Origin of the sequence: Pseudomonas sp. UFMG81, assembly GCF_015354575.1 — a bacterium.
Lineage (GTDB): Bacteria > Pseudomonadota > Gammaproteobacteria > Pseudomonadales > Pseudomonadaceae > Aquipseudomonas.
Map to the genome: position 1 here is coordinate 54,293 of NZ_JACAFQ010000003.1, position 216,914 is coordinate 271,206.

Consider the following 216,914-nt stretch of genomic DNA (forward strand, 5'->3'; position numbering starts at 1 on the left):
CAGGGCCACGAAGGTCGGCAGCACCAGGGTCTGCGCCCGCCGCGAAGCCCCCAGCCAGGTGCCCAGCAGCAGGCCACTGCCGATACCCGCCAACAGCCCCCAAAGCAGGCGTTGCAGGCTTATCCACAGGTGGCTCCAAAGCTCCCCGGAGCCGAACTCCAAGGCGCTCTGCCAGACCAGCGCCGGCGCCGGCAGGATCTGCTCGCTCATCCAGTGCAGGTGGCTGGCGCTGATCCACAACACCGCGACCAGCACTGGCACCCCCCACGGCGCAAGGGTGTTGTAGGAGCGGCCTTGCGCCGCGAAAGGGGCGCGCAGCGGCCCCCACAGCCATTTGCGCCTACTCAGGACTCCGCTCATCAAGCCATCTCCCAAACCGATCCTTGTTTATTCGTTTATGAAATTAAAAATTCACAAAAATAACGATCAAGAGATAAGAGCACGACCATCAAGCCAGTGAAAGTCTGGTTCCGTTGCGTTTTCCTCATATTTTCCATGCGTTTTCTGCAAGCCGGCCGCCGGCCCGCATGCCCGCTGATTTATGCCTTCTGGTTACTAAAAAATGACGTATGGATCTTTGTAAGTGCTAACCCAACCCGCCTAGCTTCTGGCCAAAGCGCCGGCCATCGCCGGTGGCAGCTTGCCAAGGAGCCTTGTCATGAAAACCGCTTTCCGCCATCTGCTCACCCCGCTGCTCGCTAGCCTGTTGAGCGCCTTGCCCCTGTCGGCGCATGCCGGCCAACCCGACGTCATCCGCATCGCCGTGCCCGACCTCAGCGCCGGCAGCAAGCCCAGCGCCGGTGGCGTGGTGGATGTGCTGCGCGACCAGCAGTTGCTGGAAAAAGAATTCGCCAAGGACGGCATCCGCATCGACTGGCGCTTCTTCAAAGGCGCAGGCCCGGTGGTCAACGAGGCCCTGGCCAACGGCCAGGCCGACTTCGCCTACCTGGGTGACCTGGCCGCGATCATCGGCAAGGCCAACGGCCTGGATACCCGCGTGCTGTCGGCCGGGGTGCGTGGGGTCAAGAGCTACCTCGGCGTGGTGCCGGGCTCGGGCATCCACAGCCTGGCGGACCTCAAGGGCAAGCGCGTGGCGGTGTTCCGCGGCACCGCCAACCAGCTGTCGTTCGCCAGCGCCCTGGCCAGCCAAGGCCTTTCCGAGCGCGAGCTGAAAGTGATCAACCTGGACTTCAATGCTGCCAACGCCGCCCTGGCCGCCAAGCAGGTCGACGCCACCTGGGGCCTGTCCAACCTGCTGTCGCTGCGCGAGCGCGGGCTGGTCGAGCTGCCGGTCAACTCCCGCGATCTCAAGGGCGCCGGCAGCACCCAGGCGGTCCTGATAGGCACCGGCGAGTTCATCCGCCAGCACCCCGACCTGGTGCAGCGCCTGGTCAACGCCCAACAGCACGCAGTGAAGTGGCTGCGTGACGAAAACAATCGCGAGGCCTACGTCGACCTGGTGGCCAGCACCGCCAACTGGCCCAAGGGCATCCTGCGCGACGACCTCGCCGGCGAAGACCTGTCGCGCTACTTCGACCCCCGTCTTGACGCCGAATTCGTCGACCTCTTGCAACAGGGCGTCGACCTGGCCGCCAGGGAGCGCCTGATCCGCCGCGGTTTCCAGGTAGCGCAATGGGTCGAGCCACGCTTCCTCGATGCCGCCCTGCAACAGAACCAGGCCATCCAGGCCGCCCGCTGATCCCGACAAAAACCGTGAGGAGCACCACCATGAGCAATGCCGCATTGGCCACCGCGCCACACACCCAGGAACTGGACATCCACCCCGTCGCCGGGCGCATCGGCGCCGAGATCCGTGGCGTCAAACTGTCCGCCGACCTCGACGCCGCCACGATCGACGCCATCCAGGCGGCGCTGGTACAGCACAAGGTGATCTTCTTCCGGGGCCAGGACCACCTCGATGACGTAGGCCAGGAAGCCTTCGCTCAACTACTGGGCGAGCCAATCGCCCACCCCACCGTGCCGGTGGTCGACGGCACCAGCTACTTGCTTCAGCTCGACGGCGCCGAAGGCCAGCGGGCCAACTCCTGGCACACCGACGTGACCTTCGTCGACGCCTACCCCAAGGCCTCGATCCTGCGCAGCGTGGTAGCCCCGGCTTCCGGGGGCGACACGGTGTGGGCCAACACCGCCGCCGCTTACGAGGAACTGCCCGAGCCATTGAAAGCGCTGGCCGAAACGCTATGGGCGGTGCACAGCAACGAGTACGACTACGCCAGCGTGAAGCCGGACGTCGACCCGGCCAAGCTCGAACGCTACCGCAAGGTGTTCACCTCGACGGTGTACGAGACCGAGCACCCGGTGGTGCGCGTGCACCCGATCAGCGGCGAGCGGGTGTTGCAGTTGGGGCATTTCGTCAAACGCATCAAGGGCTATTCGCTGGCCGATTCGCAGCATTTGTTCGCGCTGCTGCAGGGGCATGTGACGCGCCTGGAGAACACCGTGCGCTGGCGCTGGCAGGCGGGCGACGTGGCGATCTGGGACAACCGGGCGACCCAGCATTACGCGGTGGATGACTATGGTGTGCAGCCGCGCATCGTGCGCCGAGTGACGTTGGCTGGCGAGGTGCCGGTTGGGGTGGATGGGCAAGCAAGCCGGACCACACGCAAGGGCTGAAGCCACCCAGCACGCCTTTGGATGCGGTAGGAGCCTTGCTGGCGAAGGCCACACCGCAGTCTCACGCCGAACCGAGATTCGGCGCGACCTCTGTAGGAGCGGTTTCAGCCGCGATCACCCGCCCAGCGGGAGCCAGGCACCGCGCCGCTTGCATCGCGGCTGAAGCCGCTCCTACAGAGGCCTGCTGCCCCCCCAGCATTCCCACACCCACCCTATGTCACCGACGCCCACGGCCAGGAAACCTGGCACTACTACGACGCCCTCGGCTACACCTACCGCCTGATCCACCCGGACGGCCGCGAGGAATGGCTGTTCCGCGATGAACGCAAGAACGTCATCCGCCACGTCCACCCCGACGGCAGCCAGGACCGCTACACCTACGATGAGCGCAGCAACCTGCTGCAGCACATCCGCGCCGACCACAGCACGGTGCACTACACCTACGACGAGCACGACCAACCGATCAAGCTGCGTGATGCCGAGGGTGGCTTGTGGCTACGCGACTATGACGAGCGCGGCAACCTGCTCGAGAGCATCGATCCGCTGGGCCATAAGACCGAGTTCGCCTACACCCCGGCCGGGTTGGTCAAGGCGATCAAGGATGCGCTGGGCAACGAGAAGACACTCGCCTACAACGCTGCTGGGCAGTTGCTTGAATACACGGACTGCTCGGGCAAAACCAGCCAGTGGACATACAACGCCTTCGGCCAGCTGACCGCCTTCGCCGATGCAGCGGGTAACACGACCGCTTACGAATACCAGGCCGGGCAACTGGCCAAGGTCACCCACCCGGACAAGACCGAGGAACGCTTCAACTACGACGCCGAAGGGCGTCTGCTGGCGCATGTCGACGCGCTTGATCGCTGCACCACGTGGTCCTATACCGCTGCCGGTATGCTCGCTGAGCGCATCGACGCCAACGAGCACACCCTGCGTTATCGCTGGGACAAGCTCGGCCGCTTGATCGGGCTGGAAAACGAAAACATCAGCAAGGCCACCTTCCTCTACGACCCGGTGGGCCGACTGCTGCAAGAGACCGGTTTCGATGGCCTAGTCACCCGCTACCAATACGACCCGTACAGCGGTCGATTGGCGAGCACCCAGGCTGGCCAACGCCGGATCGAGCTGACCTTCGACCCGATGGGCCGATTGAGCGAGCGCACGGCCCGCCTGGGCAACCAGAGCCAAAGCGAAACTTTCGCCTACGACGGCAACGGCCAGTTGATCCAAGCCGTCAACGCCGCCAGCAAGCTGCAATGGTTCCACGACGAAGCCGGCAACCTGACCCGCGAGCACCAGCACTACCTGGCCACCGGCACACCGATGGTTGCGGTGTGGCAGCACGAGTACGACGCGCTCAACCAACGCACCGCGACGATTCGTCCGGACGGCCACAAGGTCAGCTGGCTGACCTACGGCAGCGGCCACCTGCTCGGCATGACCCTCGACCAGCACGAAATGCTGGCTTACGAGCGCGACGACCTGCACCGCGAAATCGTGCGCCATCAGGGCAATCAGCTGATGCAGACCCAGGACTGGGACCCGGCCGGGCGTTTGCAGGAGCAGTTGTTGGGCAGCCACGACGGCCAGTCCACGCTGCTCAAGCGTCAGTACCGTTATGACGCTGCTGGGCAACTGACCAACATCCACGACAGCCGTCGTGGCCCGTTGGCGTACCAGTACGATCCCGTCGGCCACCTGCTCAAGGCCACCAGCCGCCTCGGCGTGGAAACCTTCGCTTTCGACCCGGCCGGTAACCTGCTGGATCAGAAAACCCAGGAACTGAACCGCCCGCTGGAAGCCGATCCACGGCGTAACAAGCTGATGGACAACCTGCTGCGCGAGTACGCCGGCACCCACTACAAATACGACGAACGCGGTAACCTGATCCACCGCCTGCATAACGGCGCACATGCCCATTTCACCTGGGACCTGTTCGACCGTCTGGCCAGCTACAACGATGACCAGCTCAAGGTCGATTACAGCTACGACGCCCTGGGCCGGCGCCTGCACAAGCATTCGGTGGCGCATTTCTGGGATCGCCCGGAAGCGGGCACCGGCTGGAACCAGCTGCAACGGGCCAAGCGGCAACGCGAACTTGGCTGTGGCTTCACCCTGTTTGGTTGGGATGGCGACACCCTGGCCTGGGAGAGCTCACCGCCGCGTGATGAAGGCGACACCGGCCGAACCGTGCATTACCTGTACGAGCCAAACAGTTTTGTGCCGGTGGCCCAGGCTCTGCGCAAAAGTCCGATCCGCTTGCACAAGCAACCAGACTGGAGCCAGCGCGAATACGACTTCGATCAGGATCCGTTGTGGCACACCGAGGTGAAACCACAGGCGTTCGACGCAATTGCCTGGTACCAGTGCGATCACCTTGGCACGCCGATGGAGCTGACCGATGAGCACGGCCACATCGCTTGGGCAGGGCAGTACAAGGCGTGGGGCGAAGTGCGTGAGGAGCGTTCGGCATGGGCCAAACAGCATGGCCTGGGCAACCCGATTCGCTTCCAGGGTCAATACCACGATCATGAGACCCGACTGCACTACAACCGTTATCGCTACTATGATCCGCTGGCTGGCCGGTTTGTTTGCCCGGATCCAATTAAATACGCGGGCGGCTACAATTTCCTCACATATGCTCCAAACCCGATAAACTGGATCGACCCTTACGGTTTAAGCGCTAGTGCTGACGACTGCAAATGTGGGCCTAAAACGCCTAAAACACTAGAAACGATTGCAAACCCACCTCAAGCGCCGGTGATACCTCCGGGCTGGGAGAGTCGCCCAGGTCGAAATGGGGGTGAAATTTATTACCCACCTGGCACAGATCCCGCGAAAGGGGAGCATATCCGTGTCATGCCACCAGGTTCCTCGCCAGTGCCAGGTTATGAGCATGGTTACTGGAGATGGCAAAACGAACATAAGCAACCGATGAACCCGGCCTCAGGTAAACCTGGCAAGGGACAAGGTGACACACATGTTCCGCTACCACCTGATTCATTACCACCATTACGTCGCTAGGGAAAAATGAGGAAAGTTTATGTATCGGCTACCAGAAAATTTTGATTTCGAGCTATTGTCGGGCTGCTACTTGGAAACAATTTGCTTTGGCGCCCAAGTGACTGTATTTAACTTTAAACGCCCACAACACACCCCGGGAATCAGGGCGTATACGGTGTCGTTTGCTGTGGAAGGGGGCTTGATTTTCAATATAGGAGAGCACAATGGAAATCGAGATTTTGGTGACCCCTATAGCAGCGCAGCACTATTAAATTTGATATTGAGCGATGTAAGTAGCGTGACAATATCGAAAGCTTCCGACCTGAAGATAAGTTTCGACACTGATGACCACCTGACAATAGCATCATCTGACAATGATGAATTTGAAAGTTGCACCATATATCTAAATGATGGCGAGGTCATAGTTATTTGATTTCGGTCAGTTGACGAAAGATTGATTCGCGCAGCTCGGTGAAAGGCAGTAGCGCGCAACGTATTGAGGGCGGCACCTTCCACCCTCAATACGTATAGCGTCACATTATCGAACCTTGTTGATTGGCTGTCGGAGGCCTAGGCCGAGCCATATGAGCCTCAGTGCCTCATCCCCAGTTCCGCATCATCCATCAGCGCCTTGGCCAGCGCGCTCAGATAATACGACGCCCAGAGCAGTTGCGGCTTCTCTTCCATGATCCCGGCGATGGTCAGGTCGCGCACGCAGCCCATCAGCTCCGAGGCTTGGTCGCGGGCGTGTTGGCAGGGGATGCCGGGTTCGATGCAGAACAGCGGGTCGGTTTGGCCTTCGCCCTGGTAGAACTTGGTTTTGCCGGCTGTGGTGTTGGGGGTGGTGTCGTCTGTGGCCATTGTTTTTTCCCTGAAGTGGTGGGTGCCTGGGCGGGCCCTTTCGCCAGCAAGGCTGGCTCCTACAGGTGGAGCGTGGCGTTTTTCGTAGGAGCCGGGTTGGGATGGCGACACCCTGGCCTGGGAGAGCTCACCGCCGCGTGATGAAGGCGACACCGGCCGAACCGTGCATTACCTGTACGAACCCGGCAGCTTCGTGCCGGTCGCCCAGGCCTTGCGCAAGAGCCCAATCCGCCTGCACAAGCAACCGGATTGGAGCCAGCGCGAGTACGACTTCAATCAGGATCCGTTGTGGCACACCGAGGTAAAGCCACAGCCGTTCGACGCGATTGCCTGGTACCACTGCGATCACCTTGGCACGCCGATGGAGCTGACCGATTAGCATGGCCACATCGCTTGGGCAGGGCAGTACAAGGCGTGGGGTGAAGTGAGGGAGGAGCGCTCGGACTGGGCCAAGCAGCACGGTCTGGGTAACCCGATTCGGTTCCAGGGCCAATACCACGACCATGAGACCGGGCTGCACTACAACCGCTATCGGTATTACAACCCAAGAAACGGAACGTTTATAAGTCAGGATCCAATCGGCTATTTAGGGGGAGGGAATTTTTACGAGTACGCGCCCAACCCCGCCATGTGGGTAGACCCACTGGGTCTGGCTCGTGACTTGTCAGGATGCGACAAATCAAATCGACCGTTAAGCAGTAGTCAATACTCCGTGCTTTACGAGGTTCAGCTTACTCCTGGCCAAGAGATCGGTAGTGACCCATCCCATTTCAGAGAGTCTAATCGACAGCTCGATGCGGCAATGAAAAGTGATCCACATCTCAAGAAAATGGTGGATCAACACTACCCTGGCGTTTCTGATCATGTTGCAGCAGGCCCTCGAGGCGGTTACAAATCGAGTGCACCGAAAGGCTTTACTTGGCATCATCACCCATGCCGCAAAGGTGTGCTTCAATTGGTTCCAATGCCGCAACATCGGGCCCCCGGGCCGGCCCAGAGCGTACTGCATCCGGGAGGGCAAGGCGGCAAAAAAAATTGGGGGGAGGACGTACTAGATGATGAAACTCGAAACACTTGAGTCAGTGCTTGCAGGCATCGACAAGCAACCGTGGGATTTTGCACTTTACATGCCTCATGGAGTCCCTTGGAACAAGGATACGCTTTGTGCCGTACTTGATCCCGATGACTTCGAAAACGAGCCGAACCCTGACAGGCCAAAATTCGCACTGGACAACGACCTGCATTATGCCCTCGGCATCGAGATCATACAAAGCATTATCGAAAATGCCAAAGAGCAACGACCACGGGCGAACGCTTTCGAATTAGCAGGCGCATTTATTTACTACTATGACAATGACGCTTACATAGACTTATCCAAAAACAATAAAAGACAGTAATATTTCACGCCGCACGCGCCGAACGAATAGCAATCCTCGCTAGGCGTTTAGTCCAACAATCCCAAGAATCCACTATGAAACCGTTTTGGATTTTCACTGGATCAGAAAATCTATTTCCATCAGGAGTATTTTCCGCGCTAGCCGATGCAGATAAGCGGATAAAAATGGCGGAAAGTGGACAGCGGAAAGGTGATGGATTTATTTTTACTCTAACTGCTACCTAAGCGGGACCTGAGGAGTCACGAAACTTAGGTGGTATCGGCCGAAGAGAGCAGCCCTATTCAATAGGCTATCTAACGAGGAAGCTGACTGGCAATAGTCGGTGAATGCACGTAGAGAAAACAGCGCGGAAGTTGAAATGAACAGAACAAACGGCGAGGGATACAGAGCTGGAGGCGGCGACTTGCAAACAACTTCAAGGGCAGTAATTGTTCGTCGAAACAACAACATCATCACAGCGTGCCCTAACCTATGAATAAAACAATTTACCTGCGCTCCCTGCACAAGCTTTACTATCATCTGCTATCGATGACAGACGATGAAATTGCTGAGTTTGACATAAATAACAAAAAAAACAGGCAGGCTTTTTTTGCCGAAATGAGAGCTCAATTCGATAACTACGGAAACGTTACGCAAGCCTCCATGGTCGACACATTAGAATATTTGTGCGCATCAGGTAAGTGCGAGAAATATTGGGAGAGTATTATCCCGCATGAAATCCCGCTTGATGAAATCCACGATAAAAGCGGCTACGCACATGATCTATTTTTGGCCCTAACAGATAGAGAGCCTCATTCAAGCATCAAAGACACATTTACAATTAGCTATGAGTTGGCACCAAGAGACCCTATTGATTGACTGTGGAGAAATATTTCTATTGTCAGCGTAGACAGAACAACTCGGTGAGGCTTCCTGAAGCCTGTATGACATAACTGATGGTACTCAAAGGGGTGGCATCTGCCACCCCGTACAGTGTTGTTTCGCAACATGCCAGCTAACTGCGGAGTACCCAACCGAGCCGTACTAGCCTCAGCGCCTCATCCCCAGCTCCGCATCATCCATCAGCGCCTTAGCCAGTGCGCTCAGGTAATACGACGCCCAGAGCAGCTGAGGCTTCTCTTCCATGATCCCGGCGATGGTCAGGTCGCGCACGCAGCCCATCAGCTCCGAGGCTTGGTCGCGGGCGTGCTGGCAGGGGATGCCGGGTTCGATGCAGAACAGCGGGTCGGTTTGGCCTTCGCCCTGGTAGAACTTGGTTTTGCCTGCTGTGGTGTTGGAGGTGGTGTCGTCTGTGGTCATTGTTTTTCTCCCTGAAGTGGTGGGGGCCTGGGCGGGCCCTTTCGCCAGCAAGGCTGGCTCCTACAGGTGGAGCGTGGCGTTTTTCGTAGGAGCCGGCTTGCCGGCGAACAGGGCCGGCCAGGGCCTAGTGCATTACCTGTGGCTGCGCCGACATCTGCACCTGGATCAACGCCGATTCGAGCAACACGCGCAGCGATTCGACTTCGTGGATCGACGCCATCATCAGGATGGTGGCCGGTGACCTGGGCTGGGCGTGCACGGCCTGATGGGCCACGGTCAGCGCGCACAGGGCGTACTCGGTGGCCTGGATGAGGATGTCTTCGAGGGAGTGAGGGTTGCGGGGTGGATCGGGAACAATCTTAAGCATGTGGTCTGCCTCTATAAGGGCCGCTACAGGCTTGCTGTCAAACAAGTGGGTGGCAGCTGTACATGGGTTGACAGACCGGCAGGCAAACCAAAACCCGGCGCACATGAAGTGCCCCATGCACAGCAGCCATTGAGGGCTAAGCCATGTGGTTTGACTGATCGGCCTGTCAAAGCCGGTCGCTGATTCAAGCGACCCGCCGAGACTAGAGCCGTGCCAAAACGACCGCAACGGAAAAAGGGCGGCGGGAGTATGTTTGGGAAATGGACTACACGAAAGAGGTTAAATCTGATCTTTGGGCCTGGAAGGCAAATGCGATCAACCACGGGGGATGGCACCGGCATTGCCGGTGATCGCGGCTGAAGCCGCTCCTACAGATTGACTGAAATGTCCTTTCACATATTGGCATCGCAAGCCACCAACTGCTTGACCAACCCTTGCGCCAACGCCGACAACCCATACCCGACCCGGCTCACCACGCCATATCGCGTATAGAACGCTTCTTCCTGCTCCGGCGCCAAGTCCGCCAACTCAATTGCCACCAATCCCCGCTCCCCTTGGTACGGCCGCAGATTCGCGCTGCAAGCGATGCCAATGGTGTCCGAATGCAGCACCACATTGAGCAGCGCATAACCGTGTTCGCACTCCACGCTGGGCAGAAAGTCCTGCCGACCGCTGAGTTCGCCGAGGATCTTGCGAATGTTCGGCGGGCGAAACGTGGTGGCCAATGGGTATTCGAACAGGTCCCGCGCCCGTACCTCGTCACGCACGGTCAGCGGATGCCCGACGCGGCAGCAGAAGTGCCAGCGCTGGGGGGCCAGCTTGAGCACCTGATAGTCCGGGTCGGCCTCGAACTGGCGAGTATCGGCCACGAAGAATTCGATCTCCTCGGCGATCAGCCGGCGGTTCAGCGCCTGCCAGTGGTCCACCTGGAAACAGGTGCGCGCCGCCGGGTACTCGGCGACGAAGCGCGCCACCGCACGGGGTACCAGGCCGCCCGCTGGCGCCGGCCCGGAACCGAAGCGCACCACCCCAGTAGTGGCGCTGTTGAACTGGTTGATCTCGTTGACCAGGTTGTGCGCCCCGTGCACCAGCCGCCGCGAATGCTCCAGCACCAGCAGGCCCTGGCGGGTCGGCGCCAGCTCCTTGCTGGCGCGGTCGACCAGGCGGCAGCCGACGTTGTGCTCGAGGGTCTGGATGCTGCGGCTGAAAGCCGATTGCGACAGGTTCACCGCGGCCGCTGCGGCGACGAAGCTGCGGTGCTCGACAAGGGCGATGTAGTGGCGGAGTTGGCGCAGGTCGATATGCATTTTCTACATTGAAACTTTCGGTGGAATGCAATTGCCGGGAGGGGTTGGGACTCTTATAAAGGGAGTCACTTATTCCACAAAATATGAATTACAAATATTTATATCACTTAAAAGAATATAAGCCCGTCTGACCGCGATTCGGTTCCGCCAACGGAAATGCTCGCCAGGGCCCATGCCTCAAGGAGCATTTGCATGTCCCGACTTTCCCGAAGGCGTTCGCGCGCGTCGTTGTTCGCCCTGCAACCCCTGGCTGCCGGCCTGTTGCTGGCCGCCAGCGGCAGCAGCTTTGCCGATGAGCCCGTCAGCGCTACGCCTGCTGTCGAGCAGGACGCCAAGCTAGGCACGGTCACGGTCAATGCCCGCCGCCGCGAAGAAACCGCGCAGAGCGTGCCCACCCCCATCAGCGTGCTCAGCAGCGAGACCCTGGAAACCCAGCGCATCTACCGGGTGCAGGACATCCAGCAACTGGTGCCCAGCACCAACGTGTCCTACGTGCATGCCCGCCAGTCGAGCATCTCCATCCGCGGCCTGGGCAACAACCCGGCCAGCGACGGCCTGGAGGGCAGCGTCGGGGTGTACCTGGACAACGTCTACCTGGGCCGCCCGGGCATGGCGGTATTCGACCTGCTCGACGTCGAGCAGCTGGAAGTGCTGCGCGGCCCGCAGGGCACGCTGTTCGGCAAGAACACCACCGCCGGGGTGCTCAACATCACCACGCGCAAGCCGACCTTCCACCAGGAGGGCAGCGTGCAGTCGTCGCTGGGCGAGGACGGCTATTGGCAGACCCAGGGCAGCTTCTCCGGCCCGCTCACCGACACCCTCGCCGGGCGCATCAGCGCCTACCACACCGAGGACGACGGCTATGTGAAGAACATCTACAACGGCCACGACCTCAACGGCGGCAAGCGCCAGGGCTTTCGCACCCAACTGCTGTTCAAGCCCAGCGAAACCTTCAACCTGCGCTGGATCGGCGAGTACAACGAGGAAAGCTCCGACAACGGCATCCTCAGCCTGTACAGCACCGGGCCGACCATCAACGGCGTCAACCGTTACGAAAGCCTGGCGCGCCAGGCCGGCGCCACGCTGGTGTCGGGCAAGGACCGCAAGGTCAATTTCGATTCGGACCAGATGGTCAAGGTGTTCCAGGGCGGCACCTCGGTGGAGGCCAACTGGACCCTGCCCAACGACTTCACCCTCACCTCGATCACTGCCTACCGCTGGTGGGACTTCACCCCGCGCAACGACGATGGCCTCAACGTGCCGGTGTTCTACAACGCCGGGGTGTCGGTGCGCGACAAGCAGTACTCGCAGGAAATCCGCCTGGCCTCGCCGACCGGTGGTTTCTTCGACTATGTGCTCGGCGCGTACTACTTCAAGCAGGACCTGGACAACAAGTCGTTCACCTACAACGGCCCGCAGGCGGATATCTGGAACCTCACCCCGGCTGGCGCCTTGGCCAACGTCACCACGATCGGCAACGGCCATATCGATACTGACAGCTACGCGCTGTTCGCCCAGGGCACCTGGCACCTCACCGAGCGCCTGGACTTCACCGCCGGGGTGCGCGGCACCTATGAAGAGAAGAGCGCCTGGGTGACCCGCGATGCGCCGTTCGGTGGCGTGGCGGTCAGTGGCGCCGCGGCGGCGGCCCGGCAGGGCAGGGTGGGGGCCTACGATTCGGGCGACCTCAGCCAGTACAGCTTCGCCCCGTCCGGGCTGCTCAGCCTGAGCTACCGCTTCAGCGACGAGGTGCTGGGCTACGCCAGCCTGTCCCATGGCGAGAAGTCCGGGGGCGTCAACCTCACCGTCGGCGCCGCGCCGCGGCTGGGCACCGACTCGCTGCTGGTGGGCACCGAGCGCGCCAACAACGCCGAGCTGGGGATCAAGAGCACCCTGCTCGACAACCGCCTGCAACTCAACACCAACCTGTTCTGGACCGAGGTGCACGGCTACCAGGCCAACGTCTACGACCAGGTCAACCGCGTGCAGTACCTGGCCAATGCTGGCAGCGTGCGCTCGCGGGGCCTGGAGTTCGAAGCCACGGCGCTGCCGGTGCGGGGGCTGACCCTGAACCTCAACGGCTCGTGGAACGATGTGCGCTACACCGAGTACGACGACGCGCCCTGCCCGCCGGAAGTGAGCCTGGCCAGCGCCACCGCCACCTGCGACCTGTCCGGCCACCAGGTGGTCGGCGCCTCCAAGTACATCGCCAACCTCAACGGCCAGTACAAGTGGCAGCTGAGCGAACGCATCGAGCCCTACGTCACCGCCAGCTACGCCTTCCGTTCCAAGGCCGTCGGCACCATCGACGACTCCGACTACGGCCAGATCCCCAGCTACGCCATCGTCAACCTGTCCACCGGCGTGCGCCTGGACCAGGGCGACGGCGTGCTCGACCTGTCGCTGTGGGTGAAGAACGCCGGCGACAAGACCTACTTCACCAGCCTGTGGAACTCCGCCAATGGCGGCTATGCCGGGGTGCTGGGCACCCCGCGCACCGTGGGCGCCACCGCCCGTTACGACTTCTGAGCACAAGGAGCTTTGCCATGAATGCCAAGACCCAACCGCACGACCTGCCCGAAGGCGCCTGCGTTACCGCCCGGGTGCCCGACCGCGACGAGACCCTGCTGGGCGACGTGGTGGTCAACCCGTACCGCCTGGCGCCGCTGACCGCGATCGTCCGTGACGGCGGCCGCAGCCTGACGGATGCCCATGTAAGGGTACTGGGGCGTGGCGAGCGCGGAGTCGATATCGCCTATGACGTTACCGACCGCTCACTGTGGACCTATGGCGGTATCCCGGTGTTCGGCCTGTACCCGGATCACGTCAACCAGGTGGAGGTGAGCTACAAGCTCGACGGCGAACGCATTCGCCAGCGCTACGAAATCTATGCCCCGGCGGTGCGCCTGCCGGTGGTGGCCAAGCAGACGGCTGCCCTGCCCGAGGTCGAGCCGGTCAAGGTCGCGCCGGGCTTCGAGCAACGCTTGTACCTGTTCAACCACCTGCTGGCCGATATCCCGGGTGGGCGTGCCTTCAAATGGAACGGCCTGGGCGGCGCCGCCGAATGGGACTCGGTGGGCAACAACTGGATCGCCGACAGCAATGGCGATGTGCGTTGGTACCTGGATATCGAGCAGATCCACGATTCCAACCACCGCGACGGCCTGGGCGGCACCATGGGCTTCCACCAGACCCGCGACGGCAAGTTGATCTGGGGCCAGGGCCAGACCTACTCCAAGTACGACCTGCTGGGGCGGCGCATCTGGCAGCGCAACCTGCCGGACAAGTTCGCGGATTTCTCCCACGAAATCCGCGAGACGCCCAACGGCACCTACCTGCTGCGGGTGGGCACCAGCGACTACCGGCGCCCGGACGGCAAGCGTGTGCGCTCGATCCGCGACCACATCATCGAGGTCAACGAGGCTGGCGATGTGCTGGACTTCTGGGACCTCAACCAGATCCTCGACCCGTACCGCGGCGACCTGCTGGAAACCCTAGGCAAGGCTGCAATCCAGCTCCCGGATGGGGTGCAGAAGCAGGACGACCGGCTGGCCAACGAGCTGGCCGAGGGTGACCTGCCGTTCGGCGACACCCCGGGGGTGGGCACCGGGCGCAACTGGGCCCACGTCAATGCCATCGACTACGACGCCGATGACGACAGCATCATCGTTTCAGCACGGCATCAAGGTGTGGCGAAGATCGGCCGCGATAAGCAGGTGAAGTGGATCCTCGCCTCGCCGCAGGGCTGGCCTGCCCATTTGCAGAGCAAGGTGCTCAAGCCGGTGGGCGAGGGCTTCGAGTGGTCCTGGACCCAGCACACCGCCTGGCTGACCGGGCGCGGCACGCTCAACGTGTTCGACAATGGCTGGGGCCGCGATTTCGGGCCGACCAAACTCAGCGGCAACTACAGCCGGGCGGTGGAATACAAGGTCGACGAAGCCAAGGGCACGGTCGAGCAGGTGTGGCAGTACGGCAAGGAGCGTGGCGACGAGTGGTACAGCCCGATCACCTCGGTGGTGGCGTATCGAGCCGATACCGATACCCAGTTCATCTATTCCGCTTCGGTGAACTTCCTCACCCCCGAGAAGCTCACCACCACGGTGCTCAATGAAGTGCGCCGAGGGAGCCAGGAGGTGGTGGTGGAGCTGAAAGTGCACAGCCGCCAGCCGGGGAGCGTGGGGTATCGGGCGTTGGTGATCGATCTCGACAAGGCGTTCTGACGCATCTTCTACTAGCCTTTGACGGCCTCATCGCGGGCAAGCCCGCTCCCACAGGACCCGCGCGGTCCTTGTGGGAGCGGGCTTGCCCGCGATGAGGCCGTTTGCCATTGCACGGCCATGGAAATCAGACGGGGTGTTCAACCATTCGTTCTTTTTTTCGAACAGGCTATTGTCCAACCCCCTAGCGCCCGCTTAGCATTCCGTTTGAGATTTCAAACGCTCGGCACCCAGGCGTCGAACACCCTGGTGCACGAATTCCTGACGGCCGCCCCCTATCGGGGGCGCCTTTTCAACAATCAATAATTCGCAGTAAAGGGAAGCCGACATGCAGCTCAAAGACGCTCAGTTGTTCCGCCAGCAAGCCTTCATCAACGGTGAATGGCTGGATGCGGACAGCGGTCAGACCATCAAGGTGACCAACCCGGCCACCGGTGAAGTGATCGGCAGCGTGCCGAAGATGGGCGCCGCCGAAACCCGCCGCGCCATCGAGGCCGCCGACAAGGCGCTGCCGGCCTGGCGCGCACTGACCGCCAAAGAGCGTGCCGGCAAGCTGCGCCGCTGGTTCGAGCTGATGATCGAGCACCAGGACGACCTGGCCCGCCTGATGACCACCGAGCAGGGCAAGCCACTGGCCGAAGCCAAGGGCGAGATCGCCTACGCCGCGTCGTTCATCGAGTGGTTCGCCGAAGAAGCCAAGCGCGTCTACGGCGATGTCATCCCGGGCCACCAGCCGGACAAGCGCCTGATCGTCATCAAGCAGCCGATCGGCGTCACCGCCGCCATCACCCCGTGGAACTTCCCGGCCGCGATGATCACCCGTAAAGCCGGCCCGGCCCTGGCCGCCGGTTGCACCATGGTGCTCAAGCCTGCTTCGCAGACCCCGTACTCCGCCCTGGCCCTGGTCGAGCTGGCCACCCGTGCCGGTATCCCGGCTGGCGTGCTGAGCGTGATCACCGGCAGCGCCGGCGAAGTCGGCTCCGAGCTGACCGGCAACTCGCTGGTGCGCAAGCTGTCCTTCACCGGCTCGACCGAAATCGGTCGCCAGCTGATGGAAGAATGCGCCAAGGACATCAAGAAGGTCTCCCTGGAGCTGGGCGGCAACGCCCCGTTCATCGTGTTCGACGACGCCGACCTGGACAAGGCGGTCGAGGGCGCGATCATCTCCAAGTACCGCAACAACGGCCAGACCTGCGTCTGCGCCAACCGTATCTACGTGCAGGACGGCGTCTACGACGCGTTCGCCCAGAAGCTGGCCGCTGCCGTTGCCAAGCTGAAGATCGGTAACGGCCTGGAAGAAGGCACCACCACTGGCCCGCTGATCGACGGCAAGGCCGTTGCCAAGGTTCAGGAACACATCGAGGACGCCCTGTCCAAAGGCGCCAAGGTGCTGTCGGGTGGCAAGCTGATCGAAGGCAACTTCTTCGAGCCGACCATCCTGGTCGATGTGCCGAAAACCGCTGCTGTTGCCAAGGAAGAGACCTTCGGCCCACTGGCGCCGCTGTTCCGCTTCAAGGACGAGGCCGAAGTCATCGCCATGTCCAACGACACCGAGTTCGGCCTGGCCTCGTACTTCTACGCCCGCGACATGAGCCGTGTGTTCCGCGTCGCCGAGGCCCTGGAATACGGCATGGTGGGTATCAACACCGGCCTGATCTCCAACGAAGTCGCGCCATTCGGCGGCATCAAGGCCTCCGGCCTGGGCCGCGAAGGTTCCAAGTACGGTATCGAGGACTACCTCGAGATCAAATACCTGTGCATCAGCGTCTGATCGCCGGGTAAACGCTTTTACCTCTGCCAGCGGGGCGCGAGAGCGACGTCTCGCTGGCCTTTTTGACATCGCAGTACCTGGTGGCCAGGGCGTTCACGGCAGTCGATCAACGAATACTGTGTGCGAACGCGTCCAGCCACCCCCGAATAAAAGCGCCGCAGAACCGGCGCAAATGAGGGCACCATGAGCAAGACCAACGAATCCTTGATGCAACGCCGTGTCGCCGCCGTCCCACGTGGCGTTGGCCAGATCCACCCGATCTTCGTCGACACCGCGAAGAACTCGACCGTGATCGACGTTGAAGGCCGCGAACTGATCGACTTCGCCGGCGGCATCGCCGTACTGAACACCGGCCACCTGCACCCGAAAGTGGTCGCGGCCGTGCAAGAGCAGCTGACCAAGGTCAGCCACACCTGCTTCCAGGTGCTGGCCTACGAGCCCTACGTCGAGCTGTGCGAGAAGATCAACAAGCTGGTCCCAGGCGACTTCGACAAGAAGACCCTGCTGGTCACCACCGGCTCCGAAGCCGTCGAGAACGCCGTCAAGATCGCCCGTGCCGCCACCGGCCGCGCTGGCGTGATCGCCTTCACCGGCGGTTACCACGGCCGTACCATGATGACCCTGGGCCTGACCGGCAAGGTCGTGCCGTACTCCGCTGGCATGGGCCTGATGCCAGGCGGCGTGTTCCGCGCCCTGTTCCCGAGCGAGCTGCACGGTGTCAGCGTTGACGACGCCATCGCCTCGGTCGAGCGCATCTTCAAGAACGACGCCGAGCCGCGCGATATCGCCGCGATCATCCTCGAGCCGGTACAAGGCGAAGGCGGCTTCCTGCCAGCGCCGAAAGAGCTGATGAAGCGCCTGCGCGCCCTGTGCGACCAGCACGGCATCCTGCTGATCGCCGACGAAGTGCAGACTGGCGCTGGCCGTACCGGCACCTTCTTCGCCATGGAGCAGATGGGCGTCGCGCCTGACCTGACCACCTTCGCCAAGTCCATCGCTGGCGGCTTCCCGCTGGCCGGTGTGTGCGGCAAGGCCGAGTACATGGACGCCATCGCCCCGGGCGGCCTGGGCGGCACCTACGCAGGTTCCCCGATCGCTTGCGCCGCGGCACTGGCCGTGATCGAAGTGTTCGAGGAAGAGAAACTGCTGGACCGCAGCAAGGCTGTGGGCGAGCGCCTGACCGCCGGCCTGCGTGAAATCCAGAAGAAGCACCCGATCATCGGCGACGTCCGTGGTCTGGGCTCGATGATTGCCGTGGAAGTGTTCGAGAAGGGCACCCACACCCCGAACGCCGCTGCCGTTGCCCAGGTTGTGGCCAAGGCCCGCGACAAGGGCCTGATCCTGCTGTCCTGCGGCACCTACGGCAACGTCCTGCGCATCCTGGTGCCGCTGACCGCCGAAGACGCGCTGCTGGACAAAGGCCTGGCCATCATCGAAGAGTGCTTCGCCGAGCTGGCTTGAAATCTGTGACACGCTTCAGAAAAAAACCCGCCTAGGCGGGTTTTTTTTGTGCCGTTTGTCGGCATCTGGCGCTAAGGTTGTACGAGGATTCCGTGGAAGCTGCGAAGGATCGCGCGTCATTACCTGGAGACTCGCTCATGAGCGCCGCCGACCCTATCCCGCCTTGTGTCCTGATCGCCGAGGGCGACCCTTGGGTGCGTGACATGCTCAGCGAAATGCTGCTCAGCGTACGCTGCGATGCCCGGCTGCAGGTCTGCGCCGATGGCTCCGAGGCACTCAACGCACTGGCGGCCAAGCCCGACCTGATCATCGCCGCCCGCGAACTCGCCGGGCTCGATGGCCTCGACCTGCTGCGCAAGGTGCGCGCCAAGGGCGAGCATGCCAGCCTGCCGTTCATCCTCATGAGCAACCGTACCGACACCGCCAGCGTGCGCGAGGCGCTGCCGCTGCACCCTACCGCCTACCTGAGCAAACCGCTGGACCTGGACAACCTGCGCAAGCGCCTGGAGCACTTGTTGGTGGACGTCGGCGAGCACATCGCTTGCCCGGTGCCACCGCTGCAACCTGGGCTCAAGCTGCCGGACTACCTTGAGCATCGTCGCGCCACCGCCGACGGCGGCCCGCTGTTCGCCGATGTGCAGGTGGCGATCAAGCGCGCCCTCAACCCCGAAGGCCTGAACCTCAAGGTGCTCGAGGAGGAGGTGCGCAACGATCCGCAGATCACCGGCGTGCTGATCGCCGCCGCCAACAGCGCGGCGATGCACCGCGACGCGCCAGTGCAGACCTTGCTGCAAGCACTGAACAAGCTCGGCAGCACCCAGAGCATGAACCTCATTCTCGGCCTCACGCTCAAACGCAGTGCGCGCTTGAGCGACCCCTTGCTGGCCAGGCATGCCGCGCATTTCTGGAACCTGTCCCTGCACACCGCCGAGTACGGCCGCACCCTGGCGCGCATGCTCGAGGTGGACGAGGGGCGCTGTTACTGCGCGGGGCTGCTGCATTGCCTGGGCGACCTGGCCGTGCTGCGCACCCTGCAGGAATGGCGCCTGGCCGGCGGCGAGCTGGACGAGGACCAGGTGCAGCTGTCGCTCAATGAGTTCGGTGCGCCGTTCGGCTCGGCATTGCGCACCCGCTGGCGCCTGCCGCTGAACCTGCGCGAGCTGATCGCCGCGGTGTATCAACTGGGTGGTGGGGTGTATTCCCGCGAGATCCTGGCCATGAGCCTGGCCGGCCAACTGGCACGCCTGAGACCGAGCGAAGGGCTGGAGAAGGTGGCCAGCAGCAAGACCGCGCGCTTGCTCAAGCTCGGCTTGCCGGAACTGACGCGGCTGCGCAAGGTGGACCCGGAGGCGGTGGCGCGGGAGGAGGCTGAGCGTTTGGCGGCACAGGCTGCCGAGCGCGAGCCCGAAGTCGTCTTGGCCGAACCTCCAGCAGCAGATGTCGAGCCGACAGACGCAGAAGATCGGCAAGCCTGAGCCACGGATCAGCGTTGCATCAGGCTTGGGATCGGTCCTACAGGTATTGCGGACGTCAGTTCGTATTCACGCTCGCGCATCAGCGGTAACTTCCTTGCCACTCCACCCAAGGATTGGCAGGAAGGATGAGCCCGTTCAGATACCGTAGCCTGCGCTACCAAGTCTATCGTTCCCAGGCGCGAATGCTCGCTCATGAAGCATTTTGCAAAAGGGTATGCGCTTCAGGTGCTGAGCTCGACGTTGACCAGGTGCGCTTCGAACCTATTGGAAGCAGGGCGATCGAGGCGTTGCAGGGCTGGGGCAGGCAGACTCACCACTTTCCCTGGGAAGAGGTACCACGCTGGACAGATCGAGATCTCAAGGGGCTCGATCTTTCGTTGTGGTCTGCGCATGAGCTTTGCGGCCTCTGCTACGCCAGCCCCCGTCAAAGCAATCATTGCATCAAGATCATTCTGCTGGAGGGTAAGCCTGGCCCGACAAATCCCTTGAGAGGCTTCGTGGGATCGCTGTCGCTATTGGCTGTCATCGAGTACGCAAGAATGCTCAGCTGCTCGCGCATCGAGGTTCAACAACCCGACCCGGGTGTCGAACCCCTGTACTTATCGCTTGGCTTTGTCCGCGATCCTGCCGGGCGACTTGTGATGCCGGTAGGCGCGATCAACGAACCAACCATTGCCCAGATATCAGAGGTGCCCATGAACTATTCGGCAAGTTCCAGGAAGGCTGCATTGATCAAGCGCTATACCGCTGAGGCTATCGCCCTTGCGGGTGAAATCACCGACCAGCAGCGGCATATTCTCGAGGTCGCGTTCAGGGAGGGGCGGGAGAAAGAGCCTGGAGGCATACTGGCCGGGCCACGTAGCGGCCCGATCGATTACGAGTGGTACACAGGCGATTCGAAGTGATGCGAGCAGCGGGCTGCACGTGAAAGGTGGCCAGCCCGCTCAGCCCTTCACGATCTGGTTCTTGCCTTGGCGCTTGGCCTGGTACATCGCCGCATCGGCTCGGGCGAACAGGCTGTCGAGTGTTTCGTCTTCATCGGTCAGCCCGGTCAGCCCCTGGCTCACGGTCACACCATAGGTTTGCTGGCCATGGCTGAAGCTCAGGCGCTGGATCTCGCGCTGCAAGCGTTCGGCAATCTGCTCGGCCATCTCTGCGGTACAGCCAGGGAACACCGCGGCAAACTCCTCACCACCGATCCGCCCGAACTGGTCACCGCGCCTTAGCACGGCCTTGCCACTGTCGGCGATGCGTTGCAGCACCTGGTCGCCTTCCTGGTGCCCGTAACTGTCATTGATCTGCTTGAAGTCGTCGATGTCCAGCAGCAGGAAAGCCAGTGGCGTGCCATTCTCGCGGGCGCTGTCGAAGGCCTGCTGGGCGCACTCGAAGAAATGCCGGCGGTTGCTGCTCTGGGTGAGCACATCGGTGGTCGCCAGGCGATGCAGTTCGCTTTCGAGCTGCTTCTTTTCGGTGATGTCTTCGGCAATGCCGACGATGATCACCCGCTGGTCACCTTCGCGCTGCTGGTTGATGTAGCACTTGTCGCTGACCCAGCGCACTTCGCCAGCGCCGTTGAGGATGCGGTACTCGCGGTCTTCCACCGTGCCCTTGACCAACACCTGGGCCAGGCTGCGCTCGGCGTATTCCAGGTCGTCGGGGTAGATGGCGTCGCGCCATTCGTTGTAGTCGGCCATTACCAGGCTGGCCGGGCGACCGAAGATGCGTTCGTAGGCGGGGCTGACGTAGAGCACCTGGCGGGTTTCCCAGTCGAAGGCCCAGATCACTGCGTTGACGCTGTCGAGCAACGACGAATAGAGCTGCTCGCGCTCGCTCAGGCGGGCCACTTCGCCTTGGGCATGCAGCAGGGCGAGCAGGGTTTGCGCAGCTTCCGGGCGGGGCGTGCCGGTGAACGTGGGTGGGAGGTCTTTGGCCATGAGCACGAAACGGGTCTCGACGTTGAGCGTGCGGCCACGGTCCGGCCCGCCACGCGGGCGATGTGCCGGGTTTGAGTCGAATTTCGAGAGGGAAGTTCCGGCCGGCATGCCCAGCGGTCGGGCATGCCGATCAACGGTGGTCAGTTGCCTGCGGGGCGCAGCGAGTAGGTCTTGAGCTGGGAGGCGAAGTCACGCAGCGAGTGGATGCCGCTGGCCTCGGCCTCGTGCACCCAGTCCTTCATCGCGGCGAGCATGTCGTGGCCGTTGGCGCTGGTGCGCGCCCAGATCTGCTGCAGCGCCAGGCGCTTCTCGTAGATGGTTTTGAGCGCCTGGCTGTGAGCCAGCAGCGACTCGATGCGCACGTGGTGGCGGTCCTGGAGCAGGCTGGTTTCCCGCGACAGCAGGCGTTTGGCGCGGCGGAAGCGATGGCGTACCGAGGCGTCCACCTTGTCCAGTTCCTGCTTGACCAGCGGGCCGATCACCAGCTTGCGGTACTGGGCCATGATCTGGAAACGGTTGTTGAGGATGGCCATGGCGGTGTCCATGTCCAGTGACGCCTTGCCCTCGACCCGGTGGGCGATGGGCGCCACGCGTTGCACCTTGGCCAGGCGCAGCAGGCTCAGCAGGCGGATCCACATCCAGCCCATGTCGAACTCCCAGCGGCGCACCGACAGCTTGGCCGAGTTGGGGTAGGTGTGGTGGTTGTTGTGCAGCTCCTCGCCGCCAATGATGATGCCCCAAGGTACGAGGTTGGTGGCGGCGTCGCGGCACTCGAAGTTGCGGTAGCCGATGGCATGGCCCAGGCCGTTGACCACACCGGCGGCCCAGAACGGGATCCACATCATCTGTATGGCCCAGATGGTGATGCCGATGGTGCCGAACAGCAGCAGGTCGATCACCGCCATCAGGGCGATGCCGCCGAGCTTGTAGCGCGAATAGACGTTGCGTTCGAGCCAGTCGTCGGGGCAGTTCTTGCCGTAGATGCGCAGCGTCTCTTCGTTGCGGGCTTCCTCGCGGTAGAGTTCGGCGCCCTTGCGCAGCACCGTGCCCAGGCCCTTGTGCACCGGGCTGTGCGGGTCGTCCGGGGTTTCGCACTTGGCGTGGTGCTTGCGGTGCACGGCAGTCCACTCGCGGGTGTTCTGCGCGGTGGTGAGCCACAGCCAGAAGCGGAAGAAATGCTTGAGGCCTGCATTGAGCTCCAGCGCGCGGTGCGCGGAGTAGCGGTGCAGGTAGATGGTGACGCTGACGATGGTCACATGGGTCATCAGCAGGGTGACCGCGACCAGTTGCCAGGCCGACAAGTCGAGCAAACCGTAGTACCACATAGCGGGGAAAACCCTCGGAAAAACAGGGAAAACAGCGCTGGCATTATCCCTTGGCGGGGAAATAAAACCAGTCGCCCTTTTTGATAGGAAGTCACAAGGTGTTTCACCCTTTATAATCCCCCTTCATTTTTCATGGGCTAATCGACCCGACATGTCTGTTTCCGTTCGCGACGCCTTGCGTATGGCCGGGCTCTATCTGGTGCTTTCGATCCTCTGGCTGACGCTGTCGGAGCTGGTATTGCAGAGCATGTCCGAGGACCCGCTGGCGTTGACCGTGGGCCGGCAGATCAATGTGGTGGTCTGGGTGCTGCTCAGCGCCTTGCTGATTTTCGTATCGCGAGCCCGTCTGTTGAACTTCATCGGCATTGGCGCGCGCCTGCGCAGCGAGGACCGCGAGCGCCTGCGCATGGCGGCGGCGGTGTTCGACAGCACCCTCGAAGGCGTGCTGGTGACCGACCGCAACGGCCTGATCGTGCACGTCAACCGCGCCTTCATGCGCATCACCGGCTACCAGCAGGACGAAGTCATCGGCCAGCGCCCGAGCAAGTTCAAATCCGGGCGCCATGGCGCGCCGTTCTACCAGCAGATCTACGCCACCCTCAGTGACCAGGGGGAATGGAGCGGTGAAATCTGGAACCGCCGCAAAAGCGGGGAGATTTATCCGCAATGGCAGACGATCTGCGCCATTCGCGACGACAGTGGCGACCTCAGCCATTACGTGGCGGTGTTCAGCGATATCAGTGCGATCAAGCACACCGAGGAGGAGCTGGCCTACCTCGCCCACCACGATCCCCTCACCGGCCTGCCCAACCGCCTGCTGTTCAACGACCGCGCCGAGCAGGCGCTGGCCGCGGCGCAGCTGAACAAGCGTGGCTGCGCCTTGTTGCTGCTCGACCTCGACCACTTCCAGAGCATCAACGACGGCCTTGGCCACACCATCGGCGACCAGTTGCTCAAGCTGGTGGGCGAGCGCCTGGGCGAGGTGCTGGGCAGTGGCGTCACCCTGGCGCGCCTGGGGGGCGACGAGTTCGGGGTATTGGCGGAGAGCTGCCAGCAGGTCGGCCAGGCCGGCAAGCTGGCGCAGACCATCATCGAGCGTTTGCGTGAACCGTTCAGCTGCGACGACCACCGCCTGTTCATCAGCGTCAGCATCGGTATCAGCCTCTTCCCCAGTGATGCGCTGAGCGCCGAGCAACTGCTGCGCAACGCCGACTCGGCGCTGTTCAAGGCCAAGAGCAACGGCCGCGCCTGCTACGCGTTGTATACCGAAGAGTTGACTGCTCACGCCCAGCACCGGGTCGAAACCGCCGGCGAGTTGCGCCGGGCACTGGAGCAGGAAGAGTTGCGGGTGTTCTTCCAGCCGGTGCATGACCTGTGCAGCGGCATGATGATTGGCGTCGAGGCGCTGGTGCGCTGGCAGCACCCTCAACGCGGGCTGGTGTCGCCGGGCGAATTCATCCCCATTGCCGAGCGTACCGGGCTGATCGCCGAGGTCGACGCCTGGGTGCTGCGCCAGGCCTGCCGGCAGATGGTGCAGTGGCAGCACGAGGGCCGCTCGCTGGCGTTCGTCGCGGTGAACATCTCCAGCCGGCTGTTCAGCCAGCGTGACCTGTACCGCCAGGTGGCCGATGTGCTGCATGACACTGGGCTGGACCCTGCGCTGCTGGAGCTGGAAGTCACCGAAAGTGCGGTGATGGAGGACCCGGAAGTGGCCCTGGAGCAACTGCACCGCCTACGCGAGCTGGGCCTGAACCTGGCCATCGACGACTTTGGCACTGGCTATTCGTCGCTGCTGCGGCTCAAGCGCCTGCCGGTGCAGAAACTCAAGATCGACCAGGGCTTCGTCGCCGGGTTGCCGTTGGACGATGACGATATCGCCATTGTCCGGGTGATCATCGCCCTGGCGCGCAGCATGGGCATGCAGGTGCATGCCGAGGGTATCGAGCAGGCCGAGCAGGCGCGCTTCCTGCTGGAGCAGCAGTGCCAACTGGGGCAGGGGTACTGGTTCGGGCGGCCGGTGCCGGCGCAGGAGCTGCAGCGGGGTTGACCCCGTTCGCCGGCAAGCCGGCTCCTACAGGCTACCCCGCAAGCCTAGAGAATGGCGCGGTCAGCGTAGGAGCCGGCCTTGCCGGCGAAGCGGTCAACGCTTGTTCAAGCCTTTCGCCAATCGATCCCCACCTAACTGAATCACCGCCACCAGCGCCACCAGCATCACGATCACAGTCAGCATGATCTGGCTGTCGAAGCGCTGATACCCATAGCGGTAGGCGATATCCCCCAGCCCGCCGGCGCCGATCGCCCCGGCCATGGCCGAGGAGTTGATCAGCGTCACCAGGGTGATGGTGAACCCCCCGACGATCCCCGGCAGCGCTTCGGGCAGCAGCACGTGCCAGACAATGTGCCAGCGCCGGCAGCCCATCGCCTGGGCCGCCTCGATCAGACCATGGTCGACCTCGCGCAAGCTGACCTCGGCGATGCGGGCGAAGAACGGCGTGGCGGCGATGGTCAGCGGCACCACGGCCGCCCATACACCATAGGTGGTGCCGACCACCAGGCGGGTGAAGGGGATCAGCGCCACCATCAGGATCAGGAACGGGATCGAGCGGAACAGGTTGACGATGGCACCCAGCACGCGGTTGAGCGCTGGCGCCTCGAAGATCCCGCCCTTGTCGCTGGTGACCAGCAACACCGCCATCGGCACCCCCACCAGCAGCGCCACCAGCGAGGACACGCCGACCATCAGCAGGGTATCGAGCAAGCCTTGCAACAGACGATCAATCCACATGGCCGAGCACCTCCACATCCGCGGCCCAGCGACGGGCGCGTTCGAGCAGTTGAGGCGTCTGCAGCGGCGAGTTGCGCACGGACAGGATCAACTGGCCCAGGGCATGCTCGCCGATGGTTTCGACGCCACCCTGGAGCAGGCGCACGCGCCCGCCCAGGTCGCTGAACAGTGCGCTCAGCTCCGGCTCGCCGACCAGTTGCAGGCGCAGCACCACGGCCGCATCGCGGCTGGCGGGGCTTGCGCGCAGGCTGGCCTGCAGGGCAGCGGGCAGGCGCGTCTGCAAGGGCGCGAGCAGGGTCCGGGTGACTTCGTGGCGTGGTGCGCCGAACACCTGCCACACCTCGCCCTGTTCGACCACCTCGCCGCGCTCGAGCACGACCACGCGCTGGCAGATATCGCGGATCACCGCCATTTCGTGGGTGATCAGCACCACGGTCAGGCCCAGGCGCCGGTTGATGTCGCGCAGCAGGTCGAGGATCGACGCGGTGGTTTCCGGGTCGAGCGCCGAGGTGGCCTCGTCGCACAGCAGGATCTCGGGGTCGTGCACCAGTGCTCGGGCGATGCCGACGCGTTGCTTCTGCCCGCCGGACAGCTGCGCCGGGTAGACGTCATGCTTCTGCGCCAACCCCACCAGTTCCAGCAGCTCGCGTACCTTGCGCTGGCGCTCGGGCTTGCCGACCCCAGCCACCTTCAGCGGCAGCTCGACGTTCTGCCATACGGTCTTGGCCGACATCAGATTGAAGTGCTGGAAGATCATGCCGATGCGCCGGCGCAGGGCCACCAGGTGGTTTTCGTCGAATGGCGCGATATCCACCTGATCGATCAGCACTCGGCCTTGAGTCGGTTGTTCCAGGCGGTTGATGGTGCGCAGCAGCGACGACTTGCCGGCGCCGCTGCGGCCGATGATGCCGAAGATCTCGCCGCGGCGGATGTTCAGGTCGATGCCGTGCAGCGCCGGTTGCGTTTGGCCCGGGTAGGTCTTGCCCAGGCCGATGAAGCGCACATGGGCCTGGTTCACTTCCGGGCGCAGCGCCTGTTCGGGCGCCTTGGGCGGCACGGGCTGCGGGGCGGGCGCCCTGAGGGCGCTGGCCTGGCTCATGTCAGCCCTCCCAGCCGGCCTGGTAGAGCTTGCCGTGGGCCTTGTCCAGGGCGGCGCGCACGGCCGGGGAGTGCTGGTAGATATCGACGAATTTCGCCAGGCGCGGGTCGTTCTTCTCCTGTGGGCGGATGACGAACTGGATCACGTATTCCTTGTTTTCCAGGCCGTCGAACAGCAGCGCCGAGGTGGCGTCGAAGCTGTTGGCCAGGCGGATATAGGCCGGGTAGCCCTGCACCAGGTCGGCATCGTCATAGGCGCGCACCAGCTGCACCGCTTCGACCTGAAGGATCTTGATCTTCTTCGGGTTGGCGACGATGTCGTCCTCGGTGGCCTTGTAGCCGACCCCCGGCTTGAGGGTGATCAGTCCGGCCTTGGCCAGCAGTTGCAGGCCACGGCCGCTGTTGATCGGGTCGTTGGCGATGGCCACGCTGGCACCTTCGGGCAGTTCGTTGAAGCTTTTGTACTTTTTCGAGTACAGGCCGACGTTGTTGATGATCCCCGGCGCGTAGGGCACCAGGTTGAAGCCGGCGGCGGCCTTGGCGTTTTCCAGGAAGGGGATGTGCTGGAAGTAGTTCACGTCGATGTCGCCGCTGTTGAGGCTGACATTGGGCGCGATCCAGTCGCTGAACTCGATCAGCTTCACCTCCAGGCCTTGTTTGTGGGCTTCTTCCACCGCCGCTTCCAGCGGGATGGCGAAGGCGGCGGTGGTGCCGATCTTCAGCGGCTCGGCGGCGAAGGCGGCGGCGGACAGGCCGAGGCCCAGGGCGATGGCCGCGACGGGCCGGAACAGTTTCTCAAGCATGGTGCAGGGCTCCAGTCGGGGCAGGGGTGGGGATGTTGCGGTAGGTGGAACCGGGGTGGTCGGCCGGCAGGTGCGGGTGGTCGCTGGCGAACAGCTTTTCGCGCAGCGTGCCCTCGGCATAGGCCGTCTTGTAGCGGCCACGGCGTTGCAGTTCGGGCACTACCAGGTCGATGAAAGCCTCGAAGCTTTCCGGGGTGACGGTGCGAGTCAGGTTGAAACCGTCCAGGCCGGTGTCGTCGAGCCAGCCGATCAGCTGCTCGGCGACCTGCTCGGGGTTGCCGACCAGGGTCACGTAGCGGCCGCCCAGGGCGTGCTGTTCCAGCAGGCGGCGGCGGGTCCAGGCACTGTCCTGCAACTGGCGGGTGGCGGACTGGATGGCATTGCCCTTGGCGAAGCCGATCGGCTCGTCCAGCCCGTAGCGCGAGAAGTCGATGCCGGTGGAGCTGGCGAAGTGCGCAACGCCGGCCTCGGGGCTGGCGTAATGCAGGTACTCGGCGTGCAGGGCGCGGGCCTCGTCTTCGGTTGGCGCCACGATCACGGTGATGCCCATGAATACCTTGACCGCCTGCGGGTCTCGGCCAGCTGCTTTGGCGGCTGCACGCACCTTGTCGACCTGGGCGCGGGTGGCGGCCTTTTCCTGGCCACTGATGAACACGCATTCGGCATGGTTGCCGGCGAAGGCCAGTCCGCGCGCCGAACTGCCGGCCTGGAACAGCACCGGGGTGCGCTGCGGCGAGGGCTCGCACAGGTGGTAGCCCTCGACGTTGTAGAACTCGCCGTGGTGAGCGACCTTGCGCACCTTGTCCGGGCGCGCATACACACGCTGCGCCCGGTCGGCGAGCACGGCATCGTCATCCCAGCTGCCTTCGAGCAGCTTGTACAGCACTTGCAGGTACTCGTCGGCCTGGTCGTAGCGCCGGTCATGCTCGGGTTGCTGTTCCAGGCCCATGGCCCGGGCGGCGCTGTCGAGGTAGCCGGTGACGATGTTCCAGCCGACCCGGCCATTGCTCAGGTGGTCGAGGGTGGAGAGGCGCCGGGCGAACAGGTAGGGCGCTTCGTAGGTGAGGTTGGCGGTGAGGCCGAAGCCCAGGTGCCTGGTCACCGCCGCCATGGCCGACACCAGCAGCAGTGGGTCGTTGACAGGCAGCTGGATCGACTCTTTGAGCGTCACGTCAAGCGACTGGCCGTACACGTCGTAGGTGCCGACGATGTCGGCGATAAACAGCCCGTCGAACAGCCCGCGCTCCAGCAGGCGAGCCAGGTCGGTCCAGTAGTCGAGGGTCTTGTACTGGGTCGAGGTGTCGCGCGGGTGGGTCCACAAGCCGTGGTTGATATGCCCGATGCAGTTCATGTTGAAGGCATTGAGCAGGATCTGCTTGGCCATCAGATGGTCCCCCGGCGCGGCGGCTTCTCGTCGTTGAGGTAGTAGTTGCCGATGGCGTGGTACTTCCAGCGCACCGGGTCGTGCAGGGTGTGCACCCGGGCATTGCGCCAGTGGCGGTCGAGGTTGTGCTCGGCCAGGGTGGCTTGGCTGCCGGCCAGCTCGAACAGGGTGGTGCCGGCGGCCAGCGAGATTTCGGTGCTGATCGCCCGCGCCTCGGCCACGGCGATGGAGGCGGCGGCGAGGGTGTCGGCGGTGCTGTCGGCCTGGGCGATGTCGAGGATTTCACCAGCGCGTTCCAGCAGTGCTTCGGCGGCGTGCAGGCGGATCGCCAGGTGGCCGAAGCTCTTCAGGGTCAGCGGGTCGTCGCTGGCCTTGTCGACGCCGGAATCCACCCACGGCCGGCTGCGGGTGCGCACGAAGTGCAGGGCATCCTCGTAGGCGGCGCGGGCAATGCCGGTGTCGATGGCGGCGTGGAGGATCTGCGCCAGCGGGCCGACCGTGGTCGGGCGCTCGAAGGCGCTGCCGAACGGCACCACGTCTTCGGCTGCCACCGGTACGTTATCGAACACCACAGAGCCGCTGCCGGTGGTGCGCTGGCCAAAACCGCTCCAGTCGTCGATCACTTCAATGCCCTGGCTGTCGGCGGGTACGAATGCCAGGTGCTGCACGTCGTGTTCATCGATCACCAGGGTGGGGATGCGCTGGGCGTAGATCGCGCCGGTGCAGTAGAACTTGCGGCCGTTGATGCGGTAGTGCTCGCCGTCGCGTGTCAGGCGGGTGGTGCGCTCGTGGGCGTTCCTGGTGCCGATCTCGGCCAGGGCGTTGCCGAAGCGGCGGCCGGCCAGCACTTCGGCATAAAGCCGCTTCTGTTGCTCTGGGGTGCCGTTCACTCGCAGCACTTCCAGGGCGTAGAAGTGGTTCTGCGGGATCTGCCCGATCGAGGCGTCGGCCTGGGCGATGCGGGCGACCACCTTGGCCAGGGTGGCGCTGGATACGCCAGCGCCGCCGTGGGCCTTGGGCACGCTGATGCCCCATAGGCCGGATTGCACGAAACGTTCGAGCTCGGCGTGGGGCAGGCGGCGTTCGCGGTCGCGAAGGGCGCTGTCCTGGCGCAGGTGCTGGGCGAGTTCTTCGGCGACGGCCAGGGCCTGGGCGTCGGTGGTGATGAGGGATGCGGTCATGGTGCTCTCCGGGCACTGGGGGCGCCTTGCGCCCCTTTCGCCGGCAAGCCGGCTCCCACAAGGATCGCGGTGATCCCGTTCTGTGGGAGCCGGCTTGCCGGCGAAAGGGCTGCACAGCAGCCCCACAGGCTTTTAATCAGATCCAGGAATGGCGGGCTGGCAGGGTGCCGTTGAGGTAGTAGGCGCCAACCGCGTGGTACTTCCAGCGCACCGGGTCGTGCAGGGTGTGTACCCGGGCGTTGCGCCAGTGCCGGTCGAGGTTGAACTCGGCCAGGCTGGCGCGGCTGCCGGCCAACTCGAACAGCTTCTCGCTGGCCTGCAGCGAGATCTCGGTGGTCAGTACCTTGGCTTCAGCCACTGCAATCGAAGCCCGTGCGGCGCTGGCTGCGTCGACGGGGCCTGCGTTGACCTCGTCGAGCACCTTGGCAGCACGGCGCAGCAGCGCTTCGGCGGCGTGCAGGTCGAGCTTCAGGCGGCCGATGTCGGCGACTACGTAGGGGTCGTCGCTGTTGCGCTCGACCTTGGCCTCGATCCATGGCCGTGATTTCTCGCGCACGAAGCTGATCGCATCGTCGATGGCTGCCTCGGCGATACCGGCATCGATGGCGGCCTGGATCAGTTGCGAAGCGGCACCTTGGATATTGGGCACATCGCGCTGGCGCCAGTTATCCACAACCAGTTCGGCTTCCACCGGCACCTGGTCGAGCAGCACGGTGCCACTGGCCGTCGTGCGCTGGCCGAAACCGGACCAGTCATCGACGATACGCAGCCCCGGGCTGCCGCGGCGCACGAACGCCAGGCGCTGGCGGCCATCGTCGTCCAGCGCCTTGACCGCTACCCAGTGGGCGAACAGGGCACCGGTGGAGTAGAACTTCTCGCCGCTGATGCTGAAGTCGTCACCCTGGCGGGTGATGCGTGCCTTGAGCGTCAGGGTGTCCTTGGTGCCGCGCTCCGGGCCGGCATTGCCGATGCGCCAGCCGTCGAGCACGGCACGGAAGATCCGCTGCTTCTGTGGCTCGGTGGCGGTCAGGCGCACCAGTTGCAGGATGCCGAACTGGTTCTGTGGGATTTGCCCCAGCGCCGGGTCTGCGGCGCTGATCAGGCGGAACACTTCGGCGATGGTGACGAAGGAGACTTCGGGGCCGCCGTAGGCCTTGGGGATGCTGATGCTGCCCAAACCGCTGCGGGTGAATTGTTCGATCTCGGCCCAGGGCAGTTTGCGTTGGCGGTCGCGCTGGGCGGCCTGCTGGCGGGCCACCTCGGCCAGTTCGCGGGCAGCTTGCAGGGCTTCTTCATCATTGCGCAGCACCCGGGCGGGCAGCAGCAGGGGTGAGCTGTCGGTGTCGCTGGGCAAACGGGTAGTTGGCTGGCTGGACATCAGTACCGCTCCTTGGCTGCACTCAATGCCCTGGCGTTGGCCACTGGGGTGATTGTGTTCCTGACCATTCCTTACCTCACAAAAGTTGACTGTGCCGCCTCGGGGTGAGGTCGGCAGACGTTTGCTGGTCCGGTGGTCCGGTGTATATACCCTAATGGCTTATTAAAAGTTTATGAACTAACTCTTTGGAATATGTTTAGAAGGAGGTACTTGCTTCGAATGTGCTGGCCCAATCGCCGGCAAGCCGGCTCCCACAGGTGTGCGCTGTACTTGTGGGAGCCGGCTTGCCGGCGATTGCGTCAGTGAAGGCTGTGCAGGTTTAGTCTGAGGCCGCCGTACCGAGGAACTTGCGCAAGAACTGCCGCGTACGCTCCTCCTTGGGGTTGGCAAACAGCGCCTTGGCCTCGCCCTGCTCGACGATCACGCCCTTGTCGAAGAAAATCACCCGGTTGGCCACATCACGAGCGAAGCTCATCTCGTGGGTGACGATGATCATGGTGCGTTTCTCTTCGGCCAGGCCGCGGATGGTCTCCAGCACCTCGCCCACCAGCTCCGGGTCGAGCGCCGAGGTGGGCTCGTCGAACAGGATCACCTCCGGCTCCATGGCCAGGGCGCGGGCGATGGCCACCCGTTGCTGCTGGCCGCCGGACAGGCGCCGGGGGTAGGCGTCTTCCTTGCCGGCCAGGCCGACCTTGGCCAGCAGGCGCTTGCCTAGCTCGATCGCCTTGTCGCGCGGGGTCTTCTTGACGATCACCGGCCCCTCGATGACGTTGTCCAGGGCGGTGCGGTGGGGGAACAGGTTGAAGTTCTGGAACACGAACCCGGCCTGCTGGCGCAAACGCCGGATCGCACTTTGCTGGCCACCCAGCGGGCGGTTGGCGTCGATGCTGATGTCGCCGATCTGGATGCGCCCGGCGTCGGGCGTTTCCAGCAGGTTGAGGCAGCGCAGGAAGGTGGTCTTGCCCGAGCCACTGGGGCCGATGATGGCCACCACTTCACCCGGTTGTACCGTCAGGTCGATGCCGTCGAGCACGGTCTGGCCCTTGAACCGCTTGGTCAGGCCTTCTACTACGATCATCGTCAGTGCTCCTGGTCGTGCTGGTTGACCCGCGCTTCCATGCGGTTCTGCACGTGCGCGAGGATGCTGCAGAGGATCCAGTAGACCACTGCGACCGCCAGGTACATGGTGAACACTTCGAAGGTGCGCGCGGTGATCAGCTGGGCCTGGCGGAACAGCTCGGGCACCTGGATGGTGGCCGCCAGAGCGGTGTCCTTGACCAGCGAGATGAAGCTGTTACCCAGTGGCGGCAGCGCGGTGCGCAGCGCCTGCGGCAGGATCGCCCGGCGCATGGCCTGGGTGCGGGTCATGCCGATGGAGGCGGCGGCTTCCCACTGGCCACGGTCGATCGAGGAGATCGCCGCGCGCAGGATTTCGCAGATGTACGCGGCCATGTTCAACGACAGGCCGATCAGCGACGCCGGGATCGGGTCGAGTTCGATGCCGATCTGCGGCAGGCCGAAGTAGATCACGAACAGCTGCACCAGCAGCGGCGTGCCGCGGAAGAAGGAGACATAGATGCGTGCCAGCCAGTTCAGCGGCAGGATCTTCGACAGACGCATCAGGGCCAGGGCAAAGCCCAGCACCAGGCCGAAGAACATGCCGCCAACGCTGAGCAGCACCGTGTAGCCCGCGCCCTTGAGCAGGAAGGGCGCGGAATCGACAACGAGTTGCAGGGCTTCAGCAATCATTTGGTGACATCGGCACCGAAGTACTTCTCGGACAGCTTGGCCAGGGTGCCGTCAGCCTTGAGCTCGTCGATGGCTTTGTCGATAGCGGCCAGCAGTTCCGGCTCACCCTTGCGCAGGGCTACGCCGCTTTCCAGGCGCGAGAAGGCGTCACCGGCGAGCTGGGTGTCCTTGGCTTTCTGGGCGTATTCCAGGGCTGCCAGGCGGTCGACCAGGATGGCGTCGATACGGCCATTGCGCAGGTCGGCGAACTTGGTCGGGTCGTCTTCATAGGTGCGCACGTCGGCTTTGGGCACGTCCTGCTTGACCCACTGCTCGTAGTTGGTACCCAGGCCCACGCCGACCTTCTTGCCGGCCAGGTCCTGGGCGGTCTTGATGTTCAACTGCTCGGCCTTCTTCTTCAGCACCAGCGCCTGGATGCCCGAGACGGTGTAGGGCTCGGAGAAGTCGTACTTCTTCTTGCGCTCTTCGGAAATGGTCACCTGGTTGATCACTACGTCCAAACGTTTGGACTCCAGCGCGGCAAGGATGCCGTCCCATTTGGTCGGCTGCACCTTGGCCTTGACCCCCAGCTTCTTGGCCAGCAGTTCCGACAGCTCCACTTCGAAGCCGGTCAGCTTGCCATTCTCGTCCTGGAAGCTGAACGGTGGGTAGGTGCCTTCCAGGCCGACGTTGATCACGCCTTTTTCCTGGATGGTCTTCAGTTGCTCGCCGGCGAAGGCCTGGCCGAGCAGGCCGGTGCCGAGCAGCAGTGCCAGGCTGGCATTGAGAAGGGGTTTGGCGAATCTGGACATGTGTGGCCCCGCGCTTGTTGTGGAAGTAGTGGGTGGCGACTATAGAGGTGGGCTGTATAGGCCTGGAAATAATAAAAAATAATGTTCTTATTCCATGGGCGCTAACTGCCATCCAATGGCCGTGTTGAGGGTAGCCACGAATGGACAGCCCGTCAGCGTTGCTTATGCCCGACTTAGTGCAGGATGGAATAAAGCGTTGTTTTTTCCAAGAGGGGGATTTGCCTTACAGTGGTTTGCAGAACCGGCATCAACTCTGTGGGAGCTGGCTTGCCAGCGATGCGGCGGCCCAGACGACGGCGTCGATTCGGCTGGCGCTATCGCCGGCAAGCCAGCTTCCACAAGGTGCAAGTGCGCATATCAAGAAAGCCGTCTGGCAGGAGATCCACCGTGAGCGAACAACCCTCAACCGGCCAATGGCAGCTGCCTGGCATCGTCAGTGGCCTGCGCAGCGCCCGTGAACAATGGCGCAGCAGCAACGGCCGCAGCAGCGGCGAGCAGGGCGGGCGCGAACTGCCCTCGCGCGAAGCGCTGCGCCACATCCTCGAGCAACTGTGCGGCGCGCTGTTCCCCATGCGCCTGGGCCCGGTGGACCTGCGCGAAGAGAGCGAGGACTTCTACGTCGGCCACACCCTCGACGCCGCACTCACCGCGCTGCTGACCCAGGCGCGCCTGGAACTGCGCTACGCGGCGCGCCACGGCAAGACCGAAGTCATTGACGTAGACGCCCACGCCCTGCGCCTGATCCAGGACTTCGCCGCCGCCCTGCCGGCCCTGCGCGTGCTGCTGGACACCGACGTGCTGGCTGCCTACCACGGCGACCCGGCGGCGCGCAGCGTCGACGAAGTGCTGCTGTGCTACCCGGGCATCCTGGCGATCATCCACCACCGCCTGGCCCACCACCTGTACCGCGCAGGCCTGCCATTGCTGGCGCGGATCAGCTCGGAACTGGCGCATTCGGCCACCGGCATCGACATCCACCCCGGCGCGCAGATCGGCCCGAGCTTCTTCATCGACCACGGCACCGGCGTGGTGATCGGCGAGACCGCGATCATCGGCGAGCGGGTGCGTATCTACCAGGCGGTCACGCTGGGCGCCAAGCGCTTCCCCAGCGACGAGTCGGGCACCCTGCACAAGGGCCTGGCGCGCCACCCGATCGTCGAGGACGACGTGGTGATCTATGCCGGCGCGACCATCCTTGGGCGCATCACCATCGGCAAGGGTTCGACCATTGGCGGTAACGTCTGGCTGACCCGTAGCGTGCCGGCGCAGAGCAACATTACCCAGGCTAATTTGCAGCTCGATTGCGAGGGCAAGAATTGACCTGAAATTCAGATCGTCTGTACCGGCCCTTTCACGGGCAAGCCCGCTCCCACAGGATTTCGCTCAACTCGAACAATGTGCGGTCCCTGTGGGAGCGGGCTTGCCCGCGAAGAGGCCGACGCCGATGCCCCGCCCAGCGGCATCGGGTCGCATTGAACTCCGATCCATGTTTAACTTGAACGCTTGTTCAATGTAAAACGCTGGTCCATTGCCGGTGTTCAAAAGGAGGAATTGCCTTTGCTGAACCCGTTCAATCCGAACCCCACGTCCTTCGCCGAGGTGCCTGCCCGATGAGTGCACCGACGCCCTCCCTTGCCAATGGCAAGATCCGCATGAACCCCCCGGTGTTCTACTTCGCGGCAAGCTTCATCCTGATTTTTGGCCTGGTGGTCATCGCCATGCCACAAGCGGCCGGTGAATGGCTGCTGGCGGCGCAGAACTGGGCGGCCAACACGGTCGGCTGGTACTACATGCTGGCCATGACCCTGTACCTGGTCTTCGTGGTGGTCACCGCCTTGTCCGGCTACGGCAAGATCAAGCTCGGTGCCGACCACGACGAACCCGAGTTCAGCTATTTGTCCTGGGCCGGCATGCTGTTCGCCGCCGGCATCAGCATCACCCTGTTCTTCTTCTGCGTCTCCGAACCGCTCACCCACATGCTCCAGCCGCCCCAGGGCGAGGCGGGCACGGCCGAGGCCGGGCGCCAGGCGATGCAGATCCTGTTCTTGCACTGGGGCCTGCATGGCTGGGGCGTGTTCGCCTTCGTCGGCATGGCCCTGGCCTACTTCGCCTACCGCCACAACCTGCCGCTGGCGCTGCGTTCGGCGCTGTACCCGCTTATCGGCAAGCGCATCAACGGCCCGATCGGCTATGCGGTGGACGGCTTCGGCATCATCGCCACGGTGTTCGGCCTGGGCGCCGACATGGGTTTTGGCGTGCTGCACCTGAACGCAGGGCTGGACTACCTGTTCGGCATCAGCCACAGCCAATGGGTACAAGTGCTGCTGATCACCCTGATGATGGGCGCGGCGGTGGCCGTGGCGGTTGCAGGCGTGGAGAAGGGCGTGCGGGTGATGAGCGACATCAACCTGTTCCTGGCCTGCGCGCTGCTGCTGTTCGTGCTGTTCGCCGGGCCTACCCAGCATCTGTTCAACACCTTGATCCAGAACCTTGGCGACTACCTCGGTGCCTTGCCGCGCAAGAGCTTCGATGTGTACGCCTACGGCGAGCAACGCGACTGGCTGGGCGGCTGGACGGTGTTCTACTGGGCCTGGTGGATTGCCTGGGCGCCGTTCGTGGGGCTGTTCATCGCGCGGATCTCCCGTGGGCGCACCATTCGCGAGTTCGTCTTTGGCGTGTTGTTGATCCCGCTGGGCTTCACCTTGGCGTGGATGTCGATCTTCGGCAACAGCGCCCTGGACCAGGTCATCAACCATGGCATGACCGCACTGGGCCAGTCGGCGTTGGATAACCCGTCGATGAGCCTGTACCTGCTGCTGGAAACCTACCCGTGGAGCAAGACGGTGATCGCCGTGACGGTGTTCATCAGCTTCGTGTTCTTCGTTACCTCCGCCGACTCCGGCACCGTGGTGCTGTCGACACTGTCGGCCAAGGGTGGCGGCGCCGATGAAGACGGGCCGAACTGGCTGCGGATTTTCTGGGGTGCGATGACCGCGCTGATCACCAGTGCCCTGTTGTTCGCCGGCAGCATCGATTCGCTCAAATCTGCGGTGGTGCTGACTTCGTTGCCGTTCTCACTGATCCTGCTGTGCATGATGTGGGGCCTGCACAAGGCGTTCTACCTGGAGAGCCAGCGGCAGATCGCGCAGATGCATTCGCTGGCGCCGTTCGCCCAGTCGCGGCGCGGTCGGGGTGGCTGGCGCCAGCGCCTGAGCCAGGCCGTGCATTTCCCGTCACGGGACGAGGTGTACCGCTTCATGGACGACGTGGTGCGCCCGGCGATTGCCGAGGTGCGCGAGGTGTTCGAGCAGAAGGGCCTGGTGCTGATCACCCAGGATGACCCGAGCCATGACAACGTCAGCCTGAAGATCGGCCATGGCGATGAGCAGCCGTTCATCTACCAGGTGCAGATGCGCGGGTACTTCACCCCGTCGTTCGCCCTGGGTGGGCTGGGTACGCAGGAGTTGAAGAACCGCCGCTACTACCGGGCGGAGGTGCACCTGAGCGAGGGCAGCCAGAACTACGACCTGGTGGGCTACAGCAAGGAGCAGATCATCAACGACATCCTCGACCAGTACGAGCGGCACATGCAGTACCTGCATCTGGTCAGGTAGGCCTGATCCGGCCTCTTCGCGGGCAAGCCCGCTCCCACAGGAATTCCACAGTTCTCAGAACCTGTGCAGTACCTGTGGGAGCGGGCTTGCCCGCGAAGAGGCCGTCATAGGCGAGCGCTCTAGAACGGCGCATCCCCGAGGATGGTCGCCCGGTGCATCACCCGCCGATTTGGCCGGTAGTCATCCACCGCGAAATGCTGGGTCACGCGGTTGTCCCAGAACGCCACGTCGTTCTCCTGCCAACGCCAGCGAATGCTGAACTCCGGCCGCGTAGCATGGGCGAACAGCAGCTTGAGCAGCGCCTCGCTCTCGTAGTCGTTCAGCTCGTTGATCCGCGTGGTGAACCCCTCGTTGACGAACAGCGCCTTGCGCCCGCTCACCGGGTGGGTGCGTATCACCGGGTGCGACAGCGGCGGGTTGTTGCGCCGCGTGGCCTCCCAGCGCGCCAGGTCTTCGGGTGTGGTACCGAAGCGCTCCAGCGGGAACGATTTGGTGAAGTCGTGGGTGGCGGTCAGGCCGTCGAGCATCTCGCGCAGCGGCGCCGACAACGCTTCGAACGCCGCGATGCCACTGGCCCACAGCGTATCGCCACCAAACGCAGGGAGCTGCTTGGCACTGAGCACCGCGCCCAGCGCCGGGGTAGGCAGGAAGGTCACGTCGGTGTGCCACACGGCGTTGTCGCGCACGTCGGTGACGGCGGTGTCGAGGATCAGCACCTGCGGGGTGTCCGGCACGTTGGGGTAGATCGGGTGGATATGCAGGTCGCCGAAACGGGCGGCGAAGCGCGCCTGTTGCTCGGGGTTGATCGGCTGGTCGCGGAAGAACAGCACCTGGTGCTGCAGCAGCGCCTGCTCGATGGCGTCGCGCTGTTCGACGGTGATGTCGCGGCTGATATCCACGCCGCTGATCTGGGCGCCCAGGGCGGGGCTCAAGGGGGTGATGGTCAGGCTCATGGTGTTGTCTCGCTTGAGAATTCGTGTCCCGTCATCGGGCAATATCGCGGGGCAAGCCCGCTCCCACGAGGTGAGTGGGAGCGGGCTTGCCCCGCAATGGGTTGGAAGCGTCAGTGGCTCTGCCCGTGCCAGGGCACCAGCTTGCGTTGCAGGGCGCGCAGGCCCATCTCCAGGGCGAAGGCGATCAGCGCGATCAGCAGGATCCCCAGCACCACCACGTCGGTGACCAGGAACTGCGCCGCCGACTGCACCATGAAGCCCAGGCCGCTGGTGGCGGCAATCAGTTCGGCGGCGACCAGGGTCGACCACCCCACGCCCAGGCCGATGCGAATACCCGTGAGGATGTCGGGCAGGGCGCTGGGCAGGATCACATGGCGGATCAGCTGGGCCTTGCTCGCCCCCAGCGACTGTGCGGCGCGCAGCCTGGCCGGGTCGACGGTGCGCACGCCGGTGGCGGTGGCGATGGCGATCGGGGCGAAGATCGCCAGATAGATCAGCAGCACTTTCGACAGCTCACCGATGCCGCACCAGATCACGATCAGTGGCAGGTAGGCCAGCGGTGGAATCGGCCGGTAGAACTCGATCAGCGGGTCGAGGATGCCGCGGGCCACGCGGTTGTAGCCGATGGCGATGCCGACCGGGATCGCGGTCAGGGTCGCCGCCACCAGCGCCAGGCCAATGCGACCGAGGCTGGCGCCCAGGTGCTGCCACAGGCTGGCATCCATGTAGCCCTGGGTGAGCAGGGCCCAGGCCTTGGCCAGGATGTCGGCGGGCGAGGGCAGGAATAGCGGCTCGATCCAGCCGGCGGCGGTCACCAGCCACCAGGCCAGCAGCAGGGTGGCGAGGGTCAGCGTGCTGATCCAGCGTGTGGAGAGCGGGCGGCGACTCTTGCCGGGGTTGGGCTTGGCGGCGCGTTTGGCCGCGACGGGCAGGTCCAGGCTGCTCATGCGCGCACCTCCCTGCGAGTGCCTTCACGTTGCGAGAACACCCGGGCCAGTACGTGCTCGCGGGTTTCGATGAATTGAGGGTCGGACTTGATCGCCCGCGCCGGCTCGCCGGCGGCGTAGCGCTGGCCGAAGTCCAGTTGCAGGCGCTCGACCACGCGGCCAGGGTTGGGGGCCAGCAGCACCAGCTCGGTGGCCAGGAACACCGCTTCTTCGATGTCGTGGGTGATCAGGAACACCGGTTTGGCGGTGCGTTGCCAGACTTGCAGCAGCAGTTCCTGCATCTGTTCGCGGGTGAACGCGTCGAGGGCGCCGAACGGTTCGTCCATCAGCAGTACCCGTGGGTCGGCGGCCAGCGCCCGGGCCAGGCCCACCCGCTGCTTCTGGCCACCAGACAACTGCCAGATGCGACGGTCGCCGAAGCCGGCCAGGTCGACCAGCGCCAGCATCTCCTGGGCCTTGGCCTCGCGTCGCTCACGGGGCACGCCGGCCAGTTGCAGGCCGAAGGCGACATTGCCCAGCACGTCCTGCCAGGGCAGCAGGGCATCGTCCTGGAACACCACGCCGCGTTCGGCACCCGGGCCTTGCACGGGCACGCCGTCGAGAGTGATGCGCCCGCCACTGGGGGCGACGAAGCCAGCGATCAGGTTGAGCAGCGAGGTCTTGCCGCTGCCCGACGGCCCAAGGGCCACCAGCAGTTGGCGTGGCCCCAGGCTCAGGTTGATGTCGGCCAGCACCGGAGTGCTGGCGCCGGGGTACTGTGCGCTGATGCGCTCCAGTTCAAGCAAGGCCATGACGGGCTCCGGTCTTTAGTTGGGCAGGTACTGGGCGCTGACATAGGGTGAGTAGTCCGGCAGCACCGCATCGACCTTGCCCTGTTGCTTGAGGAAGGTGGCGGTGTCGGTCAGCGCCTGGGTGGTTGGTGCGCCCAGCGCATCGGCCTGGTCGGCCGCCAGTGGGTAGACGTTGCCCTGTAGCAGCAGCGGGATGTCCGCCGCCTTGGCGCCGGACAGCTTCACCAGCTTGGCCACGTTGTCCTTGTTGGCCAGCCAGGCTTGTGGGTCCTTGCGGTAGTCGGCGTAGGCGTCGAGGGTAACCTTGGCGAACGCCTTGACGATCTCCGGGTGCTTGGCGGCGAAGTCCTTGCGCACGATCCAGGCGTCGAAGGTGGGGGCGCCTTTTTCGGCCAGCTCGCCGGAGGTGATCAGCACCTTGCCGTTCTCCTTGGCCACGCCCAGGGCTGGGTCCCAGACGTAGGTGGCGTCGATGTCGCCGCGTTTCCAGGCGGCGATGATCGCGGGCGGCGCGAGGTTGAGGATCTGTACCTTGGTCGGGTCGATGTTCCAGCTCTTCAGGGCGGCCAGCAGGCTGTAGTGGCCGGTGGAGACGAACGGCACGGCGACCTTCTTGCCGACCAGGTCTTGCGGGGTCTTGATGCTGTCGCGGGCGACCAGCGCTTCACCGGCGCCGATCTGGGTGGCGATGAGGAAGGTTTCCACGGGCAGCTTGCGGGTGGCGGCGGCGGCCAGCGGGCTGGATCCGAGGTAGCCGATCTGCACGTCGCCGCTGGCCACCGCGGTGATCACATCGGCGCCGTTGTCGAACTTGCGCCAGTCGATGCTGGCCTTGCTGGCTTTTTCGTAGTCGCCGTCCACCTGGGCCACCTTGGCCGGGTCGACGGTGGTCTGGTAGGCGACGGTCAGGTCGGCGGCCTGGGCCAGCCAGCTGGCGCTGGCGAGGGTCAGGGCGGCAAACAGGCGCAGCGGGGCATGCGGGATCATGGTTGAACCTCTCGTCAGGCAATGGGATAGATGGCGAGAAGACTAGATGATCTAAGAAAACAGAAATAAATAACTTTTTTGCATTAGCTTAGGAGCCAATTGCTTTAAGGGAGAGGGGTGGGAGGCTGGCGGAATGGACGAGGGCTGCTAGCCTTTTTCGCTTCCGGCCGGGGGGGCATGCGGCAGAGGGTCGCCAAACGTTTGCACATAACCTAAAGGTATGATTGACGCCGTCGATACAACCTTTCGCAGTAAAGGTTAATGAGTTATTCCGTAAAAGTCTTACAGATTCATAAAACGGTCATTTTGGATTTATAGGATTGTCATTATCCTGTAGCGCAGGACGACGGCTTAGACCAAAGTCGCGAATCGATCGTTGAGCATTGACTTGGCGGTCACGCATTGGTGCTAAATCGCCAATCCCGGGCGAGTGGGGCAAAAGATCCTGCCGCTTGTGACGCACAAAAATTAGAACGTAGAGGAGCAAAACATGTACAAGTCCAGCCTGGCCCTGGCCGTGGCACTGGGGGTTCTCGCCCAACAAGCAGGCGCTGCAGGTTTCGTCGAGGACAGCAAGCTGTCCCTGAGCTCGCGCACCATGTACTTCGACAACAACAACCGTGAGGCCCACGCCACCGGGACTGCAAAGCGTCCGGACCAGCGTGAGACCGGCCAAGGTTTCAAACTCGATTACATTTCCGGCTTCACCGAAGGCACCGTGGGCTTTGGCGTCGATGCCCAGGCCGTATGGGGTATCCACCTGGATGGCGGCAAGGGCTACCACAAAGCTGGCTTCCTCCCAGACGATAGCGATGGCTCCTCGGTAAGCCAGTGGGCTCGTGTCGGCGGCAATGCCAAGGCTCGCTTCTCCAAGACTGAAGCTCACTTCGGTAGCGCACTCGCGCCGATGATGCCGATCCTGGTCTCCAACGATGGCCGTCTGCTGCCGCAGACCTTCGAAGGTGGCACCATCACCTCGAAGGAAATCGACAACCTGACCATCAACGCTGGTCAGCTGACCCACGCCATGGGCCGTGCTTCGAGCAACCGTACCGGCCTGTCGGTTTCTGGCGCTACTGCTGACAGCAACAAGTTCCGCTACGGCGGCCTGGACTACAAGCTCACTCCAGACCTGACCCTGCAGTACTACTACTCGAACCTCGAAGACTTCTACAAGCAGCACTTCCTGGGTGCTACCCACGTCTTCAAGATCTCCGACAACCAGTCGTTCAAGACCGACCTGCGCTACTTCGACAGCAGCAGCGACGGCAAGAATGGCGACGCAGCCACCTACGCGTTCGACAACAACGGCGGCTATGCCAAGAACAAGGGCGAGGTCGACAACAAGACCTGGTCGGCCATGTTCACCTACACCCTGGGTGGCCACGCGCTCATGCTGGGTCACCAGCAGATCGGCGACGACGGCGGCTTTGTCTGGCTGAACCAGGGCGCCGTACGTGATGGCAACAACCGTCCCGAAGGTGCTGGCGGCTCCAGCTTCTACCTGTTCACCGACAGCATGATCAACCAGTTCGCCCGTGCTGGCGAGAACACCACCTTCGGTCAGTACTCCTATGACTTCGCGGCCCTGGGTGTTCCAGGCCTGAAGGCATCGGTTGCCTACCTGCGTGGTGACGACATCCGCAACAAGTCGGGCAATGGCACCTACAATGAATGGGAACGTGACGCACGCGTCGACTACACCATTCAGCAGGGCACTCTGAAAGGCCTGGGCTTCAGCCTGCGTCAGGGCGTGTACCGTGGTGCTGGCGAAAGCAGCGCCGACCAGGATCAGACTCGCTTCATCGTCAACTACACTTACGCCTTCATGTAAGTCGTAGCGGTCCAAAAGAAAGCCTCGCCTAGTGCGAGGCTTTTTTGTGCCTGCGATTTCGTATGCCTTCTGGTTATAAATAAATCGACATTTATTCTTTTTGTTTTTATGCGAATGCAGGCACATTGAACCCAACAAGGCCAGACACAGCACAGGAGCCGCTTCCATGAGCCTCAAACTCGGCGACATCGCCCCCGATTTCGAACAGGATTCCAGCGCCGGCAAGATCCGCTTCCACGAATGGCTGGGCAACAGCTGGGGCGTGCTGTTCTCCCACCCGGCCGACTTCACCCCGGTGTGCACCACCGAGCTGGGCCTGACCGCCAAGCTCAAGGACGACTTCGCCCAGCGCGGGGTCAAGGCCATCGCCCTGTCGGTCGACCCGGTCGACTCGCACCACCGCTGGATCGATGACATCAACGAGACCCAGAACACGGTGGTCAACTTCCCGATCATCGCTGACGCCGACCGCAAGGTGTCCGACCTGTACGACCTGATCCACCCCAACGCCAGCGACACCCTGACCGTGCGCTCGCTGTTCGTCATCGACCCGAACAAGAAGGTGCGCCTGACCATCACCTATCCGGCCAGTACCGGGCGCAACTTCAACGAGATCCTGCGGGTGATCGACTCGCTGCAATTGACCGACAACCACAAGGTCGCCACCCCCGCCAACTGGCAGGACGGTGACGAGGTGGTGATCGTGCCGTCGCTCAAGGACGAGGACGAAATCAAGCAGCGCTTCCCCAAAGGTTACCGGGCGGTGAAACCCTATCTGCGCCTGACCCCGCAACCCAATCGTTGAGTGAATCCTCGTTGTAATGCTCTTAGCCATAGCAGGGATTTCGGGCCGTTTCGACGGCCCTTTTTTATGGGCGGCGTTTTTGAGCTTCATTTGTTTTTTGGTTATTAATAAATAGCTTCTTATTCCTTTACGTATATATCAGCCTCCTTATACTTGCACCTCAAGCACGCAAACTTCCGGAGGCGTCCCCATGCGCAATGAGTCGATTCGTTACCTGATTGTGCCGGGCTGGCAAGGATCGCCAGACAACCATTGGCAGAGTCACTGGCAGCGCAGCCTGCCCAACAGCACCCGGGTCGAGCAGCAAGACTGGCTCACCCCGCAGCGGCGCGATTGGGTACAGGCGTTGGAGCAGGCGATTGCCGCCGAACGCTCGCCGGTGATTCTCATCGCCCACAGCCTGGGCTGCATCACGGTCGCCCACTGGGCCACCCAGGCCAGCCCTAGCCTGCTGCGCCGGGTGCGTGGCGCGCTGCTGGTGGCGCCGGCCGACGTCGAGCGCCCGACCTGCGCCCCGGCCCTGCGCAACTTCGCGCCTATCCCATTGCAGGTACTGCCGTTCCCCAGCCAAGTGGTGAGCTCCGACAACGACCCGGCGGTGAGCGTGCCGCGGGCGCTGTACCTGGCGCGTGCCTGGGGCGCCGAGGCGGGGCTGCTGGCCAATGCCGGGCATATCAATGTCAAGTCGGGCCACGAGCGCTGGGAGCAGGGCTTCGCCTACCTCTATCGCCTGCAAGCCCGGATCGATCAGCGCGCACTGCGCAGCGCCTGAGCCGGCCTTCGTTCACCGAACCACCGTGAGCCTCGGTCGGGTGTGGCCGGGGCGGGAGTATTCCATGACGCTGCAAAACCCCTTTGGCCAGCCACTGTTGACCTTCCCCGAACAGGACAAGAGCCCGCTGAGCATCCGCGCCAAGGCACTGGTGTTCGTCGACCCACGCTCCCAGGCACTGCGCCAGGCCCTTGAGCGCCTGGCGCCACAGCCACTGCCGGTGTTGATCCGGGGTGAGACCGGCACCGGCAAGGAGCTGCTGGCACGGCAGATCCACCGCGCCAGTGACCGTGCCGGGCTATTCGTCTCGGTCAACTGCGCGGCCATCAGCCCGACCTACGCCGATGCCGAGCTGTTCGGCTACAGCGCCGGTAGCCAGGGTGGCACCGCCAGCAGCCGCGCGGGATGGTTCGGGTCGGCCAACGGCGGCACCTTGTACCTGGACGAGATCGCCGACCTGCCGCTGGCGATCCAGGGCAAATTACTGGCGGCGCTGGAAAACCGTGAGGTGACCCGGGTCGGCGCCACCCAGCCTCAGCCGGTGGACGTGCGCCTGGTAGCGGCCTCCAGCATCGACCTGGCCCTGGCCGTGCGGGCTGGGCGCTTCAACGAGCGGCTCTACCACTACCTGCACGAGGGGGAACTGGCGCTGCCAGCGCTGCGCGAGCGGGTCGGCGATATCCTGCCGCTGGCCGAATACTTCGTCGGCATCTACAGCGTGCGCCTGGACCGGCCGCTGCCGCTGATCAGCGAGGCTGCCCTGCAGGCGCTCGAGGCTCATGCCTGGCCAGGGAACACCCGCGAGTTGGAGAACGTCATTCATTTCGCCTTGCTGGTCAGCGACGGCGAGGAAATCCTTCCCCAACACCTGGATCTGCCAGACACCACGCCGTTGGCTTCGCTCAACCGCCAGCTCGTCCAGCTGGGGCGCAGCGACGATACCCAGACCCGCGCGGCGCTGCGCCGGTTGCTGGCCGATGCCTTGGCGCAAGCGCAGCAATAGGCGCCGTAGAGCGGTGCCTGGGTGGTCATAAGCAAACGTTGTGGTGGCAGTTTGTTTTTGGAATAAGAAGCTAAGTAAAAGATATTGTTGCGGAATAAAAAATCCCGGTATCGTCCGCTTCACGCTCATCCGAACGGATGGGCACCAGACTTCGCCATCTGCGATGGCCCAGCTTGATAACAAGGATCCCCATGAAGAAGACCCTGCTGACCACCGCCCTGGCCGCCGCCCTGTCGTTCGCCGGCCTGGCATCCGCCGCCGAGAAACTGGTGGTCGCCGCCACACCGGTACCCCACGCCGAGATCCTCGAGCTGATCAAGCCAACCCTGGCCAAGGAAGGTATCGACCTGCAGATCAAAGTGTTCACCGACTACGTGCAACCCAACGTGCAGGTCGACCAGAAGCGCCTGGATGCCAACTACTTCCAGACCCTGCCTTACCTGACCAACTTCAACGAAGGCAAAGGCACCCACCTGGAAACCGTGATCGGTGTGCACGTCGAGCCGTTCGGTGGCTACTCGAAGAAGGTCAAGACCCTGGCCGAGCTGAAGGACGGCGCCACCGTGGCCATCCCCAACGAGGGCAGCAACAGCGGCCGTGCCCTGCTGCTGCTGCAGAAGGCTGGCCTGATCACCCTGAAAGATCCGAAGAACGCCCTGGCCACCCCGAAAGACATCGCCGAGAACCCGAAGAAGCTCAAGTTCCGCGAGCTGGAATCGGCCATGCTGCCGCGCGTGCTGGACCAGGTCGACCTGGACATGATCAACACCAACTACGCCCTGGAAGCTGGCTTGAACCCAGCCAAGGACGCCCTGGTGATCGAGGGTAGCGACTCGCCCTACGTGAACTTCCTGGTTGCCCGCCCGGACAACAAGGACAGCGAGGCCATCCAGAAGCTGGCCAAGGCACTGACCAGCCCGGAAGTGAAGGCCTTCATTGCCCAGAAATACCAAGGCGCAGTGTTGCCGGCGTTCTGATACGCACTGTCAGCCAGTCTGAAATGAAAAGCGCCGATGCAGTCTGCATCGGCGTTTTCGTTCTTGCCGGGCTCAATTCAGGTGTTGCCGGCTGCCTGTAGGAGCGGCCTTGTGCCGCGAAAAGGCCGCAGGGCGGCCTCAGCGATCTTTACGGCGATGCCAGAAACCGGGGACCGCTTTGCGGTCCTTTCGCGACACAAGGCCGCTCCTACAGGGGGGGTGTTTGGCGGGTAGGTCAGCGCTGGTCACCCAGCGCCCGGCGCAACGCCAGAAGCCACAACAATTGATCGTTCGAAGCAGGCGAGCAGGGGCTGTTCATCATTGTCATCCTTGTAGGTTGATGGGCCATGCAAGTCACAGTTTGAAACTGATTTGAGGGGCAAGAGCTCGGAAAGATCCCAACCTGAAGTAGGAATTTTCGTAGCGAGCCTAATAACCCTGTGTCGAAGCACTATCCATGAGCTTCGACACCGCCCCGGCCATGTTAAAGGCCGGGGGGCAGCCTGCGCGTAGTAAGCGCCTGCTTACTCGGCCTTGAGGGTTTTTACACCTTCAGCCGTGCCCAGCAACAGCACATCCGCCGGCCGCGCCGCGAACAGGCCATTGGTGACCACGCCGACGATGGCGTTGATCTGGCTTTCCAGCTCCACCGGGTTGGTGATCTGCAAGTTGTGCACGTCGAGAATGACGTTGCCGTTGTCGGTCAACACGCCCTCGCGGTACACCGGGTCGCCGCCCAGCTTGACCAGCTGGCGCGCGACATGGCTGCGGGCCATGGGGATGACTTCGACCGGCAGCGGGAAGGCGCCGAGTACCGGCACCAGCTTGCTGGCATCGGCGATGCAGATGAAGGTCTTGGCCACCGCCGCGACGATCTTCTCGCGGGTCAGGGCCGCGCCGCCGCCCTTGATCAGGTTCAGGTGGGCGTCGCTTTCGTCGGCACCGTCCACATAGAACTCCAGCTCGCTGACGCTGTTCAGCTCGTACACCGGGATGCCATGGCCCTTCAGGCGCTGCGCGGTGGCTTCGGAGCTGGCGACGGCGCCGTCGAAGGCGGTCTTGTGCTGGGCCAGGGCGTCGATGAAGAAGTTGGCGGTCGAACCGGTGCCGACGCCGACGACGCTTTTTTCATCCAGTTTCGGCAGGATGAGGTCGACGGCGGCCTGGGCGACGGCCTGTTTGAGTTGGTCCTGGGTCATGCGGGCTCCGGGAGGGGCTGGGCGGGTATCGAAAGCTGCCTAGTATAACGGCTGGAACGGCTTTGCTGTGGTCGCCCGACGTAGCGCTGCGGTAGACTCCCAGCCCTTGTCCCGCGGCCAGTGATGCTTTCCCGATGCTCGAACAGTACGTCAAGAAGATCCTCACCTCGCGCGTCTACGACGTTGCCGTCGAAACCCCGCTGCACAGCGCCGGCCAGCTGAGCAAGCGCCTGGGCAACACGGTGCTGCTCAAGCGCGAGGACCTGCAGCCGGTGTTCTCGTTCAAGATCCGCGGGGCATACAACAAGCTGGCGCAGCTCAGTGCCGAGGAACTGGCCCGCGGCGTGGTCACCGCTTCCGCCGGCAATCACGCCCAGGGCGTGGCCCTGGCGGCGCGGGAACTGGGCATCAAGGCGACCATCGTGATGCCCAAGACCACCCCGGAGATCAAGATCGAAGGCGTGCGTTCGCGCGGCGGCAAGGTGGTGCTGCACGGTGATTCGTTCCCCGAGGCGCTGGCCTATTCGCTGAAACTGGTCGACGAGAAGGGCTTCGTCTATATCCACCCTTATGACGACCCGCACACCATCGCCGGCCAGGGCACGGTGGCCATGGAGATCCTGCGCCAGCACCCCGGCCAGCTGGACGCGATCTTCGTACCCGTCGGCGGCGGCGGCCTGATCGCTGGCATCGCCGCCTACGTGAAGTACCTGCGCCCGGAGATCAAGGTGATCGGCGTCGAGCCGGACGATTCCAACTGCCTGCAAGCCGCCATGGCCGCTGGCGAGCGCGTGGTACTGCCGCAGGTTGGGTTGTTCGCCGACGGCGTGGCCGTGGCGCAGATCGGCCAGCACACCTTCGACATCTGCCGCCATCACGTGGACGAGGTGATCACCGTCAGCACCGATGAGATCTGTGCGGCGATCAAGGATATCTACGACGATACCCGCTCGATCACCGAACCTGCCGGTGCGTTGGGCGTGGCCGGGATCAAGAAGTACGTCGAGCTCAAGGGCGTGACCGGCCAGACCCTGGTGGCCATCGACTCAGGCGCCAACGTCAACTTCGACCGCCTGCGCCATGTGGCCGAGCGTGCCGAGCTGGGCGAGAAGCGCGAGGCGATCATCGCGGTGACCATTCCCGAGCGCCCGGGCAGCTTCAAAGCCTTCTGCGAAGCCATCGGCAAACGCCAGATCACCGAGTTCAACTACCGCAAGCACACCTCGGACGAGGCACACATCTTCGTTGGCGTGCAGACCCACCCGGACACCGACCCGCGCGCGGCACTGGTGCAGCAGCTGAGCGAACAAGGCTTCCCGGTCACCGACCTGACCGACAACGAGCTGGCCAAGTTGCACATCCGTCACATGGTCGGTGGTCACTCGGCCGGGGCCAGCGATGAAATCGTGCTGCGTTTCGAGTTCCCCGAGCGGCCGGGTGCGCTGTTCAACTTCCTCAACAAGCTCGGCGGGCGCTGGAACATCTCGATGTTCCACTACCGCAACCATGGTGCCGCCGATGGCCGTGTGGTGGCGGGGTTGCAGGTGCCGGAAGACGAGCGCCACCTGGTGCCGGCGGCGCTGGCCAAGATCGGCTATCCGTATTGGGACGAGACCGAGAACCCGGCCTACCGGCTGTTCCTGGGCTGAGCAGCTAAGCTAAGCCGGGTATCTCGCTTTGTGTAGGAGCGGCCTTGTGTCGCGATGGGCCGCAAGGCGGCCCCGGCAATTTGTGCATCATGGCTGAACTTCTGGGGCCGCGCTGCGGCCCATCGCGACACAAGGCCGCTCCTACAGGGGCAGAAGCCGCCGCATAATGGGCCTGATAAAGGACGATCCGGAAATGGAACACCTGACCACCCTCAAGACCCTGCATATCCTCGCCACCGCGCTGCTGTTGCTGGGCGCGCTGGGCCTGGTGATCTGGACCGGCCTCGCCCGCCGCAAGGGCGACGCCGAGGCCTACGCCAAGCTGCTGCGCCGGCCGCTGGTGTTCGTCTGGCTGCTGATGGGGCTGTGCCTGGTGAGCATGCCGTTCACCGGCTGGTGGCTGGTGCACCTGGTGGGCTGGCCGCTGGGGCAGACCTGGGTGCTGGCTTCCAGCGTCATCTATACCGTTGGCGCGCTGGCGGTTTGGTGGCTGGTGGTGCGCCTGAATCGCCTGCGCAAAGCCGAAGTGGTGGGGCTGAAGTTCACCCTGGCGCTGGCGGTGTTCAGCGGCGTGTGCTTCCTGTCCATCGCCGGGTTGATGGGCGCCAAGCCCATCTAAGTCAAGGGGAGGGCTGCGCCCTCCATCGCGGCACAAGGCCGCTCCTACAAGGGAATGCGCTTTTCTGTAGGAGCGGCCTTGCGCCGCGAAGAGGGCCGCTAAGCGGTCCCGGCCGTCTCAATCGCGCAACGAAACCACCGGCCACCCCCGCGCCTCGGCCTCGGCGCGCAGCTTCGGGTCCGGGTCCACCGCCACCGCATGGGTCACCTGCTCCAATAACGGCAGGTCGTTCATCGAGTCGCTATAGAAGTAGCTGTCTTCCAGGTCGAAGCCGTTCTCCAGCATCCAGCGCGTCAGGCGCGTCACCTTGCCTTCACGAAAACACGGTATATCGGTACTGCGCCCGGTGAAGCGGCCATCGACCTGCTCGCATTCGGTGGCCAGCAACACGCGCACTCCCAGGCGCCGAGCGATGGGTGCGGTGACGAAGCGGTTGGTGGCGGTGATGATCACCAGCTGGTCGCCGGCCTCGCGGTGCTGCTGCAGCAACGCCAGGGCCTTGGGCAGGATCATCGGTTCGATGCAATCGCGCATGAACTCGCGGTGCCATTGCTCCAGCTGCGCAGGCTCGGTGGCGGCGAGGATTTCCATGGAGAAGGCCAGGTAGGCCTGCAAGTCCAGGGTGCCGGCCAGGTAGTCCTGGTAGAACGCATCGTTGCGGGCCTTGTACGCGACCGGGTCGAGGATGCCGCGCTCGCACAGGTAGTCACCCCAGGCGTGGTCGCTGTCGCCACCGAGGAGGGTATTGTCCAGGTCGAATAAAGCCAGGCGCATGTGGGTGTCTCGCTGAACCTTTGGGAGCCCCGCAGAATACGGAGTTTTCACCTCGCTGCACATAAGCTTGGCGGGCGCGTTGCTGCGCTCGCAGGCTTTGTGGAACAATGCCGCGACATGCGTTTGCGAGGTTGCTGCCGTGATCGACCCGGATGGTTTTCGCCCCAATGTCGGGATCATTCTCACGAATGATGCCGGGCAGGTGCTATGGGCTCGGCGGATCAACCAGGATGCCTGGCAGTTTCCCCAGGGTGGTATCAACCCTGACGAAACCCCAGAAGACGCCCTGTACCGCGAGCTGAACGAAGAAGTCGGCCTTGAGCGCGACGATGTGGAAATTCTTGCCTGCACCCGTGGCTGGTTGCGTTATCGTTTACCCCAGCGTCTGGTGCGCACCCACAGCCAGCCGCTGTGCATCGGCCAGAAACAGAAGTGGTTCCTGCTGCGCCTGTTGAGCAACGAGCAACGGGTGCGCATGGACCTCACCGGCAAACCGGAATTCGACGGCTGGCGCTGGGTCAGCTACTGGTATCCGTTGGGCCAGGTGGTGACATTCAAGCGCGAGGTATACCGGCGCGCCCTGAAAGAGCTAGCCCCGCGCCTGCTGACGCGCGACTGACGACGGAGTCCGACCCCGAGCCATGCTCAATACGCTGCGCAAGATCGTCCAGGAAGTGAACTCCGCCAAAGATCTCAAGACGGCGTTGGGTATCATTGTCTTGCGCGTCAAGGAGGCCATGGGCAGCCAGGTCTGCTCGGTCTACCTGCTCGACCCGGAAACCAACCGCTTCGTGCTGATGGCCACCGAGGGCTTGAACAAGCGTTCGATCGGCAAGGTCAGCATGGCCCCCAATGAAGGCCTGGTCGGCCTGGTTGGTACCCGCGAAGAACCGCTGAACCTGGAAAACGCCGCCGACCACCCGCGTTATCGCTACTTTGCCGAAACCGGCGAAGAGAAATTCGCCTCCTTCCTCGGCGCGCCGATCATCCACCACCGCCGTGTGGTCGGTGTACTGGTAATCCAGCAGAAGGAGCGTCGCCAGTTCGACGAAGGCGAAGAAGCCTTCCTCGTCACCATGAGCGCCCAGCTCGCCGGGGTTATCGCCCACGCCGAGGCCACCGGCTCCATCCGCGGCCTGGGCCGCCAGGGCAAGGGCATCCAGGAAGCGCGTTTCGTCGGGGTGCCGGGTTCGCCGGGCGCCGCCGTGGGCCGTGCCGTGGTGATGCTGCCGCCAGCCGACCTGGAAGTGGTGCCGGACAAGACCGTCGAAGACATCGACAACGAACTCAAGCTGTTCAGCAACGCCCTGGAAGGCGTGCGCGAGGACATGCGCAAGCTCTCCGCCAAGCTGGCCACCCAGCTGCGCCCCGAAGAGCGCGCATTGTTCGATGTGTACCTGATGATGCTCGAAGACGCCGCCCTCGGTGGCGAGGTGATGGCGGTCATCAAGACCGGCCAGTGGGCCCAGGGTGCCCTGCGCCAGGTGGTTGGCGAGCACGTCAACCGCTTCGAGCTGATGGACGACGACTACCTGCGCGAGCGCGCCTCCGACGTCAAGGACCTCGGCCGCCGTTTGCTCGCCTATCTGCAAGAGGCCCGCTCGCAGTCGCTGGTGTACCAGGACAACACCATCCTGGTCAGCGAGGAGCTCACCCCGGCAATGCTCGGCGAGGTACCCGAAGGCAAGCTGGTGGGCCTGGTCTCGGTGCTCGGTTCGGGCAACTCCCACGTGGCAATCCTCGCCCGGGCGATGGGTATCCCCACCGTCATGGGCCTGGTCGACCTGCCGTACTCGAAGGTCGACGGTATCGAGATGATCGTCGACGGCTACAAGGGCGAGGTGTACACCAACCCCGGCGAAGTGCTGCGCAAGCAGTACAGCGACGTGGTCGAGGAGGAGCGCCAGCTGGCCAAGGGCCTCGACGCCCTGCGCGAACTGCCGTGCATTACCCCGGACGGCCACCGCATGCCGCTGTGGGTCAACACCGGCCTGCTCGCCGACGTGGCCCGGGCCCAGCAGCGTGGCGCCGAGGGGGTCGGCCTGTACCGCACCGAAGTGCCGTTCATGATCAACCAGCGCTTCCCCAGCGAGAAAGAGCAGCTGGCGATCTACCGCGAGCAGCTGCAAGCCTTCCACCCGCTGCCGGTGACCATGCGCACCCTCGACATCGGCGGCGACAAGGCGCTGTCGTACTTCCCGATCAAGGAAGAAAACCCCTTCCTCGGCTGGCGCGGCATCCGCGTCACCCTCGACCACCCGGAAATCTTCCTGGTCCAGACCCGCGCCATGCTCAAGGCCAGCGAGGGCCTGAACAACCTGCGCATCCTGCTGCCGATGATTTCCGGCATCCACGAACTCGAAGAAGCGCTGCACCTGATCCACCGCGCCTGGGGCGAGGTGCGCGACGAGGGCACCGACGTGCCGATGCCGCCGGTGGGCGTGATGGTGGAAATCCCTGCGGCGGTGTACCAGACCAAGGAACTGGCGCGGCAAGTGGACTTCCTGTCGGTCGGTTCCAACGACCTGACGCAGTACCTGCTGGCGGTCGACCGCAACAACCCACGGGTCGCCGACCTGTACGACTACCTGCACCCGGCGGTGCTGCAGGCGCTCAACACCGTAGTGCGCGATGCCCATGGCGAAGGCAAGCCGGTGAGCATCTGCGGCGAGATGGCCGGTGACCCGGCGGCGGCGATCCTGCTGATGGCCATGGGCTTCGACAGCCTGTCGATGAACGCCACCAACCTGCCCAAGGTCAAGTGGATGCTGCGCCAGGTGAACATGGGCAAGGCCAAGGAGCTGCTGGCCGAGGCCTTGAGCCACGACAACCCGCAAGTCATCCACAGTTCGCTGCAACTGGCGCTGAAAAACCTGGGGCTGGCGCGGATGATCGGGCCTGAGGCGAACAAGACCCTCTGACTGCCTGAGGGGCCTTGATCGCGACAGAGCCCCAGGGTTAGCGGTGCAGGACGTACTGGCCGCTGAAGCTCACCGCGGTCGCGTCACTGCCTTCGTTACTCACCACCGTCTCCAGGGTCAACCGCGCCCGGCCTCGACGTTGGTACATCGTCAGGAACCGCTCCCAGGTCTTCGCGTCCGGCGCCGGGCAGCGTGCCACTGCAGTACCGGTGACCGGCAGCGGGTAGCTGATCTGCCCCTCCTGGATGACGATATGCCCATCGTCGATCCCCAGCTCGCGCAAACGCAGGTGCAACCAGCCCCAGCCCACCAGCACCGCACCGCAGTACAGGCTGCCGCCGAACATGGTGCTCTTGTGGTTGACGTTGGGCGCCAGCGGCAGTTGCAGGCGCAGGCAGTGGCCTTGCCAGTCGAGCACCTGCATGCCCATCTCGCGGGTCAGGGGAATGTCGCTGTGCAGTACGGCTTGCAGGTACTGGCTGTCGGTACTCATTGGCGATTGTCCTCAAGATCGTCGTGCCCAGCGCTGGCGCCATCGAAGCTCAGGCCGTGCTTGCGCAGCTTGTCATGCAGCGTCTTGCGCGGAATGCCGAGGGCTTCGGCGAGGCTGCGCATCGAGCCGTGCGGCTGGCTCAGTTCGGCGGCGATCAGCGAACGCTCGAACAGTTCGACCTGTTCGCTGAGGTTGCCGGTCGATACGGCCACGTGGATGTCGCTGGGGGTGGTTGGCACCTGGCCGTCGAGGGCCAGCTCCAGCCCCAGGGCGAAGCGTTCGGCGGCGTTTTGCAGTTCGCGCACGTTGCCCGGCCAGTCGTGGCGCAGCAACAGCGCGCGCTGTGCCGGTTGCAGGCTGTGTGGCGCCAAGCCGTGGCGCTCGCTGGCGGCGTCGGCGAAATGCTGGAACAGCACCAGGATGTCGTCGCCACGCTCGCGCAGGGCCGGGATGCGCAGCGGCGCGACATTGAGGCGGTAGTACAGGTCGGCGCGAAAGCGCCCCTGGTCGGCGGCCTGGCGCAGGTCTTCCTTGGTGGCGGCGATGATGCGGATATCCAGCGGGATCAGCTGGTTGCCTCCGAGCCGTTCGACCACGCGCTCCTGCAACAGGCGCAGCAGCTTGACCTGCACGTCCAGGCTCATGCTCTCGATCTCGTCGAGGAACAGCGTGCCACCGTTGGCGAACTCGAACTTGCCGATACGGCGCTTCTGCGCCCCGGTGAAGGCGCCCGGCTCGTGGCCGAACAGCTCGCTCTCGACCACCGACTCGGCCAGGGCCCCTGCGTTGATCGCCACGAACGGGCCGTCACGGCGGCTCGACAGGTCGTGTAGGGCGCGGGCCACCACTTCCTTGCCGGCGCCAGTCTCGCCGAGGATCAGCACATCGGCGCGGGTCCCGGCCAGGGCGCCGATCTGTTCACGCAGGCGCTGCATGCCCTGGGACTGGCCAACCAGCCGCGTGGCCAGCTGCTGGCGATCGCTCAGGGCCAGGCGCAGGCTGCGGTTGTCCAGTACCAGGCGACGCAGGGCCAGGGCGCGGCGCACGCTGTCGAGCAGGGCGTCGCTGGCGAAGGGCTTTTCGAGAAAGTCATAGGCGCCGGCGCGCATGGCCTGGACCGCCAACGGCACGTCGCCGTGGCCGGTGATCAGCAGCACCGGCAATTCGCTGTCGCGGGCGTGCAGTTGCTCGAGCAGTTGCAGGCCATCGATGCCGGGCATGCGGATGTCGCTGACCACCACCCCCGGCCAGTCCGCCTCGATGCGCCCGGCCAGGCCCTGGGCGTCGGCCAGGGCCACCACCTTGAGCCCGGCAAGGTCCAGGGTCTGGCTCAGGGCCTGGCGCAGGTGCGGGTCGTCGTCGACCAGGAGCACCTGGGCACGGCTGTCGATCAATGTCTCGGTCATGCCGAGGTGTCCTCCAAAGATTGCAGGTTGGCGCCGGGCTTGGCCACGCGCAGGCGCAGGGTCAGCAGGGCGCCGCCTTCCGGGTGGTTGCCCAGCAGCAGCTCGCCGCCCAGCGCGTGCATCAGGCTTTCGCAGATGGCCAGCCCCAGCCCCAGTCCCTGGGTGCGGGTCTTGGTGGTGAAGAATGGCTCCTTGGCGTGCTCCAGGGCCTGGCGGCTGAAGCCTGGGCCGTTGTCGCGGATGTACAGGTAGACGTAGTCGTCCTGCCGTTCGGCACTCAGCCACAGCTTGCGCGGGTTGGCTTTTTCGGTGAGCGCATCGAGGGCGTTGGCCAGCAGGTTGCCCAGCACCTGGCGCAGGCGCGTCTCGCCGGCCTGCACCCACAGCGTGGCGTCGGGCAGGTCACGCACCAGTTCCACGGCCATGGCCCGGCGGCGTTTGGCCAGCAAGGCCAGGGCGTCGTCCAGCGCCGGTTGCAGGGCTACGCTCTCCGGGGCGTGCTGGTCGCGGCGGGCGAATGCGCGCAGGTGGGCGATGATCGAGGCCATGCGCCCGGTCAGCTCGCCGATCAGTTTGAGGTTGCCGCGTACATCCTCGGTGCGCTGGTGGTCGAGCAGGATCTCGGCGTTTTCGGCGTAGCTGCGGATCGCGGCCAGCGGCTGGTTGAGCTCGTGGCTGATGCTCGCCGACATGGTGCCGAGCACTGACAGCTTGCCGGCCTGCACCAGCTCGTCCTGGGCGCGCACCAGCTCCTGCTGGGCATTCTCGCGTTCGAGCACGGCGCTTTTCAGGCGGGTGTTGAGGCCTTCGAGGTCGGCGGTGCGTTCGACCACGCGCATTTCCAGCTCGTGACGGGCGCGGGCCTCGAAGTCGATGCGGTCGATGTAGTGACGGCGACGCTGCATCACCAGGCCGGCCAGCAGCATGGTCACCAGCAGGGCGCCGCCGCCGATGGCCATGACCGTCTGCACCGAGCGGTCCACCAGCGTGCGCGGGGCGAGGATGCTGACCTGCCAGCCGGTTTCCTTGATGTCGCGGGTCTGCGTGAGCCAGGCGCTCTGGTTCAGGCTCAACGGTTGTGGGGCCTGGGTCGGGTAGGGCTGGATGGCGATGATCGCCTGGCGCTCGGCCGCGGTCAGCTCGCGGGTGGCGCGAAAGCGCCAGTCCGGGCGCGAGGTGAGCACCACCACGCCGTTCTGGTCGGTCAGCAGCAATTGCTCGGGCGTGCGCCCCCAGAGGGTTTCGGTGTGGTCGAGGTCGACCTTGACCACCAGCACGCCGATCACCCGGTCGCGATCATGTACGGCGGCGGCGAAGAAGTAGCCGCGCTTGGCCGAGGTGGTGCCCTGGCCGAAGAAACGCCCCAGATGCCCGTCCATGGCTTCGATGAAATACGGGCGGAACGAGAAGTTGCGGCCGACGAAGCTGTCCTGCTTGTCCCAGTTGGAGGCGGCCAGCGTATTGCCGCTGACGTCCATCAGGTACATCACCTCGGCCCCGGTCTGGTGGGTAATGTCCTTGAGCAGGCGGTTGGCGTTGGTCACCGCCTCGAGCTTGAACGGGTCGGCCAGCACGCCACGCAACGCCGGCAGGTCGCCGAGGATCTGCGGCAGGGTCTCGTAGCGGTGCAGGGTGCCCAGCAGGTTGGCGACGTAGAGGTCGAGGGTCTGGCGGTTCTGCGAGGCCAGCTCGTCCTGGTAGTAACGCTCGGCCAGATGATGCAGCGGCCATAGCAGCGGGGCGAGGCACAGCGCCAGCAGGGCCAGGCTGCGCCAGCGGGGGCGACGGGGAGGCGTGGGTCTTGGAATCATCGCGATCATTGCGCCAGGAAAGTCTGGCGCAATTATGCGCTACTTGAGGCAGTCGATCAGCGCTTCGTGCCAGTGCGGCTGGGTAACCTGCCACTCCCGGGCCAGGCGTGAGCAGTCCAGGCGCGAATTGAGCGGCCGCCGTGCCGGGGTGGGGTATTCGCTGGACGGGATCGGCAGCAGCTCGGCGCAGGGCAGCCCGCGGGCCTTGAGCTGATCGCCAATGGCCTGGGCGAAGCCGAACCACGACGTCTCGCCCTGGGCGGTGAGGTGGTAGGTGCCCCAGGCGCCGGCCTGGCCACGTTGCCAGCGCTCGATCAGTGCGCGGGTGCTGGTGGCGATGGTGCCGGCCCAGGTGGGGGCGCCGATCTGGTCGCTCACGACCTTCAATTGCGGCTTTTCCTGGAGCAGGCGCTGCATGGTCAGCAGGAAGTTGCGCCCCTGCTGCGAATAGACCCAGCTGGTGCGCAGGATCAGGTGTTGGCCGCCCGCGGCGCGGATCGCTTGTTCGCCCGCCAGTTTGCTGCTGCCGTAGACCCCGAGCGGGTTGGGCACGTCGTCCTCGGTATAGGGCGAGGCCTTGCTGCCGTCGAACACGTAGTCAGTGGAGTAGTGGATCAGCGGCACGCCAAGGCGCTCGGCTTCTTCGGCCAGTACTCCGGGGGCTTGGGCATTGATCGCAAAGGCCAGTTCGGCTTCGCTTTCGGCCTGGTCCACCGCGGTGTGTGCCGCGGCATTGATGATCAGGTCTGGGGCCAGCGCGCGCAGTGGTTCGCGCAACTGTCCGGGCTGGGCCAGGTCAAGCTGCTCGCGGCCCAGCAACCGCACCTCGCCCAAGCCGGCCAGCGCCCCTTGCAGCGCCTGGGCTACCTGGCCATTGCGGCCGCAGACGAGGATCTTCATGGCAGCAGGTCCACTTCGGTGAACAGCTTGCCCTCCTGGTCCTTGGCAGACAACAGGGGGGCGCCGTCCAGCTGCCAGTCAACCGCCAGTGTCGGGTCGTCCCAGCGGATGCAGCGTTCGGCTTGCGGGTTGTAGTAGTCGGTGGTCTTGTACAGGAACTCGGCGTAGTCGCTCAGTACCACGAAGCCGTGGGCGAAACCCTCCGGGATCCACAACTGGCGACGGTTCTCGGCGGACAGCCGCATCGCTACCCACTGGCCAAAGGTCGGTGAGCTGCGGCGCACGTCCACCGCCACGTCCAGCACTTCGCCATGGACCACCCGCACCAGCTTGCCCTGGGTGTTTTCCACCTGGAAGTGGAGGCCGCGCAGCACGCCCTTCTGCGAGCGCGAATGGTTGTCCTGGACGAACGTCGGCTTAAGTCCGGTCTGTTCGGCAAACACCTTGGCGTTGAAGCTTTCGAAGAAGAAGCCTCGGCTGTCGCCGAACACCTTGGGTTCGAGGATCAGGACATCGGGTATAGAGGAGGGGATGATGTTCATTGGGATTCGTTGGCGAGTGTGTTCGGATTCTGACCGTACCCGGTCTCTTTCAGTTTATAGGCTCTGGCCAGCGGGTTTGCGCGGCCGGTCCATGCCTTGTTGAAGGCTCGCTGTCCCTGGTAGGCAACCTTCGGCCTCAGGGGCTGCAGGCACGGCGCGGTTTGCGAAAAGCGCCCGAGGATGCTGGCGTCTCGCCTAGCGAGATCGCGACCGAAACGTGCGATGTGCAGGTCGTCGGCGTTGGTGAACTCGGTGGTTTTCAGCTCCCCCGTTGGCGACGGATGGCCTTTCCTGGCGAACTTGACCACATCGTTGTCGTAGAAGTAAAGGCCGGGTACGGCATAGCCGGATTTGGGCTGCCGCGGTTTCCCTTCGCAGGGCTGGGCATTGACCACTGGGTTGTCATGCATATGCGGATGCCTCTACAGGGGGGCTTCGATCCATAGCCTAGCTGGTTTGGTGGGCATCGCTCGCTACCGGAAGTCCGTCGCCTGCTTCGAGCTGCCTCTTGTATATCGGCAGCAGTAGTGGCGATATAAGCGGCAAAAAAAAACCGAGGTCCCCACCCATGCCCCTGAGCACCCTGATCCAGCGTTCGAGCCAGCCCAGCCCTTCACTCGGTGAAGCACAGGCCCACGCCTTGCTGCGGTCGCATTATGACCTGCAAGGCCAGTTGCAGGCACTGGGCAGCCAACAGGATCTGAATTTCCGCGTCGACAGCGACCAGGGTCGGTTCGTGCTCAAGGCCTGCCACGGCAGCTACGCCGAAGTCGAGTTGCAAGCCCAGCATGCTGCGCTTGCGTACTTGCGCGAGCGTGGTGTGCCGGTGCCGCAGGTGCACCCATCGCGCGCTGGCGAGGCGCTGCTGGCCCTCGAAGTGGACGGCCAGCCCCTGCGGGTGCGCCTGCTCGGCTATATCGACGGCCAGCCACTGACCCGCCTCAAGCACTTGCCGCTGCGGGTGATGGCCGAGCTCGGCGCGCTTTGCGCCCAGGTCGACAAGGCCCTGGCCGATTTCGATCACCCTGGCCTTGAGCGCACCCTGCAATGGGACCCGCGCCATGCCCTGGCGCTGATCGAGCACCTGCTGCCGGTGCTCAAGGACGCCAGCCGCCGCGAACAGGTCGCCCGGCTTACCCGCCAGGCGGCGGACAAGCTGGCACCATTGGCCGGGCAACTGCCGACCCAAGCCGTGCACCTGGACATCACCGATGACAACGTGGTCTGGGCGCGCGATGCGCAGCGCCACTGGCAGGTGCAGGGGGTCATCGACTTCGGCGACCTGCTGCGCACCTGGCGCATCGCCGACCTGTCGGTGACCTGCTCGGCACTGCTGCATCATGCCGAGGGCGATCCGTTGCGTATCCTCCCGGCCGTTACTGCCTACCAGGCCGTCAACCCATTGCAGGACACCGAGCTGCGGGCGTTGTGGCCGCTGGTGCAACTGCGCGCCGCGGTGCTGGTGCTGAGCAGCGAGCAGCAACTGGCGGTCGACCCGGACAACCAGTACACCCGTGACAACATCGCCCACGAGTGGGAGATCTTCGACACCGCCTGCGCCGTGCCCGCCGCGTTGATGGAGGCAGCGATCCTCCACGCCGCCGGCAAGGCACCGGCCGGCCACGACTTCAGCGGCTGCCTGCCGTTGCTGCCGGAGCTGGTCGGGCAATCCGTCAAGCGGGTCGACCTCGGCGTACTGAGCCCCCATGGCGAGGCCGGCAATTGGCAACAGCAGGGCTTCGACCAGCGCGTGCTGGTGGCAGAGCGCGCACCCGCGAGCAGCCTGCACGGCCAGTATCGCCTGTCCCAGACGCATATCGACCGCCCCGAGGAGCCGGCCACCTGCGCCCTGGGTGTGGAGCTGAACCTGGTGCCCGGCAGCGCGTTGCAAGCACCCGCCGAAGGCGTGTGGCAACGCCTGGGCGACAACCGTGGGTGCCTGCGCACGGCGCACTGGAGCCTGTGGCTCAACGGCCTGGAGGAGGCGCCGGCCGATGGCCAGGCGCTCGCCAAGGGCCAGGTGCTGGGTGCTACTTGCGGCTTCCTCAGTGTGCAGCTGTGCCTGGACGGCCAGTTGCAGCCGCCGTTCTTCGCCACCCCTTCGCAGTCCGCGGCCTGGCTCGCCCTGTGCCCGTCACCGCGCGCCCTGCTGGGCTTTGACTGTGACGCCGAACCGCTGGCCGACCCCCAGGCCCTGCTGGCCCGGCGTGACGCCAGCTTCGCGCGCTCGCAGAAGCACTACTATGCACAGCCGCCGCATATCGAACGCGGCTGGCGCAACTACCTGATCGACATGCAGGGCCGCTCGTACCTGGACATGCTCAACAACGTCGCGGTGCTGGGCCATGGCCACCCACGCATGGCCGCCGAGTCGGCGCGCCAGTGGTCGCTGGTCAACACCAACTCGCGCTTCCACTACGCCGCCATCGCCGAGTTTTCCGAACGCCTGCTGGAGGTGGCGCCGGAAGGTTTCGACCGGGTGTTCCTGGTGAACAGCGGCACTGAAGCCAACGACCTGGCGATTCGCCTGGCCTGGGCCTACAGCGGCGGGCGCGACCTGCTCAGCGTGCTCGAGGCCTATCACGGTTGGTCGGTGGCCACCGACGCCATCTCCACCTCCATCGCCGACAACCCCCAGGCCCTGGAAACCCGCCCGGATTGGGTGCACCCGGTGGAGGCGCCGAACACCTTCCGTGGCCGCTATCGCGGGCCAGACAGTGCGGGCGATTACCTGCGTGATGTCGATGCCAAGCTGGCCGCGATCGATGGCAGCGGCCGCCAACTCGCGGGGATGATCTGCGAGCCGGTGTATGGCAATGCTGGCGGTATCTCGTTGCCGCCAGGCTACCTGCGCGAGGCCTACGCCAAGGTACGGGCCCGTGGCGGGGTGTGCATCGCCGACGAGGTGCAGGTGGGGTATGGACGCCTGGGCGAGTACTTCTGGGGCTTCGAGGAGCAGGGCGTGGTGCCGGACATCATCACCATGGCCAAGGGCATGGGCAACGGCCAGCCGCTGGGCGCGGTGATCACCCGCCGGGAGATCGCCGAAGCGCTGGAGGCCGAGGGCTACTTCTTCTCCTCCGCGGGCGGCAGCCCGGTCAGTTGCCGCATCGGCATGGCGGTGCTGGAGGTGATGCGCGACGAGGGCTTGTGGGACAACGCCCGTGACGTAGGGCGGTACTTCAAGGCACGGTTGCAGGCGTTGGTCGATAAACATCCGCTTGCCGGCGCCGCCCATGGTTCGGGCTTCTACCTCGGGCTGGAACTGGTGCGCGACCGGCAGACCCTGGAGCCGGCCAGCGAAGAGACCATGCACCTGTGCGACCGCCTGCGCGAGCTGGGGATCTTCATGCAGCCCACTGGCGACTACTTGAACATCCTCAAGATCAAGCCACCGATGTGCACCACGCGGGCGAGCGTGGACTACTTTGTCGATAGCGTTGACCGGGTGCTGAGTGAAGGGCTTTGAAATCGATTGTTATCGGTTTATAGGCGTTCATTATGCGAAATCGGTATTCCTGGTGGCTTTAAAAGCGGATATATATCGGCTATAAATGTTCGCCATCAGCCCGTGGGACCGCTTTGCGGTCCTTTCGCGACGCAAGGCCGCTCCTACAGGAGGACGCGATTCCCTGTAGGAGCGGCCTTGTGCCGCGAAAGGTGCGCGCGGCGCGCCCCGCCCTTTCGCCAGTTGTTTTCCAGAGGTCATCGATGAAAACCCTCAACACGACTCCCCGCGCCGACGGCTTCCACATGCCCGCCGAATGGGCCCCGCAGACCCAGGTGTGGATGGTCTGGCCGGAGCGCCCGGACAACTGGCGCCTGGGCGGCAAGCCGGCGCAGGCCGCGCACGTGACCCTGGCCAAGGCCATCGCCCGCTTCGAGCCGGTTACCGTGGCGGTGTCCGCCGGCCAGTACGAGAACGCCCGTCGCCAGCTCGATGTAGCCAACATCCGCGTGGTTGAGATCAGCAACGACGACGCCTGGGTGCGCGACACCGGCCCGACCTTCGTGATCAACGACCAGGGTGAGGTGCGTGGCGTGGATTGGGGCTTCAACGCCTGGGGTGGTTTCGACGGCGGCCTGTACGCGCCGTGGAACCGTGACGAGGAACTGGCCGCCAAGGTCATGGAGATGGAGCGCGTACAGCGCTACCACACCGAAGGCTTCGTGCTCGAAGGTGGTTCGATCCACGTCGACGGCGAAGGCACCCTGATCACCACCGAAGAGTGCCTGCTCAACCGTAACCGCAACCCGCACCTGAACCGCGAGCAGATCGAGGAGATCCTGCGCGAGCACCTGGCGGTCGAGACCATCGTGTGGCTGCCGGATGGCCTGTACAACGACGAGACCGACGGCCACGTCGACAACTTCTGCTGTTACGTCAGCCCAGGTGAAGTGTTACTGGCCTGGACCGATGATCCCCAGGACCCCAACTACGCCCGCTGCCACGCCGCCTTCGATGTGCTGAAAAACAGCCGCGATGCCAAGGGCCGCGAGTTCGTGGTGCACAAGATGCCGATCCCGGGCCCGCTGTTCGCCACCGAGCAAGAGTGTGCCGGGGTCGATCACGTGGCCGGCAGCCAGGAGCGCGACCCGTCGGTGCGCCTGGCGGGCTCCTATGTGAACTTCCTGATCGTCAACGGCGGCATCATCGCCCCGAGCTTCGACGACCCCGCCGATGCGCAGGCCAGAGCCATCCTGGCCAAGGTCTTCCCGGACCATGAAGTGGTGATGATCCCCGGTCGCGAGCTGCTGCTTGGTGGCGGCAACATCCACTGCCTTACCCAGCAGCAACCGGCGCCGTTCAAGCGCTGATCCTTGGCTGAACAGAAGAGCCCGTCACCTGACGGGCTTTTTTGTGCCTGGCGACGGCCGGCGGCGGCAAATGGCATACGTCTTGTATTGTTTTTTCATTGTGTTTCAGAGAGATAGCGCTTAGCTGTTCTGTAACAATCATTACGTAAGTTAGCCGCTCACGGGCCCAGGGAGTGCGTGTGGAAATGAATGCAGCAAGTGAGTCGGCTAGGCCCCCATCGGCAGTTAATCACCAATCGCTCAAAATCTTGGCGCAGTGGTTGAAACACCATGGAAGCATCCGGGTCAGGAAGACCGACCCACGACGTCTGCTGGACGGGCGATACCCTCAGGGGCTGATCAGCGATGCAGAGCTTGAAGCGCTGCTGGCTGTGTGGCACTGACGCGGGAAGGAACCTGTCGCAACGAAAAACGCCACCGCAATTGCGGTGGCGTTTTCATTGGTGGGCCAGCGAACAACCCGTAGGAGCCAGCCTTGCTGGCGAAGCAGGCGACGCGGTGGATGGCACCGCGCCGAGATAACTGCTTGCGAAAGGCCTGATCAGAAGCTGTAAGAAGCTGTCACCACCAGGCTGCGCGGGTCGCCGTACTGGATCTGCGCCGCGCTGGTCGCCGAGTCGTAGTAGGTCTTGTCGGTGATGTTCTTCAGCGCCGCGCGCACGTCCCAGTCATGGGTGCGGTAGCCGGCCAGGGCGTCCCAGCGGCCATAGCCCGGCAGGATCACGGTGTTCTGGTTGTCGGCGTAGCGGTCACCCACCAGCGTCAGGCCGGTCTCGGCGTACCAGCCCAGCTCCGGTTTCCAGGTCACGAACAGGCTGGCGTTGCGTCGGGCCACGTCGTTGATGCGGTTGCCTTCCTGGCCGTTGTTGTCCTCGACGATCTTGGCGTCCTGCAGGCCGATGCCGCCGCGCACATACCAGTTGCCCACGACATTGCCGGTGGCGGTCAGCTCGATCCCGCGCGAGCGCTGCAGGCCGGTGGTCAGGGTGATGTTCGGGTCGTTCGGGTCGCGGGTGCGGCGGTTGTACAGCTCCAGCTCATACAGCGCCAGGGTGGTGGTCAGGCGCTCGTCGAACCAGTCGCTCTTGACCCCGATTTCCTTCTGCCGGGTCAGCTCCGGATCGGTCTCGTTGGTATTGCCGGCCGCACCCGGGGTGATGCCGATCAGGCCGCCACCGACGGGCGAGAAGGTCTTGCTCCAGGAGGCGTAGAAGGAGTGGTCGCGCCAGGGGGTGTAGACCACGCCCAAGCGTGGGCTGAAGCTGTTGTCGTCCTGCTTTTCGGAGAGGTTGCGCAGCTTGTTGGTGGTTTCCACCTCGAACTGGTCGAAACGCACGCCGGCGAGGATCTGCCACTGGTCGTTCAGGCGGATCTGGTCCTGCAGGTAGACGCCACGGCTCTCGACCACCGTGTGGTTGTTGCTCGACACCGCCATGCGGCCGTTGTGCTGCAGGTTGCGGTTGGGGCTGTACAGGTTCAGGGCCGGTACCGGGCGGGCACCAGGGCCGGAGGTAGCGGCGTTGTACAGCGTCGGGTCGCGGCGCTGGCTGCCGAACTCCAGGCCCACCAGCAACTTGTGCTCCAGGCCCCAGGTGCTGACATCGCCCTCGGCTTCGAGGTTGTTGAACAGGTTGCGGGTGTTCAGGTCCTGCTGCCAGCGCTGGCGGGTAACCAGGTTGGTGCGCGGGTTGTAGGCGGTCTGGTAGGTGTTGTCGAACTCGCTGTCGAGCTTGAACAGGCCCAGGGTGTGGCGCAGTTGCCAGTTGTCGCTGAGCTGGTAGTTCAGGCGCGAGCGCAGCGACTGGGCACGGTCGTCGATGTAGTCGCGCTGGGTGTCGCCATAGGTGGCGCTGCGGCTGACGTCCGCCGGGCGCCCGGTCAACGGGTTGCCGGGGATGCCACGGTCCGGGGTGCGGTTGTAGCGGCTGTACTCGTACTGCACCAGCCAGTTGAGGTCGGGGTTCAACTGCCAGCTCATGGACGGGGCGAACAGCTGGCGGTTGCCGTCCACGCCATGGCGGAAGCTGTTGCTGTCCTCGTTGCCCATGTTCAGGCGCAGGCTGATGTTGTCGCTGGGGTCGGCGCTGAGGTCGGCGTACAGGCTGCGCAGGTCTTCGCTACCACCGCGAGCCTCGATGGTGGAGCGGCGGCCATGCTCGGGGGCCTTGCTCACCCGGTTGACGATGCCGCCCTGGCTGCCACGGCCATACAGCACCGCTGCTGGGCCCTTGAGCACCTCGACCCGCTCGATGTTGTGCAGGTCGCGCACGTACTGGCTGTCGTCGCGCACACCGTCCAGGTAAAAGTCGTTGCTGGCCTCGAAGCCACGGATGCGCACGCTGTCGAAACGCGTGTCGGCGCCGCTGCTGACGTTGGGGATGCCTTCCAGCGCTTCGCCCAGGGTGCTGCTGCCATAGTCCAGCACATTGCTGGTCTTCACCGTGTCGATGGCCTGGGGCACGTAGCGCACCGGGGTCGAGGTGCGGGTGGCGGTGCTGACTTCACGTACGCGGGGGTTGTCTTCCTCGCGTTCGCTGTCGGCGGTGACCGCGGTTTCCGGCAGGGTGGTGGTGGCGGCGCTGGCCAGGCCGGCGCTGAATAACAGCGACAGGCCCAGGGTCAGGGGCGAGAGGCGACTGGGGGCAAGCATTGCAGACATCCAGGTAGGCAAGTGAGAAATAGGGCGCGAATGGTAATGCTTGCTATTTACTATTGCTTGCCTATTCGTAAAGGCTTGTCTTTACATATGTATCACTTTGTAACTAGGTCTTTCAGAAGGGGGAGCCCTTTGTGCAGGTGCGGCGCATTCGCCGGCAAGGCCGGCTCCTACGGGCGTTATGAGCGGCGATGGGCCATGCAGCCGGTGATCAGTGGGTGAACATGACAGCCATGTGTCGGCCACTGAATTTTCATTAAAGAGACAAAATTGCGCAGGCAGAGGGCAAAAGGGCATGGAAATGCACTGCACTGGCGCAAATTTTTGGTTATATCGACCTGCATTTCACGATTTTTTGACATGTATAAGCAGGCAGGGCTAGGATTCGGCCTCTACGCCTGCTGGCCATGACTTGGCCATGGGGCTGCAAGGCCCGCCGCAGAGCAACTGCGGGCCTTCCGGCTGGATCCGCATAGCGTCGAACCTACGAAGGGGCGTTGGTTCTGGGCGTTCGAATGCAGCGCGTTTTTGATTAAGAAATAAGGAAAATAACATGTTGAAAACCAGGATCAGCCTGGTCGCCCTGGCGATGATCGCCGCGACCCAGGCACAGGCCAACGAGCAGGCCGAAAGCAAGGGCTTCATCGAGGACAGCCACGCCAACGTCCTTCTGCGCAACGCCTACATCAACCGTGACAAGAAGCACGGCACCGATGACCAGATCGAATGGGGCCAGGCCTTCATCGGTAACTTCTCTTCCGGCTTCACCCAAGGCACCGTGGGTGTCGGCGTCGACGCCTTCGGCCTGTACGCCGTGCGTCTGGACGGCGGCAAAGGCCACAACGGTGGCGGTGGCGTCGACTTCTTCAAGCCGCACAACACCAAGAACGCCGACGGCAACGCCAGCAGCCCGCACGACCTGGCTCGCGCCGGCGCTGCCGTGAAGTTCCGCATCTCCAACACCGTGCTCAAGTACGGTGACCAGATGCCGGTCCTGCCGGTCCTGAACTACGACGACGGCCGCCTGCTGCCAGAAAGCTTCACCGGCACCCTGATCACCTCCAAAGAGATCAAGGGCCTGGAGCTGAACGCCGGTCGCTTCACCCAGGAAGCCCGCAAGAGCGCCGAAGGGCGTGACAGCGGCGGCCTGAAGTCGATCAACGTGTTCGGCGGCAGCTACAAGTTCACCGACAACTTCACCGCTGCGCTGTACACCGCAGACAACGAAGACGTCATGAAGAAGCACTACCTGGGCTTGAACTACGTCTTCCCGATCGCCAGCGACCAGTCCCTGACCCTGGACTTCAACGGCTACAAGTCGGACATCGACAGCAAGTTCGTGCGCAGCGCCGAACTGACCGGCGACTCCAACACCATCTGGAGCCTGGCAGCCACCTACGCCTACGGCCCGCACTCGTTCACCCTGGCGCACCAGCGCAGCACCGGCAGCACCGGCTACAACTACAGCGGCTACCAGAGCGCGGGTGGTGTGGGTGACGGTGGTTCGACCATCTACCTGGCCAACTCCTACTGGTCCGACTTCAACGCTGAAGACGAGCGTTCCTGGCAGCTGGGCTACGGCCTGGACTTCGGCGCCTTCGGCGTACCGGGCCTGACCTACAAGCTCGCCTATGTAGTGGGTGACAACATCAACACCCGCACCGTGGGCACCCCGCAAGGCTTCGGCGAGGGCAAGGAGCGCGAGATCTTCAACCAGATCCGCTACGTCGTCCAGGAAGGCCCGGCCAAGGACCTGTCGATCAAGCTGCGCAGCTCGTTCCTGCGCACCAACAACGCAGTCCAGAGCAGCGGCTACAACGACGACGGCAACGAAGTCCGCGTATTCGTCGAGTACCCGATCAGCATCTTCTGATCCTGATCCCGCGTCACCCGCAGCCCCGGCCTATGCCGGGGCTGTTTCTTTGCGGCGTACGGCCGGCGCGGTCGGCGTCACCTCGATTTCTCCCGTCTCAGGCGCGAAGCTGTCACTGCGCGCCATGCGCCACATCCGTGCATAGAACGCGTTGTCGATGGCGCCACCGAGCAACTCCCCCGGTTTGAGGAAGGTGTGCAGCTGCGAGAACAGGCTGATCTCGCTGGGGCTGATGCGCCGCGCCAGGTGCTTGGGCTTGAGCTCACTTGGGTGGTCAAGGCCGGCGGCAGCGAGCATCTCGGCCAGGGCATGCAGGGTGTTGCAGTGGAAGCTGGCGACCCGTTCGGCCTTTTCCGGCACCACCAGCGCACGCTGGCGCAGCGGGTCCTGGGTGGCCACGCCGGTCGGGCATTTGTTGGTGTGGCAGCTCTGCGACTGGATGCAGCCAATGGCGAACATGAAACCGCGCGCCGAATTCACCCAGTCGGCGCCGATGGCCAGCACGCTGGCGATATCGAAGGCGCTGACGAGCTTGCCCGCAGCGCCAATGCGAATGTGCTGGCGCAGGTTCAGCCCCACCAGGGTGTTGTGCACGAACATCAGCCCTTCGCGCAGCGGCACGCCCATGTTGTCGGAAAACTCCCGGGGCGCGGCGCCGGTGCCGCCTTCCTTGCCGTCGACGACGATGAAGTCCGGGGTGATGCCGGTGGCCAGCATGGCCTTGGCGATGCCCATGAACTCCCACGGGTGGCCCAGGCAGAACTTGAAGCCCACCGGCTTGCCACCGGCCAGCTCGCGCAGCCGGGCAACGAACCGCAGCAGTTCTTCCGGGGTGCTGAAGGCGCTGTGCGCGGCCGGCGAGATGCAGTCCTGACCCTCACGCACGCCACGGGTAGTGGCAATTTCGGCGCTGACCTTGTGCCCCGGCAGGATGCCACCGTGCCCTGGCTTGGCGCCCTGGCTGAGCTTGATTTCGATCATCTTCACCTGGCCGTCGCGGGCCTGCACGGCGAAGCGCTCGGGGTCGAACTGGCCACCCTCGGTGCGGCAGCCGAAGTAGCCACTGCCGATTTCCCAGATCAGGTCGCCGCCGTGCTTGCGGTGGTAGGGGCTGATGCTGCCTTCGCCTGTGTCATGGGCGAAGCGGCCCAGACGTGCGCCTTTGTTCAACGCGGCGATGGCGTTGGCGCTGAGTGCGCCGAAGCTCATCGCCGAGATGTTGAAGATCGAGGCCGAGTAGGGTTGGGTGCACTGCGGGCCGCCGATGCGGATACGGAACGACGCCGGGTCGGCCATCGGTACCGGCAGCATCGAATGGCTGATGAATTCGAAGCCGGGTTTGTAGGCATCGTTCAAGGTGCCAAAGGCCTTTTCGGCACTCTCGTTCTTGGCCCGGGCGTAGACCAGCGAGCGCTGGGCGCGGGAGAACGGCAGCTTGTCGTCGTCGCCCTCGATCAGGTACTGGCGGATCTCGGGGCGGATGGTCTCGATCAGGTAGCGGATATTGCCCAGGATCGGGTAGTTGCGGCGCACTGCGTGGTGGCTCTGGCGCAGGTCGTTGAGGCCGACCAGGCTGAGCAGGGCGGTGACCAGGGTGAACGGCCACAGCCAAGGGTGTGTGGTCAGTAGCGGCAGGCTGGCGGCAGTGAAGACAAGGCACAGGGCCAGGCAGGCGTAACGGCTGGGGAGAGAGGCTTTCATGGATCCATCGCAGGCGGGATGACCCGGTCTAGGATAGGCAAAGCCCGCCTGCGGAAAACCTGAGGTTTCAGTAAAAGACTGTTACCTGCACCCAGGGTTGTAAACCCGTAGGAGCCGGCCTTGCCGGCGAAGAGGCCGGCAAACTCAGCGAAAACTCCAGCCCGCCACGCAAGATCCCGCATCACTTCTCCCCAGGTTTGGCCGGGCAAGCTGTCCATACTCCTTCCTCGGTCCCCCCGTATCAGCCTGGTGGGTATGGTGTTGATAATCTTGCTTCGGTGGTTATACTAACCACCGCTGCGACTTGCCCAAGGAAGGGTCATGAACAGCCGTGAAATGATTTCGGTGATCGAAGCCGATGGTTGGTACCTGGTGCGTTCCAAGGGCAGCCACCACCACTTCAAGCACCCCCACAAGAGCGGCCTGGTAACCATCCCGCACCCGAAGAAGGATCTGCTGCCCGCCACGGCGGCCAGCATCTTGCGCCAGGCGCGGATCGGTTATGCCAGCTGACCAGGAGAGCCAACACCATGTTGTTTCCCATCGCCATCCTTGCCGGTGACGAGCAGCACGCCTGGGGCGTGGAAGTACCGGATATCCCCGGCTGCTTCTCGGCCGGCGAAGACCTCGACCACGCCATCGCCATGGCGCGCGAGGCGATCGAGGGCCATCTCGAACTGCTCGCCCAGGACCAACAGGAGATCCCCAAGGCCAGCAAGGTGACCGTGCATGCAGCCAATCCGGCCTTTGCCGGCTGCACCTGGGCGCTGATCGATATCGACATCACCCGTTATCTGGGCAAGGCCGAGAAGCTCAACATCACCCTGCCGGCCTACCTGCTCACCCGCATCGACAGCTACGTGCAGAGCCACCCCGAGCACAAGAGCCGTTCGGGGTTCCTGGCCGAAGCCGCCTTGAGGATCCTCCAGGGCGAGTGCAAGTAACGCCTTGACCCTAGCCGTAAGCGAACGGAGCGGTTACCGCTGCCAGTACTTCAGCTGCCCGAGCGGGCGCTACCAAGGCTCAGCAAGTAGCCCTGGTTACGGATAGTGAGGATCTGCGCACCGGCGGCAGGTGCGCGGCGCAATTGCTGGCGCAGGCGGCTGATGCACATGTCCACCGAGCGGTCGTCCGGCAGATGGTCGCGACCGAATGCGCTGCGGGTCAGCTGATCACGTGACACCACGCGGCTATCGGCCTGCAGCAGCTCACACAGCACGCGGCAGTCGGAGCGGGGCAGGGGCTGCGATTGACCATCGGGGCGAGTCAGCAGGTGCTTGATCGGGTCCAGGCTGAAGCCGGCGAAAATCAGGGGTTCTTCATCGAGCACCACCTGTTCTTCCCGGGCAGCGGCGAGCGTCTTGTAGCCGGTATCGGTCAGGGAGTTGCAAAGAGGTTCACGGTTATCGTCATCATCGTCGACGACCAGCAGGGTCATGCTCATCGCTGTGGGGTACCTGTGCAGAGGGAGCTTCACTGCTCATTTCGATCGATTGCCTCCCCATACATACCGTCCATGGAACCGACGGGGCGAATACGGGTTATCGTAACAAAATATCAACTGCAAATACGAAATATTCCCACTTATGGTAGAGCGCATCTGCGCCTCAATCTGCCCATGGCGCGCCGGTGAGCCCGTGGGAGCAACTGTCATGCGCATGAATCTGTAGGAGCGGCCTTGTGTCGCGAAAGGGGTGCGCAGCGCCCCCAGGATCTCGAGTACGTCCAAGATCGCCGGGGCCGCTTTGCGGCCCATTCCGACCGGTCCGGCGCCCCGGCATGGCCGCTCCTACAGTGCACGTGCAAACCCATAGGAGGTGGAGTCGGCTTGCCGGCGATGGGCTGCGAAGCAGCCCCAGCGCAGGCCGGGTGGTACACGTCGCAGCCACGGTAGACCCGTTCGGTACGGCCGGAGCTGATCGGGACCAACTCCGCTAGCTGATCGGCCCGGGAGCCTGCACCTGCTTCATCAGGTCGTCGTTCCACTGCCCTTCAACCTGCACATGCGCCGCCGCGCCCAGCATCACTGCCTCGATCAGGTTGTGGTTGAGGTAGGTGTACAGGCCGGGCTGGCGGAAGGTGTACAGCGCCGCGCCCGCCGCCCCGCCGGGGATGAACCAGGTTTCCAGGTTGCGTTGCGGCGGGTTGGCGAACTTGCCCGAGGCCCACACGTAGTCGCCGTGCCCGCCGATCAAGTGCGGGCGAGTGTCACGGTTGGCTTGCGAGTGGACGATCAGCACGGTCTCGCCCACCTTGGCGGTCAATGCCTGCTTGCCGGTCAGGGCACCGACACTGCCGTTGAACACCACATGGCTCGGCACCAGCCCCTTCATCAGCTGGCTCATGTCGCCAAAGCTGGCCATGGGCGTGGCATAGCGCTTGAACTTGCCGTCCTGGTCACGGGGGATGTAGTAGTCCTGCTCGCCGATGTACCAGACCTTGTCGTAGTGCAGCGCATGGCCCTCGCCATCCTTGAGGCCGTCACGCGGCAGCACCATGATCGCGCCGTTCATGCCGCACACCACATGCCAGGGGATCATCGCCCCGCCGGGGGCGCAGTGGTACACGAACACACCCGCGCGGTCGGCCTTGAAGCGCAGCTGCACCTGCTGGCCTGGTTGCACATGGGTCAGCTCGCCGCCACCCAAGGCGCCGGTTGAAGCGTGGAAGTCGATGTTGTGCATCATGCTGTTGCTGGGTGGGTTGACCAGGGTGAGTTCCACGTAGTCACCCTCGTGGACCACCATCAGCGGGCCGGGCACCGAGCCGTTGAACGTCATGGCGTGGATATAGGCGCCGGCGGTGTCGACGGCCAGCTCCTTCTCCTCGATGACCAGACGAAACTCGACGATCCGTGGCCCGCCGGGAGCGCGCTGGCTGTGGGCATGGACTTGGGGCGGCGCTACCAGCTCGACCTTGACCCGTTCCAGCCGAGCCATATCCACCGGTGCCGGTTGCGCGGCATGCGCCTGGCCGCCGACGAACACGCTGCCGCCGACGCCCAGCAACAAACCGCCGGCGAGGATGCCACGGCGGGTCAGGGCCAAGCCTTCTTGCTCACTCATGGGACTTCTCCTTAAGTCGACGAAAGCCGTCGGTGCAGGAATACCCCTTTCACAAGCAGGGTTTATTGAGCGAAAACAACAATTGCAGCGGGCGATCCCGCGTTGTGATGGCGCAGAGCTACTCTGTGTGCACGGGCTGCTGCTGGCAGCGATCAGGGAGCACAGGGATTGAGCCGGTTCGTCAGTTTCGAGGTGAGCAACCATCGCCAGTATGTGATCAGCGTCGATCACATCATCGCCCTCTATCCGCTGGCCCAGGAGCGGAGCTTCTTCAAGGGGGGGATTGTCTTGATCAATGGGTTGGGCAAGGAGGGCAAGCATGTGGCGCTGGAGCTCAGCGGGCCGGAGATCAGGAAGTTGCAGAAGGCGTTGTTGCAGGAGTGAGTCAGGCGGCTGGAAACGAAAAAGCCCCGACCGAAGTCGAGGCTTTTTGAATATGGTGCGGCACCAGGAGTCGAAAAAATAACTAAGCTCATGATTCCTAGATGTTAATTTTACTTATTCTAGAGTGGCTATCCCTAAAAGTATCCTTTGGCACCCGTATGGCATTGGGCAGGCGTAAGGAGAGTAAACTTAAGACCAATTAGCCTAGTTTTAAGTAGCGTCCTATAAATAATGCATCAAGCGTAGATGAAGGTGCTATATAACATTACCTTGCTGTATCTCTTGAAGCATGAATAGCGCTTTAGTTGCGTAGGGGTCAGCAGGTTCTGCTTGCAACCAAAAATTCACTTTTCCAATCAGCGAGTCAATATAAAAAGGTTTTCTGATTTTCTTTTTTGATAAATGCGATTGATAACCGTACTTTCGAATAAAGTGCAACTCTTTTTTTAGGTCGCGCTTAAAGCTTCTCGGTACGCATATTGATTCACCGGCAACAGATAGGCCTGTGACAATTTTCTGGTTTCTGGCTATTTGCAGCCTGGTTTTAGCAGTATTAACTCTTAAACCAAAGTCGGATATGATTGAGTCTACAATGCCAATAACGCTATGAGGGATGTATTCGCCAGAAAATGTCAGGTCGTCAGCATAGCGCGTATAGCTCATGTTGTAGCTTTTAGCGAGGTTAGAAAGCCTATGGTCCAAACTACGTAGTAATATGTTCGTTAGGTATGGGCTGGTCGACGCCCCTTGAACAAGAGAACCATTTTTACAGCATAAGGAGGCTAAATAAAATGCTACGTTGTCGGCATATCCAAGCTGGTTGAAAAAGTTTGCAACCCAGTCAATTTTAATTGAGGGGAAGAAGTTTTTTATGTCCATCTTCAATATGCATTTTTTATTTAAGTGCGCGGCAGCATTAGTGAAGATTGATTTGCCGGGCACGTAACCGTGAACGCAGGGGTGGACTGGTACGTTAAGTAAGATGTTTCTATATATCCAGTCTTGACAAATTAGCAAAGAAGGAAAAGGGCTGCATATCTCTCTTCGTCCGCCTAATCTTTTTTTAATGTGAAAAGTTCTGTAAAAAGAAGAGGTTGAGTTCACCATCGCACGAAAGCGAGTTTGATCAATACCTATCAGGCGAGACAAATGTTCGAACTCAAAGATTACAGGGACAGAGTTGCCCGCAAGAGTTCTGATGTAGTCCGAATAGACACCAATAAGCTCCTCAGAAACTCCACGTTTTCTGAAGTGATTTAGCCATTTTTTTATAAGTATGTCATTCATAAAAACCTGCAGAGGCTACCTTCTTTACTTTAGCTGCTTTGCTTTTGACTTTGTTTTACCCATCTGTAATTTCGCGCAGCGAAATTGCGGATGGGTGGGACCACGTCAAAACGCGAAGCGTTTTGTAAGTGTAGTAACTTCAGCACGCTTCATCGCTGAAGTTACTACAACTGGCTATCGGGAACCTTACCCGGGGAGCGACTACACTCCTACGTACTAGCCTCTGCAGGCGGCGCGATCATACTGTATTTTTATTTGGTTTGAAAGCGTTTTTTGCTTAGCAGATGAACATTAGGTATGTAATAGTCGTCTAAAAGCTTCGGGCGCAAAAAATGTGCAGGTGCATCGCGCCACTCCTTTTTCATAGAGACTAATCTGGGTAATGCTGCTTTAGCATTTATTTCGCCCGCTTCTGATAGGCGCGCTACACCCAGGTTCTCAACAACTAATTCAGATTTAAGAAGTCGGGCGTATCTTTCTAGGAAAAATTTTAGCGAAAACCTGCTTCTGCGGTAAATGGTGAATGGCTCTAAACCGTTTGATGACGCTAAGAGAATGTAAAGTAACTTCACATCGGCGAGTATGAGGTCACGTTCCACTTTAGGGTGAAAATTCATGCGTCCCCCATGGCTCTAATCATTAACACGTTCCGTTCTTTGCCGTTGCAATCAAATGCCCACCAAAAAACGGGGAAAACACTATTTGGGGTGTTTCCATCTTCTCGGTAGTATGCTGCTTGAGCATCATTGTAGCCGAGACTGGGCATTTCTCTGCCTTCATACTCTGTAGAAAGGTTGCCCTCAATAGCTCTCATTAAGTCGCGGTATTGAGCAGCATCCTCTAAAGAGTAATAATCATCAATGCCCTTCTTTATGAGTTTTTGTGCGGACATTTCAATGCCGGCAGAAGTAACTACTCCATAGCCAAGTTCGGTGGAAACTAATACTTTAACTGAAATAGAATAGTCAAGCACGCCAGCGTTTTTTAATTGAGTATGGATTGACCCAACCCTTCCTAGCACTGTTTGCCCCGAGCCAACAAACTCATCGATTAAAACTATGTGATTATGACCTGTTCTTTTGTATTGCTTATATACGGCTCCAAAATCATTAATTATCGCATGGCGTCGCCACTTTTTCTTTTCCATGATTGGCTTTAAAGTGTATGCGATAAGCTGTGAGCTGTCAGTTGCGGAGCCAGTACCCATTGCGGTTATTAATGTGGTGGATTCGCGGTCCGAATACTCGTTAATTATTTCGCTGGCTAGGCTTTCTATGAGTAAGTAGTTGTTCTCTCTATTTACATAAAGAAATTTATCTATTATTTCGGAGATGAGCTGCCTGGATGCATCGCACTGACATTCAGAAAATAGAACATGTTCAAGCTCATCTATCTTGTCTCCCAGCCATGGCTGAGCCCTGACTATGTTGAGCACAAAATTAAACTGTTCTTTTTTCATTGTCGTGCTGTTCGCCTGAACTGATCCCGCTTTCACAAGAGGTTGCATGATAGCCAGATATAATAATGGCTACAAGCCATTCAGCACAAGAATTTCTCTTTCAATACGCGGCAATGCTCTCAGGTAAGCGCAGATCATCACATGCTGCCCTCATCCGGATGTGGGGTGTGGTTGAAGGTGTTAGATATCCAGGCTATTCTGAGATGGTGTCCGGGCGCGGATTAAGTAGTGAAGTGAAGCTACAATTTGCTGGAAGCTTTTTTCTAAGTCGATTGCTCAAAAATTTATAATTTTATTATATTAATTTTGCACGTTGCGTCGTAATTTTTGATTTGGAGAGAGTTTGCGGAATTCTTTGATATTACTGATTGTATTGAAGATTTTAGTTTGCATATTTGACCGGTCCTAGTGCGCGTTAGCGTGTTTTTTTAGGGGCTAGCGCGTATTGGAGACGTATTTTGGTATCTTCATGAACGGCATGAGCCCGTTGAAAAATTTCCTTCCAAAATGAGCAGGAGTGGTATCCAAGTCTGTCCCAGTTGGTGAGATTGCTATCGGTCGTGGTTAGTATCATCAGGTTCCTCTTAGGATTTGAATACCCATGACGTTTCCAATCGTCGAACGAGCAGCCGGACCGTCAGCAAGTAGTAATACCTCGTAGCATTGCTGCGTTGGCGCAAATGGTGTTCGAGAAACCAAGCCAAATGTTTTCTCTGCCAACTCCAAGGCGTCTCTCGCTGCCAGCGCACTTCAATTTCAGCCTGGATGATTTTTGCCTGGTGTAGATGGCGTTTCTGAGTTGCTTGCGAGCCGGTTAGGACCCCAACCAAGAACAGTTCTATATCGAATGGCTTGCTCATATCCGTCCTCCAATGTAGGCCGCAACCACATCGATCCGACCGTGCCCAAGCTCGTAACTGATTCGCCTCCGGGCTTCACGATCAAGGAACCTATTGACCAGGCAGCATTGGCCGCCGTTGATCGGCGTTCGGTGTTGGGTGATTTGTTCATAGCGCTCACATGCGTACGCGGCTCGTAGCTCATGAAAGCCTTTAAGGTTGTGTGCATGCAGGATGTCCCGCGCAGGGCGGATGATTTCTTGCAGAAGACTTAGGTAGCTTCCGTGTGGCGCAATCAGGTTGCGGCTACCCGCAGGCGATACCTGCTGTGCGAACCTGAGTGCTTCACGAACATGGTCGTCCACCACAACCCAACGTGGCGCCGTGGCGCCGGCGCGGCCACCCTTGGTCCCATCCTGAATGTTAATCCTATGTAGATCGTTAGCCTCACGGCTTAGCCGTGGCAGGTCAGCCAAGATGGCTTCTCGCAATCGCATTCCGGTAGCTCGCGCCAACAGGACGATCGCCGCGGCCCGTCTCTGACCACGGCTGCAAAGCGCGTCGACGATTTGCTTAACCTGTTCGCGGTCTTGGCCTTGCGGCACCGACTGTCGAACACCGCTGCGCTGCATTCCCAACGCCTTGCTCGGGCTGGGCAATTTCACGCACTTATCACCGCGAAGCGCCGCCATGGTTCTGTTAACGCTGGATAGTCGGTTTTGTGCGGTGCTGATAGCAAGGTCACCGCGCCTAACCATGTCGCGTAGGCACGCCGCATAGTCCGCCAACACCTTCCGATCAATCTGCCGCGCATCATTGATACCCGGCCCGTGTTCTGAGCGGCACCACTTCACGAATGCCTGCCACCGATCACAGTGCGCCTTGACCGTGCCGTAGTGGCCGCCGCCGAACATGTCTTTCAGCGCTTGCGGTCCTGCATAGCTCAATTGCCTGCCGTAACCGAAATTACGACCATCGCGTCTACCTACCAATGCCATATCGGTCACCTCATCTTCCGTTCTCCGATCCTCGCCCCACGTCATCCCGCCAAGAATGTTGAGTGTTATCAGGGATCAAGGCCCCTGCGACCTGTGGGGAATGTCCTCTTCGCGGGACTGGCGGCTCCTTACGTCCGGGAGCAAGGGCATCTCATGATCTGGCCTCCTGAACACCGTTGCCGGTGGGCGGGTGGAGGCAGAGCTGGCTGACTAAACCAGCGCCTGAAGATCCTGAGCCGGGTGAACGCAGCAGTGCGATGACCGGGGCATGCCTGACTGTCAGTCAGGTGCAGTCCATTCCCTGGTCTGCGGCACCATCATCTACAGCGCTGTTGCTGGTGACATCGGCGTTTGTCACGCCGATTGTCACGAGGGGGATTGCCGCAAAGCCATATGCGATCTGGGCTGCAGCAGTGTTAGGAGTGCCCGTCTCTTTCCACAGAAAGAGACGGGCACAGGTTGGCGCAGTATTCGGCCAAGCGGATAGGTTGCTGCAGGGCAGCGAGGTACGGTGTATCTGGCGCACGAGCGCTATTTGTGTAAGAGCATCCATCACATGGGTAGTGACCGGGCGAGCTGCCGGATGCGAATCGCCCTTGGGGAGAACCACCGCGGGAGCGGCGTGACCTTTAAGGTTCGGGTCACCTGGGGTGCTGTCATCGACAGCGCTTGCAACTCCCGGTCTACGCCTGTGGACAATATTCGTCAAGCAAAGCGATTTCAGGGATTTAGCGCCTGTGGATAAAACTGTCCCCCGGTGGACATCAGTGGTTTTCCACAGACGTACTCTGTGCCAGCAGTTTTTTTCTTAGGTATGGTCCTTTCAAACGGGGCGGCTTTGCAGCCCCGTTTGAAAGGACCCGCGCGGAGGAGCTTAATGCGGTGCTGTGGGTAACTTCACAGCGAGTTTGAGGTGGTGGTGCGGCGGGTTACTCGGTTCTCTTGGCACTGCGAAGCCGCGTGACGTTCTCGCCCGTCTGCTTGGCAAACTCATGCGGCGTCACATGGTCCTCGCGGTTCGCCTCCAGAAACCGGCTCCACCAGGTCATGATCATCCGGCGCTCTTCGAGGAACTCGGCCTTGTGGGTATAGGCGGCGCGCACGTTGTTGCGTTCCTTGTGGCTCATCTGGCGTTCGATCGCTATCTCTGACCACAGCCCGGACTCGACCAGCGCACTGCACGCCATGGCTCGGAACCCGTGGCCGCAGATATCCACCTTGGTGTCGTAGCCCATCGTCCTGAGCGCGGCATTAACCGTGTTCTCGGACATCGGTTTCCACGGCTTGGCATCCCCCGCGAACACCAGCTCGAACTTGCCGGTGATCGCGTGGATCTGCTCAAGCAAGGCCACTGCCTGCGGCGATAAGGGTACAACGTGGATATCCCCGGCCATTTTTGTACCCCTTGTGGAAAAGGGTACTCCGTCCAGCGCCGGGCGGGTGTCGGGGATCTCCCAGATGCCACGCTTGAGGTCAAACTCGTTCCAACGGGCGAAGCGCAGTTCACTGGAGCGCACGAACACGTGCAGCGATAGCATCACCGTGAGGCGCGTGAGCGGGCGACCTTTGTAGCCGTCGATACGCGCCTGTAGCTCAGGCAACCGCGATAAGGGTAGTGCGGGTCGATGTGTAACCCGTGGCGTTTTGATCGAGCCATCGAGATCGTGAGCCGGGTTCGCCGTGATCAGTCGCAGCCGTTTGGCTTCGCGCATGATGCTTTGCAGGTAGTTCTTGATCCTGAGCGCCACGTCGATGGTGCCGCGCTTCGTCACAGCCTCCAGTGGCTGCATGAGGTCGTGTGTGTCCAACTCAACGATTGCCCTGGCACCTAACAAAGGGAATACGTGAGTCTTCAACCGGCTGAGCACAGTCTTAGCGTGGCCCGGCGCCCACTTCGGCACCATCCCGGCATACCAATCGAGCGCAACGCTTTCGAAGGTTCGGCCATTGATCACGGCTTGCACCTTGGCCTGCTGCTTGGACTGGATAGGGTCAATGCCGTTGGCGAGCTGCTGTTTGAGCTCGAAGCGCTTGTGGCGAGCGTCAGCCAGCCCGACCACCGGGTAATTGCCGAGTGAGGTCAGGCCCTCGCGACCATCGGGCTTCACATACCTGAGCCGCCAGCCTTTGCGACCGTTGGGCTTCACGAGCAGGTAAAGGCCATCGCCGTCAAAAAGCTTGTACTCACGTTCGCGAGCCTTTGCAGTGCGGCAGGCGTTGTCGGTAAGGGGAGCTGTTGTGCGAGCCATAAGGGTACTTTCCAATGTCGAATTGGTAGGTATCCTTAAAAGTACCCTTATTAACGCTGGCTACCCTCGGAATCCGACGGAACGCCAAAACGAAAAAACCCGCCAGAAGGCGGGTTTTTCGGGGGTTCCAGAGATTTTGAAAGCTTTCTATGGAACCTTGAATGGTGCCGGCACCAGGAATCGAACCCGGGACCTACTGATTACAAGTCAGTTGCTCTACCATCTGAGCTATACCGGCACAGGGGCGTCATTATAGCGATGGATTCACGGCTGTAAACCACTTTCGCAATCAATCAGTAACGCCCTAAGTCACCGAGGCGAAAGGAGAAATTTCCTACCAGCCGCGGTGGATAGTGTTGACGCTAGGTTCGGTCTTGCCAGGGTTGAAGAACAGCTTGTCGTTGTCGCAGCCACGCTTGCGGCAGGGGGCGTCTACGTGAAGCGGCAGGCCGCGGTCGCCGCCGAGCTGCATGCCGGGCATGTTCCAGTCCAGTGGAGTGGGCTTGGCGGGGGACGAGCTGTTGGCGCAGCCGGTCAGGGCCAGGGCAACGGTCAGCAGGGCGAAGGGCTTGGCGTGTTTCACGATGTTCGAGTCCGTTCCAGGTCGGGCTGTCTGAAGGCACTGGATGGTGCCGCCACAAGGGGCGGAAAAGGCCGCGATTCTAGCTGCTACCCGTGATGGGTAATAGCGCGGTAGACGTCGAGTGTGACGTGCTTCCGTCCAGCAATGGGCGCAGGTGCTTCAGAGGTTGATGCAAGCCGGCAATCATACACCGCTGGGCACTGCATGGCTTGCTTCTTGGTGATGCCATTTTGATGGCTTTCAAGGGTGTGAACAACCATCGATCGATATTGTTTACGGTAAATCTTCCCTTTATCAGCATTTCTTCTGCCTGGAGCGGCTGGATACGGCAGTTTTATTAAGGTTTTAACTATCAATTTGACTTAAACAATTAACTTGGCTAATCTTGCGTTCATTATGTTGAACAGTAAAGCCTTCAAGCTCCTCTCCGCCTCCCGCCTGGTTACCCGTGAACGTCACTGGACCGGCGACCTCTAGCGCCACCCTCCCTTCACAGCCATACAACGTTTTGCCTGAAGCCGATGCCTGTGCGCTCGGCTGCTGTCGCCCATGGGAGGGCACCATGCGTTCCTGGATCTACCTGATTGTCGCGATCACCGCCGAGGTGATCGGCACGGCGTCGATGAAATTCGCCGCCACTCATTTCCCTTTGCTGGGGCATGCCGTCATGTACGTCATGATTTCTCTGTCGTATTTCTTCCTGGCCCTGGCGGTCAAGCGCGTGCCCGTGGGTGTGGCCTATGCGCTGTGGGAGGGGATCGGCATCGTGCTGATCACCCTGGTCAGCGTGCAGTGGCTGGGCGAAAGCCTGGGCTGGGTCAAGGCTCTGGGCCTGGCGGTGATGATCGCCGGCATCCTGCTGATCAAGGCTGGCACCCGCAGCAAGGCTGCCCCGGCTGAAAGTGAGGTGCTGCCATGTTGATTTCTTTCGCCTGGCTGGGCCTGGCCATTGTTCTCGAAGTGTTGGCGAACCTGCTGCTCAAGTACTCCGATGGGTTCCGTCGCAAGGGTTTGGGCGTTGCCTCGATCCTTTGTGTGCTGGCGGCGTTCACCGCTTTGGCACAGGCGGTACAGAACATCGAACTGTCACTGGCCTACGCCATCTGGGGCGGTTTCGGCATCTTGGCCACCGTGGCCATGGGTTGGGCGTTGTTCGGTCAACGCCTGGCGGGGCGGGGTTGGCTGGGCCTGGCACTGCTGCTGGTGGGCATGAGCCTGCTGAAACTGGCCTGATTGCACCTGAATTTGCGCGTGTTTGGCGCCTATGCCTGAATGCTTATACACATTGGGCATTGGCCGGATGCGCGAAAGGCATGCCGACAGCCGTTACCATCGGTCTTTGCGCAAAGGCCTGTTTTTACTGGTTTTCGCCGCAGTATCGGAATAAGCAAAGCGGCGCAAATAGCGCTTGGCGGCAAAATACCGTGATGTTCATCACAAGGTTGTTCACAGAGTTATCCACAGGCTGTCAACCGCTGTGCGGCTATTCGCCGCGTTCAGCCAGTAGCAGCAAGTTACGTGGTGTCAGCGGGTAGTCGCAGAAGGTTCCGACACGCACTGCGTAACCTTGCGCTTGCAGGTACAGGGCGCGGTCGAGTACCAGCCACAGTTCGAGCGGGCGACGGAACAGGTTTCGTACCAGCTCGAGGTTGCGCACCTCGGCCAGGCGTTGCCAGCCCTGGGCCTCCAGCAAAGCCCAATCTGGTTCGCCGTGCAGCTGCAGTTGGCGCAGCTCGGCCAGGTCGCGGCAGTACTGTTCGAAGCTTTTCTCCAGCCAGCTGATCGGCAGCGACGGTGTCGACAGGTAGTCGTCGACACCCCGTTGCTCGCGTTGCAGCAGGTCGAAACCCAGGCGCCGGGCCATGGAGGCGTCGCGCTGGCGGCGCACCCGGGCGCTGGCGGTGACGGCTTCGTTCAACGGCAGGCCCAGGTCAGCTTGCGACAGTCGCAGCGGCGAAGCCTGCGCGGCGGTGGACAACGGTTGGTAGGCCTCGCCCTGGATGCGGTTATAGCAGCACGGCGCCACCGCCAGCTGGCGGCAGCCTTGCTGGCTGGCCAGTTGCAACAGGCGCACATGCAGGTCGCCGCAGGCGTGCAAGGCGACCACGCTCTTGCCATTGTCCAGGTGCAGCACGCTGTCGGCGGCCAGGACGTCCTGGTGCAGGTGGCGGGCGGGCAGGTGGTGGTGGTCGCTCAGGGCTTGGCCCGCATCGACCAGCTCGGTGTCATGTTCCAGGCAGGTCAGTTGCTGGCCGGGCTGCAGCAGGCGCCGGCCCAGGTGGCCTTTGCCCGAGCACCAGTCCAGCCAGTGCCGGGCGGGCTGGCTGAAGGCCAGGCGGCGGGTGAAGGCTTCGATCTGCTGCCATTTGCGGCCAGGCACGTTGACGTCCAGGCGGTGGCTGGCCGGGTGCAGGCCGGCATCCGGCAGCTCGCCCGTCGCGGACAAGGCCAGGGCTTGGCTGGCCAGCTGCGGGAAGGGTGCGGGGGCGGGTAGTTGTTCCGGGTGTTGCTGGGCGGCCTCGGCCTCTTCCAGCGTGCGCTCGCGCAGCCAGGTGGCGAGCTCGGGGTGTGCGCTTTCCCAGCCCAGGTGTAGCTCGGTGAAGGGGCGCGGGCGCCACAGGTGCTGATGCTGGACGATGAACTGGTCGAGGGCTTGGAAGCGCTCGAGCAGTTGGTCGTCTTGCAGGAAGGGGGGTGTGGTCATTCGAGCACCGGGGCGCTGTTGGAGGGGCCGCTTCGCGCCCCATCGCGGCACAAGGCCGCTCCTACAGGGGATAGCGCAAAGTCTGTAGGAGCGGCCTCGTGCCGCGATGGGGCGCGAAGCGGCCCCGAAGTTGTTACGGTCTTAACGCCCTTGGCAGGCATCCACGCGCAGCCAGCGCTCCAGCAGCTTGAAGCCCTGCACCAGCACGAACGAGATCACCAGGTAGAACACCCCGGCGGCGAAGAAGATCTCCACCGGCAGGTAGGTGCGGGCGATGATGGTCCGCGCCATGCCGGTCAGCTCCAGCAGCGTCACGGTACTGGCCAGGGCGCTGGCCTTGAGCATCAGGATCACTTCGTTGCTGTAGGCCGGCAGGCCGATGCGCGCGGCGCGCGGCAGCATGATGTAGAACAGCGCCTTGCCCCGCGACATGCCCAGTGCCCGGGCCGCTTCGATCTCACCCTTGGGGATCGCCTGCAGTGCGCCGCGCAGGATCTCGGCGATGTAGGCGGCGGTGTGCAGGGTCATGGTCAGCACCGTGCACCAGAACGGATCGCGCAGGTACGGCCACAAGGCGCTTGCGCGGACCGCGTCGAACTGGGCCAGGCCGTAGTAGACCAAAAACAGTTGCACCAGCAGCGGCGTGCCACGGAAGAAGAAGATGTAGCCGTAGGGCAGGGTGCGCACGTACCAGTGCCGCGAGGAGCGGGCGATGCCCAGCGGGATGGCCAGGATCAGCCCGGCGATCACGGCGATGGCCACCAGCTCCAGGGTCAGGGTCGCGCCCTGGGCCAGGCGTGGCAGCCACTTGATGATGACTTCCCAGTTCATTTATTCGGCCCTCATGAAGCCGCGGGCGGCGCGTTTTTCCAGGAAGTGCATGCCAGTCATGGCGACGATGGTCAGGCTCAGGTAGATGACGGCAGCCACCGCGAAGAAGGTGAACGGCTCTTTGGTGACGGTCACGCCGATCTGCGCGTGGCGCATGATTTCTTCCAGGCCGATCACCGACACCAGCGCGGTGTCCTTCATCAGGATCATGAACAGGTTGCCCAGGCCCGGCAGGGCGATGCGCCACATCTGCGGCAGGATGATCCGCGCCAGGATGCGGCCCTTCGACAGGCCCAGGGCCATGCCCGCTTCACGGTGGCCCTTGGGGATGGCCAGGATCGCACCGCGGAACACTTCAGTGGCGTAGGCGCCGAAGCACAGGCCCAGGGCGATCACACCGGCGGCGAAGGCGCTGAGCTCCAGGCCCGGGATATTGAGGGCTTCGCCGAGGCTGTTCATCAGCCCGACGGTGCCGAAATAGATGAGCAGTACCCACAGCAGTTCGGGCACGCCGCGAACCAGGGTCGAGTAGAAGCCGCCAAGCCATTGCAATGGCTTGATCGATGAGGTCTTGGCCAGGGCGCCGAGCAGGCCCAGGACCAGCCCCAGCAGCAGGGCGCAGAGCGCCAGTTTTACGGTCATCAGGGTGCCGGCCATCATGGCCGGGCCGAATCCGTGCAGGTCGATATTCATGGGCAGCTTTGTTCAAGGGACCCGCACCGCGCGCGGCGGTGCAGGTCGGGGGAGCATCACTCGATGCTGAACGGGAAGTACTTGTCGTTGATCTTCTTGTACGTGCCGTCGGCTTTGATCTCGGCCAGGGCCTTGTTCAGCTTCTCACGCAGCGGGTCGCCTTTACGTACGGCGATACCGATCTTGTCGCTGTCGACCACGGGCTCACCTTTGAACTCGTAGTCCTCGCCTTCCTTGCTCTTGAGCCAGTCGTACTGCACGTACTTGTCGGCCAGGATACCGTCGACGCGACCGGACTTCAGGTCGAGGTAGGCGTTCTCCTGGGTGTCGTACAGCTTGATGGTGATGTCGTCGCCGTAGGTGTCTTCCAACCAGGTGCCGGCCAGGGTGGCGCGCTGGGTGCCGATGATCTTGCCCTTGAGCGAGGCCTTGTCGGTCTTGAAATCAGATTTTTTCGGGGCGATGAACTGCAGCTTGTTGGAGTAGTAGGCGTCGGTGAAATCGACCGCCTGCTTGCGCTCGTCGGTGATCGACAGCGACGACACCAGGAAGTCGAACTTCTTGGCGTTCAGGGCCGGGATGATGCCGTCCCAGTCGGAGGTGACCACCGAGCACTCGACCTTCATCTTGGCGCACAGGGCGTCGCCGATGTCCTTGTCGAAACCGACGACCTGGCCGCTGGCGTCCTTGTTGTTGAACGGTGGGTAGGCGGCTTCGATACCCATGCGCAGTTTTTCCGCGGCCATGGCGTTGGCCGACATCACCAGCGTGGCAGCAGCTGCCAGGAGGAACTTCTTGTAAGTCTGCATGTATTGCTCCGTTAACGGTGGCTGGACATGAATTGCTTGCAACGCGCCGAGGTCGGGTTTTCGAAGACCTGTTGCGGCGATCCCTGCTCTTCGACCAGGCCCTGGTGCAGGAACACCACTTCACTGGACACCTGGCGGGCGAAGTTCATCTCGTGCGTCACCAGCAGCATGGTACGGCCTTCTTCGGCCAGGGCGCGGATGACATTAAGCACTTCCTGGACCATTTCCGGATCGAGCGCCGAAGTTGGCTCGTCGAACAGGATGACCTTGGGCTTCATGGCCAGGGTGCGGGCGATGGCAGCACGTTGTTGCTGGCCACCGGAAAGCTGGGCGGGGTAGCTGTGGCGCTTGTCGAAGATGCCGACCTTGTTCAGCAGCGCCTCGGCGTGCTCGATGGCCTCGGCCTTGCTCTGGCCGAGCACCCGGCGTGGGGCCTCGATGATGTTGTCGAGGATCGACATGTGCGGCCACAGGTTGAAGTTCTGGAAGACAAAGCCGATCTCGCTGCGCAGGCGGTTGATCTGGCGGTTGTCGGCGGCGATCAGGTCGCCGTTCTTCTGCGCCTTGAGCTTGAGTGCCTCACCGGCGACGAGGATTTCGCCCTGGTGCGGGTTCTCCAGCAGGTTGATGCAGCGCAGCAGGGTGGATTTGCCCGAACCGGACGAACCCAGGATGGAGATCACGTCACCGTCGCGCGCGGTCAGCGAAATGCCCTTGAGAATTTCCTGCTCGCCGTAGCGTTTGTGCAGATTACGGATTTCCAGCGCGGGCGTGGCCTGGGCCATGTGCGGTCCTCATGTGTTCGGGTGCGTTCCCAGCTGTTGGCGGCCTTCCTGGCGAGCGCCAAGCTAGCATAGCGATGCAACAGCGGCCAACGGGGTCGCTAGGGGCTCAGGTCGCTGGTGGGACAGTTTGTCGCATCGTTGCAGTGGACTGTCGCCAGGATGTCCGCAATGGCGTTTTGCCCAGCACCGGAGCCTTGATGAAAAAAGGCGCGATGGTGCCAGCTTTGGCCCGCCCTGGGAAGCCGTTTTTGGCCAGGTGGCGCTTTGCCTGCGATTGTGACAGGCAATGGTTGCGCCAACGGGTTGCGCTTTCGTTCGACGCAAAATTGTGCACAGGTGTTACCGAGGAGCACCTTTGGTGCGTTTGTAAGTGAGTATTTCAGTAATCTGGAATTGGCACGGTGCTTTGATGGCCTTTCGGTCAAAGCCTGGCGTAAAGGCCGCAAACCCACGGATTTTGCGGTGGCCAGAAGTTCCAGACGAACGACTTTGGAAAATGGCGCGCTTATTGCCCTTGGGTAAAGACCGAATGCGGCGCTGCCTAAATCAACCCCTGGCGCGCTTCGTTTCCTTCATTCGGGTGGTCCACTCCTTACAAAGGTAGTTTTATGAGCGGTAACAATTCCAATGACCTCGCTCAGGGGCTCAAACAACGGCATGTGACCATGCTGTCCATCGCGGGCGTGATCGGCGCCGGCCTGTTCGTCGGCTCCGGCCATGCAATCGCCGCTGCCGGCCCCGCCGTACTGCTGGCCTATGCCGCCGCCGGTACCCTGGTGGTGCTGGTAATGCGCATGCTGGGTGAAATGGCGGTCGCCTCGCCTGACACCGGCTCCTTCTCCACCTATGCCGACCGCGCCATCGGGCGCTGGGCCGGTTTCACCATCGGCTGGTTGTACTGGTGGTTCTGGGTGTTGGTGATCCCATTGGAAGCCAACGCCGCTGCGGCCATCCTGCACGCCTGGTTCCCGGCCGTGGACCTGTGGGCATTCTCGCTGGTCATCACCCTGGTGCTGACCGTTACCAACCTGTTCAGCGTGAAGAACTACGGTGAGTTCGAGTTCTGGTTCGCCCTGCTCAAGGTGCTGGCGATCATCGGCTTCATCGTCGTTGGTTGCGCCGCCATGTTCGGCATGGTGCCGAGCAGCCAGATCAGCGGTGTCAGCCACCTGTTCGACACCCAAGGCTTCATGCCCAACGGCCTGGGCGCCGTGCTGGCCGCCATGCTGACCACCATGTTCTCGTTCATGGGTACCGAAATCGTCACCATCGCCGCCGCCGAATCGAAAGACCCGGGCAAACAGATCAGCCGCGCCACCAATTCGGTGATCTGGCGTATCTGCCTGTTCTACCTGGTGTCGATCTTCCTGGTCGTGGCCATGGTGCCGTGGAACGATCCGACCCTGGCCGAGAAGGGCTCCTACCAGACCGTGCTCAGCCTGATCGGCGTGCCGAACGCCAAGCTGATCGTCGACATCGTCGTGCTGATCGCCGTGACCAGCTGCCTGAACTCGGCGCTGTACACCTCCTCGCGCATGCTGTTCTCCCTGAGCAAGCGTGGCGACGCCCCGGCGGTTGCCCAGCGCACCACCAAGGCCGGCACCCCGCACTGGGCCGTGCTGCTGTCTACCGGCGCAGCCTTCCTGTGCGTATTCGCCAACTTCCTGGCACCGGCCGCGGTGTTCGAGTTCCTGCTGGCCAGCTCTGGCGCCATCGCCTTGCTGGTGTACCTGGTGATCGCCGTGTCGCAACTGCGCATGCGCAGCCAGCGTGAAGCCAGTGGCGAGAAGATCTCGTTCAAGATGTGGCTGTTCCCGGGCCTGACCTGGGCGACCATCGCCTTCATCGTTGCCATTCTGGTGGTGATGGGGCTGCGCGAGGATCACCGCGTCGAGATCATCGCGACTGCGCTGCTGAGCATCGCGGTGGTTGCAGCCGGCCTGCTGGTGCACCGCAAGCGCGGCGCTGCCGGGCGCGTGGCGCTGGATAGCTGATCCACGCTAAGTGAAATGAAAAGGCCGCGTCCTGTGAAGGGCGCGGCCTTTTTGTTGGTCTGGGCGGGCCTCATCGCCGGCAAGCCGGCTCCCACACAGCAGCGGGTAGTCCACCTTGTGGGAGCCGGCTTGCCGGCGATGAGGCCGGGTCAGGCGGCAAGGATCTTCAGCCGAACTGCTTCTGCTGTTGCTGCTGCTTGGCCACCGCTTCGGAGGCTGCGATATAAGCGTCCTGGAACTCATCGCTCTCCAGCCACGCCATGGTGGCGTCTTCGTCGGCACCGTCGAGCCATTTGCGGTAGGCGGTGAACACCATGACGATGTAGTCGGTGGCGTGCTCTTCCTTGTGGCCCTTGAGCACCAGCGCCAGCAGTGGGTCGACCAGGAACACCGAGATCATCGGCACCAGGCCGTTCTCCTGGGCTTCCTTCATCTTCGCGAACAGGCTGTCGTAGCTGCTCGACTCCATGGCCTTGTTGAACACCTGCTCGACGCTGGCGCTGTCACCGGCGCTGGCCTTCACCGCCTGGCCGCTGCGTACCATGCGGTTCTGCTTGGCCTTGGTGGCGGCGCGCTTGGCGCGTTTTTGTTGCTTGGTGTTGGTGGCCATGGGGCGGGGTCCTGGGGTATCTGCTGAAGGCGCGTATTGAAGCGCAGTTGCGCGAGAAACCCAAGAGGCCGCTATGCGGCCTTTTCGCCGGCAAGCCGGCTCCCACAGCCACCGTGCCAGCCGCAGGACCTGTGGGAGCTGGCTTGCCAGCGATAGGGCCACAAAAACTTAGCTGACAGGCACCGCCGGTTCGTCTTCCTCGAAACCCCGCGAGGCCCGACCAACCAACAACGCATCCGGCGCATGCGCCACGCTGTGGTCCTTCCCCGGATAGTCCAGCGAATGCAAAAAGTGCCGGATGCAATTGATCCGCGCGCGCTTCTTGTCATCGGATTTGATCACCGTCCACGGCGCATCGGCCGTGTCGGTGTGGAAGAACATGGCTTCCTTGGCGGCGGTGTAGTCCTCCCACTTGTCCAGCGACTTGATGTCGATGGGCGACAGCTTCCAGTGCTTGAGCGGGTCGTCGCGCCGCGAGATGAAGCGGCGCAGCTGTTCTTCACGGTTCACCGAGAACCAGAACTTGAACAGCAGGATGCCGCTGTTGCACAGCATCCGCTCCAGGTCCGGCGCCTGACGCATGAACTCCAGGTATTGCAGCGGCGAGCAGAAATCCATCACCCGCTCGACCCCGGCGCGGTTGTACCAGGAGCGATCGAAGAACACCATTTCACCTGCCGTGGGCAGGTGCTGGACGTAGCGCTGGAAGTACCACTGGCCTTTCTCCTGTTCGGAGGGCTTCTCCAGGGCGACGATGCGCGCGCCGCGCGGGTTCAGGTGCTCCATGAAGCGCTTGATGGTGCCGCCCTTGCCTGCGGCGTCACGCCCTTCGAAGAGGATCACGATCCTCTGGCCGGTTTCCTTCACCCAGCTCTGCACTTTCAGCAGCTCGATCTGCAGGGCGTGCTTGGCCTTCTCGTAATCCTGGCGACGCATGCGGGTGCGGTACGGATAGCTGGCCGGCAGGCGCGCCGAGGTGCTGTCCTCGTTGCTGCCCTTGCGCGCGTTGGCCACCACCAGCGCGGCGGGTTGCTGGCTGACCTGGGTGATGGTTTCTTGCGCGGGGGCGGTGGTGACGGGCTTGCGCTGGCGTGGGCGGCGGGTGCGGGGAGCGGGCTTGGCGCCGCTGCCGGTGTCGGTGGGCGGCGGCAGAAGGAGGGAGGAGGATTCTTCGCTCATGGAGGTCCTTGCGGGGTCGGTCGAATGTCCACCCTCCATGCTATGAGCGAGCAGGTGGTGGCTTGTTGATATCGATCAACGCAAGGAATTACAGGCAACAAAAAACCCGCACTAGGCGGGTTTCTTGTGTCGCTTCGGGTAACTTTGCAACCACCAGAAGCTGAAGGTGGTGCCCAGAGACGGAGTCGAACCGCCGACACGAGGATTTTCAATCCTCTGCTCTACCGACTGAGCTATCTGGGCGACGAGGTGCATTAAATAGATTTCCGATCCGACCGTCAACGACTTTTTTGAAAAAATTTAAATTAATTCCGTCGCTTACGTTTTCTGGGGTCATTCGGCCGGCGGAACGTAGCCTTCGGCCTTGGCGTAGTCTTCGCCGGCGAAGAACTTGTCCATCTCGGCCTGGATGTACTTGCGGTCCTCGGCGTTCATCATGTTCAGGCGCTTCTCGTTGATCAGCAGGGTCTGGTGCTTCTGCCAGTCGGCCCAGGCCTTCTGCGAGACGTGTTCGAAGATGTCTTGGCCTTTGGGGCCGGGGTAGGGCGCGCGCTCGAGGCCTGGCAATTGTTCTTTGTACTTGCGGCACATCACGGTGCGGGTCATGGCGTCTCTCCTGCAATCAGTTCGTCGGCCGCGCGTTGCAGCAGCTTCTTGACCGGGGCGGCGAGGCCCAGGCGCGGCGGGGTGGCGAGGTTATACCAGAGCCAGTCGGGCTCGGCCACGTGCGCGCCGACCNGGTCGACGCGCACCAGCCAGGGCTCGATGGCCAGCTGGAAATGGCTGAAGGTGTGGGTCAAACCCTGCAAGGCCTGGCTGCCGGCCAGGCGCAGGCCATGCTGGTAGGCGAGGTCGTCGAGCTGCTCGAGGCTGTCCAGTTCGGGCAGGCTCCACAAGCCGCCCCACAGGCCGGTGGAGGGCCGGCGGTAAAGCAGGATCGCGCCTTCGTGGTTGGCCAGCAGCGGCATCAGCGTCTTGCGTTGGGGCAGGGCTTTGCGCGGCTTGGGCTCGGGGTAACGGGTTTCTTCACCGTGCAGGTGCGCCTCGCAGCCACGTTGCAGCGGGCAGATCAGGCAACTGGGCTTGCTGCGGGTGCACAGCGTCGCGCCCATGTCCATCATTGCCTGGGTGAAGTGGTTCACCCGCGTCATCGGGGTGAAGCGCTCGGCGGTGGCCCACAGCTGGTTGGCCACCTTGGGTTCGCCCGGGTAGCCGGCCTGGGCGGTGAAGCGGGCCAGCACGCGCTTGACGTTACCGTCGAGGATCGGCGCGCGGATGCCCATGCTGATGCTGGCGATGGCCCCGGCGGTGGAGCGGCCGATGCCAGGCAGCTCGGTGAGCGCCTCCACGCTGCGCGGGAACTCGCCACCATGCTGCGCGACGACGATCTTCGCGGCTTTTTGCAAGTTACGGGCGCGGGTGTAGTAGCCCAGGCCCGTCCACAGGTGCAGCACTTCATCTTCCGGTGCTTCAGCCAGCGCCTGCACGGTCGGCAGGGCCTGCATGAAGCGGTCGAAGTAGTTGAGCACGGTGCTCACCTGGGTCTGCTGCAGCATGATTTCCGAGACCCACACCCGGTAGGGGTTTATGCCCTGTTGCCAGGGCAGGTCGTGGCGACCGTGCTGGTCGTACCAATCCAGCACGGCGCTGGAGAACTGCTGGGGGCTCATCGCTTGAACAGCCCCTTGAGCGCATCTTTGAGTTCCGGGCTCACTTTGTCTCCGAGTTTTTCTTCGAGCTTTTCATCGATCTTGTCTTTCAGGCGGTTGCCGGCCAGCTTCGCCGCCACCTTGCCCAGGCCGTCCTGGTCCAGGCGGCAGGCCTTGGCGCCCAGCTCCAGCGGGCCACGGCAGCGCAGCGGCACTTCGACACCGGCGAAGCGTTCGTTGACCTGGCAGGCCGGGTCGGGCATGGCGCGCTGGTCACCTTCGACCACCACGCCGACGTTGTAGTCCATGCCCAGCACACGCAGGTCGAGGTCGCCATGGCCGTTCACGGTCAGGCCGGGGATGCGTGCCTTGAGGTCTGGGTTGCTGGCCACGCCATTGCGGATCACCAGGCTGCCGCGCAGCTCTTCGAACGGCGTGTCCTTGCCGCGTGGCTCGCCGGAGAGCTGCTTGCGGTTGAGGGTGGCGATGGCCTGGCACAGCTGCTGCTCGAGGTTGGCATTGACCAGCACGCCGTCGTTGATGGTGAAGCTGGCGTTGCCGTTGAGGGTGTCAACCAGCGCTTTCTGGCTGTTGCCGGTGGCAGTGAGGTTGCTGGCAAGGGTCAGCAGGCCCTTGACCGGCGGCGCCTGCTCGGGGCTTTCGCGCTTGATGAAATGCTCCACCGGTACGCGGTTGATCTTGGTGTTCACCCCGATCTGCGGCACGGCGGGGCGCACGTCGACCGTGCCCTTGGCTTCGAAGCTGCCGTTGTACAGGCCGCCGCGCAAGGTTTCGAGGGTGATCAGGCCGCCCTGGCCGTTGGCCTTGAGCTGGGCGTCGCTGATCGGCAGCTTGTCCAGCACCAGGGCGCCGAACGTCAGGTCGGCCTGTAGGTCGAGGGCGCGCAGACGGTCCACCGGCAGCAGCTTGTCGTTGCTCCAGGCCACTTGCGTCGGGGCGTTGGGCAGCGGGGTGGTGCCGGCGCCGGCCACGGCGGCGGTTTCCTGCTGTTTCACTTCGGCCTGGCGCGCCGCAGTGGCGCCCTTGGCCTGCTCGCTCTTGGCCGGCATATAGCGGTCGGCGTCGAACGTGTCGGCTTTCAGGCGTACGCGCAGGGCCTGCTTGGCGAAGTCTTCGATGGCCACACGGCCGCTGAAGGTGCTGTCGTCCAGTTTCACTGCCAGGTCTTCCAGCGCCAGGCTGTTCTGCGTGCCTTGCAGGCGGCTGACCAGCTCCAGTTTGTTGAACGCGGCTGGGTCGGCGGTGGCCGGCAGCGGGTGGCCGATGCCGTCGAGGAAGGTGCGCAGGTCGAACTGGGCGATGGACAGGCCACCGCTGACCTGCGGTGCCTTGTCCAGGTCGCGCACGTTCAGCTCACCCAGGGCGCGCAGCTGGTTGGCCGAAACCTTCAGGCTGGTCCACGAGGCGACGTTGGCGGCCAGGTCGACCAGCACCTGGCCTTGCGCGGCGAAGGTCATGGTCTTGCCGGCCAGGGGCTCGCCCGAGGTTTCACCGGACAGGCGCATGTCCTCGAGGTTGTAGCGCTTGAGCTTGCGGTCGAAGCGCAGCTCGCCGGTCAGCTCGGTGCGGGCCTTGATGTTCGGCTGGCTGGCACTGAGGAAGGCGCTGGCCTTGAGCGGGATGTTCACCCCCTCGTGCACGGGGCCGGTGCTCAGCTGGATGCTTTCGGCGCCGTAGCTTTTGCCGGCTTTCTCGTCGGTGAACTGCACCCGGGCGTTGTTGACGGTCAGGCTGTCGATGTCGAGCTTGACCGAGCGCTCGCTGGCCTCGGGTTTGCTCGGCTCGCCGGCAGGCGCTTGGGTGGGTGCGGTGGCCGGGGCGTTGGCCAGCGACGGGTCGGGCAGTGGCTTGCCGATGTCTTCCCAGTTGCCGTGGCCATTGGCGTCACGGGTCAGGGTGAGGTTCAGGCCCTCGACCCGCACATCGCTCATTTGCACTTCACGACGCAGCAGCGGCAGCACGCGCACCGACAAACCCAGCATCTGCAGGTCGGCGAACGGCACCTTGGGGTTGTTCAGCGTGGCGATGCTCGCCTCGTGCAGCTCCAGGCCCAGCCAGGGGAACAGGCTCCAGCCGATGTCGCCGTTGAGCGTCAGCTCGACATGGGCCTTGTCACGGGCCAGCTGGCGGATTTCGTCTTTGTAGTCGTTGGGATCGAAGAGGTGGGTCAGGGCGAAGCCCAGCGCCACGATGATCAGCAACAACCCGAGAAGCGACAGCCCCAGGATTTTGCCGAACGCTTTCATGGGCGAGTCCTTGTAGTCCGATTGTGAAATTCAGCGGCGAGTATAGCGCTGTGGCCATGGGCGCTGCGTATCCGACATTTCGACAGTGTGCAGCACGGCAGTTCAATCGGGGCCCAATCGCCGGCAAGCCTGCCCTCATGGAGCTGCACATATCCTTTTGATTTAGCGAAGGCCTGAGGGAGCAACTGACTGCTATTGCCTGTGCTGGCCTCATCGCTGGCAAGCCAGCTCCCACCGGTACTGCGCACGCCTTGAGGATGGCGCGATCCCTGTGGGAGCGGGCTTGCCCGCGAACACCGGCACAGCCGGTGCCATCCACCCAGTCGCCTGCTTCGTGGCGGTTCGGCGCCCTGATGAACCTGCTCCCACAAGTACGCTGAATGCTCATGAGTACCGCTGCCAGCGCTGCTTTGCCCGATGCAAACGATGGCGCTGCGACAAGTACCGTTTCAGCTGACGAAAAAAACGCGATATCAGATTGCTTCCATGCCACCGCCTGCTGGTAATCTTGCCCCGCCCGTGAAACCCCGCGACCCATTGTCGCGGGCAGTCCCAGCAAACGGCCAGCCTGCCTTGCGTGCAGCCACAAAGAGCCGTCCACGCGCACCGCCCACCTACAAAAGGATCAATCCATGAACAGCAGTATCACGACAGAGTTGCCGGCCAGCACGCCAGGCTTCCTGTCGAAGGAGCGCATCATCGCCCGGCCGGGCTTCAACCGCTGGCTGGTGCCGCCAGCGGCCCTGGCCATCCACCTGTGCATCGGCATGGCCTATGGCTTCTCGGTGTTCTGGCTGCCGCTGTCCCAGGCCCTGGGCGTCAGCGCACCGGTGGCCTGCGCGGCGGACATGGGCTTCGTCGCCCGTCTGTTCAGCGCCGAGTGCGACTGGCCGATCTCCATGCTCAGCTGGATCTACACCCTGTTCTTCGTGTTCCTCGGCTGTTCGGCCGCGGTGCTCGGCGGTTGGCTGGAACATGCCGGCCCGCGCAAGGCCGGCCTGGTCTCGGCACTGTGCTGGTGCGGTGGCCTGCTGATCTCGGCGATCGGCGTGAAGACCCATCAACTGTGGCTGATGTGGCTGGGCTCGGGGGTGATCGGGGGGATCGGCCTGGGCCTGGGCTACATCTCGCCGGTGTCGACCCTGATCAAGTGGTTCCCGGACAAGCGTGGCATGGCCACCGGCATGGCGATCATGGGCTTCGGGGGTGGCGCCATGGTGGGCGCGCCGCTGGCCACCGCACTGATGGGCCATTTTGGCAGTGCCACTGAAGTGGGCGTGTGGCAGAGCTTCGTCGCCATGGCCGCGATCTACTTCGTGTTCATGACTGCTGGCGCCCTGGCCTACCGCGTGCCGCCGACCGGCTGGAAGCCTGAAGGCTGGACGCCGCCGGCGAAGAAGGCCAACGCCATGGTCACCGACCGCCACGTGCATGTCAGCGTGGCCTGGAAGACCCCGCAGTTCGCCCTGGTGTGGCTGGTGCTGTGCCTGAACGTGTCGGCCGGTATCGGCATCCTGGGCATGGCCTCGCCACTGCTGCAGGAAGTCTTCGCCGGCAAACTGCTGGGCAACGAGCTGACCTTCAGCGAGCTGAATGCCGCACAGCTGGCGCAGATCGCCGCCATTGCCGCCGGCTTCACCGGTTTGCTCAGCCTGTTCAACATCGGCGGGCGGTTCTTCTGGGCGTCGTTCTCCGACTACATCGGCCGCAAGAACACCTACTTCGCCTTCTTCGCCCTGGGCGTGGGCCTCTACAGCCTGGTGCCGAACATGGGGCACATCGGCAACGTGGCGCTGTTCGTGGCGGCGTTCTGCATCATCCTGTCGATGTACGGCGGTGGTTTCGCCACGGTGCCGGCTTACCTCGCCGACCTGTTCGGCACGCAGATGGTCGGGGCCATCCACGGTCGCCTGCTGACCGCCTGGGCCGCTGCCGGTGTGCTCGGCCCGGTGCTGATCACCTACCTGCGCGAAGCGCAGCTGGCGGCAGGCGTGGAGCGGGCCGCGGCCTACGACATGACCCTGTACATCCTCGCCGGCCTGCTGGTGCTGGGCTTCATCTGCAACATGCTGGTGCGCCCGGTGGCCGACAAGTACTTCATGACCGAGGCCGAATTGGCCGCCGAGCGTGCCCTGAGCCACGACAAGGGTGCCGACAGCGCGCGTTCGCTGGAATGGCATGCCGCGCCGGGTAGCCTGCCGCTGGTGCTGCTGGCCTGGGCGGTGGTGGTGATTCCGCTGGCGTGGGGGGTGTGGATCACCCTGCAGAAGACGGCGGTTCTGTTCCATTGATGTAGCTTTACTAGCCTCATCGCCGGCAAGCCGGCTCCCACAGGTAATGCACCGCTGCGACCTCTGTGGGAGCCGGCTTGCCGGCGATAGGGCTGCATAGCAGCCCCGGTTACACGGTTGTATAGACCTGTAGCACAGTCCCACCCCCGCAATTGCTTGCCCTGCCATATGTCATCCGCGTTTCAAGCTGGCGCGTTCTGGGCCTATACTATTGCCCTTTTCGCCCAATGATTTTGCGGAGCTGGTGATGGTCGAACGTAAGGCTTCCGTCGAGCGCAATACCCTGGAAACCCAGGTCAAGTGCTCGATCAACCTCGATGGCACTGGTAAGGCCCGATTCGATATCGGCGTGCCTTTCCTTGAACACATGCTCGACCAGATCGCCCGGCATGGGCTGATCGATCTGGATATCGAATGCAAGGGCGACCTGCATATCGATGACCATCACACCGTCGAAGACGTCGGCATCACCCTCGGCCAGGCGTTTGCCCAGGCCATCGGCGACAAGAAAGGCATCTTCCGCTACGGCCACGCCTACGTGCCGCTGGATGAAGCACTGTCGCGCGTGGTCATCGACTTCTCCGGCCGCCCGGGCTTGCAGATGCACGTCCCCTACACCCGCGCCAGCGTCGGTGGCTTCGATGTCGACCTGTTCCAGGAATTCTTCCAGGGCTTCGTCAACCACGCCCTGGTCACCCTGCACATCGACAACCTGCGTGGCCACAACACCCACCACCAGATCGAGACCGTGTTCAAGGCCTTCGGCCGCGCGCTGCGCATGGCCGTGGAGCAGGACGAACGCATGGCCGGGCAGATGCCATCGACCAAAGGGTGCCTGTAAATGCAGACCGTAGCCGTAATCGACTATGGCATGGGCAACCTGCACTCGGTGGCCAAGGCCCTCGAGCATGTAGGCGCCGGCAAGGTGCTGGTCACCAGCGACGCCGCGGTCATCCGTGAGGCCGACCGTGTGGTGTTCCCCGGCGTGGGCGCGATCCGCGACTGCATGGCCGAGATCCGCCGCCTGGGCTTCGACAGCCTGGTCCGCGAAGTCAGCCAGGACCGCCCGTTCCTCGGCATCTGCGTCGGCATGCAGGCGCTGCTCGAGCACAGCGAAGAGAACGACGGCGTCGATTGCATCGGCCTGTTCCCCGGCCAGGTGCGTTTCTTCGGTAAAGACCTGAAAGAAGACGGCGAGCACCTGAAGGTGCCGCACATGGGTTGGAACGAAGTCGGCCAGACCATCGACCACCCGCTGTGGCATGACATCCCCGACCGCGCGCGCTTCTACTTCGTGCACAGCTACTACATCAATGCCGGCAAGCCGGGCCAGGTGGTCGGCCGCGGCCACTACGGCGTCGACTTCGCCGCCGCGCTGGCCGAAGGCTCGCGCTTCGCCGTGCAGTTCCACCCGGAGAAGAGCCACACCCACGGCCTGCAACTGCTGCAGAACTTCGTCGCCTGGGATGGGCGCTGGTAAATGAGCAGGTCGCGGACCAAGGCACCGATCCTCACGCTGGCCCCCGAGCAGGAGCGCGAAGCGCTCGACAAGCTCAAGCGCTTCCTCGAAGACCGTTTCGAGCTGGAGCTGGGGTCGTTCGAGGTGGCCGAGGTCCTCGAGCTGTTTTCCAGGGAAGTGGCTCCGTATTACTACAACAGGGCGATTGCCGATGTTCAGCTGCACCTCAAGGAGCGGTTCGAGAGCATCGAAAGCGACCTGTGGGCGCTCGAGAAGCCCTGAACTCAACGAACAAGACAGGTTTCCAAGATGCTGATTATCCCCGCTATCGATCTGAAGGACGGTGCCTGCGTGCGCCTGCGCCAGGGCCGCATGGAAGACTCCACGGTATTTTCCGACGACCCGGTGAGCATGGCCGCCAAGTGGGTCGAGGGTGGCTGCCGCCGCCTGCACCTGGTCGACCTCAACGGCGCCTTCGAAGGCCAGCCGGTCAACGGTGAAGTGGTCACCGCCATCGCCAAGCGCTACCCGAACCTGCCGATCCAGATCGGCGGCGGCATTCGCTCGCTGGAAACCATCGAGCACTACGTCAAGGCCGGCGTCAGCCACGTGATCATCGGCACCAAGGCGGTCAAGCAGCCGGAGTTCGTCGCCGAGGCGTGCAAGGCCTTCCCAGGCCGGATCATCGTCGGCCTGGATGCCAAGGACGGCTTCGTCGCCACCGACGGCTGGGCCGAAGTGAGCAGCGTGCAGGTCATCGACCTGGCCAAGCGTTTCGAGGCCGATGGCGTCTCGTCGATCGTCTACACCGACATCGCCAAGGACGGCATGATGCAGGGCTGCAACGTGCCCTTCACCAAGGCCCTGGCCGAAGCCACGCGCATCCCGGTGATCGCCTCGGGCGGCATCCACAACCTGGGTGACATCAAGGCCCTGCTGGACGCGAAAGCGCCGGGCATCATCGGTGCCATCACCGGCCGTGCCATCTACGAAGGCACCCTCGACGTCGCCGAGGCCCAGGCCTTCTGCGACAACTACCAAGGCTGAGGAACGACCATGGCACTGGCCAAGCGCATCATCCCTTGCCTGGACGTGGACAACGGCCGGGTGGTCAAGGGCGTCAAGTTCGAGAACATCCGCGACGCCGGTGACCCGGTGGAAATTGCCCGTCGCTACAACGAGCAGGGCGCGGACGAGATCACCTTCCTGGACATCACCGCCAGCGTCGATGGCCGTGACACCACCCTGCATACCGTCGAGCGCATGGCCAGCCAGGTGTTCATCCCGCTGACCGTGGGCGGTGGCGTGCGCACCGTGCAAGACATCCGCAACCTGCTCAACGCCGGTGCCGACAAGGTCTCGATCAACACCGCCGCGGTGTTCAACCCGGAGTTCGTCGGTGAAGCGGCGGACCGTTTCGGTTCGCAGTGCATCGTCGTCGCCATCGACGCCAAGAAGGTTTCCGGCCCGGGCGAGACCCCGCGCTGGGAGATCTTCACCCATGGCGGGCGCAAGCCTACCGGGCTGGATGCGGTGGAGTGGGCGAAGAAGATGGAAGGCCTGGGGGCCGGTGAGATCCTGCTGACCAGCATGGACCAGGACGGCATGAAGAACGGCTTCGACCTGGGCGTGACCCGCGCCATCAGCGATGCGCTGGGGATTCCGGTGATTGCCTCTGGTGGTGTGGGTAACCTGCAGCACCTGGCCGACGGGATCCTGGAAGGGCATGCCAGCGCGGTGCTGGCGGCGAGCATCTTCCATTTCGGCGAGTACACGGTGCCGGAGGCCAAGGCCTACATGGCTTCGCGTGGGATCGTCGTTCGCTAAAAACTTGATTGGGGCTGCTTTGCAGCCCATTCGCGGGCAAGCCCGCTCCCACAGGTACTGCGCTGCTCTCAAGGCCAGTGCGATACCTGTGGGAGCGGGCTTGCCCGCGAATGGGCCGCAAGGCGGCCCCAATTGCATCACCCGTGGGTCTTGCCCAGCAGCGCGTGATACAGCTCGGTATCACCCAAAATCCCCACCAGCTTGTCGTTCTCCTGCAACACCAGCTTGTTGCCGGTCTGGTAACGAATCTGCAAGGCGTCGCGCATACCAATGTCGGCGTGCACCACGGTCGGCCGGCGATCCAGCGCCTCCACCGCCTGCCCCGGCACCCAGTTCTGCATGTCCAGCCCGTTCTGCCCTTGGCGCGCGCGCTTGATCGAGTTGCCTTCGCCCAGGTCCAGCCACGAGTCGCCGCCCGGGTCCAGGCACACCGAGCCGTTGACCCGCTTGCACTTGTCCAGGGTGCGCATCAGGCTGCGCCCGCACAGCACGTTCAATGGGTTGGTGTGGGCGACGAAGGTCCGCACGTACTCGTCGGCCGGGTTCAGCACGATCTCCTCCGGCTTGCTGTACTGGATGATCCGCCCGTCCTTCATGATGGCGATGCGGCTGCCCAGCTTCAGGGCTTCGTCCAGGTCGTGGCTGACGAACACGATGGTCTTGCTGAGTTTGCTTTGCAGGGCCAGCAGCTCATCCTGCAAACCCTGGCGGATCAGCGGGTCGAGGGCCGAGAACGGTTCGTCCATCAGCAGGATGTCGGCGTCCATCGCCAGCGCCCGGGCCAGGCCCACACGCTGCTGCATGCCGCCGGACAGCTCGTCGGGCTTCTTGTTGCGCCACTGCGTCAGGCCCACCAGCTCCAGCTTTTCATCCACCAGCTTGCGCCGCTCTTTCTCCGGGCGGCCCTGCATTTCCAGGCCGAAGCTGATGTTCTCGCGCACGGTCAGCCAGGGCATCAGGGCGAACTTCTGGAACACCATGGCGATGCGCTTGGTGCGCATCATCTTCAGCTCTGCCGGGGTGCAGTGGGCGATGTCGATGTGTTTGCCTTCGTGCTCGACGAACAGCTTGCCGCGGCTCACGGTGTTCAGGCCGTTGATGCAGCGCAGCAGGCTCGACTTGCCCGAGCCGGACAGGCCCATCAGCACGCAGATCTCGCCCTTGTTGATGTCCAGGTTGGCCTTCTCGACACCGACCACAAGGCCGGTCTGCTTGAGGATCTGTTCACGGGTCTTGCCTTCGTCCAGCAGCGCCAGCGCCTCGCGCGGCTTGCTGGAGAAGATGACGTCGACGTCTTCGAAACGAATGATGCTCATGCCTCACCCCTTACCGGCAGTTCCGGTTGCTTGCAGATACGGTCCAGCATGATCGCCAGCAGCACGATCGCCAGGCCCGCTTCGAAGCCGAGCGAGATATCGGCGGTGTTCAGTGCGTTGACCACAGGTTTGCCCAGGCCATCAGCGCCCACCAGGGCGGCGATCACCACCATCGACAGCGACAGCATGATGCATTGCGTCACGCCAGCGGCGATGCTCGGCATGGCGTGGGGCAGTTCGATGCGGGTCAGCAACTGGCGGCGCGAGCAGCCGAAGGCCTTGCCGGCGTCGAGCAGCTCCTGCGGCACGTCGCAGATGCCCAGGTAAGTAAGGCGGATGGGCGCGGCGATGGCGAACACCACCGTCGAGATCAGTCCCGGCACCACGCCCAGGCCGAACAGGGTCAGCGTGGGGATCAGGTAGACGAAGGTGGGCACGGTCTGCATCAGGTCCAGCACCGGGCGCATGCCGGTGTAGAACATCGGTTTGTGCGCGGCGAGGATGCCCAGCGGCACGCCGATGGCCACGCACACCACGGTGGCGAAGCTCACTTGCGCCAGGGTTTCCATGGTTTCCTGCCAGTACCCCAGGTTGAGGATGAGCAGGAACGACAGGGCGACGAATACGGTGAGGGCCCATTTGCGCTGGATCAGGTGCGCGAGGGCGGCGAACAGGGCGATGAGTACGAAGGGGTTGAACCAGGTCAGGGCGCTGGTGACGCCATGGATCATGAATTCCAGGCCCTTGGCGATGGCATCGAAGTATTCGGCGCCATTCTGGGTCAACCATTCGACGAATGAGGCGATGTACTGCCCCAGGGGTATTTTCTGATCGATAAGCATGATAGCGAGCTTCCACCTGCAAAGATTGAAATCAGTCCGGGGTGGGCACGGTCCCACCCCGCGGTGTTGCCATAGCGTCTTGCGTTATTGCGTCAGTTTGGCCTTGGCCGCCTCAAGGCCGGGTTTGCCATCCACGGTCGTCACCCCGGCGAGCCAGGTGTCCAATTTGCCGGGGTTGTCCTTCAGCCATTTTTTCGCGGCCGCCTCGGGTTTCATCTTGTCGTCCAGGACATAGCCCATCATGGTGCTTTCATCCTTGAGCTCGAACGACAGGTTCTTCAGCAGTTGGCCCACGTTGCCGCATTCCTGCGCGTAACCCTTGCGGGTGTTGGTGAGCACGGTGGCCTTGCCGAAATCGGGGCCGAAGAATTCATCGCCGCCGGTGAGGTACTGCATCTTGAACCGGGTGTTCATCGGGTGCGGTTCCCAGCCCAGAAACACCACCGCCTCACCCCGCTTCTGCGCCCGGTCGACCTGCGACAGCATGCCGGCCTCGCTGGATTGCACGATCTTGAAACCGGCGTCCTTCAGGCCGAAGGCGTTCTTGTCGATCATGCTCTGGATGGTGCGGTTGCCGTCGTTGCCCGGCTCGATGCCGTAGATCTTGCCGTCCAGTTCCTTCTTGAATTTGGGGATGTCGCTGAAGTCCTTCAGGCCCTTGTCATACAGCGCCTGGGGCACGGCCAGGGTGTACTTGGCGTTCTCCAGGTTGGCACGCACTGTCTCGACGGTGCCGGCATCGCGGTACTGCTTGATGTCGTTCTCCATGGTCGGCATCCAGTTGCCGAGGAACACGTCCAAATCCTTGCCGGCGGCCAACGACTTGTAGGTCACCGGTACCGAGATCATGGTGGTGTGGGTCTTGTAGCCCAGTGCTTCAAGCACAACGCTGGTCGTCGCGGTGGTGACGGTGATGTCGGTCCAGCCGACGTCGGAGAACCGTACCGTCTGGCACTGTTCGGGTTCTGCAGCCTGGGCCAGCAATGGAGCGGACAACATCGCAACCAGCAACAGCGAGGGTGAAGCTTTCATAGGTGGACTCCTGTGATTTTATCTTCGGGTTCGCGAAGGGCTGTCGGCGCTTTCTAGGGGGCCGATCAGCCAGGCCTGCAGAGGGCAGGATGCGAGGCCGTGCAAAACGAGTCGCTTTCGATAATCCTCCAGCGTTCGGCAATCGCCTACTGGTGGGGTCGTATCCAGTACAGGACGGGTCGCATCCAGTACGGGCAATGTCGCAACTGGATTTTTCCACCCCCGCGCCACCCTTGTTGCGTCGTCCGGCCGGTGGAAAACGGCGCATGCAGCGCCGGTACAGCGGCGGCGCAGCTGGACAAAAGTACGTCGGTTGCAGACGGCGAGGGGGTGGGCAAAAGCCCGATGATGCGAGCATTCCGAGGCGGCTCGACGATTCAGCCTAGCAGTTGCGCAAGGCATCGTTCGGCGCGACCAGGCAAGCCCATCAAGAGGTGAAGCGACAATGGCCATCAGCGTGTTCGACCTGTTCAAGATCGGTGTCGGGCCCTCCAGCTCCCATACCGTCGGCCCCATGCGTGCCGGCGCCATGTTCGTCGAGGGGCTGCGCCAGCGCGGCGAGCTGGAACAGGTACGACGCATCGAGGTCAGGCTGTATGGCTCACTGTCGGCCACCGGCGTCGGTCACGGCACCGACAACGCCACGATCATGGGGCTGATGGGTGAGTGGCCCGACTCGATCGACCCCACGCAGATCACCCCACGCATCGCCGACCTGCGCGAAACCAACGTACTCAAGCTCGACAGCCGCCTGCCCATCGAATTCGTCTGGGCCCGCGACATGCTGCTGCTGGACGAGAACCTGCCCTACCACCCCAACGCCATGACCCTGATCGCCGAAGGCGAGGGCGGCGAGCTGCACCGCGACACCTACTACTCGGTGGGCGGGGGCTTTGTGGTCGATGCCGCCCAGGCCGCCAGCGGCGTGCTGGACGCCGACCAGACGGTGTTGCCATACGACTTCGACAGCGCCGCCGAACTGCTGCGCCTGTGCAAGCAAAACGACCTGCGCGTGTCGCAATTGATGCTGGAGAACGAGAAGGTCTGGCGCAGCGAAGCGGAGATTCGCGCCGGCCTGCTCAAGCTCTGGCACGCCATGCAGGAGTGCGTGAACAACGGCCTTAAATATGAAGGCACGCTGCCCGGCGGGCTCAACGTACGCCGTCGTGCCGCCAGGCTGCACCGCAGCTTGCAGGAGATCGGCAAGCCCAACGTGATCGGCTCGACCATGAGCGCCATGGAGTGGGTCAACCTGTTCGCCCTGGCGGTCAACGAAGAAAACGCCGCCGGCGGGCGCATGGTCACCGCGCCCACCAACGGCGCGGCGGGGATCATCCCGGCGGTGCTGCACTACTACATGCGCTTCTCCGACGTCGTTGACGAATCCAACGTGGTGGATTTCTTCCTCGGCGCAGCGGCGGTGGGCATCCTGTGCAAGAAGAACGCCTCGATCTCCGGCGCCGAAGTCGGCTGCCAGGGTGAGGTCGGTTCGGCCTGCGCCATGGCCGCCGCGGGCCTGGCCGAAGTGCTCGGTGCCACCCCGCCGCAACTGGAAAACGCCGCCGAAATCGCCCTTGAGCACAACCTTGGGCTCACCTGCGACCCGGTCGGTGGCCTGGTCCAGGTGCCGTGCATCGAGCGCAACGCCATCGCTGCGGTGAAAGCGATCAACGCCGTGCAGATGGCCCTGCGCGGAGACGGCGAGCACTTCATCTCCCTCGACCAGGTGATCCGCACCATGCGTGACACCGGCGCCGACATGCACGACAAGTACAAGGAAACCTCGCGCGGCGGCCTGGCGGTCAGCGCCATCGAGTGCTGATGCGCCGTTCTGGCCCACGTGTGACCGTTGCGCCACATTCTGGCGCAGCGGTTGTCATCTACCGACTGTCGGCTGTCGTTACCGGTAGGGTCGTTGTCGGTGACACTCAAGTCTGTCGCTTCTGGGCAACCTTCCCAGCAGTGCTACCGAATTGCTCAGCTGTTACATGCAAAGGCGCTGGCGCGCTGCTTTGCGTTTAGGTCTACGCTCGATCCAGAGCCCGCTGAAAGTCGCATGCCGACGTCGTTTTTGGGTTTTATTGGATGAGTGTTCAATTTCAGGCATGCCATTTGCGTTGAGATTGGCAAAGCCCCTGCATACGAAACGGGGCCATTACAAGAACAGTGCTCGCCTGAGGCACACCCTGCATTGTGTGAGGAGAAATCGCGATGACGTCGTACACCTCCGGGACCCCAACCCAGAACCGCACAGCCGCACCCCAGTCCATCGGTTTTCTCCTGCTGGACAACTTCACCCTGATCTCGCTGGCCTCGGCCGTCGAGCCACTGCGCATGGCCAACCAGCTGTCCGGCCGTGAGCTGTACCGCTGGCACACGCTCACCGTCGACGGCGGCCAGGTATGGGCCAGCGATGGCCTGCAGATCACCCCCGACGCCGCCATGCACAGCGCCCCACCGATCGACACCGTGATCGTCTGTGGTGGCGTGGGCATCCAGCGCACCGTCACCCGTGAGCATGTCACCTGGCTGCAGGCCCAGGCCCGCCAGTCGCGCCGGCTTGGCGCGGTGTGCACCGGCAGCTGGGCGCTGGCCTGCGCCGGCCTGCTCGACGGCTTCGATTGCAGCGTGCACTGGGAGTGCCTGGCTGCCATGCAGGAGGCCTACCCACGGGTGAACATGAGCACCCGCCTGTTCACCCTCGACCGCAACCGCTTTACTAGCTCCGGCGGCACCGCGCCGCTGGACATGATGCTGCACCTGATCAGCCGCGATCACGGCCGCGAGCTGTCGGCGGCGATCTCCGAGATGTTCGTCTACGAGCGCATCCGCAACGAGCAGGATCACCAGCGCGTGCCGCTCAAGCACATGCTCGGCACCAACCAGCCGAAGCTGCAAGAGATCGTCGCGTTGATGGAAGCGAACCTGGAAGAGCCGATCGACCTGGACGAACTGGCGGTCTATGTCTCGGTGTCGCGACGCCAGCTCGAGCGCCTGTTCCAGAAGTACCTGCACTGCTCGCCGTCGCGCTACTACCTCAAGCTGCGGCTGATCCGCGCGCGGCAGCTGCTCAAGCAGACGCCGATGTCGATCATTGAGGTGGCTTCGGTGTGCGGGTTCGTGTCCACGCCGCACTTCTCCAAGTGCTACCGCGAGTACTTTGGCATCCCGCCGCGTGACGAGCGCGTGGGTTCGAACACCACCCAGCAGGTGGCGATGATGCCGATCCCGCAGGCCATGGCCCTGTCACCGCACAGCGGGCCGATGGCGGCGCTGAGCCAGGCACGCAACGAGTCGACGTTTGCCAGTGTAAGGCTCTGATACCGCGCCGCCTTCTTCGCGGGTAACCCCGCGAAGAAGGTGAAGGAGATTTTGAGGTCAGGCGCGCTTGCTGTACTGCGCCAGCGCCGGCAAAAGCTGTTTGTCGATGGCCTGGCGCACCGCCGGGAGGATGGTCGCGCTGCCGGTGTACATCTGCTCCACCATGCCCTTGAGCGCCCGCGCATTGGGCTCGGTCAACCCCCGCACCACCACTTCGCAGGCCTGCTCGGCGCTGGCGCCGGCCGGTATGTCGAAGCCCCGCGAGCGCAATTGGCCCAGCAGGTCGTCCTGATCGATCAGATCCGCGTGCATCATGGCTGTTGTCCTCTGCTGCTGTTGTTTGCGACCGATTCTGTGACGCAGGCGACAGCGCGGCAAGGGCAGATTGTCGCGATGGCCGCTTTGGCTAAGAACAGGTCGTTTACGGCTAAATCACCCCTGCTGCAAGCCCGCACACTGGGGTCATTCACGGCACCGAGGGTTTGGTCACCCTCACCTCACGCACAGTGGATGTTGCTCGCTCTTGGCCCCGCAAGCTCACGGCTTTGCGGGGTTATTTTTTTGCGCCCGTCGCCTGCAAGCCGGCTCCCACTGGTGGTATGGGAGCAAATTTCCTGCGCAGATTTTCTGTAGGAGCGGCCTTGTGTCGCGAAAGGGCCGCAAAGCGGCCCCAGGTTCTTGCGTTATCACATGAATTGCCGGGCTGCTGCGCAGCCCTTTCGCGACACAAGGCCGCTCCTACAGTGGGCGTGTAAATCCATTGGGTGGGTTTGCCGGCGATGGGGAGCGGTCAGGCGGCCGGCAGGCTCAGCACACGCCCGACAAACTCAGCGGCGGGCAGATCCTGCTGTTGCTCCACAAGGCCCTGCATCAACCCCACACTGCGCTCACCAAACGGCGCCGACTTCGGCCCCGCCAGGTCCACATGCAGCAGCATCTGCTCACTGGCCGCCAACGCCTCGTCGAAGCCCGCCCGATGCAGGCTGTGATACAGGTGCAGGCGTTTCCTGTCGAAACCGATGATCTGCGTCTGCACCCACACCTCGGTGTCCAGCTTCACCTCATGCAGGTAGTTGATATGCGCCTCCAGGGTGAACAGCGAGTGCCCGCTCTGCCCCCTGGCGTCGGCGTCCAGGCCGATGCGCTCCATCAGTGCGTCGGTGGCGTAGCTGAAGATCAGCAGGTAGTAGGCGTCGCGCAGGTGGCCGTTGTAGTCGACCCAGTCCGGTAGCACCTGGGTGCGGTAGGTGGTCAGTGCGGGCATCGTGTTCTCCTCAGTCGCCAAAGGCCATGCCGTGCTTGGCCTTGCTGTTCTTCACGGCGTCCAGCACCGCCAGCAGGGTGTCGTCACGGTAGCGTTCCAGCGCGGCGATGCTGCGCTCGCCCAGTTGTTCGCTGGTGCCCTCGACCACGTCGTCGATCAATTTGTCGGTCAGTTCCGGCGCTGGCAGGTAGGTCCAGGGTAGTTGAAGTGCCGGGCCGAACTGGGCCATGAAGTGGCGCATGCCGGCGTCGCCACCGGCGAGGGTGTAGGTCAGGAAGGTGCCCATGAACGACCAGCGCAGGCCGGCGCCAAAACGGATCGCATCGTCGATCTCGCCGGTGCTGGCAACACCGTCGTTGACCAGGTGCAGGGCCTCGCGCCACAGCGCTTCGAGCAGGCGGTCGGCGATGAAGCCGGGGACTTCCTTGCGCACATGCAGCGGGCGCATGCCCAGCGCGGTATAGATGGTTTTCGCCGCCTCGATGGCCTCGGGGCTGGTGTTGCGCCCGCCGACGATTTCCACCAGCGGCAGCAGGTAGACCGGGTTGAACGGGTGGCCGACCACACAACGTTCGGGGTGGCTGGCCGACTCGTAGAACTCGCTGGGTAGCAGGCCCGAGGTGCTGGAGCCGATGATGGCGTTCGGTTTGGCGGCGGCGCTGATCTTCGCGTGCAGGTCGAGCTTGAGGTCCAGGCGTTCGGGGGCGCTTTCCTGGATGAAGTCGGCGTCGCGCACGCATTCCTCGATGGTCGCTACGAACGTCAGGCGGTCTTGCGCGGCGCCGGGTGCCAGGCCTTGTTTCTCCAGGGCCGGCCAGGCGTTGGCGATACGCTTGCGCAAGGCGGCTTCGGCACCGGGCGCCGGGTCCCAGGCGACCACGTCCAGGCCATGGGCCAGGGCACGGGCAACCCAGCCGCTGCCGATGACGCCGCTACCCAGGGCGGCGAAGGTCTTGATGTCGGTGATGAATTGCATTCGAGGTTCCTCAGAGCAAACAGAGTTCATTGGGTGAGCGCAGTCCCTGTGGGAGCGGGCTTGCCCGCGAACACCGGCAGAGCCGGTGCCATCCACCGCGTTGCCTGCTTCGCGGGCAAGCCCGCTCCCACAGGATCTTTGTTGCAGTGGTGATTGTTGAGCGGCTCAACGGCGCTTGAGGTTCATCTTTTCCCGGCCCTCGGCCGGGCTCAGCACGCGCGCGCCCATGCGGGTGATGATCTCGGCGGCGCGCTCCACCAGTTGGCCGTTACTGGCCAGCACGCCACGGTCCAGGTACAGGTTGTCTTCCAACCCGACCCGCACGTTACCGCCGAGCAGCACCGCCTGTGCGGCCATCGGCATCTGCATGCGGCCGATGCCGAACCCGGCCCAGGTGACGTCGGCGGGCAGGTTGTCGACCATGGCTTTCATGGTGGTGGTGTCGGCCGGCGCGCCCCACGGGATACCCAGGCACAGCTGGAACAGCGGGTCGTCGAGCAGGCCTTCCTTGATCATCTGCTTGGCGAACCACAGGTGGCCGGTGTCGAAGATTTCCAGCTCCGCTTTTACGCCCAGTTCAGTGATGCGCTGGGCGCCGGCACGCAGCTGTGCCGGGGTGGAGACGTAGATGGCGTTGCCGTCGCCGAAGTTGAGGGTGCCGCAATCCAGCGTGCAGATTTCCGGTAGCAGCGCCTCGACGTGGGCCAGGCGTTCCAGCGGGCCAATCAGGTCGGTGCCGGCGCCAAACTCCATGGGCGACTCGCCCGGGCCAATCTCCAGGTCGCCGCCCATGCCGGCGGTGAGGTTGACGATGATGTCCACGTCGGCTTCGCGGATGCGCTCCATCACCTCGCGGTACAGCGCAACGTCGCGGCTGAAGCGGCCGGTCTGTGGATCACGGACGTGGCAGTGGACCACGGTGGCGCCGGCCTTGGCCGCTTCGACGGCAGACTCGGCGATCTGCTTGGGGGTGACCGGGACCAGGTGGCTCTTGGCAACGGTGTCGCCAGCGCCGGTCAGGGCGCAGGTGATGATGACGTCATGGTTCATGGTTGTGATCCTTGTGCAGGCCTTTTTGCGGGCGAACGGGGCCTGTAGGAGCGGCCTCGTGTCGCGAAAGGGCCGCAAAGCGGCCCCAGGATTTCAGCATCGCTAATAAAGTCCCTGGGGCTGCTATGCAGCCCTTTCGCGACACGAGGCCGCTCCTACAGGCGATGGCGGAATATCAGTTGGCGGTGAGCTTGAGGTTGTCGGCTGCCGGCTTGCCGTCGAAGGTGGTCACCCCTTCAAGCCAGCGGGCCTTGTCCTCGGGGTGGTCCTTGAGCCACTGGCGGGCCGATTCCAGCGCGTCCTTGTGGTCGAGCAGCGGCTGCATCATGCGGCTCTCGTCCTCGGCGCTGAAGCTCAGGTTGGCCAGCAGGCGGTGGGCATTGGGGCAGCGCTCGGCGTAGTCCGGCGCGGTCACGGTCCATACGGTGGCGCGGCCTTCATCCGGGCCCAGGGCGTCCTGGCTGTCGCCCAGATACACCATGTCGATGTTCACGTTCATCGGGTGCGGCGCCCAGCCAAAGAACACCACCGCCTCGTTGCGCCGCACCGCGCGGTCGACGGCGGCGAGCATGCCGGCCTCGCTGGACTCGACCAGCTGGAACTTGCCCAGGTCGAACTGGTTCTTGGCGATCATCGCCTTGATCTGGGTGTTGGCGCCTGAGCCGGGCTCGATGCCGTAGATCTTGCCGCCCAGCTCCTTCTGGAACTTGTGGATGTCGGCGAACGTCTTCAAACCCTTGTCGGCGAGGTACTTCGGTACTGCCAGGGTGGCGCGCGCATCCTCCAGGCTGGGCTTGTCGAGCACCTTCACCTGGTTGGCCGTAACGAACGGGGTGATGGTCTGGGTCATGATCGGGTTCCAGTACCCCAGGAACATGTCCAGGCGCTTGTCGCGAATGCCGGCGAAGATGATCTGCTGCGAAGCGCTGGTCTGCTTGGTCTGGTAACCAAGGCCGTCGAGCAGCACCTGGGCCATGGCGCTGGTGGCGATCACGTCGGTCCAGTTGACCACGCCCAGACGCACGTCCTTGCAGGCAGCAGGTTCGGCGGCGAACAGGGGGGATACCACGGTGGTGCTGAGTGCGAGGGACAACAGGCTGCGGCGGATAAAGCGTTGCATGGTGGCTCTCCATCGGCAGTGCATATTGTTATGGGTTCCGGCCTCTGCGGGCCGTGTGAACACGCTACGCTGGTGACGGGGTGGAAAATCGCACCCTGGCGACCAACACTTGCACGGAGGCGACCACTTTTGCCGCGGAGCATGCGATGTCGGAAACACTGCATTTCCTCCTGTTGCCGGGTTTCTCGGCCATGGGTTTCATCAGCGCGATCGAACCTCTGCGGGTGGCCAACCGCTTCCAGGGCGCGCTGTACCAGTGGCGGGTATTGAGCCTCGACGGCGGCGCGGTGCAGGCCAGCAATGGCATGTCGGTGAACGCCGATGGCGCGCTGGGTGAGAGCGAGCAGGTGCGCCTGCTGCTGGTGGTGGCCGGCTTCGAACCGCTGGCCTGTTATGGGCCGGGGCTGCAACAGGCGCTGCGCCGCCTCGACCATGACGGCGCGGTACTGGGCGGTATCGACACCGGCGCCATGGTGCTGGCCGAGGCCGGCCTGCTGGATGGGCACCGCGCCACCTTGCACTGGGAGGCGCTGGAAGCGTTCAAAGAGCGTTACCCGCGCCTGCAGGCGACCCAGGAGCTGTTCGAGCTCGACCGGCGGCGCATCACCTGTGCCGGCGGCACCGCCTCCATCGACCTGATGCTCGACCTGATCGCCCAGGCTCACGGCAGCGAGTTGGCGGTGCAGGTCTCCGAGCAGTTCGTGCTCGGCCGCATTCGCCCGCGCCAGGACCACCAGCGCATGCAGATCGCCAGCCGTTACGGGCTGCGCAACAAGAAGCTGGTGAAGGTAATCGGCGAGATGGAGCGCAACACCGAGCTGCCGCTCAACACTCAAGTGCTGGCCGAGGCGATCCAGGTCACCCGGCGCCAGCTGGAGCGGCTGTTCCGCCTGCACTTGGACGACACCCCCAGTGGTTTCTACCTGCGCTTGCGGCTGGACAAGGCGCGGCAGTTGTTGCGCCAGACCGACATGAGCGTCCTTGAAGTTGCGGTTGCTTGCGGCTTCGAGTCGGCGTCGTATTTCACCCGCTGCTACCGAGCGCGCTTCGCGCGTTGTCCACGGCAGGACCGTCAGATGACCGGCGGCGAATACCGTACGGCGAACGCCTAGGGGGAGTTTCCCGATTATTGTCAGATCGGTAGTTCACTAGCGTAGGCAATCCGTTAACTCACCAAGGATTGCCAAGATGCCTCCTACACATAAATTCAACAGATGCCTGGTTAGCGCGCTGGCGCTGGCCACCATGCTCTCGGCCTGGCAAGCGCACGCCACCGTTGAAGGCTGCGAAGGAACCAGCACCGACCTTTACCAGGATTATTACCGGCCTGGCTGGAACCAATTAGCGGATTACCCCCAGGGCCGGCAGAAGATGATCATTGCTTCGGACCCCCAGGCCTTCCGTTACATGAGCCAGCGTTTCGATGAGTATGTCGAGGAGATCGACTCGGCGGGTTGGCACAAGACCGCACCGGTCTACGAGGCAATCGCCCGCGAGCGCGGCGAGCCCTACCATGTGCCAGTTGTGGTCAATGGCGATATCACCGAGTTCGGCCATGGCAACGAGCGCTCGGCGATGCAGAAGATGTTCCGCAAGATGGCCGCAGGTGTCGGTGGCCCGCTGCTGCTACCGGGGCTGGGCAACCACGACTATGACAACAACGTGGATGACTGCGGCAACAATGGCTGTGCCCGCGATGCCGTCTGCGATCACATCGCCTGGGTGCAGGCCATGCAGCCGGTCAATGCTTTCGACTACCGCTACCGAAACGACACACACGAAGGATCACTCTCCTACTCGGTCACCGTGGGCCGCGTGCGCATCATCCAGCTGAACAACGAGCCGACCTACGAACGTCAATGGAGCACCGGTGGCGGGTGGAGCTTCAAGCCCAAGCGCCATTTCAACATCACCCGCTCCCTGGAATGGCTGAAAGGGCAACTGGAGGAGGCCACCGCCCGGGGCGAGGTGGTGATCATCAACATGCACATCTCGGAGTACTGGGCGGACAAGGAGCAACGCTACTGGGAAGTCCCGAAACTGCTGGAGGCACATGGGGTGGCGGCGGTGTTCTCCGGGCATACCCATTCGAACGTCGGCAAGTACCACACCGGCTTCGGCAATGTACCGCATTTCAAGTCCGGGGCCCTCAATGCGGGGACCTACCTGCGCCTGACCTTCGACTGGAACAAACACCAGTTGCAGGTCGATGAGGTGAGCATGGATGGGCATTTCAACGACACCACGGTGATCGACCTGAATCGCCGCAGCGCCTGATCAAGCCTTCGCGGGGCAAGCCCGCTCTTGTGGGCGCCGGCTTGCCGGTGATGCCGTGCCTGGCACCGGCTTTGCCGGTGATCGCCGGCAAGCTGGCTCCCATAGAGAATCTGCCCGGCTGGTCTATTGCTGGCCAATGCCCTGCAAATACTCCGACCGCTCGTCGCTACGCTGCGCCACACAGGTGTTCCACGCCGCCTCGAAGGCCTTGCTGCCAGGCTTTTCGGCATAGGTCTCGACCTTGCAGTCAGCATCGCGCAGCTGGGCCCAGAGTTTTTCCGCGGCATCCATCTTCGCGCTCAGCGCCGTGGCCTTGTCGTTTTCATCCGCGTACTGGTCGCGGATGCGCTGGATCAGGTCGTCGTAGGCGGCCTTCAGCTCGCGTTCGGCGGTCTGTTTGTTGTAGGCCGCGCAGGCATACCCCTGCTGGTCGGTCTCGACGTTGTCGCAGGGCGTGCTTTCTTCCTCGGCGGCCTGGGCGCCGCATGCGACGGCCAGCAGGACCAGCCATGCCATTGATTTCATCCGTTTTCTCCTGAACAGGCTGACGAATCGCAGGGATTCTCGCTCAGCCTCGGGCGCGGCGATAGTTCCCTGACGAAATGTTCATCAAAGGCTTACAAAGGCCGTTGTCGAGACTCGCTCTCATCTGCGAGGCGCAGGCCAGAGCGTGCCCTGTCGGGCTTTGACGCTTTCGGCAAACCCCCTGTCGTTTTTGCATCGGGGCGCCTCGGGCGGCAGGCATATGCTGGCCCCAAAGCGCCGGCACAAGGTTCGGCGCCAGCAAACTCGATAAAAGGGGACAGCCTGATGAGCCCAGCCGAACTTCACGCCGACAGCATCGTCATCGACGGTTTGATCATTGCCAAATGGAACCGCGAGCTGTTCGAGGACATGCGCAAGGGCGGGCTGACCGCGGCCAACTGCACGGTGTCGGTGTGGGAGGGCTTCAAGGCCACCGTCGACAACATCGCTGCCAGCCAGAAACTGATCCGCGACAACAGCGACCTGGTGATGCCAGTGCGCACCACCGCCGACATCCGCAAAGCAAAAGAGCTGGGCAAGACCGGCATCCTCTTCGGCTTCCAGAACGCCCACGCGTTCGAAGACCAGATCGCTTATGTAGACGTGTTCAAGCAGCTGGGCGTGGGCATCGTGCAGATGTGCTACAACACCCAGAACCTGGTGGGTACCGGCTGCTACGAACGTGACGGTGGGCTGTCGGGCTTCGGCCGCGAGATCGTCGCCGAGATGAACCGCGTCGGCATCATGTGCGACCTCTCGCACGTGGGCTCCAAGACCTCCGAAGAAGTCATCCTCGAATCGAAAAAGCCGGTGTGCTACTCCCACTGCCTGCCTTCCGGGCTTAAAGAACACCCGCGCAACAAGTCCGATGCAGAGCTGAAGTTCATCGCCGACCACGGCGGCTTCGTTGGCGTGACCATGTTCGCGCCGTTCCTGGCCAAGGGCATCGACTCGACCATCGACGACTACGCCGAAGCCATCGAATACACCATGAACATCGTCGGTGAAGACGCCATCGGTATCGGCACCGACTTCACCCAGGGTCACGGCCAGGACTTCTTCGAGTACCTGACCCACGACAAGGGCTACGCCCGTCGCCTGACCAACTTCGGCAAGATCATCAACCCGCTGGGTATTCGCACCGTCGGCGAATTCCCCAACCTCACCGAAACATTGCTCAAGCGCGGCCATAGCGAGCGCGTGGTGCGCAAGATCATGGGCGAAAACTGGGTAAATATCCTCAAGGACGTGTGGGGCGAGTGAGCACAGTTGGGGCCTACTGCGCGCGCCGATCGCTGCGTCAGGCCCTCACGAAAAGCTCGCCGTGCCTCGGCACTGTCTCGCTTTTCGCTTCGGCCCTTCCTTGCGCTCGACGCGCTCGCTACGGCCCCAACAGCACTCACTGCGGCTGTTTATAAAAGCAAAAGCCAAAGCGGCTTTTGATCACAAACAAAAATTTTATGGAGTTGAGTTTCCATGGCCAAGATCGCCCCGCAATTGCCAATCGAAGTCGACAGCGAGACCGGTGTCTGGACCAGCGACGCCCTGCCGATGCTCTACGTGCCGCGGCATTTCTTCGTCAACAACCACATGGGCATCGAGGAAGTACTGGGCGCCGACAAGTACGCCGAGATCCTCTACAAGGCCGGCTACAAGTCCGCCTGGCACTGGTGCGAAAAAGAAGCCGAGTGCCATGGCCTGGAAGGCGTGGCGGTGTTCGAGCACTACATGAAGCGCCTGAGCCAGCGCGGCTGGGGCCTGTTCCAGATCCAGGATATCGACCTCGACAAGGGCACCTGCAGCGTCAAGCTCAAGCACTCGGCGTTCGTGTACGTGTACGGCAAGTGCGGCCGCAAGGTCGACTACATGTTCACCGGCTGGTTCGCCGGCGCGATGGACCAGATTCTCGCTGCCCGCGGCAGCTCGATCCGCACCGTGGCCGAACAGGTCTACGGCGGGTCGGAAGAAGGCCACGAAGATGGCCTGTTCGTAACAAAGCCGTTGTAAGCCGGAGATAGCGTCATGGCCTTCGAAGCAATGTTCCAGCCGATCCAGATCGGCAAACTGACCATCCGCAACCGTGTGCTCAGCACCGCGCACGCCGAGGTGTATGCCACCGACGGCGGGATGACCACCGACCGCTATGTGAAGTACTACGAAGAGAAGGCCAAGGGCGGCATCGGCCTGGCGATCTGCGGCGGCTCGTCCGTGGTCGCCATCGACAGCCCGCAGGAATGGTGGTCGTCGGTCAACCTGTCCACCGACCGCATCATTCCGCACTTCCAGAACCTGGCTGACGCCATGCACAAGCATGGCGCCAAGATCATGATCCAGATTACCCACATGGGCCGCCGCTCGCGTTGGGACGGCTTCAACTGGCCGACGCTGATGTCGCCGTCGGGCATCCGTGAACCGGTGCACCGCGCCACCTGCAAGACCATCGAGGTGGAAGAAATCTGGCGCGTCATCGGCAACTACGCGCAAGCCGCGCGCCGGGCGAAGGAAGGCGGCCTGGATGGCGTCGAGCTGTCGGCGGTGCACCAGCACATGATCGACCAGTTCTGGAGCCCGCGGGTCAACAAGCGTACCGACGAGTGGGGCGGCACCTTCGAAGGCCGCATGAAGTTCGGCCTGGAAGTGCTCAAGGCCGTGCGCAAGGAAGTCGGTGACGACTTCTGCGTGGGCATGCGCATCTGCGGCGACGAATTCCACCCCGATGGCCTCAGCCACGAGGACATGAAGCAGATCGCCGCCTACTACGACGCCACCGGCATGCTCGACTTCATCGGCGTGGTCGGCTCGGGCTGCGACACCCACAACACCCTGGCCAACGTCATCCCCAACATGAGCTACCCGCCGGAGCCGTTCCTGCACCTGGCGGCCGGCATCAAGGAAGTGGTCAAGGTCCCGGTGCTGCACGCGCAGAACATCAAGGACCCGAACCAGGCCACGCGCATCCTGGAAGGCGGCTACGTGGACATGGTGGGCATGACCCGCGCCCACATCGCCGACCCGCACCTGATCGCCAAGATCAAGATGGGCCAGGTGGACCAGATCAAGCAGTGCGTCGGCGCCAACTATTGCATCGACCGCCAGTACCAGGGCCTGGATGTGCTGTGCATCCAGAACGCCGCCACCTCACGCGAATACATGGGCGTGCCGCACATCATCGAGAAGACCACCGGCGCCAAGCGCAAGGTGGTGATCGTTGGCGCCGGCCCGGCCGGCATGGAAGCCGCGCGGGTGGCTGCCGAACGTGGCCACGACGTCACCGTGTTCGAGAAGAAAGACCAGATCGGCGGGCAGATCACCATCGCCGCCAAGGCCCCGCAGCGCGACCAGATCGCCGGCATCACCCGCTGGTACCAGCTGGAGTTCGCCCGCCTTAAAGTCGACCTGCGCCTGGGCACCGCCGCCGACGTGGCGACCATCCAGGACCTGCGCCCGGACATCATCGTGCTGGCGGTGGGCGGGCATTCGTTCCTGGAGCAGAACGAGCACTGGGGCGCCGCCGAAGGGCTGGTGGTCAGCAGCTGGGACGTGCTCGACGGCAAGGTTGCGCCGGGCAAGAACGTGCTGGTGTACGACACCATCTGCGAATTCACCGGCATGTCGGTGGCCGACTTCATCGCCGACAAGGGCAGCCAGGTCGAGATCGTCACTGACGACATCAAGCCGGGTGTGGCCATGGGTGGCACCACCTTCCCGACCTACTACCGCAGCATGTACCCCAAGGAAGTGATCATGACCGGCGACATGATGCTGGAAAAGGTCTACCGCGAGGGTGACAAGCTGGTGGCGGTACTCGAGAACGAGTACACCGGCACCAAGGAAGAACGGGTGGTCGACCAGGTGGTGGTGGAGAACGGCGTGCGCCCCGACGAGCAGCTGTACTACGCGCTCAAGGACGGCTCACGCAACAAGGGCCAGATCGACGTCGAGGCGCTGTTCGCCATCAAGCCGCAGCCGATCCTCAGCCAGCCGGGCGAGGGCTACCTGCTGTACCGCATCGGCGACTGCGTGGCCCAGCGCAACGTGCATGCGGCGATCTACGACGCCTTGCGCCTGTGCAAGGATTTCTGATCGCACCGCCTCACTAGAGGCGGGACTGGCCCCCCTGTAGGAGCGGCCTTGTGTCGCGAAAGGGTCGCGAAGCGGCCCCAGGATCTGTGCAGCACCGCTGAGCCCTGGGGCTGCTGCGCAGCCATTTCGCGACACAAGGCCGCTCCTACAGGGGTCCGCGCTGCCCTTGGGCGTGGCGCAAGAATCCAGCTGTTGTGGGAGCCTCCCATGTTGAACACCCTTCTACCCATCCTGCTGTTCACCGCGCTCGCCCTGGCGGTGCTCGGCGCCCTGCGCCGGGTGCGCATGTGGCGGCGCGGGCGGCCGAGCAAGGTGAACCTGCTCGGTGGCCTGCTGGCCATGCCGCGGCGCTACCTGGTGGACCTGCACCACGTGGTCGAGCGTGACAAGTACATGTCCAAGACCCACGTGGCCACCGCCGGCGGCTTCGTGCTCTCGGCCGTGCTGGCGATCCTGGTGCACGGCTTTGGCCTGCACAGCAAGGTCCTCGGCTACGCGCTGCTGGTCGCCACGGTGGTCATGTTCACCGGTGCTTTGTTCGTCTTCAAACGCCGCCTCGACCCACCTGCGCGCCTGTCCAAGGGCCCGTGGATGCGCCTGCCCAAGAGCCTGCTGATGTTCGCGGCGAGCTTCTTCATCGCCACGCTGCCGGTGGCCGGCATCCTGCCCGAAGGCACCGGTGGCTGGGTGCTGGTGGCACTGCTGGGCGTTGGTGTGCTGTGGGGCGTGTCCGAGCTGTTCTTCGGTATGACCTGGGGCGGGCCGATGAAGCACGCCTTCGCCGGTGCCCTGCACCTGGCCTGGCACCGCCGCGCCGAACGCTTCGGCGGTGGCCGCTCCACCGGCCTCAAGCCGCTGGACCTGGAAGACCCGAACGCGCCGCTGGGTGTGGAAAAACCGGTCGATTTCACCTGGAACCAGTTGCTCGGTTTCGATGCCTGCGTGCAGTGCGGCAAGTGCGAAGCCATGTGCCCGGCGTTCGCCGCGGGCCAGCCGCTGAACCCGAAAAAGCTCATCCAGGACATGGTCATCGGCCTGGCCGGTGGCACCGACGCGCAGTTCGCCGGCAGCCCCTACCCCGGCAAGCCGATCGGCGAGCATGGCGGTCATCCGCACCAGCCGATCGTCAATGGCCTGGTCGACGCCGAAACCCTGTGGTCGTGCACCACCTGCCGTGCCTGCGTGGAGGAGTGCCCGATGATGATCGAGCACGTCGATGCCATCGTCGACATGCGCCGCCACCTGACCCTGGAAAAGGGCGCCACCCCGAACAAAGGCGCCGAAGTGCTGGACAACCTGATCGCCACCGACAACCCCGGCGGCTTCGCCCCCGGCGGGCGGATGAACTGGGCGGCCGACCTCAACCTGCAACTGCTCAGCGAGGTGAAGCGTACCGAAGTGCTGTTCTGGGTCGGCGATGGTGCCTTCGACATGCGCAACCAGCGCACCCTGCGTGCCTTCGTCAAAGTGCTCAAGGCCTCCGGCGTGGACTTCGCCGTGCTTGGCCTGGAGGAGCGCGATAGCGGTGACGTGGCCCGTCGCTTGGGCGATGAAGCGACCTTCCAGCAACTGGCCAAACGCAATATCCAGACCCTGGCCAAGTACCAGTTCCAGCGCATCGTCACTTGCGATCCGCACAGCTTCCATGTGTTGAAGAACGAATACGGTGCCCTCGGTGGCGACTACCAGGTTCTGCACCATAGCACCTACATCGCCGAACTGATTGCAGCCGGCAAGCTCAACCTCGGCCAGCACAAGGGCGGCAGCGTCACCTACCACGACCCGTGCTACCTGGGCCGTTACAACGGCGAGTACGAGGCCCCGCGCGATGTGCTCAAGGCCTTGGGCATCGAAGTGCGCGAGATGCAGCGCTCGGGCTTCCGTTCCCGTTGCTGCGGCGGTGGCGGCGGTGCGCCGATCACCGACATCCCCGGCAAGCAGCGTATCCCCGACATGCGCATGGACGATATCCGCGAGACCGAGGCCGAGCTGGTGGCGGTGGGTTGCCCACAGTGCACCGCGATGCTCGAAGGCGTGGTCGAACCACGCCCACAGATCAAGGACCTGGCCGAGCTGGTCGCCGACGTACTGATCGAAGACGAGGCCCCGGCGAGCGCCAAGTCGCAAGCCACTAAACGTGAACCTGCGGAGGTGCACTGATGAGCGACATCATCCGCCGCGACCCACGCGCCGAGTGGATCGCCCGTAACCGCCTGCACCCGCTGCATGCAGCGATGCAGACGCAACAAACGAGCTGGATGGGCCCCAATGGGCTGATGCGCAAGAACCCCCACGCCATCGCCGCCGGTTTTATCGGCCCCAGCGGTATCAAGCGCATCGACCGCAGCGGCGTCCAGCAGGGCACCGGTGTCGGCGGGCGGCGCACGGCGGCAGCCGAAGTGCAGCTGCCGCTGCACCAGGTGGCTGCGCCTGCGTTCTACATCGCCGTGGTGCCCGACATGGTCGGTGGCCGCCTCGGCAGCCACGACCGCGACCTGCTCGGCCTGGCCCACAGCCTGGCCGGGCATGACGGCGCGGTGCTGGCGGTGGTGTTCGGCGAACACAAGGAAAGTAACTTTTCCACAGCTGGGGTCGACCGCCTGCTGGTCATCGAGGGCGAGGCCTTCGAAGGTTATGCACCGGAGCAACTGGTCCAGGGCCTGCGCGCTGTGGATAACCAATTCGCCCCGCGTCACTGGCTGCTGCCCGATAGCCGCACCGGTGGCGGTGAACTGGGCCGACGCTTTGGCGCAGCCCTGGGCGAGCGCCCGGCGACGCGGGTGTGGCAGGTCAAGGACGGCCAATGCATCGGTCGTGCTGGCGCGGGGCAGCAGGACATCCAGCGCGACGTGCCACGGCTGATCCTGGCAGCCGCCGAATGCGCCGAGCCGGTGAGTGAAACCCGCCACGAAGCCTTGCCCGTTGAGTTGTCCACAGGCGTGGCGCGCAGCCTGTCGCGGATCGAAGACCTCGGCTCGGTGGCCGTGGACCCGGCTGCCATCGCCATGGCCGAAGCCGAGTTCATCGTCTCCGGTGGCAACGGCGTCAAGGACTGGGACCTGTACCACCAGGCCACCCAGGCCCTGGGCGCCACCGAAGGCGCCTCGCGCGTGGCGGTGGACGACGGCTTCATGCCGCGCAACCGCCAGGTTGGCGCCACCGGCACATGGGTCACGGCGCGGGTCTACGTGGCGGTGGGGATCTCCGGGGCCATTCAGCACCTGCAAGGTATCGGCGCCTGCGACAAGGTGGTGGCGATCAACATGGACCCTGGTTGCGACATGATCAAACGTGCCGACCTGTCGGTGATTGGCGACAGCTCGGCGATTCTCAAGGCACTGATCGAGGCTGTGGACAACTACCGCAGCGGCGGCCAGCGCGACGCGGCATAGGGGCAGTGAGCATGAGTACCAAAGTGATCAGCCTGGTGTCGATTGGCGCCCACCCCAGCTCCGGCCGCGCCCGCCGCGCCGAGCAGGACGCCCGCGCGGTGGAGCTGGGCTTGCAGCTGGCTGGGGATAACTTGCAGGTGGTGCATGCCGGCGACCCCCGTGAAGAGGCCCTGCGCGCCTACCTGGGCATGGGGCTGGAGCACCTGGATGTGCTGGAGCAGCCGGCAGGCGCCGATGTGCTGGGCGTGCTGGGCGATTACCTGCGCGATGCTGGCGCTCAGTTGGTGCTGACCGGCAGCCAGGCCGAAACCGGTGAAGGCTCGGGCATGTTGCCGTTCCTGCTGGCCGAGAAGCTGGGTTGGCCGCTGGTGGTCGGACTGGCCGAGGTGGAGTCGATCGAGAACGGCACCGCCCAGGTGTTGCAGGCGCTGCCACGCGGCCAGCGGCGCCGGCTGAAAGTGCGCCTGCCGTTGCTGGCGACTGTGGATAACGCCGCACCCAAGCCCCGGCAGAGCGCGTTCGGCCCCGCCCGGCGCGGGGTACTGGCAGCACGCAACGTTGCGGTGGTGGAGGATCCAGTGCTGGGCGAAGACGCCCTGCAGCCCGCCCGCCCACGCCCCAAGCGGCTCAAGGTGATAAAGGCAAAGAGCGGTGCTGACCGGATGAAGGCCGCAACGGCCAAGGCTAGTGGGGGTGGGGGCAAGGTGCTCAAGGATGTTTCTCCACAGGAAGGTGCAGAGGCCATTCTGAAGCTGTTGGTGGAGGAGGGGGTGTTGCGCTGAAAGGCGCATCGTCCGGGCCACCCCGCCAACGCGGAGCAAGTCAGAGCAAGTCACAGCGGCGAACCGCCGCTCCTACAGGTTATGCCCTTGTGGGAGAGGCGGTTGGTCGCTGCGCCTTGCCCGTGATGGGGCTTTACTGACTCTCCACTTCTCGACAAGCCATTTCCGGCTACCTCATACCTTTCCTGTGCATAACTCCCCTCATCACAGACTTCAGGCCCACCGTCTCCAAATCACGACCTCCGTTACCCACCGATTCTGTTCATCATCGTGTGGATAAAGTGTTCGCGCTTGGCTGTGGATCAGGTACCGCAAGGGTTTGCAGAGATTGATCAAAATACGAGCACGTCACTGAAACATTAAAGTAGGCGTGGGCTCCTGGTGCCCCGATCATTTGCCCACAATCCCTGTTGGTCGGCCTGTGGATAATCTGTTTGGTCTTGGCTGTATCCCTACTGCCACAAGGTATTGAATGAATTGAACAAAAAATGCTCAGGCGCCCGTGAGTCGCACTCAACACCCATGATTTCAGGGCCTGCATGCAGATATGCACAGCCGATAATGTGCTGCGTATCGTTGTTAACAAAGTCTGTTGGTGCCTCTGTGGAAAAGTTGTTCGAACACGGCTCGAGCCCATGATTTCAGGGGCTTACGAAGGATTGCTGTTTTTTTGACCAGTTTCAATGCAAGAGCTGTTGGCGAAACCTCCGCACGATCTGTGGATAAGCACAGCTTCAAGCGGCCAACACGGGGTCTGAACACCTGACATTTTTGCTAGTTATGCCTGTCCCCACCCAATGATACGGTGATGCCAGATGAGTGCAGAGTGGACTATGGGGTCCTTTTGCGCTGAGCCCCGTGCTTGAAGAGCCGATGTTAATAGAGGAAATCTTGAATGGCAGATATTAAACTCATCGCCACGGATCGTCTTCAAAGCCCAGTTGCCTATTCGGATGGGGCCGATATTGCAAACAGCGCATTTACACCTTATGGCTTTACAGTCGTGTCAGACAAATCCCCGGTCACAGGTTTTACTGGGCAATTGTGTGAGCGAGGCCAGGGCTTTTATTTGTTGGGTAATGGCAGGCGAATGTTCAACCCGGCTTTGGGGATATTTTATTCGCCGGATGTCGAGCATAGTCCATTTGGCCCGGCCGGAATAAATTATTACATGTATTGCTATGGAAATCCGGTGAGATATCATGACCGCAGTGGTCGACTTGGTGAGGATGACATAGCGCGACTACCCAGTTGGGAGATCAGTACGGACGATGCGGTTATGATTGCATCTATCGCGGCTAATACGGTTGGAGCTTTATCCCCCCTGATAGTAATTGCGAATAGCATAAGAGTTGGCGCTCTACCCTCAGCTTCAACGGCTTTTGCGTCCCTGGCAGGCTCCGTTTCTGGTTTGGTGGGTTTATATATGGATGTGAAATTTTTACTTGGGGGCAATCAGGGCGATAGCATGATGAGGCTTGCACCTCCTGTGGCTGTAGCGGTGGCAAGTCTCATTGGTATGGGCGTGGCAATGCGAAAAGATAATATCTCTTCGCAAAACAAAAAGGTCGACGCAGCGACAAGTATAGGGGCAAGTGAGTCTGTGAGCTTGACGACACTGGCTGGGCAGGAATATGAAGCGCAGAGCGCGAGAAAAAGATCTACGAACGATCTTCGTGGCGTAGGTCCCAATATCAGCCCTAAAGATCGACCTGCAACCCCAGCTGGACCAGGACGCGATATTCCAGCGGCTGGAAGATGGGGCTCTAAGTTTAGCTTTTCATTTGTTAAGCGGTAAAGACAATATCCAATATGTTTAGCAGTCGACAGCCTGGATGGATGTAGATGAGGACGGGTTATCTAACCCTTGCCCGGCAACGAAGCACAGGCAAGGGGTGATAGAGAGTTACTGTGCTTTAATTTCTTTCAAATAGGCCGCTGGCTCCGCCCCCAAATTATTCAACAACCGCTGGCTATACCAATCAATAAAGTTCACCACCCCAAACTCATAGGTCTTCGAATAAGGCCCCGGCTGATACGCCGTAGAGTTGATCCCGCGCTGGTTCTCTTCCGCCAACCGCCGGTCCTGGTCATTGGTCGCATCCCACACCTTGCGCATCTCTTCAGGGTTGTAGTCCACCCCTTCCACCGCATCCTTGTGCACCAGCCACTTGGTGGTGACCATGGTCTCCTGGGCGCTGATCGGCCACACGGTGAACACGATCATGTGGTCGCCCATGCAGTGGTTCCACGAGTGCGGCAGGTGCAGGATGCGCATCGAGCCCAGGTCGGGGTTCTGGATGCGGCCCATCAGCTTCTTGCACGCCACCTTGCCGTCCATGGTCATCGACACGGTGCCCTTGAGCAGCGGCATGCGCACGATGCGGTTACGCAGGCCGTGGCTCTTGTGCAGGTACGGGATCTTCTCGGCTTCCCAGGCGGCGGCCGAGGCGGCCACGTGGTCCTTGAATTCCTGGCTGGCGCGCGGGTCGTTGGTGTCGTCCCACTCCAGCAGGGTTTTCAACAGCTCCGGGTGCGAACCGTTGCAGTGGTAGCACTCGCGGTTGTTTTCCAGCACCAGCTTCCAGTTGGCTTTTTCCATCAAGGTGGTCTGCACCGCCACCTTGGTGTTCTCCATGTCGTACGGTTCCATGTAGTGCTCGAGGGTGGCGAGGAACTCGTCGATGGCCGGCGGGTTCTCGGCCAGGCTGATGAAGATGTAGCCACCGGCCACCTTCACGTTCACCGGCTTGAGGCCGTACTGGTTCATGTCGAAGTCGGCGCCCATCTCGGTGCCGGCGAACAGCAGGCGGCCGTCGAGCTCGTAGGTCCACTGGTGGTAGTGGCAGACCAGCTTGGCCACCTTGCCTTTGTCGCTGACGCACAGGCGCGAACCGCGGTGGCGGCAGACGTTGTGGAAGGCATGCACCTTACCTTCGGCACCGCGGATCACGATGATCGGGTTCTTGCCGATCTGCAGGGTGATGTAGTTGCCCTTGGTGGGGATCTCGCTGACCAGGCCGGCGATCAGCCATTCCTTGTGGAAGATCTCCTGCATGTCGATCTGGAACAGGCGCTCGTCGCTGTAGAACGGCTGCGGCAGCGAGTAGGTGCGCTCGCGGGTCTGCAGCATCTCGGCGGTGGCCTTGCGTGCAGGTTCCAGTGGATCGCCCAGGCTCAGGGTTGCGGTGACGTCCATCGTGTGGTCCTCGTGGCCGCGTGCGGCCGACAAAAGTGGCTAATCGTTGTTGTTTGCCGCAGGGCCGCTGCTGTGGATAAACAGCGTGTTGTTTTGCCGAGGAGTGTGCGTCCGGGAAGGGAAAAGACCATATCTACGGGCGACATGGCCGCATCGAATTCCGACGCGCCAGCCCTTGTAGCGCGGGGCTGGTCGCGATAAGCACGCCGATGTCGCGGATGGGAATGTACACAGCCCCCGGCTTGCGCATTATCGGAGCCATAAGAAAGGCCGACTGTCGGCTGCTGGAGATGAACATGTCCGATACCTTCCTCAATCCGGTCACCACCCAGACCTGGGCCAATGGCCGCCACATCGTGCGCTGCGTCAAGGTCATCCAGGAGACCTGGGACGTGCGCACCTTCTGCTTCATGGCCGACCAGCCGATCATGTTCTTCTTCAAGCCCGGGCAGTTCGTCACCCTGGAGCTGGAGATCGAAGGCCGGCCTGTGATGCGCTCCTACACCATCTCCAGTTCGCCGTCGGTACCCTACAGCTTCTCGATCACCGTCAAGCGCGTGCCGGGTGGGTTGGTATCGAACTTCCTCCACGACACCATGCACGAAGGTGCCGAGCTGCCGGTGCACGGGCCGGTAGGGCTGTTCAACGCCATCGACTTCCCGGCGGGCAAGGTGCTGTACCTGTCCGGGGGCGTCGGTATCACCCCGGTGATGTCCATGGCCCGCTGGTTCTACGACACCAACGCCAACGTCGACATGGTGTTCGTGCACAGCGCCCGCTCACCGAAAGACATCATCTACCACCGCGAGCTGGAGCAGATGGCCTCGCGCATCCCCAACTTCAGCCTGCACATCATCTGCGAGAAGCACGGGCTGGGTGAGCCCTGGGCGGGCTATCGCGGTTACCTCAACCAGCGGCTGATGGAACTGATCGCCCCGGACTACCTGGAACGCACCATCTTCTGCTGCGGCCCCACGCCCTACATGAGCGCGGTCAAACGCATGCTCGAAGCGGTCGGCTTCGACATGAAGAACTACCACGAGGAATCGTTCGGCGCGACGCCAGCGGAGGCCAAGGCCGATGCCGTGGAGCACGCGGAAGCGGCGGCCGATGCGCCGGAACTGGATGCGGCCGACCTCAACCTGGTGGAGTTCGTCGGCAGCGACAAGAGCATCCGCGTGGCACCGGGCGAGACCGTGCATGCGGCGGCGGCGAAGGTCGGGCTGATGATCCCCAAGGCTTGCGGCATGGGTATCTGCGGCACCTGCAAAGTGCTCAAGCTGGGCGGCGAGGTGGAGATGGAGCACAACGGCGGGATCACCGAAGAGGACGAAGCCGAGGGCTACATCCTGTCGTGCTGCAGCGTGCCGAAAGGGGATGTGCGGATCGAGTATTGATCTGACATTCAAGTGCCTGGGGCTGCTGCGCAGCCCTTTCGCCGCGGTTCGTCGCCACGGCAAGCCGGCTCCACCTGGCGGCTCGCATAAATCCTGTAGGAGCGGCCTTGTGTCGCGAAAGGGCCGCANAGCGGCCCCAGCGATTGATCGTGCGACACGAAAGAATGGGGCCGCTCTGCGGCCCTTTCGCGACACAAGGCCGCTCCTACAGAGAGTGTGCAACCCCATACAGTGTGGGAGCCGGCTTGCCGGCGATGAACCGCAACGCGGTCCTGGCGGCATGGGCGCCTGATATTTTTGCCAGTTTCACTGCCGCGGCATCGCTGCCAAGCTTCAGAGGGAATCCCTGACCAAGGCAGTGGCCAATGCCAACCTACCTGCTTGCTTGTGACCGACAGACCAGCCCCATCAACGGTGGTGGGTTTCCTGGCCGCCGCTATACGGCCTACGGTGCATTAGCGTCACCGATCGGCCCGATGACAGGTTTCTGTGGGCAGCCTCGCGATGCGCGCATGGATCGCTATCCATTGGGCAATGGGCACCGCTGGTACAACCCGGTGTTGATGCGCTTCCACGAAGCGGATGCGCTCAGCCCGTTTGCGGAAGGTGGCATCAACGCCTACATGTATTGTGCGGGTGATCCCGTAAACCATGTGGATCCATCAGGGCGCTTCATTCTCGCTTTGTTGGGTCACACAACCGGTTATCTATCGAGCGTTGTGACCGCTACTGGGGCTTTCAACCGTGTTGCGCTTCAGGTCGTAGAGCGCAAAGTAAGCGAGAAGAATGGACTGCAGCCACAAGTTGTACCCCTGAAGACCCGTGTGGGAAATGTCCTTCAGTTTTTGGGGGCAGGCGCATTCGGAACCATTGGCAGGAGTATGGGCCTGGTCAATGGTCTAGCCGGTTCACCCACTGACGCTCCTGGGTATGTCAACAGCATTGCCAATGCTGCCAGTAGCGCCTCAATCGCGGGGGGCGGCGCTATGCTGACACAAAAGGTGTTTTCCGACTGGCTTGCCAAGACCCGCTATGAGGGTATCTCTACCCTTGCAGTGATTGCAGAGACACTTTACGAAGTCACAGGCATGGCGCTGATAGCTGAGGCACCTTCCCACGTTTATCGCAAGCCGGGTACTACAATGGCCAGGTTCTGGGGCCCATCATCTACTGTGCGTGACGACAATTTGGTTTGATCGCCCCACTGCTGTGTGGGGCGTGAGCGCGGCGCCAGTGCTAAGGCGATTGGTGCGGATAAAGGGGCGTGGTGCCCCTTGTATCAGGCGGTCACGTCCGGAACCTCGCCACCAGCCCACTCAAGTCCACCGCCAACCGCGATAGTTCCGCACTCGCCGCGCTGGTCTGGTGCGCGCCGGTAGCGCTCTGCACCGACAGGTCGTTGATGTTCACCAGGTTGCGGTCCACCTCGCGGGCCACCTGGGCCTGTTCCTCGGCGGCACTGGCGATCACCAGGTTGCGCTCGTTGATCTGCGCCACCGCACCGGCGATGGTGTCCAGCGCCAGGCCCGCGCCACGGGCGATGTTCAACGTCGATTCGGCGCGTTCGGTGCTGGTGCGCATCGAGTCCACCGCCTGCTCGGTGCCGCCCTGGATGCTGCCGATCATCCGTTCGATCTCGCTGGTGGACTGCTGGGTGCGGTGGGCCAGGGCGCGCACCTCGTCGGCGACCACGGCAAAACCACGGCCCGCCTCGCCGGCGCGGGCAGCCTCGATGGCGGCGTTGAGCGCCAGCAGGTTGGTCTGGTCGGCCAGGCCACGGATCACGTCCAGCACCTTGCCGATATCGCGCGACTGCTCGGCCAGGTGGGTGATCAGCTTGGCGGTGGCCTGCACGTCGCCACTCATGCGCTCGATGGCGCCTACGGTTTCCAGTACCAGGTCACGGCCATCGCCGGCCGAACGGCTGGCTTCGCTGGAGGCTTCCGAGGTGCTCACCGCATTGCGCGCCACTTCCTCGACCGCGCTGGTCATCTCGGTGACGGCGGTGGCGGCCTGTTCGATCTCGTTGTTCTGCTGTTGCAGGCCACGGGCGCTTTCGTCGGTGACGCTGTTCAGCTCTTCGGCGGCCGAGGCCAGCTGGGTGGCGGAGCCGGCGATCAGCTGCAGGGTGTCGCGCAGCTTGTCCTGCATCTTGGCCATGGCCTGCAACAGGCGCGCAGCTTCATCGGTGCCGTCGGGGCGGATGCTGTGGGTGAGGTCGCCTTCGGCGATCTGCTCGGCGGCCTTGAGTGCTTCGTCGATGGGCTTGACGATGCTGCGGGTCAGCAGGAAGGCGAACAGCAGGGTCAGCACCGTGGCGGCGACCAGCAGGCTGATCACCAGGGTGAAGGCGCCGCTGTACTGGTCGGCGGCCTGCTGGTTGGTGGCGCTGGTCTGCTCGGTGTTGATGCGCACCAGGGTGTCCATGACCTTGTTGACCTGCTCGGAGTTGTTCAGCAGGTCGCGGTTGAGCAGGTCGCGCAGGGCGTCCAGGTCGCCGGCCTGGCTCAGGCTGCGCATGCGCCCTTCGAGCTGGCGGTACTGGTTGAGCAACTGGCCGTACTGGTCGAAGGCGGCCTGCTCGTCGGCGGCGCTGATCAACGGCTCGTAGGCGCGGCGGGCCGTGTCGATCTGCGCGTTGCGCTCGTCGAGCAGGCGCAGGGTGTCCTGCTGGGTGGCCGGCTCGCGGTTGAGCAGCAGGCGGTAGGAGAGGGTGCGCAGGCGCAGGTTGAGGGCGGTCAGCTCGTCGAGGGTCTTGATGCTGGGCACGCTGATCTCTTCGATGGTCACCCCGGCCTGGCGGATGTTGCCCATCTGGATCAGCGAGAAGATACCCAGGGCGAGCATCAGCACGCCGATCACCGAGAACCCGAGCAGCGCGCGCGGGGCGATATTCATGTTGCGTAGGGACATGGAAGCGGTTTCCAGGGCAGAAGGGGGCCGCGATCCCTGCGGCGAAATGGGACTTGCCGGCGTATCGGTCGTGACCGGCCAGTCTTGATAGTGGCACGGCAAAATTGTGAGCCAGCTAACGAAATACCTGACAGGCGGTTGATCCAGGCCGGAACAAGGGCGCCGAACACCGGTCAACCTGAGCAGGTAAAAACCTTTTGAATCCGATATTTAATGGCGAGGGCGCAGGTTTTTCCTTATCGTGTGCGCCCTTTGCAACAACCCGAGATAGACGCATGTTGGAAACGTCCCTGAATCAACTCGAGCAACTGGTCACCGACCTGATGCACAAGAACGCGCAACTGGCTGAACAGAACGCCAGCCTCAGCCAGGAACTGGCCCAGGCCAAGGAAGAGAACGACAGCCTGCAGTTGTCGCTGATGGAGCAGGAAGAGAAGCACGGCGCCACTGCCGCGCGTATCCAGGCCCTGGTCGAGCGCGCCAGCGCCGGTGTCGTGAACGCATGAGACTGCAAGCGCAGCCGGTCAATGTCGTGTCGATCCTCGGCAACGACTATTCGCTGAAGGCCCCCGAGGGCCAGGAAGAAACCCTGAACCAGGCCGTGCGCATGCTCAACGTCGCCCTGGCCGAGACCAAGCGCAACTACCCGACCCTGATCGGCGACAAGTTGCTGGTGCTGGCCGCGTTGAACCTGTGCTCCAAGCAGATCGAGCTGCAGCGCGAGCACGCGCAAACCCTCGAGCGCACCCAGGCGCAGATCGACGCCACCGTCGATGCCATCAGCCGCACTATCGGCGAGGCCTGAACATCTCGGAGCTGCTCTGAATGGGTGGCTCCAACACTTTCTTGAAGCATTTCATGACCCTGTGGGAGCTGGCTGGCCAGCGATGGCGTCGGTGCATTCACCACCGCCATCGCTGGCAAGCCAGCTCCCACAGGGTCATTTGCTTTGTACAAGACTTGTGGATTGATCGAATACATAGGTGTATACACTTTCCCCAAAACAATAATTACCCGGGGAAAAGGGCATGCGTATCTGGCGGCGGAGTATCCAGTGGCAATTGATTGCAAGCATGGGCGCAGCCCTGCTGGCGAGCATCCTGGTGGTGGTGGCCATCTACACGGTGGCGGTCAACCGCCTCACTGAGCGCTACCTGGTCGACACGGCGCTGCCGGCCAGCATCGAGGCGATCCGCAACGACATCGAGCGCATGCTCGGCCGCCCGCTGGTGGCGGCGGCGGACATCGCCGGCAACACCCTGCTGCGCGACTGGCTGGCGGACGGTGAGAACCCCGCCGAGCTGCCGCGCTTCATCGAATACCTCGACGCCGCCAAGCAGCGTAACCAGGCCTTCACCACGTTGTTTGCCTCCACCGTCAGTGGCAACTACTACAACGAGAAAGGCCTGGACCGCACCCTCAGCCGCGCCAACCCCAAGGACAAATGGTTCTACGGCTACATCGACAGCGGCGCCCAGCGCATGCTCAACATCGACATCGACGGCTCCACCGGCGAGCTGGCGCTGTTCATCGACTACCGCGTGGAGAAGGCCGGCCAGCTGGTCGGCGTGGCGGGCATGGGCTTGCGCATGACCGAGCTGTCGCAGCTGATCCACGACTTCAGTTTCGGCGAGCACGGCAAGGTGTTCCTGGTGCGCAACGACGGTTTGATCCAGGTGCACCCGGACCAGCAGTTCAGCGGCAAGCGCCAGCTCGCCGAACAGCTCGACGCCGACGCGGCCAAGGCTGTGATGAGCGGTGGCCAGGGCCTGCGCAGCAGCCGCTTCAGCCGCGACGGTGAAACCTACCTGGCCTTGGGCCTGCCCCTGCGTGACCTCAACTGGACCCTGGTGGCCGAAGTGCCGGAGGCCGAGATCTACGCGCAGATGCGCCAGGCCGTCTGGCTGACCAGCCTGATCGGCGGTGGCGTGGCCCTGATTTCATTGCTGCTGGTGGTGCTGCTGGCGCGCGGGCTGGTGCGGCCGATCCGCCAGGTCACCGCCGCACTGGTGCAGATCGGCAGCGGCGCGGGCGACCTCAGCCATCGCCTGGACGATTCGCGCCAGGACGAGCTGGGCGACTTGGCCCGGGGTTTCAACCGCTTCCTCGACAGCCAGCGCGATCTGATCGGCGAGGTGCTGCGCACCACCGAACGCCTGCATCGCTCGGTCGAGCAGGTGACGCAGGTGGTGGACAACACCGCCGAACGTTCGGGCCGCCAGCAGGAGATGACCGAAATGGTCGCCACGGCGGTGCATGAGATGGGCCTGACCGTCCAGGACATCGCCCAGAACGCAGGTTCGGCCGCCGAAGCGTCGCAGTCGGCGCGCGACGAAGCCGTGCAGGCGCGCGAGGTGGTGCGCCGGTCGATCCACAACATCGAAGGCATGTCTGGCGAGATCGGCAAGGCCGCCGATGCGGTCAGCCAGTTGGCCGACGAAGTCGCCTCGATCGATGAAGTATTAGCGGTGATCCGCAGCATTTCCGAACAGACCAACCTGCTGGCGCTCAACGCTGCCATCGAAGCGGCACGGGCCGGCGAGATGGGTCGCGGCTTTGCCGTGGTCGCCGACGAGGTACGCACCCTGGCGCGGCGCACCCAGGTGTCCACCGACGAAGTGCAGCAGATGATCCAGCGCCTCAAGCACGGCGCGGGTACGGCGGTGTCGTCGATGCAGGCGGGGCAGCAGGCGACCGGTAACGGGGTCGAGTCGAGCCAGCTGACCGGCGCGTCGCTGGGGGCGATCACCGACCAGGTGGAGCAGATCAGCGACATGAACCACCAAGTGGCCACGGCGACCGAAGAGCAGTCCGCGGTGACCGAGGAGATCAACCGCACGGTGCAGGGGATATCCGACTTGGCGCGGCAGACGGCGGCCGAAGTGCAAGGCTGCCGGGAGGAGTGCCAGGCGTTGCGCGGGTTGGCCGATGACCTGGCGCGGCAGATGGGTGGGTTCAGGCTTTAATCGTAGGCGAGCGCTTTGCGCTCGTTTCGCCGGCAAGCCGGCTCCCACTTTGGCGTTTACACGCCCTCTGTAGGAGCGGCCTTGCCGGGGCGCCGGACCGATCGGAATGGGCCGCAGAGCGGCCCCGGCGATCTTGAGGTGTAATCGGGATCCTGGGGGCGCTGCGCACCCCTTTCGCGACACAAGGCCGCTCCTACAGGTGACGTGCAAGCTTCAGGGTGAGCTTGCCGGCGATTGCGATGGGTCAGGCGCCGAAGATGCCGCGGATATCTGCCGCCAGCTCACGCACCCGCGCTTCTTCGGTATCCCACGAGCACATGAACCGCGCCCCGCCGCTCCCGATGAAGGTATAGAAGCGCCAGCCCTTGTTGCGCAGCGCCTCGATCGCATACTCCGGCATCTGCAGGAACACCCCGTTGGCCTCCACCGGGAACATCAGCTCGACGCCCGGCAGGTCGCTGACCAGCGACGCCAGCAGCTGCGCGCAGTGGTTGGCATGCTGGCCATGGCGCATCCAGGCACCGTCCTCGAGCAACCCCACCCACGGCGCCGACAAGAAGCGCATCTTCGAGGCCAACTGGCCGGCCTGCTTGCAGCGGTAGTCGAAGTCCTCGGCCAGGGCGCGGTTGAAGAACAGGATCGCCTCGCCCACCGCCATGCCGTTCTTGGTGCCGCCAAAGCACAGCACATCGACGCCGGCTTTCCAGGTCAGCTCTGCCGGCGAGCAGCCGAGGAAGGCGCAGGCGTTGGTGAAACGCGCGCCGTCCATGTGCAGGTTCAGGCCCAGCTCTTTACAGGTGGTGCTGATCGCCTTGAGCTCGTCGGGGCGGTACACCGTGCCCACTTCGGTGGCTTGGGTGAGGGTCACCACGCGCGGCTTGGGGTAGTGGATGTCCTGGCGCTTGAGCGCCACTTCGCGGATCGACTCGGGCGTCAGTTTGCCGTTGACGCTGGCGGCGGTGAGCAGTTTGGAGCCGTTGGAGAAGAACTCCGGCGCGCCGCATTCATCGGTCTCGACGTGGGCGGTCTCGGAGCAGATCACGCTGTGGTAGCTCTGGCACAGCGAGGCCAAAGCCAGGGAGTTGGCGGCGGTGCCGTTGAAGGCGAAGAACACTTCGCAGTCGGTCTCGAACAGCTTGCGGAAGTATTCCGAGGCGCGCTCGGTCCACTGGTCGTCGCCGTAGGCGCGTTCGTGGCCGTGGTTGGCCTTTTCCATCGCGGCCCAGGCTTCGGGGCAGATGCCGGAGTAGTTGTCGCTGGCGAATTGCTGGTTGTTGTCGGTCATGACACCTGTCCTTTTTACGACGCAAGGACGCACTCTAAACCATCGATTCGGGGGTTGCCTATACAAGCCGAAACCTGTCCCGGCCCTTTCGCGGGCAAGCCCGCTCCCACAGGTTTGTCACTGCCTCTGGGTGCAGCGCCGTACCTGTGGGAGCGGGCTTGCCCGCGAAGGGGCCATCTATGCCGCTGGAGCAATGTCGTAAACGCGCCATTGCAAGGCGCGCGCAGGCATCTGTGTGCCCCGGCCCGGTCATACCATCGCTGCAAAGGGTGACAAGTCCCTCTACAGACAAGAAACGATCGCTGCCGGGAGATACACGATGTTCAGCAAGCAAGACCAGATCCAGGGTTACGACGACGCACTGCTGGCGGCGATGAATGCCGAGGAGCAGCGCCAGGAAGATCACATCGAGCTGATCGCCTCGGAGAACTACACCAGCAAGCGCGTGATGCAGGCCCAGGGCAGCGGCCTCACCAACAAATACGCCGAAGGCTACCCGGGCAAGCGCTACTACGGTGGCTGCGAGCACGTCGACAAGGTCGAAGCGCTGGCCATCGAGCGCGCCAAGCAGCTGTTCGGCGCCGACTACGCCAACGTCCAGCCGCACTCCGGCTCCTCGGCCAACAGCGCCGTGTACCTGGCCCTGCTGCAAGCGGGCGACACCATCCTGGGCATGAGCCTGGCCCACGGCGGCCACCTGACCCACGGCGCCAAGGTGTCTTCGTCGGGCAAGCTGTACAACGCCGTGCAGTACGGCATCAACACCGACACCGGCCTGATCGACTACGACGAAGTCGAGCGCCTGGCCGTCGAGCACAAGCCGAAGATGATCGTCGCTGGTTTCTCGGCCTACTCGAAAACCCTCGATTTCCCACGCTTCCGGCAGATCGCCGACAAGGTTGGCGCGCTGCTGTTCGTCGACATGGCCCACGTTGCCGGCCTGGTCGCCGCTGGCCTGTACCCGAACCCGATCCCGTTCGCCGATGTGGTCACCACCACCACCCACAAGACCCTGCGCGGTCCGCGTGGCGGCCTGATCCTGGCCAAGAGCAACGAAGAGATCGAAAAGAAGCTCAACGCCGCAGTATTCCCCGGCGCCCAGGGCGGCCCGCTGATGCACGTGATCGCCGCCAAGGCGGTGTGCTTCAAGGAAGCGCTGGAGCCTGGCTTCAAGGCCTACCAGAAACAAGTCATCGAAAACGCCCAGGCCATGGCCCAGGTGTTCATCGACCGTGGCTACGACGTGGTCTCGGGCGGCACCGACAACCACCTGTTCCTGGTCAGCCTGATCCGCCAGGGCCTGACCGGCAAGGATGCCGACGCCGCCCTGGGCCGCGCGCATATCACCGTCAACAAGAACGCCGTACCGAACGATCCGCAGTCGCCGTTCGTCACCTCCGGCCTGCGCATCGGTACCCCGGCTGTCACCACCCGTGGCTTCAAGGTGGCCCAGTGCGTGGCCCTGGCCGGCTGGATCTGCGATGTGCTGGACAACCTCGGCGACGCTGACGTCGAAGCCGATGTGGCCAAGAACGTCGCCGCCCTGTGCGCAGACTTCCCTGTTTACCGCTGAGTGGAGTAAACGACCATGCAACGCTACTCGGGCTTCGGCCTCTTCAAACACTCCCTCAGCCACCACGAGAACTGGCAGCGCATGTGGCGCACGCCGACCCCTAAAAAAGTCTACGACGTGGTCATCGTCGGCGGTGGCGGCCATGGCCTGGCCACCGCCTACTACCTGGCCAAGGAGCACGGCATCACCAACGTGGCGGTGATCGAGAAGGGTTACCTGGGCGGCGGCAACACCGCCCGCAATACCACCATCGTGCGTTCCAACTACCTGTGGGACGAGTCAGCGCACCTGTACGAACACGCCATGAAGTTGTGGGAAGGGCTGTCCCAGGACATCAACTACAACGTGATGTTCTCCCAGCGCGGCGTGTACAACCTGTGCCACACCTTGCAGGACATTCGTGACTCCGAGCGCCGGGTGAGTGCCAACCGGCTCAATGGCGTCGATGGTGAGCTGCTCAATACTGCCCAGGTCGCGGCCGAGATCCCCTACCTGGACTGCTCGAAGAACACCCGCTACCCGATCCTCGGCGCCACCGTGCAGCGCCGTGGTGGCGTGGCCCGTCACGACGCCGTGGCCTGGGGTTACGCCCGTGCCGCCGACGCCCTGGGCGTGGACCTGATCCAGCAGACCGAGGTGATTGGTTTCCGCAAAGAGAACGGCGCCGTGATCGGCGTGGAAACCAACAAAGGCTTCATCGGCGCCAAGCGCGTCGGCGTGGTCACCGCCGGTAACTCCGGGCACATGGCCCGGCTTGCGGGCTTCCGCCTGCCGCTGGAGTCGCACCCGCTGCAAGCGCTGGTATCCGAACCGATCAAACCAATCATCGACAGCGTGATCATGTCCAACGCCGTGCACGGCTACATCAGCCAGTCCGACAAGGGCGACCTGGTGATCGGCGCCGGTATCGACGGCTGGGTCGGCTACGGCCAGCGCGGTTCGTACCCGGTGATCGAGCACACCCTGCAAGCCATCGTCGAGATGTTCCCCAACCTCTCGCGGGTGCGCATGAACCGCCAGTGGGGTGGCATCGTCGACACCTCGCCGGACGCCTGCCCGATCATCACCAAGACCCCGGTCAAGAACATGTTCTTCAACTGCGGCTGGGGCACCGGCGGCTTCAAGGCGACCCCGGGCTCGGGCCACGTCTTCGCCGCAAGCCTGGCCAAGGGCGAAATGCACCCACTGGCCGCGCCGTTCTCCATGGACCGTTTCTACAACGGCGCACTGATCGACGAACACGGCGCCGCCGCCGTCGCCCACTAACCGGAGACACCGTCATGTTGCATATTTTCTGTCCCCACTGCGGCGAGCTGCGCTCCGAAGAAGAGTTCCACGCCTCTGGCCAGGCCCACATCCCGCGCCCGCTCGACCCTGGCGCCTGCTCCGACGAGGAGTGGGGCACCTACATGTTCTACCGCGACAACCCGCGCGGGATTCACCACGAGCTGTGGGACCACGTCGCCGGCTGCCGCCAGTACTTCAACGTCACCCGTAACACGGTGACCTACGAAATTCTGGAAACCTACAAGATTGGCGAGAAGCCGCAAGTGACCGAAGGCGGCAAGCCGAACAGCGCAGCGTCGACCGTCAAAGGCCAAGGGGAAAAAGTATGAGCCAGACCTATCGCCTCGCCAGCGGCGGCCGTATCGACCGCAGCAAGGTGCTGAACTTCACCTTCAACGGCAAGACCTACCAAGGCTACGCCGGTGACAGCCTGGCCGCCGCACTGCTGGCCAACGGCGTCGACATCGTTGGCCGCAGCTTCAAGTACTCGCGCCCGCGAGGCATCATCGCCGCCGGTACCGAAGAGCCGAACGCCATCCTGCAGATCGGCTCCAGCGAAGCCACCCAGATCCCCAACGTGCGCGCCACCCAACAAGCGCTGTATGCAGGTCTTGTAGCCACCAGCACCAACGGCTGGCCGAACGTCAACAACGACGTCATGGGCATCCTCGGCAAGGTGGGCGGCAGCATGATGCCGCCGGGCTTCTACTACAAAACCTTCATGTACCCGAAATCGTTCTGGATGACCTACGAGAAGTACATCCGCAAAGCCGCAGGCCTTGGCCGTGCGCCGCTGCAGAACGACCCGGACAGCTACGACTACATGAACCAGCACTGCGATGTGCTGATCGTCGGCGCCGGCCCTGCCGGCCTGGCCGCTGCCCTGGCCGCCGCCCGTAGTGGTGCCCGGGTGATCCTGGCCGACGAACAGGAAGAGTTCGGCGGCAGCCTGCTCGATTCGCGCGAAACCCTCGACGGCAAGCCCGCCGCCGACTGGGTCAACGCCGTGGTGAAAGAGCTGGAAAGCCTGCCGGAAGTGACACTGCTGCCACGCGCCACGGTCAACGGCTACCACGACCATAACTTCCTGACCATTCACGAGCGCCTCACCGACCACCTGGGTGACCGTGCCCCGATCGGCCAGGTGCGCCACCGCGTGCACCGTGTGCGCGCCAAGCGTGTGGTGCTGGCTGCCGGCGCCCACGAGCGCCCGCTGGTGTATGGCAACAACGATGTGCCGGGCAACATGCTGGCCGGTGCAGTGTCCACCTACGTACGCCGCTACGGCGTGGCGCCGGGCCGCAAGCTGGTGCTGTCGACCAACAACGACCACGCCTACCGCGCTGCGCTCGACTGGCACGACGCCGGCCTGCAGGTGGTCGCCATCGCCGACGCCCGCCACAACCCGCGCGGCTCGCTGGTCGAGGAAGCGCGTGCCAAGGGCATTCGCATTCTCACCTCCAGCGCCGTGATCGAGGCCAAGGGCAGCAAGCACGTCACCGGCGCCCGGGTGGCCGCCATCGATGTGCAAGCGCACAAGGTCACCAGCCCTGGCGAAACCCTCGAGTGCGACCTGATCGCCACCTCCGGCGGTTACAGCCCGATCGTTCACCTCGCTTCGCACCTGGGCGGTCGCCCGGTATGGCGTGACGACATCCTTGGCTTCGTGCCGGGCGATGCGCCCCAGAAACGCGAGTGCGTGGGTGGCGTGCATGGCGTCTACGCGCTGGGTGATGTGATCGCAGACGGCTTCGAAGGCGGCGTTCGCGCAGCCACCGAAGCGGGCTTCAAAGCCACCGTCGGCACCCTGCCGAAAACCGTGGCGCGCAAGGAAGAGGCCACCGTGGCACTGTTCCAGGTGCCGCACGACAAGGGCAGCAAAGGGCCGAAGCAGTTCGTCGACCAGCAGAACGACGTGACCGCCGCCGGTATCGAACTGGCCACCCGCGAAGGCTTCGAGTCGGTCGAGCACGTCAAGCGCTACACCGCGCTGGGCTTCGGTACCGACCAGGGCAAGCTGGGCAACATCAACGGTCTGGCCATCGCCGCCCGTTCGATCGGCATCACCATCCCGGAAATGGGCACCACCATGTTCCGCCCCAACTACACGCCGGTGACCTTCGGCGCGGTAGCGGGCCGGCACTGTGGCCACCTGTTCGAACCGGTACGCTTCACCGCCCTGCATGCCTGGCACGTGAAGAACGGCGCCGAGTTCGAGGACGTCGGCCAGTGGAAGCGCCCGTGGTACTTCCCCAAGCCGGGCGAAGACATCCACGCCGCCGTGGCCCGCGAGTGCAAGGCCGTGCGTGACAGCGTCGGCCTGCTGGACGCCTCCACGCTGGGCAAGATCGACATCCAGGGCCCGGACGCGCGCGAGTTCCTCAACCGCATCTACACCAACGCCTGGACCAAGCTCGACGTGGGCAAGGCCCGCTACGGCCTGATGTGCAAGGAAGACGGCATGGTCTTCGACGACGGCGTGACCGCCTGCGTCGGTGACAACCACTTCATCATGACCACCACCACCGGCGGCGCCGCCCGCGTGTTGCAGTGGATGGAGCTGTACCACCAGACCGAATGGCCGGAGCTGAAGGTGTACTTCACCTCGGTCACCGACCACTGGGCCACCATGACCCTGTCCGGCCCCAACAGCCGCAAGTTGCTCAGCGAGCTGACCGACATCGACATGGACAAGGAAGCCTTCGGGTTCATGACCTGGAAGGAAGGCCTGGTTGGCGGCGTGCCGGCCCGGGTGTTCCGCATCTCGTTCACCGGCGAGCTGTCGTACGAAGTGAACGTGCAGGCCAACTACGCCATGGGTGTGCTGGAGCAGATCATCGAGGCGGGTAAAAAGTACAACCTGACCCCGTACGGCACCGAGACCATGCACGTGCTGCGCGCCGAGAAGGGTTTCATCATCGTTGGCCAGGACACCGATGGCTCGATGAACCCGGACGACCTGAACATGAGCTGGTGCGTGGGGCGCAACAAACCGTTCTCGTGGATCGGCCTGCGCGGCATGAACCGCGAAGACTGCCTGCGTGACAACCGCAAGCAGCTGGTGGGCCTCAAACCGGTCGACCCCACCGTGTGGCTGCCCGAGGGCGCCCAGCTGGTGTTCGACCCCAAGCAACCGATCCCGATGGACATGGTCGGCCACGTCACCTCCAGCTACGCGGCCAACTCCCTGGGCTATTCGTTCGCCATGGGCGTGGTCAAGGGCGGCCTCAAGCGTATGGGCGAGCGGGTTTACTCGCCACAGGCCGATGGCAGCGTGATCGAGGCGGAGATCGTGTCCGCGGTGTTCTTCGATCCGAAGGGTGAGCGGCAGAACGTTTAAGGCCCCGGAAGGCAAACGGTACCGGTTGGCAATGAGGTCCCTGTGGGAGTGGCGGTTCGCCGCTGCGACTTGCCCGCGAAGAGGGCGGTGAATCCACCATCGCATTCGCGGGCAAGCCCGCTCCCACAGAGTGCACCGCTTGCCGCAGCACCGTTTGTGACCTACAGAATTCAAGGCAGGTAAGAAATGAGCGCTATCAACGTCTTCCAGCAAAACCCCGGCTCCGATGCCAAGGCCCAGTCGCCGCTGCACCACGCCGACCTGGCCAGCCTGGTCGGCAAGGGCCGCAAGAACGCAGGCGTCACCCTGCGCGAAAAGAAATTCCTCGGTCACCTGACCATTCGTGGTGACGGCCACGACCCGGCCTTCGCCGGCGCCGTGCACAAGGCCCTGGGCCTGGAGCTGCCGGTGGCCCTGACCGTGGTCGCCAACGGCGACACCTCGCTGCAATGGATGGGCCCGGACGAGTACCTGCTGATCGTGCCCGGCGGCCAGGAACTGGCCGTGGAGCAGAAGCTGCGCGACGCCCTCGATGGCCAGCACATCCAGGTGGTCAACGTCAGCGGCGGGCAAACGCTGCTGGAGCTGCGCGGCCCGAACGTGCGCGACGTGCTGATGAAATCCACCAGCTATGATGTGCATCCGAACAACTTCCCGGTGGGCAAGGCCGTCGGCACCGTGTTCGCCAAGTCGCAACTGGTGATCCGCCGCACCGCCGAAGACACCTGGGAGCTGATGATTCGCCGCAGCTTCTCCGATTACTGGTGGCTGTGGCTGCAGGACGCATCGGCCGAATACGGCCTGGCCATCGAAGCCTGAGGAGCACAGAACATGAGTCGGGCACCGGACACCTGGATTCTCACTGCCGACTGCCCGAGCATGCTCGGCACGGTCGATGTGGTGACGCGTCATCTCTACGAGCAGCGCTGCTACGTCACCGAGCACCATTCCTTCGATGACCGGCTGTCGGGGCGGTTCTTCATTCGCGTGGAGTTCCGCGCCCCCGATGGCTTTGACGAGAATGCCTTGCGTGCGGGGCTGGCCGAGCGCAGCGAAGCGTTCGGCATGGCCTTCGAACTGACCGCCCCGAATCATCGCCCCAAGGTGGTGATCATGGTATCCAAGGCCGATCATTGCCTGAACGACCTGCTGTACCGCCAGCGCATTGGCCAGCTGGCCATGGACGTGGTGGCGGTGGTGTCCAACCACCCCGACCTCGAACCGCTGGCGCACTGGCACAAGATCCCCTACTACCACTTTGCCCTCGACCCCAACGACAAGCCGGGGCAGGAGCGCAGGGTGTTGCAGGTGATCGAAGAGTCCGGCGCGGAGCTGGTGATCCTCGCCCGCTACATGCAGGTGCTGTCACCGGAGCTGTGCCGCCGGCTGGATGGTTGTGCGATCAACATTCACCACTCGCTGCTGCCTGGGTTCAAGGGTGCCAAGCCGTACCACCAGGCCTACAACAAGGGCGTGAAGATGGTCGGTGCCACGGCGCACTACATCAACAACGACCTGGATGAAGGGCCGATCATTGCCCAGGGGGTCGAGGTGGTGGATCACAGCCATTACCCCGAGGACCTGATCGCCAAGGGGCGCGATATCGAATGCCTGACCCTGGCGCGGGCGGTGGGGTATCACATCGAGCGGCGGGTGTTCCTCAACGCCAATCGGACGGTCGTTCTCTAATAGCCTGTACCGGCCTCTTCGCGGGCAAGCCCGCTCCCACAGGTGTTTTGCTGTCCTCAGGTCCAGCGCAATACCTGTGGGAGCGGGCTTGCCCGCGAATGGTCCCACACAATTTCCCCTGCCGTTAAAAGGCATCTCCCTGTCGCTTCCAGTCAGCGCATCTCGCCCCATCAGGCCCACAATTCCCCCCATTCCAGTAACACATGCCGCCCACGGATGGCGGCGCTTTCACCACCGCTGCAAAAAAACAAATCAAGCGAGGTAAGAAGCATGTCTGGTAATCGTGGAGTGGTGTATCTCGGCGCGGGCAAGGTCGAGGTGCAGAAGATCGACTACCCCAAGATGCAGGACCCGCGCGGCAAGAAGATCGAGCACGGGGTCATCCTCAAGGTGGTTTCCACCAATATCTGCGGCTCCGACCAGCACATGGTCCGCGGCCGTACCACTGCCCAGGTCGGCCTGGTGCTGGGGCACGAAATCACCGGTGAAATCGTCGAGATGGGGCGTGACGTCGAACGCCTGAAGATCGGCGACCTGGTGTCGGTACCCTTCAACGTCGCCTGCGGTCGCTGCCGCTCCTGCAAAGAGATGCACACCGGCGTCTGCCTCACCGTCAACCCGGCCCGCGCCGGTGGCGCCTACGGCTACGTCGACATGGGCGACTGGACCGGCGGCCAGGCCGAATACGTGCTGGTGCCCTACGCCGACTTCAACCTGCTGAAACTGCCCGACCGCGACAAGGCCATGGAGAAGATCCGTGACCTGACCTGCCTGTCGGACATCCTGCCCACCGGCTACCACGGCGCGGTGACGGCCGGCGTCGGCCCGGGCAGCACCGTGTACGTCGCGGGCGCCGGCCCGGTCGGCTTGGCCGCCGCCGCTTCCGCGCGCCTGCTGGGCGCTGCCTGCGTGATCGTCGGCGACCTCAACCCGCTGCGCCTGGCCCATGCCAAGTCCCAGGGCTTCGAGGTGGTGGACCTGTCCAAGGACACCCCGCTGCACGAGCAGATCATCGACATCCTTGGCGAACCGGAAGTGGACTGCGCCGTCGACGCGGTGGGCTTCGAAGCCCGTGGCCACGGCCATGAGGGCGCCAAGCACGAGGCTCCGGCCACCGTGCTCAACTCGTTGATGCAGGTGACCCGCGTGGCCGGCAACATCGGCATCCCGGGGCTGTACGTGACCGAAGACCCGGGCGCGGTGGATGCTGCGGCCAAGATCGGCGCGCTGAGCATTCGCTTCGGCCTGGGCTGGGCCAAGTCGCACAGTTTCCACACCGGCCAGACCCCGACCATGAAGTACAACCGCCAGCTGATGCAGGCGATCATGTGGGACCGCATCAACATCGCCGAGGTGGTGGGGGTGCAGGTGATCAGCCTGGACCAGGCGCCGGAAGGGTATGGCGAGTTCGACGCGGGCGTGCCGAAGAAATTCGTGATCGACCCGCACAAGACCTTCAGCGCGGCTTGATCGCCGGTTGAGCGTGACCTTGGGGCTGCTGTGCAGCCCATCGCCGGCAAGCCGGCTCCCACAGGGCAGCGCCAGTCTGAGGACTGATGTGTGGGAGCCGGCTTGCCGGCGATGGGCCGCGCAGCGGCCCCAATGCCTGTGAAGATTCAGGAATATTCCCGCTGTTCGGCGGATAACCTTCCTACATCCCGCCAGAAGCCTACGAAATACCCTACGCAGTCTGTCGTTTCACGTCTGATTGTCCGGGGAAATCCTGCCCACTAGGCTCTCCCGGTCGCTGTCGGTTCAGCGATCGGGTGTGGAAACCCGGCTCTCACGAAGTGGCTGTCGCTATGGCAGTTGTACACGGGAGGCCCTACGGCCTACCGGGTTGCTCGTGACCGGTTTTCCACCTCGTGTACAACTGCCACCCTACGTGTGGAAACGGACGGGAGCAGTTCAACCTCACGAGTGACTGCCATGAAAAAAATCGTTCCCGACCCACCCGAAGACCTCCACGCCAAATTCGAACACCCACCTGGCCAATCCCTCTCCACCGCCATCCTCGAAGGCGCCGTGCCCATCGAGGAAGTGCTGATGAATGTCTGCCATTTCATGTTCATTGCCTATACCGACGGCTACCACGCCCAAGCGCTGGCACCCGAGGGCGAGCTGAGCAAGCTGCAAGCCTCCAGCCTGCAACACCTGACGGTGGCCTGGGGGCAGATCGATGCATTGGTGGGCGCGTTGCGGCAGGTGCCGGCCTCGAGCTTCTATCGGCCACATTGACGCAACAGGGGCCGCTGTGCGGCCCATCGCCGGCAAGCCGGCTCCTACGGAGAGCGTTCGCGGTCCCCTGTGGCAGCGGGCTTGCCAGCGACAGGGCTGTAAGCCGAACCCCGATGGCCGGCCCGGAACAAAGCCCCGTGCCACCAGTCCAACGCCTCGTTTCCCGGCCATTCCGGCCGCCGAGGTCCCTACCGATGAAAGCATTCACCCTGGCAACCCTGATGACCCTGGCCGCAAGCCCGGTGTTCGCCTTCAACCTCAGCGATGTCGCCAATGCGGTGTCGGCCACGCAGAGTCTGCCACAGACCGGCCAGGTGCAGGCGCCGGCGGCACAGGCCAACCTGCTCAACAGCCTGGGCAGCGAATTGAAGATCACCCCCGAGCAGGCCATCGGTGGGGCAGGGGCGATGCTGGGGCTGGCGCGCAACAACCTCAGCGGCGATGACTATGGCCAGCTGACCCAGGCCGTGCCGGGGCTGGACCTGTTGTCGGGCAACAGCGCGCTGGGCGGTTTGAGCGGCCTGGGGCAGTTGCTGGGCAACGGCAAGAACGAATCGCCCCTGGGCAATGCGTTGGGCGGCGAGGTGCAGAACCGCAACGACCTGGATAACGCCTTCAAGGCGCTGGGCATGGATACCGGGATGATCGGCCAGTTCGCGCCGCTGATCCTGCAGTACCTGGGGCAGCAGGGCATTGCCGGGTCGCTGTTGCAGAACCTGGGCAGCCTGTGGGCGACGCCAGCGCCGTTGGCTCAGCCATCGGTCTAACGGCCTGACACGATCCTTGTAGGAGCGGCCTTGTGTCGCGAAAGGGCCGCAAAGCGGCCCCAGGTTTTCGGCAGCCTGTAACATTGCCGGGGCCGCTGCGCGGCCCTTTCGCGGCACAAGGCCGCTCCTACAAAAAAGCAGCACTGTGCGAGTCAGGCGGCTTCGGTGAAGTCCACCAGGCGCACCGGCCGGCGGAAGCCGGCGGTCAACACGGCCAGGTACGCTAACCCTAAGGCAAACCAGCACAACCCGATCACCAGCGTCAGCGCCGACAGGCTGGTCCACAGCCACAATGTCAGCCCCAACCCCACCAACGGCACCGCGCCGTAGCGCAGCAACCCCTTGAGGTTGCGATGCGCGCTTTGGTTCACCAGGTGCGTTTTCACCACCGCCAGGTTCACCGCCGAGAACGCCACCAGTGCGCCAAAGCTGATCAACGAGGCGAGGGTGGCCAGGTCGATCACCAGCGCCAGCAGCGAGAACGCCGACACCAGCGCGATGGCGAACACCGGCGTGCCGAAGCGTGGCGACAGGTAGCCGAAGCTGCGCTGTGGCAGCACCCGGTCGCGGCCCATGGTGAACAGGATGCGCGACACCGCCGCCTGCGAAGCCAGGGCCGAACCCAGGCTGCCGGCGACGAAGGCGGCGGTGAAGAAGTTGGCCAGGAACTGCCCGCCCGCTTTCATCATCACTTCGTTGGCGGCGGCGTCGACGTTGGCGAAGCTGCTGCCCGGCAGCACCAGCTGGCTGACGTAGGCCAGCACGGTGAACAGCACGCCGGCCAACAAGGTGGTGAGGATGATCGCCCGGGGCACGTCGCGGCGGGCGTCCTTGCACTCTTCGGCCAGGGTCGACACCGCATCGAACCCAAGGAACGACAGGCACAGCACCGCCGCCCCCGCCATCAACGCGCCGAAGCCCGGTGCGCTGCCGTCACCGCGCAGCGGCGCCAGCAGGTCTACCGGCTGCCCGGCCAAACCTTGGCACGACAGGGCGACAAACACCCCGATGAAGACGATCTGCGCGCCGACGATCAGGTTGCTGGTCTTGGCCACCGAGTGGATACCGACCACGTTGAGCACCGTCACCAGGGCGATCGAGGCGAGCACGATGGTCCAGGCCGGGATGGCCGGGAAGGCGATGTTGAGGAACAGCCCGATCAGCAGGTAGTTGATCATCGGGATGAACAGGTAGTCGAGCAGCAGCGACCAGCCGGCGAGAAAGCCCACGTTGGGGCCGAACGCCATGTTGGTGTACGAGTACGCCGAGCCCGCAACCGGGAAGCGCTTGACCATGAAGCTGTAGGAGGTGGCGGTGAACAGCATGGCCAGCAGGGTGACCAGGTAGGCGCCGGCGGTGCGGCCACCGGTGAGTTCGGTGACGATGCCGTAGGTGGTGAAGATGGTCAGTGGGACCATGTACACCAGGCCGAAGAACACCAGGGCGGGCAGGCCCAGGACACGGCGCAGTTGCACGGGGGTGGAGCAGGGGGAAGTTGCCATCGGTCGATCCTGGCGTTTTTGTAGTTGTGATTGACCGATTTTTATCCACTCAAGTGGAGGCTGACAAACAAAGAGTTGCTAATGTCGATTATTAATCTGGATTTTAATCGGCAAATTGTAGAGGTTTTGCTGGCCCTATCGCGGGGCAAGCCCGCTCCCACAGGTGCCGTGGGAGCGGGCTTGCCCCGCGATAGGGCCGGAGGGTTCAGCGCATCTCGGCGCGCAGTTGCTCGATCCGCTGGTCCTTCTCCAGCCACAGCTGGTTGACCCACGCCTGCACCGTCTGGCGGAACGCCGGGTCGTTCTCGTAATCACCCGCGCACAGCGCCGGGTCCAGCTCGCGTACGCGAATGTCGATGATCACCCGGCTGATGCTGCCATTGAGCAAATCCCAGAACCCCGGGGCCTTGTTGCCGGGGTAGACGATGGTCACATCGAGCAACGCGTCGAGCTGCTCGCCCAGCGCCGCCAGCACGAAGGCTACCCCGCCGGCCTTGGGTTTGAGCAAGTGGCGGTACGGCGACTGTTGCTGGGCGTGCTTGGCCTCGGTAAAGCGCGTGCCTTCGAGGTAGTTGACCACGGTCACCGGCTGGCGCTTGAACAGCTCGCAGGCGGCCTTGGTGATCTCCAGGTCCTTGCCCTTGAGGTGCGGGTGTTTCTCCAGGAAGGCCTTGCTGTAGCGCTTCATGAACGGGTAATCCAGCCCCCACCAGGCCAGGCCCAGCAGCGGTACCCAGATCAGCTCCTTCTTGAGGAAGAACTTGAAGAACGGCACCCGGCGGTTGAGGCTTTCGATCAATGCGGGGATATCGACCCAGGTCTGGTGGTTGCTGATGCACAGGTACGAGGTGTCCTGGCGCAGGGTGTCGACGCCACGGATGTCCCATTGGGTGGGGATGCACAGGGCGAAAATGGCCTTGTCGACTTCCGACCAGGTTTCGGCCATCCACATCACCCCGGCGGAGGCGTAGTCGCGGCCACGGCCGGGCAGCACCAGTTTGAGCAGGGCAAAGACCAGCAGCGGGCCGATCATCACCAGGGTGTTGAGCAGCAGCAGGAGGGTGGTGAGGATGCCGGTCAGCAGGCGACGCATAGGGGAGCTCTTGTTGTGTGGAAGGTACGGGGGGCAATGATAAGCAGCCCGGGGGCCTACGCCAAACGTCGTACGTCCATTAGCTGGGACAAATGTTTCACATTATGTTGTTTAACCTGTGGCGGCGAACCTATCCTGCCCGCACAGTCTAAGCACTGACCCCCTCAAGGAAGCCTGCCCCGTGAAACCCCTGCTTGCCCTGCTGTCCCTCCTGGCGCTGCCGGTGATGGCCGCCGAACCGACGATTTACGGCCGTTACGAGAACATCAAACTGCCGGAAATCGGCGAAACCCTGAAAGCCAAGATGGACACCGGTGCCTACACCGCGTCGCTGTCGGCCAAGGATATCGAGCTGTTCACCCGTGACGGCAACGAGTGGGTGCGTTTCCGCCTGGCAACCGAGGACGCCAGTAACAAGGTCTACGAGCATGAGGTGTCGCGCATCAGCAAGATCAAGAACCGCGCCGACGAAGACGAGGAAGAAGAAGCGCCTGCGCTCTCGCATCGCCCGGTGATCGACCTGGAACTGTGCCTGGGCGATGTGAAGCGCACGGTGGAGGTCAACCTGGTGGACCGCAGCAACTTCAGGTACCCGCTACTGGTGGGGTCCAAGGCGCTGAAGAAGTTCAAGGCGGCGGTGAACCCGGCGAAGAAATTCACGGCGGGCACGCCGAGCTGCTGATTCTTCAGTAACCTCACCGGCCTTTTCGCGGGCAAGCCCGCTCCCACAGGGTTTTGCGATCCCTGTGGGAGCGGGCTTGCCCGCGAAGAGGCCGGTGCGCACATCCCACATCCCGCTGCTTGCCACCGCCGCTGAATCGCCTAAGAATCCAGCTTTGCCCCCAGCAAGGCCGGACGCCATGCCCCACATCCTCATCGTCGAAGACGAATCCGCCATCGCCGACACCCTGGTCTACGCCCTGCAAGCCGACGGCCACAGCACCGAGTGGGTAACCCTCGGCAGCGCCGCGGTCGAGCAGCAACGCGCGCACCCGGCAGACCTGGTCATTCTCGACATCGGCCTGCCCGATATCAGCGGCTTCGAAACCTGCCGCCAGCTGCGCCGCTTCAGTGACGTGCCGGTGATGTTCCTCAGCGCCCGCGATGCCGAGATCGACCGCGTGCTGGGCCTGGAGATTGGCGCCGACGACTACGTGGTCAAACCCTTCAGCCCGCGCGAGGTGGCGGCGCGGGTACGGGCGATCCTCAAGCGCATGGCGCCGCGCAGCGAGCCGGCCGCAGACAACACGCCGTTCCAGCTCGACACCCTGGCCATGCGCATCGTCTACCGTGGCCAGCCCCTGGCGCTCACCCGCCACGAATTCCGGCTGCTGCAATGCCTGCTCGAACAACCGCGCCGGGTGTTCAGCCGCGAGCAGTTGCTCGATGGCCTGGGCGTGGCGTCGGATGTGGGCTACGAGCGCACCATCGACAGCCACATCAAGAGCCTGCGCGCCAAACTGCGCCAGGTCGCTGCCGCCGCCGAGCCGATCCAGACCCACCGCGGCCTGGGCTACAGCTACAGCCCGGAGCATGCCTGATGCGCCTGGGGATCCGGATCTTCCTGGTGTACTTCCTGTTCGTCGGGTTGGCTGGCTATTTTTTGCTCAACACCGTGCGTGAGCAGATTCGCCCGGTGGTGCGCCAGTCGTCGGAAGAGACACTGGTGGACACCGCCAACCTGCTGGCGGAGATCCTCCACGATGAGGTGAAGAACGGCACGCTGGACCAGAGCCGGCTGTCGCAGGTGCTGCAATCCTATGGCGAGCGCCGCCCCAGCGCGCAGATCTGGGGCCTGGCGAAGAACCAGGTCAGCCATCGCATCTACGTCACCGATGCCAAGGGCATCGTGCTGCTCGACTCCAGTGGCCAGGCCCTGGGCAAGGACTACTCGCGCTGGAACGATGTCTACCTGACCCTGCGCGGTGAGTATGGCGCGCGTTCGACCCGCAGCGACCCGAATGACGAAAGCACCTCGGTGATGCACGTGGCGGCGCCGATCCTCGATGGTGGGCGGATCATCGGCGTGGTCACGGTGGCCAAGCCCAACAGTTCGTTGCAACCGTACATCGACCGCTCCGAGCAGCGCCTGCTGACCCTGGGGCTTGGGCTGATCGTGCTCGGTTTGCTGGTGGGGGCTGCGCTGTCGTGGTGGCTGACCCGCTCGCTGCGCCGCCTAACCCACTACGCCCAGGCGGTGAGCGAGGGCGAGCGCGCCGCCTTGCCGCACTACAAGGGCGGCGAGCTGCTGCAACTGGCCACGGCGGTGGAGCGCATGCGCACGCAGCTGGAGGGCAAGGCCTATGTCGAGCGCTACGTGCATACCCTCACCCACGAACTGAAGAGCCCGCTGGCGGCGATTCGTGGTGCCTCGGAGTTGCTCCAGGGCGATATGCCGGCGGATCAGCGGGCGCGCTTCGCCGGCAATATCGAGCGTGAGAGCGAACGCTTGCAGCAGATGATCGAGCGCCTGCTCAACCTGGCCCGGGTCGAGCAGATGCAAGCGTTGGAAGACGAGCAGCAGGTGGCGCTGGCGGCACTGGTCGATGAGTTGCTGCTGGTCCACGCCGCGCGGATCGACGCTGCCGGCCTGCAGGTGCGCCAGCGGGTGCCTGTGGATATCCGCCTGTGGTGCGACCCGTTCCTGATGCGCCAGGCGCTGGCCAACCTGCTCGACAATGCCCTGGACTTCACCCCGCCAGGGGGCGCGTTGCTGTTCGAGCTGGAGCGCGCAGGCGAGCGAGTGGCGCTGAGCCTGTTCAACCAGGGGCAGGCGATTCCCGAGTACGCCCTGGGGCGGGTCAGCGAGCGGTTCTATTCACTGCCCCGGCCTGGGACCGGGCGCAAGAGCACCGGGCTGGGGCTGAACTTCGTCGATGAGGTGATGCAGCTGCATGGTGGGGCGTTGGCGGTGGATAACGTCGAGGGCGGGGTGCGGGTGAGGTTGTGGCTGCCGGCGCGGCGGGTCGGTTGAATCGCCGGGGGCGCTTCGCACCCCGTTCGCCGGCAAGCCCCACCCTGAAGTTTGCATGTCATCTGTAGGAGCGGCCTTGTGTCGCGAAAGGGCTGCATCGCAGCCCCAGCAATCGTGAATGCCCTATAGAAGCCTGGGGCCGCGATGCGGCCCTTTCGCGACACAAGGCCGCTCCTACAGAAGGCCTGTGCAAGACAGTGCTCCCACCTCGACCGTAGATCTCCACACAATCTCCACATTCCCTCCCTGAGGGCTCCACGCGGCGGGCAGACACTGCCGCCATCGCACACGGAGCCCTACCCCATGAACAAGACCCTCGGTTTCAAGCTCGGCCTGATCGCCGTGCTGATCCTGCTGCTGCTGATCCCCCTGCTGATGATTGGCGGGCTGATCGACGAACGCCAGCAACTGCGCAACAACGTGCTCGGCGAGATCGCCGCCAGCTCCAGCTTCGACCAGATGATCAGCGGCCCGCTGCTGGTGGTGCCGTACCGCAAGTACGAGCGGCGCTGGATCGACAAGGACGGCAAGAGCGTGCAGCAAACCAGCACCGTCAGCGGCTACCTGTACTTCCTCCCGGAAACCTTCGCCATGGACATGGGCGTCGACACCGAGGTGCGCGCCCGGGGCATCTACCAGGCCCGCCTGTTCCACGCCAAGAGCCAGGTCAGCGGCCGTTTCAAGCTGCCAGAGCGCTGGGGGATCGACAAGGACTACGACGACTACCGCTTCGACAAGCCGTTCCTGATGGTAGGCATCAGCGATATCCGTGGCATCGAGAATGGCCTGGAGCTGCAGATCGACGACCAGCGCCTGCCGTTCGAGGCGGGGAGTGGGGTTGAGTGGTTGCGTGGCGGTGTGCACGTGGCCCTGCCGCAGCTGGCCGACCAGCAAGCTCGCGAGTTCAACTACGCCTTCGAGCTTGCCCTGCTCGGCACCGGCCAGCTCAGCGTGCTGCCCGTGGGCCGCAGCAGCACGGTGGACATGCGCGCCAACTGGCCGCACCCAAGCTTCGTCGGCAGCTACCTGCCCAGCCGCCGGGCCATCGACGACAAGGGCTTCAGCGCCCACTGGCAGACCTCGTGGTTCGCCACCAACCTGGAAGACGCGCTGCGCCAGTGCGCGACCGCCCAGCAATGCGGCGACTTCAACGAACGCGCCTTTGGCGTCAGCTTCATCGACCCGGTGGACCAGTACCTCAAGAGCGAGCGGGCGATCAAGTATGCGCTGCTGTTCATCGCCCTGACCTTTGCCGGCTTCTTCCTGTTCGAGGTGCTGAAGAACCTCAGCGTGCATCCGGTGCAGTACATCCTGGTGGGTGTGGCGCTGGCGTTCTTCTACCTGTTGCTGCTGTCGCTGTCGGAACACCTGGGGTTCGGGCTGGCCTATGGGCTGTCGGCGTCGGGTTGTGTGCTGCTGATCGGCTTCTACCTGAGCCATGTGTTGCACAGCCTGGGGCGCGGAGTTGGTTTTGCAGTGGGGCTGGCGGCGTTGTACGCGATGCTCTATGGGCTGCTCAGTGCGGAGGACTATGCGCTGCTGATGGGCTCGCTGCTGTGCTTCGGGCTGCTGGGGGTGTTCATGGTGCTGACCCGGCGGCTGGACTGGTCGCGGGTGGGGAGGTTGGGATGAGGGAGGATCGGGAGATTGGGCGGTGGTTGGCGCTCAGGATTGCGCAGTTGTTTTCTGTGCCATCGAGGTGAGGCTGGGGGGCTGCTTTGCAGCCCATTCGCGGCACAAGGCCGCTCCTACAGGGGTTCGCGTGCCCCTGTAGGAGCGGCCTTGTGCCGCTGGCGAGGGCGAAGCCCTCGCCAGCGGTGGTTCAGGCTACCGGCGCTGTAGCCACCATCGACGGCCGTTTCGACACTTCGGCATACCACGCCGCCAGCCCTGGCTGCTTTTCACGCCAACCGAACTCAGGCTGACGCAGGTCCAGATACCCCAGCGCACAGGCCACGCCAATCGCTGCAAGATCGAACCCCGACGCCAGCTCGGCCAGGTGCTCCTGTTCAAGATTGGCCAGGCTGCGGCGAATCTTTTCGCCCTGGGCCTCGACCCAACCGTCCCACTGCTTGTCCGCCGGGCGCAGGAAGGTTTCGTAGCGCGAGGCCACGGCGGCATCCATGATTGCATCGGCCTGGGACGCGAGGGTTAGCCGGCGCCAGCGCGCCGAGCCTTCGCGGGGCAGCAGCGGGTTGCCGACATGGCGGCTGTCGAGGTACTCGCAGATCACCCGGCTGTCATGCAGCACGCTGCCGTCGTCCAGGCGCAGCGCGGGGATCTTGCCGATCGGGTTGCCCTGGTTGAGCTGCTCGTCGCCGCTGACCGGGCTGATGTTCACGCCTTGCAGGGTGACAGCGCCCAGTTGGCCGGTCTCGTGCAGCACGATCATCACCTTGCGCACGAACGGCGACAGCGGCGAATGGAACAGGATCATGGCTCAGTTCCCTTGCAGGCTGGGTGGCAGGCACACGCCCAGGCCGCCGATACCGCAATAGCCATCGGGGTTCTTGGCCAGGTATTGCTGGTGGTAGGCCTCGGCGAAGTAAACGGTTGGTGCCTGGTCGATCTCGGTGGTGATTGCGCCGAAGCCGGCCTTGCTCAGTTCGGCCTGGAACGCGTCGCGGCTGGCCTTGGCTTCTTGCAGTTGCTGCGGCGAGGTGCAGTAGATCGCCGAGCGGTACTGGGTGCCGATGTCGTTGCCCTGGCGCATGCCTTGGGTGGGGTTATGCAGCTCCCAGAACATCGTCAGCAGGTCGCGGTAGCTGACCTTGTTCTTGTCGAACACCACCAGCACCACTTCGGTGTGGCCGGTCAGGCCCGAGCAGACTTCTTCGTAGGTAGGGTTGGGGGTGAAGCCACCGGCATAGCCGACCACGGTGCTGACCACGCCCTCGCGCTGCCAGAAGCGACGCTCGGCGCCCCAGAAGCAGCCCAGGGCGAAGATCGCGAAGTCGATGTCGCCTTCGAAGAATGGGCCCAGCAGCGGGGTGCCTTCGAACACGTAGTGGAATTCGGGCAGGGTCATCGGGGTTTCACGGCCAGGCAGGGCCTGTTCCGCAGTGGGCAGGACGTTTTTGTTCACCAGGATTTCCGAACGCAGGACCATGGCCGTTCCTCATTTTTGATGTTCAACAACCTGGGGCCGCTTTGCGGCCCTTTCGCGACACAAGGCCGCTCCTACAGCAGATCGCGCACTTCTGTAGGAGCGGCCTTGTGTCGCGAAAGGGCTGCGTAGCAGCCCCAGAAGGCAAGTGATGGTGTCTATAGTGCCCGAGGTTTGTGCCGCTGTCAGGCCACCGGCCCACGCGGATAGCGGCGCAGTTTCTCGCCCAGCTCGCGCCCTGGGATCGGCCGGTCGAACAGGTAGCCCTGGCCGACGTCGCACCGGTGCCGACGCAGGAACGCCAGCTGCTCCGGCGTCTCGATGCCCTCGGCGACCACCTTGAGCTTGAGGTTGTGGGCCATGGCCACCACCGCCGAGGTGATTTCCATGTCGTCCTGGTTGTCGGGGATCTCGTTGATGAAGCTGCGGTCGATCTTGATGATGTCGATCGGGAACTTCTTCAGGTAGCTCAGCGACGAGTAACCGGTGCCAAAGTCGTCCATCGCTAGCGTCAGGCCCAGGGCCTTGAGCTCGTCGAGCTGGCGGTGGGTGTCTTCGCTGGCCTCCAGCAGCAGGCCTTCGGTCAGTTCCAGCTCCAGCAAATGCGGCGGTAGCGCTTCTTCCTTGAGAATGCTGCCGATCGAGCCGACCAGCTCGGGGTCGGAGAACTGCTTGGGCGACAGGTTGATCGCCACGTGCAGGTTGCCGAAGCCGTCTTCGCGCAGCTGCTGGCTCATGCGGCAGGCCTGGCGCACCACCCATTTGCCGATGGGGATGATCAGGCCGGTCTCTTCGGCCACGCTGATGAACTGGTCGGGGCGGATCATGCCGCGCTCGGGGTGGTTCCAGCGCAGCAGCGCTTCCAACCCCAGCAACCGGCCGCTGCGCAGGCACAGCTTGGGCTGGTAGAACACTTCCAGTTCGTTCTGGGTCAACGCCCGGCGCAGGTTGTTCTCGACGAACAGCTTGTAGCTGGCCTCGGCGTTGAGCACCTCGGTGAACACCTGGACCTGGTGCTTGCCGTTCGCTTTTGCCTTGTGCAGGGCCAGGCCTGCGTTCTTCATCAAGGTGGCCGGGTCGCTGCCATGCAGCGGCGCGCAGGCCAGGCCCACGGAGGCGGTGACGTTGATCAGCTGGTTGTCGACGAACATCGGTTTGTCGAGGGTGCGCAGCAACTGATGCGCCACGCCCTGGCCGTCCTCGAGGGTGGTGTCGTCGAGCAGCACGGCGAATTCGTTGCTGGCGAAGCGCGCCAGGCTGCCACCGCTGCTCAGGCTGTTGCGCAGGCGCCGGGCCAGGCTGATCAGCAGCTTGTCGCCGGTCTGGTGGCCGAGGCTGTCGTTGATCCGCTTGAAGTTGTCGATGTCCACCAGCAGCAGGCAGATGGGGCTGTTGCTGTCGCGGGCGAAGCGCTCGTCGAGGTTGCGGATGAACGCCGGGCGGTTGCCCAGGTTGGTGAGGTTGTCGGTGTAGGCCAGGCGCTCGATGCGTTGCTGGGCCAGCTTGGTCTGGGTGACGTCTTCGTAGATGCCGATGTAATGCGTCAGCTCGCGGTTGTCGCCGTACACCTTGGAGATCGACAACTGGCCCCAGTAGGGTTCGAGGTTCTTGCGCCGGCTCTTGAATTCGCCTTGCCAGCTGTTGCCCATGGCCAGGCTCGAGGGTGAGTCGAACAGCAGCTCGCTCAGGTTTTCCAGCGCCGGCAGCTCGGCCAGGTGATGGCCCTGGACTTCTTCGGTGCTGTACTGGGTGATGGCGGTGAAGCTGGGGTTGACGTACTCCACCACGCCGTCGCGGTTGACCAGCAGGAAGGCGCTGGCGCTTTGTTCCACCGCGCGCTGGAACAGGTGCAGGGCGTTGGCGGCGGTACGCCGGTTGTGGTTGTTGATCACTTGCGCGAACTGGTCGGCCAGCTCGCCGGCGAAGGCGATCTCGTCCGACTGCCAGGCCCGCGGCCGGCCGGTCTGCTCCAGGCACAGCACGCCTACCACCTGGCCGTCGATACGGATGCTGGCATCGAGCATGGCGTTGTCGTCGGTGGGGTAGAGCAGCTCGGCCATGTCGCGGGTGCGCGGGTCGTGGCTGGCGTTGTGGGCGTCGATGGCGCGGCTGGCGTGCAGGGCGTCGAGGTAGTCGGGGAAGCGGCTGGCGTCGATCGCCTCGGGCATGCGGTGCTGCTGCTCGTGGTGGTACCAGGCGCTGATTGGCTCCAGGCGCTGCTCGTTCAGGTACCAGATGCTGGCGCAGTCGACCTTGTAGATCTCGCAGGCGCTCTGGGTGATCAGCTCGGCGGCCTCGAGCAACGAGTTGCCGATGCTGTAGCGCTGGCGGGCCAGACGCAGGATCAGGTCTTGCTGGGCGCGCACCCGGTCGAGGTGTTCGAGCTGCTCCTGCTGGGCGCGCTGGTTGAGTTGCAGGGCCAGTTGCAGGCGGTTGTTGCGCGATTCGAGATCGTTTGCGTCGAGGTCTGGGGCGTCGTCTTGCTGGTCGTCCATGACCGTCAGGTAACCGCGCAGCAGTTGGCGGTTGTGTTGCTTGTAGCTTTCGCCGGCTTCCAGCAGGCGCAGTGGCCCTGGGCCGGCATGCAGCGTGTAGCGCACCCGGTAGTGGCCGCGCCGGGCCAGTTGCAGCTGGATCTCGTCATGCAGTTTGTAGCGCGCCTCCGGCTCCATGAGGCTGGCGTAGGGCGAGCCGATCAGGGCGCAGAGGTCGGCGGCGGCCAGGCCGAACTGCCGCTCGCAGGCCGGGTCGAGGTACAGCATGGCCCAGCTGGCTTCGTTGAGCCGTTCGAAACGCAGCATGCCGAGCCGCGAGGGCACGGGGAGCTGCGTCACGACCTCGGCCGCCACACGGCTGGCGGCATCGGGTTGGCTTTTCATCGAAGACTCGCTTGAACAGGGAGCGCCGGCTGGAGCGCGGCGCATCGGGCAAGGTTGCATCATGTCCCCAAGGCTGGCAAGCGGCCATGCGGGATGCTGTGAGCAGGTTGTCGGCCAGTGCAGGGAAATCTTCAGTGCCAGGTGTTTAGCATGGCCGCCTTCGGTTGCATAGCTGACAGATTTGACAGTTGTGCAGCCGTAGGCGGCGGGGACTAATGGATCCTGAGGCTAGGGCGTTGATGGGCAACGATGGCGCGTGATGATTCTGCGCGGCTGATGACCAAACCTCAGACGGCGCTGCGTCAGGTCATGCAGCGGAAATGGATCGATGTATATAACTCACCCATTGGAGTTCACTGTAATGGCAACTTCATCATCGTTGAACATTGACATGAGTCCTCGCAAGCAGGCAGTCAGCAACTACATCATCTGGACTGAGCGGGCACCGGGCTTGCCGCCATCCAGTTCCAATGCACAGTACCGTCGCCAGGCCACGGGAGGAAGCCCTCCCTACGTCTACAAATCTTCAGTGCCTGAGGTTGCCATTGTCGACCAGCAAGGGAACGTGACAGCGACGGGTAATGGATCTTCTTTGATCTCAGTGACGGACCAGCTAAACAGAAATGTCCATTACCACATTGAGTTCTCGGGTGTGCGGTTGGTCTATCTGGTCGAGAACGCCTACTGGGACTCTAATGCTCAGCACCCCTTGCGCCCAGACCTGAATGCATTGTCCATCAATGAAATAAGGCAGTTCTGGAATCAATACCAGGGCGAATCCGACCCGTTCGGTAGTGTGCCAAGCTTATTGAAATGGCCAGCCGGTAATTATTGGTCGTCGAATAACGCTACGGGGAACAACGCGTACGCTGTGAACTTGAGTGTCGCGACACCCAATTTTGCTCAGATTCCCACAGCTGGAGGCACTGTGCTCCCGGCGTTGTTCAAATCGAACGGGTAGATCTTTCTCAAACGTAATGGGGTACTTAGACTCCCGGCATGAGGTTGCCATGGGTACGTAAAACCCCTGGTATCTTTGCCAGATGTGATGTTTAGGTGAGGTGGAATCAATGGCCTTGCGAACTATCTTATTTGCAGCAGGAGAGCAATTGTGACCAGCGTAGAGAACTTCCCGATACTGTCCCCGCTCGACCTGGAGCTGATCAACAAGCTCAATAACATTCCTTCATCCGGGGTCACGAGTGATCTGAAAAAGATTTACCCATCCGGCTTGATACTCGATGTTCACACGCCTACCGTGATGGGCGGTATCAACCTCGGAATGATGACCACCAATATCAACGGATTGCTGTGTATTATTCAGCCCTTTCTGAACATGCAGAACAGTTCGTATACGGTCATGCTTGGTGGAGTAGAAGTCGCTTCAGGAACCATCACACAAGCCGATGAAAGCTTCGTGCCTTTTTACATTAAGCCAGCACAGGTATACAGCTTGCTTGGCGGGCAGGAGAGTGGCATCTACGAGTTGTACGCAAGGATTCTCCGGCCCGTTTCCCAAAATGAAGAAGAAACCCCCCGGTTGACTGTCAAGATTGACTTGCTGGCACCGGGTGGCTTTGACCCGGATCCGAGCACACCCGAGCATGACAAGCTACTACCGGTAACGGCAAACCTGGGTAACCCGGGTGTCATCGGCGCAAGTGACATCGATAATGGGGTGACGTTTGAAGTGCCGCCTTACGAGGGCATGGCGTTGTTCGATACCGTCACCCTTTCGGTGGGGGGGCGCTTGGTCACCCGTTTGCTTGAGAGCGTGAATGACGTCGGAAGTCCGGTCACTATTCTGGTCGGGCCTGCGGATCTGCAAGGTCTTCCTGATAAAGCTGAAGTCGTCGTTATCTATCGTCCTCATGACGAGACGCACAATCCCAGTACCTGGTCGAGGCGTGGGCTATTTTTGGTAGAACGAACCGCAGGCCTGCTTGACCCGCCACAGTTCGAAGATGAGTCTCTGGATTTGCCCAGATCGACCATTGATCTTGCCGCACTCCTTACGACGACGACCGCAGTGATCGTGTCGACCGGCAGGTTGGCCGTAGGCGAGTCGGTCACATTGACGTGGCGTCTGACCTTGGCCAGTGGTCGGACGCTTTCTGGGCAGCAGACCCAGGTGGTCGTTTCGCGCAGAGAGAACCTGGTATTCGATGTGCCACAGGATCAGGCCGTAACCCTTGGGGCTGGACGGTTGGTCGTTTCGTATGTTGCCGCGCAGAGTGGTCGCTCCAGCAGCGCCGTGGCCAACCTGATCAATGAGTTGGTGGGTGCAGGCCCGCTGCCTACACCCATCATTCCGCAAACCAATGGAACATCGGAGCTGAACCTGGCGACGTTCGTCGGCAACGCTCATGCCCAGGTCGTGCCATGGCCACGAATCGCAGTGGGCCAACGTTACTGGTGGCGGGCAACATTCCGCACGACGGCTGGTGAGCAGGCGCATCTGCTGGCCAGTAGTACGGTTTCTTCCGGTGACCTTACCCAAGGCTTGCGGGTGTCGCTGGAGCGCACGCTCCTTCAGAGTGTGGTGGCCGGCAGCAATTTGCGCATCAGCCTTAGGGTGGCGTTCAAGGGTGAAGACGAAAGCCTGGCAACGCTGTTCCCGGAGCCAACGGTTGTGGTGACCGGCCAGCTTCCCCTGTCGCTGGGTGGGGCCCACAGTCAGGCGGTAGCGGCGTCCTACATCATCGCTCAAGGGCGCCCTCCGAAAATGCCCGCAGCATCGGCCAACGCGGTGTTCAATCGTGGCGCGAGTGGTGGGGTGCCTCCTTACAGTTACCAATCCAACAATTCAGCGGTGGCGACCGTAGATCAGAGTGGCCGTGTCGTGGCTGCGGGGAATGGCACTGCGCAGATAACCGTCACCGACAGTGCTGGTAATCGGGCCAGTTATGCGATTTCGTTCAGTGGGGTGAGGACAGTTAGACGGGAAGACAGTCGGTGGTGGGTGCCGAGCCCTCAGAGTGACGTGCGCCGACCACAGAACTATGCCTTGACGCGAGCGCAGATGAGGCAGTTCTGGGAACAGTACAGGGGTGAAGCACCGTCGCTTTCCGTGCCTGCCATCCTCGGCTGGCCGGTATCGTACTACTGGACTTCGGAGAATATCGCGACCAACGACCATGCATGGGCAGTCGATTTTCAATCGCTATCGCCCAACTTCAACGGGACATCGTTCCAGGGTGGCAACAAGTTTGCGGCGCTCTACCGAAACAGTTGGTAAGGCAAAAAAAGCCCCGCCAGATGGCGGGGTTGAGGTACGAGCGTGGCAGCTCGAAACTGAAGCCTGCCTCTCCCGTTGAGCGGGGAGAGGCAGGTTTTTTGCGTTACAGCAGCATGGTGCGGATATCGCCCAGCACGTCGCCCAGGCGCTTGGTGAAGCGCGCGGCGGCGGCGCCGTTGATCACACGGTGATCGTAGGACAGCGACAGCGGCAGCATCAGCTTAGGCTGGAAGGCCTTGCCATCCCAGACCGGTTGCATGGTGGCCTTGGACACACCAAGGATTGCCACTTCCGGCGCGTTGACGATCGGCGTGAAGCCGGTGCCGCCAATGTGGCCGAGGCTGGAGATGGTGAAGCAAGCGCCCTGCATGTCGTCGGCCGAGAGCTTCTTGGTGCGGGCTTTTTCGGCCAGCGCGGCGGCTTCGGCAGCCAGTTGCAGCAGGCTCTTCTGGTCGACGTTCTTGATCACAGGGACCAACAGGCCATCCGGGGTGTCCACGGCGAAGCCGATGTGTACGTACTTCTTGCGGATGATCGCCTTGCCGCTTGGTGCCAGCGAGCTGTTGAAGTCCGGCAGTTCCTTGAGCAGGAAGGCGCAGGCCTTGAGCAGCAGCGGCAGCACGGTCAGCTTGACGCCAGCCTTTTCAGCCACGGCCTTCTGCGCGACGCGGAAGGCTTCCAGCTCGGTGATGTCGGCCGAGTCGAACTGAGTGACGTGCGGCACGTTCAGCCAGCTGCGGTGCAGGTTGGCGGCACCGACCTGCATCAGGCGGGTCAGGGCCACTTCTTCCACTTCACCGAACTTGCTGAAGTCGACTGCCGGGATCGGCGGGATGCCTGCACCACCGGTAGCACCGGCGGCTGGAGCTTCCTTGGCCTTCTGCATCATCGCTTTGACGTAAACCTGAACGTCTTCTTTCAGGATACGGCCGTGCGGGCCAGTGGCGGCGACTGCACCCAGCTCGACACCGAATTCACGGGCCAACTGGCGAACGGCAGGGCCGGCATGGACCTTGGCGTTGTTGCCGGCGGCCGGTGCGGTAGCGACCGGGGCTGGCGCAGCAGCCGGAGCGGCGGCGGCAGGTGCAGTAGCCGGGGCAGGAGCGGCTGCCGGCGCGGCAGCGGCCGGAGCCGGAGCAGCAGCAGGGGCGGCGCCTGCGGCCTTGATCTTGAAGATTAGGTCGCCGGTGCCGACTTCGTCTTCCAGCTTGCACAGCACGGCTTCGATCACGCCAGCGCTAGGCGATGGGATCTCCATGGAAGCTTTGTCAGATTCCAGGGTGATCAGCGACTGGTCGGCTTCGACGGTGTCGCCGACCTTGACCAGCACTTCGATGATCTTGGCCTTGCCCGACGAGCCGATGTCCGGCACGTGGATGTCCTGCACGCTGGCGGCAACCGGGGCTGCGGCCGGAGCGGCAGCTGGGGCGGCTTCAGCGGCCGGAGCCGGTGCAGCTGCCTGGGCCGGGGCGGCGGCGGCCGGAGCCTCGGGCGCCGCAGCGGCGCCCTCGACTTCCAGCACCAGCAGTTCGTCGCCTTCTTTGAGGCGGTCGCCCAGCTTGACCTTCAGTTCCTTGACCACACCGGCCTTGGGGGCCGGGATCTCCATGGAGGCCTTGTCGGACTCCAGGGTCAGCAGGCTCTGGTCAGCCTCGATACGGTCACCGACCTTGACGAACAGCTCGATGATTTCACCTTCACCGCTGCCGATGTCAGGTACGCGAATGAGTTCGCTCACTTAAAAATACTCCTCAGCAGTCCAGTGGGTTGCGCTTGTCCGGGTCGATGCCGAACTTGACGATGGCGTCAGCCACAACCTTGGGTTCGATCTCGCCGCGGTCAGCCAGGGCTTCCAGGGCAGCCAGCACCACGAAGTGGCGGTCGACTTCGAAGAAGTGACGCAGCTTCTTGCGGCTGTCGCTGCGACCGTAACCGTCGGTACCCAGGACCTTGAATTCTTTGCTCGGTACCCACTGGCGAATCTGCTCGGCGAACAGCTTCATGTAGTCGGTGGAGGCGATGACCGGGCCTTTGCGACCGGCCAGGCACTCTTCCACGTAGGTGGTCTGAGGCTTCTGGCCAGGCTTGAGGCGGTTGGCGCGTTCCACGGCCAGGCCGTCGCGACGCAGTTCGTTGAAGCTGGTGACGCTCCACACGTCGGCACCGACGTTGAACTCTTCACGCAGGATCTTCGCAGCTTCGCGGACTTCGCGCAGGATGGTGCCGGAGCCCATCAGCTGTACGTGGTGCGCGGCTTCGCGGGTGTCTTCCTCGAGCAGGTACATGCCCTTGATGATGCCTTCCTCGACACCGGCCGGCATGGCTGGCTGCTGGTAGGATTCGTTCATCACGGTGATGTAGTAGAAGATGTCCTGTTGCTCTTCGGTCATCTTCTTCATGCCGTCCTGGATGATCACCGCCAGCTCGTAGCCGTAGGTTGGATCGTAGGTGCGGCAGTTCGGGATGGTGCCCGCCATCATGTGGCTGTGACCGTCTTCGTGCTGCAGGCCTTCACCGTTGAGGGTGGTACGGCCGGCGGTACCGCCGATCAGGAAGCCACGGGTGCGGCTGTCGCCAGCGGCCCAGGCCAGGTCACCGATACGCTGGAAGCCGAACATCGAGTAGAAGATGTAGAACGGCAGCATCGGCTGGTTGTGGCAGCTGTACGAAGTACCGGCAGCGATGAACGACGACATGGCGCCGGCTTCGTTGATGCCTTCTTCGAGGATCTGGCCCTTCTTGTCTTCGCGGTAGAACATCACCTGGTCTTTGTCGACAGGCTCGTAGAGCTGGCCGACCGACGAATAGATGCCCAGCTGGCGGAACATGCCTTCCATACCGAAGGTACGGGCTTCGTCCGGGATGATCGGGACGATGCGCTGGCCGATGTCCTTGTCCTTGACCAGCTGCGCCAGGATGCGCACGAAGGCCATGGTGGTGGAGATTTCACGGTCGCCCGAACCGTCGAGGATCGCTTTGAGCGTTTCCAGCGGTGGGGTCGGTACGCTGAAGCTCTGGGCACGGCGCTGCGGCACGAAACCACCCAGGGCGGCGCGGCGCTCGGCCAGGTACTTGGCTTCGGCGGAACCTTCTTCTGGTTTGAAGAACGGCAGGTTCTCGAGGTCGGCATCCTTGACCGGGATGTCGAAGCGGTCACGGAAGTGACGCAGGCTGTCGACGTCGACTTTCTTGGTGTTGTGCGCGGTGTTCTTGGCTTCGCCAGCACCGGTACCGTAACCCTTGATGGTCTTGGCCAGGATGACGGTCGGCTGCTCTTTGTGGTTCACAGCCTGGTGGTACGCCGCGTAGACCTTGTACGGGTCGTGGCCACCACGGTTGAGCTTCCAGATCTCGTCGTCGGACAGGTCTTCGACCATGGCCTTGAGCTCTGGGGTGTTGAAGAAGTTCTCACGAACGTACGCGCCGTCTTTGGCTTTGTAGTTCTGGTACTCGCCGTCGATGACTTCGTCCATGCGGCGCTGCAGGGCACCGTTGGTGTCCTTGGCCAGCAGTGGGTCCCAGAAACGGCCCCAGACCACTTTGTTGACGTTCCAGCCACCGCCGCGGAACACGCCTTCGAGTTCCTGGATGATCTTGCCGTTGCCGCGAACCGGGCCGTCGAGGCGCTGCAGGTTGCAGTTGATGACGAAGATCAGGTTGTCCAGCTTCTCGCGGCCAGCCAGGGCGATTGCGCCCAGGGATTCCGGCTCGTCGCACTCGCCGTCGCCCATGAAGCACCAGACCTTCTGCTTGCCGGCCGGGATGAAGCCGCGGGCTTCCAGGTACTTCATGAAGCGAGCCTGGTAGATCGCCTGGATCGGGCCCAGGCCCATCGAGACGGTCGGGAACTGCCAGAAGTCAGGCATCAGCCACGGGTGCGGGTACGAAGACAGGCCCTTGCCGTCCACTTCCTGACGGAAGTTGTTCATCTGCTCTTCGTTGATGCGGCCTTCCATGAAGGCGCGGGCGTAGACGCCTGGCGAGGCGTGGCCCTGGAAGAAGATCAGGTCGCCGCCGTGTTCTTCGGTCGGGGCCTGGAAGAAGTAGTTGAAGCCGATGTCGTACAGCGTGGCGCTGGAGGCGAAGCTCGAGATGTGGCCACCCAGGTCCGAGTCTTTCAGGTTGGTACGCATGACCATGGCCAGGGCGTTCCAACGCACCATCGAGCGAATGCGGCGTTCCATGAACAGGTCGCCAGGCATGCGTGCTTCGTGGGTGACAGGGATGGTGTTGCGGTACGGCGTGGTGATGGCATACGGCAGCTGCGAGCCACTGCGGGTGGCCAGCTCGCCCATACGGGTCATCAGGTAATGAGCGCGGTCTTCGCCTTCTTTGTCGAGGACCGACTCCAGGGCATCCAGCCATTCCTGGGTTTCGATTGGATCGAGGTCTTGCATGGCTTGCTCCAGGGCGGAAAGGCCACCAGAATCGATGGCCTGAGTTTGCGACTGGCCTTATGGGCAGACGTCGTGAATTCTTGGATTACCGGACAGTCATCCGGCGCGGTGTAGTTTTACTACAAATGCTTTCGCATTTCATGCTTTTGCACGTCATGGGTAGTAGTAAAACTACACAAATGCGACGGTTTGTCGCATGCCGGCTTGTGGGGAAAAACGTTCCCGTTAGTTGAATCTGTGTTCGAGTTGGGTGTTTGTTGATGTTTCTTGCCAGAAAATCAGAATTTTCAGCTATTTCGAACTTTTGTATGACAGTCCAACCGTGGTCCGGCCCCCTTTTGACCGCTCCAACCCCTCTCTTTCACGCCGATCAAGGATAGACCATGCGCCTGCCTTTGCCGCTCGATCTGCCTGCCGCACTCCAACCGCTGGTCGCCCGTAATCGGCAGTTCCTGCACGATGCGCTGGCCGGGCACCCTGAGCTGAACCCGGACCACTGGAGCACAGAACATCGACGGCAGTTCGACCAGGTATGTGCGGCCAGCGAATTCGTATTGGCCCAGGCCCAGCGCGACCCGGTCATGCTGTTCGCCCTGCTGGCCAGTGGCGAGCTCGACCGCCCCTTCGCCCCGGGCGAGCTGCGCGGGCAGGTCAACGCCGTGGTGCAGGCCGCACAAAGCGAGGACGAACTGGCGCGCCACCTGCGCCGCGAACGCAACCGCCAGCAACTGCGGATCATCTGGCGCGACATCACCCGCCAGGCGGCGTTGGGCGAAACCTGCCGCGACCTGTCCGACCTGGCCGATGCCTGTATAGATGAAGCGTACCTGTGGCTGTACCCGCGGCACTGCCAGCAGTTCGGCACACCCATCGGCAACCGCAGCGGCGAAGCCCAGCACATGGTGGTGCTGGGCATGGGCAAGCTGGGGGCGGTGGAGCTCAACCTGTCTTCGGACATCGACCTGATCTTCGCCTTCCCCGAAGGCGGTGAAACCGAGGGGGTGAAGCGCTCGCTGGAAAACCAGGAGTTCTTCACTCGCCTGGGCCAGCGGCTGATCAAGGCACTGGACCCGGTCACCGTCGATGGCTTCGTGTTCCGCGTTGACATGCGCCTGCGCCCCTATGGCTCGGCCGGCGCATTGGTGCTGAGCTTCAACGCGCTGGAGCAGTACTACCAGGACCAGGGCCGCGACTGGGAGCGCTACGCGATGATCAAGGCGCGGGTGGTGGCCGGTGACCAGGCCGCCGGCGCGCAGTTGCAGGAGATGCTGCGCCCGTTCGTGTACCGGCGTTACCTGGACTTCTCCGCCATCGAAGCGCTGCGCACCATGAAGCAGCTGATCCAGCAGGAAGTACGGCGCAAAGGCATGGCCGACAACATCAAGCTGGGGGCTGGTGGCATCCGCGAGGTGGAGTTCATCGCCCAGGCCTTCCAGCTGATCCACGGCGGGCGCGACCTCAGCCTGCAACAGCGGCCCTTGCTCAAAGTGCTGGCGACCCTGGAGGGGCAGGGCTACCTGCCGCCGGCGGTGGTCGCCGAGCTGCGCGAGGGCTATGAGTTCCTGCGCTACACCGAGCATGCGATCCAGGCCATCGCCGACCGCCAGACCCAGATGCTGCCGGACGACGCAACCGACCGTGAGCGCATCGCTTATATGCTCGGCTTTACCGACTGGGCCAGCTTCCACGACCAGCTGATGCACTGGCGCGGGCGTATCGACTGGCACTTCCGCCAGGTGATCGCCGACCCCGATGAAGACGACGCCGAGGGTGAGCTGGTGGTGGGTGGCGAGTGGTCACCGCTGTGGGAACAGGCCCAGGACGAGGAGGCGGCCTGCCGCCAGCTGGAGGAGGCCGGTTTCCAACAGCCCGCCGACGCCCTGCGCCGCCTGGCGGCCCTGCGTACCAGCCCTTCGCTGCGCTCGATGCAGCGCATCGGCCGCGAGCGCCTGGATGCCTTCATCCCGCGCCTGCTGGCCCAGGCGGTCGAACACGACAACCCGGACCTGGTGCTGGAGCGGGTGCTGCCCCTGGTCGAGGCCGTGGCGCGGCGTTCGGCCTACCTGGTGCTGCTCACCGAAAACCCCGGCGCCCTGCGCCGCTTGCTGACCCTGTGCGCGGCCAGCCCGTGGATCGCCGAACAGATCGCCCGCTACCCGTTGCTGCTCGACGAGTTGCTCAACGAAGGCCGCTTGTTCAGCCCACCCCTGGCGCCGGAACTGGCCGCCGAGCTGCGCGAGCGCCTGACCCGCATCCCCGAGGATGACCTGGAGCAGCAGATGGAAGCCCTGCGCCACTTCAAGCTGGCCCACAGCCTGCGTGTGGCGGCTTCCGAGATCACCGGCAACCTGCCGTTGATGAAGGTCAGCGACTACCTCACCTGGCTGGCCGAAGCCATCCTCGACCAGGTGCTGGCCCTGGCCTGGCGCCAGACCGTGAGCCGCCATGGCCAGCCCAAGCGCAGCGACGGCAGCCTGTGCGACCCGGGCTTCATCATCGTTGGCTACGGCAAGGTCGGCGGCATCGAGCTGGGCCACGGTTCGGACCTGGACCTGGTGTTCATCCACGATGGCGACCCGCACGCCGAGACCGACGGCACCAAGCCCATCGACAGCGCGCAGTTCTACACGCGCCTGGGCCAGCGCATCATTCACCTGCTGACCACCCAGACCAACTCCGGGCAGCTGTATGACGTCGACATGCGTCTGCGCCCGTCCGGTGCGTCGGGGTTGCTGGTCAGCTCGTTGGGCGCCTTCGAGCGCTACCAGCAGAACGAAGCCTGGACCTGGGAGCATCAAGCCCTGGTCCGCGCCCGCGTGCTGGTGGGCTGCAAGCAGGTGGCGGCGGCTTTCGAAGGCGTACGCGCGGGGGTGCTGGGCAAGCCCCGTGACCTGGATAAATTGCGCGCCGAAGTGAGCGAGATGCGCGCCAAGATGCGCGGCAACCTCGGCACCAAGGGCACCGCCGCAGGCACCGCGGACAACGCCTTCGACCCCGGGCAGCCCTTCGATATCAAGCAGGATGCCGGCGGTATCGTGGATATCGAATTTATGGTGCAATACGCCGCTTTGGCCTGGTCTCACGATCACGCGGGCATACTGCGCTGGACCGATAACATCCGCATTCTGGAAGAGCTGGAGCAGGCCGGGTTGATGCCCGCCGCCGACGCCGTTTTGCTGCGCGAGGTGTACAAGGCGTTCCGCGCGGCCTCGCACCGCCAGGCGTTGCAGAAGCAGGCCGGGGTGATCGATGCGGCGCAGTTCGTCGATGAGCGCCGCGAGGTGCGGCGGATCTGGGGTGAGCTTGGCCTGACTTGAGATTTTGGGGCCGCTTTGCGGCCCTTTCGCGACACAAGGCCGCTCCTACAAGGGGATCGCGAACCTCTGTAGGAGCGGCCTTGTGCCGCGAAAGGGGCGCAACGCGCCCCCAGTGGTACACTGTCCGCCACATAGCCTGAATATAAAGAGGGGAGGCCAGGTTGTAACGCAGCCTGCAGCCTCCCCGAATGTTTCTGGATAACGCATGAAAATACTGATCATTGGCCCCAGTTGGGTCGGCGACATGGTGATGGCGCAGACCCTGTTCCAGTGCCTGAAGCAGCAGCACCCCGATTGCCAGATCGACGTGCTGGCCCCCGAATGGAGCCGGCCGATCCTCGAGCGCATGCCCGAGGTGCGCCAGGCCCTGAGCTTCCCGCTCGGCCATGGTGCGTTGGAGCTGGCCACCCGCCGGCGCATCGGCAAATCGCTGGCCGGCCAGTACGACCAGGCGATCCTGCTGCCCAACTCGCTCAAGTCGGCGCTGGTACCTTACTTCGCCGGTATCCCCAAGCGCACCGGCTGGCGCGGCGAGATGCGCTACCTGCTGCTCAACGACGTGCGCAAGCTGGACAAGGCGCGCTACCCGCTGATGATCGAGCGCTTCATGGCCCTGGCTTACGCCCCGGGCGCTGAACTGCCGCAACCTTACCCACGCCCCAGCTTGCAGATCGAGGCCCAGAGCCGCGACGTTGCCTTGAGCAAGTTCAAGCTGGAGCTGGACCGCCCGGTGCTCGCCCTGTGCCCCGGCGCCGAGTTCGGCGAAGCCAAGCGCTGGCCGGCCGAGCATTACGCTGAAGTGGCCGATGCGATGATCCGCCAGGGCTGGCAGGTGTGGCTGTTCGGTTCGAAGAGCGACCACCCGGTGGGCGAGCAGATCCGCGACCGGCTGATCCCGGGGCTGCGTGAAGAGTCGTACAACCTGGCCGGCGAAACCTCGCTGGCCGAGGCCATCGACCTGATGTCCTGCGCCAATGCCGTGGTCTCCAACGACTCAGGCCTCATGCACGTGGCCGCCGCGCTGAACCGCCCGCTGGTGGCGGTGTACGGCTCCACCTCGCCGGGCTTCACCCCGCCGCTGGCCGAACAGGTCGAGGTGGTGCGCACCGGCATCGAATGCAGCCCGTGCTTCGACCGCACCTGCCGTTTCGGCCACTACAATTGCCTGCGTTTGCTTGAACCGGCCAAGGTTATCGCCGCGCTGCACAACCTGAACGGGCCGAACCTGATCGATAGCGTGGCAGAGGTCGACTGAGTGCGGGTCCTGATCATCAAGACGTCGTCGCTGGGCGACGTCATCCACACCCTCCCGGCGCTCACCGACGCCGCCCACGCCATCCCCGGCATCCGTTTCGACTGGGTGGTGGAAGAGGGTTTCGCCGAGATCCCCAGCTGGCACCCGGCGGTCGACCAGGTGATCCCGGTGGCCATTCGCCGCTGGCGCAAGAACCTCTGGCAGACCATCAAGAGCGGCGAGTTCAAAGCGTTCAAGCAACGCCTGCGCGCGCGCAAATACGACCTGGTGATCGACGCCCAGGGCCTGGTCAAGTCGGCCTGGCTGACCCGCTACGTGAAAGCGCCGGTGGCCGGGCTCGACCGCTATTCGGCCCGTGAGGGCTTGGCCAGCCGCTTCTATGACCGGCGCCTGTCGGTCGCTGTCGGCCAGCACGCCGTCGAGCGCGTGCGCCAGCTGTTCGCCCTGGCCCTGGCCTATGACCTGCCCGAGGGCCTGGGCGACTACGGCCTGGACCTCAACCGCCTGCAACTGCCGCCAGCGGCGCCCTATGTGGTGTTCCTGCATGGCACCACCTGGGCCACCAAGCACTGGCCGGAAGCCTACTGGCGCGAGCTGGCCGAGCGCATGGGCCGGCGCAAGCTGCAAGTGATGCTGCCGTGGGGGAACCCTGCGGAGAAGGCCCGCGCCGAGCGCATCGCCCAGGGCTTGAATAACTGCCAGGTACTGCCCAAGTTGAACCTGGTCGGCGTTGCCCGCGTACTGGCGGCCGCCAAGGCCTGCGTGGCGGTGGACACCGGCCTGGGCCACCTGGCCGCAGCGCTGGATGTACCGACCATCTCGCTGTTCGGCCCCACCAACCCTGGTTTGACCGGTGCCTACGGACGCGCCCAGATTCACCAGGCGAGCAACTTCCCCTGCGCCCCGTGCCTGCAGAAGAAGTGCACCTACAAACCGAGCGCCGAGGACCTGCGCCGGTTCGATCTCAAACGCGAGTGGCCGCTGTGCTTCACTCGCCTGAATCCCGAGCATGTGGCGGGCCGCTTGAGCGCGCTGCTGCTGGCTGAGGATGTTCGTTGATGCAACTGGCTTTCGTGCTCTACAAATATTTCCCCTTCGGCGGGCTGCAGCGCGACTTCATGCGCATTGCCCTGGAGTGCCAGAAGCGGGGCCACCAGATCCGCGTGTACACGCTGATCTGGGAAGGTGACATTCCGCCGGGCTTCGAGGTGCTGGTGGCGCCGGTGAAGGCGCTGTTCAACCACCGCCGTAACGAGAAGCTCAGCGCCTGGATGGCGGCGGACCTGGCCAAGCGCCCGGTCGACCGCTTGATCGGCTTCAACAAGATGCCCGGGCTGGACGTGTACTACGCCGCCGACGGCTGCTTCGAGGACAAGGCCCAGACCCTGCGCGGCGGCCTGTACCGCCGCTGGGGCCGCTACCGCCACTTCGCCGAATACGAGCGGGCGGTGTTCGCCAAGGACGCCCACACCGAGATCCTGATGATCTCCGAGGTGCAGCAACCGCTGTTCATCAAGCATTACGACACCCCCGAGGCGCGCTTCCACCTGCTGCCACCGGGGATCTCCCAGGACCGCCGCCGCCCGGCCGATGCCGACGCCATTCGCGCTGAATTCCGCAAGGAGTTCGGCCTGGCCGACGATGAGCTGCTGCTGGTGCAGATCGGTTCGGGCTTCAAGACCAAGGGCGTCGATCGCAGCCTCAAGGCCTTGGCCGCGTTGCCTTCGGCATTGCGCAAGCGCACCCGGCTGATGGTCATCGGCCAGGACGACCCCAAGGTGTTCCAGTTGCAGAGCGCCACGCTCGGCCTGGGCGAGCAGGTGCAGTTCCTCAAGGGCCGCAACGACATTCCGCGCTTCCTGCTGGGGGCCGACCTGCTGATCCACCCGGCCTACAACGAGAACACCGGCACCGTGCTGCTCGAAGCGTTGGTCGCCGGGTTACCGGTGCTGGTGTCGAAGGTCTGCGGCTACGCCCACTACATCGCCGAGGCCGACAGCGGCCTGGTGCTGGACGATCCGTTCGAGCAGGAGCAGCTCAACGGCTACCTGCAACGCATGCTCGAAGACGCCGAGGCCCGCGCGGCCTGGTCGCGCAATGGCGTGGCCTTCGCCGCAACCGCCGACCTGTACAGCATGCCGCAGCATGCCGCCGACGTGATTCTTGGGGAGAACGCATGAAGCTGATGTTGGCCGAGCCGTTCAAGCGCCTGTGGGCCGGGCGTGACCCGTTCGACGCCGTCGAGCAATTGCAGGGCGAGGTGTACCGCGAGCTGGAAGGCCGCCGCACGCTGCGCACCGAGGTCGATGGCGAAGGTTTCTTCGTCAAGATCCACCGCGGCATTGGCTGGGGCGAGATCTTCAAGAACCTGTTCAGCGCCAAGCTGCCGGTGCTCGGTGCCGGCCAGGAATGGCGGGCCATCCAGCGCCTGCACGAAGTCGGTGTGCCGACCATGACCGCAGTCGCCTACGGCGAGCGCGGCGGCAACCCGGCCAGCCAGCATTCGTTCATCGTCACCGAAGAGCTGGCGCCGACCATCAGCCTGGAAGACTTCAGCCTCGACTGGGTTCGCCAGCCGCCCGAGCCACGCCTCAAGCGCGCGCTGATCGCCGAAGTGGCGAAGATGACCGGCGGCATGCACCGCGCCGGGGTGAACCACCGCGACTGCTACATCTGCCACTTCCTGCTGCACACCGACCGGCCAGTGACGCCGGAAGATTTCAAACTGTCGGTGATCGACCTGCACCGGGCGCAGACCCGGGCCAGAATCACCCGACGCTGGCGCGACAAGGACTTGGCCGCGCTGTATTTCTCGGCACTGGATATCGGCCTGACCCGCCGTGACAAGCTGCGCTTCCTGCGCGGTTACTTCCAGCGCCCGCTGCGTGACGTGTTCAAGGAAGAGGCCGCACTGCTCGCCTGGCTCGAGCGCAAGGCGCAGAAACTCTATGAACGCAAGCAACGCTATGGGGATGCGCTCTGATGGCGGGTTGGACACTGGCGCCGGGCTACGAAAAGCTGGCGGCGGATTTTGGCAGTTTGCAGGCAGTCTTCGCCCTGCAAGGGGAACACCTGACCCGCGACCCGCTCAGCGAGGTCATTCGCGTGCAGCGCGACGGCGTCTGGTACTACGTCAAGCGCTACACCGGCGCCGGCAAGCACATGCGCCGCTTCCTCGGCCGGCCGCGGATCAAGGCCGAATGGCAGAACCTCAAGCAGTTCGCCAAGTGGGGGATCCCCACCGCCGAAGTGGTGGCCTGGGGCCTGGAGCGCAACGGCTTGTCGTTCGGCCGTGGCGCGATGATCACCCGTGAGCTGCCGCGCACCGAAGACCTGTCGGCACTGGTCGACAACAACGACCCACGCCTGCGTGACCGCGCCTGGGTCGACCATGTCAGCCGCCAGCTCGCCCGGCATACCCGGGTGATGCACGATCACCACTTTGCCCATAACGACCTGAAGTGGCGCAACCTGCTGGTGGACGATGAGGGCACGCTGTTCTTCATCGACTGCCCGACCGGCGACTTCTGGCGCGGCTTCATGCTGCGCCACCGGCTGATCAAGGACCTGGCGTGCCTGGACAAGGTCGCCAAGTATCACCTGTCGGCGACCCAGCGCCTGCGCTTCTACCTGCAATACCGTCGGCACGACCGCCTGAGCGCCCGCGACAAGCGGCGCATTCGCCAGGTGCTGGGCTTTTTCGAGGGAAGGGAATGACCGATTACCTGGCCAGCGCCGACCAGGCGCTGCTCAAGCGCCATGGCCTGGGCGATTTCGACGCCCTGTGGGCCGTGCAGCTCGACGCCGTGGATGAACCCAACACCGGCCGTGGCGGCTGGAGCAGCGTGTTCCGCCTGGAGCTGGAGGGCAAGGGCTTCTACCTCAAGCGGCAAAGTGACTACTTCACCCGCAGCTTGCAGCGCCCGTTCGGCGAGCCGACCTTCGCCCGCGAGTTCCGTAATATCAGCCGCTACCAGAAACTCGCCATCCCAGCCTTGCAGGCGGTGTTCTATGGGGAGCGCAAGCAGGCTGGCGAGCACCGCGCGATCCTGATGACCCGCGCCCTCGACGACTGGCGCGACCTGGAGCAGTGCCTGGAGCAGTGGCCGCAACTGGAGCCGGCGCAGCGCCAGGGCATCCTGCACGCCTGTGGGCAACTGGCCCGCACCCTGCACGGCGCCGGGCAGATGCACGGTTGCTTCTACCCCAAGCACATCTTCCTGCGCGAGCGCCGCGAAGGCTGGCAGGCGCAGTTGATCGACCTGGAAAAGACCCGCCCGCTGTTGTTCGGCATGCGCGACCGGGTCAAGGACCTGGAGCCGCTGCTGCGCCGTGCCCGTGCCTGGAGCGAGGCCGAGGTGCGCGAGCTGCTGGGTGCCTACCTGCAACAACCGGTGGACAGCCCGCAGGTGTCCGCCTGGCTGCAACGCCTGACGCAACGCCGTCGTCACAAAGAGGCCCGCTGATGCGTTTGTCCGAACTCAAGGACGCCGGGCGCAGCCCGTCGTTACCGCTGACCGTCACCCTGGCCGACGCCGCCGGCGTGGCCGACCTGCAACTACTCAGCCTGCTGCGCGTGCTGCCCGGCCAGCGCTATGTGGGCGCCGGCATCTGGCGTGGCACCCCGGTGCTGGCCAAGCTGCTGGTGGGTGGCAGTGCCGCCCGTCACTTCCAGCGCGAGCTGGACGGCGTGCGCCTGCTGGCCGAACAGGGCCTGACCACGCCGCGCCTGCTGGCCGATGGTTTGAAGGAAGGCGAGGGTGGCTGGCTGCTGTTCGAGTTCCTTGAAAACGCCGAAAGCCTGGCCGACGCCTGGGCCGAGGTGGAGCACCTGCCGATGCTCGCCGACGAGCAGCACCTGGTGCTCGGCGAGGCGCTGACGGCGGTGGCGCAGATGCACGCCAAGGGCCTGTGGCAGGCAGACCTGCACCTGGACAACCTGCTGCGCCAGGGCGGCCAGGTCTACCTGATCGACGGTGGCGGGATCAAGGCCGAGACCCCCGGCCAACAGCTGTCGCGCCAGCGCGTGCTGGAAAACCTCGGGGTGCTGTTCGCCCAGTTGCCCAAGCGCCTGGAGCCGTTCATCGAAGAGGCGTTGGTGCATTACCTGATGGCCAATGCCGAGCATGCGCTGCCGCTGGAAGCGCTGCTCAAGCAGGTGGACAAGGTGCGCAGCTGGCGCCTGAATGACTACCTGGACAAGGCTGGGCGCGAGTGCACGCTGTTCAGCGTTGAGCGCAGCCTGTCGGGGTTGCGCGCGATCCCGCGTGGCGAGGTTGCGGCCATGCTGCCGGTGCTGGAGCAGGCCGATGCGCTGATCGACCAGGGCCACCTGTACAAAACCGGCGGTGCGGCCAGCGTGGCGCGCATCGAGGTTGGCGGCCGGCCGCTGGTGCTCAAGCGCTACAACATCAAGAACACCGCCCATTGGTTCAAGCGTTTCTGGCGGCCGAGCCGGGCCTGGCATTCGTGGATCGAGGGCCACCGCCTGGGGTTCCTCGACATCGCCACGCCGCGCCCGCTGGCGGTGCTGGAAACCCGCACCCTGGGCCTGCGCAACCGCGCCTACCTGGTCACCGAGTACATCGATGGGCCAGACCTGGCCGCCTGCTTTGCGCCCTTCGTGGACAGTGGCGAGGCGCCGGATGAGCAGGTCGAGGCGCTGATTCGGCTGATGCAGCAGTTGATCCGCGAGCGCATCAGCCACGGCGACTTCAAGGGCCACAACCTGTTCTGGGACAACGGCCGCTGGTCGCTGATCGACCTCGACGCCATGTGCCAGCACGCCACCCAGCTCAGCTTCGCCCCGGCCTTCGCCCGTGACCGGGCGCGGTTGTTGCGCAACTGGCCGCGCAGCAGTGCGTTGTATCAGCGGTTGGATCAGGTGCTGCCGCGGCTGGCGGATTAACCGTTGCCGGTATGTGCTGGCTTTACTGGCCTCATCGCTGGCAAGCCAGCTCCCACAGGAACGGCGTTGTCCTTTAGGCTGGCACGGTTCCTGTGGGAGCCGGCTTGCCGGCGATGCAGGCGCCGCAATAAAGGGCACTGAACTCGCCTGTGGGTAATATGCCCTGCCCCTAACGCCGCCAGAACCCACTCAGGCCGAGCACGGCCGAAGCCCCCAGCCCGGCCCAGGCCAGCGCATCCCAGACCCCATCACCGAGCAGCGCGGCGAACAGCCCGGCGATGCTCAGCAGCGCTACCACGGCCGGCCAGGCGAAGATCCGGCGGGTGCTTTGCGACCTGTGGCTCATGCCCGTGCCTCCTTGGATTTACGCTGCTTGCCCCACCACAGGTACAGGCCGCTGCCGAGCACGATGATGGTCAGCACGTCGAGCACGGCCCAGAGGATCTGCATCGGCCGCCCGCCGTAGTCGCCGAAGTGCAACGGTTGCGACAGGCCCATGGCATCCATGTACCAGGGGCGCTCGCCAACGGCGGTCACCTGGAGCGTGCGAGCGTCGATCAGCACCGGGGTGAACAGGTGCGAGGTCAGGGGCGTGGCGCCGTTCATGAACACCGCGTAGTGGTGCTCGCTGGAGAAGCGGGTGCCGGGGAAAGCGATGAAGTCCGGGCGCATACCGGGTGCGGCCTGTTCGGCAATTTTCAGCAGATCGGTGGCGGGGGCGCGCTCGGTGAGCGCCGGGGCATCGCGGTAGGGGGCGACCATGGCCGCCAGGCTGTCGTTGCGCCAGGCGGCGATCACCAGGTCGGACAGTGCGCTGATCACCCCGGTGACGCCGACCACCAGCGCCCAGCTGAGGGTGACCACGCCAATCAAGTTGTGCAGGTCGAGCCAGCGCAACCGGCGCGACTTGTCGTGGCGCACCGTGGCGAACTTCAGGCGGCGCATGAACGGCGCATAGAGCACGGTACCGGAGACGATCGCCACCACGAACAGCAGGCCCATGAAGGCCAGCAGCAGCTTGCCCGGCAAGCCGGCGAGCATGTCCACGTGCAGGCGCAGCATGAGCATCATGAAGCCACCGTTGGCCGCCGGCATCGCCACCGCCTCACCGGTGCGGGCGTCGAGCATGAAGGTGTGCGAGTCGTTCGGGTCGGTGCCGGCGGTGGCGGCGGTAATGGCGACCACGCCGTTGGGTTCGTCCTTCTCCCAGCCGAAGTACTGCATCACCTCGCCGGGGCGATGCTGCTCGGCCTTGATCACCAGCTGTTGCAGGTCCAGATGCGGGGTGCCGGCGGGCATTTCACGCAGTTCGGGCGCTTCGCCCAGCAGGTGTTCGATTTCGTGGTGGAAGATCAGGGGCAGGCCGGTGAGGGCCAGCAGGAGCATGAAGAGGGTGCAGATGAGGCTGGTCCAGGTGTGGACGAAGGACCAGCGGCGGATGGTTTGGCTTTTCATCACGGTACCGTTTTCGTCTGTTGGACGTTGGGGCTGCTGTGCAGCCCATCGCGGGACAAGCCCGCTCCTACAGGTGTTGCGCTTTACCTGTAGGAGCGGGCTTGTCCCGCGATGGGCCGCGCAGCGGCCCCGGTCACTCAGAACTTGTAGGTGGCGCTGGCGACAACGCTGCGCTGGTCGCCGTAGTAGCAGTAGTAGCCGTCGCAGGTCGAGATGTAGTCCTTGTTCAGCAGGTTGGTGGCATTGATCGCCACCGAGGCGCCCTTGAGGCTGTTGTCCAGGCGGCCCAGGTCATAGTGCACGGCGGCATCGAACACGGTGTAGGCCTTGGCCTTGCCGAGCCAGGTGTTGTCCTGGTTGCCGTAGGTGTTGCCGGTGTAGCGCGCGCCCAGCCCGATACCGAAGCCATCGAGCACGCCGGTGTGCCAGGTGTAGTCGGTCCACAGCGAGGCTTGCTGGTTAGGCATCAGTTGCAGGCGGTTGCCTTTGTACTGGCCGTCCTGCACTTCGGACTTGGCCAGGGTGTAGGCGGCAATCACTTTCAGGTTTTCGGTCACATCGGAAACGGCTTCAAGCTCCAGGCCACGCACCTTCACCTCGCCGGTCTGGCTGGTGACTGCCACGCCGCCTTGGTTGCTGGTGACCGAGACGTTCTTCTGGGTCAGGTCATACACCGCGGCAGACAGTAGGGTGTTGGAGCCCGGTGGTTGGTACTTGATGCCCAGCTCCCATTGCTGGCCTTCGGTTGGCTTGAAGGTCTTGGTGGGGTCTGCGTCCGCGCCGCTGGCCGGCTGGAAGGACTCGGCGTAGGACAGGTAGGGCACGAAACCGGAATCGAAGACGTAGCTGATCGCCGCGTTGCCGCTGAACTTGCTGTCACGCTGGGTGTTGGTGGCATCGCCTTTGTTGAAGAACTTGGTGCCGGTGTGCACCCAGTCCTCGCGCCCACCCAGGGTCAGGCGCCAGTTGTCGAGGGCCATCTGGTCCTGGAGGTAGACGCCGGTCTGCGTGGTTTTCTGGTCGTAGTCATAGAACGCCGTGGAGCGGTCCGGGCGGGTGATCGGCAGGCCGTACACGGGGTTGACGGCATTGGTGGGCGGTACGTTGAAGCCGAAGATCGACAGGTAGTTGTGGTTGGTGCGCTGGTGGTCCAGGCCGATCAGCACGGTATGGCTGATGGCGCCGGTGGAGAAGTCGGCCTGGAAATTGTTGTCGACCGCGAACTGGCTGATGTCTTCATCGACGTTGGTGGACATGCGGCTGACCGTGCCATCGGCCTGCACCGGCCCGCCGGGCTCGTAGTAGGCGCCGGGGGTAATGGTCTGGAAGGCCAGGTCCGACTTGGTGTAACGCAGGTTCTGACGGAACTGCCAGACATCGTTGAAGCGATGCTCGAAGGCGTAGCCCAGCGCGTAGTAGGTGCGGTCGTAGAACTCGTAGTCCGGGTCACCGAGGTTCTTGTGGTGCGAGATCTTGCCGAACGGCATGTCGATCTTGGTGCCCTGGATCGGCCGGAACTGGCTGGTGGCGCCGGTATCGTCGCGGGTGAACTGGCTGAGGAAGGTCAGCTTGGTGTCTTCGTCGATGTTCCAGGTCAGGCTTGGGGCGATGTTGTAGCGTTTGTCGTCGATATGGTCGATCTGGGTGCCGCCATCGCGAACCACGCCACTGAGGCTGTAGAGGAACTGGCCTTGTTCGTCGATCTTGCCGGTGCTGGCGAAGTTGATCTGGCGATGGTTGTCGCTGCCGTACTGCACCTCGATTTCATGGGCGCTTTCGGCTTGCGGGCGGCGGCTGACCATGTCCAGCAGGCCACCGGGCGGGGTCTGGCCATAGATCGACGAGGCCGGGCCGCGCAGCAGCGCCAGGCGGTCGAGGTTCCAGGTTTCGGCTTTGGGGTTGACGTACACGCCGCGGGGCAGCGGCAGGCCGTCGAGGAACTGGGTGGGTTCGAAGCCGCGCACGCGCATCCAGTCGTAGCGGGTGTCGCTGCCGTAGCTGGACGAGACGATGCCGGGCATGTACTTCACGGCGTCATCGAGGCTGTGTACGCCACGGTCGCTCATCTGCTGGCGGGTGGCGACGGAGATGGAGCGGGGCACTTCGACCAGGGCGGTGTCGGTCTTGGTGCCGGCGGCGGTGCGTTTGGCGACGTAGCCGTCCACCGGGCCCCAGGCGCTTTCGCTGTCGCTGGCGGCGTTGATGTTGGTTTCCGGCAGGGTCAGGCCGCCATCGGCGGCCAGGACCAGGCTGTAGCTGCCAGCGCTGCTCTGTTGCAGTTGCAGGCCGGTGCCACGCAGCGCGGCCTGCAAGGCGCCGACGGCGTTGAACTGGCCGTTGACCGGGGCCGAGGTGCGCCCGCTGGCCAGGCTCGGGTCCAGCGCAAGGGTGATGCCGGCCTGGCTGGCGATCTGGTTCAGGGTGCTGGCCAGGGGGGCGCTGGGCAGCGCGTAGCTGCGCATGGCCGATTGCTCGGCAGCGAACAGGGCAGGGCTGGCCAACGGCGTGGCCAGGCCGATGGCCAGGGCCATCAGGCTGGGGCGAAGCAAGGCATCAACAGCGCGGGACATGCAGCGGCTCCTCGACGGATATGTGCTAATTGCTTCCTTGCCGAGCGAGATTGGGAAAGTGACAGGGGCGTTGCAAAAAAAAATGTGAATTGTTTGCTGTGCGTATGGGCGTATCGGGAGTGCTGTACTCGCATCCACACTATGACCTGGGGCCGCTTTGCGGCCCTTCGCGACACAAGGCCGCTCCTACAGGTGACGAGCTCTCACCGTGGTGCTACTTGGCGCTGACGGTCACCCACCATTGCGTGTGGCGTTCGATCTTCACCGGCAGGGCTGGCAGCAGCGAGGCCAGCGCCAGGTCGGTGTCGGTCAGCGGGAAGCTGCCACTCACGCGCAGGTCGGCGACCTCGTCGGCCACGCCCAGGTGGCCGCTGCGGTACTCGCCGAGCCTGGCCACCAGGTCGGCCAGGCGCACGTTGTCGACAACCAGCATGCCGCGGGTCCAGGCGTCGGCACCGACCGCCACCGGGCCCAGGGGCCCCAGGCCATTGGTGTTCATCAAGACCTGCTGGCCTTCGCGCAGCACCTGCTCATCGCCGCTATTCAGGGGTTTGGCCGCGACCGACGACTGCAGTACTTCCAGGCGTGTGCCCGTGGCCTCGCGGCTGACCAGGAACCGTGTGCCCAGCGGGCGCAGGCGGCCATCCTCGGTACGCACCAGCAGTGGGCGGCTGTCTTCGTGGCCGGTTTCCACCGAGATCTCGCCTTGGTGCAGGGTGATCAGCCGTTGCTCGCCCTTGAAGTCGATGTCCACTGCGGTATGGCTGTTGAGGCTCAGCAGCGTGCCGTCTTCCAGGCGCAGGGTGCGCAGCTCGCCGGTGGCGGTGCGCTGGTCGGCCAGCCAGTAGTTCGGTGCCAGCGAGGGGACGCCGGCCCAGGCCAGCAGGCCGCCGATCAGCAGCATGCCGGCCAGGCCACCGAGCTGGCGACGCAGGCCGACCCGCGACTGCATCAGGGCATGGCGTGCGGGGCCGGCGGCGGTGCTGACGCGTTGGTCGAGCAGGCCCAGTTGCAGCCAGGCGCGGGCATGTTCCTCGTCGGCGGCGTGCCAGCGCATGAACTCGTTGCGTTCGTCCGTGCTGCCGCTGCCTTCGTCCAGGCACAGCTTCCAGGCGATGGCCGCTTCCAGTACGGCGCTGGACACCGGTGCGTGGCTCATGTCGGCTCCCCAAACAGGGCGATATAGCACTGGCGCATGCCTTGGGCGATGTACTGGCGCACCCGGGAGACGGACACCCCCAGGCGCTCGGCGATCTCGGCGTGGCCCATGCCGTCCAGGCGGTTGTGCAGGAACGCGGCGCGGGCCTTGCTCGACAGTTTGCCGAGCAGGCGGTCGATGGCCTTGAGGTCTTCGAGGATCAGGTGCTGCACTTCCGGGGAGGGTTGTTCGGCTTCGGGGACCAACGCCAGCTCGGCCAGGTAGGCCTGCTCCAGCGCGGCACGGCGGAAGTGGTCGAACAGCAGGCCCTTGGCCACGGCGACCAGGAAGGCGCGGGGTTCGCGGGGCGTGTCCAGCTGTTCGCGGCCGAGCAGGCGCACGAAGGTGTCCTGGCTCAGGTCCTCGGCGCGCTGGCGGCAGGCGGTGCTGCGTTGCAGCCAGGCCAGCAGCCAGCCGCGATGGTCGCGGTACAGTGCTGTGACCAGCTCGGCATGTGGGCTCTGCGCAGACGTCAAGGAACGTCCCCCGATAAAGAATGCGTTAACTAACGATAATTATTCGCGATTGTGGCAGAGGCGGGGGTGGGGGCGCAATTGACGCTTATCGGATTGCCATTACAGCTGAAGGATTGCCAATGCTCTGTGTAGGAGCGGCCTTGCCGGGGCGCCGGACCGGCCGGAAAGGGCCGCAAAGCGGCCCCAGCAGTATTGAGGCGTACTTGAAATAGTGGGGACGCTGTGCGGCCCATTCGCGACACAAGGCCGCTCCTACAGAACACTGCGCGGCCAGGCCATTACAACCCGTGGCTCTGCACCTTGCGTCGCCGCCACTGCTTGAGCCTCTGCTCCAGCTGCAACGGGCTGTCCAGCTGTTGGCGGCGAGCCTGGCTGAACAGGATCAGGGCCAGTTCGGCGGTAACCTGGGCGTCGGCGCTGGCGTGGTGGCGGGCCTGCACCTCCAGGCCGAAACGGGCCACCCAGTCGTCCAGCCCGGCCTCGCGCAGCACGGTGTCGGGGTTGAGCATGGGCGCCAGTTCCGCCACATCGAAGAACAGATGCTGCAAGCGCAGCCCCAGGCTGGCCTTCAATGCCCGGGCCAGCATGTGCTGGTCGAACGGTGCGTGGAAGGCCAGCACCGGGCTGTCGCCGATGAAGGCCATGAGGTCGAGCAGTGCTTCGGCCGGGTCGCAGCCGGCCGCCAGGGCGCTGGGGCCCAGGCGGTGGATCAGCACGCTGGCGTTGGTCTTCTGTTCTGGGCGGTGCAGGGTGCGTTCGAACGGATGGCCCAGGTCGATGGCGCCGTCCTCGATGGCCACCGCACCGATCGACAGCACCTGGTCGCGGTTGAGGTTGAGGCCGCTGGTCTCAAGGTCCAGCACCACCCAGCGCTGTTCGCGCAGGGAGCAGACGCCCAATGGCGCGGGCCGGGGGAGTTCGGCCAGGCGCTGACGCACGCCGTCATCGAGCATTGGGGCAGACGGGCGCAGCCAGGCGAACAGGTTCACAGCTGGTACCGCAAGGCCAGGCTGCTTTGCAGGCGCTGGGCCTGGCGCAGGGACTCGCGCAGGATGCGCCGGTCGAGGTGGTTGAGGCTGTCCGGGTCGAGGCGGTTGGAGTACGGCAGGTTGTCGCGGGTCTGGCGCTGGTGCTGCTGCATGCGGGTTTGCTGGATGAAGTGGTAGGCCTCCTCGAAGGCCGCGCCGTCCAGTGCGTCGATGACGCCCTTGTCGACCAGCTGGCGCAGGCGCTCCAGGGTATTGCAGGCGGGGATGCCATGGGCCAGGGCCAGCAACCGGGCACCGTCGACGAAGGGCGTCAGGCCCTGCACCTTGAGGTCGAGGGTGGCGGCCTTGTCGTCGCCCTGGCGGGTGAGTACGAAGTCGCGCAAGCGCCCCACGGGCGGGCGCTGGCGCAGGGCGTTGTCGGCCATCATGCGCTGGAAGATGCGGTTGTCGGCCACCTGCTCCAGCAGACCGCGGCGCAGTTGCTCGCAACCTTGCTCGTCGCCCCAGACCACGCGCAGGTCGAAATAGATGCTCGAACCCAGCAGGTTCTGCGGGCTGGCCTCGCGCACGAAACTGGCGAAACGCCGTGCCCACTCGCTGCGCGACAGGCACAGTTCGGGGTTGCCGGCCATCACGTTACCCTTGCACAGGGTGAAGCCGCACTGGGCGAGGTCGTGATTGATCTGCTGGGCCAATGGCAGCAGCTTGGCACGGATGGCCTCGGCCTCGGCGCGGTCGCTGGCCTCGAACAGGATGCCGTTGTCCTGGTCGGTGTGCAGGGTCTGCTCGCGGCGGCCTTCGCTGCCGAAGCACAGCCAGCTGAACGGTACGCCCGGGTCGCCGCGCTCGGCGATGGCCAGCTCGATCACCCGGCACACGGTGTGGTCGTTGAGCAGGGTGATGATCTGGGTGATCTGGGTCGAGGACGCGCCGTGGGCGAGCATGCGCTCGACCAGCTGGCCGATCTCGCCGCGCAGCGACACCAGGGTGTCCAGGCGCGGGGCATGGCGGATGGTGCGCGCCAGGTGCACCAGGTCGACCCGTTGCAGGGAGAACAGGTCGCGCTCGGAAATCACCCCGCACAGGCGTTGGTTCTCGACCAGGCAGACGTGAGCGATATGCCGCTCGGTCATCGCCATGGCGGCATCGAAGGCGCTGGCTTGGGGAGGCAGGTAGAACGGCTGGGCGGTCATGTAGCGCTCGATTGGCGCGGTCAGCTCGGCGCTGGCGTCGGCGACCACCTGGCGCAGGTCACGCAGGGTGAAGATGCCGGTGGGGTAGCGTTGTTCATCGACGATGACGATGCTGCCGACCTGCTGCTCGTGCATCAGCCGCACGGCTTCGCGCAGCGGTGTATCGGCGCTGCACGCCACCGGGTGACGCAAGGCCAGCTCGCCCAGCGGGGTGTTCAGCGAGTACTGGGTGCCGAGGGTTTCCACGGCCTTGTGCCGCACCTGCTGGTTGACCTGGTCGAGCAGGCTGCTGACCCCGCGCAGGGCGAAGTCGCGGAAGGCGTCGGACATGGAGAACACACGGATGAACGCGGCCTTGTCCAGTTGCAGGCAGAAGGTATCCTCGCCCGCCAGGTGTTCGGTGCGGGTAGCCCGTTCGCCGAGCAGTGCGGCCAGGGGGAAGCATTCGCCGCTGGCGATCTCGAAGGTGGTTTCGGTGCCTGGGCGGGTGACATGTTGGCGCTCGCCCACCACCCGGCCTTGCTTGACGATGTAGAAGTGCTCGACCGGGCCGTCGGCGGGCTTGATGATGCTTTCGCCGCTGGCGTAGAAGCGCAGCTGGCACTGTTCCACCAGGTAGGCCAGGTGGCCCTGTTCCATCTGGTTGAACGGCGGGAAGCGCTGCAGGAACTGCAGGGTGCCCTGGATGTTCTGCAGCACCGCCGTCCTGCCGGCTTGGGTGTAGGCGTCCTTTTTGCTCATGAAGCTGACCGTATCGCTACGCCGAACTATATATATCTATCTATAAGGCTCGGCTTTGTTGTTCTCGGCCTCCATGGTCGGCTGGCGGCCGTGTGGTGCCCATTGGACGTAAGTCTAGGGGCAGGGCTGTCAGGGACCCGACGAAAGGCGAACCCGGTCGCGCGGTAACCGCGGTCCTATTGAGCGAACACGTGTTTTTGACGAGATCACCATGGCTGAGCATGACGATATTCTGAGTGACGCCGAGCGAGAGGCGTTGGCCGTGGTGAGTGCGCCGGTCGCGCCCAAGCCGGTGGTGCTGGTGGTGGATGACAACCCGGTTAACAGCGAAGCGTTGTGCCTGTACCTGAAGAGCCGGGGCATTGCCTGCATGACCGCCGATGGTGCGCAGGATGCCCTGTTCAAGCTGCACTATGAACCCCGGATCGCGCTGATGATCACTGACCTGCGGATGGAGCCGAAGGATGGCTTGGACTTGATTCGGCAGATTCGCGAATCGGAGCGAGCAGCGTTGTCGATCATCGTGGTGTCGGGCGACACCGATGTGAAGGAGGCGGTGGACGTGATGCACCTGGGGGTGGTGGATTTCTTGCTCAAGCCGGTGGATCTGGGGAAGCTTTTGGCGCTGGTGAAAAGAGAGTTACGGATCGAATAGCGGCGTTGGGGCATTCGCGGCGGTTCGGCGCACCGACAAGCCCGCTCCCACAGGTATTGTGCTGCCCTTCAGAGCAGTGGAGCACCTGTGGGAGCGGGCTTGCCCGCGAATAGGCCTTACAGCCCGTTACGCGCCTTGAACTCGCGGCGACGACGGTGCAGCACTGGCTCGGTGTAGCCGTTCGGCTGCTTGGCACCTTCGACCACCAGCTCGATCGCTGCCTGGAACGCGATGTTGTCATCGAAGTTCGGCGCCATCGGGCGGTACAGGGCGTCACCGGCGTTCTGCTTGTCCACCACCGCGGCCATGCGCTTGAGGCTTTCCAGCACCTGCTCCTGGGTGACCACGCCATGGCGCAGCCAGTTGGCCAGCAGCTGGGCCGAGATGCGCAGGGTGGCGCGGTCTTCCATCAGGCCGACATCGTTGATGTCCGGCACCTTCGAGCAACCCACACCCTGGTCGATCCAGCGCACTACGTAGCCAAGGATGCCCTGGGCGTTGTTGTCCAGCTCGTTGCGGATCTCCTCGGCCGACCAGTTGGTGTCGGTGGCCAGCGGGATGGTCAGGATGTCGTCCACCGACGCCGGGGTACGCGACGCCAGCTCGCGCTGCCGGGCCTGTACGTCGACCTTGTGGTAGTGCAGGGCGTGCAGGGTGGCGGCGGTCGGCGACGGTACCCAGGCGGTGTTGGCGCCGGCCAGCGGGTGGGCGATCTTCTGCTCGAGCATCGCGGCCATCAGGTCGGGCATGGCCCACATGCCCTTGCCGATCTGCGCGCGGCCTTGCAGGCCGGTGGCCAGGCCCACGTCGACGTTGTTGTTCTCGTAGGCGCCGATCCACTTCTCGTTCTTCATGGCGCCCTTGCGCACCACGGCGCCGGCTTCCATCGAGGTGTGGATTTCGTCACCGGTGCGGTCGAGGAAGCCGGTGTTGATGAACACCACGCGCTCGGCGGCGGCCTTGATGCAGGACTTGAGGTTGACCGTGGTGCGGCGCTCCTCGTCCATGATGCCGACCTTGACGGTGTTGCGCTTCATGCCCAGCAGGTCTTCGACGCGGCTGAAGATCTCGGCGGCGAACGCCACTTCTTCCGGGCCGTGCATCTTCGGTTTGACGATGTACACGCTGCCGGTGCGGGTGTTCTTGCGGCTGGTGTTGCCGTTGAGGTTGTGCAGGGCGATCAGGTTGGTGAACAGGCCGTCCTGGATACCTTCGGGGATTTCGTTGCCCTGGGCGTCGAGGATCGCCGGGTTGGTCATCAGGTGACCTACGTTGCGCACGAACAGCAGCGAACGACCGTGCAGGGTGACGCTGCCACCGTTGGGGGCGGCGTACTCGCGGTCCGGGTTCATGGTGCGGGTGAAGGTCTTGCCGCCCTTGCTCACGCTTTCGGCCAGGTCGCCTTTCATCAGGCCCAGCCAGTTGCGGTAGACCACCACCTTGTCGTCGGCATCGACGGCGGCGACCGAGTCTTCGCAGTCCATGATGGTGGTCAGCGCCGACTCCATCAGGATGTCTTTCACGCCGGCGGCGTCGGTGCTGCCAACCGGGGTGGTGGCGTCGACCTGGATTTCGAAGTGCAGGCCGTTGTGCTTGAGCAGTACGGCAGTCGGTGCGCTTGCGTCGCCATGGAAACCGATGAACTGGGCGTCGTCACGCAGGCCGCTGTTGCTGCCACCCTTGAGGGCGACCACCAGCTTGCCGCCTTCGATGCGGTAGGCGGTGGAATCGACGTGGGAACCGGCGGCCAGTGGCGCGGCTTGGTCGAGGAAGGCACGGGCGAAGGCGATGACCTTGTTGCCACGCAGCTTGTTGTAGCCCTGGCCCTTTTCGGCGCCGCCTTCGTCGCTGATGACGTCGGTGCCGTACAGCGCGTCATACAGCGAGCCCCAACGGGCGTTGGCGGCGTTCAGGGCGAAGCGGGCATTCATCACCGGCACCACCAGCTGCGGGCCGGCCATGACGGCGATTTCTTCGTCGACGTTTTGCGTGGTGGCCTGGAAATCGTCGGCTTGTGGCAGCAGGTAGCCGATTTCCTGGAGGAATGCTTTATAGGCTACGGCGTCGTGCGCCTGGCCTTGGCGTGCCTGGTGCCAGGCGTCGATCTTGGCTTGCAGCTCGTCGCGCTTGGCGAGCAGGGCTTTGTTCTTGGGAGCGAGGTCGTTGATGATCTCTGCCGCCCCGGCCCAGAACGTGTCGGCCTTGATGCCGGTTCCAGGGATCGCTTCGTTGTTGACGAAGTCGTACAGGGCCTTGGCGACCTGAAGGCCACCGACTTGAACGTATCCAGTCATTGCTTGCCTCACCTCTGCTCAGCTATTTCGCTTTCGCTCTTCTGTATTAAGCCTGTAGCGCTTCTCTAAACACGGCACCAGTGCATGCACTCGTTGCGCGAGCGCGGCTGGGTGCGGCTCGCCAGACAGGCTGGCGGGCGGTTGGCGTATTTTCACAGGCGCCTTGGCAGACATCGAAACGACGTTTTGTAGTCCGCGTCGGCGCATACTACATGAAGCAGCAGGCAGGTGAACATCAGACTAAAAGCGTCGCTCTGCGACCGGTTGGTCGCATGGGGTCACGCTGGGAGACGGTATGTTCGCAAAAAACAGGTGGATTGTTCCAGATAAATCTTGAAACAGTACACGATTGGTTGGTGGGACTGTCCTGCGGCAGGTTGCCGCGCCTTGCCTATACTGATGCGGTCGCCGTTTGCGGTCGCCGTCGCGGCCCGTTCTGAACGCTTAAGGAGTGGCCCGTGGACCATCTTGTACTCACCGTGATCGCCCCCGACAAGGCCGGGCAGGTCGAGCGTATCGCCCAGTGTATCGCCGAGCACAACGGTAACTGGCTGGAAAGCCGCATGTCGCGCATGGCCGGGCAGTTCGCCGGCATTCTGCGTGTGGCGGTGCCAGCGGAGAACTATGACGAGCTGGTCGAGTCGCTGCACAAGCTGGGCGAGCACAACATTCGCGTGCTGATCGCCGAGAGCGGCATCGAACCCTCCTGTACCTGGAAGCCGATCGCCATGGAGCTGGTGGGCAACGACCGGCCGGGCATCGTCCGTGATATCACCCGTTTGCTGGCCGAGCAAGGGGTGAACGTGGAGCGACTGAGCACCGAGGTGCGCCCGGCACCGATGAGCAGCGAGCCGCTGTTCCGTGCCGATGCCTTGCTGGCGCTGCCGTTGACCTTGTCGCTGGATGATCTGCAGCGGCGGCTGGAGAGCCTGGCGGATGACCTGATGGTGGAATTGAAGTTGCGGCCGGAGGAGTAAACCGTTGAACCAGGTTATCCCCGATTTCAGGGGTACGCCTCTGTGGATAACCTGGGGGTGCAGCGCTACAGGCCACAGGCGGCGCTGGTTAGCGAGATGTGATCAAAAAACACCCAACAATCAGTAGCTTGTGCACAAAGCACGGGGACGAGGGTGTGGATAACCTCTGGAGACCTTGCCGCAGGCCACGTATTCCGCGGCCTGCACAGGTTTGGTTAAATTTTGATCAGGCGCGCTTGCGCAGGCTGAGCCAGGCATCGACGCTATACACAGCCAAACCGGCCCAGATGCAGGCGAAGGCCAGCAGCGTGCTGGACGACAGGTGCTCGCCGAACAGCAGCACTGCCTGCAACAGCACCAGGGTCGGTGCCAGGTATTGCAGGAAGCCCAGGGTGGTGTAAGGCAGGTGGCGTGCAGCGGCGTTGAAGCACACCAGCGGCACCAGGGTCACCGGGCCGGCAGCGATCAGCCACAGCGCTTCGCTGCTGCTGAAGAAGTCCATGTTGGCGCTGTTCGCAGCCGGGTGCAGCAGCAACCAGCCAATGGCCAAGGGCACCAGCATCCAGGTTTCGACCACCAGCCCAGGCAATGCAGCCACAGGCGCCTGTTTGCGGATCAGCCCATAGAAGCCGAACGACAAGGCCAGCGCCAGTGACACCCAGGGCAGGCTACCGACCTGCCACACCTGCTGTGCCACCCCCAGCGCCGCCAGCCCCACCGCCAGCCATTGCAGGCGGCGCAAGCGTTCGCCGAGCAGCAGCATGCCCAGCAACACATTGATCAGCGGGTTGATGTAGTAGCCCAGGCTGGCCTCGAGCATGCGCCCGTTGTTCACCGCCCACACATAGGTCAGCCAGTTGCCGGCGATCAGCGCCCCGCTCAGGGCCAGGATCGCCAGGCGCCGTGGGTTGTCGCGCAGTTCGCGCCACCAGCCGGGGTGTTTCCATACCAGCAGCAGGAGCGAACCGAACAGCGCCGACCAGAGCACCCGGTGAACGATGATTTCCACCGCCGGGACGCTCTGTATGGCTTTGAAGTACAGGGGGAACAGGCCCCAGATGATGTAGGCGGCGAGGCCCAGAATGTACCCGCGACGCGGGTTGGCGGCGTGCATGCAAAATCCTTGCTTAGGTAGCTAAATAACGCGACGCCTATTGTAGACAGCTTGCCGCGCGCTTCTAGAACAATTTCAGCGGTTCTTCATCCAGTGCGGCGATCTGTTCGCGCAAGGCGAGGATCTGGTCACCCCAGTAGCGCGGCTGGCCGAACCAAGGGAAGCTCGGCGGGAACGCCGGGTCGTCCCAGCGCCGTGCCAGCCAGGCGCTGTAGTGCAGCTGGCGCAGGGCGCGCAGCGGCTCGATCAGGGCCAGCTCGCGCGGGTCGAAATCGTGGAACTCGTTGTAGCCGTCGATCAGTTCGGCCAACTGGCCCAAACGCTCCTCGCGGTTGCCGGCGAGCATCATCCACAGGTCCTGCACCGCGGGGCCCATGCGGCAGTCGTCGAGGTCGACCATGTGATAGGCCTCGTCGCGGTACATCAGGTTGCCGGGGTGCAGGTCACCGTGCAGGCGGGTGATCTGGTGCGGTGTGCGGGCGTAGATGTCCTCGACACGTTTGAGCAGGTCGCGGGCCACGGACTCGAAAGCCGGCAGCAGCTCGCGGGGGACGAAGCCGCCTTCGAGCAAGGTGTTCAGTGAGGCATGGCCGAAGTTATCCACCGCCAGATGTTCGCGGTGTTGGAATGGCCGGGTGGCGGCGACGGCGTGCAGGCGGCCGAGCAGCTGGCCAAGGCGGTACAGCTGGTCGAGGTTGCCGGGCTCCGGCGCATGGCCGCCACGGCGGGGGAACAGGGCGAAGCGGAAGCCCGCGTGCTCGAACAGCGAGCGCCCTTCATGTTGCAGCGGCGCCACCACGGGCACTTCGCAGTCGGCCAGCTCGGCGCTGAAGGCGTGCTCTTCGAGGATCGCCGTATCGCTCCAGCGCCCTGGGCGGTAGAACTTGGCGATCAGCGGTTGCGCCCCTTCGATGCCCACCTGGTACACGCGGTTCTCATAACTGTTGAGCGCCAGCACCCGCGCGTCGCTGAGAAAGCCCAGGCTTTCAACGGCGTCCAGCACGAGGTCGGGGGTGAGGGTGTCGAAGGGGTGGGACATCAGGCGCTCCAGGCAGGGGGACAGCATGGGCGCATGGTAGCGCAGATTGCCCATGGCTTGAGGCCAGCGCGTACCCGGTGGGAGCAGCTGTCTTGCTCACAATTTAAAGACCTCGCGCGATCCCTGTGGGAGCGGCGGTTCGCCGCTGCGACTTGCCCGCGAACACGGGCGCAGCCCGTGCCAGGCTAGACGGGGACGCCCAGGAGTACGTTGGCGGGATGGAATTGCGCACGCAGCTCGCTGCCGGGCCGAATACCCTGGCATGCCAGCCAGTCGGTTTCGGCGAATGCGCACAAGGTCTGGCCATTGCCCAGCGCCAGGCGCACCTCGCAGGCATCGTCCTCCGCCGGCAGGACCTCCTCGACGCGGGTTGCCAGGCAATTGCTGCCGTGCTCGGCCTCCTCCTGCGCCCCCAGCAACCGCACCCAGCCGGCCTTGAGCAGCGCCACCACGGTGGAACCGAGCGACAGCTCCAGCCCTTCCGTGCTCCCGGGCGTGATCAGCGCCTCGATTTGCAACCCACCGCCCAGGGCCAGGCTGATGCGGTCATGCCGGCCTTCGCGGCGCAGCGCGGTGATCTGACCTTGCAATTGATTGCGTGCGCTGGTGCGCAGCATCAGCCGGCCAAGCAGGTCGAGGTCACTGGTCTCTTCCGCGGCTTCGAGCAGTTGCGCCTGTAGCGCTTGCAGGCGCTGGTACAGGCGCAGCACCCGCTCACCTTCGGCGGATAGCCGCGCACCGCCGCCGCCACGCCCGCCGGTGCTGCGCTCCACCAGGGGCTGGCTGGCCAGGTTGTTGAGCTCGTCGATGGCATCCCATGCGGCTTTGTAGCTGATTCCTGCGGCTTTGGCGGCGCGCGTGATCGAGCCTTGTTCGGCGACGTGCTGCAACAGCGCGATGCGCTGTGGGCGGCGGGCAATGTGCTGGGTGAGCAGGGCGGGCAGGGACATGGGCAGGGTTCGGGTGTGGTGGGGGTGCTGCGACGTTGCCGCCCACCTGCGGCCAAGTCAAGCCTGGCCCGGCCTGGGGGTGCGGGCCAGGCAGTAGATATCCACACGACGGGCGCCAGATTTGCGCAGCAACCGGGCGATCGCCTGGGCGGTGGTGCCAGTGGTCAGCACATCATCGACCACCGCCAGGTGCAGGCCTTCGACATCGGCGCCGGGGCGCAGCGCGAAGGCTTGGCGCAGGTTGCGTCGCCGCGCCCTGGCGCCCAGGGCCTGCTGCGTAGGGGTGTCGCGGGTGCGTTCGAGCACGCTTTCGTCGCTGTGCAGCCGCAATTGCCTGGCCAGCCAGCGGGCCAGCATCGCTGCCTGGTTGAAACCACGCTGGCGCAGCCGACGCCGTGCCAGTGGCACCGGCAACAGCCGGTCGGGGCGGGGCAGGCCTTCGCCGTAGCGGTGTTCCAGCGCATAGCCGAGCAACTGCGCCATCAGCCGCCCCAGTGGCCACTGGCTGTTGTGCTTGAAGCGGCTGATCAGGGTGTCGACCGGAAAACCATATTCCCACGTGGCGATCACTTGCTTGAACGCTGGGGCATGGCGCCGGCAGGTGCTGCAGACCAAGCCATCCATGGCCAGTGGCAAGGCGCAGCGCAGGCATTGGTCACCCAGCCACGGCAGCTCGCCTTCGCAGGCCGTGCACAGCGGATAGGCTTGCCTGGCGGGCTCGTCACAAAGCAAACACAATTGATCGATATTTAAACAGTTGTAAACCAGTGATTTTATGTTTGGTTGACAGTTCATGGGCCTTCCGTGACTATTCGGGCTATCCGTGATGCGCTGTAGGGCTTTGTTGTCCCGGCGTCAGTCAGACCCTAGATAAGGAAACGCCGATGAGCGCCAGCGCAATTGCAACAACACGTCACGACTGGTCCCTGGCCGAGGTCAAGGCCCTGTTCCAGCAACCGTTCAATGACTTGCTGTTCCAGGCGCAGACCGTGCACCGCGCGCACTTCGACCCCAACCGCGTGCAGGTGTCGACGCTGCTGTCGATCAAGACCGGCGCCTGCCCGGAAGATTGCAAATATTGTCCGCAGTCCGGTCACTACAACACCGGGCTGGAAAAACAGAAGTTGATGGAAGTGCAGAAAGTGCTGGAAGAGGCCGCCCGGGCCAAGGCCATCGGCTCGACCCGCTTCTGCATGGGCGCGGCGTGGAAGCACCCGTCGGCCAAAGACATGCCTTACGTGCTGGAGATGGTCAAAGGGGTCAAGGCCATGGGCCTGGAAACCTGCATGACCCTCGGCAAGCTCGACCAGGAGCAGACCCAGGCCCTGGCCCAGGCCGGCCTGGACTACTACAACCACAACCTCGACACCTCGCCCGACTTCTACACCAGCATCATCACCACCCGCACCTACAGCGAGCGCCTGCAAACGCTGGCCTATGTGCGTGACGCGGGCATGAAGATCTGCTCGGGCGGGATCCTCGGCATGGGAGAGTCGCTGGACGACCGCGCAGGCCTGTTGATCCAGCTGGCCAACCTGCCGGAGCACCCGGAGTCGGTGCCGATCAACATGCTGGTCAAGGTCGCCGGCACACCGCTGGCCAATGCAGAAGACGTCGACCCGTTCGACTTCATCCGCATGCTGGCGGTCGCCCGTATCCTCATGCCCAAGTCCCACGTGCGGCTGTCCGCCGGCCGCGAGCAGATGAACGAGCAGATGCAGGCCCTGGCCTTCATGGCCGGCGCCAACTCGATCTTCTACGGCGAGAAGCTGCTGACCACCGCCAACCCGCAGGCCGACAAGGACATGCAACTGTTCGCCCGCCTCGGCATCCAGCCCGAAGCCCGCGAAGAGCACGCCGACGAAGTGCATCAGGCGGCCATCGAGCAGGCGCTGGTCGAGCAGCGCAGCAGCGAGCTGTTCTACGACGCAGCCTCGGCCTGAACATGGCCTTCGACCTCGCCGCGCGGCTGGCCGAACGGCGTGCCGCGGACCTTTACCGCCAGCGACCACTGCTGGAAAGCCCGCAAGGGCCGCAGGTGGTGGTCGATGGCCAGCCGCTGCTGGCCTTTTGCAGCAACGACTACCTGGGGTTGGCCAACCACCCCGAGGTTATCCAGGCGTGGCGCGATGGCGCCGAACGCTGGGGCGTGGGTGGTGGCGCTTCGCATTTGGTGATTGGCCACAGCACGCCGCACCATCAGGTCGAGGAAGCCCTCGCCGAGCTGACCGGGCGGCCGCGGGCGCTGCTGTTCTCCACCGGCTACATGGCCAACCTCGGCGCCATCACCGCGCTGGTGGGGCAGGGCGACACGGTGCTGCAAGACCGCCTCAACCATGCCTCTTTGCTCGATGGTGGTCTGCTCAGTGGTGCCCGTTTCAGCCGCTATCTGCATAACGACCCGGCCAGCCTGGCCAGCCGCCTGGACAAGGCCACCGGCAATACCCTGGTGGTGACCGATGGCGTGTTCAGCATGGACGGCGATTGTGCAGACCTGCCGGCGCTGGCGCAGGTAGCGCGAGCCCGTGGTGCCTGGCTGATGGTCGATGACGCCCATGGCCTGGGCACGCTGGGCGCCAACGGTGGCGGCCTGGTCGAGCAGTTTGGGCTGGGGGTCGATGATGTGCCGTTACTGATCGGCACGCTGGGCAAGGCGTGCGGCACCTCGGGCGCTTTCGTCGCGGGTAGCGAAGAGCTGATCGAAGCGTTGGTGCAATTTGCCCGCCCCTACATCTACACCACCAGTCAGCCACCGGCGCTGGCCTGCGCCACACTCAAGGCGCTTGAACTGCTGCAGCGCGAGCGCTGGCGCCGCGAGCACCTGGCCGCGTTGATCCGCCAGTTCCGTGAGGGCGCCGAGCAGATCGGCCTCACGCTCATGGATAGCCACACGGCGATCCAGCCGATCCTGATCGGTGATGCTGCGCGGGCCATGGCGCTGTCGAGGATGCTGCGCGAGCGCGGGTTGTTGGTGACGGCGATCCGCCCACCCACCGTGCCTGCCGGCAGCGCGCGCTTGCGCGTCACCCTGAGCGCCGCCCACAGCCAGGCGCAGGTCCAGCTATTGTTGAATGCATTGGCCGAGTGCCATCCACAGCTGGAGCCCGCCGATGCGTAACCGACTGATTCTCTTGCCCGGCTGGGGGCTGGGCACCGCCTCGCTGGAGCCGCTGGCCGCCAGCCTGCGCGCCCAGGATTCACGCCTTCAGGTCGAGCTGATGCCGCTGCCGGAACTGGCCGACAGCGACGTGCAGGCCTGGGTCGAGCACCTCGACCGTCTGCTGCCGACCGACACCTGGCTGGGCGGCTGGTCGCTGGGTGGCATGCTGGCCAGCGAGCTGGCGCACAAACGTGGTGACCATTGCTGCGGGCTGCTCACGCTGGCCAGCAACCCCAGCTTCGTTGCCCGGCCGGACTGGCCGCACGGCATGGCGCAGGACACCTTCGGTACCTTCCTCGACGGTTGCCGTAGCCACACCCAGGTCACCCTCAAGCGCTTTCGCACCCTGTGCAGCGACGGCGCGTTGCAGCCGCGCACGTTGCTGCGCCAGCTGGGCGTGGGGGTGCCCGATACCGATCCGTTGTACTTGGCCAGCGGCCTTGAAGTGTTGGCCAAGCTGGACACCCGCAGCGCCCTGGAGCACTACGGCGGCCCGCAACTGCACCTGTTCGCCGGCAGCGATGCGCTGGTGCCGGCGGATGCGGCCAAGGCCCTGAGCGACCTGTTGCCAGACGTGGAAGTCGGGCTGGTCGAAGACAGTTCCCACGCCTTCCTGCTGGAATACCCACAGGAGCTGGCGGCGGGTATCAAGAGTTTCCTGCATGAGAGTGGCGATGACTGACCTTTCCCAGCCCACCCTGCCCGGCAGCCTGCCGGACAAGCGCCAGGTGGCGGCTTCGTTTTCCCGCGCGGCGGCCAGCTACGACAGCGTCGCGGCCTTGCAGCGCGCGGTGGGCGTGGGGTTGCTGGACCGCTTGCCAGAAGACCTGGCCCCGCTGCGCTGGCTCGACCTGGGCAGCGGCACGGGGCATTTCAGCCGGGTGCTGGCCGAACGCTTCACTGCGGCCAGCGGTGTGGCCGTCGACATCGCCGAAGGCATGCTGCGCCACGCACGCGAGCAGGGTGGCGCGCAGCACCATGTGGCCGGTGATGCCGAACGGCTGCCGCTGCGCGATGCCAGCATCGACCTGCTGTTCAGCAGCCTGGCGGTGCAGTGGTGTGGCCAGTTCGCCAGTGTCCTGGGCGAGGCCCGGCGGGTGCTGCGTCCGGGCGGTGTCATGGCCTTCAGCAGCCTGTGCGTGGGCACCCTCGATGAACTGCGTGCCAGCTGGCAGGCGGTGGACGGGATGGTCCATGTCAATCGCTTCCGCCAGTTCGAGGACTACCAGCGACTGTGTGGCGAAAGCGGGCTGCAACTGCTCGGCCTGGAGCGTCGCGCCCATGTGCTGCACTACGCCGATGTGCGCAGCCTGACCCATGAACTGAAGGCGCTCGGCGCCCATAATCTCAACCCCGGGCGGCCTTCGGGGCTCACCGGGCGGGCGCGGATGCAGGGGCTTTTGCAGGCCTACGAGCAGTTCCGCCAGCCCGAGGGGCTGCCGGCCACCTACCAGGTGGTCTATGGTGTGCTGCGCAAGCCCATGGCAGAGGAGCAATGAGATGAGCCAGGCCTATTTCATCGCCGGTACCGACACCGATGTGGGCAAGACCACCATCGCGGCCGGGCTGCTGCATGCGGCCCGGCAACTGGGGCTGAGCACGCTGGCCGCCAAGCCGGTGGCCTCGGGGTGCACGGTCACGGCGAAAGGCTTGCGTAATAGTGATGCCCTGGCGCTGATCGATGAAAGCTCGATCAAACTGCCCTATGAAGCGGTCAACCCGTTCGCCTTCGAGCCGGCCATCGCGCCGCATGTGGCTGCGCGTGAGGCCGGTGTGGCGTTGAGCGTGCCGGTGTTGCGCGACGCCATGCTGCACGTGCTGGCGCAGAACGCTGACTTCACCCTGGTCGAAGGCGCCGGTGGCTGGCGCGTGCCGCTCTCCGACCACGCCAACTTGTCTGACCTGGCCATTGCCCTGGGGCTGCCGGTGATCCTGGTGGTCGGGGTGCGCCTCGGCTGCATCAACCACGCACTGCTGAGTGCCGAAGCCATCGCCCGGGATGGGCTGCAACTGGCCGGGTGGGTGGCGAACATCGTCGACCCGCGGACGTCGCGGCTGGAAGAGAATCTCTCGAGCCTGGCCGAGCGCTTGCCAGCGCCTTGCCTGGGGCGGGTACCTTGGCTCAAGCAAGCCGGGGCGGAGGCGGTGGCCGCACACTTGCAACTGGACCTGCTGGATTAGCCTATCGTCGCTGTTCGCCGGCAAGGCCGGCTCCTACGGATTCTGTATCACATCGGGGTGAGGCATCACTCGGATCTATTGGATGGCACTAGGCTATTAGCGATTTAAACGGGCCTTTTGCCGGGTGTGCTGCTTTAATAAGGCCTGTTCACTATCCAGCGTCATGGAGTCCTGACATGGAAATCAACACCGGCTCCGCCTTCTACGCGGGCCTTGGGGCCATTCAAACTGGCCAGAACCGCGTCGACCAGGCCGCCCAGCAGATCGCCGGCAGCGTGGTCGAGCGGGGCAATACCAGCCAGTCCAGCGACTACCAGGCCGAGCGCTTGCGCGGTGTCGACCGCAGCCAGCAACTGGACTTGGCCACCAGTACCGTGCAATTGGCACTGGGCAAGCAGGAAGTCGAACTGGGCGTGAAAGTCGCCAAGGCTTCGGACGAAATGCTCGGTCGTTTCATCGACACCTACGCCTGATCGTCACAGCGCATCCAGCAACATCGCGGGGCAAGCCCGCTCCCACGCCCCGTCCTGTGGCGTTGCGTGGGGGCGAGCTTGCCCCGCGATGCGTTTGAAGGGTAGTGGCGTAAATGCCATGTTCGGCGGCTGAAATGGCGCCACACCTTTCTTGACATCGGCGCCACCTAAACGTAAGTTTCAAACACTTGTTTGATCGATAGCCGCCAAGCGTTGGTCGGTGTCAGCGGTCTCCCCAGAGAACTCATCACAGAGGTTCATCGCAATGCCTGATTACAAAGCCCCCTTGCGTGATATCCGCTTCGTCCGCGACGAACTGCTTGGCTATGCAGCGCACTATGAGAGCCTGCCGGGCTGCCAGGACGCTACGCCCGACATGGTCGACGCGATCCTGCAGGAAGGCGCGAAGTTCTGTGAAGAGGTACTGGCCCCGCTGAACCGCGTCGGCGACCTGGAAGGCTGCACCTGGAGCGAGTCAGGTGTTAAGACCCCGACCGGCTTCAAGCAAGCCTATGAGCAGTTCGTCGAAGGCGGCTGGCCGAGCCTGGCCCATGACGTCGAGCACGGCGGCCAGGGCCTGCCAGAGTCGCTGGGCCTGGCCCTGAGCGAAATGGTCGGTGAGTCGAACTGGTCGTGGGGCATGTACCCAGGCCTGTCCCACGGCGCGATGAACACCATCTCCGAGCACGGCACCCCCGAGCAGCAGCACACCTACCTGACCAAGCTGGTATCCGGCGAATGGACCGGCACCATGTGCCTGACCGAACCGCACTGCGGCACCGACCTGGGCATGCTGCGCACCAAGGCCGAACCTCAGGCCGACGGCAGCTACAAAGTGTCCGGCACCAAGATCTTCATCTCGGCTGGTGAGCACGACATGGCCGATAACATCGTCCATATCGTCCTGGCCCGCCTGCCCGATGCCCCGGCCGGCACCAAGGGTATTTCGCTGTTCATCGTGCCCAAGTTCCTGCCCAACGCCGAAGGCGGTGTGGGTGAGCGCAACGGCGTCAGCTGCGGTTCGCTCGAGCACAAGATGGGCATCCACGGCAACGCCACTTGCGTGATGAACTTCGACAGCGCCACCGGCTTCCTGATCGGCCCAGCCAACAAGGGCCTGAACTGCATGTTCACCTTCATGAACACCGCTCGCCTGGGTACCGCGCTGCAAGGCCTGGCCCACGCCGAAGTGGCGTTCCAGGGTGGCCTGAAGTACGCCCGTGACCGCCTGCAAATGCGCTCGCTGACCGGCCCGAAAGCACCGGAAAAGGCGGCCGACCCGATCATCGTCCACCCGGACGTGCGTCGTATGCTGCTGACCATGAAGGCCTTTGCCGAAGGCAACCGCGCGATGGTCTACTTCACCGCCCAGCAAGTGGACATCGTCAAGTACAGCCAGGATGAAGAGGCCAAGAAAAAGGCCGACGCCCTGCTGGCGTTCCTGACCCCGATCGCCAAGGCGTTCATGACCGAAGTCGGCTTCGAGGCCGCCAACCACGGTGTGCAGATCTACGGTGGCCACGGTTTCATCGCCGAGTGGGGCATGGAGCAGAACGTGCGCGATAGCCGCATCTCCATGCTGTACGAAGGCACCACCGGTATCCAGGCCCTCGACCTGCTCGGCCGTAAAGTGCTGATGACCCAGGGCGAAGCCCTCAAGGGCTTCACCAAGATCGTTCACAAGTTCTGCCAGGGGCAGGAAGGCAACGAGGCCACCAAGGAGTTCGTCGAGCCACTGGCCGCGATCAACAAGGAGTGGGGCGAGCTGACCATGAAGATCGGCATGGCCGCGATGAAGGACCGCGAGGAAGTGGGTGCCGCTTCGGTGGACTACCTGATGTACTCCGGCTACGCGTGCCTGGCCTACTTCTGGGCCGACATCGCCCGCCTGGCCGCCGAGAAGCTGGCTGCCGGCACCAGCGAAGAGGCGTTCTACACCGCCAAGCTGCAGACCGCGCGCTTCTACTTCCAGCGCATCCTGCCGCGTACCCGCACCCACGTTGCGGCGATCCTGTCGGGTGCTGACAACCTGATGGCGATGAAGGAAGAAGACTTCGGTCTGTCCATCTAAGCCCGTCGGTTGTACAAAAAACCGCCTGCCCTCACCGGCAGGCGGTTTTTTTTTGGTTCGGGCTTCAGCAACAGGCAGCGTGTGCCCCTAGTGGGAGCGGGTTTACCCGCGAATAGGTCAGTACAGCCGCCAGCGCATTCGCGGGTGAACCCGCTCCCACAAGGCGTGTGGAAATCGACCAGGTGTCGCATCCAGTAACGAACACGTCTCAAGCATCCCGCCTGACCGCCGTTAAACCGACGCCAATATTCATCTATTCATGTGCGTTGCCGATGAACTAGGGGCACAATGCCATTATTGATCTGCCGGGTTGGAGATTACCCTTGTTTCGTCTATCCGCTGTACGCGCGAGCCACTTCCTGCCTTCGATGTTTCTGCTGGTGTCAGGGCTTGCGGCAGCCTATGTAAGAGACCTGAGCGTCTTCTTCACATCGCTGTTCAACGTTCTGCCCACCCTGGTTCTGCTGTTGGGTGGCGCCTATTGCGCGGTGTACCGCCGTCAGCGCGAGCTGTTCCTGATGGTCGCGGTGTACATCGCCTATTTCCTGCTCGATACGCAGACCGACTTCTACCGTGACAATGGCCGTGTGCGTGAGGATGCGGCGGTCATCTTCCACCTCGTCTGCCTGTTGCTGCCGGCCTTGTTCGGGCTTTACGCGGCCTGGCAGGAGCGCACCCACCTGGCCCAGGACATGCTCGCCCGTTTCGCCGTGCTGTTCGCTGTCGGCAGTGTGGCGCTAGCACTGGAACAGAGCTTTCCCGAGGCCCTGCTCGGCTGGCTGGCGGAAATCCGCTGGCCCTCGCTGCACGGCCAGTGGATGAGCCTGATCCAGCTGGCCTATCCGCTGTTCATCCTGGTGTTCATCCTGCTGGTGGTGCAGTACCTGCGTGAGCCGCGGCCACTGCATGCGGCGCAGATCATCGGCCTGATCGGCATTTTCTGGATGCTGCCCAAGACCTTCATCCTGCCCTTTACCCTGAACATCATGTGCAGCCAGGTGATGCTGATGATCGCCGCAGCGGTGTCCCACGAGGCCTACCAGATGGCCTTCCGCGATGAGCTGACCGGCCTGCCCGGGCGCCGTGCGCTGAACGAGCGCATGCAACGCCTGGGGCGCAACTACGTGATTGCCATGTCCGACGTCGATCACTTCAAGAAATTCAACGACACCCATGGCCACGACGTTGGCGACCAGGTGCTGCGCCTGGTAGCCAGCCGGCTGTCCAAGGTGACCGGCGGCGGGCGTGCCTACCGCTACGGTGGCGAGGAGTTCGCCCTGGTGTTCGCCGGCAAGACCGCCGAAGAATGCCTGCCGCACCTGGAGGCGGTGCGCGAGATGATCGCCAACTACGCCATCCAGCTGCGCGACCAAAACAGCCGGCCGCAGGATGACTCCGCTGGCCGTCAGCGCCGTGGGGCGAGTGCCAACAGCACGGTGTCGGTGACCATCAGTATTGGTGTCGCCGAGCGCCAGGTGGAGCATCGCAACCCCGACGAAGTGCTCAAGTCCGCCGACCAGGCGCTCTACAGTGCCAAAGGAGCAGGGCGTAATTGCGTGATGACCTTCGGTCAGCAATCGCGGCGTGGGGCCGTGCGCATGGCGTGACTATAACGGACCATTCGGTCTTATGATGACCCTATGTCTCGTAAAAGTTGTTCGGTTACACTGAGTCCATCCCAGTGCCGCGGTCCCGACGGACCGCCCCGACCCTTATAGCGAGAGGTTGTCATGGCTGAATATAAAGCGCCCCTGCGCGATATGCGCTTCGTCCTCAATGAAGTCTTCGACGTGGCCACACTCTGGTCGCAGCTACCCGCCCTGGCCGAGGCGGTTGACGCCGACACTGCCATGGCCGTGCTGGAAGAGGCTGGCAAGGTCACCAGCAAGACCATCGCCCCGCTGAGCCGCGCCGCCGACGAGGAAGGCTGCCACTGGGACAATGGCGCGGTGCGTACCCCGGCCGGTTTCATCGAGGCCTACCAGACCTTCGCCGAGGGTGGCTGGGTGGGTGTGGGGGGCGACCCGCAGTTCGGCGGCATGGGCATGCCCAAGGCCATCTCGGCCCAGGTCGAGGAAATGGTCAACGCCTCGAGCCTGGCCTTCGGCCTGTACCCAATGCTCACCGCCGGCGCCTGCCTGTCGATCAACGCCCATGCCAGCGAAGCGTTGAAAGAGCAGTACCTGCCGAACATGTACGCCGGTGTCTGGGCCGGCTCCATGTGCCTGACCGAGCCCCACGCCGGCACCGACCTGGGCATCATCCGTACCAAGGCCGAGCCGCAGGCTGATGGCAGCTACAAGGTCAGTGGCACCAAGATCTTCATTACCGGCGGCGAGCACGACCTCACCGAAAACATCATCCACCTGGTGCTGGCCAAGCTGCCGGACGCCCCGGCCGGCCCCAAAGGCATTTCGTTGTTCCTGGTGCCCAAGTTCCTGGTCAACCAAGACGGCAGCCTCGGCGCACGCAACCCGGCCACCTGTGGCTCCATCGAGCACAAGATGGGCATCCAGGCTTCGGCCACCTGTGTGATGAACTTCGACGAAGCCGTGGGCTACATCGTTGGTGAGCCGAACAAAGGCCTGGCGGCGATGTTCACCATGATGAACTACGAGCGCCTGGGTGTGGGTATCCAGGGCCTGGCTTCGGCCGAGCGCTCCTACCAGAACGCCGTCGAATACGCCCGTGACCGCTTGCAGAGCCGTGCGCCGACCGGGCCGCAAGCCAAGGACAAGGCTGCCGACCCGATCATCGTCCACCCCGACGTGCGCCGTATGTTGCTGACCATGAAGGCGCTGATCGAAGGCGGCCGGGCCTTCTCCACCTACGTGGCCATGCAGCTGGACACCGCCAAGTACAGTGAAGACGCCACCACCCGCAAGCGCAGCGAAGAGCTGGTGGCATTGCTGACGCCAGTTTCCAAGGCCTTCATGACCGACCTGGGCCTGGAGTGCACCGTGCATGGCCAGCAGGTGTTCGGCGGCCACGGCTACATCCGCGAATGGGGCCAGGAGCAACTGGTGCGCGACGTGCGCATCACCCAGATCTACGAAGGCACCAACGGCATCCAGGCCCTGGACCTGATGGGCCGCAAGGTCGTGGCCAGCGGTGGGGCCTACTACCAGTTGTTCGCCGACGAGATCCGCCAGTTCATCGCCACTGCCGGTGGCGAGCTGGGTGAATTCACCAAGCCGCTGGCCGCCTCCCTCGACCAGCTCGACGAGCTGACCGCCTGGGTGCTGGACAAGGCCAAGGGCAACCCCAACGAAATTGGCGCGGCGTCGGTGGAATACCTGCACGCCTTCGGCTATGTGGCCTATGCCTACATGTGGGCGTTGATGGCGCGTGCGGCCAAGGCTGGCGAGGGTGACGCCGCGTTCTACGGCGCCAAGCTGGGTACGGCGCGTTTCTACTTCGCACGCCTGTTGCCACGGGTTCATTCGCTGGCCGCCTCGGTGAAGGCGGGCAGTGAATCCCTATACCTGTTGGAGAACGAGCAGTTCTGATCAGGGAAGGTAAGTTCTTGTAAGCAATGTCTTACACGACGTGGTGACTTTTCGCCTCTTTCCTAAGATTGGATCCACGGTTACTCTTTGTCACATGGACGTAGCGCAGGACGCGCAAAGGACAGAACAGGGACACGCAAGGAATTCTCACTAGGATGGTGGGACGAAAGGGAAGTCAAAAGGGAAACAGTCTGGAAAACCCCGCTTCGGCGGGGTTTTCTCTGTGCGCGTGTTTTTCAGCCGAGCGGTGACACACCCAACTGGCGCGCGTCGGTTTCCTCTTCCAGCAAGGCGCGCAGCAACTCCACCGAAGCTTGCTGGCGCTGGGCGTCGCGGTACACCAGCCCAACCTTCAGCGGTACCCGTGGCTCGCTCAATGGCTTCCACAGCAACCCCTGGTCGTCTTCAGCCGCGTCTTTGGCGCGGCCCGGCAGGATGGTCGCCAACGCGGTGTGCGCCAGGCTGTCGAGAATCCCCGCCATGTTGTTCATCTCCGCCTGCACCTGCGGCCTGCGGCCCAGGTTGGCCAGTTGTGCCTTCCAGATCTGACGGATCTGGAACTCCTCGCCCAGCATCAGCATCGGCAGCTCCGCAGCCTGGCGTAGCGAGACTTTCTTGAAGTCCTTCAGCGGATGAGTATTGGGGATGACCAGTTGCAGCTCATCTTCGTACAGCGGCATGCCATGTAGCCCAGGTTGGCGCGGCGGCAGGTAGCTGATTCCGATATCCAGGTTGCCATTGAGCAGACGCCGCTCGATCTCCAGCCCCGACAGTTCATAGATCTGCACCACAAGGTGTGGTTGGGCCTTGCGCACCCGCTCCAGCAGCTGGGGTACCAGGCTGGGGCGAACGGTCTGCAGCACGCCGATGGCCAGGGTGCGCAGCGACTGCCCCTTGAAGTTGCGCATGGCCTCGTGGGCGCGCTGCAGGCCGTCGAGCAGGGGCACTGCGTGGTTGTACAGGGTATGCGCGGCCAGGGTCGGCAGCAGGCGTTTGTTGCTGCGTTCGAACAGGCTCAGGTCCAGGCTGTGCTCGAGCTGGCGGATCTGTTGCGACAGGGCGGGCTGGGACAGCGACAGGCGCTCGGCGGCACGGCCGACATGGCCTTCTTCATAGACCGCGACGAAATAGCGCAGTTGGCGAAAATCCATAAGCAACACTTATCGAAAAAGCTGGAAAAACGAAATGGCCCCGAAGCGCCTCGGCGCCTAGTCTATCGCCGTATTACAGCGGGTTACAGCAATCCTGACGGCGATTGTTACCCCGAGTGAAAAACACTTTTGATAGGCAAGGCAAAATATCGATTCCGGCATTCGACCGGGAGCCTTGACCGCCGACGACCGTGCACGGCTGGAGCCCCGATGAACCTGTTCAACCTGCGCCGCCCGGCCCCTGCCGTGGCCGAGCCCAAGCGTGTCCCGGCCGCCGAATCGGTCGACGCGCAGGACACCCTTGAACGGCTGATGCCGGGCAGCGAACGCGCACCGCAGGTATTCGTGCGTGGCCAGGGTTCCTGGCTATGGGATAGCGAAGGGCACGCCTACCTGGACTTCACCCAGGGCTGTGCGGTCAACAGCCTGGGCCACAGCCCGAGTGTGCTGGTCAAGGCGCTGGGCAACCAGGCCCAGGCACTGATCAACCCGGGTGCCGGCTTCCATAGCCGCAGCCTGCTCGAGCTGGTCGAGCGCCTGTGCCAGAGCACCGGTAGCGACCAGGCCTACCTGCTCAACAGTGGCGCCGAAGCCTGCGAAGGCGCGATCAAGCTGGCGCGCAAATGGGGCCAGCGGCACCGTAACGGCGCCTATCACATCATCACCGCCAGCCAGGGCTGCCACGGCCGCAGCCTGGGCGCGCTGTCGGCGTCCGACCCGCTGCCATGCAATCGCTGCGAGCCAGGCCTGCCGGGCTTCAGCAAGGTGCCGTTCAACGATTTGGCGGCGCTGCACGCAGCGGTGGACTCACGCACCGTGGCGATCATGCTCGAGCCGATTCAGGGCGAGGCCGGGGTGATCCCTGCCACCCGCGACTACCTTCAGGGCGTCGAACAGCTGTGCCGTGAGCTAGGCATCCTGCTGATTCTCGATGAAGTGCAGACTGGCGTCGGACGTTGCGGCGCGCTGCTGGCCGAAGAAACCTACGGCGTGCGCGCCGACATCGTCACCCTGGGCAAGGGCCTGGGGGGCGGCGTGCCTTTGGCGGCACTGCTGGCCCGGGGCAGCGCCTGCTGTGCCGAGCCGGGCGAGCTGGAAGGCAGCCACCATGGCAACGCGTTGATGACCGCGGCAGGCCTGGCTGTGCTGCAGACCGTGCTGGAGCCAGGCTTCTTCGAGCAGGTACAGGACAGCGGCCGGCACCTGCGCGATGGCCTCAGCCGCCTGGCGGGTCGCTACGGCCAGGGCGAGGTGCGCGGGCAGGGCCTTTTGTGGGCTTTGCAACTGCGTGAAGACAGTGCCAAGGCATTGGTGGAGGCCGCGCTGAGCGAGGGGCTGCTGCTCAACGCCCCGCAGGCCGATGTGGTGCGTTTCTCGCCAGCGCTCACCGTGAGCAAGGGCAACATCGACGAGATGCTGCTGCGCCTGGCCCGGGCTTTCGCCCGCCTGCATGCCCTGCAGCACAACCGCCGCGAAGTACCGGCCTGAACGGCCGCCCCCGGCATACAGAATTTCAACGAACCGTCTCGCGTTCCTGCGCATCGCCCTTGGCCTGCTGTACTTGGCCCGGGGCGTTTTTTTTGCCCAACGCGCAGGGGTGGAACCTCTGAGCCGTCTGGCTAGTCTTTGTTGAAACCCTTCAAGGAGCACCTCGCATGGACTTCATCCGCATCATCATCGCCATCCTCCTGCCGCCGCTGGGGGTGTTCCTCCAGGTCGGGTTCGGCGGAGCGTTCTGGCTGAATATCCTGTTGACCTTGCTGGGCTACATTCCAGGGATCGTGCATGCGGTGTACATCATCGCCAAGCGTTGAGGTCATGTAGATAACCCTGTGAGAGCCGTTTTTTGTAGGAGCGGCCTCGCCGGGGCGCCGGACCGGCCGGAAAGGGGCGCGTAGCGGCTAATGCCAGTCAGTTAAGGCACACTTGGGGCTGCTTTGCAGCCCTTCGCGGGCAAGCCCGCTCCCACAGGTACGGCGCATATGTTGAGAAATGCGCAATCCTGTGGGAGCGGGCTTGCCCGCGAAGGGCCGCAGAGCGGCCCCTTTTTTTGCGTTACCGCATAAATTGCCGGGGCTGCTGCGCAGCCCTTTCCGGCCGGTCCGGCGCCCAGGCGAGGCCGCTCCTACAGGGGGCGTATGTAGCCTCTAGCATGGCGCCGGCTCAAGCCGCTGCCACAGATCTTCGCTAGATCAACAGGCGGCTTCAGCCAACACCCGGCAATAGAACTTCCACTCTTCTTCCAGCGCATGCGCCAGGTTCGCCGCCTGGCGAAAACCATGGCGCTCGCCTGGGTAGAAATGCCCCTCGGCCTCGATACCATTGGCCTTGAGCGCATCGAGCATGCTGCGTGTCTGCTCCGGCACTACCACCGCGTCCAGTTCGCCCTGGAAGAAGATCACCGGCACCTTGATCCGCTGTGCATGCAGTAACGGCGTGCGCTGGCGATAGCGCTCGGCGTCCTGCACCGGGTCACCGATCAGCCAGTCGAGGTAATCGCCTTCGAACTTGTGGGTCGCGCGCCCCAGTGCCACCGGGTCGCTGACGCCATACAGGCTGGCGCCGCCACGGAACACCTCATGGAACGCCAACGCGCAGAGGGTGGTGTAGCCGCCAGCGCTACCGCCGCGGATGAACGCCTGTTGCGGGTCTATCAGCCCGAGCCCGGCCAGGTGCGCCACTGCTGCGCAGGCATCCTCCACGTCGGCCTCGCCCCAGCGCAGGTGCAAGGCTTGGCGATAGGCACGGCCGTAGCCGCTGCTGCCTCGGTAGTTGAGGTCGGCCACGGCGAAGCCGCGTTGGGCCCAGTACTGGATACGCGGGTCGAGCACCGGGTAACAGGCCGAGGTGGGGCCTCCGTGGATGAACAGCACCAGCGGTGAAGGGCCCTTGCCGCCGGTCATGGCCGGGTAGAAGAAACCATGGGCTTCGCCATCGCCGCTGGGGTAGCGGATCGGCTGGGGCTGGCTGATGCGCGCTGCCGGCAGTACCTCGGCGCCACCGGCCAGGATGCTCACAGCGTGGCTGCGACGGTCGATGGCGATGATGGCCGGCGGGCTGATGGGCGAGGCGGCGATGGCGTAGAGCTGTTCGTCATCCATCGCCAGGCTGCGGAACCTGGTGTAGGCGCTGGCGTAGCGCGCCATTTCGCCGTCGCTGTCGCGCAGGCCCAGCTGACCGAAACCCTCCTCGAACCAGGTGGCCAGGTAGCGCGTCGGGCCGAGGGCCAGCCAGGTGCAGGCGCCCAATTGCCAGGGTGCGCCGGCATGGTCGGCGGGGGCCGCGGGCAGCGCCTGCCAGCGGCCATCGACCTCGCCCCAGGGTTGCCAGTGGCCGTTGCGGTCGGACAGGCAATACAAGCGGCCCTCCTGGTCGAAACGGGGCTGTTGCAGTGATTCGTCGCCCCCGGCAATGCAGCGTGCCGCGCCCCAGCCGTCGACGCCGCGCTCGCGGCACATCAGGCGGGTGACGGTCCAGGGTTGCGCGGGGCGGTCCCACTCGATCCAGGCCAGGCGCAGGCCATCGTCGCTGAGGGTGGGCGAGGCGTAGAAGTCGGCGCCGCTGGCCATCACCTGGCGCACGCCGTCGGCCAGCGCCACCAGGCGGTGCTCCACCTGCGCGGCATGCCGCTCTTCCACCATCAGCAGCACGCCGTCGTGCCAGTGCAGGTCACCGTGGCGGCAGGCGCTGTCGAAGGTCAGTGGGCGCGGCGACGTGTTGTCCAGCGCCTGGGTATAGACCTGCTGGTCCTGCTCGTTGACGAACAGCAGCCCGTCGCCACCCAGGCAGAAACTGCCACCGCCATATTCGTAGACCCGGCTGCGCACGCTGAAACCTTCAGGGGTCAGGCAGCGGGCCTGGTGGTAGAGCCAGTGCCATATCCGGCAAGCGCCGTCGGCGGGGCGAAACTCGACCCAGAACAGCCCGTCGGGGCTGACCTTCAGCTCGGCGAAATCGGTACCGGCGGCCACCGCCTGGGCGGCGCTGAACTCAGCCACGGGCGATGACATGGGAGTTGCGCTCGTTGCGGAAGGTCATCTGCTCGATCTCCAGGGTGGCGTGCTCGGCCTCTTCACGGGCCTTGAGGATGATGCCGTGGTCCGGCGACTTGCCGCACACCGGGTCGGCCTTGCTGGCATCGCCGGTGAGCATGAAGGCCTGGCAGCGGCAGCCGCCGAAGTCCTTTTCTTTCTCATCGCACGAGCGGCACGGCTCGGGCATCCAGTCGTAGCCGCGGAAGCGGTTGAAGCCGAACGAGTCGTACCAGATGTGCTTGAGGTCATGCTCGCGCACGTTGGGGAACTGCACCGGCAACTGGCGCGCGCCGTGGCAGGGCAGGGCGGTGCCGTCGGGGGTGATGGTCAGGAACAGGCTGCCCCAGCCGTTCATGCAGGCCTTGGGGCGCTCTTCGTAGTAGTCCGGGGTGACGAAGATCAGCTTGCAGGGGCTGCCCTGGGCCTTGAGCTTGGCACGGTATTCGTTGGTGATGCGTTCGGCCCGCTCCAGTTGTGCGCGGGTCGGCAGCAGCCCGAGGCGGTTGAGGTGCGCCCAGCCGTAGAACTGGCAGGTGGCGAGCTCGACGAAGTCGGCCTCCAGGGCGATGCACAGCTCGATGATGCGGTCGATCTTGTCGATGTTGTGCCGGTGGGTGACGAAGTTGAGCACCATCGGGTAGCCGTGGGCTTTCACGGCCCGGGCCATGGCCAGCTTTTGCGCGAAGGCTTTCTTCGAACCGGCCAGCAGGTTGTTCACCTGCTCGTCGCTGGCCTGGAAGCTGATCTGGATATGGTCGAGCCCCGCCTGCTTGAAGGCGGCGATCTTCTGCTCGGTCAGGCCGATGCCGGAGGTGATCAGGTTGGTGTAGTAGCCCAACCTGCGGGCCTCGCCGATCAGCTCGGCGAGGTCCTGGCGCACCAGCGGCTCGCCGCCGGAGAAACCGATTTGCGCCGCGCCCATCTCGCGGGCTTCGGCCATCACCTTGAACCACTGCGCGGTGCTCAGCTCCTTGCCCTGCTCGGCGAAGTCCAGCGGGTTGGAGCAGTAGGGGCACTGCAACGGGCAGCGGTAGGTGAGTTCGGCCAGCAGCCACAGCGGCAGGCCGACCGGCACCTCAGGCGAGGGTGATCCAGTGTTCGGCACGGGCCACCTCCATGAATTGCTCGATGTCGTCGGCGACTTCGGGCACACCGGGGAATTGCTGTTCAAGCTCACTGATGATGGCGGCAACGCTGCGCTGGCCATCGATGAGCCCGCCGATCAGGCCGGCGCTGTCGTTGAGCTTGATCATGCCTTCGGGGTACAGCAGCACATGGCCCTGCTGCGCCGGCTCGTACTGGAAACGATAGCCGGGGCGCCAGGTGGGCACCTGTTCACGGTTGAAACTCATAGGGCGATCCCCTTGTGCCAGACCCGTTCAGTAGTGACGCTGTGATAGGGCGGGCGGTTCAGTTCGTAGGCCATGCTCATGGCGTCGAGCATGCTCCAGAGGATATCCAGCTTGAACTGCAGGATCTCCAGCATGCGCTCCTGCCCGGCACGGGTGGTGTAGTGCTGCAGGGTGATCGCCAGGCCATGTTCCACATCGCGCCGGGCCTGGCCCAGGCGGGTGCGGAAGTACTCATAGCCGGCCGGGTCGATCCACGGGTAGTGCTGCGGCCAGCTGTCCAGCCGTGACTGGTGGATCTGCGGGGCGAACAGCTCGGTCAGCGAGCTGCTGGCGGCTTCTTGCCAGTTGGCGCGGCGGGCGAAGTTGACGTAGGCGTCGACGGCGAAACGGACACCGGGCAGCACCAGCTCCTGGCTGCGCAGTTGCTCCGGGTCCAGCCCTACGGCTTGGCCCAGGCGCAGCCAGGCTTCGATGCCGCCATCCTCGCCAGGGGCGCCGTCATGGTCGAGCAGGCGCTGGATCCACTCGCGGCGCACTTCGCGGTCGGGGCAGTTGGCCAGGATCGCCGCATCCTTCATGGGGATGTTGACCTGGTAGTAGAAGCGGTTGGCTACCCAGCCCTGGATCTGCTCGCGGGTGGCACGGCCTTCATACATCGCCACGTGGTAGGGGTGATGGATGTGGTAGTAGGCGCCCTTGGCGCGCAGGGCCTGCTCGAATTCGGCAGGGGACATCGGTGTTGCGTCATTCATTCAGCGCACTCCCTTGGAATGAACCCGCTCCCACAGGGCTGGTGCGGTGCCTTCACAATTGGATACTCATGCCGTCGAAGGCCACTTCCACACCCCGGCGCTGCACCTCGGCCCGTTCCGCCGAGTCTTCATCGAGGATCGGGTTGGTGTTGTTGATGTGGATAAGCACCTTGCGCTGGCGGGGGAAGCCATCCAGCACCTCGAGCATGCCGCCTGGGCCATTCTGCGCCAGGTGGCCCATCTCGCGGCCGGTGCGGGTGCCGACGCCACGGCGCTGCATTTCATCATCCTCCCACAGGGTGCCGTCGACCAGCAGGCAGTCGGCGCCGTGCATCATCTGCAGCAGCTTGTCGTCCACCTGGCCCAGGCCCGGGGCGTAGAACAACTTGCCGCCGGTACGGGTGTCTTCCACCAGCAACCCCAGGTTGTCGCCCGGGTGCGGGTCGAAGCGGTGCGGCGAGTAGGGCGGCGCGGCGCTGCGCAGGGGGAAGGGGGTGAAGCGCAGGTTCGGGCAGGCCTCGATGACGAAGCTGCCTTCAAGCTCGATGCGATTCCATTGCAGGCCACCGTTCCAGTGGCTGAGCATGTTGAACAGCGGGAAACCGGTGGTCAGGTCCTGGTGGACCATCTCGGTGCACCACACCTTGTGCGGGCAGCCTTCACGCAGGCTGAGTAGGCCGGTGGTGTGGTCGATCTGGCTGTCGAGCAGCACGATGGCGTCGATACCGGTGTCGCGCAGGGCGCGGGCCGGCTGCATCGGGGCGAAGGCCTGCAACTGGGCGCGGATGTCCGGCGAGGCGTTGCACAGGATCCAGTGCTCGCCGTCGTCGGACAGGGCGATGGACGACTGGGTGCGCGCCGTGGCACGCAGGGTGCCGTCGCGGTAGCCCTTGCAGTTGGCGCAGTTGCAGTTCCACTGGGGGAACCCGCCGCCGGCGGCGGAACCGAGGATCTGGATGTACATGGGCACTCTCTAGCCGAAAACCGTGTGCAAAAAACGACAACGCCCCGGCTGGCCGAGGCGTCGAACCGCAATGCTGTTTAGCGGCTGGCGAAGTACATGGTGACTTCGAAGCCGATACGCAGGTCGGTGTAAGCAGGTTTGGTCCACATAGAATGACTCCTTCCGGATGGGGTTGAGGTGATGGGTTACGGCGTGATACCGGCTGAGGCAGACGGTTTCATTGACCGAGATTGCGCTATCTTACAAGAAAAATTTGTACCGAAAGGTTAATTCTTCGAAAAGCGCCATTACATTCGAGGTAACAATCCGCCTTTCTACGCTCGCCATCGGGCGTCAGGGGCGGGGCCGTTGGCCAGGCAATGCCAGCCATGACGAGCGTCGAGCAACTGCTGCAACAGGTCGTCCAATTGCTGTTGATCGACCTTGAGGATAGACCTGCTCATGTAGGACAGGTCGGGATTTTGTGTCGCCATATGTGCCTGCCACGCCCATTCTGCGACGTCCTGGTTGCTCATCGCCGGTTCAGCGAACTGATGGGCCAACTGCTGGCGAGCCGCTGGATCGAGCGCCACGCCCCGCTTCAAAAGGTCCGTCAGGTGGCCAAGGATTTCGCCATGGCTGGCATGGGGCGACTGCACGCCGAACAGCAGCCCGCCGATACCCTCGACCTGACGAAAGGTGCTGAACACCGCATAGCCCAACTGCAATTCGACCCGCAGGCGCTGGTACACCGCCCCCTGTAGCTGTTGCGCGAGCAGCCGGCCGCAGGCTTGCAGCGCTTCGGGCAGCGGGCAGAACAGCAATACAGCGGGTTCGCTGCCCTGAGTGGCGACCTGGTGCCAGTGTCGCGCACTACTGCCCGCAGCTGGGGCGGGTGTGGCGGGTTGCCCCATTATCGCCTGCAAGGCTGCGGCCAGCGCACCGTGCTGCCCTGCATCGAAGCCGATTGCCAGGCCCTGCCAGCGGGCCTGCTGCCAGAGGCCGTCGAGCAAGTGCTGGTCGAGCAGGCAGGACGGTTGCGGTTGCTCAGGCGTGATCAGCAGCGTATCCGGCAATGCCTTGAGCAATGCGCGCAATGGGATCAGCGCCGGTGGCGTGATGAGTGGTGCGTTCCAGTGGTTGGCGGCGGGCGCCCGGATGAGCCCGAGCGCCTCTTCGATGGCGGCAAGCACCGCAGTGCTCTGCCCGGCCGCGCGCAATTGCCAGTACTCGCCGCAGGCGTCGAACGCCAGTTGCAGGGCGACCCGCTCGGCACGCTCGAGCAAGGGTTGCAGGGCGCGTTCGAGGATCGCCTGGAAGCGCTGGCGCAAGGGCGAGGTGATGTGCCAACGCAGGTACAGGGCGGCGAACTGGCGGCTGGGTGGCAGGCTGTTGTCGATGGTCAGGGCCACGGGCAGGGGGGCGTCGTGTTGCTTTGCTGTCGCGCGCAGCAGTGGCTCCTCGGGCGGCAACTGCCAGTGGCCGGCACGGTGTTGCGGTAGTGCTGCCAGCAGTTGTTCGAGCGCGGTCAGTCCCTGTGCGTCGAGCCCATGAAAGGTTTGCCCACTGCTGTCGCGGCGGGCGAGTTCGAGGGCCCCGGCGGCCTGTTCGCGGCGCCGTTGCAGTTGGCTGTAGCTGTCGTTCAGCAACTGCGCAGGTTGCTGGCGAATGAAGTTCAACCAGCCGTGCAGCAGGCCCTGCACCTGTGACGGCAGGGCGCTTGCAGACAATTGCAGCTGAATATGCCAGAGCAGTTGCCCGGCATGAGCGTGCAGCAACTGTGCCTTGCAATCCTGCAGCCAGCCGCGCTGGCGCAGTTCGCCCAGCCAACCGCCCGGGCGGCTGTCGGTGAGCAGGCTCAGGAGTAGCTCCAGCGCCTGTTCGGCGGCGGCGGGCAGGTGCTCATGGGCAAACAACAGGTCATGGCGCGATTTGCTGGGTGCGGGTGGGCGCAATGGGCCGTCGAGCAACGCCGGGGGCGATGCTTGCGCCACGCGTTTGCCCGCTGCCAGCAGCGCGCCAGCCTGGTGGCCCAGTCGCTGCAGCTCGTCCAGCGACTGCGGCCCGGCCAGGCTCAGGGTGATCTGCCCGCCCTGGTAGAAGCGCTGGTGGAAGTGCTTGAGCGCTTGTTGGAAGGCACTGTCCGCCAGCGGCAGGCTATACCGGTTGCCGGCCTGGAAAGCGCTGAGCGGGTGGTTCGGCGACACCGACTGCAACAAGGCGAACTGGCGCTGGGCCTCCTGGTTGCGTGACCAGGCGATGAACTCGGCGTGGATGACTTCGCGCTCCCGGCGCTGGCGCTCCAGGCCCAGGTCCGGTTCGGCGAGCATCTGGCACAGGCGCTCCAGGCCGCCGGCCAATGCGCCGGGCGGCACTTCGAAGAAGTAGTCGGTGGTGCGCTCGCGGGTGCTGGCGTTGACCTGCCCGCCCTGGCCCTGCACATAGCGCATCAGGCCGTCTTCCAAGGGGAAGCGGTGGGTGCCGAGGAAGAACAGGTGTTCGAGAAAATGCGCCAGGCCCGGCCAGCGCGCCGGGGCGTCATGGCTGCCGGCATGCACCCGCAGCGCCGCGGCGGCGCGCTTGAGGCGGGGGGCGTGGCGCAGGGTCAGGTGCAGGCCGTTGGCGAGGGTGAGGTGGCGGATGGCGTCGGACATGACGCCATGCTAGCGCGCCTGGGGTGGGTTGTCTGTTGTGCTGATTGGCCATCCACCGCGTCGCCTGCTTCGCGGCTAAAGCCGCTCCCACGTGGTGGCTACATGCGCTCCCCCTGTAGGAGCGGCCTTGTGCCGCGAAAGGGCCGCAAAGCGGCCCCAGCGATCGATTTTGCTACTCAAATGGCTGGAGCTGCTGTGCAGCCCTTTCGCGGCACTAGGCCGCTCCTACAGTAAACCTGTGCAAGGCAGTTGATCTCACAGTCAGAGGCAAGCCGGGGCGGCTCAGTGCAGATCCTGACGCAAGTCCACCAGGTACGGGAACGCCTCTCGTCCCTTCAGCACCCGTTCACGTTCCAGGTCCGCCAGCAACTGGCATTCCTCGTGCCCGGCCATGGCCAACAGGCTGCCGTCCGGCCCGACGATGCTGCTCTGCCCGCAATACTGGATCGTGTCCTCGCTGCCGCAGTAGTTGGCATACACCAGGTAGCACTGGTTCTCCTGCGCCCGCGCGCGCACGGTCACCTGGCAGACGAAGTCGTAGGGCGCCATGTTGGCTGTGGGCACCAGGATCAGCTCGGCGCCGGCCAGCGCCAGGCGCCGGGCGTTCTCGGGGAACTCGATGTCGTAGCAGATCAGCAGGCCGAGCTTCCAACCCTCCAGTTCGACCACCGGGAAGTGGTTGGCACCGGGGCTGAACATCGAGCGGTCGAGCTCACCGAACAGGTGGGTCTTGCGGTAGTTGCACAGGCTGCGCCCGTGCGCATCGATAAGCTGCACGCTGTTGTAGATCGCACCGTCGTCGGCCCGCTCGGGGTAGCCATAGGCGATGGCGATGCGGTGCGCCTGGGCGATCTCCACCACGGTCATCGCCGATGGGCCATCAGCGGCCTCGGCCAGGCGTTCCACCTGCGCCAGGCCGATGTTGTAGCCACTCAGGAACATCTCCGGGCACACCAGCAGCTGGGCGCCTTGTTGGGCAGCCAGCTGGGCCTGGTGCTGCAGGCGTTCGAGGTTGCCGGGCACGTCCAGGGGGCCGGGGGCGCCCTGGTACAAGGCGATGCGCATCACGCTACTCCTTCGCTCAGTCGGCCAGGGCGATGGGGCCGATTTCGTGGAACACATCGCCTGGGCCTGGGTTGTCCGGGTGGGTCTGGCCACCGAAGTGGTTCATGATACCCCACACCGCATTCAGCGAAGTCTGCACCGCACCCTCCACCCAAGCCGGGGTCCACGACACGTCGTCGCCGGCAATGAAGATGCCGCGCTGCTCGGCGGGCATGTCCTGCTGCATGAAGTGCGCGTACATGCGCTGGTTGTAGCGGTAGTGGCCCGGCAGCGCGCCCTTGAAGGCACCGAGGAAGTGCGGGTCGGCCTCCCACGAGATGGTGATCGGGTCGCCGATGATGTGCCCGGCAATATCGGTTTTCGGGTAGATCTTCTTCAGCGCATCCAGCGCCAGCTGCACGCGCTTTTCGGTCGGGTGCGGCAGCATTTTCAGGGCATCGCTCATCCAGGCGTAGGACAGGCAGATCACCCCCGGCTTGTCGTCGCCGTTGTCGAACAGGTAGGTGCCGCGGGTGAGGCGGTCGGTGAGGGTCATGCTCATCAGGTCGCGGCCGGTCTGCGGGTCCTTGTCCTTCCAGAATGGCCGGTCGACCATCACGAAGGTCTTCGACGACTGCATGTAGCGGGTGCGGTCCAGGGCCATCCACATCTTCTGCGAGAACAGCGACTCCTCGCAGTCGATCTGGGTGGTCAGCAGCCAGCTCTGGCAGGTGGTGAGCACCGCCGCGTAGTGGCGCACGTCACCGTAGTTGTCGGTCACGGCCAGCAGGCCATCGGAGGCACGGGCAATGCGCTTGACCCCGGTGCGCGGCGCGCCGCCATGCAACGAGCTCAGGCTGGTGCCGGCCGGCCAGTGGGCGCAACGCTCTGGCACATGGCGCCAGATGCCCTGGGGCACCTGCTCGACGCCACCGACCACCAGGTGCTGGTGGTCGTCGCAATTGGTCATCACCACGCGGAAGATTTCCAGCATCGAGTTGGGGAAGTCCGAGTCCCAGCCGCCGGTGCCGAAGCCCACCTGGCCGAACACCTCGCGGTGCTGGAAGCTCAGCTTGGCGAACGAGCGCGAAGTGGCGACGAAGTCGTAGAAGGTGCGGTCGTCCCACAGCGGCACCAGCTTGTTCCACAGGTCTTTGAGGCGCGGTACGTCGCGGTCGCGAATGGCCTGCTGGATATCGCTGAACTGCGCGCCGCTCTCCAGCGCATCGGCCCAGGCGTCGGCCACTTCGTGGAACAGCGCGGGCAGGTCGGCCTTGTTCTCGGCGTAGTAGGTCTGGCCTTCGAGGTCGATCACCGTGCTGCCCGAGGCCGGGGTAAGCGGGTTGGGAAACGGCTTGGTTTCCAGGCCCAGCTTGTCGACGTAGTGGTAGAAGGCGGTGGAGGACACCGGGAAACGCATGCCGCCCAGCTCGGCGACGATGCCGTCGGTGCCGTTGAAGGCTTGCGAGCGCAGGCGCCCGCCGAGTTTCGAGGCTTCGTACACCACCGGCTTGAGGCCCAGCTTCATCAGCTCATAGGCCGCCACCAGCCCGGCGATGCCGGCGCCGACGATCGCTACCTCTTCACCCTGGCGCTCTGCGGGGATGCTGCCCAGGCCGGCCGGGTGCTCCAGCCAGTCGTCGAAACCGAAGGGGAAGTCCGGGCCAAAGATGGTGATGGGTTTCTTGCCGTCGGCGGGGTGGCGATTGTTCTTGTTCATGGGGTGACCTGGCCAGGGAGGCTGCGCAGCGGGCGGAGCCTGAGTATAGGAAATGACTGGTGGCCATTTTATGAAGCGTGGTGTTCGTAAATAAGATGCAGAGTGGCGTCGTTATGCGTGATTGTTCGTCGTTATGATCAGTCTATTTACCGATATGACGAATCAGTTCAGTGACGCTAGGTGCTCGACCGTCTCCGGGTATTTTTGCACCAGTCGAATCAGGGCGATTGCCTGGGCATTGGGTTGTGAGCGGCCCTGCTCCCAGTTTTCCAGGGTGCGCACATTGGTGCGCAGGTAGGCGGCGAACACCGCGCGGGACATGTTCAGGCGTTCGCGTAGTTCGATCAGCTCGTTGGGTATCAGGGGCGCCAGTTGTTCGAACGCCACCTTGTGCGAACGCAGGGTGAGCTTGCCGCTGCGCTCGCTTGCGAGGGCGTCGAAGCCTTCGGTGAGTTCAGTGAAGATGTTGCGTGGCATTGGTTGTCCTCTTCAGGTATTCGCGCTCGAGCAGCTGCTTGAGGGCCTGGCGTTGCTGTGGCGTCAGGTTGTCCTGTACCTCCTTGCCATACAGCGTGAAGAGCCAGAACTGCCGACCGGCTGGCCACCAGTAGTAGATGATCCGTGTTCCACCGCGCTTGCCCTTGTGCCGCTGCGCGTCGGCGAAGCGCATTTTTCTCAAGCCGCCTGCGCCCTTGATGACGTCGCCTATATGAGGACACATCAACAGCAAACGTTGCAGCAGCCTGAAGTCTTCATCGTCCAGGTATTGAGGGCGATAGCGCTCGAAAGCGGGTAGTTCGACAAATAGCGCGTCCATGCTTTGTACGTAACCTGCGTATATTTTGTGAGTTGACCGCTCAGGCGTCAATGGGGCGGGCTGATCAAAGCGTACGTGGCGGAGGACTGGTAAGGGAGGAAGTGAGTTGCTGGATATGTCGCTGCCAGGGCCATTTCTTACAAGGTCCAGCTGGTTACCGCATGAAGGCGACCAAGTGCTTGGCGAAAGCTTTGCGCTGCTCTTGAGATCGAGCGCCGCCCGCGCGGCGCATCGCTGGCAAGCCAGCTCCCACAGTTTGTTTCGGGCCAATGAGGCCTGTGAAAGTACCGGTGTCCGCCTTGGTGCATGTCTTGAGTCATGTGGGGCGGCGGTAGCGTTCACGCAGAAACGGCGTCGTACAAACAGGGCGGACAGTGAAAATGAACCAGGAGTAACTGGCCCGAAACAGATGTGGGAGCTGGCTTGCCAGCGATGCGCCGCNCGNGCGGCGCTCGATCTGAAGAGCGCTGCAAGCCTTTCGGCGAGCACCTGGCAGCCTTGACGCGAACACCTGGGAAAGATCTCAATCCACCCATTCCTACAGACCAGCCACGAGATAGCGAACTATCCTACGAGCCTTGTCGCTCAGGTCTGGCAGCAGGGGTAGAGCTTCACGGCTAACTTCTTCCGGTCGCCGCTAATTCGGTGACTGGGCGTGAGAACCCAGCAATCATTACTTGGAGGCATGCTGTTATGGCAGCTGTGCACGGGCAGGCTTTGCCTGGCCGGATTTTAGCCTCCAAGTTGCCGGTTCTCACCCCGTGCATGGCTGCCACCCATTCCCGTGAGAAGGCTGCGTGGCAGTCGGTTCCTGACCGGTTATGGAGGCTATACCCATGAAAAAAATCGTCCCCGACCCACCCCTGAAACTG

The 216,914-nt window shown here is 63.7% G+C and carries 180 protein-coding genes, 2 tRNA genes and 5 pseudogenes (1 of these 187 cut by a window edge); 92 read left to right on the forward strand and 95 right to left on the reverse strand.

The genetic code is table 11. From position 1 onward, the window contains the following. Window positions 1–360 carry the 5' portion of an ABC transporter permease gene (locus tag IX761_RS03325; protein ID WP_194788217.1) on the reverse strand. The gene continues 1,230 nt to the left of window position 1, outside the view, so the window shows 360 of its 1,590 coding nt (coding positions 1–360); it begins with the start codon at window positions 358–360; the stop codon falls past the left edge of the window. 298 nt (window positions 361–658) lie between these two features. Here IX761_RS03325 and IX761_RS03330 point away from each other — a divergent pair, with 298 nt between their 5' ends. The 3 genes and pseudogenes from IX761_RS03330 to IX761_RS03340 form a co-directional block, all read left to right on the forward strand. Beyond that, window positions 659–1,699 (forward strand): ABC transporter substrate-binding protein, encoded by a 1,041-nt coding sequence (locus IX761_RS03330; RefSeq protein ID WP_194788218.1) that lies wholly within the window; start codon window positions 659–661, stop codon window positions 1,697–1,699. 29 nt (window positions 1,700–1,728) lie between these two features. Then, window positions 1,729–2,634 (forward strand): TauD/TfdA dioxygenase family protein, encoded by a 906-nt coding sequence (locus IX761_RS03335; protein WP_194788219.1) that lies wholly within the window; start codon window positions 1,729–1,731, stop codon window positions 2,632–2,634. 213 nt (window positions 2,635–2,847) lie between these two features. After that, window positions 2,848–5,658: pseudogene (locus IX761_RS03340) on the forward strand (RHS repeat-associated core domain-containing protein); the annotation flags it as partial. Window positions 5,659–6,228: 570 nt separating this feature from the next. Here IX761_RS03340 and IX761_RS03345 read toward each other — a convergent pair. Then, entirely contained in the window at window positions 6,229–6,498 is a 270-nt protein-coding gene (locus IX761_RS03345; RefSeq protein ID WP_194788220.1) for a DUF3077 domain-containing protein, read from the reverse strand. A 94-nt stretch (window positions 6,499–6,592) separates the two neighbouring features. On the opposite strand from IX761_RS03345, the pseudogene IX761_RS03350 reads away from it, so the two are divergent. The 4 genes and pseudogenes from IX761_RS03350 to IX761_RS03365 form a co-directional block, all read left to right on the forward strand. Further along, window positions 6,593–7,156, forward strand: a pseudogene (locus IX761_RS03350) (RHS repeat-associated core domain-containing protein); the annotation flags it as partial. Between the two features lie 63 nt (window positions 7,157–7,219). Further along, window positions 7,220–7,576 (forward strand): annotated as a pseudogene (locus IX761_RS27490) (HNH endonuclease); the annotation flags it as partial. Continuing rightward, entirely contained in the window at window positions 7,554–7,895 is a 342-nt protein-coding gene (locus tag IX761_RS03360; protein ID WP_194788221.1) for a hypothetical protein, read from the forward strand. The pseudogene IX761_RS27490 and the gene IX761_RS03360, both read left to right, overlap by 23 nt. A gap of 471 nt (window positions 7,896–8,366) precedes the next feature. Further along, window positions 8,367–8,753 (forward strand): hypothetical protein, encoded by a 387-nt coding sequence (locus tag IX761_RS03365; protein ID WP_194788222.1) that lies wholly within the window; start codon window positions 8,367–8,369, stop codon window positions 8,751–8,753. A gap of 171 nt (window positions 8,754–8,924) precedes the next feature. On the opposite strand, the gene IX761_RS03370 is transcribed toward IX761_RS03365, so the two are convergent. The 3 genes from IX761_RS03370 to IX761_RS03380 all read right to left on the reverse strand — a co-directional run bounded on the left by IX761_RS03370 (window position 8,925) and on the right by IX761_RS03380 (window position 10,868). Then, window positions 8,925–9,194, reverse strand: a complete 270-nt coding sequence (locus tag IX761_RS03370) for a DUF3077 domain-containing protein (protein ID WP_194788223.1) — start codon at window positions 9,192–9,194, stop codon at window positions 8,925–8,927. Window positions 9,195–9,318: 124 nt separating this feature from the next. Then, window positions 9,319–9,561, reverse strand: coding sequence for a hypothetical protein (locus tag IX761_RS03375; RefSeq protein WP_194788224.1), 243 nt, complete (start codon window positions 9,559–9,561; stop codon window positions 9,319–9,321). 392 nt (window positions 9,562–9,953) lie between these two features. Next, window positions 9,954–10,868, reverse strand: a complete 915-nt coding sequence (locus IX761_RS03380) for a LysR family transcriptional regulator (protein ID WP_194788225.1) — start codon at window positions 10,866–10,868, stop codon at window positions 9,954–9,956. 156 nt (window positions 10,869–11,024) lie between these two features. Between IX761_RS03380 and IX761_RS03385 the strand changes: the two genes are divergently transcribed. From IX761_RS03385 to IX761_RS03410, 6 genes are all read left to right on the forward strand, one after another. Next, window positions 11,025–13,397, forward strand: a complete 2,373-nt coding sequence (locus IX761_RS03385) for a TonB-dependent receptor (protein ID WP_416366757.1) — start codon at window positions 11,025–11,027, stop codon at window positions 13,395–13,397. A gap of 17 nt (window positions 13,398–13,414) precedes the next feature. Beyond that, window positions 13,415–15,088, forward strand: a complete 1,674-nt coding sequence (locus tag IX761_RS03390; protein WP_194788227.1) for an aryl-sulfate sulfotransferase — start codon at window positions 13,415–13,417, stop codon at window positions 15,086–15,088. 325 nt (window positions 15,089–15,413) lie between these two features. Further along, window positions 15,414–16,856: an NADP-dependent succinate-semialdehyde dehydrogenase gene (gabD, locus tag IX761_RS03395; protein WP_194788228.1), complete on the forward strand. Its 1,443-nt coding sequence runs from the start codon at window positions 15,414–15,416 to the stop codon at window positions 16,854–16,856. A gap of 183 nt (window positions 16,857–17,039) precedes the next feature. Next, complete coding sequence (gene gabT / locus IX761_RS03400; RefSeq protein WP_194788229.1) at window positions 17,040–18,317, forward strand: 4-aminobutyrate--2-oxoglutarate transaminase; 1,278 nt, start codon at window positions 17,040–17,042, stop codon at window positions 18,315–18,317. Between the two features lie 137 nt (window positions 18,318–18,454). Continuing rightward, window positions 18,455–19,792 (forward strand): response regulator, encoded by a 1,338-nt coding sequence (locus IX761_RS03405; RefSeq protein WP_228533199.1) that lies wholly within the window; start codon window positions 18,455–18,457, stop codon window positions 19,790–19,792. Between the two features lie 125 nt (window positions 19,793–19,917). Next, a complete protein-coding gene (locus IX761_RS03410) occupies window positions 19,918–20,697 on the forward strand; it encodes a hypothetical protein (protein ID WP_194788230.1) in 780 nt (259 codons plus the stop codon). A 39-nt stretch (window positions 20,698–20,736) separates the two neighbouring features. On the opposite strand, the gene IX761_RS03415 is transcribed toward IX761_RS03410, so the two are convergent. Further along, window positions 20,737–21,726, reverse strand: a complete 990-nt coding sequence (locus IX761_RS03415; RefSeq protein WP_194788380.1) for a GGDEF domain-containing protein — start codon at window positions 21,724–21,726, stop codon at window positions 20,737–20,739. A gap of 140 nt (window positions 21,727–21,866) precedes the next feature. Then, window positions 21,867–23,051, reverse strand: a complete 1,185-nt coding sequence (desA, locus tag IX761_RS03420) for a delta-9 fatty acid desaturase DesA (RefSeq protein ID WP_194788231.1) — start codon at window positions 23,049–23,051, stop codon at window positions 21,867–21,869. 151 nt (window positions 23,052–23,202) lie between these two features. On the opposite strand from desA, the gene dibA reads away from it, so the two are divergent. Then, a complete protein-coding gene (gene dibA, locus IX761_RS03425; RefSeq protein WP_194788232.1) occupies window positions 23,203–25,098 on the forward strand; it encodes a phosphodiesterase DibA in 1,896 nt (631 codons plus the stop codon). A gap of 93 nt (window positions 25,099–25,191) precedes the next feature. Here dibA and IX761_RS03430 read toward each other — a convergent pair whose 3' ends face one another. From IX761_RS03430 to tcyJ, 9 genes are all read right to left on the reverse strand, one after another. Then, window positions 25,192–25,836, reverse strand: coding sequence for a methionine ABC transporter permease (locus tag IX761_RS03430; protein WP_125466000.1), 645 nt, complete (start codon window positions 25,834–25,836; stop codon window positions 25,192–25,194). Then, the gene (locus tag IX761_RS03435; protein WP_194788233.1) at window positions 25,826–26,935 is read right to left on the reverse strand and encodes a methionine ABC transporter ATP-binding protein; all 1,110 of its coding nucleotides are present in this window, start codon (window positions 26,933–26,935) and stop codon (window positions 25,826–25,828) included. Before IX761_RS03435 ends, IX761_RS03430 begins: the two co-directional genes overlap by 11 nt. Window position 26,936: 1 nt before the next feature. After that, window positions 26,937–27,737: a MetQ/NlpA family ABC transporter substrate-binding protein gene (locus IX761_RS03440; RefSeq protein WP_194788234.1), complete on the reverse strand. Its 801-nt coding sequence runs from the start codon at window positions 27,735–27,737 to the stop codon at window positions 26,937–26,939. Beyond that, complete coding sequence (locus IX761_RS03445) at window positions 27,730–29,121, reverse strand: LLM class flavin-dependent oxidoreductase (RefSeq protein ID WP_194788235.1); 1,392 nt, start codon at window positions 29,119–29,121, stop codon at window positions 27,730–27,732. Before IX761_RS03445 ends, IX761_RS03440 begins: the two co-directional genes overlap by 8 nt. Beyond that, window positions 29,121–30,302 carry an SfnB family sulfur acquisition oxidoreductase gene (locus IX761_RS03450; RefSeq protein WP_194788236.1) on the reverse strand — a complete coding sequence of 394 codons (1,182 nt, stop codon included), beginning with the start codon at window positions 30,300–30,302 and terminating at the stop codon, window positions 29,121–29,123. Before IX761_RS03450 ends, IX761_RS03445 begins: the two co-directional genes overlap by 1 nt. 136 nt (window positions 30,303–30,438) lie before the next feature. Beyond that, window positions 30,439–31,680 (reverse strand): SfnB family sulfur acquisition oxidoreductase, encoded by a 1,242-nt coding sequence (locus tag IX761_RS03455; protein ID WP_194788237.1) that lies wholly within the window; start codon window positions 31,678–31,680, stop codon window positions 30,439–30,441. A gap of 319 nt (window positions 31,681–31,999) precedes the next feature. Continuing rightward, window positions 32,000–32,758: an L-cystine ABC transporter ATP-binding protein TcyN gene (tcyN, locus tag IX761_RS03460; RefSeq protein WP_194788238.1), complete on the reverse strand. Its 759-nt coding sequence runs from the start codon at window positions 32,756–32,758 to the stop codon at window positions 32,000–32,002. A 2-nt stretch (window positions 32,759–32,760) separates the two neighbouring features. After that, the gene (tcyL, locus tag IX761_RS03465; protein ID WP_194788239.1) at window positions 32,761–33,429 is read right to left on the reverse strand and encodes a cystine ABC transporter permease; all 669 of its coding nucleotides are present in this window, start codon (window positions 33,427–33,429) and stop codon (window positions 32,761–32,763) included. Then, window positions 33,426–34,220, reverse strand: coding sequence for a cystine ABC transporter substrate-binding protein (gene tcyJ, locus IX761_RS03470; RefSeq protein WP_194788240.1), 795 nt, complete (start codon window positions 34,218–34,220; stop codon window positions 33,426–33,428). Before tcyJ ends, tcyL begins: the two co-directional genes overlap by 4 nt. Window positions 34,221–34,607: 387 nt before the next feature. Between tcyJ and epsC the strand changes: the two genes are divergently transcribed. Continuing rightward, the gene (gene epsC / locus IX761_RS03475; RefSeq protein WP_194788241.1) at window positions 34,608–35,540 is read left to right on the forward strand and encodes a serine O-acetyltransferase EpsC; all 933 of its coding nucleotides are present in this window, start codon (window positions 34,608–34,610) and stop codon (window positions 35,538–35,540) included. A gap of 332 nt (window positions 35,541–35,872) precedes the next feature. Further along, window positions 35,873–37,834, forward strand: a complete 1,962-nt coding sequence (gene betT, locus IX761_RS03480; protein ID WP_194788381.1) for a choline transporter BetT — start codon at window positions 35,873–35,875, stop codon at window positions 37,832–37,834. A gap of 119 nt (window positions 37,835–37,953) precedes the next feature. On the opposite strand, the gene tauD is transcribed toward betT, so the two are convergent. The 4 genes from tauD to tauA form a co-directional block, all read right to left on the reverse strand. Beyond that, window positions 37,954–38,787 (reverse strand): taurine dioxygenase, encoded by an 834-nt coding sequence (tauD, locus tag IX761_RS03485; protein ID WP_194788242.1) that lies wholly within the window; start codon window positions 38,785–38,787, stop codon window positions 37,954–37,956. Between the two features lie 110 nt (window positions 38,788–38,897). Further along, window positions 38,898–39,734, reverse strand: a complete 837-nt coding sequence (gene tauC, locus IX761_RS03490) for a taurine ABC transporter permease TauC (RefSeq protein WP_194788243.1) — start codon at window positions 39,732–39,734, stop codon at window positions 38,898–38,900. Further along, the gene (gene tauB / locus IX761_RS03495; protein ID WP_194788244.1) at window positions 39,731–40,525 is read right to left on the reverse strand and encodes a taurine ABC transporter ATP-binding subunit; all 795 of its coding nucleotides are present in this window, start codon (window positions 40,523–40,525) and stop codon (window positions 39,731–39,733) included. The genes tauC and tauB overlap by 4 nt, the downstream gene beginning before the upstream one ends. Before the next feature lie 15 nt (window positions 40,526–40,540). After that, a complete protein-coding gene (tauA, locus tag IX761_RS03500) occupies window positions 40,541–41,512 on the reverse strand; it encodes a taurine ABC transporter substrate-binding protein (protein WP_194788245.1) in 972 nt (323 codons plus the stop codon). Window positions 41,513–42,002: 490 nt separating this feature from the next. Here tauA and IX761_RS03505 point away from each other — a divergent pair, with 490 nt between their 5' ends. The 5 genes from IX761_RS03505 to IX761_RS03525 all read left to right on the forward strand — a co-directional run bounded on the left by IX761_RS03505 (window position 42,003) and on the right by IX761_RS03525 (window position 46,903). Continuing rightward, entirely contained in the window at window positions 42,003–43,346 is a 1,344-nt protein-coding gene (locus IX761_RS03505) for an OprD family porin (protein ID WP_194788246.1), read from the forward strand. 166 nt (window positions 43,347–43,512) lie between these two features. Further along, the gene (locus IX761_RS03510; RefSeq protein ID WP_110992087.1) at window positions 43,513–44,151 is read left to right on the forward strand and encodes a peroxiredoxin; all 639 of its coding nucleotides are present in this window, start codon (window positions 43,513–43,515) and stop codon (window positions 44,149–44,151) included. 190 nt (window positions 44,152–44,341) lie between these two features. Beyond that, complete coding sequence (locus IX761_RS03515; RefSeq protein WP_194788247.1) at window positions 44,342–44,923, forward strand: alpha/beta hydrolase; 582 nt, start codon at window positions 44,342–44,344, stop codon at window positions 44,921–44,923. A gap of 64 nt (window positions 44,924–44,987) precedes the next feature. Further along, window positions 44,988–45,926 carry a sigma 54-interacting transcriptional regulator gene (locus tag IX761_RS03520; protein ID WP_194788248.1) on the forward strand — a complete coding sequence of 313 codons (939 nt, stop codon included), beginning with the start codon at window positions 44,988–44,990 and terminating at the stop codon, window positions 45,924–45,926. A gap of 191 nt (window positions 45,927–46,117) precedes the next feature. Next, the gene (locus tag IX761_RS03525) at window positions 46,118–46,903 is read left to right on the forward strand and encodes a MetQ/NlpA family ABC transporter substrate-binding protein (protein ID WP_194788249.1); all 786 of its coding nucleotides are present in this window, start codon (window positions 46,118–46,120) and stop codon (window positions 46,901–46,903) included. 524 nt (window positions 46,904–47,427) lie between these two features. On the opposite strand, the gene rpiA is transcribed toward IX761_RS03525, so the two are convergent. Further along, window positions 47,428–48,102: a ribose-5-phosphate isomerase RpiA gene (gene rpiA / locus IX761_RS03530; protein WP_194788250.1), complete on the reverse strand. Its 675-nt coding sequence runs from the start codon at window positions 48,100–48,102 to the stop codon at window positions 47,428–47,430. 134 nt (window positions 48,103–48,236) lie between these two features. Here rpiA and ilvA point away from each other — a divergent pair, with 134 nt between their 5' ends. Together ilvA and IX761_RS03540 are read left to right on the forward strand one after the other, a co-directional pair. Next, entirely contained in the window at window positions 48,237–49,751 is a 1,515-nt protein-coding gene (ilvA, locus tag IX761_RS03535; RefSeq protein ID WP_194788251.1) for a threonine ammonia-lyase, biosynthetic, read from the forward strand. Between the two features lie 193 nt (window positions 49,752–49,944). After that, window positions 49,945–50,370, forward strand: coding sequence for a DUF2269 family protein (locus tag IX761_RS03540; RefSeq protein WP_194788252.1), 426 nt, complete (start codon window positions 49,945–49,947; stop codon window positions 50,368–50,370). Between the two features lie 117 nt (window positions 50,371–50,487). Here the strand turns inward: IX761_RS03540 and IX761_RS03545 are convergent, their stop codons facing one another. Further along, complete coding sequence (locus IX761_RS03545) at window positions 50,488–51,144, reverse strand: HAD family hydrolase (RefSeq protein ID WP_194788253.1); 657 nt, start codon at window positions 51,142–51,144, stop codon at window positions 50,488–50,490. A gap of 139 nt (window positions 51,145–51,283) precedes the next feature. Between IX761_RS03545 and IX761_RS03550 the strand changes: the two genes are divergently transcribed. Together IX761_RS03550 and ptsP are read left to right on the forward strand one after the other, a co-directional pair. Then, window positions 51,284–51,763, forward strand: a complete 480-nt coding sequence (locus IX761_RS03550; protein ID WP_012054016.1) for an RNA pyrophosphohydrolase — start codon at window positions 51,284–51,286, stop codon at window positions 51,761–51,763. A 22-nt stretch (window positions 51,764–51,785) separates the two neighbouring features. Continuing rightward, window positions 51,786–54,065: a phosphoenolpyruvate--protein phosphotransferase gene (gene ptsP, locus IX761_RS03555; protein ID WP_194788254.1), complete on the forward strand. Its 2,280-nt coding sequence runs from the start codon at window positions 51,786–51,788 to the stop codon at window positions 54,063–54,065. A gap of 37 nt (window positions 54,066–54,102) precedes the next feature. Here the strand turns inward: ptsP and IX761_RS03560 are convergent, their stop codons facing one another. The 6 genes from IX761_RS03560 to IX761_RS03585 are packed head-to-tail and all read right to left on the reverse strand — an operon-like array spanning window position 54,103 to window position 59,627. Then, window positions 54,103–54,558, reverse strand: coding sequence for a YiiD C-terminal domain-containing protein (locus IX761_RS03560; protein ID WP_194788255.1), 456 nt, complete (start codon window positions 54,556–54,558; stop codon window positions 54,103–54,105). Beyond that, window positions 54,555–55,964, reverse strand: a complete 1,410-nt coding sequence (locus IX761_RS03565) for a sigma-54-dependent transcriptional regulator (RefSeq protein WP_194788256.1) — start codon at window positions 55,962–55,964, stop codon at window positions 54,555–54,557. Before IX761_RS03565 ends, IX761_RS03560 begins: the two co-directional genes overlap by 4 nt. Then, entirely contained in the window at window positions 55,961–57,775 is a 1,815-nt protein-coding gene (locus tag IX761_RS03570; protein ID WP_194788257.1) for a sensor histidine kinase, read from the reverse strand. Before IX761_RS03570 ends, IX761_RS03565 begins: the two co-directional genes overlap by 4 nt. Window positions 57,776–57,814: 39 nt before the next feature. Further along, window positions 57,815–58,675 carry a dTDP-4-dehydrorhamnose reductase gene (gene rfbD, locus IX761_RS03575; RefSeq protein WP_194788258.1) on the reverse strand — a complete coding sequence of 287 codons (861 nt, stop codon included), beginning with the start codon at window positions 58,673–58,675 and terminating at the stop codon, window positions 57,815–57,817. After that, window positions 58,672–59,217 carry a dTDP-4-dehydrorhamnose 3,5-epimerase gene (gene rfbC, locus IX761_RS03580; RefSeq protein ID WP_194788259.1) on the reverse strand — a complete coding sequence of 182 codons (546 nt, stop codon included), beginning with the start codon at window positions 59,215–59,217 and terminating at the stop codon, window positions 58,672–58,674. The genes rfbD and rfbC overlap by 4 nt, the downstream gene beginning before the upstream one ends. Beyond that, the gene (locus tag IX761_RS03585; RefSeq protein WP_194788260.1) at window positions 59,214–59,627 is read right to left on the reverse strand and encodes a hypothetical protein; all 414 of its coding nucleotides are present in this window, start codon (window positions 59,625–59,627) and stop codon (window positions 59,214–59,216) included. The genes rfbC and IX761_RS03585 overlap by 4 nt, the downstream gene beginning before the upstream one ends. 158 nt (window positions 59,628–59,785) lie before the next feature. On the opposite strand from IX761_RS03585, the gene IX761_RS03590 reads away from it, so the two are divergent. Both IX761_RS03590 and aguA read left to right on the forward strand, forming a co-directional pair. Next, on the forward strand, window positions 59,786–62,686 hold the full coding sequence (locus IX761_RS03590; RefSeq protein ID WP_194788261.1) for an aminotransferase: 2,901 nt from the start codon (window positions 59,786–59,788) through the stop codon (window positions 62,684–62,686). A gap of 242 nt (window positions 62,687–62,928) precedes the next feature. Further along, window positions 62,929–64,035: an agmatine deiminase gene (aguA, locus tag IX761_RS03595; RefSeq protein ID WP_194788262.1), complete on the forward strand. Its 1,107-nt coding sequence runs from the start codon at window positions 62,929–62,931 to the stop codon at window positions 64,033–64,035. Window positions 64,036–64,576: 541 nt separating this feature from the next. Here aguA and IX761_RS03600 read toward each other — a convergent pair. Further along, window positions 64,577–66,685 carry a TonB-dependent receptor gene (locus IX761_RS03600; protein WP_194788263.1) on the reverse strand — a complete coding sequence of 703 codons (2,109 nt, stop codon included), beginning with the start codon at window positions 66,683–66,685 and terminating at the stop codon, window positions 64,577–64,579. A 559-nt stretch (window positions 66,686–67,244) separates the two neighbouring features. Here IX761_RS03600 and IX761_RS03605 point away from each other — a divergent pair. Next, window positions 67,245–68,564: an OprD family porin gene (locus IX761_RS03605; protein ID WP_194788264.1), complete on the forward strand. Its 1,320-nt coding sequence runs from the start codon at window positions 67,245–67,247 to the stop codon at window positions 68,562–68,564. Between the two features lie 30 nt (window positions 68,565–68,594). On the opposite strand, the gene IX761_RS03610 is transcribed toward IX761_RS03605, so the two are convergent. Further along, window positions 68,595–70,265 (reverse strand): FMN-binding glutamate synthase family protein, encoded by a 1,671-nt coding sequence (locus IX761_RS03610; RefSeq protein WP_194788265.1) that lies wholly within the window; start codon window positions 70,263–70,265, stop codon window positions 68,595–68,597. A 321-nt stretch (window positions 70,266–70,586) separates the two neighbouring features. Between IX761_RS03610 and IX761_RS03615 the strand changes: the two genes are divergently transcribed. Together IX761_RS03615 and IX761_RS03620 are read left to right on the forward strand one after the other, a co-directional pair. Continuing rightward, window positions 70,587–70,778, forward strand: a complete 192-nt coding sequence (locus IX761_RS03615; RefSeq protein ID WP_194788266.1) for a type II toxin-antitoxin system HicA family toxin — start codon at window positions 70,587–70,589, stop codon at window positions 70,776–70,778. A 17-nt stretch (window positions 70,779–70,795) separates the two neighbouring features. Continuing rightward, window positions 70,796–71,209 carry a type II toxin-antitoxin system HicB family antitoxin gene (locus IX761_RS03620; protein ID WP_194788267.1) on the forward strand — a complete coding sequence of 138 codons (414 nt, stop codon included), beginning with the start codon at window positions 70,796–70,798 and terminating at the stop codon, window positions 71,207–71,209. Window positions 71,210–71,259: 50 nt separating this feature from the next. On the opposite strand, the gene IX761_RS03625 is transcribed toward IX761_RS03620, so the two are convergent. Together IX761_RS03625 and nirK are read right to left on the reverse strand one after the other, a co-directional pair. Beyond that, complete coding sequence (locus tag IX761_RS03625; protein WP_194788268.1) at window positions 71,260–71,709, reverse strand: winged helix-turn-helix domain-containing protein; 450 nt, start codon at window positions 71,707–71,709, stop codon at window positions 71,260–71,262. Between the two features lie 490 nt (window positions 71,710–72,199). Beyond that, window positions 72,200–73,330, reverse strand: coding sequence for a copper-containing nitrite reductase (gene nirK, locus IX761_RS03630; protein WP_194788269.1), 1,131 nt, complete (start codon window positions 73,328–73,330; stop codon window positions 72,200–72,202). A gap of 168 nt (window positions 73,331–73,498) precedes the next feature. Here nirK and IX761_RS03635 point away from each other — a divergent pair, with 168 nt between their 5' ends. Further along, window positions 73,499–73,714, forward strand: a complete 216-nt coding sequence (locus tag IX761_RS03635; protein ID WP_194788270.1) for a hypothetical protein — start codon at window positions 73,499–73,501, stop codon at window positions 73,712–73,714. A 255-nt stretch (window positions 73,715–73,969) separates the two neighbouring features. Here IX761_RS03635 and IX761_RS03640 read toward each other — a convergent pair whose 3' ends face one another. The 8 genes from IX761_RS03640 to IX761_RS03675 all read right to left on the reverse strand — a co-directional run bounded on the left by IX761_RS03640 (window position 73,970) and on the right by IX761_RS03675 (window position 81,129). Beyond that, complete coding sequence (locus tag IX761_RS03640; RefSeq protein ID WP_194788271.1) at window positions 73,970–75,001, reverse strand: reverse transcriptase family protein; 1,032 nt, start codon at window positions 74,999–75,001, stop codon at window positions 73,970–73,972. Between the two features lie 251 nt (window positions 75,002–75,252). After that, entirely contained in the window at window positions 75,253–75,618 is a 366-nt protein-coding gene (locus tag IX761_RS03645; protein ID WP_194788272.1) for a hypothetical protein, read from the reverse strand. Then, window positions 75,615–76,460, reverse strand: a complete 846-nt coding sequence (locus IX761_RS03650; protein ID WP_194788273.1) for a hypothetical protein — start codon at window positions 76,458–76,460, stop codon at window positions 75,615–75,617. The genes IX761_RS03645 and IX761_RS03650 overlap by 4 nt, the downstream gene beginning before the upstream one ends. Window positions 76,461–77,044: 584 nt before the next feature. Next, window positions 77,045–77,320 (reverse strand): hypothetical protein, encoded by a 276-nt coding sequence (locus IX761_RS03655; RefSeq protein ID WP_194788274.1) that lies wholly within the window; start codon window positions 77,318–77,320, stop codon window positions 77,045–77,047. Then, the gene (locus IX761_RS03660; RefSeq protein ID WP_194788382.1) at window positions 77,317–78,297 is read right to left on the reverse strand and encodes an integrase domain-containing protein; all 981 of its coding nucleotides are present in this window, start codon (window positions 78,295–78,297) and stop codon (window positions 77,317–77,319) included. The genes IX761_RS03655 and IX761_RS03660 overlap by 4 nt, the downstream gene beginning before the upstream one ends. Before the next feature lie 929 nt (window positions 78,298–79,226). Continuing rightward, on the reverse strand, window positions 79,227–80,546 hold the full coding sequence (locus IX761_RS03665; protein WP_182408717.1) for a tyrosine-type recombinase/integrase: 1,320 nt from the start codon (window positions 80,544–80,546) through the stop codon (window positions 79,227–79,229). A gap of 162 nt (window positions 80,547–80,708) precedes the next feature. Then, a tRNA-Thr gene (locus IX761_RS03670) sits at window positions 80,709–80,784 on the reverse strand. 96 nt (window positions 80,785–80,880) lie between these two features. Next, complete coding sequence (locus tag IX761_RS03675; RefSeq protein ID WP_194788275.1) at window positions 80,881–81,129, reverse strand: hypothetical protein; 249 nt, start codon at window positions 81,127–81,129, stop codon at window positions 80,881–80,883. A gap of 562 nt (window positions 81,130–81,691) precedes the next feature. On the opposite strand from IX761_RS03675, the gene IX761_RS03680 reads away from it, so the two are divergent. Then, a complete protein-coding gene (locus IX761_RS03680) occupies window positions 81,692–82,051 on the forward strand; it encodes an SMR family transporter (protein ID WP_194788276.1) in 360 nt (119 codons plus the stop codon). After that, window positions 82,045–82,362, forward strand: a complete 318-nt coding sequence (mdtI, locus tag IX761_RS03685) for a multidrug/spermidine efflux SMR transporter subunit MdtI (RefSeq protein ID WP_194788277.1) — start codon at window positions 82,045–82,047, stop codon at window positions 82,360–82,362. The genes IX761_RS03680 and mdtI overlap by 7 nt, the downstream gene beginning before the upstream one ends. Window positions 82,363–82,612: 250 nt before the next feature. Here the strand turns inward: mdtI and IX761_RS03690 are convergent, their stop codons facing one another. The 5 genes from IX761_RS03690 to IX761_RS03710 all read right to left on the reverse strand — a co-directional run bounded on the left by IX761_RS03690 (window position 82,613) and on the right by IX761_RS03710 (window position 86,951). Continuing rightward, on the reverse strand, window positions 82,613–83,833 hold the full coding sequence (locus IX761_RS03690; RefSeq protein WP_194788278.1) for a methyltransferase: 1,221 nt from the start codon (window positions 83,831–83,833) through the stop codon (window positions 82,613–82,615). A gap of 141 nt (window positions 83,834–83,974) precedes the next feature. Further along, window positions 83,975–84,664, reverse strand: coding sequence for an ABC transporter permease (locus IX761_RS03695; protein WP_194788279.1), 690 nt, complete (start codon window positions 84,662–84,664; stop codon window positions 83,975–83,977). After that, a complete protein-coding gene (locus tag IX761_RS03700) occupies window positions 84,665–85,357 on the reverse strand; it encodes an ABC transporter permease (protein ID WP_194788280.1) in 693 nt (230 codons plus the stop codon). A 56-nt stretch (window positions 85,358–85,413) separates the two neighbouring features. Beyond that, complete coding sequence (locus IX761_RS03705) at window positions 85,414–86,166, reverse strand: ABC transporter substrate-binding protein (protein ID WP_194788281.1); 753 nt, start codon at window positions 86,164–86,166, stop codon at window positions 85,414–85,416. A gap of 11 nt (window positions 86,167–86,177) precedes the next feature. Further along, window positions 86,178–86,951: an ABC transporter ATP-binding protein gene (locus IX761_RS03710; RefSeq protein WP_046853793.1), complete on the reverse strand. Its 774-nt coding sequence runs from the start codon at window positions 86,949–86,951 to the stop codon at window positions 86,178–86,180. A 608-nt stretch (window positions 86,952–87,559) separates the two neighbouring features. On the opposite strand from IX761_RS03710, the gene gabP reads away from it, so the two are divergent. Next, a complete protein-coding gene (gene gabP / locus IX761_RS03715; RefSeq protein WP_194788282.1) occupies window positions 87,560–88,945 on the forward strand; it encodes a GABA permease in 1,386 nt (461 codons plus the stop codon). Window positions 88,946–89,111: 166 nt separating this feature from the next. Here gabP and IX761_RS03720 read toward each other — a convergent pair whose 3' ends face one another. From IX761_RS03720 to IX761_RS03745, 6 genes are all read right to left on the reverse strand, one after another. Next, on the reverse strand, window positions 89,112–89,555 hold the full coding sequence (locus IX761_RS03720; RefSeq protein WP_194788283.1) for a hypothetical protein: 444 nt from the start codon (window positions 89,553–89,555) through the stop codon (window positions 89,112–89,114). 168 nt (window positions 89,556–89,723) lie between these two features. Then, window positions 89,724–90,734 (reverse strand): polyphosphate kinase 2, encoded by a 1,011-nt coding sequence (gene ppk2, locus IX761_RS03725; RefSeq protein ID WP_228533200.1) that lies wholly within the window; start codon window positions 90,732–90,734, stop codon window positions 89,724–89,726. A gap of 167 nt (window positions 90,735–90,901) precedes the next feature. Further along, window positions 90,902–90,977: transfer RNA gene (locus IX761_RS03730), tRNA-Phe, on the reverse strand. A gap of 90 nt (window positions 90,978–91,067) precedes the next feature. Next, window positions 91,068–91,340: an oxidative damage protection protein gene (locus IX761_RS03735; RefSeq protein WP_194788284.1), complete on the reverse strand. Its 273-nt coding sequence runs from the start codon at window positions 91,338–91,340 to the stop codon at window positions 91,068–91,070. Then, the gene (gene mutY / locus IX761_RS03740) at window positions 91,337–92,404 is read right to left on the reverse strand and encodes an A/G-specific adenine glycosylase (protein ID WP_194788285.1); all 1,068 of its coding nucleotides are present in this window, start codon (window positions 92,402–92,404) and stop codon (window positions 91,337–91,339) included. The genes IX761_RS03735 and mutY overlap by 4 nt, the downstream gene beginning before the upstream one ends. Then, window positions 92,401–94,650, reverse strand: coding sequence for an AsmA family protein (locus tag IX761_RS03745; protein WP_194788286.1), 2,250 nt, complete (start codon window positions 94,648–94,650; stop codon window positions 92,401–92,403). The genes mutY and IX761_RS03745 overlap by 4 nt, the downstream gene beginning before the upstream one ends. Before the next feature lie 632 nt (window positions 94,651–95,282). Here IX761_RS03745 and IX761_RS03750 point away from each other — a divergent pair. From IX761_RS03750 to hisF, 6 genes are all read left to right on the forward strand, one after another. Beyond that, on the forward strand, window positions 95,283–96,941 hold the full coding sequence (locus IX761_RS03750; protein WP_194788287.1) for an OFA family MFS transporter: 1,659 nt from the start codon (window positions 95,283–95,285) through the stop codon (window positions 96,939–96,941). 247 nt (window positions 96,942–97,188) lie between these two features. After that, window positions 97,189–97,782: an imidazoleglycerol-phosphate dehydratase HisB gene (gene hisB, locus IX761_RS03755; RefSeq protein ID WP_110992314.1), complete on the forward strand. Its 594-nt coding sequence runs from the start codon at window positions 97,189–97,191 to the stop codon at window positions 97,780–97,782. Beyond that, window positions 97,783–98,421: an imidazole glycerol phosphate synthase subunit HisH gene (gene hisH, locus IX761_RS03760; protein WP_110992246.1), complete on the forward strand. Its 639-nt coding sequence runs from the start codon at window positions 97,783–97,785 to the stop codon at window positions 98,419–98,421. Beyond that, entirely contained in the window at window positions 98,422–98,682 is a 261-nt protein-coding gene (locus IX761_RS03765) for a DUF2164 domain-containing protein (RefSeq protein WP_110992247.1), read from the forward strand. A gap of 27 nt (window positions 98,683–98,709) precedes the next feature. Further along, window positions 98,710–99,447, forward strand: a complete 738-nt coding sequence (gene hisA / locus IX761_RS03770) for a 1-(5-phosphoribosyl)-5-[(5-phosphoribosylamino)methylideneamino]imidazole-4-carboxamide isomerase (RefSeq protein ID WP_194788288.1) — start codon at window positions 98,710–98,712, stop codon at window positions 99,445–99,447. A 9-nt stretch (window positions 99,448–99,456) separates the two neighbouring features. Next, window positions 99,457–100,227, forward strand: a complete 771-nt coding sequence (gene hisF / locus IX761_RS03775; RefSeq protein ID WP_008091498.1) for an imidazole glycerol phosphate synthase subunit HisF — start codon at window positions 99,457–99,459, stop codon at window positions 100,225–100,227. Between the two features lie 137 nt (window positions 100,228–100,364). Here the strand turns inward: hisF and choV are convergent, their stop codons facing one another. From choV to IX761_RS03790, 3 genes are all read right to left on the reverse strand, one after another. Continuing rightward, a complete protein-coding gene (gene choV / locus IX761_RS03780) occupies window positions 100,365–101,543 on the reverse strand; it encodes a choline ABC transporter ATP-binding protein (RefSeq protein ID WP_194788289.1) in 1,179 nt (392 codons plus the stop codon). Continuing rightward, window positions 101,540–102,388 (reverse strand): choline ABC transporter permease subunit, encoded by an 849-nt coding sequence (gene choW / locus IX761_RS03785; RefSeq protein ID WP_194788384.1) that lies wholly within the window; start codon window positions 102,386–102,388, stop codon window positions 101,540–101,542. The genes choV and choW overlap by 4 nt, the downstream gene beginning before the upstream one ends. Window positions 102,389–102,469: 81 nt before the next feature. Then, window positions 102,470–103,417 carry a choline ABC transporter substrate-binding protein gene (locus tag IX761_RS03790; RefSeq protein WP_194788290.1) on the reverse strand — a complete coding sequence of 316 codons (948 nt, stop codon included), beginning with the start codon at window positions 103,415–103,417 and terminating at the stop codon, window positions 102,470–102,472. 445 nt (window positions 103,418–103,862) lie between these two features. Here IX761_RS03790 and IX761_RS03795 point away from each other — a divergent pair, with 445 nt between their 5' ends. Next, complete coding sequence (locus tag IX761_RS03795; protein WP_194788291.1) at window positions 103,863–105,239, forward strand: L-serine ammonia-lyase; 1,377 nt, start codon at window positions 103,863–103,865, stop codon at window positions 105,237–105,239. A 389-nt stretch (window positions 105,240–105,628) separates the two neighbouring features. Then, window positions 105,629–106,738, forward strand: coding sequence for a GlxA family transcriptional regulator (locus IX761_RS03800; RefSeq protein ID WP_194788292.1), 1,110 nt, complete (start codon window positions 105,629–105,631; stop codon window positions 106,736–106,738). A 57-nt stretch (window positions 106,739–106,795) separates the two neighbouring features. Here IX761_RS03800 and IX761_RS03805 read toward each other — a convergent pair whose 3' ends face one another. From IX761_RS03805 to choX, 5 genes are all read right to left on the reverse strand, one after another. After that, entirely contained in the window at window positions 106,796–107,053 is a 258-nt protein-coding gene (locus IX761_RS03805) for a hypothetical protein (RefSeq protein ID WP_125462261.1), read from the reverse strand. A gap of 475 nt (window positions 107,054–107,528) precedes the next feature. Beyond that, a complete protein-coding gene (locus IX761_RS03810) occupies window positions 107,529–108,002 on the reverse strand; it encodes a thioesterase family protein (RefSeq protein ID WP_194788293.1) in 474 nt (157 codons plus the stop codon). A 10-nt stretch (window positions 108,003–108,012) separates the two neighbouring features. Beyond that, window positions 108,013–108,978: an L-carnitine dehydrogenase gene (locus IX761_RS03815; protein ID WP_194788294.1), complete on the reverse strand. Its 966-nt coding sequence runs from the start codon at window positions 108,976–108,978 to the stop codon at window positions 108,013–108,015. 165 nt (window positions 108,979–109,143) lie between these two features. Beyond that, window positions 109,144–110,028 carry a 3-keto-5-aminohexanoate cleavage protein gene (locus IX761_RS03820; protein ID WP_194788295.1) on the reverse strand — a complete coding sequence of 295 codons (885 nt, stop codon included), beginning with the start codon at window positions 110,026–110,028 and terminating at the stop codon, window positions 109,144–109,146. Between the two features lie 175 nt (window positions 110,029–110,203). After that, window positions 110,204–111,148, reverse strand: coding sequence for a choline ABC transporter substrate-binding protein (choX, locus tag IX761_RS03825; RefSeq protein WP_194788296.1), 945 nt, complete (start codon window positions 111,146–111,148; stop codon window positions 110,204–110,206). 146 nt (window positions 111,149–111,294) lie between these two features. Between choX and IX761_RS03830 the strand changes: the two genes are divergently transcribed. Then, window positions 111,295–112,260: a GlxA family transcriptional regulator gene (locus IX761_RS03830; protein WP_194788297.1), complete on the forward strand. Its 966-nt coding sequence runs from the start codon at window positions 111,295–111,297 to the stop codon at window positions 112,258–112,260. A 76-nt stretch (window positions 112,261–112,336) separates the two neighbouring features. Beyond that, on the forward strand, window positions 112,337–113,425 hold the full coding sequence (locus IX761_RS03835; protein WP_194788298.1) for a metallophosphoesterase: 1,089 nt from the start codon (window positions 112,337–112,339) through the stop codon (window positions 113,423–113,425). Between the two features lie 123 nt (window positions 113,426–113,548). Here IX761_RS03835 and IX761_RS03840 read toward each other — a convergent pair whose 3' ends face one another. Next, window positions 113,549–113,950, reverse strand: a complete 402-nt coding sequence (locus IX761_RS03840; RefSeq protein WP_194788299.1) for a lysozyme inhibitor LprI family protein — start codon at window positions 113,948–113,950, stop codon at window positions 113,549–113,551. A 285-nt stretch (window positions 113,951–114,235) separates the two neighbouring features. On the opposite strand from IX761_RS03840, the gene IX761_RS03845 reads away from it, so the two are divergent. From IX761_RS03845 to IX761_RS03875, 7 genes are all read left to right on the forward strand, one after another. After that, window positions 114,236–115,213, forward strand: coding sequence for a dipeptidase (locus tag IX761_RS03845; protein WP_194788300.1), 978 nt, complete (start codon window positions 114,236–114,238; stop codon window positions 115,211–115,213). Between the two features lie 213 nt (window positions 115,214–115,426). After that, window positions 115,427–115,957: a DUF5943 domain-containing protein gene (locus IX761_RS03850; RefSeq protein WP_028688448.1), complete on the forward strand. Its 531-nt coding sequence runs from the start codon at window positions 115,427–115,429 to the stop codon at window positions 115,955–115,957. 15 nt (window positions 115,958–115,972) lie between these two features. Continuing rightward, window positions 115,973–118,033: a dimethylglycine demethylation protein DgcA gene (dgcA, locus tag IX761_RS03855; RefSeq protein WP_194788301.1), complete on the forward strand. Its 2,061-nt coding sequence runs from the start codon at window positions 115,973–115,975 to the stop codon at window positions 118,031–118,033. Window positions 118,034–118,240: 207 nt separating this feature from the next. Beyond that, complete coding sequence (gene dgcB, locus IX761_RS03860; protein WP_194788302.1) at window positions 118,241–120,193, forward strand: dimethylglycine demethylation protein DgcB; 1,953 nt, start codon at window positions 118,241–118,243, stop codon at window positions 120,191–120,193. Next, on the forward strand, window positions 120,193–121,425 hold the full coding sequence (locus IX761_RS03865) for an electron transfer flavoprotein subunit alpha/FixB family protein (protein WP_194788303.1): 1,233 nt from the start codon (window positions 120,193–120,195) through the stop codon (window positions 121,423–121,425). Before dgcB ends, IX761_RS03865 begins: the two co-directional genes overlap by 1 nt. A gap of 11 nt (window positions 121,426–121,436) precedes the next feature. Continuing rightward, window positions 121,437–122,207 (forward strand): electron transfer flavoprotein subunit beta, encoded by a 771-nt coding sequence (locus IX761_RS03870; RefSeq protein WP_194788304.1) that lies wholly within the window; start codon window positions 121,437–121,439, stop codon window positions 122,205–122,207. A gap of 895 nt (window positions 122,208–123,102) precedes the next feature. After that, window positions 123,103–124,005 (forward strand): RHS repeat-associated core domain-containing protein, encoded by a 903-nt coding sequence (locus IX761_RS03875; RefSeq protein ID WP_194788305.1) that lies wholly within the window; start codon window positions 123,103–123,105, stop codon window positions 124,003–124,005. A 108-nt stretch (window positions 124,006–124,113) separates the two neighbouring features. Here the strand turns inward: IX761_RS03875 and gbcA are convergent, their stop codons facing one another. Continuing rightward, complete coding sequence (gene gbcA, locus IX761_RS03880; protein WP_194788306.1) at window positions 124,114–125,406, reverse strand: glycine-betaine demethylase subunit GbcA; 1,293 nt, start codon at window positions 125,404–125,406, stop codon at window positions 124,114–124,116. A 296-nt stretch (window positions 125,407–125,702) separates the two neighbouring features. Between gbcA and gbcB the strand changes: the two genes are divergently transcribed. Further along, window positions 125,703–126,803 carry a glycine-betaine demethylase subunit GbcB gene (gene gbcB, locus IX761_RS03885; protein ID WP_194788307.1) on the forward strand — a complete coding sequence of 367 codons (1,101 nt, stop codon included), beginning with the start codon at window positions 125,703–125,705 and terminating at the stop codon, window positions 126,801–126,803. Between the two features lie 365 nt (window positions 126,804–127,168). Then, on the forward strand, window positions 127,169–127,999 hold the full coding sequence (locus IX761_RS03890) for an RHS repeat-associated core domain-containing protein (protein WP_194788308.1): 831 nt from the start codon (window positions 127,169–127,171) through the stop codon (window positions 127,997–127,999). 91 nt (window positions 128,000–128,090) lie between these two features. On the opposite strand, the gene IX761_RS27495 is transcribed toward IX761_RS03890, so the two are convergent. Further along, complete coding sequence (locus tag IX761_RS27495; protein ID WP_416366758.1) at window positions 128,091–128,963, reverse strand: methyl-accepting chemotaxis protein; 873 nt, start codon at window positions 128,961–128,963, stop codon at window positions 128,091–128,093. Beyond that, a pseudogene (locus tag IX761_RS27500) lies at window positions 128,946–129,716 on the reverse strand (MCP four helix bundle domain-containing protein); the annotation flags it as partial. The gene IX761_RS27495 and the pseudogene IX761_RS27500, both read right to left, overlap by 18 nt. A 275-nt stretch (window positions 129,717–129,991) precedes the next feature. Here IX761_RS27500 and IX761_RS03900 point away from each other — a divergent pair. The 4 genes and pseudogenes from IX761_RS03900 (at window position 129,992) to IX761_RS27510 (ending at window position 132,682) form a co-directional block, all read left to right on the forward strand. Further along, window positions 129,992–130,222 carry a hypothetical protein gene (locus IX761_RS03900; protein ID WP_194788310.1) on the forward strand — a complete coding sequence of 77 codons (231 nt, stop codon included), beginning with the start codon at window positions 129,992–129,994 and terminating at the stop codon, window positions 130,220–130,222. Next, window positions 130,219–130,521, forward strand: coding sequence for a cell division protein ZapA (locus IX761_RS03905; RefSeq protein ID WP_194788311.1), 303 nt, complete (start codon window positions 130,219–130,221; stop codon window positions 130,519–130,521). Before IX761_RS03900 ends, IX761_RS03905 begins: the two co-directional genes overlap by 4 nt. 268 nt (window positions 130,522–130,789) lie before the next feature. After that, window positions 130,790–131,821 (forward strand): annotated as a pseudogene (locus IX761_RS27505) (cache domain-containing protein); the annotation flags it as partial. A gap of 132 nt (window positions 131,822–131,953) precedes the next feature. Next, window positions 131,954–132,682, forward strand: coding sequence for a methyl-accepting chemotaxis protein (locus tag IX761_RS27510; protein ID WP_416366759.1), 729 nt, complete (start codon window positions 131,954–131,956; stop codon window positions 132,680–132,682). A 244-nt stretch (window positions 132,683–132,926) separates the two neighbouring features. Here IX761_RS27510 and IX761_RS03915 read toward each other — a convergent pair whose 3' ends face one another. Further along, on the reverse strand, window positions 132,927–133,967 hold the full coding sequence (locus IX761_RS03915) for a low specificity L-threonine aldolase (RefSeq protein WP_194788313.1): 1,041 nt from the start codon (window positions 133,965–133,967) through the stop codon (window positions 132,927–132,929). A 319-nt stretch (window positions 133,968–134,286) separates the two neighbouring features. Here IX761_RS03915 and IX761_RS03920 point away from each other — a divergent pair, with 319 nt between their 5' ends. From IX761_RS03920 to IX761_RS03960, 9 genes are all read left to right on the forward strand, one after another. Further along, window positions 134,287–135,540 (forward strand): serine hydroxymethyltransferase, encoded by a 1,254-nt coding sequence (locus IX761_RS03920; protein ID WP_194788314.1) that lies wholly within the window; start codon window positions 134,287–134,289, stop codon window positions 135,538–135,540. 15 nt (window positions 135,541–135,555) lie between these two features. Then, window positions 135,556–136,806: a sarcosine oxidase subunit beta family protein gene (locus tag IX761_RS03925; protein WP_194788315.1), complete on the forward strand. Its 1,251-nt coding sequence runs from the start codon at window positions 135,556–135,558 to the stop codon at window positions 136,804–136,806. A 14-nt stretch (window positions 136,807–136,820) separates the two neighbouring features. Beyond that, window positions 136,821–137,156, forward strand: a complete 336-nt coding sequence (locus IX761_RS03930; protein WP_194788316.1) for a sarcosine oxidase subunit delta — start codon at window positions 136,821–136,823, stop codon at window positions 137,154–137,156. After that, the gene (locus IX761_RS03935; RefSeq protein ID WP_194788317.1) at window positions 137,153–140,167 is read left to right on the forward strand and encodes a sarcosine oxidase subunit alpha; all 3,015 of its coding nucleotides are present in this window, start codon (window positions 137,153–137,155) and stop codon (window positions 140,165–140,167) included. The genes IX761_RS03930 and IX761_RS03935 overlap by 4 nt, the downstream gene beginning before the upstream one ends. A 186-nt stretch (window positions 140,168–140,353) precedes the next feature. After that, window positions 140,354–140,986 (forward strand): sarcosine oxidase subunit gamma, encoded by a 633-nt coding sequence (locus IX761_RS03940; protein WP_194788318.1) that lies wholly within the window; start codon window positions 140,354–140,356, stop codon window positions 140,984–140,986. Window positions 140,987–140,998: 12 nt separating this feature from the next. Next, window positions 140,999–141,856, forward strand: coding sequence for a formyltetrahydrofolate deformylase (purU, locus tag IX761_RS03945; protein ID WP_194788319.1), 858 nt, complete (start codon window positions 140,999–141,001; stop codon window positions 141,854–141,856). 270 nt (window positions 141,857–142,126) lie between these two features. Continuing rightward, window positions 142,127–143,326 carry a formaldehyde dehydrogenase, glutathione-independent gene (fdhA, locus tag IX761_RS03950; protein WP_008095899.1) on the forward strand — a complete coding sequence of 400 codons (1,200 nt, stop codon included), beginning with the start codon at window positions 142,127–142,129 and terminating at the stop codon, window positions 143,324–143,326. A 459-nt stretch (window positions 143,327–143,785) separates the two neighbouring features. Further along, window positions 143,786–144,094, forward strand: a complete 309-nt coding sequence (locus tag IX761_RS03955) for a hypothetical protein (RefSeq protein WP_194788320.1) — start codon at window positions 143,786–143,788, stop codon at window positions 144,092–144,094. 194 nt (window positions 144,095–144,288) lie between these two features. Beyond that, entirely contained in the window at window positions 144,289–144,861 is a 573-nt protein-coding gene (locus IX761_RS03960) for a DUF2780 domain-containing protein (RefSeq protein WP_194788321.1), read from the forward strand. A 152-nt stretch (window positions 144,862–145,013) separates the two neighbouring features. Here the strand turns inward: IX761_RS03960 and IX761_RS03965 are convergent, their stop codons facing one another. Together IX761_RS03965 and IX761_RS03970 are read right to left on the reverse strand one after the other, a co-directional pair. Continuing rightward, the gene (locus IX761_RS03965) at window positions 145,014–146,363 is read right to left on the reverse strand and encodes an APC family permease (protein WP_194788322.1); all 1,350 of its coding nucleotides are present in this window, start codon (window positions 146,361–146,363) and stop codon (window positions 145,014–145,016) included. Window positions 146,364–146,568: 205 nt separating this feature from the next. Continuing rightward, complete coding sequence (locus IX761_RS03970) at window positions 146,569–147,456, reverse strand: acyltransferase (protein ID WP_194788323.1); 888 nt, start codon at window positions 147,454–147,456, stop codon at window positions 146,569–146,571. Window positions 147,457–147,637: 181 nt separating this feature from the next. Here IX761_RS03970 and IX761_RS03975 point away from each other — a divergent pair, with 181 nt between their 5' ends. From IX761_RS03975 to creD, 4 genes are all read left to right on the forward strand, one after another. Continuing rightward, the gene (locus tag IX761_RS03975) at window positions 147,638–148,138 is read left to right on the forward strand and encodes an ATP-dependent zinc protease (protein WP_194788324.1); all 501 of its coding nucleotides are present in this window, start codon (window positions 147,638–147,640) and stop codon (window positions 148,136–148,138) included. A gap of 178 nt (window positions 148,139–148,316) precedes the next feature. Further along, the gene (creB, locus tag IX761_RS03980) at window positions 148,317–148,997 is read left to right on the forward strand and encodes a two-component system response regulator CreB (RefSeq protein WP_194788325.1); all 681 of its coding nucleotides are present in this window, start codon (window positions 148,317–148,319) and stop codon (window positions 148,995–148,997) included. Continuing rightward, window positions 148,997–150,430: a two-component system sensor histidine kinase CreC gene (gene creC / locus IX761_RS03985; protein ID WP_194788326.1), complete on the forward strand. Its 1,434-nt coding sequence runs from the start codon at window positions 148,997–148,999 to the stop codon at window positions 150,428–150,430. Before creB ends, creC begins: the two co-directional genes overlap by 1 nt. 303 nt (window positions 150,431–150,733) lie before the next feature. After that, a complete protein-coding gene (gene creD, locus IX761_RS03990) occupies window positions 150,734–152,062 on the forward strand; it encodes a cell envelope integrity protein CreD (protein ID WP_194788327.1) in 1,329 nt (442 codons plus the stop codon). A 190-nt stretch (window positions 152,063–152,252) separates the two neighbouring features. Here creD and IX761_RS03995 read toward each other — a convergent pair whose 3' ends face one another. The 3 genes from IX761_RS03995 to IX761_RS04005 all read right to left on the reverse strand — a co-directional run bounded on the left by IX761_RS03995 (window position 152,253) and on the right by IX761_RS04005 (window position 156,415). Beyond that, the gene (locus IX761_RS03995) at window positions 152,253–152,867 is read right to left on the reverse strand and encodes a glutathione S-transferase (protein ID WP_194788328.1); all 615 of its coding nucleotides are present in this window, start codon (window positions 152,865–152,867) and stop codon (window positions 152,253–152,255) included. Window positions 152,868–152,870: 3 nt separating this feature from the next. After that, window positions 152,871–153,539 (reverse strand): peptide-methionine (S)-S-oxide reductase MsrA, encoded by a 669-nt coding sequence (msrA, locus tag IX761_RS04000; RefSeq protein ID WP_194788329.1) that lies wholly within the window; start codon window positions 153,537–153,539, stop codon window positions 152,871–152,873. Between the two features lie 182 nt (window positions 153,540–153,721). Further along, complete coding sequence (locus tag IX761_RS04005) at window positions 153,722–156,415, reverse strand: putative bifunctional diguanylate cyclase/phosphodiesterase (RefSeq protein WP_194788330.1); 2,694 nt, start codon at window positions 156,413–156,415, stop codon at window positions 153,722–153,724. Between the two features lie 1,111 nt (window positions 156,416–157,526). On the opposite strand from IX761_RS04005, the gene IX761_RS27380 reads away from it, so the two are divergent. Continuing rightward, a complete protein-coding gene (locus tag IX761_RS27380) occupies window positions 157,527–159,653 on the forward strand; it encodes an Ig-like domain-containing protein (RefSeq protein ID WP_194788331.1) in 2,127 nt (708 codons plus the stop codon). A gap of 103 nt (window positions 159,654–159,756) precedes the next feature. Here IX761_RS27380 and aceF read toward each other — a convergent pair whose 3' ends face one another. Beyond that, window positions 159,757–161,391 (reverse strand): dihydrolipoyllysine-residue acetyltransferase, encoded by a 1,635-nt coding sequence (aceF, locus tag IX761_RS04015; RefSeq protein ID WP_194788332.1) that lies wholly within the window; start codon window positions 161,389–161,391, stop codon window positions 159,757–159,759. Between the two features lie 13 nt (window positions 161,392–161,404). After that, complete coding sequence (aceE, locus tag IX761_RS04020) at window positions 161,405–164,050, reverse strand: pyruvate dehydrogenase (acetyl-transferring), homodimeric type (RefSeq protein ID WP_194788333.1); 2,646 nt, start codon at window positions 164,048–164,050, stop codon at window positions 161,405–161,407. 383 nt (window positions 164,051–164,433) lie between these two features. Here aceE and glnE point away from each other — a divergent pair, with 383 nt between their 5' ends. The 8 genes from glnE to IX761_RS04060 all read left to right on the forward strand — a co-directional run bounded on the left by glnE (window position 164,434) and on the right by IX761_RS04060 (window position 174,530). After that, a complete protein-coding gene (gene glnE, locus IX761_RS04025; RefSeq protein WP_194788334.1) occupies window positions 164,434–167,367 on the forward strand; it encodes a bifunctional [glutamate--ammonia ligase]-adenylyl-L-tyrosine phosphorylase/[glutamate--ammonia-ligase] adenylyltransferase in 2,934 nt (977 codons plus the stop codon). A 205-nt stretch (window positions 167,368–167,572) separates the two neighbouring features. Then, window positions 167,573–168,622, forward strand: a complete 1,050-nt coding sequence (gene waaF / locus IX761_RS04030) for a lipopolysaccharide heptosyltransferase II (protein WP_194788335.1) — start codon at window positions 167,573–167,575, stop codon at window positions 168,620–168,622. Continuing rightward, window positions 168,623–169,681, forward strand: a complete 1,059-nt coding sequence (gene waaC / locus IX761_RS04035; protein ID WP_194788336.1) for a lipopolysaccharide heptosyltransferase I — start codon at window positions 168,623–168,625, stop codon at window positions 169,679–169,681. Further along, on the forward strand, window positions 169,681–170,802 hold the full coding sequence (locus IX761_RS04040) for a glycosyltransferase family 4 protein (protein WP_194788337.1): 1,122 nt from the start codon (window positions 169,681–169,683) through the stop codon (window positions 170,800–170,802). Before waaC ends, IX761_RS04040 begins: the two co-directional genes overlap by 1 nt. Beyond that, entirely contained in the window at window positions 170,799–171,605 is an 807-nt protein-coding gene (gene rfaP, locus IX761_RS04045) for a lipopolysaccharide core heptose(I) kinase RfaP (protein ID WP_194788338.1), read from the forward strand. The genes IX761_RS04040 and rfaP overlap by 4 nt, the downstream gene beginning before the upstream one ends. Then, a complete protein-coding gene (locus IX761_RS04050) occupies window positions 171,605–172,339 on the forward strand; it encodes a lipopolysaccharide kinase InaA family protein (RefSeq protein ID WP_194788339.1) in 735 nt (244 codons plus the stop codon). Before rfaP ends, IX761_RS04050 begins: the two co-directional genes overlap by 1 nt. Then, window positions 172,336–173,088, forward strand: coding sequence for a lipopolysaccharide kinase InaA family protein (locus IX761_RS04055; RefSeq protein ID WP_194788340.1), 753 nt, complete (start codon window positions 172,336–172,338; stop codon window positions 173,086–173,088). The genes IX761_RS04050 and IX761_RS04055 overlap by 4 nt, the downstream gene beginning before the upstream one ends. Next, entirely contained in the window at window positions 173,088–174,530 is a 1,443-nt protein-coding gene (locus IX761_RS04060) for a lipopolysaccharide kinase InaA family protein (RefSeq protein ID WP_194788341.1), read from the forward strand. Before IX761_RS04055 ends, IX761_RS04060 begins: the two co-directional genes overlap by 1 nt. A gap of 169 nt (window positions 174,531–174,699) precedes the next feature. On the opposite strand, the gene IX761_RS04065 is transcribed toward IX761_RS04060, so the two are convergent. From IX761_RS04065 to IX761_RS04095, 7 genes are all read right to left on the reverse strand, one after another. Further along, window positions 174,700–174,876, reverse strand: a complete 177-nt coding sequence (locus tag IX761_RS04065; protein WP_194788342.1) for a hypothetical protein — start codon at window positions 174,874–174,876, stop codon at window positions 174,700–174,702. Then, window positions 174,873–175,985 carry a PepSY-associated TM helix domain-containing protein gene (locus IX761_RS04070; RefSeq protein ID WP_194788343.1) on the reverse strand — a complete coding sequence of 371 codons (1,113 nt, stop codon included), beginning with the start codon at window positions 175,983–175,985 and terminating at the stop codon, window positions 174,873–174,875. The genes IX761_RS04065 and IX761_RS04070 overlap by 4 nt, the downstream gene beginning before the upstream one ends. 137 nt (window positions 175,986–176,122) lie before the next feature. Continuing rightward, window positions 176,123–178,555, reverse strand: coding sequence for a TonB-dependent siderophore receptor (locus IX761_RS04075; protein ID WP_194788344.1), 2,433 nt, complete (start codon window positions 178,553–178,555; stop codon window positions 176,123–176,125). A 214-nt stretch (window positions 178,556–178,769) separates the two neighbouring features. Beyond that, window positions 178,770–179,714, reverse strand: a complete 945-nt coding sequence (locus tag IX761_RS04080; RefSeq protein WP_194788345.1) for a FecR domain-containing protein — start codon at window positions 179,712–179,714, stop codon at window positions 178,770–178,772. Beyond that, a complete protein-coding gene (locus IX761_RS04085; protein WP_194788346.1) occupies window positions 179,711–180,229 on the reverse strand; it encodes an RNA polymerase sigma factor in 519 nt (172 codons plus the stop codon). The genes IX761_RS04080 and IX761_RS04085 overlap by 4 nt, the downstream gene beginning before the upstream one ends. Before the next feature lie 278 nt (window positions 180,230–180,507). After that, the gene (locus tag IX761_RS04090) at window positions 180,508–181,218 is read right to left on the reverse strand and encodes a PolC-type DNA polymerase III (RefSeq protein ID WP_194788347.1); all 711 of its coding nucleotides are present in this window, start codon (window positions 181,216–181,218) and stop codon (window positions 180,508–180,510) included. Beyond that, window positions 181,215–183,152 (reverse strand): putative nucleotidyltransferase substrate binding domain-containing protein, encoded by a 1,938-nt coding sequence (locus IX761_RS04095; protein WP_194788348.1) that lies wholly within the window; start codon window positions 183,150–183,152, stop codon window positions 181,215–181,217. Before IX761_RS04095 ends, IX761_RS04090 begins: the two co-directional genes overlap by 4 nt. Before the next feature lie 211 nt (window positions 183,153–183,363). Between IX761_RS04095 and IX761_RS04100 the strand changes: the two genes are divergently transcribed. Further along, entirely contained in the window at window positions 183,364–183,807 is a 444-nt protein-coding gene (locus IX761_RS04100; RefSeq protein WP_194788349.1) for a response regulator, read from the forward strand. Window positions 183,808–183,923: 116 nt separating this feature from the next. Here the strand turns inward: IX761_RS04100 and IX761_RS04105 are convergent, their stop codons facing one another. Next, entirely contained in the window at window positions 183,924–186,101 is a 2,178-nt protein-coding gene (locus IX761_RS04105; protein WP_194788350.1) for a malate synthase G, read from the reverse strand. 458 nt (window positions 186,102–186,559) lie between these two features. On the opposite strand from IX761_RS04105, the gene IX761_RS04110 reads away from it, so the two are divergent. Then, the gene (locus tag IX761_RS04110) at window positions 186,560–187,078 is read left to right on the forward strand and encodes a glycine cleavage system protein R (protein WP_194788351.1); all 519 of its coding nucleotides are present in this window, start codon (window positions 186,560–186,562) and stop codon (window positions 187,076–187,078) included. 226 nt (window positions 187,079–187,304) lie between these two features. Here the strand turns inward: IX761_RS04110 and rarD are convergent, their stop codons facing one another. The 4 genes from rarD to IX761_RS04130 all read right to left on the reverse strand — a co-directional run bounded on the left by rarD (window position 187,305) and on the right by IX761_RS04130 (window position 190,976). Next, window positions 187,305–188,192, reverse strand: a complete 888-nt coding sequence (rarD, locus tag IX761_RS04115; RefSeq protein WP_194788352.1) for an EamA family transporter RarD — start codon at window positions 188,190–188,192, stop codon at window positions 187,305–187,307. Between the two features lie 64 nt (window positions 188,193–188,256). After that, window positions 188,257–189,231: a serine/threonine protein kinase gene (locus IX761_RS04120; RefSeq protein WP_194788353.1), complete on the reverse strand. Its 975-nt coding sequence runs from the start codon at window positions 189,229–189,231 to the stop codon at window positions 188,257–188,259. A 185-nt stretch (window positions 189,232–189,416) separates the two neighbouring features. Continuing rightward, window positions 189,417–190,181, reverse strand: a complete 765-nt coding sequence (locus IX761_RS04125) for a TOBE domain-containing protein (RefSeq protein WP_194788354.1) — start codon at window positions 190,179–190,181, stop codon at window positions 189,417–189,419. 57 nt (window positions 190,182–190,238) lie between these two features. Continuing rightward, entirely contained in the window at window positions 190,239–190,976 is a 738-nt protein-coding gene (locus IX761_RS04130) for a ComF family protein (RefSeq protein WP_194788355.1), read from the reverse strand. An 89-nt stretch (window positions 190,977–191,065) separates the two neighbouring features. Here IX761_RS04130 and bioB point away from each other — a divergent pair, with 89 nt between their 5' ends. The 9 genes from bioB to IX761_RS04175 all read left to right on the forward strand — a co-directional run bounded on the left by bioB (window position 191,066) and on the right by IX761_RS04175 (window position 201,575). Continuing rightward, window positions 191,066–192,124 carry a biotin synthase BioB gene (gene bioB, locus IX761_RS04135; RefSeq protein ID WP_194788356.1) on the forward strand — a complete coding sequence of 353 codons (1,059 nt, stop codon included), beginning with the start codon at window positions 191,066–191,068 and terminating at the stop codon, window positions 192,122–192,124. 2 nt (window positions 192,125–192,126) lie between these two features. Next, a complete protein-coding gene (gene bioF / locus IX761_RS04140) occupies window positions 192,127–193,299 on the forward strand; it encodes an 8-amino-7-oxononanoate synthase (protein WP_194788357.1) in 1,173 nt (390 codons plus the stop codon). After that, on the forward strand, window positions 193,292–194,023 hold the full coding sequence (locus IX761_RS04145) for an alpha/beta fold hydrolase (RefSeq protein WP_194788358.1): 732 nt from the start codon (window positions 193,292–193,294) through the stop codon (window positions 194,021–194,023). Before bioF ends, IX761_RS04145 begins: the two co-directional genes overlap by 8 nt. Beyond that, window positions 194,016–194,840, forward strand: a complete 825-nt coding sequence (bioC, locus tag IX761_RS04150; protein ID WP_194788359.1) for a malonyl-ACP O-methyltransferase BioC — start codon at window positions 194,016–194,018, stop codon at window positions 194,838–194,840. The genes IX761_RS04145 and bioC overlap by 8 nt, the downstream gene beginning before the upstream one ends. Before the next feature lies 1 nt (window position 194,841). Further along, window positions 194,842–195,522, forward strand: coding sequence for a dethiobiotin synthase (gene bioD / locus IX761_RS04155; RefSeq protein WP_194788360.1), 681 nt, complete (start codon window positions 194,842–194,844; stop codon window positions 195,520–195,522). A gap of 176 nt (window positions 195,523–195,698) precedes the next feature. Next, window positions 195,699–195,995, forward strand: coding sequence for a pyrroloquinoline quinone biosynthesis protein PqqE (locus IX761_RS04160; protein WP_194788361.1), 297 nt, complete (start codon window positions 195,699–195,701; stop codon window positions 195,993–195,995). Window positions 195,996–196,260: 265 nt separating this feature from the next. Further along, window positions 196,261–198,066, forward strand: a complete 1,806-nt coding sequence (locus IX761_RS04165; RefSeq protein WP_194788362.1) for a phenylacyl-CoA dehydrogenase — start codon at window positions 196,261–196,263, stop codon at window positions 198,064–198,066. 323 nt (window positions 198,067–198,389) lie between these two features. Continuing rightward, window positions 198,390–199,673, forward strand: coding sequence for a sensor domain-containing diguanylate cyclase (locus tag IX761_RS04170; protein ID WP_194788363.1), 1,284 nt, complete (start codon window positions 198,390–198,392; stop codon window positions 199,671–199,673). A 123-nt stretch (window positions 199,674–199,796) separates the two neighbouring features. Then, window positions 199,797–201,575, forward strand: coding sequence for an acyl-CoA dehydrogenase C-terminal domain-containing protein (locus tag IX761_RS04175; RefSeq protein ID WP_194788364.1), 1,779 nt, complete (start codon window positions 199,797–199,799; stop codon window positions 201,573–201,575). A gap of 236 nt (window positions 201,576–201,811) precedes the next feature. Here IX761_RS04175 and IX761_RS04180 read toward each other — a convergent pair whose 3' ends face one another. Then, window positions 201,812–202,726 carry a LysR family transcriptional regulator gene (locus IX761_RS04180; RefSeq protein ID WP_194788365.1) on the reverse strand — a complete coding sequence of 305 codons (915 nt, stop codon included), beginning with the start codon at window positions 202,724–202,726 and terminating at the stop codon, window positions 201,812–201,814. Window positions 202,727–202,936: 210 nt separating this feature from the next. Here IX761_RS04180 and IX761_RS04185 point away from each other — a divergent pair, with 210 nt between their 5' ends. Both IX761_RS04185 and IX761_RS04190 read left to right on the forward strand, forming a co-directional pair. Further along, window positions 202,937–204,214, forward strand: coding sequence for an aspartate aminotransferase family protein (locus tag IX761_RS04185; RefSeq protein ID WP_194788366.1), 1,278 nt, complete (start codon window positions 202,937–202,939; stop codon window positions 204,212–204,214). A gap of 167 nt (window positions 204,215–204,381) precedes the next feature. Beyond that, window positions 204,382–204,540, forward strand: coding sequence for a YqaE/Pmp3 family membrane protein (locus tag IX761_RS04190; RefSeq protein ID WP_003177654.1), 159 nt, complete (start codon window positions 204,382–204,384; stop codon window positions 204,538–204,540). Between the two features lie 378 nt (window positions 204,541–204,918). On the opposite strand, the gene IX761_RS04195 is transcribed toward IX761_RS04190, so the two are convergent. The 11 genes from IX761_RS04195 to IX761_RS04245 all read right to left on the reverse strand — a co-directional run bounded on the left by IX761_RS04195 (window position 204,919) and on the right by IX761_RS04245 (window position 216,042). After that, window positions 204,919–206,736: an alpha/beta hydrolase family protein gene (locus IX761_RS04195; protein ID WP_194788367.1), complete on the reverse strand. Its 1,818-nt coding sequence runs from the start codon at window positions 206,734–206,736 to the stop codon at window positions 204,919–204,921. Beyond that, on the reverse strand, window positions 206,717–207,865 hold the full coding sequence (pqqE, locus tag IX761_RS04200; RefSeq protein WP_194788368.1) for a pyrroloquinoline quinone biosynthesis protein PqqE: 1,149 nt from the start codon (window positions 207,863–207,865) through the stop codon (window positions 206,717–206,719). The genes IX761_RS04195 and pqqE overlap by 20 nt, the downstream gene beginning before the upstream one ends. After that, a complete protein-coding gene (gene pqqD / locus IX761_RS04205; RefSeq protein WP_194788369.1) occupies window positions 207,837–208,112 on the reverse strand; it encodes a pyrroloquinoline quinone biosynthesis peptide chaperone PqqD in 276 nt (91 codons plus the stop codon). The genes pqqE and pqqD overlap by 29 nt, the downstream gene beginning before the upstream one ends. Further along, window positions 208,109–208,864, reverse strand: a complete 756-nt coding sequence (gene pqqC, locus IX761_RS04210; RefSeq protein WP_194788370.1) for a pyrroloquinoline-quinone synthase PqqC — start codon at window positions 208,862–208,864, stop codon at window positions 208,109–208,111. The genes pqqD and pqqC overlap by 4 nt, the downstream gene beginning before the upstream one ends. A 52-nt stretch (window positions 208,865–208,916) precedes the next feature. Then, window positions 208,917–209,828 (reverse strand): pyrroloquinoline quinone biosynthesis protein PqqB, encoded by a 912-nt coding sequence (gene pqqB, locus IX761_RS04215; RefSeq protein ID WP_194788371.1) that lies wholly within the window; start codon window positions 209,826–209,828, stop codon window positions 208,917–208,919. 77 nt (window positions 209,829–209,905) lie between these two features. Next, complete coding sequence (gene pqqA / locus IX761_RS04220; protein WP_008365141.1) at window positions 209,906–209,977, reverse strand: pyrroloquinoline quinone precursor peptide PqqA; 72 nt, start codon at window positions 209,975–209,977, stop codon at window positions 209,906–209,908. Window positions 209,978–210,142: 165 nt separating this feature from the next. Beyond that, window positions 210,143–212,461: a pyrroloquinoline quinone biosynthesis protein PqqF gene (gene pqqF, locus IX761_RS04225; RefSeq protein ID WP_194788372.1), complete on the reverse strand. Its 2,319-nt coding sequence runs from the start codon at window positions 212,459–212,461 to the stop codon at window positions 210,143–210,145. Between the two features lie 282 nt (window positions 212,462–212,743). Further along, window positions 212,744–213,526: a carbon-nitrogen hydrolase family protein gene (locus IX761_RS04230; protein WP_194788373.1), complete on the reverse strand. Its 783-nt coding sequence runs from the start codon at window positions 213,524–213,526 to the stop codon at window positions 212,744–212,746. 16 nt (window positions 213,527–213,542) lie between these two features. Beyond that, entirely contained in the window at window positions 213,543–215,225 is a 1,683-nt protein-coding gene (locus IX761_RS04235; RefSeq protein ID WP_194788374.1) for a flavin monoamine oxidase family protein, read from the reverse strand. Window positions 215,226–215,387: 162 nt separating this feature from the next. Beyond that, entirely contained in the window at window positions 215,388–215,702 is a 315-nt protein-coding gene (locus IX761_RS04240; protein WP_194788375.1) for a helix-turn-helix domain-containing protein, read from the reverse strand. Beyond that, window positions 215,680–216,042 (reverse strand): toxin, encoded by a 363-nt coding sequence (locus tag IX761_RS04245; protein WP_194788376.1) that lies wholly within the window; start codon window positions 216,040–216,042, stop codon window positions 215,680–215,682. The genes IX761_RS04240 and IX761_RS04245 overlap by 23 nt, the downstream gene beginning before the upstream one ends. Window positions 216,043–216,914 lie beyond the last annotated feature (872 nt).

Coding starts and splice junctions, on each gene's coding strand:
- IX761_RS03590 (WP_194788261.1), top strand. CDS start 59,786: ATGCCCCTGAGCACCCTGATCCAGCGTTCGAGCCAGCCCAGCCCTTCA.
- IX761_RS03415 (WP_194788380.1), bottom strand. CDS start 21,726: ATGGCCAAAGACCTCCCACCCACGTTCACCGGCACGCCCCGCCCGGAA.
- nirK (WP_194788269.1), bottom strand. CDS start 73,330: ATGAGTGAGCAAGAAGGCTTGGCCCTGACCCGCCGTGGCATCCTCGCC.
- IX761_RS03330 (WP_194788218.1), top strand. CDS start 659: ATGAAAACCGCTTTCCGCCATCTGCTCACCCCGCTGCTCGCTAGCCTG.
- IX761_RS03710 (WP_046853793.1), bottom strand. CDS start 86,951: ATGGCCCAGGCCACGCCCGCGCTGGAAATCCGTAATCTGCACAAACGC.
- IX761_RS03750 (WP_194788287.1), top strand. CDS start 95,283: ATGAACAGCAGTATCACGACAGAGTTGCCGGCCAGCACGCCAGGCTTC.
- IX761_RS04060 (WP_194788341.1), top strand. CDS start 173,088: ATGCGTTTGTCCGAACTCAAGGACGCCGGGCGCAGCCCGTCGTTACCG.
- IX761_RS04005 (WP_194788330.1), bottom strand. CDS start 156,415: ATGAAAAGCCAACCCGATGCCGCCAGCCGTGTGGCGGCCGAGGTCGTG.
- IX761_RS03570 (WP_194788257.1), bottom strand. CDS start 57,775: ATGATTCCAAGACCCACGCCTCCCCGTCGCCCCCGCTGGCGCAGCCTG.
- rfbC (WP_194788259.1), bottom strand. CDS start 59,217: ATGAACATCATCCCCTCCTCTATACCCGATGTCCTGATCCTCGAACCC.
- IX761_RS03610 (WP_194788265.1), bottom strand. CDS start 70,265: ATGAAAGCCTCTCTCCCCAGCCGTTACGCCTGCCTGGCCCTGTGCCTT.
- IX761_RS03835 (WP_194788298.1), top strand. CDS start 112,337: ATGCCTCCTACACATAAATTCAACAGATGCCTGGTTAGCGCGCTGGCG.
- IX761_RS03960 (WP_194788321.1), top strand. CDS start 144,289: ATGAAAGCATTCACCCTGGCAACCCTGATGACCCTGGCCGCAAGCCCG.
- pqqF (WP_194788372.1), bottom strand. CDS start 212,461: ATGTCCGACGCCATCCGCCACCTCACCCTCGCCAACGGCCTGCACCTG.
- IX761_RS03335 (WP_194788219.1), top strand. CDS start 1,729: ATGAGCAATGCCGCATTGGCCACCGCGCCACACACCCAGGAACTGGAC.
- gbcB (WP_194788307.1), top strand. CDS start 125,703: ATGTCCGATACCTTCCTCAATCCGGTCACCACCCAGACCTGGGCCAAT.
- ilvA (WP_194788251.1), top strand. CDS start 48,237: ATGCTCGAACAGTACGTCAAGAAGATCCTCACCTCGCGCGTCTACGAC.
- IX761_RS03560 (WP_194788255.1), bottom strand. CDS start 54,558: ATGAGTACCGACAGCCAGTACCTGCAAGCCGTACTGCACAGCGACATT.
- creD (WP_194788327.1), top strand. CDS start 150,734: ATGAACAAGACCCTCGGTTTCAAGCTCGGCCTGATCGCCGTGCTGATC.
- IX761_RS03660 (WP_194788382.1), bottom strand. CDS start 78,297: ATGGCATTGGTAGGTAGACGCGATGGTCGTAATTTCGGTTACGGCAGG.
- dgcB (WP_194788302.1), top strand. CDS start 118,241: ATGTTGAACACCCTTCTACCCATCCTGCTGTTCACCGCGCTCGCCCTG.
- hisF (WP_008091498.1), top strand. CDS start 99,457: ATGGCACTGGCCAAGCGCATCATCCCTTGCCTGGACGTGGACAACGGC.
- IX761_RS03745 (WP_194788286.1), bottom strand. CDS start 94,650: ATGAAAGCGTTCGGCAAAATCCTGGGGCTGTCGCTTCTCGGGTTGTTG.
- IX761_RS03735 (WP_194788284.1), bottom strand. CDS start 91,340: ATGACCCGCACCGTGATGTGCCGCAAGTACAAAGAACAATTGCCAGGC.
- IX761_RS03450 (WP_194788236.1), bottom strand. CDS start 30,302: ATGACCGCATCCCTCATCACCACCGACGCCCAGGCCCTGGCCGTCGCC.
- IX761_RS04095 (WP_194788348.1), bottom strand. CDS start 183,152: ATGAGCAAAAAGGACGCCTACACCCAAGCCGGCAGGACGGCGGTGCTG.
- IX761_RS03805 (WP_125462261.1), bottom strand. CDS start 107,053: ATGATGCACGCGGATCTGATCGATCAGGACGACCTGCTGGGCCAATTG.
- IX761_RS04065 (WP_194788342.1), bottom strand. CDS start 174,876: ATGAGCCACAGGTCGCAAAGCACCCGCCGGATCTTCGCCTGGCCGGCC.
- IX761_RS04145 (WP_194788358.1), top strand. CDS start 193,292: ATGCGTAACCGACTGATTCTCTTGCCCGGCTGGGGGCTGGGCACCGCC.
- IX761_RS03690 (WP_194788278.1), bottom strand. CDS start 83,833: ATGACCACACCCCCCTTCCTGCAAGACGACCAACTGCTCGAGCGCTTC.
- IX761_RS03390 (WP_194788227.1), top strand. CDS start 13,415: ATGAATGCCAAGACCCAACCGCACGACCTGCCCGAAGGCGCCTGCGTT.
- IX761_RS03815 (WP_194788294.1), bottom strand. CDS start 108,978: ATGCAATTCATCACCGACATCAAGACCTTCGCCGCCCTGGGTAGCGGC.
- IX761_RS04190 (WP_003177654.1), top strand. CDS start 204,382: ATGGACTTCATCCGCATCATCATCGCCATCCTCCTGCCGCCGCTGGGG.
- mdtI (WP_194788277.1), top strand. CDS start 82,045: ATGTTGATTTCTTTCGCCTGGCTGGGCCTGGCCATTGTTCTCGAAGTG.
- IX761_RS03645 (WP_194788272.1), bottom strand. CDS start 75,618: ATGAATTTTCACCCTAAAGTGGAACGTGACCTCATACTCGCCGATGTG.
- choX (WP_194788296.1), bottom strand. CDS start 111,148: ATGCAACGCTTTATCCGCCGCAGCCTGTTGTCCCTCGCACTCAGCACC.
- glnE (WP_194788334.1), top strand. CDS start 164,434: ATGCGCCTGCCTTTGCCGCTCGATCTGCCTGCCGCACTCCAACCGCTG.
- IX761_RS03965 (WP_194788322.1), bottom strand. CDS start 146,363: ATGGCAACTTCCCCCTGCTCCACCCCCGTGCAACTGCGCCGTGTCCTG.
- msrA (WP_194788329.1), bottom strand. CDS start 153,539: ATGGTCCTGCGTTCGGAAATCCTGGTGAACAAAAACGTCCTGCCCACT.
- tauA (WP_194788245.1), bottom strand. CDS start 41,512: ATGATCCCGCATGCCCCGCTGCGCCTGTTTGCCGCCCTGACCCTCGCC.
- IX761_RS03790 (WP_194788290.1), bottom strand. CDS start 103,417: ATGAAAGCTTCACCCTCGCTGTTGCTGGTTGCGATGTTGTCCGCTCCA.
- bioC (WP_194788359.1), top strand. CDS start 194,016: ATGACTGACCTTTCCCAGCCCACCCTGCCCGGCAGCCTGCCGGACAAG.
- desA (WP_194788231.1), bottom strand. CDS start 23,051: ATGTGGTACTACGGTTTGCTCGACTTGTCGGCCTGGCAACTGGTCGCG.
- tauB (WP_194788244.1), bottom strand. CDS start 40,525: ATGGCCTTGCTTGAACTGGAGCGCATCAGCGCACAGTACCCCGGCGCC.
- IX761_RS03935 (WP_194788317.1), top strand. CDS start 137,153: ATGAGCCAGACCTATCGCCTCGCCAGCGGCGGCCGTATCGACCGCAGC.
- IX761_RS03820 (WP_194788295.1), bottom strand. CDS start 110,028: ATGAACCATGACGTCATCATCACCTGCGCCCTGACCGGCGCTGGCGAC.
- IX761_RS03520 (WP_194788248.1), top strand. CDS start 44,988: ATGACGCTGCAAAACCCCTTTGGCCAGCCACTGTTGACCTTCCCCGAA.
- pqqC (WP_194788370.1), bottom strand. CDS start 208,864: ATGAATGACGCAACACCGATGTCCCCTGCCGAATTCGAGCAGGCCCTG.
- IX761_RS03810 (WP_194788293.1), bottom strand. CDS start 108,002: ATGCCCGCACTGACCACCTACCGCACCCAGGTGCTACCGGACTGGGTC.
- tcyN (WP_194788238.1), bottom strand. CDS start 32,758: ATGATCGTAGTAGAAGGCCTGACCAAGCGGTTCAAGGGCCAGACCGTG.
- IX761_RS04050 (WP_194788339.1), top strand. CDS start 171,605: ATGGCGGGTTGGACACTGGCGCCGGGCTACGAAAAGCTGGCGGCGGAT.
- bioB (WP_194788356.1), top strand. CDS start 191,066: ATGAGCGCCAGCGCAATTGCAACAACACGTCACGACTGGTCCCTGGCC.
- fdhA (WP_008095899.1), top strand. CDS start 142,127: ATGTCTGGTAATCGTGGAGTGGTGTATCTCGGCGCGGGCAAGGTCGAG.
- IX761_RS04195 (WP_194788367.1), bottom strand. CDS start 206,736: ATGTCATCGCCCGTGGCTGAGTTCAGCGCCGCCCAGGCGGTGGCCGCC.
- IX761_RS03905 (WP_194788311.1), top strand. CDS start 130,219: ATGAGACTGCAAGCGCAGCCGGTCAATGTCGTGTCGATCCTCGGCAAC.
- tauD (WP_194788242.1), bottom strand. CDS start 38,787: ATGAGCCTGACCATCACCCCCTTGAGCCCCGCCCTGGGCGCCCAGATC.
- IX761_RS04165 (WP_194788362.1), top strand. CDS start 196,261: ATGCCTGATTACAAAGCCCCCTTGCGTGATATCCGCTTCGTCCGCGAC.
- waaF (WP_194788335.1), top strand. CDS start 167,573: ATGAAAATACTGATCATTGGCCCCAGTTGGGTCGGCGACATGGTGATG.
- IX761_RS03940 (WP_194788318.1), top strand. CDS start 140,354: ATGAGCGCTATCAACGTCTTCCAGCAAAACCCCGGCTCCGATGCCAAG.
- tauC (WP_194788243.1), bottom strand. CDS start 39,734: ATGAGCAGCCTGGACCTGCCCGTCGCGGCCAAACGCGCCGCCAAGCCC.
- gabT (WP_194788229.1), top strand. CDS start 17,040: ATGAGCAAGACCAACGAATCCTTGATGCAACGCCGTGTCGCCGCCGTC.
- IX761_RS03385 (WP_416366757.1), top strand. CDS start 11,025: ATGCTCGCCAGGGCCCATGCCTCAAGGAGCATTTGCATGTCCCGACTT.
- dibA (WP_194788232.1), top strand. CDS start 23,203: ATGTCTGTTTCCGTTCGCGACGCCTTGCGTATGGCCGGGCTCTATCTG.
- IX761_RS04245 (WP_194788376.1), bottom strand. CDS start 216,042: ATGGACGCGCTATTTGTCGAACTACCCGCTTTCGAGCGCTATCGCCCT.
- IX761_RS03620 (WP_194788267.1), top strand. CDS start 70,796: ATGTTGTTTCCCATCGCCATCCTTGCCGGTGACGAGCAGCACGCCTGG.
- IX761_RS03565 (WP_194788256.1), bottom strand. CDS start 55,964: ATGACCGAGACATTGATCGACAGCCGTGCCCAGGTGCTCCTGGTCGAC.
- IX761_RS03970 (WP_194788323.1), bottom strand. CDS start 147,456: ATGCGTCGCCTGCTGACCGGCATCCTCACCACCCTCCTGCTGCTGCTC.
- choV (WP_194788289.1), bottom strand. CDS start 101,543: ATGAGCATCATTCGTTTCGAAGACGTCGACGTCATCTTCTCCAGCAAG.
- IX761_RS03870 (WP_194788304.1), top strand. CDS start 121,437: ATGAGTACCAAAGTGATCAGCCTGGTGTCGATTGGCGCCCACCCCAGC.
- IX761_RS04185 (WP_194788366.1), top strand. CDS start 202,937: ATGAACCTGTTCAACCTGCGCCGCCCGGCCCCTGCCGTGGCCGAGCCC.
- IX761_RS03435 (WP_194788233.1), bottom strand. CDS start 26,935: ATGAGCCAGGCCAGCGCCCTCAGGGCGCCCGCCCCGCAGCCCGTGCCG.
- IX761_RS04175 (WP_194788364.1), top strand. CDS start 199,797: ATGGCTGAATATAAAGCGCCCCTGCGCGATATGCGCTTCGTCCTCAAT.
- IX761_RS03925 (WP_194788315.1), top strand. CDS start 135,556: ATGCAACGCTACTCGGGCTTCGGCCTCTTCAAACACTCCCTCAGCCAC.
- IX761_RS03795 (WP_194788291.1), top strand. CDS start 103,863: ATGGCCATCAGCGTGTTCGACCTGTTCAAGATCGGTGTCGGGCCCTCC.
- IX761_RS03515 (WP_194788247.1), top strand. CDS start 44,342: ATGCGCAATGAGTCGATTCGTTACCTGATTGTGCCGGGCTGGCAAGGA.
- IX761_RS03405 (WP_228533199.1), top strand. CDS start 18,455: ATGAGCGCCGCCGACCCTATCCCGCCTTGTGTCCTGATCGCCGAGGGC.
- IX761_RS03380 (WP_194788225.1), bottom strand. CDS start 10,868: ATGCATATCGACCTGCGCCAACTCCGCCACTACATCGCCCTTGTCGAG.
- IX761_RS03430 (WP_125466000.1), bottom strand. CDS start 25,836: ATGTGGATTGATCGTCTGTTGCAAGGCTTGCTCGATACCCTGCTGATG.
- aceE (WP_194788333.1), bottom strand. CDS start 164,050: ATGCAAGACCTCGATCCAATCGAAACCCAGGAATGGCTGGATGCCCTG.
- IX761_RS03800 (WP_194788292.1), top strand. CDS start 105,629: ATGACGTCGTACACCTCCGGGACCCCAACCCAGAACCGCACAGCCGCA.
- IX761_RS03615 (WP_194788266.1), top strand. CDS start 70,587: ATGAACAGCCGTGAAATGATTTCGGTGATCGAAGCCGATGGTTGGTAC.
- hisH (WP_110992246.1), top strand. CDS start 97,783: ATGCAGACCGTAGCCGTAATCGACTATGGCATGGGCAACCTGCACTCG.
- dgcA (WP_194788301.1), top strand. CDS start 115,973: ATGGCCTTCGAAGCAATGTTCCAGCCGATCCAGATCGGCAAACTGACC.
- IX761_RS04075 (WP_194788344.1), bottom strand. CDS start 178,555: ATGTCCCGCGCTGTTGATGCCTTGCTTCGCCCCAGCCTGATGGCCCTG.
- IX761_RS03655 (WP_194788274.1), bottom strand. CDS start 77,320: ATGAGCAAGCCATTCGATATAGAACTGTTCTTGGTTGGGGTCCTAACC.
- creC (WP_194788326.1), top strand. CDS start 148,997: ATGCGCCTGGGGATCCGGATCTTCCTGGTGTACTTCCTGTTCGTCGGG.
- IX761_RS03440 (WP_194788234.1), bottom strand. CDS start 27,737: ATGCTTGAGAAACTGTTCCGGCCCGTCGCGGCCATCGCCCTGGGCCTC.
- IX761_RS03930 (WP_194788316.1), top strand. CDS start 136,821: ATGTTGCATATTTTCTGTCCCCACTGCGGCGAGCTGCGCTCCGAAGAA.
- IX761_RS03665 (WP_182408717.1), bottom strand. CDS start 80,546: ATGGCTCGCACAACAGCTCCCCTTACCGACAACGCCTGCCGCACTGCA.
- betT (WP_194788381.1), top strand. CDS start 35,873: ATGAACCCCCCGGTGTTCTACTTCGCGGCAAGCTTCATCCTGATTTTT.
- IX761_RS03765 (WP_110992247.1), top strand. CDS start 98,422: ATGAGCAGGTCGCGGACCAAGGCACCGATCCTCACGCTGGCCCCCGAG.
- IX761_RS03455 (WP_194788237.1), bottom strand. CDS start 31,680: ATGTCCAGCCAGCCAACTACCCGTTTGCCCAGCGACACCGACAGCTCA.
- IX761_RS03865 (WP_194788303.1), top strand. CDS start 120,193: ATGAGCGACATCATCCGCCGCGACCCACGCGCCGAGTGGATCGCCCGT.
- rarD (WP_194788352.1), bottom strand. CDS start 188,192: ATGCACGCCGCCAACCCGCGTCGCGGGTACATTCTGGGCCTCGCCGCC.
- IX761_RS03705 (WP_194788281.1), bottom strand. CDS start 86,166: ATGCAGACTTACAAGAAGTTCCTCCTGGCAGCTGCTGCCACGCTGGTG.
- IX761_RS04055 (WP_194788340.1), top strand. CDS start 172,336: ATGACCGATTACCTGGCCAGCGCCGACCAGGCGCTGCTCAAGCGCCAT.
- pqqD (WP_194788369.1), bottom strand. CDS start 208,112: ATGAGTTTCAACCGTGAACAGGTGCCCACCTGGCGCCCCGGCTATCGT.
- IX761_RS03995 (WP_194788328.1), bottom strand. CDS start 152,867: ATGATCCTGTTCCATTCGCCGCTGTCGCCGTTCGTGCGCAAGGTGATG.
- rfaP (WP_194788338.1), top strand. CDS start 170,799: ATGAAGCTGATGTTGGCCGAGCCGTTCAAGCGCCTGTGGGCCGGGCGT.
- tcyJ (WP_194788240.1), bottom strand. CDS start 34,220: ATGTCCAGATTCGCCAAACCCCTTCTCAATGCCAGCCTGGCACTGCTG.
- IX761_RS03720 (WP_194788283.1), bottom strand. CDS start 89,555: ATGGCCACCAACACCAAGCAACAAAAACGCGCCAAGCGCGCCGCCACC.
- IX761_RS04070 (WP_194788343.1), bottom strand. CDS start 175,985: ATGAAAAGCCAAACCATCCGCCGCTGGTCCTTCGTCCACACCTGGACC.
- IX761_RS03375 (WP_194788224.1), bottom strand. CDS start 9,561: ATGCTTAAGATTGTTCCCGATCCACCCCGCAACCCTCACTCCCTCGAA.
- IX761_RS03850 (WP_028688448.1), top strand. CDS start 115,427: ATGGCCAAGATCGCCCCGCAATTGCCAATCGAAGTCGACAGCGAGACC.
- rfbD (WP_194788258.1), bottom strand. CDS start 58,675: ATGAAGATCCTCGTCTGCGGCCGCAATGGCCAGGTAGCCCAGGCGCTG.
- ptsP (WP_194788254.1), top strand. CDS start 51,786: ATGCTCAATACGCTGCGCAAGATCGTCCAGGAAGTGAACTCCGCCAAA.
- IX761_RS04100 (WP_194788349.1), top strand. CDS start 183,364: ATGGCTGAGCATGACGATATTCTGAGTGACGCCGAGCGAGAGGCGTTG.
- IX761_RS03845 (WP_194788300.1), top strand. CDS start 114,236: ATGAGCCCAGCCGAACTTCACGCCGACAGCATCGTCATCGACGGTTTG.
- IX761_RS03830 (WP_194788297.1), top strand. CDS start 111,295: ATGTCGGAAACACTGCATTTCCTCCTGTTGCCGGGTTTCTCGGCCATG.
- IX761_RS04105 (WP_194788350.1), bottom strand. CDS start 186,101: ATGACTGGATACGTTCAAGTCGGTGGCCTTCAGGTCGCCAAGGCCCTG.
- IX761_RS04120 (WP_194788353.1), bottom strand. CDS start 189,231: ATGTCCCACCCCTTCGACACCCTCACCCCCGACCTCGTGCTGGACGCC.
- IX761_RS04130 (WP_194788355.1), bottom strand. CDS start 190,976: ATGAACTGTCAACCAAACATAAAATCACTGGTTTACAACTGTTTAAAT.
- IX761_RS03955 (WP_194788320.1), top strand. CDS start 143,786: ATGAAAAAAATCGTTCCCGACCCACCCGAAGACCTCCACGCCAAATTC.
- IX761_RS04235 (WP_194788374.1), bottom strand. CDS start 215,225: ATGAACAAGAACAATCGCCACCCCGCCGACGGCAAGAAACCCATCACC.
- IX761_RS04240 (WP_194788375.1), bottom strand. CDS start 215,702: ATGCCACGCAACATCTTCACTGAACTCACCGAAGGCTTCGACGCCCTC.
- IX761_RS03700 (WP_194788280.1), bottom strand. CDS start 85,357: ATGAATATCGACCTGCACGGATTCGGCCCGGCCATGATGGCCGGCACC.
- ppk2 (WP_228533200.1), bottom strand. CDS start 90,734: ATGAGCGAAGAATCCTCCTCCCTCCTTCTGCCGCCGCCCACCGACACC.
- bioD (WP_194788360.1), top strand. CDS start 194,842: ATGAGCCAGGCCTATTTCATCGCCGGTACCGACACCGATGTGGGCAAG.
- IX761_RS03525 (WP_194788249.1), top strand. CDS start 46,118: ATGAAGAAGACCCTGCTGACCACCGCCCTGGCCGCCGCCCTGTCGTTC.
- IX761_RS03345 (WP_194788220.1), bottom strand. CDS start 6,498: ATGGCCACAGACGACACCACCCCCAACACCACAGCCGGCAAAACCAAG.
- IX761_RS03600 (WP_194788263.1), bottom strand. CDS start 66,685: ATGCTTGCCCCCAGTCGCCTCTCGCCCCTGACCCTGGGCCTGTCGCTG.
- IX761_RS03915 (WP_194788313.1), bottom strand. CDS start 133,967: ATGACCGACAACAACCAGCAATTCGCCAGCGACAACTACTCCGGCATC.
- aguA (WP_194788262.1), top strand. CDS start 62,929: ATGAAAACCCTCAACACGACTCCCCGCGCCGACGGCTTCCACATGCCC.
- IX761_RS03890 (WP_194788308.1), top strand. CDS start 127,169: ATGCCAACCTACCTGCTTGCTTGTGACCGACAGACCAGCCCCATCAAC.
- IX761_RS04040 (WP_194788337.1), top strand. CDS start 169,681: ATGCAACTGGCTTTCGTGCTCTACAAATATTTCCCCTTCGGCGGGCTG.
- IX761_RS03410 (WP_194788230.1), top strand. CDS start 19,918: ATGAGCCCGTTCAGATACCGTAGCCTGCGCTACCAAGTCTATCGTTCC.
- hisB (WP_110992314.1), top strand. CDS start 97,189: ATGGTCGAACGTAAGGCTTCCGTCGAGCGCAATACCCTGGAAACCCAG.
- IX761_RS03585 (WP_194788260.1), bottom strand. CDS start 59,627: ATGCATGACAACCCAGTGGTCAATGCCCAGCCCTGCGAAGGGAAACCG.
- gbcA (WP_194788306.1), bottom strand. CDS start 125,406: ATGGACGTCACCGCAACCCTGAGCCTGGGCGATCCACTGGAACCTGCA.
- IX761_RS03680 (WP_194788276.1), top strand. CDS start 81,692: ATGCGTTCCTGGATCTACCTGATTGTCGCGATCACCGCCGAGGTGATC.
- IX761_RS03360 (WP_194788221.1), top strand. CDS start 7,554: ATGATGAAACTCGAAACACTTGAGTCAGTGCTTGCAGGCATCGACAAG.
- IX761_RS03695 (WP_194788279.1), bottom strand. CDS start 84,664: ATGAACTGGGAAGTCATCATCAAGTGGCTGCCACGCCTGGCCCAGGGC.
- IX761_RS27510 (WP_416366759.1), top strand. CDS start 131,954: ATGGTCGCCACGGCGGTGCATGAGATGGGCCTGACCGTCCAGGACATC.
- creB (WP_194788325.1), top strand. CDS start 148,317: ATGCCCCACATCCTCATCGTCGAAGACGAATCCGCCATCGCCGACACC.
- IX761_RS03625 (WP_194788268.1), bottom strand. CDS start 71,709: ATGAGCATGACCCTGCTGGTCGTCGACGATGATGACGATAACCGTGAA.
- IX761_RS03875 (WP_194788305.1), top strand. CDS start 123,103: ATGGCAGATATTAAACTCATCGCCACGGATCGTCTTCAAAGCCCAGTT.
- IX761_RS03445 (WP_194788235.1), bottom strand. CDS start 29,121: ATGGCCAAGCAGATCCTGCTCAATGCCTTCAACATGAACTGCATCGGG.
- IX761_RS03900 (WP_194788310.1), top strand. CDS start 129,992: ATGTTGGAAACGTCCCTGAATCAACTCGAGCAACTGGTCACCGACCTG.
- bioF (WP_194788357.1), top strand. CDS start 192,127: ATGGCCTTCGACCTCGCCGCGCGGCTGGCCGAACGGCGTGCCGCGGAC.
- IX761_RS03370 (WP_194788223.1), bottom strand. CDS start 9,194: ATGACCACAGACGACACCACCTCCAACACCACAGCAGGCAAAACCAAG.
- IX761_RS03920 (WP_194788314.1), top strand. CDS start 134,287: ATGTTCAGCAAGCAAGACCAGATCCAGGGTTACGACGACGCACTGCTG.
- IX761_RS03505 (WP_194788246.1), top strand. CDS start 42,003: ATGTACAAGTCCAGCCTGGCCCTGGCCGTGGCACTGGGGGTTCTCGCC.
- hisA (WP_194788288.1), top strand. CDS start 98,710: ATGCTGATTATCCCCGCTATCGATCTGAAGGACGGTGCCTGCGTGCGC.
- IX761_RS27495 (WP_416366758.1), bottom strand. CDS start 128,963: ATGGCCAAGATGCAGGACAAGCTGCGCGACACCCTGCAGCTGATCGCC.
- IX761_RS03545 (WP_194788253.1), bottom strand. CDS start 51,144: ATGCGCCTGGCTTTATTCGACCTGGACAATACCCTCCTCGGTGGCGAC.
- IX761_RS03840 (WP_194788299.1), bottom strand. CDS start 113,950: ATGAAATCAATGGCATGGCTGGTCCTGCTGGCCGTCGCATGCGGCGCC.
- gabP (WP_194788282.1), top strand. CDS start 87,560: ATGAGCGGTAACAATTCCAATGACCTCGCTCAGGGGCTCAAACAACGG.
- IX761_RS04230 (WP_194788373.1), bottom strand. CDS start 213,526: ATGCGCATCGCCTTGTACCAGGGCGCCCCCGGCCCCCTGGACGTGCCC.
- IX761_RS03650 (WP_194788273.1), bottom strand. CDS start 76,460: ATGAAAAAAGAACAGTTTAATTTTGTGCTCAACATAGTCAGGGCTCAG.
- rpiA (WP_194788250.1), bottom strand. CDS start 48,102: ATGACCCAGGACCAACTCAAACAGGCCGTCGCCCAGGCCGCCGTCGAC.
- tcyL (WP_194788239.1), bottom strand. CDS start 33,429: ATGATTGCTGAAGCCCTGCAACTCGTTGTCGATTCCGCGCCCTTCCTG.
- IX761_RS04180 (WP_194788365.1), bottom strand. CDS start 202,726: ATGGATTTTCGCCAACTGCGCTATTTCGTCGCGGTCTATGAAGAAGGC.
- pqqB (WP_194788371.1), bottom strand. CDS start 209,828: ATGTACATCCAGATCCTCGGTTCCGCCGCCGGCGGCGGGTTCCCCCAG.
- IX761_RS04080 (WP_194788345.1), bottom strand. CDS start 179,714: ATGAGCCACGCACCGGTGTCCAGCGCCGTACTGGAAGCGGCCATCGCC.
- IX761_RS03510 (WP_110992087.1), top strand. CDS start 43,513: ATGAGCCTCAAACTCGGCGACATCGCCCCCGATTTCGAACAGGATTCC.
- gabD (WP_194788228.1), top strand. CDS start 15,414: ATGCAGCTCAAAGACGCTCAGTTGTTCCGCCAGCAAGCCTTCATCAAC.
- IX761_RS03640 (WP_194788271.1), bottom strand. CDS start 75,001: ATGAATGACATACTTATAAAAAAATGGCTAAATCACTTCAGAAAACGT.
- purU (WP_194788319.1), top strand. CDS start 140,999: ATGAGTCGGGCACCGGACACCTGGATTCTCACTGCCGACTGCCCGAGC.
- IX761_RS03605 (WP_194788264.1), top strand. CDS start 67,245: ATGTTGAAAACCAGGATCAGCCTGGTCGCCCTGGCGATGATCGCCGCG.
- IX761_RS03540 (WP_194788252.1), top strand. CDS start 49,945: ATGGAACACCTGACCACCCTCAAGACCCTGCATATCCTCGCCACCGCG.
- IX761_RS04125 (WP_194788354.1), bottom strand. CDS start 190,181: ATGTCCCTGCCCGCCCTGCTCACCCAGCACATTGCCCGCCGCCCACAG.
- IX761_RS04160 (WP_194788361.1), top strand. CDS start 195,699: ATGGAAATCAACACCGGCTCCGCCTTCTACGCGGGCCTTGGGGCCATT.
- IX761_RS03365 (WP_194788222.1), top strand. CDS start 8,367: ATGAATAAAACAATTTACCTGCGCTCCCTGCACAAGCTTTACTATCAT.